The organism is Pseudarthrobacter sp. MDT1-22 (assembly GCF_054511035.1).
The window spans coordinates 1-230,686 of sequence record NZ_JBTNDK010000002.1; the positions used below are offsets into that span (position 1 = coordinate 1).

Annotated in this window: 204 protein-coding genes, 1 tRNA gene and 6 pseudogenes (1 of these 211 cut by a window edge); 103 read left to right on the plus strand and 108 right to left on the minus strand. The window is 65.0% G+C overall.

Annotation, left to right across the window (positions count from 1 at the left end):
- Positions 1–94: 94 nt before the first annotated feature.
- The 5 genes and pseudogenes from ACX80M_RS01915 to ACX80M_RS01935 form a co-directional block, all read left to right on the plus strand.
- Positions 95–472, plus strand: a pseudogene (locus tag ACX80M_RS01915) (aldo/keto reductase); the annotation flags it as partial.
- A 485-nt stretch (positions 473–957) separates the two neighbouring features.
- Entirely contained in the window at positions 958–2,532 is a 1,575-nt protein-coding gene (locus tag ACX80M_RS01920) for an IS1182 family transposase (RefSeq protein WP_459308550.1), read from the plus strand.
- Positions 2,533–2,767: 235 nt separating this feature from the next.
- Positions 2,768–3,019: a hypothetical protein gene (locus ACX80M_RS01925; protein WP_459308552.1), complete on the plus strand. Its 252-nt coding sequence runs from the start codon at positions 2,768–2,770 to the stop codon at positions 3,017–3,019.
- 5 nt (positions 3,020–3,024) lie between these two features.
- Positions 3,025–3,990: pseudogene (locus tag ACX80M_RS01930) on the plus strand (MFS transporter).
- Positions 3,991–4,200: 210 nt separating this feature from the next.
- On the plus strand, positions 4,201–5,181 hold the full coding sequence (locus ACX80M_RS01935; RefSeq protein ID WP_459308554.1) for an aldo/keto reductase: 981 nt from the start codon (positions 4,201–4,203) through the stop codon (positions 5,179–5,181).
- A gap of 28 nt (positions 5,182–5,209) precedes the next feature.
- Here the strand turns inward: ACX80M_RS01935 and ACX80M_RS01940 are convergent, their stop codons facing one another.
- Positions 5,210–5,572 carry a hypothetical protein gene (locus ACX80M_RS01940; protein WP_459308556.1) on the minus strand — a complete coding sequence of 121 codons (363 nt, stop codon included), beginning with the start codon at positions 5,570–5,572 and terminating at the stop codon, positions 5,210–5,212.
- A gap of 472 nt (positions 5,573–6,044) precedes the next feature.
- On the opposite strand from ACX80M_RS01940, the pseudogene ACX80M_RS01945 reads away from it, so the two are divergent.
- A pseudogene (locus ACX80M_RS01945) lies at positions 6,045–6,329 on the plus strand (AMP-binding enzyme); the annotation flags it as partial.
- A gap of 325 nt (positions 6,330–6,654) precedes the next feature.
- Here the strand turns inward: ACX80M_RS01945 and ACX80M_RS01950 are convergent.
- Entirely contained in the window at positions 6,655–7,686 is a 1,032-nt protein-coding gene (locus ACX80M_RS01950) for an aldo/keto reductase (RefSeq protein WP_459308558.1), read from the minus strand.
- A gap of 8 nt (positions 7,687–7,694) precedes the next feature.
- On the minus strand, positions 7,695–8,567 hold the full coding sequence (locus ACX80M_RS01955; RefSeq protein WP_459308560.1) for an NAD-dependent epimerase/dehydratase family protein: 873 nt from the start codon (positions 8,565–8,567) through the stop codon (positions 7,695–7,697).
- Between the two features lie 631 nt (positions 8,568–9,198).
- Between ACX80M_RS01955 and ACX80M_RS01960 the strand changes: the two genes are divergently transcribed.
- Together ACX80M_RS01960 and ACX80M_RS01965 are read left to right on the plus strand one after the other, a co-directional pair.
- Positions 9,199–9,996 (plus strand): helix-turn-helix transcriptional regulator, encoded by a 798-nt coding sequence (locus ACX80M_RS01960; RefSeq protein WP_459308562.1) that lies wholly within the window; start codon positions 9,199–9,201, stop codon positions 9,994–9,996.
- Positions 9,997–10,292: 296 nt separating this feature from the next.
- Positions 10,293–11,036 (plus strand): annotated as a pseudogene (locus ACX80M_RS01965) (triose-phosphate isomerase family protein); the annotation flags it as partial.
- Positions 11,037–11,061: 25 nt separating this feature from the next.
- Here ACX80M_RS01965 and ACX80M_RS01970 read toward each other — a convergent pair.
- On the minus strand, positions 11,062–12,324 hold the full coding sequence (locus ACX80M_RS01970) for a PrsW family intramembrane metalloprotease (protein ID WP_459308564.1): 1,263 nt from the start codon (positions 12,322–12,324) through the stop codon (positions 11,062–11,064).
- Between the two features lie 99 nt (positions 12,325–12,423).
- Between ACX80M_RS01970 and pyrR the strand changes: the two genes are divergently transcribed.
- The 13 genes from pyrR to ACX80M_RS02035 all read left to right on the plus strand — a co-directional run bounded on the left by pyrR (position 12,424) and on the right by ACX80M_RS02035 (position 27,473).
- Positions 12,424–13,011: a bifunctional pyr operon transcriptional regulator/uracil phosphoribosyltransferase PyrR gene (gene pyrR / locus ACX80M_RS01975; protein WP_459308566.1), complete on the plus strand. Its 588-nt coding sequence runs from the start codon at positions 12,424–12,426 to the stop codon at positions 13,009–13,011.
- The gene (locus ACX80M_RS01980) at positions 13,008–14,027 is read left to right on the plus strand and encodes an aspartate carbamoyltransferase catalytic subunit (protein ID WP_252607999.1); all 1,020 of its coding nucleotides are present in this window, start codon (positions 13,008–13,010) and stop codon (positions 14,025–14,027) included. The genes pyrR and ACX80M_RS01980 overlap by 4 nt, the downstream gene beginning before the upstream one ends.
- Positions 14,027–15,373 carry a dihydroorotase gene (locus tag ACX80M_RS01985; RefSeq protein WP_252607998.1) on the plus strand — a complete coding sequence of 449 codons (1,347 nt, stop codon included), beginning with the start codon at positions 14,027–14,029 and terminating at the stop codon, positions 15,371–15,373. The genes ACX80M_RS01980 and ACX80M_RS01985 overlap by 1 nt, the downstream gene beginning before the upstream one ends.
- Entirely contained in the window at positions 15,373–15,894 is a 522-nt protein-coding gene (locus tag ACX80M_RS01990; RefSeq protein WP_252598893.1) for a PH-like domain-containing protein, read from the plus strand. Before ACX80M_RS01985 ends, ACX80M_RS01990 begins: the two co-directional genes overlap by 1 nt.
- On the plus strand, positions 15,875–17,146 hold the full coding sequence (carA, locus tag ACX80M_RS01995) for a glutamine-hydrolyzing carbamoyl-phosphate synthase small subunit (protein WP_374209989.1): 1,272 nt from the start codon (positions 15,875–15,877) through the stop codon (positions 17,144–17,146). Before ACX80M_RS01990 ends, carA begins: the two co-directional genes overlap by 20 nt.
- Positions 17,146–20,490: a carbamoyl-phosphate synthase large subunit gene (gene carB, locus ACX80M_RS02000; RefSeq protein ID WP_252598892.1), complete on the plus strand. Its 3,345-nt coding sequence runs from the start codon at positions 17,146–17,148 to the stop codon at positions 20,488–20,490. Before carA ends, carB begins: the two co-directional genes overlap by 1 nt.
- Entirely contained in the window at positions 20,483–21,355 is an 873-nt protein-coding gene (pyrF, locus tag ACX80M_RS02005; protein WP_252598891.1) for an orotidine-5'-phosphate decarboxylase, read from the plus strand. Before carB ends, pyrF begins: the two co-directional genes overlap by 8 nt.
- A 111-nt stretch (positions 21,356–21,466) precedes the next feature.
- The gene (mihF, locus tag ACX80M_RS02010; RefSeq protein ID WP_168223552.1) at positions 21,467–21,784 is read left to right on the plus strand and encodes an integration host factor, actinobacterial type; all 318 of its coding nucleotides are present in this window, start codon (positions 21,467–21,469) and stop codon (positions 21,782–21,784) included.
- Between the two features lie 48 nt (positions 21,785–21,832).
- The gene (gmk, locus tag ACX80M_RS02015; RefSeq protein ID WP_252614589.1) at positions 21,833–22,405 is read left to right on the plus strand and encodes a guanylate kinase; all 573 of its coding nucleotides are present in this window, start codon (positions 21,833–21,835) and stop codon (positions 22,403–22,405) included.
- 39 nt (positions 22,406–22,444) lie between these two features.
- Positions 22,445–22,705: a DNA-directed RNA polymerase subunit omega gene (gene rpoZ, locus ACX80M_RS02020; RefSeq protein ID WP_056340218.1), complete on the plus strand. Its 261-nt coding sequence runs from the start codon at positions 22,445–22,447 to the stop codon at positions 22,703–22,705.
- Positions 22,706–22,734: 29 nt separating this feature from the next.
- Positions 22,735–23,985 (plus strand): bifunctional phosphopantothenoylcysteine decarboxylase/phosphopantothenate--cysteine ligase CoaBC, encoded by a 1,251-nt coding sequence (gene coaBC / locus ACX80M_RS02025; protein WP_459308572.1) that lies wholly within the window; start codon positions 22,735–22,737, stop codon positions 23,983–23,985.
- A gap of 78 nt (positions 23,986–24,063) precedes the next feature.
- The gene (metK, locus tag ACX80M_RS02030; RefSeq protein WP_252598888.1) at positions 24,064–25,299 is read left to right on the plus strand and encodes a methionine adenosyltransferase; all 1,236 of its coding nucleotides are present in this window, start codon (positions 24,064–24,066) and stop codon (positions 25,297–25,299) included.
- An 11-nt stretch (positions 25,300–25,310) separates the two neighbouring features.
- Entirely contained in the window at positions 25,311–27,473 is a 2,163-nt protein-coding gene (locus ACX80M_RS02035; RefSeq protein WP_459308574.1) for a primosomal protein N', read from the plus strand.
- Positions 27,474–27,494: 21 nt separating this feature from the next.
- Here ACX80M_RS02035 and ACX80M_RS02040 read toward each other — a convergent pair whose 3' ends face one another.
- Genes ACX80M_RS02040 through ACX80M_RS02055 form a run of 4 tightly spaced genes read right to left on the minus strand, consistent with a single transcriptional unit; the run spans position 27,495 to position 31,363 of the window.
- Positions 27,495–28,571 (minus strand): glycosyltransferase family 4 protein, encoded by a 1,077-nt coding sequence (locus ACX80M_RS02040; RefSeq protein WP_459308576.1) that lies wholly within the window; start codon positions 28,569–28,571, stop codon positions 27,495–27,497.
- Positions 28,568–29,497, minus strand: a complete 930-nt coding sequence (locus ACX80M_RS02045; protein ID WP_459308578.1) for an alpha/beta fold hydrolase — start codon at positions 29,495–29,497, stop codon at positions 28,568–28,570. Before ACX80M_RS02045 ends, ACX80M_RS02040 begins: the two co-directional genes overlap by 4 nt.
- Before the next feature lie 11 nt (positions 29,498–29,508).
- Positions 29,509–30,378: an aldo/keto reductase gene (locus ACX80M_RS02050; protein ID WP_252598884.1), complete on the minus strand. Its 870-nt coding sequence runs from the start codon at positions 30,376–30,378 to the stop codon at positions 29,509–29,511.
- A 10-nt stretch (positions 30,379–30,388) separates the two neighbouring features.
- Positions 30,389–31,363 carry a sugar-binding transcriptional regulator gene (locus ACX80M_RS02055; protein WP_459308581.1) on the minus strand — a complete coding sequence of 325 codons (975 nt, stop codon included), beginning with the start codon at positions 31,361–31,363 and terminating at the stop codon, positions 30,389–30,391.
- Positions 31,364–31,487: 124 nt separating this feature from the next.
- On the opposite strand from ACX80M_RS02055, the gene ACX80M_RS02060 reads away from it, so the two are divergent.
- The 3 genes from ACX80M_RS02060 (at position 31,488) to glpK (ending at position 35,706) form a co-directional block, all read left to right on the plus strand.
- Positions 31,488–33,299 carry a glycerol-3-phosphate dehydrogenase/oxidase gene (locus tag ACX80M_RS02060; RefSeq protein ID WP_374209939.1) on the plus strand — a complete coding sequence of 604 codons (1,812 nt, stop codon included), beginning with the start codon at positions 31,488–31,490 and terminating at the stop codon, positions 33,297–33,299.
- A 94-nt stretch (positions 33,300–33,393) separates the two neighbouring features.
- Positions 33,394–34,146, plus strand: a complete 753-nt coding sequence (locus ACX80M_RS02065) for an MIP/aquaporin family protein (protein ID WP_252598929.1) — start codon at positions 33,394–33,396, stop codon at positions 34,144–34,146.
- A 45-nt stretch (positions 34,147–34,191) separates the two neighbouring features.
- A complete protein-coding gene (gene glpK, locus ACX80M_RS02070; protein WP_104060713.1) occupies positions 34,192–35,706 on the plus strand; it encodes a glycerol kinase GlpK in 1,515 nt (504 codons plus the stop codon).
- Between the two features lie 116 nt (positions 35,707–35,822).
- Here glpK and ACX80M_RS02075 read toward each other — a convergent pair whose 3' ends face one another.
- Genes ACX80M_RS02075 through ACX80M_RS02090 form a run of 4 tightly spaced genes read right to left on the minus strand, consistent with a single transcriptional unit; the run spans position 35,823 to position 43,500 of the window.
- A complete protein-coding gene (locus ACX80M_RS02075; RefSeq protein ID WP_459308584.1) occupies positions 35,823–36,725 on the minus strand; it encodes a hypothetical protein in 903 nt (300 codons plus the stop codon).
- A 31-nt stretch (positions 36,726–36,756) separates the two neighbouring features.
- A complete protein-coding gene (locus ACX80M_RS02080) occupies positions 36,757–39,900 on the minus strand; it encodes an efflux RND transporter permease subunit (RefSeq protein WP_459308586.1) in 3,144 nt (1,047 codons plus the stop codon).
- A 1-nt stretch (position 39,901) separates the two neighbouring features.
- Positions 39,902–40,357, minus strand: coding sequence for a hypothetical protein (locus ACX80M_RS02085; RefSeq protein WP_252598880.1), 456 nt, complete (start codon positions 40,355–40,357; stop codon positions 39,902–39,904).
- The gene (locus tag ACX80M_RS02090; protein ID WP_459308588.1) at positions 40,354–43,500 is read right to left on the minus strand and encodes an efflux RND transporter permease subunit; all 3,147 of its coding nucleotides are present in this window, start codon (positions 43,498–43,500) and stop codon (positions 40,354–40,356) included. The genes ACX80M_RS02085 and ACX80M_RS02090 overlap by 4 nt, the downstream gene beginning before the upstream one ends.
- Positions 43,501–44,072: 572 nt before the next feature.
- On the opposite strand from ACX80M_RS02090, the gene leuS reads away from it, so the two are divergent.
- Both leuS and ACX80M_RS02100 read left to right on the plus strand, forming a co-directional pair.
- Positions 44,073–46,598: a leucine--tRNA ligase gene (gene leuS / locus ACX80M_RS02095; RefSeq protein ID WP_252607993.1), complete on the plus strand. Its 2,526-nt coding sequence runs from the start codon at positions 44,073–44,075 to the stop codon at positions 46,596–46,598.
- A 56-nt stretch (positions 46,599–46,654) separates the two neighbouring features.
- Positions 46,655–47,668, plus strand: a complete 1,014-nt coding sequence (locus ACX80M_RS02100; protein ID WP_252598877.1) for a DegV family protein — start codon at positions 46,655–46,657, stop codon at positions 47,666–47,668.
- Between the two features lie 16 nt (positions 47,669–47,684).
- On the opposite strand, the gene ACX80M_RS02105 is transcribed toward ACX80M_RS02100, so the two are convergent.
- Complete coding sequence (locus ACX80M_RS02105; protein ID WP_252607992.1) at positions 47,685–48,107, minus strand: YybH family protein; 423 nt, start codon at positions 48,105–48,107, stop codon at positions 47,685–47,687.
- Positions 48,108–48,315: 208 nt separating this feature from the next.
- On the opposite strand from ACX80M_RS02105, the gene ACX80M_RS02110 reads away from it, so the two are divergent.
- From ACX80M_RS02110 to holA, 3 genes are read left to right on the plus strand one after another with little or no spacing between them, the layout of a single operon-like run.
- On the plus strand, positions 48,316–49,206 hold the full coding sequence (locus ACX80M_RS02110; protein ID WP_252598875.1) for a ComEA family DNA-binding protein: 891 nt from the start codon (positions 48,316–48,318) through the stop codon (positions 49,204–49,206).
- Between the two features lies 1 nt (position 49,207).
- On the plus strand, positions 49,208–51,217 hold the full coding sequence (locus ACX80M_RS02115; protein ID WP_459308591.1) for a ComEC/Rec2 family competence protein: 2,010 nt from the start codon (positions 49,208–49,210) through the stop codon (positions 51,215–51,217).
- Complete coding sequence (gene holA, locus ACX80M_RS02120) at positions 51,151–52,167, plus strand: DNA polymerase III subunit delta (protein WP_459308593.1); 1,017 nt, start codon at positions 51,151–51,153, stop codon at positions 52,165–52,167. Before ACX80M_RS02115 ends, holA begins: the two co-directional genes overlap by 67 nt.
- A gap of 120 nt (positions 52,168–52,287) precedes the next feature.
- On the opposite strand, the gene rpsT is transcribed toward holA, so the two are convergent.
- Positions 52,288–52,548, minus strand: coding sequence for a 30S ribosomal protein S20 (rpsT, locus tag ACX80M_RS02125; protein WP_056340153.1), 261 nt, complete (start codon positions 52,546–52,548; stop codon positions 52,288–52,290).
- 168 nt (positions 52,549–52,716) lie between these two features.
- On the minus strand, positions 52,717–53,265 hold the full coding sequence (locus tag ACX80M_RS02130; RefSeq protein WP_252614596.1) for a type II toxin-antitoxin system PemK/MazF family toxin: 549 nt from the start codon (positions 53,263–53,265) through the stop codon (positions 52,717–52,719).
- 177 nt (positions 53,266–53,442) lie between these two features.
- Here ACX80M_RS02130 and lepA point away from each other — a divergent pair, with 177 nt between their 5' ends.
- Together lepA and hemW are read left to right on the plus strand one after the other, a co-directional pair.
- On the plus strand, positions 53,443–55,296 hold the full coding sequence (gene lepA / locus ACX80M_RS02135) for a translation elongation factor 4 (RefSeq protein WP_252598871.1): 1,854 nt from the start codon (positions 53,443–53,445) through the stop codon (positions 55,294–55,296).
- Positions 55,297–55,332: 36 nt separating this feature from the next.
- Positions 55,333–56,562: a radical SAM family heme chaperone HemW gene (hemW, locus tag ACX80M_RS02140; RefSeq protein WP_459308595.1), complete on the plus strand. Its 1,230-nt coding sequence runs from the start codon at positions 55,333–55,335 to the stop codon at positions 56,560–56,562.
- 69 nt (positions 56,563–56,631) lie between these two features.
- Here the strand turns inward: hemW and ACX80M_RS02145 are convergent, their stop codons facing one another.
- Entirely contained in the window at positions 56,632–57,051 is a 420-nt protein-coding gene (locus ACX80M_RS02145) for a DUF4870 domain-containing protein (protein WP_252575353.1), read from the minus strand.
- Positions 57,052–57,179: 128 nt separating this feature from the next.
- Complete coding sequence (locus ACX80M_RS02150; protein WP_459308597.1) at positions 57,180–58,028, minus strand: DUF3097 domain-containing protein; 849 nt, start codon at positions 58,026–58,028, stop codon at positions 57,180–57,182.
- 147 nt (positions 58,029–58,175) lie between these two features.
- Between ACX80M_RS02150 and hrcA the strand changes: the two genes are divergently transcribed.
- The 3 genes from hrcA to ACX80M_RS02165 all read left to right on the plus strand — a co-directional run bounded on the left by hrcA (position 58,176) and on the right by ACX80M_RS02165 (position 61,179).
- A complete protein-coding gene (hrcA, locus tag ACX80M_RS02155) occupies positions 58,176–59,189 on the plus strand; it encodes a heat-inducible transcriptional repressor HrcA (RefSeq protein ID WP_252598869.1) in 1,014 nt (337 codons plus the stop codon).
- A 77-nt stretch (positions 59,190–59,266) separates the two neighbouring features.
- Positions 59,267–60,394 (plus strand): molecular chaperone DnaJ, encoded by a 1,128-nt coding sequence (gene dnaJ, locus ACX80M_RS02160; protein WP_252607985.1) that lies wholly within the window; start codon positions 59,267–59,269, stop codon positions 60,392–60,394.
- Between the two features lie 2 nt (positions 60,395–60,396).
- Positions 60,397–61,179: a 16S rRNA (uracil(1498)-N(3))-methyltransferase gene (locus tag ACX80M_RS02165; protein WP_252607984.1), complete on the plus strand. Its 783-nt coding sequence runs from the start codon at positions 60,397–60,399 to the stop codon at positions 61,177–61,179.
- 21 nt (positions 61,180–61,200) lie between these two features.
- Here the strand turns inward: ACX80M_RS02165 and ACX80M_RS02170 are convergent, their stop codons facing one another.
- Positions 61,201–62,157 (minus strand): GerMN domain-containing protein, encoded by a 957-nt coding sequence (locus ACX80M_RS02170; protein WP_459308600.1) that lies wholly within the window; start codon positions 62,155–62,157, stop codon positions 61,201–61,203.
- Between the two features lie 376 nt (positions 62,158–62,533).
- On the opposite strand from ACX80M_RS02170, the gene ACX80M_RS02175 reads away from it, so the two are divergent.
- From ACX80M_RS02175 to ACX80M_RS02195, 5 genes are all read left to right on the plus strand, one after another.
- Positions 62,534–63,619 (plus strand): PhoH family protein, encoded by a 1,086-nt coding sequence (locus ACX80M_RS02175; protein ID WP_252607982.1) that lies wholly within the window; start codon positions 62,534–62,536, stop codon positions 63,617–63,619.
- Positions 63,616–64,089, plus strand: coding sequence for an rRNA maturation RNase YbeY (gene ybeY / locus ACX80M_RS02180; RefSeq protein ID WP_160671087.1), 474 nt, complete (start codon positions 63,616–63,618; stop codon positions 64,087–64,089). The genes ACX80M_RS02175 and ybeY overlap by 4 nt, the downstream gene beginning before the upstream one ends.
- Positions 64,086–65,417: a hemolysin family protein gene (locus tag ACX80M_RS02185; protein ID WP_252598864.1), complete on the plus strand. Its 1,332-nt coding sequence runs from the start codon at positions 64,086–64,088 to the stop codon at positions 65,415–65,417. Before ybeY ends, ACX80M_RS02185 begins: the two co-directional genes overlap by 4 nt.
- Positions 65,401–66,375, plus strand: a complete 975-nt coding sequence (gene era / locus ACX80M_RS02190; protein WP_056340115.1) for a GTPase Era — start codon at positions 65,401–65,403, stop codon at positions 66,373–66,375. The genes ACX80M_RS02185 and era overlap by 17 nt, the downstream gene beginning before the upstream one ends.
- A 100-nt stretch (positions 66,376–66,475) precedes the next feature.
- Positions 66,476–68,050, plus strand: coding sequence for an LCP family protein (locus ACX80M_RS02195; RefSeq protein ID WP_459308603.1), 1,575 nt, complete (start codon positions 66,476–66,478; stop codon positions 68,048–68,050).
- Positions 68,051–68,151: 101 nt separating this feature from the next.
- Here ACX80M_RS02195 and ACX80M_RS02200 read toward each other — a convergent pair whose 3' ends face one another.
- The gene (locus ACX80M_RS02200) at positions 68,152–70,104 is read right to left on the minus strand and encodes a M13 family metallopeptidase (RefSeq protein ID WP_252607980.1); all 1,953 of its coding nucleotides are present in this window, start codon (positions 70,102–70,104) and stop codon (positions 68,152–68,154) included.
- A 254-nt stretch (positions 70,105–70,358) separates the two neighbouring features.
- Between ACX80M_RS02200 and leuA the strand changes: the two genes are divergently transcribed.
- The 3 genes from leuA (at position 70,359) to ACX80M_RS02215 (ending at position 73,768) form a co-directional block, all read left to right on the plus strand.
- Positions 70,359–72,098 carry a 2-isopropylmalate synthase gene (gene leuA / locus ACX80M_RS02205; protein WP_058932427.1) on the plus strand — a complete coding sequence of 580 codons (1,740 nt, stop codon included), beginning with the start codon at positions 70,359–70,361 and terminating at the stop codon, positions 72,096–72,098.
- An 84-nt stretch (positions 72,099–72,182) separates the two neighbouring features.
- Positions 72,183–72,935, plus strand: a complete 753-nt coding sequence (gene recO, locus ACX80M_RS02210; RefSeq protein ID WP_252607978.1) for a DNA repair protein RecO — start codon at positions 72,183–72,185, stop codon at positions 72,933–72,935.
- A gap of 2 nt (positions 72,936–72,937) precedes the next feature.
- Positions 72,938–73,768: an isoprenyl transferase gene (locus tag ACX80M_RS02215; RefSeq protein WP_252598860.1), complete on the plus strand. Its 831-nt coding sequence runs from the start codon at positions 72,938–72,940 to the stop codon at positions 73,766–73,768.
- On the opposite strand, the gene ACX80M_RS02220 is transcribed toward ACX80M_RS02215, so the two are convergent.
- Positions 73,723–74,733, minus strand: coding sequence for an alpha/beta hydrolase (locus tag ACX80M_RS02220; RefSeq protein ID WP_252598859.1), 1,011 nt, complete (start codon positions 74,731–74,733; stop codon positions 73,723–73,725). The two genes, ACX80M_RS02215 and ACX80M_RS02220, sit on opposite strands and share 46 nt — an antisense overlap.
- A 75-nt stretch (positions 74,734–74,808) precedes the next feature.
- Here ACX80M_RS02220 and ACX80M_RS02225 point away from each other — a divergent pair, with 75 nt between their 5' ends.
- Positions 74,809–75,882, plus strand: a complete 1,074-nt coding sequence (locus tag ACX80M_RS02225) for a quinone-dependent dihydroorotate dehydrogenase (RefSeq protein WP_459308607.1) — start codon at positions 74,809–74,811, stop codon at positions 75,880–75,882.
- A gap of 87 nt (positions 75,883–75,969) precedes the next feature.
- Here the strand turns inward: ACX80M_RS02225 and ACX80M_RS02230 are convergent, their stop codons facing one another.
- Positions 75,970–76,572 (minus strand): DUF3043 domain-containing protein, encoded by a 603-nt coding sequence (locus ACX80M_RS02230; RefSeq protein ID WP_459308609.1) that lies wholly within the window; start codon positions 76,570–76,572, stop codon positions 75,970–75,972.
- 54 nt (positions 76,573–76,626) lie between these two features.
- On the opposite strand from ACX80M_RS02230, the gene ACX80M_RS02235 reads away from it, so the two are divergent.
- The 5 genes from ACX80M_RS02235 (at position 76,627) to ACX80M_RS02255 (ending at position 81,842) form a co-directional block, all read left to right on the plus strand.
- A complete protein-coding gene (locus ACX80M_RS02235; RefSeq protein ID WP_252598856.1) occupies positions 76,627–78,072 on the plus strand; it encodes a dipeptidase in 1,446 nt (481 codons plus the stop codon).
- Between the two features lie 184 nt (positions 78,073–78,256).
- Positions 78,257–78,646: a HesB/IscA family protein gene (locus tag ACX80M_RS02240; RefSeq protein ID WP_056340087.1), complete on the plus strand. Its 390-nt coding sequence runs from the start codon at positions 78,257–78,259 to the stop codon at positions 78,644–78,646.
- Between the two features lie 187 nt (positions 78,647–78,833).
- Positions 78,834–79,706, plus strand: a complete 873-nt coding sequence (ctaC, locus tag ACX80M_RS02245) for an aa3-type cytochrome oxidase subunit II (protein ID WP_252598855.1) — start codon at positions 78,834–78,836, stop codon at positions 79,704–79,706.
- A gap of 10 nt (positions 79,707–79,716) precedes the next feature.
- Positions 79,717–81,444, plus strand: coding sequence for an aa3-type cytochrome oxidase subunit I (ctaD, locus tag ACX80M_RS02250; RefSeq protein WP_459308612.1), 1,728 nt, complete (start codon positions 79,717–79,719; stop codon positions 81,442–81,444).
- Positions 81,441–81,842 carry a cytochrome c oxidase subunit 4 gene (locus ACX80M_RS02255; RefSeq protein WP_185260590.1) on the plus strand — a complete coding sequence of 134 codons (402 nt, stop codon included), beginning with the start codon at positions 81,441–81,443 and terminating at the stop codon, positions 81,840–81,842. The genes ctaD and ACX80M_RS02255 overlap by 4 nt, the downstream gene beginning before the upstream one ends.
- Positions 81,843–81,971: 129 nt before the next feature.
- On the opposite strand, the gene ACX80M_RS02260 is transcribed toward ACX80M_RS02255, so the two are convergent.
- On the minus strand, positions 81,972–82,265 hold the full coding sequence (locus ACX80M_RS02260; protein ID WP_252607973.1) for an HPr family phosphocarrier protein: 294 nt from the start codon (positions 82,263–82,265) through the stop codon (positions 81,972–81,974).
- Between the two features lie 188 nt (positions 82,266–82,453).
- Here ACX80M_RS02260 and ACX80M_RS02265 point away from each other — a divergent pair, with 188 nt between their 5' ends.
- On the plus strand, positions 82,454–83,245 hold the full coding sequence (locus tag ACX80M_RS02265) for a GntR family transcriptional regulator (protein WP_252607972.1): 792 nt from the start codon (positions 82,454–82,456) through the stop codon (positions 83,243–83,245).
- A 77-nt stretch (positions 83,246–83,322) separates the two neighbouring features.
- On the opposite strand, the gene qcrB is transcribed toward ACX80M_RS02265, so the two are convergent.
- From qcrB to ctaE, 4 genes are all read right to left on the minus strand, one after another.
- A complete protein-coding gene (gene qcrB / locus ACX80M_RS02270; RefSeq protein WP_459308615.1) occupies positions 83,323–84,999 on the minus strand; it encodes a cytochrome bc1 complex cytochrome b subunit in 1,677 nt (558 codons plus the stop codon).
- Positions 84,977–86,047 carry a cytochrome bc1 complex Rieske iron-sulfur subunit gene (gene qcrA / locus ACX80M_RS02275; RefSeq protein ID WP_459308617.1) on the minus strand — a complete coding sequence of 357 codons (1,071 nt, stop codon included), beginning with the start codon at positions 86,045–86,047 and terminating at the stop codon, positions 84,977–84,979. Before qcrA ends, qcrB begins: the two co-directional genes overlap by 23 nt.
- Before the next feature lie 99 nt (positions 86,048–86,146).
- Positions 86,147–86,935 carry a cytochrome bc1 complex diheme cytochrome c subunit gene (gene qcrC, locus ACX80M_RS02280; RefSeq protein WP_252598850.1) on the minus strand — a complete coding sequence of 263 codons (789 nt, stop codon included), beginning with the start codon at positions 86,933–86,935 and terminating at the stop codon, positions 86,147–86,149.
- A gap of 87 nt (positions 86,936–87,022) precedes the next feature.
- Complete coding sequence (ctaE, locus tag ACX80M_RS02285) at positions 87,023–87,661, minus strand: aa3-type cytochrome oxidase subunit III (RefSeq protein ID WP_445260432.1); 639 nt, start codon at positions 87,659–87,661, stop codon at positions 87,023–87,025.
- A gap of 147 nt (positions 87,662–87,808) precedes the next feature.
- Between ctaE and trpD the strand changes: the two genes are divergently transcribed.
- Positions 87,809–88,867, plus strand: coding sequence for an anthranilate phosphoribosyltransferase (trpD, locus tag ACX80M_RS02290; RefSeq protein ID WP_252598848.1), 1,059 nt, complete (start codon positions 87,809–87,811; stop codon positions 88,865–88,867).
- A gap of 66 nt (positions 88,868–88,933) precedes the next feature.
- Here trpD and ACX80M_RS02295 read toward each other — a convergent pair whose 3' ends face one another.
- Positions 88,934–89,215: an Lrp/AsnC family transcriptional regulator gene (locus ACX80M_RS02295; RefSeq protein WP_252598847.1), complete on the minus strand. Its 282-nt coding sequence runs from the start codon at positions 89,213–89,215 to the stop codon at positions 88,934–88,936.
- Between the two features lie 118 nt (positions 89,216–89,333).
- The gene (locus ACX80M_RS02300; RefSeq protein WP_459308621.1) at positions 89,334–89,729 is read right to left on the minus strand and encodes a DUF3054 domain-containing protein; all 396 of its coding nucleotides are present in this window, start codon (positions 89,727–89,729) and stop codon (positions 89,334–89,336) included.
- Positions 89,730–89,982: 253 nt separating this feature from the next.
- Between ACX80M_RS02300 and ACX80M_RS02305 the strand changes: the two genes are divergently transcribed.
- From ACX80M_RS02305 to ACX80M_RS02330, 6 genes are all read left to right on the plus strand, one after another.
- Positions 89,983–90,237 (plus strand): VOC family protein, encoded by a 255-nt coding sequence (locus tag ACX80M_RS02305; RefSeq protein ID WP_374209940.1) that lies wholly within the window; start codon positions 89,983–89,985, stop codon positions 90,235–90,237.
- Positions 90,238–90,260: 23 nt separating this feature from the next.
- Positions 90,261–90,731: a VOC family protein gene (locus tag ACX80M_RS02310; RefSeq protein WP_252607969.1), complete on the plus strand. Its 471-nt coding sequence runs from the start codon at positions 90,261–90,263 to the stop codon at positions 90,729–90,731.
- A 679-nt stretch (positions 90,732–91,410) separates the two neighbouring features.
- Positions 91,411–91,629, plus strand: coding sequence for a hypothetical protein (locus ACX80M_RS02315; RefSeq protein WP_252598840.1), 219 nt, complete (start codon positions 91,411–91,413; stop codon positions 91,627–91,629).
- 27 nt (positions 91,630–91,656) lie between these two features.
- Positions 91,657–92,838: a type III polyketide synthase gene (locus tag ACX80M_RS02320; RefSeq protein ID WP_252598839.1), complete on the plus strand. Its 1,182-nt coding sequence runs from the start codon at positions 91,657–91,659 to the stop codon at positions 92,836–92,838.
- Positions 92,839–92,883: 45 nt separating this feature from the next.
- Positions 92,884–93,543 (plus strand): class I SAM-dependent methyltransferase, encoded by a 660-nt coding sequence (locus tag ACX80M_RS02325; RefSeq protein ID WP_252598928.1) that lies wholly within the window; start codon positions 92,884–92,886, stop codon positions 93,541–93,543.
- Entirely contained in the window at positions 93,536–94,678 is a 1,143-nt protein-coding gene (locus ACX80M_RS02330) for an FAD-dependent oxidoreductase (RefSeq protein WP_252598838.1), read from the plus strand. Before ACX80M_RS02325 ends, ACX80M_RS02330 begins: the two co-directional genes overlap by 8 nt.
- Before the next feature lie 13 nt (positions 94,679–94,691).
- Here ACX80M_RS02330 and ACX80M_RS02335 read toward each other — a convergent pair whose 3' ends face one another.
- A complete protein-coding gene (locus tag ACX80M_RS02335; RefSeq protein WP_459308625.1) occupies positions 94,692–95,111 on the minus strand; it encodes a nuclear transport factor 2 family protein in 420 nt (139 codons plus the stop codon).
- A 59-nt stretch (positions 95,112–95,170) separates the two neighbouring features.
- Here ACX80M_RS02335 and ACX80M_RS02340 point away from each other — a divergent pair, with 59 nt between their 5' ends.
- Positions 95,171–95,836, plus strand: a complete 666-nt coding sequence (locus tag ACX80M_RS02340) for a peptide deformylase (RefSeq protein ID WP_252598836.1) — start codon at positions 95,171–95,173, stop codon at positions 95,834–95,836.
- A 20-nt stretch (positions 95,837–95,856) separates the two neighbouring features.
- On the opposite strand, the gene ACX80M_RS02345 is transcribed toward ACX80M_RS02340, so the two are convergent.
- Positions 95,857–97,854, minus strand: coding sequence for a S9 family peptidase (locus ACX80M_RS02345; RefSeq protein ID WP_459308627.1), 1,998 nt, complete (start codon positions 97,852–97,854; stop codon positions 95,857–95,859).
- 100 nt (positions 97,855–97,954) lie between these two features.
- Here ACX80M_RS02345 and ACX80M_RS02350 point away from each other — a divergent pair, with 100 nt between their 5' ends.
- From ACX80M_RS02350 to ACX80M_RS02365, 4 genes are all read left to right on the plus strand, one after another.
- Positions 97,955–98,842, plus strand: coding sequence for a methyltransferase domain-containing protein (locus tag ACX80M_RS02350; protein WP_252598834.1), 888 nt, complete (start codon positions 97,955–97,957; stop codon positions 98,840–98,842).
- Between the two features lie 102 nt (positions 98,843–98,944).
- Complete coding sequence (locus ACX80M_RS02355) at positions 98,945–99,409, plus strand: NfeD family protein (RefSeq protein ID WP_459308630.1); 465 nt, start codon at positions 98,945–98,947, stop codon at positions 99,407–99,409.
- A 32-nt stretch (positions 99,410–99,441) separates the two neighbouring features.
- Positions 99,442–100,392, plus strand: coding sequence for an SPFH domain-containing protein (locus ACX80M_RS02360; protein ID WP_252598833.1), 951 nt, complete (start codon positions 99,442–99,444; stop codon positions 100,390–100,392).
- Between the two features lie 248 nt (positions 100,393–100,640).
- Positions 100,641–100,988 carry an RNA polymerase-binding protein RbpA gene (locus ACX80M_RS02365; RefSeq protein ID WP_003802221.1) on the plus strand — a complete coding sequence of 116 codons (348 nt, stop codon included), beginning with the start codon at positions 100,641–100,643 and terminating at the stop codon, positions 100,986–100,988.
- A gap of 140 nt (positions 100,989–101,128) precedes the next feature.
- On the opposite strand, the gene ACX80M_RS02370 is transcribed toward ACX80M_RS02365, so the two are convergent.
- The 18 genes from ACX80M_RS02370 to ACX80M_RS02455 all read right to left on the minus strand — a co-directional run bounded on the left by ACX80M_RS02370 (position 101,129) and on the right by ACX80M_RS02455 (position 121,560).
- Positions 101,129–101,872 (minus strand): polyprenol monophosphomannose synthase, encoded by a 744-nt coding sequence (locus ACX80M_RS02370; protein WP_104061495.1) that lies wholly within the window; start codon positions 101,870–101,872, stop codon positions 101,129–101,131.
- Positions 101,873–101,989: 117 nt separating this feature from the next.
- Entirely contained in the window at positions 101,990–103,645 is a 1,656-nt protein-coding gene (locus tag ACX80M_RS02375; protein WP_252598832.1) for an amidohydrolase, read from the minus strand.
- 63 nt (positions 103,646–103,708) lie between these two features.
- Entirely contained in the window at positions 103,709–106,618 is a 2,910-nt protein-coding gene (locus ACX80M_RS02380; protein ID WP_459308634.1) for a DEAD/DEAH box helicase, read from the minus strand.
- Between the two features lie 24 nt (positions 106,619–106,642).
- Positions 106,643–107,437, minus strand: a complete 795-nt coding sequence (gene tatC, locus ACX80M_RS02385) for a twin-arginine translocase subunit TatC (RefSeq protein ID WP_252598927.1) — start codon at positions 107,435–107,437, stop codon at positions 106,643–106,645.
- Between the two features lie 48 nt (positions 107,438–107,485).
- Entirely contained in the window at positions 107,486–107,761 is a 276-nt protein-coding gene (gene tatA / locus ACX80M_RS02390) for a Sec-independent protein translocase subunit TatA (protein ID WP_056340008.1), read from the minus strand.
- Between the two features lie 32 nt (positions 107,762–107,793).
- Complete coding sequence (locus tag ACX80M_RS02395) at positions 107,794–108,147, minus strand: hypothetical protein (protein ID WP_252565389.1); 354 nt, start codon at positions 108,145–108,147, stop codon at positions 107,794–107,796.
- Positions 108,148–108,157: 10 nt separating this feature from the next.
- Positions 108,158–110,143: a helix-turn-helix transcriptional regulator gene (locus ACX80M_RS02400; protein WP_252598830.1), complete on the minus strand. Its 1,986-nt coding sequence runs from the start codon at positions 110,141–110,143 to the stop codon at positions 108,158–108,160.
- 106 nt (positions 110,144–110,249) lie between these two features.
- Positions 110,250–110,645 (minus strand): FKBP-type peptidyl-prolyl cis-trans isomerase, encoded by a 396-nt coding sequence (locus ACX80M_RS02405; RefSeq protein WP_056340002.1) that lies wholly within the window; start codon positions 110,643–110,645, stop codon positions 110,250–110,252.
- Between the two features lie 41 nt (positions 110,646–110,686).
- The gene (locus tag ACX80M_RS02410; RefSeq protein ID WP_252598828.1) at positions 110,687–111,628 is read right to left on the minus strand and encodes an FKBP-type peptidyl-prolyl cis-trans isomerase; all 942 of its coding nucleotides are present in this window, start codon (positions 111,626–111,628) and stop codon (positions 110,687–110,689) included.
- Between the two features lie 110 nt (positions 111,629–111,738).
- Entirely contained in the window at positions 111,739–113,103 is a 1,365-nt protein-coding gene (gene pafA / locus ACX80M_RS02415; protein ID WP_056339994.1) for a Pup--protein ligase, read from the minus strand.
- A 1-nt stretch (position 113,104) separates the two neighbouring features.
- Positions 113,105–113,836 (minus strand): proteasome subunit alpha, encoded by a 732-nt coding sequence (gene prcA / locus ACX80M_RS02420; RefSeq protein WP_248760570.1) that lies wholly within the window; start codon positions 113,834–113,836, stop codon positions 113,105–113,107.
- A gap of 1 nt (position 113,837) precedes the next feature.
- Entirely contained in the window at positions 113,838–114,659 is an 822-nt protein-coding gene (gene prcB, locus ACX80M_RS02425) for a proteasome subunit beta (RefSeq protein WP_459308640.1), read from the minus strand.
- A gap of 81 nt (positions 114,660–114,740) precedes the next feature.
- Positions 114,741–114,944 (minus strand): ubiquitin-like protein Pup, encoded by a 204-nt coding sequence (locus ACX80M_RS02430; protein WP_056339984.1) that lies wholly within the window; start codon positions 114,942–114,944, stop codon positions 114,741–114,743.
- Between the two features lie 83 nt (positions 114,945–115,027).
- The gene (dop, locus tag ACX80M_RS02435) at positions 115,028–116,701 is read right to left on the minus strand and encodes a depupylase/deamidase Dop (protein ID WP_374209984.1); all 1,674 of its coding nucleotides are present in this window, start codon (positions 116,699–116,701) and stop codon (positions 115,028–115,030) included.
- Positions 116,698–118,449, minus strand: coding sequence for a proteasome ATPase (gene arc / locus ACX80M_RS02440; RefSeq protein ID WP_252598826.1), 1,752 nt, complete (start codon positions 118,447–118,449; stop codon positions 116,698–116,700). The genes dop and arc overlap by 4 nt, the downstream gene beginning before the upstream one ends.
- An 83-nt stretch (positions 118,450–118,532) precedes the next feature.
- The gene (locus tag ACX80M_RS02445) at positions 118,533–119,594 is read right to left on the minus strand and encodes a tRNA (adenine-N1)-methyltransferase (protein WP_252598825.1); all 1,062 of its coding nucleotides are present in this window, start codon (positions 119,592–119,594) and stop codon (positions 118,533–118,535) included.
- Between the two features lie 113 nt (positions 119,595–119,707).
- Positions 119,708–120,874, minus strand: coding sequence for a site-2 protease family protein (locus ACX80M_RS02450; protein ID WP_459308643.1), 1,167 nt, complete (start codon positions 120,872–120,874; stop codon positions 119,708–119,710).
- Positions 120,871–121,560: an HAD family hydrolase gene (locus ACX80M_RS02455; protein ID WP_252608019.1), complete on the minus strand. Its 690-nt coding sequence runs from the start codon at positions 121,558–121,560 to the stop codon at positions 120,871–120,873. Before ACX80M_RS02455 ends, ACX80M_RS02450 begins: the two co-directional genes overlap by 4 nt.
- A 198-nt stretch (positions 121,561–121,758) precedes the next feature.
- On the opposite strand from ACX80M_RS02455, the gene ACX80M_RS02460 reads away from it, so the two are divergent.
- The gene (locus ACX80M_RS02460; RefSeq protein ID WP_056339966.1) at positions 121,759–122,664 is read left to right on the plus strand and encodes a PAC2 family protein; all 906 of its coding nucleotides are present in this window, start codon (positions 121,759–121,761) and stop codon (positions 122,662–122,664) included.
- Here ACX80M_RS02460 and mshC read toward each other — a convergent pair.
- A complete protein-coding gene (mshC, locus tag ACX80M_RS02465) occupies positions 122,661–123,938 on the minus strand; it encodes a cysteine--1-D-myo-inosityl 2-amino-2-deoxy-alpha-D-glucopyranoside ligase (RefSeq protein ID WP_459308645.1) in 1,278 nt (425 codons plus the stop codon). The two genes, ACX80M_RS02460 and mshC, sit on opposite strands and share 4 nt — an antisense overlap.
- A 15-nt stretch (positions 123,939–123,953) precedes the next feature.
- Positions 123,954–124,787, minus strand: a complete 834-nt coding sequence (locus ACX80M_RS02470) for an undecaprenyl-diphosphate phosphatase (protein WP_252565374.1) — start codon at positions 124,785–124,787, stop codon at positions 123,954–123,956.
- Between the two features lie 50 nt (positions 124,788–124,837).
- On the opposite strand from ACX80M_RS02470, the gene ACX80M_RS02475 reads away from it, so the two are divergent.
- The gene (locus tag ACX80M_RS02475; protein WP_252598822.1) at positions 124,838–125,773 is read left to right on the plus strand and encodes an aldo/keto reductase; all 936 of its coding nucleotides are present in this window, start codon (positions 124,838–124,840) and stop codon (positions 125,771–125,773) included.
- Positions 125,774–125,846: 73 nt separating this feature from the next.
- On the opposite strand, the gene ACX80M_RS02480 is transcribed toward ACX80M_RS02475, so the two are convergent.
- Positions 125,847–126,113 (minus strand): hypothetical protein, encoded by a 267-nt coding sequence (locus tag ACX80M_RS02480; protein WP_056339953.1) that lies wholly within the window; start codon positions 126,111–126,113, stop codon positions 125,847–125,849.
- Between the two features lie 39 nt (positions 126,114–126,152).
- Between ACX80M_RS02480 and ACX80M_RS02485 the strand changes: the two genes are divergently transcribed.
- Positions 126,153–126,386, plus strand: a complete 234-nt coding sequence (locus ACX80M_RS02485; protein ID WP_056339951.1) for a DUF5703 family protein — start codon at positions 126,153–126,155, stop codon at positions 126,384–126,386.
- A gap of 50 nt (positions 126,387–126,436) precedes the next feature.
- Here ACX80M_RS02485 and ACX80M_RS02490 read toward each other — a convergent pair whose 3' ends face one another.
- Positions 126,437–127,597, minus strand: a complete 1,161-nt coding sequence (locus ACX80M_RS02490; protein WP_252598821.1) for an acyl-CoA dehydrogenase family protein — start codon at positions 127,595–127,597, stop codon at positions 126,437–126,439.
- Positions 127,598–127,609: 12 nt separating this feature from the next.
- On the minus strand, positions 127,610–128,914 hold the full coding sequence (locus tag ACX80M_RS02495) for a M20/M25/M40 family metallo-hydrolase (RefSeq protein ID WP_252598820.1): 1,305 nt from the start codon (positions 128,912–128,914) through the stop codon (positions 127,610–127,612).
- A gap of 172 nt (positions 128,915–129,086) precedes the next feature.
- Between ACX80M_RS02495 and ACX80M_RS02500 the strand changes: the two genes are divergently transcribed.
- The 3 genes from ACX80M_RS02500 to ACX80M_RS02510 all read left to right on the plus strand — a co-directional run bounded on the left by ACX80M_RS02500 (position 129,087) and on the right by ACX80M_RS02510 (position 130,364).
- Positions 129,087–129,169, plus strand: a tRNA-Leu gene (locus ACX80M_RS02500).
- Between the two features lie 74 nt (positions 129,170–129,243).
- Positions 129,244–129,858: a hypothetical protein gene (locus tag ACX80M_RS02505; RefSeq protein ID WP_252598819.1), complete on the plus strand. Its 615-nt coding sequence runs from the start codon at positions 129,244–129,246 to the stop codon at positions 129,856–129,858.
- A gap of 203 nt (positions 129,859–130,061) precedes the next feature.
- A complete protein-coding gene (locus tag ACX80M_RS02510; RefSeq protein ID WP_056339942.1) occupies positions 130,062–130,364 on the plus strand; it encodes a DUF4193 domain-containing protein in 303 nt (100 codons plus the stop codon).
- A 113-nt stretch (positions 130,365–130,477) separates the two neighbouring features.
- Here the strand turns inward: ACX80M_RS02510 and ACX80M_RS02515 are convergent, their stop codons facing one another.
- Complete coding sequence (locus tag ACX80M_RS02515) at positions 130,478–130,942, minus strand: GatB/YqeY domain-containing protein (protein ID WP_252598818.1); 465 nt, start codon at positions 130,940–130,942, stop codon at positions 130,478–130,480.
- Between the two features lie 116 nt (positions 130,943–131,058).
- On the opposite strand from ACX80M_RS02515, the gene ACX80M_RS02520 reads away from it, so the two are divergent.
- The 4 genes from ACX80M_RS02520 to ACX80M_RS02535 all read left to right on the plus strand — a co-directional run bounded on the left by ACX80M_RS02520 (position 131,059) and on the right by ACX80M_RS02535 (position 135,210).
- Positions 131,059–131,796 (plus strand): M50 family metallopeptidase, encoded by a 738-nt coding sequence (locus ACX80M_RS02520; RefSeq protein WP_256472760.1) that lies wholly within the window; start codon positions 131,059–131,061, stop codon positions 131,794–131,796.
- Positions 131,797–131,806: 10 nt separating this feature from the next.
- Complete coding sequence (locus ACX80M_RS02525) at positions 131,807–132,916, plus strand: glutathione S-transferase family protein (RefSeq protein WP_252613761.1); 1,110 nt, start codon at positions 131,807–131,809, stop codon at positions 132,914–132,916.
- Between the two features lie 38 nt (positions 132,917–132,954).
- On the plus strand, positions 132,955–134,064 hold the full coding sequence (locus ACX80M_RS02530; RefSeq protein ID WP_252598816.1) for a serine hydrolase domain-containing protein: 1,110 nt from the start codon (positions 132,955–132,957) through the stop codon (positions 134,062–134,064).
- 93 nt (positions 134,065–134,157) lie between these two features.
- Positions 134,158–135,210 (plus strand): FUSC family protein, encoded by a 1,053-nt coding sequence (locus tag ACX80M_RS02535; RefSeq protein WP_252598923.1) that lies wholly within the window; start codon positions 134,158–134,160, stop codon positions 135,208–135,210.
- On the opposite strand, the gene ACX80M_RS02540 is transcribed toward ACX80M_RS02535, so the two are convergent.
- Genes ACX80M_RS02540 through ACX80M_RS02550 form a run of 3 tightly spaced genes read right to left on the minus strand, consistent with a single transcriptional unit; the run spans position 135,207 to position 138,847 of the window.
- The gene (locus ACX80M_RS02540) at positions 135,207–136,133 is read right to left on the minus strand and encodes a MaoC family dehydratase (RefSeq protein WP_252598815.1); all 927 of its coding nucleotides are present in this window, start codon (positions 136,131–136,133) and stop codon (positions 135,207–135,209) included. The genes ACX80M_RS02535 and ACX80M_RS02540 overlap by 4 nt on opposite strands.
- Complete coding sequence (locus tag ACX80M_RS02545) at positions 136,130–137,470, minus strand: 3-oxoacyl-ACP reductase (RefSeq protein ID WP_252598814.1); 1,341 nt, start codon at positions 137,468–137,470, stop codon at positions 136,130–136,132. Before ACX80M_RS02545 ends, ACX80M_RS02540 begins: the two co-directional genes overlap by 4 nt.
- Positions 137,471–137,479: 9 nt before the next feature.
- On the minus strand, positions 137,480–138,847 hold the full coding sequence (locus ACX80M_RS02550) for an acetyl-CoA C-acetyltransferase (RefSeq protein WP_252598813.1): 1,368 nt from the start codon (positions 138,845–138,847) through the stop codon (positions 137,480–137,482).
- Positions 138,848–138,908: 61 nt separating this feature from the next.
- On the opposite strand from ACX80M_RS02550, the gene ACX80M_RS02555 reads away from it, so the two are divergent.
- Entirely contained in the window at positions 138,909–139,601 is a 693-nt protein-coding gene (locus ACX80M_RS02555) for a TetR/AcrR family transcriptional regulator (protein ID WP_459308652.1), read from the plus strand.
- A 53-nt stretch (positions 139,602–139,654) separates the two neighbouring features.
- Positions 139,655–141,817, plus strand: a complete 2,163-nt coding sequence (locus ACX80M_RS02560) for an acyl-CoA dehydrogenase family protein (protein WP_459308655.1) — start codon at positions 139,655–139,657, stop codon at positions 141,815–141,817.
- A 163-nt stretch (positions 141,818–141,980) separates the two neighbouring features.
- On the opposite strand, the gene glgA is transcribed toward ACX80M_RS02560, so the two are convergent.
- Entirely contained in the window at positions 141,981–143,177 is a 1,197-nt protein-coding gene (gene glgA / locus ACX80M_RS02565; RefSeq protein WP_459308657.1) for a glycogen synthase, read from the minus strand.
- A gap of 99 nt (positions 143,178–143,276) precedes the next feature.
- On the opposite strand from glgA, the gene glgC reads away from it, so the two are divergent.
- The 3 genes from glgC to ACX80M_RS02580 all read left to right on the plus strand — a co-directional run bounded on the left by glgC (position 143,277) and on the right by ACX80M_RS02580 (position 146,779).
- Complete coding sequence (gene glgC, locus ACX80M_RS02570; protein ID WP_459308659.1) at positions 143,277–144,686, plus strand: glucose-1-phosphate adenylyltransferase; 1,410 nt, start codon at positions 143,277–143,279, stop codon at positions 144,684–144,686.
- A gap of 83 nt (positions 144,687–144,769) precedes the next feature.
- Positions 144,770–146,221 carry an SDR family NAD(P)-dependent oxidoreductase gene (locus tag ACX80M_RS02575; RefSeq protein ID WP_459308661.1) on the plus strand — a complete coding sequence of 484 codons (1,452 nt, stop codon included), beginning with the start codon at positions 144,770–144,772 and terminating at the stop codon, positions 146,219–146,221.
- 45 nt (positions 146,222–146,266) lie between these two features.
- A complete protein-coding gene (locus tag ACX80M_RS02580; protein ID WP_459308663.1) occupies positions 146,267–146,779 on the plus strand; it encodes a pyridoxamine 5'-phosphate oxidase family protein in 513 nt (170 codons plus the stop codon).
- 33 nt (positions 146,780–146,812) lie between these two features.
- Here the strand turns inward: ACX80M_RS02580 and ACX80M_RS02585 are convergent, their stop codons facing one another.
- The 3 genes from ACX80M_RS02585 to ACX80M_RS02595 all read right to left on the minus strand — a co-directional run bounded on the left by ACX80M_RS02585 (position 146,813) and on the right by ACX80M_RS02595 (position 150,219).
- On the minus strand, positions 146,813–147,664 hold the full coding sequence (locus ACX80M_RS02585) for a transglutaminase family protein (RefSeq protein ID WP_104061463.1): 852 nt from the start codon (positions 147,662–147,664) through the stop codon (positions 146,813–146,815).
- The gene (locus tag ACX80M_RS02590) at positions 147,661–148,587 is read right to left on the minus strand and encodes an alpha-E domain-containing protein (RefSeq protein WP_056339904.1); all 927 of its coding nucleotides are present in this window, start codon (positions 148,585–148,587) and stop codon (positions 147,661–147,663) included. The genes ACX80M_RS02585 and ACX80M_RS02590 overlap by 4 nt, the downstream gene beginning before the upstream one ends.
- 75 nt (positions 148,588–148,662) lie before the next feature.
- Entirely contained in the window at positions 148,663–150,219 is a 1,557-nt protein-coding gene (locus tag ACX80M_RS02595; protein WP_459308666.1) for a circularly permuted type 2 ATP-grasp protein, read from the minus strand.
- Between the two features lie 115 nt (positions 150,220–150,334).
- Here ACX80M_RS02595 and ACX80M_RS02600 point away from each other — a divergent pair, with 115 nt between their 5' ends.
- Entirely contained in the window at positions 150,335–151,402 is a 1,068-nt protein-coding gene (locus ACX80M_RS02600; RefSeq protein WP_252598806.1) for a YeiH family protein, read from the plus strand.
- 53 nt (positions 151,403–151,455) lie between these two features.
- Positions 151,456–154,083 (plus strand): aminopeptidase N, encoded by a 2,628-nt coding sequence (gene pepN / locus ACX80M_RS02605; protein ID WP_459308669.1) that lies wholly within the window; start codon positions 151,456–151,458, stop codon positions 154,081–154,083.
- A 17-nt stretch (positions 154,084–154,100) separates the two neighbouring features.
- Here pepN and ACX80M_RS02610 read toward each other — a convergent pair whose 3' ends face one another.
- From ACX80M_RS02610 to ACX80M_RS02630, 5 genes are all read right to left on the minus strand, one after another.
- Positions 154,101–155,192: a lipoate--protein ligase family protein gene (locus ACX80M_RS02610; protein ID WP_459308671.1), complete on the minus strand. Its 1,092-nt coding sequence runs from the start codon at positions 155,190–155,192 to the stop codon at positions 154,101–154,103.
- 116 nt (positions 155,193–155,308) lie between these two features.
- Positions 155,309–155,566, minus strand: a complete 258-nt coding sequence (locus ACX80M_RS02615) for a type B 50S ribosomal protein L31 (RefSeq protein WP_056339888.1) — start codon at positions 155,564–155,566, stop codon at positions 155,309–155,311.
- Positions 155,567–155,688: 122 nt separating this feature from the next.
- Positions 155,689–156,513: a TrmH family RNA methyltransferase gene (locus tag ACX80M_RS02620; protein ID WP_459308674.1), complete on the minus strand. Its 825-nt coding sequence runs from the start codon at positions 156,511–156,513 to the stop codon at positions 155,689–155,691.
- 7 nt (positions 156,514–156,520) lie between these two features.
- On the minus strand, positions 156,521–157,306 hold the full coding sequence (locus ACX80M_RS02625; RefSeq protein ID WP_459308679.1) for a sulfite exporter TauE/SafE family protein: 786 nt from the start codon (positions 157,304–157,306) through the stop codon (positions 156,521–156,523).
- 18 nt (positions 157,307–157,324) lie between these two features.
- Positions 157,325–158,110, minus strand: coding sequence for an ABC transporter ATP-binding protein (locus ACX80M_RS02630; protein ID WP_058932497.1), 786 nt, complete (start codon positions 158,108–158,110; stop codon positions 157,325–157,327).
- A 167-nt stretch (positions 158,111–158,277) separates the two neighbouring features.
- Here ACX80M_RS02630 and serB point away from each other — a divergent pair, with 167 nt between their 5' ends.
- Positions 158,278–159,171, plus strand: a complete 894-nt coding sequence (gene serB / locus ACX80M_RS02635) for a phosphoserine phosphatase SerB (RefSeq protein WP_104061456.1) — start codon at positions 158,278–158,280, stop codon at positions 159,169–159,171.
- 72 nt (positions 159,172–159,243) lie between these two features.
- On the opposite strand, the gene ACX80M_RS02640 is transcribed toward serB, so the two are convergent.
- From ACX80M_RS02640 to fabG, 4 genes are all read right to left on the minus strand, one after another.
- Positions 159,244–159,519 carry a VOC family protein gene (locus ACX80M_RS02640; RefSeq protein ID WP_252598801.1) on the minus strand — a complete coding sequence of 92 codons (276 nt, stop codon included), beginning with the start codon at positions 159,517–159,519 and terminating at the stop codon, positions 159,244–159,246.
- Between the two features lie 24 nt (positions 159,520–159,543).
- A complete protein-coding gene (locus ACX80M_RS02645; protein WP_459308683.1) occupies positions 159,544–160,089 on the minus strand; it encodes a VOC family protein in 546 nt (181 codons plus the stop codon).
- A 190-nt stretch (positions 160,090–160,279) separates the two neighbouring features.
- Positions 160,280–161,032 (minus strand): SDR family oxidoreductase, encoded by a 753-nt coding sequence (locus tag ACX80M_RS02650; RefSeq protein WP_459308685.1) that lies wholly within the window; start codon positions 161,030–161,032, stop codon positions 160,280–160,282.
- A 114-nt stretch (positions 161,033–161,146) separates the two neighbouring features.
- Complete coding sequence (fabG, locus tag ACX80M_RS02655) at positions 161,147–161,872, minus strand: 3-oxoacyl-ACP reductase FabG (protein WP_104061453.1); 726 nt, start codon at positions 161,870–161,872, stop codon at positions 161,147–161,149.
- A 144-nt stretch (positions 161,873–162,016) separates the two neighbouring features.
- Here fabG and ACX80M_RS02660 point away from each other — a divergent pair, with 144 nt between their 5' ends.
- From ACX80M_RS02660 to ACX80M_RS02675, 4 genes and pseudogenes are all read left to right on the plus strand, one after another.
- A complete protein-coding gene (locus tag ACX80M_RS02660) occupies positions 162,017–162,451 on the plus strand; it encodes a DUF3099 domain-containing protein (RefSeq protein WP_252607953.1) in 435 nt (144 codons plus the stop codon).
- Positions 162,448–162,723, plus strand: a complete 276-nt coding sequence (locus tag ACX80M_RS02665; protein WP_058932504.1) for a hypothetical protein — start codon at positions 162,448–162,450, stop codon at positions 162,721–162,723. The genes ACX80M_RS02660 and ACX80M_RS02665 overlap by 4 nt, the downstream gene beginning before the upstream one ends.
- The gene (locus ACX80M_RS02670; RefSeq protein WP_252598797.1) at positions 162,724–163,617 is read left to right on the plus strand and encodes an SURF1 family cytochrome oxidase biogenesis protein; all 894 of its coding nucleotides are present in this window, start codon (positions 162,724–162,726) and stop codon (positions 163,615–163,617) included.
- Positions 163,618–163,720: 103 nt separating this feature from the next.
- A pseudogene (locus tag ACX80M_RS02675) lies at positions 163,721–163,897 on the plus strand (YbaK/EbsC family protein); the annotation flags it as partial.
- Between the two features lie 133 nt (positions 163,898–164,030).
- Here ACX80M_RS02675 and ACX80M_RS02680 read toward each other — a convergent pair.
- Positions 164,031–165,629, minus strand: a complete 1,599-nt coding sequence (locus tag ACX80M_RS02680) for an ABC-F family ATP-binding cassette domain-containing protein (protein WP_056339851.1) — start codon at positions 165,627–165,629, stop codon at positions 164,031–164,033.
- A 281-nt stretch (positions 165,630–165,910) separates the two neighbouring features.
- On the opposite strand from ACX80M_RS02680, the gene ACX80M_RS02685 reads away from it, so the two are divergent.
- The 3 genes from ACX80M_RS02685 to ACX80M_RS02695 are packed head-to-tail and all read left to right on the plus strand — an operon-like array spanning position 165,911 to position 167,884.
- Positions 165,911–166,540, plus strand: a complete 630-nt coding sequence (locus ACX80M_RS02685) for a biotin transporter BioY (RefSeq protein WP_459308689.1) — start codon at positions 165,911–165,913, stop codon at positions 166,538–166,540.
- Positions 166,541–166,547: 7 nt separating this feature from the next.
- Positions 166,548–167,264 (plus strand): energy-coupling factor ABC transporter ATP-binding protein, encoded by a 717-nt coding sequence (locus ACX80M_RS02690; RefSeq protein WP_252613755.1) that lies wholly within the window; start codon positions 166,548–166,550, stop codon positions 167,262–167,264.
- On the plus strand, positions 167,261–167,884 hold the full coding sequence (locus tag ACX80M_RS02695) for an energy-coupling factor transporter transmembrane component T family protein (protein ID WP_459308692.1): 624 nt from the start codon (positions 167,261–167,263) through the stop codon (positions 167,882–167,884). The genes ACX80M_RS02690 and ACX80M_RS02695 overlap by 4 nt, the downstream gene beginning before the upstream one ends.
- A 26-nt stretch (positions 167,885–167,910) precedes the next feature.
- On the opposite strand, the gene ACX80M_RS02700 is transcribed toward ACX80M_RS02695, so the two are convergent.
- Positions 167,911–169,113, minus strand: coding sequence for a thiolase family protein (locus ACX80M_RS02700; protein ID WP_459308827.1), 1,203 nt, complete (start codon positions 169,111–169,113; stop codon positions 167,911–167,913).
- A gap of 16 nt (positions 169,114–169,129) precedes the next feature.
- Positions 169,130–170,536 carry a class I adenylate-forming enzyme family protein gene (locus ACX80M_RS02705; protein WP_252607950.1) on the minus strand — a complete coding sequence of 469 codons (1,407 nt, stop codon included), beginning with the start codon at positions 170,534–170,536 and terminating at the stop codon, positions 169,130–169,132.
- Between the two features lie 61 nt (positions 170,537–170,597).
- On the opposite strand from ACX80M_RS02705, the gene ypfJ reads away from it, so the two are divergent.
- On the plus strand, positions 170,598–171,479 hold the full coding sequence (ypfJ, locus tag ACX80M_RS02710; protein ID WP_252598791.1) for a KPN_02809 family neutral zinc metallopeptidase: 882 nt from the start codon (positions 170,598–170,600) through the stop codon (positions 171,477–171,479).
- Positions 171,480–171,637: 158 nt separating this feature from the next.
- Here ypfJ and ACX80M_RS02715 read toward each other — a convergent pair whose 3' ends face one another.
- From ACX80M_RS02715 to ACX80M_RS02740, 6 genes are all read right to left on the minus strand, one after another.
- Positions 171,638–171,970: a metal-sulfur cluster assembly factor gene (locus tag ACX80M_RS02715; RefSeq protein ID WP_160670844.1), complete on the minus strand. Its 333-nt coding sequence runs from the start codon at positions 171,968–171,970 to the stop codon at positions 171,638–171,640.
- Positions 171,971–171,982: 12 nt separating this feature from the next.
- The gene (gene sufC / locus ACX80M_RS02720; RefSeq protein WP_056339828.1) at positions 171,983–172,771 is read right to left on the minus strand and encodes a Fe-S cluster assembly ATPase SufC; all 789 of its coding nucleotides are present in this window, start codon (positions 172,769–172,771) and stop codon (positions 171,983–171,985) included.
- Positions 172,772–172,884: 113 nt separating this feature from the next.
- Positions 172,885–173,244 (minus strand): non-heme iron oxygenase ferredoxin subunit, encoded by a 360-nt coding sequence (locus tag ACX80M_RS02725; protein ID WP_056339825.1) that lies wholly within the window; start codon positions 173,242–173,244, stop codon positions 172,885–172,887.
- Positions 173,245–173,260: 16 nt separating this feature from the next.
- Positions 173,261–174,547: a Fe-S cluster assembly protein SufD gene (gene sufD / locus ACX80M_RS02730; RefSeq protein ID WP_252598790.1), complete on the minus strand. Its 1,287-nt coding sequence runs from the start codon at positions 174,545–174,547 to the stop codon at positions 173,261–173,263.
- Positions 174,548–174,549: 2 nt separating this feature from the next.
- On the minus strand, positions 174,550–176,013 hold the full coding sequence (sufB, locus tag ACX80M_RS02735) for a Fe-S cluster assembly protein SufB (RefSeq protein ID WP_459308697.1): 1,464 nt from the start codon (positions 176,011–176,013) through the stop codon (positions 174,550–174,552).
- Positions 176,013–176,855: a helix-turn-helix transcriptional regulator gene (locus ACX80M_RS02740; protein ID WP_459308699.1), complete on the minus strand. Its 843-nt coding sequence runs from the start codon at positions 176,853–176,855 to the stop codon at positions 176,013–176,015. The genes sufB and ACX80M_RS02740 overlap by 1 nt, the downstream gene beginning before the upstream one ends.
- A gap of 106 nt (positions 176,856–176,961) precedes the next feature.
- Between ACX80M_RS02740 and ACX80M_RS02745 the strand changes: the two genes are divergently transcribed.
- The 3 genes from ACX80M_RS02745 to ACX80M_RS02755 are packed head-to-tail and all read left to right on the plus strand — an operon-like array spanning position 176,962 to position 179,649.
- Positions 176,962–177,930: an ABC transporter ATP-binding protein gene (locus ACX80M_RS02745; RefSeq protein ID WP_459308701.1), complete on the plus strand. Its 969-nt coding sequence runs from the start codon at positions 176,962–176,964 to the stop codon at positions 177,928–177,930.
- Positions 177,927–178,697 (plus strand): ABC transporter permease, encoded by a 771-nt coding sequence (locus ACX80M_RS02750; protein ID WP_459308703.1) that lies wholly within the window; start codon positions 177,927–177,929, stop codon positions 178,695–178,697. Before ACX80M_RS02745 ends, ACX80M_RS02750 begins: the two co-directional genes overlap by 4 nt.
- A 7-nt stretch (positions 178,698–178,704) precedes the next feature.
- Positions 178,705–179,649 carry a COX15/CtaA family protein gene (locus ACX80M_RS02755; protein ID WP_459308705.1) on the plus strand — a complete coding sequence of 315 codons (945 nt, stop codon included), beginning with the start codon at positions 178,705–178,707 and terminating at the stop codon, positions 179,647–179,649.
- Between the two features lie 272 nt (positions 179,650–179,921).
- Here the strand turns inward: ACX80M_RS02755 and ACX80M_RS02760 are convergent, their stop codons facing one another.
- Entirely contained in the window at positions 179,922–180,881 is a 960-nt protein-coding gene (locus ACX80M_RS02760; protein WP_459308707.1) for a heme o synthase, read from the minus strand.
- A gap of 510 nt (positions 180,882–181,391) precedes the next feature.
- Here ACX80M_RS02760 and tkt point away from each other — a divergent pair.
- The 6 genes from tkt to pgl are packed head-to-tail and all read left to right on the plus strand — an operon-like array spanning position 181,392 to position 189,622.
- Entirely contained in the window at positions 181,392–183,509 is a 2,118-nt protein-coding gene (tkt, locus tag ACX80M_RS02765; protein WP_252608016.1) for a transketolase, read from the plus strand.
- 23 nt (positions 183,510–183,532) lie between these two features.
- On the plus strand, positions 183,533–184,648 hold the full coding sequence (tal, locus tag ACX80M_RS02770) for a transaldolase (protein ID WP_459308709.1): 1,116 nt from the start codon (positions 183,533–183,535) through the stop codon (positions 184,646–184,648).
- Positions 184,649–184,654: 6 nt separating this feature from the next.
- Positions 184,655–186,289 carry a glucose-6-phosphate isomerase gene (locus ACX80M_RS02775; protein ID WP_459308711.1) on the plus strand — a complete coding sequence of 545 codons (1,635 nt, stop codon included), beginning with the start codon at positions 184,655–184,657 and terminating at the stop codon, positions 186,287–186,289.
- Positions 186,290–186,304: 15 nt separating this feature from the next.
- Entirely contained in the window at positions 186,305–187,876 is a 1,572-nt protein-coding gene (gene zwf / locus ACX80M_RS02780; protein ID WP_459308713.1) for a glucose-6-phosphate dehydrogenase, read from the plus strand.
- A complete protein-coding gene (locus tag ACX80M_RS02785) occupies positions 187,873–188,814 on the plus strand; it encodes a glucose-6-phosphate dehydrogenase assembly protein OpcA (protein ID WP_459308715.1) in 942 nt (313 codons plus the stop codon). Before zwf ends, ACX80M_RS02785 begins: the two co-directional genes overlap by 4 nt.
- Positions 188,804–189,622, plus strand: a complete 819-nt coding sequence (gene pgl / locus ACX80M_RS02790; protein ID WP_459308718.1) for a 6-phosphogluconolactonase — start codon at positions 188,804–188,806, stop codon at positions 189,620–189,622. The genes ACX80M_RS02785 and pgl overlap by 11 nt, the downstream gene beginning before the upstream one ends.
- On the opposite strand, the gene ACX80M_RS02795 is transcribed toward pgl, so the two are convergent.
- The 17 genes from ACX80M_RS02795 to ACX80M_RS02875 form a co-directional block, all read right to left on the minus strand.
- Positions 189,575–189,970, minus strand: a complete 396-nt coding sequence (locus ACX80M_RS02795) for an RNA polymerase-binding protein RbpA (RefSeq protein ID WP_252607942.1) — start codon at positions 189,968–189,970, stop codon at positions 189,575–189,577. The two genes, pgl and ACX80M_RS02795, sit on opposite strands and share 48 nt — an antisense overlap.
- Positions 189,971–190,081: 111 nt before the next feature.
- On the minus strand, positions 190,082–190,339 hold the full coding sequence (secG, locus tag ACX80M_RS02800) for a preprotein translocase subunit SecG (RefSeq protein WP_252598778.1): 258 nt from the start codon (positions 190,337–190,339) through the stop codon (positions 190,082–190,084).
- Between the two features lie 51 nt (positions 190,340–190,390).
- Positions 190,391–191,206 carry a triose-phosphate isomerase gene (gene tpiA, locus ACX80M_RS02805; protein WP_141140574.1) on the minus strand — a complete coding sequence of 272 codons (816 nt, stop codon included), beginning with the start codon at positions 191,204–191,206 and terminating at the stop codon, positions 190,391–190,393.
- An 87-nt stretch (positions 191,207–191,293) separates the two neighbouring features.
- Entirely contained in the window at positions 191,294–192,520 is a 1,227-nt protein-coding gene (locus ACX80M_RS02810; RefSeq protein WP_459308721.1) for a phosphoglycerate kinase, read from the minus strand.
- Positions 192,521–192,530: 10 nt separating this feature from the next.
- Positions 192,531–193,541 carry a type I glyceraldehyde-3-phosphate dehydrogenase gene (gap, locus tag ACX80M_RS02815; RefSeq protein ID WP_058932523.1) on the minus strand — a complete coding sequence of 337 codons (1,011 nt, stop codon included), beginning with the start codon at positions 193,539–193,541 and terminating at the stop codon, positions 192,531–192,533.
- A 264-nt stretch (positions 193,542–193,805) separates the two neighbouring features.
- On the minus strand, positions 193,806–194,432 hold the full coding sequence (locus ACX80M_RS02820; protein WP_252598776.1) for a superoxide dismutase: 627 nt from the start codon (positions 194,430–194,432) through the stop codon (positions 193,806–193,808).
- 111 nt (positions 194,433–194,543) lie between these two features.
- Positions 194,544–195,524: a DNA-binding protein WhiA gene (gene whiA, locus ACX80M_RS02825; protein WP_056339766.1), complete on the minus strand. Its 981-nt coding sequence runs from the start codon at positions 195,522–195,524 to the stop codon at positions 194,544–194,546.
- 9 nt (positions 195,525–195,533) lie between these two features.
- Positions 195,534–196,553, minus strand: coding sequence for a gluconeogenesis factor YvcK family protein (locus ACX80M_RS02830; protein WP_252613752.1), 1,020 nt, complete (start codon positions 196,551–196,553; stop codon positions 195,534–195,536).
- Positions 196,553–197,476, minus strand: coding sequence for an RNase adapter RapZ (gene rapZ, locus ACX80M_RS02835; protein WP_058932525.1), 924 nt, complete (start codon positions 197,474–197,476; stop codon positions 196,553–196,555). The genes ACX80M_RS02830 and rapZ overlap by 1 nt, the downstream gene beginning before the upstream one ends.
- 72 nt (positions 197,477–197,548) lie before the next feature.
- On the minus strand, positions 197,549–199,552 hold the full coding sequence (gene uvrC / locus ACX80M_RS02840; RefSeq protein WP_459308726.1) for an excinuclease ABC subunit UvrC: 2,004 nt from the start codon (positions 199,550–199,552) through the stop codon (positions 197,549–197,551).
- A 12-nt stretch (positions 199,553–199,564) separates the two neighbouring features.
- Positions 199,565–200,233, minus strand: a complete 669-nt coding sequence (locus ACX80M_RS02845; RefSeq protein WP_104061423.1) for a lysophospholipid acyltransferase family protein — start codon at positions 200,231–200,233, stop codon at positions 199,565–199,567.
- On the minus strand, positions 200,220–200,933 hold the full coding sequence (locus tag ACX80M_RS02850; protein WP_252607938.1) for an HAD hydrolase-like protein: 714 nt from the start codon (positions 200,931–200,933) through the stop codon (positions 200,220–200,222). Before ACX80M_RS02850 ends, ACX80M_RS02845 begins: the two co-directional genes overlap by 14 nt.
- Before the next feature lie 78 nt (positions 200,934–201,011).
- Complete coding sequence (uvrA, locus tag ACX80M_RS02855) at positions 201,012–203,939, minus strand: excinuclease ABC subunit UvrA (protein ID WP_459308729.1); 2,928 nt, start codon at positions 203,937–203,939, stop codon at positions 201,012–201,014.
- A 48-nt stretch (positions 203,940–203,987) separates the two neighbouring features.
- The gene (locus ACX80M_RS02860) at positions 203,988–204,368 is read right to left on the minus strand and encodes a GntR family transcriptional regulator (protein WP_459308731.1); all 381 of its coding nucleotides are present in this window, start codon (positions 204,366–204,368) and stop codon (positions 203,988–203,990) included.
- Positions 204,365–206,176, minus strand: a complete 1,812-nt coding sequence (locus tag ACX80M_RS02865; RefSeq protein ID WP_459308733.1) for an ABC transporter ATP-binding protein — start codon at positions 206,174–206,176, stop codon at positions 204,365–204,367. The genes ACX80M_RS02860 and ACX80M_RS02865 overlap by 4 nt, the downstream gene beginning before the upstream one ends.
- Complete coding sequence (locus ACX80M_RS02870; protein WP_459308735.1) at positions 206,173–207,921, minus strand: ABC transporter ATP-binding protein; 1,749 nt, start codon at positions 207,919–207,921, stop codon at positions 206,173–206,175. Before ACX80M_RS02870 ends, ACX80M_RS02865 begins: the two co-directional genes overlap by 4 nt.
- A 144-nt stretch (positions 207,922–208,065) precedes the next feature.
- Complete coding sequence (locus ACX80M_RS02875) at positions 208,066–208,851, minus strand: trans-aconitate 2-methyltransferase (protein ID WP_459308737.1); 786 nt, start codon at positions 208,849–208,851, stop codon at positions 208,066–208,068.
- Positions 208,852–208,948: 97 nt separating this feature from the next.
- Here ACX80M_RS02875 and ACX80M_RS02880 point away from each other — a divergent pair, with 97 nt between their 5' ends.
- Genes ACX80M_RS02880 through ACX80M_RS02895 form a run of 4 tightly spaced genes read left to right on the plus strand, consistent with a single transcriptional unit; the run spans position 208,949 to position 214,792 of the window.
- On the plus strand, positions 208,949–211,495 hold the full coding sequence (locus tag ACX80M_RS02880) for a DEAD/DEAH box helicase (protein WP_252598767.1): 2,547 nt from the start codon (positions 208,949–208,951) through the stop codon (positions 211,493–211,495).
- An 11-nt stretch (positions 211,496–211,506) separates the two neighbouring features.
- A complete protein-coding gene (locus ACX80M_RS02885) occupies positions 211,507–212,877 on the plus strand; it encodes a CoA transferase (RefSeq protein ID WP_459308740.1) in 1,371 nt (456 codons plus the stop codon).
- Positions 212,878–212,922: 45 nt separating this feature from the next.
- A complete protein-coding gene (locus ACX80M_RS02890; RefSeq protein ID WP_459308742.1) occupies positions 212,923–213,423 on the plus strand; it encodes a GNAT family N-acetyltransferase in 501 nt (166 codons plus the stop codon).
- A gap of 22 nt (positions 213,424–213,445) precedes the next feature.
- Positions 213,446–214,792, plus strand: a complete 1,347-nt coding sequence (locus tag ACX80M_RS02895; protein ID WP_459308744.1) for an alpha/beta fold hydrolase — start codon at positions 213,446–213,448, stop codon at positions 214,790–214,792.
- Here ACX80M_RS02895 and ACX80M_RS02900 read toward each other — a convergent pair.
- From ACX80M_RS02900 to coaE, 4 genes are all read right to left on the minus strand, one after another.
- Positions 214,778–216,214 (minus strand): MFS transporter, encoded by a 1,437-nt coding sequence (locus ACX80M_RS02900; protein WP_252598763.1) that lies wholly within the window; start codon positions 216,212–216,214, stop codon positions 214,778–214,780. The genes ACX80M_RS02895 and ACX80M_RS02900 overlap by 15 nt on opposite strands.
- Positions 216,215–216,335: 121 nt before the next feature.
- Positions 216,336–217,364 carry a TerC family protein gene (locus tag ACX80M_RS02905; protein ID WP_252598762.1) on the minus strand — a complete coding sequence of 343 codons (1,029 nt, stop codon included), beginning with the start codon at positions 217,362–217,364 and terminating at the stop codon, positions 216,336–216,338.
- Between the two features lie 227 nt (positions 217,365–217,591).
- Positions 217,592–219,691, minus strand: a complete 2,100-nt coding sequence (gene uvrB, locus ACX80M_RS02910) for an excinuclease ABC subunit UvrB (RefSeq protein WP_252598761.1) — start codon at positions 219,689–219,691, stop codon at positions 217,592–217,594.
- An 80-nt stretch (positions 219,692–219,771) separates the two neighbouring features.
- Entirely contained in the window at positions 219,772–220,986 is a 1,215-nt protein-coding gene (gene coaE, locus ACX80M_RS02915) for a dephospho-CoA kinase (protein WP_459308747.1), read from the minus strand.
- Positions 220,987–221,008: 22 nt separating this feature from the next.
- On the opposite strand from coaE, the gene ACX80M_RS02920 reads away from it, so the two are divergent.
- Both ACX80M_RS02920 and ACX80M_RS02925 read left to right on the plus strand, forming a co-directional pair.
- Positions 221,009–221,725: an IMPACT family protein gene (locus tag ACX80M_RS02920; protein ID WP_252598759.1), complete on the plus strand. Its 717-nt coding sequence runs from the start codon at positions 221,009–221,011 to the stop codon at positions 221,723–221,725.
- On the plus strand, positions 221,709–222,233 hold the full coding sequence (locus tag ACX80M_RS02925) for a GNAT family N-acetyltransferase (protein ID WP_252598758.1): 525 nt from the start codon (positions 221,709–221,711) through the stop codon (positions 222,231–222,233). The genes ACX80M_RS02920 and ACX80M_RS02925 overlap by 17 nt, the downstream gene beginning before the upstream one ends.
- A 139-nt stretch (positions 222,234–222,372) precedes the next feature.
- Here ACX80M_RS02925 and rpsA read toward each other — a convergent pair whose 3' ends face one another.
- The 4 genes from rpsA to polA all read right to left on the minus strand — a co-directional run bounded on the left by rpsA (position 222,373) and on the right by polA (position 228,749).
- Positions 222,373–223,851 carry a 30S ribosomal protein S1 gene (gene rpsA / locus ACX80M_RS02930; RefSeq protein ID WP_056339708.1) on the minus strand — a complete coding sequence of 493 codons (1,479 nt, stop codon included), beginning with the start codon at positions 223,849–223,851 and terminating at the stop codon, positions 222,373–222,375.
- Positions 223,852–224,085: 234 nt separating this feature from the next.
- The gene (locus ACX80M_RS02935; protein WP_459308830.1) at positions 224,086–225,375 is read right to left on the minus strand and encodes a GNAT family N-acetyltransferase; all 1,290 of its coding nucleotides are present in this window, start codon (positions 225,373–225,375) and stop codon (positions 224,086–224,088) included.
- Between the two features lie 97 nt (positions 225,376–225,472).
- Positions 225,473–226,084 (minus strand): GyrI-like domain-containing protein, encoded by a 612-nt coding sequence (locus ACX80M_RS02940; RefSeq protein ID WP_252607934.1) that lies wholly within the window; start codon positions 226,082–226,084, stop codon positions 225,473–225,475.
- Positions 226,085–226,112: 28 nt separating this feature from the next.
- Positions 226,113–228,749, minus strand: a complete 2,637-nt coding sequence (polA, locus tag ACX80M_RS02945) for a DNA polymerase I (protein WP_459308831.1) — start codon at positions 228,747–228,749, stop codon at positions 226,113–226,115.
- A 193-nt stretch (positions 228,750–228,942) separates the two neighbouring features.
- Here polA and ACX80M_RS02950 point away from each other — a divergent pair, with 193 nt between their 5' ends.
- Positions 228,943–229,416 carry a hotdog fold thioesterase gene (locus tag ACX80M_RS02950; RefSeq protein ID WP_099093412.1) on the plus strand — a complete coding sequence of 158 codons (474 nt, stop codon included), beginning with the start codon at positions 228,943–228,945 and terminating at the stop codon, positions 229,414–229,416.
- A 22-nt stretch (positions 229,417–229,438) separates the two neighbouring features.
- On the opposite strand, the gene ACX80M_RS02955 is transcribed toward ACX80M_RS02950, so the two are convergent.
- The 3 genes and pseudogenes from ACX80M_RS02955 to ACX80M_RS02965 form a co-directional block, all read right to left on the minus strand.
- On the minus strand, positions 229,439–229,996 hold the full coding sequence (locus ACX80M_RS02955) for a dihydrofolate reductase family protein (protein ID WP_252598756.1): 558 nt from the start codon (positions 229,994–229,996) through the stop codon (positions 229,439–229,441).
- A gap of 39 nt (positions 229,997–230,035) precedes the next feature.
- Complete coding sequence (locus tag ACX80M_RS02960; RefSeq protein ID WP_252598755.1) at positions 230,036–230,257, minus strand: hypothetical protein; 222 nt, start codon at positions 230,255–230,257, stop codon at positions 230,036–230,038.
- A pseudogene (locus ACX80M_RS02965) lies at positions 230,254–230,686 on the minus strand (inorganic phosphate transporter) (it continues 775 nt past the right edge of the window). The gene ACX80M_RS02960 and the pseudogene ACX80M_RS02965 overlap by 4 nt, the downstream one beginning before the upstream one ends.

Here is a 230,686-nt window from a genome sequence, read left to right on the forward strand (position 1 = left end):
AACTTTCCCTGCAAAGCCGTCTCAACCTCTGCACCAATGGCCATAGCACCACCATAGAGCCAAAACGACGAAACGCTGGCTTATTTACTGACGCGTCCTAAGCGGAAAGTACCTGCCTGGCCAGCCTGCCCCGCAAGGCAGCCGCGCCACGGACGATAAGGGCGGCGCCAAGATGATCAAACGCTGGATGCGCGATGACGTGCTGGCCGGAGTACAGCAGCTTAGGCCCATCGCCGAGGAAGCCGGCCTCTCCATGCCCCAGCTTGCCGTTGCTTGGGTGCTGCAGAACCCGAACGTTGCTTCTGCCATCATCGGCGCCTCGCGGCCCGAGCAGATCGCAGAAGCCGTGGCTGCATCGGGAGTCACCCTGGAGGCGGACATCATGAAGAAGATCGACGCCGCGATCGGCTCGCTCGCCGAACGCGATCCCGCGCAGACGAAAGCTTCTTCGCCGTCCACCCGGGAAGCGTAAAGTAGCGACGCGCCGACCGGTCCTGACCGGAAGCCTGCCCTCCCAAACCAATCGCTGCCATGGTGCTATGAAAAGGAACGGAGGCCGTTCCGCTCTCGGAGGATCCCCCGCGGGGAGGCCGCGGACCGACGAGAGCGGCACAGCGGGTGGACCGGTCCGGATGAAGAGTATGTGACGGGCCTGAGCCGTTGAGAGGGAGCGGAGCCGGGCATGCTGCAGAAGCTCTGACCGGATCGGACTGGAGCCTAATAGGCGACGCCGACGCTCTGCCATAGATACACAAAGTACATCAGGGTCAAGTTGTTAAACCGTGCCCCTTTCCGTGAAGCGCGTCACTGACGAGGCCCGACCGCCCGGCTACCCTATCGTTGCCCCGTTGATATGTCGGACGGGCAGCAAGCCTGCTCCCTAGGAATGCGCTGAACAATTTCGTGGTTTAAGGCGCGCCGTTCGGGTTTCTTGTCTGGATCGTTAAGAATTGATTCATGCAAGGTATTGAGGTGGCCCAGCGCGGGTTTTTGGATGTGGAGTCACTGGCCGGGGAGTTACTGGCTCCGGGTGGTGCGTACGCGTTTTTGGCCGAACACCGGAGCCAACTTTTTCCGGATTCGATGATGGAGGACTTGTTTCCTTCCAAGCGGGGCCGGCCTTCGATTCCGGCCCCGGTGATTGGCGCTGTCCTGGTTTTGCAGGCCTTGGAGGGTTTGTCGGACCGGGCGACCGCGGAGGCATTGACCTTTGATCTTCGGTGGAAGGCCGCCTGCGGGTACGGGCTGAATGAAACAGCGTTCCACCCCTCGGCGCTGACTCATTGGCGCAAGCGCCTGCGGGCCAGCAGCAACCCGCACCGCATCAACGAGGCCGTGGCCCAGGTCATCACCGCAACCGGGGTCCTCACCGGCAGACACCGCCGGGCGGTGGACTCGACTGTGCTCCAGGATGCCGTGGCCAGGCAGGACACCATCACCCAGCTGGTTGCCGCGATCCGCCGCTTCGGGAAGACCATGCCCGGTGGGGCCACATTGATGGCGGTCCATGGAACCTCGTATGACTACACGCGCGCGGGCAAGCCGGACATTGCCTGGGATGACCGGGAAGCGAAGGACGCCCTGATCTCGGGGCTGGTCACCGACGCGCTGGCGCTGCTCGGCGCGGTGGACCCCGGCGCCCTGGACGAGGATTCCCCGGAGTACCAGGCGCATGTTTTGCTGGCCCTGGTCGCGGGCCAGGACGTGGAACCGGCCGAGGGCTCCGACGGCACCGACGGGCGGTGGCGGATCGCGCGGAAGGTCGCACCGGACCGGATGGTCTCCACCGTGGACCCCGAGGCCAGGCACGCGCACAAGTCCCGCTCGGTGATGATCGACGGGTACAAGTGCCACATCATCGCCGAACCAGAAACCGGTCTCTTCACAAACGCCTCCATGACCCGGGCCTCAGGCCCCGGCTCGAGTGACGCGGAGGCCGGGCTTGAGATGGTCGCTACCGATACGACCATGCAGGACGATGGCACGCACTACCAGGTGCTCGGGGACTCGGCGTACGGCTCCGGGGACATGCTCGAACACCTCCAGAAAGCGGGGCACCAGGCACTGGTCAAGCCCAAGCCCCTTCGCCCCGCAGTGCCCGGCGGCTATGACCTGGACGACTTCACCCACGACGAAGCCAACAACACGCTCACCTGCCCTGCCGGTGAGGTGCGCAGGATCAGCGCCAGGGGCAACGTGAACTTCGGCACCGCCTGCAAGGCGTGCCCGCTGCGGGACCAGTGCACCACAGCCAAGAATGGGCGCAAGGTCATCATCACCAAGCACCACGCCCGCCAGCGCGCCCACCGGGCCGCAGCCCGTGAACCCATGTTCCAGCACGACTACCGGGCCTATCGGCCCCTGGTGGAACGATCCATTGGCTGGCTGGTCGCCGGCGTGAACCGGCGCCTGAGATACCGGGGTGTGGAGAAAACCAACGCCTGGCTGCAGCTACGCGTCGCCGCACTGAACCTTCGGCGACTCCTGAAACTGGGCCTCAGCCGCCAAAAGACGGCATGGTCCCTGGGATAGAACCCAGGGAGGGGCCCGTCCCGACCGGGACCACAACCATCCCGACGGTAGCCACAAGACAGCCTTCCAAGTCCCCAAAATCCGCCAACCAGAATTTCCCGAAGCCAGAAAAGAGAGCCCCAGCGGGCCACCTACGCCTCCAGAAAAGGACTAGCAACGAAATCCAGGGGCCAGGATTGCCTCTTGTTCAGCGCCCTCCTAGCGGCTCACACCACAAGACTTAGATTGGTTCCCCGTGTCTACGCACACCTCCGAGACTCCCACAGTCACCGTGTTCCCTTGGATAGGCCTGCTCTCGCTTGCGTCTGCGATCTTCGTCTCGGTCACCAGCGAGTTCCTGCCGACCGGGCCCCTCCCCGTCATGGCGCACGACCTGGGCGTGGGACTCTCCGCTGCAGGATCACTTGTCACGATCTTTGCCGGCACGGTGGTCATCGCCACGACCCCGCTCGCGGTGCTTACGAGGCGATCTCGCGCAAGGCCCTAGTGGTCGTGGTATTACTCGTCATTGCGCTGGCAAACGTCCTCGCTGACCTCGCCCCTAGCTATGGGATACTCGTCTGTGCCCGTGTTCTCGGAGGCCTGGCACACGGCCTGTTCTGGGCGGTTGTCGCCGCTTACTCGGCCCACCTCGTGCCTAAACACCAATTAGGTCGGGCCGTTGCAATGACTGCGGGCGGAGGGTCGGCGGCCTTCGTTCTCGGCGTACCCGCGGGCACAACTCTCGGGCACGCGCTGGGGTGACGGGCTGCGTTCGCAATTCTCGGGGGCATCGTGCTGATCATCGCGGTCGTTGTTATCAGGTTCCTACCACCGGTGAATGACAAGGTAACGCTCAAGACGGGGGAGCCTTCCCTGCCGCTGCACAAAGACCGTAGCCTTCGCGGGGTGATCGTCGGGTGCGCCGTCATCGCCATCATCATCGCAGGGCAGAACACCTTCTACACCTATATCGCGCCATGGCTCATCCAAGTGGCCTATTTCCCGCCGCCGTCTGTCGCTTTCCTGCTCTTCCTGTTCGGTGGCGCCGGAGCTATCGGCCTCGTGCTCGCAGGCTTCGCGGCAGACCGATTCCCGAAGCGCAGTTTCGCACTGGCTGTGCTCGTCGTGATAGCGTCCGTTCTCGTGCTCGCACTGGTTTCGGCGAACCCTGTCATCGTCGTCGGGGCATTCGTCCTCTGGGGCGTTGCTTTCGGCGGCCTCCCGGCGATGCTGCAGACCCGCATGCTACGCACCGCCTCGTTCCGCATGCGAAACCTTGCAGCAGCGCTGCAGACGACCGCCTTCAACGTGGGGATCGGGGGCGGGGCACTCCTGGGCGGAGCCCTGCTGGACGGTGCCGGCATCCGATCACTTCCTATAGTCGAGATCATGTTCCTCACCACCGGTCTCGCCGTGAGCCTGGGAGCGGATGCCACGCATTCCAGACGTGTGAAATTCCTTCCGCCTGCTAAATAGGGTCCCGCTTGCCTGGCAGCGCTACCAGAAGCTGCGCAACATCTGCCACGCCCGCCCGGAGCGGGGCAGCGTGTCATCCCCGCCGCCGCCGGAAGGACATACTGCATGCTTACCCGCCGCTTGAATTCCTCCACGCCCACCCCATGCCACATTGTGCCCCCGAAGGAATGCGAAGTGACCCTGCGTTTGGTTTCGGCATATAGTCAGAGGGTGGAACAGCGCATCTTAGGCAAGACCGGACGGAACGTTTCAGTCATTGGACTGGGAACATGGCAACTGGGTGCGGACTGGGGCAACGTCGACCCGGCCCAGGCGCAGGCCATCCTCGCAGCCTCGGCGGAGGCCGGCGTGACCTTCTTCGACACCGCGGACGTGTACGGGGACGGCCGCAGCGAGCAGGCCATCGGAGCGTTCCTCGCCGACAACCCTGGCACGGGCATCACGGTGGCGACCAAGATGGGCCGCAGGCTGGAGCAGCGCCCGGAGAACTACAACCTGGCCAACTTCCGCCAATGGGTGGACCGCTCGCGCCGCAACCTTCGGGCCGACGCCCTGGACCTGGTTCAGCTGCACTGCCCGCCCACCGCCGTATACAGCCGCCCGGACGTGTACGACGCCCTGGATACCCTCGTTGCCGAGGGGGCCATCAAGAACTACGGCGTCAGCGTGGAACGGACCGATGAAGCCCTCGAAGCCCTGCGCCACGACGGGACGGCCTCAGTGCAGATCATTCTGAACGCCTTCCGGCTCAAGCCGCTGGAGGAGGTGCTCCCCGCTGCCAAGGCCGCGGGGGTGGGCATCATCGCCCGGGTTCCGCTCGCATCCGGCCTGCTCTCCGGGAAGTACACCAAGGACACCACCTTCGCCGAGGACGACCACCGCAACTACAACCGCGCCGGCGACGCGTTCGACGTCGGCGAAACCTTCTCCGGAGTGGACTTCGAACTGGGACTCAAGGCGGTGGCCGAGTTCGAGCAGCTGGTGCCGGAGGGCGCCGGTACCGCGCAGGCGGCCATCGCCTGGGTCACAGCCCAGGACGGCGTCACCTCGGTCATTCCCGGTGCCCGCACCGTTGAGCAGGCCAGGGCCAACGCCGCCGCGGCCGGAACCGCGATCACCCCGGAGTTCGACGACGGCGTGCGCTCAATCTACGACCGCTACTTCCGCGAGGCGGTCCACCCCCGCTGGTGAACGGACCGCAGGGTCACTTACGGCCCCGTCACCGTACGGGCGCCGTGTGGGGTTGGCGCAGCTGACACGCAGGTCCGCGGCTCCAGGCCCTGTAGCGGCGTTGTCCGCCTGGCCGGGGTGTCTTCATTTTATGGAGTGGGGGAGGGATGGCGGTTTCATGGTCGGCCATGGAGTAGATGGTCTCGGCCTTGTCTGTGAGGTGATCGATGCCTTCCATGGTGATGTTGATGGCCGTGGCGCGGTTCTTCAGGATGAGTGCGTCTTCCTTATGTGGCCGGAGCAGATGATCCGTGAATGTGGGAAATGACCGTCCGCTTGCGGTGCCGTATCGCTGGAGTCTTTTCGGGTCGGTGGTGCGCTGCCCCACGACGAGTTGCACGTCCACGTCCACGTCGCCGAGGGAATGAACCGTTGTCGAGGTAGCTGCCGAAGATTTTCGTGCGCTGCACAGAGCTTGGCGGGAGCGGAGTTGTAGGCTTTGGCCCGGTCCACCATTTCAGCGGCCAGCCGGTCCGCTGTCGTCCGTGTGATCGGTTTCCCGAAGCTGGGCATGGCGAGGGCATTTCCCGGGCGTTGTTGTTGTCCACCAAGGATGGTTGCCGGGAGAGTGCTCGGGACGCTTCGATGTACCCGGCGTCGTCAAAGCCACGAAGGGTGGCATGTGGGTCGGAAGCCCATGTGATGCAAGGAAGACAAGGCCCATTCCTCATGAACGTCTGCAAACCCAATGCGGCATAGGAAGTTCTTGGCTGCTGGGGCCGGCAATCCCGCGATGATGTCTGTCTTCGCAATTCCCATGCGGATCTCAGCGGCAGGTCGGCCCCATCGGTGTGCGGAGCGGCAGCGATCCGCAGTTGCACCTTGGCGACACGATTATCCAGGAACTCCGCAACCACGTCGGCAAGGAAATCGGCCCCATCTCCAAGCTCAAAGCAATCCTCGTCGTCCCCGAACTGCCCAAGACCCGCTCCGGCAAAATCATACGACGCCTCCTCAAAGGCGTCGCCGAAGGACGCGAAGTCGGAGACGCCACCACCCTTTTCGAAAACACTGTCATGGCACAGATCGCCAGCTCACTGAGATTGACTGTGCCCGGGTCCGGCCATTGTGCTCCTCTGGCCGAAGCTCCCAAGAAGGAAGGTATGTAATGCCAAGACCACGTGAGAGGACCGTTGCAAAAGGCGCACGGAATCTGGCCTCGGGTCCGGAAAGATGGGGAAATTACAAACGGGTGACCGGGTCCGCATTATCCCTAATGGTCATAGTCAGGCCGTCGGAAGCGTGGATGCCCTCATGCCTGACGGCTCCATCGCCTGGGTGGTGCAGGGAAAACGGCAGGGACAGGACTATGGTCCTGCGCGATGAACGCTTTAGCCTCCGGAGAGCGGGCGAGGACGACGGAACCTATCCCTATCGTGGCTCACTTCTACGGCCGGCGTCGTCAAGATAGCGCCGCCTGCATTCGGCCTTGGGTTACCTGCCGCCTTCGATCTTCCGGCTGCGCTGTTCATGTGCCATGGGGCCATAGGGGTACACCCCGACGCGCGGCTGGCTGGCCCGGGTCAGCCGCTCTGATTCCTCGGGGGTCAGTTCGAGGTCCGCCGCGGCGAGGTTGTCTGCCAGCTGCTCGATGTTGCGGGCGCCGAGGATCACGGACGTCACCGCGGGCCGGTCCGCCAGCCAGGCCAGAGCCACTTGCGAGGCGCTCACACCGTGGTCAGCGGCAGTCTTTTCCACTGTTCCGATGACGTCCCAGGTGCGGGGGTCGTCGTTGCGGGCCTGCCACGCTTCCATGCCTCGGTTGGGATTCTCGCCGAGCCGGGTGGCACCGGCGGGCGGCTCGTCACGCTTGTATTTGCCGGACAGCCAGCCGCCACCCAGGGGCGACCACGGCAGCAGGCCGATGTTCGCATCCAGGGAGGCCGGGACGATCTCCGACTCGATCTCGCGGACCAGCAGGCTGTACTGCGGCTGCAGGGTTACGGGGGCGCTCCAACCGTGGGCTTTGGCCAGGTGGACCGCCTTGGTCAGCTGCCACCCCAGGAAGTTGGAGAACCCGTAGTAGGCGATCTTGCCATTGCTGACGGAGTCGTGCAGGAAGCGGAGCGTCTCCTCCAGCGGTGTGATGGGGTCCCATGCGTGCATCTGGTAGAGGTCAATCCGCTCCACTCCCAGGCGGCGGAGGGAATCATCCAAGGCCCGGGTCAGGTGGCGGCGGGACGTGCCGACGTTGTTCGGGGCCTCGCCCATGGGGAAGCGTCCCTTGGTGGCCAGTACCACGCGGTCCTTGGATTCGGGCCGCTGCGCGAGCCAGCGTCCGATGATTTCCTCCGATACGCCGGCGCTGTAAACGTCAGCGGTGTCGATGAAGTTGCCGCCGGCGGCAACATAGTTATCCAGGATGGCGTGGGACGTTTCCTCGGTGGCCTCGGCCCCGAACGTCATGGTTCCCAGCGCGTAGTTCGAAACCACGGCGCCGCTGTTGCCCAGTGTGCGGTACTGCATGATGCTCCTCAGTTCTCGGTGGGGGTGGTGCGGTTGGGGTGGTAGGTCCGCCAGCTGTGCTCCGGTTCGAAGCCCAGCAGGCGCCTGGCCTTGTCGATGGACAGCATGGTCTCGTGTTCGCCTAGTTCCTTCGTCACCTGGACGTTAGGGAAAACCTCCGCGGCAAGACTGGCGCTGGAACGGGTCATGACGGTGTCCGCGTTCGCAATGATGAACGCCTTGAAGCCCGGCTGGCCTTTGTCCAGGGCACGCGCCACCGCCTGCGCCCCATCGCGGCCGTCGATGTATCCCCAGAGGTTCCATTTCCGCGCCTTGGCGTCTGAATCGAACGACGGGAACCGTTCGTAATCCTCGGCATCCATGACGTTGGAGAACCGCAGGCCCGTAATGCTCAGCTCCGGATCCCAGCGCGTCAACTCGATCGCCATCTGCTCCTCAAGATGCTTCACCAGCGAGTAGGTGCTTTCCGGCCTGGCGGGGTATTCCTCATCCACCGGGATGTAGGGAGGGTCGACGTCGAACGGCAGTCCCAGCACCGTCTCACTGGAGGCATAAACCACCTTCTTGATCCCGGCCCGCCGGCACGCCTGGAAGACGTTGTAGCTGGAGAGCATATTGTTCTCGAAGGTGGCGGCGTCCGGTAGGATGCCGGGCGCGGGAACGGCACCCAGGTGGACAACGGCGTCGAACCCTTTGTGCCTGTCGTCCAGACCGAGGAGCACATCGAGCACCTGTCCGTAATTGCGCAAGTCCACGACGGCCAGCCCAGGACTCCTGTCCCCGGCCCGGTCAAGGTTCAGCACCTCGTGGCCGTCATCGGTCAGCCTGCGGACCACGTGGCGCCCGAGCTTTCCGCTTCCGCCTGTCACTGCAATTCTCATGATTACTCCCTTACTTCATCCATCAAACTCGACATCCCGCGGCCAAGGCCGCGGCGGACGCCCCATCGGAACTCGGTACAGCCGGCGGGGCGGGCTGAATTGCCCACGCAGCCTCATGCAAAACGCTCGCCAGCCGGCCCTGCAGGTCGCTCAGCCTCCTGCGTGTGCCTCCAGCGCATCGTTCCGCTACGACAGGTGCATGCGGTAACGCGCTGCGGCCCTCGTGATTGATTGTGTTGATGAGCGTGTATGCCATCAGCGAGTAATCCATGGTCCTCTTCTTGTCTTCTAACGATGAACTGGTACGCCGCACTGCCTGCAACGTCCGCGCGGCTGCTCCTCGCCGCGGCCGAATATCATTTGCGCCCGGCGGCTTTCAGTAATGCCAGGTACCGGTCACCGGCGGCAAGGCTTCCAGCTTGACCGGAAAGGTTTCCCTGGTTTCGTGGGCCCCAGGCACCTGGCCTGGCAGACTGGCGCGGGAACCGGTTTCCTGAGGACTACACCATCGGACGTTACGCACCTCGCGCGGCATTGTCAGCAGGTTTTCCTGTCCCTGCTGTTCCTAGGACGCGGAGTCCTACCTTCCCTGCCCGAGGAAACGTGGACACGGCCATGGTGAATGGTAAACATGGGTCAGAGCGCGGAGCTCAAAAAGTTCCTGAAGGTAATGCGGTCACGGTTGACGCCGGAGAAAGCCGGGATCGGCTCCACCTCGGGTTGGCGGCGCGTGCCCGGGCTGCGGCGCGAAGAGATCGCCCGGCTGGCCGACGTGAGCACCGACTACTACGCCCGGTTGGAACAGGGCCGCAACATCCACCCCTCCCGGGCAGTGCTGGATTCGGTGGCGAGGGCTTTGAGCTTAGATTCAAGCGAACAGGCGCACATTATGGACCTCCTGGAGAACTGCGCAATGTCCGAGCGTCCGCATGCTCCAGCACAAAGCGTGCGGCCAGCGCTGCGGCAACTCCTTGAATCTGTTGGCAACGTGCCCGCCCTCATTCTGGGCCGCCGCACCGACGTGTTGGCCGGAAACGATCTGGCCTTCCTCCTGTTCGCCGATTTCCCGTCCATGGCGGCGGCGGAGCGGAACCTCACCCGGTGGATCATCCTCGACCCTTCCGCACGTGAGCTCTTCCGGGACTGGAAGACGGTCGCGTCCGAAGCGGTGGGAACCCTTCGTTCCGATGTTGGCTGGCATCCCAACGACGCCCAAGCTAGTCAGCTGGTAGGCGAACTCGCGGTGCACAGTGAGCACTTCCGCCAATGGTGGGCCGGACACTTAGTGGCCACAGGCTCCGCCGGCAGTGTGCGACTCCACCATCCCATCGTAGGGTACCTCGAACTGACCAGAAATTCGCTTCCTAATTGTAAAACGGGGTATGGCGAATGTCGGTCGGCCAAAGGCCGTGTTGGAGCTTTCAAATGAGGAACGCGAGACGTTGGAGCGGTGGTTGCGGCGGCGCAAGTCCTCGTAGGCCCTGGCGGTGCGGTCCAGAATTGTGCTGGCGTGCGCGGAGGGGTTGACGAATGTGGCTGCCGCGGCCCGGTGCGGGGTTGATGTGAGGTGTGTCAAGGATGTGAGAGAGTCGCGTAGTTTCTTTTTGGTGAGGCAGCCGCGGGAAGCGGTTGTGCGGTTGGCGTGAAGGCCGCCATTGCGGTGGCTGGCGGCAGGCCGTCATTGTTGCTGTGGGGTCGCCAGCGGTTGTAGAACACTTCGATGTACTTGCCCGCATACAGCACGAAGTGGACTCCCGTCCGGCCCTTGTGGCCGGGCGGGTAGTCCCGTTTGTGATCCCTTCGTTCCCGGTTCTTCCGGCCGCCGGCAGCGTCCTCGCAGGATCACCGCTTCTGCTTGGCGCCCAGAACTGCGGCTGGGCGGACGGCCCGTGGACGGGTGAGGTGTCGCCGTCGCTCCTGGCGGAGCTGGGGGTAGCCATCGTGGAGATCGGCCACGCCGAACGGCGGCGGTATTTCGGCGAGGACAGCACCATGATCGCCCGGAAGGTCAGGGCAGTCGACGCGGCCGGCATCACCCCGCTGCTGTGCGTGGGCGAGGAAACCCGCAATGAAAAAAGCGGGACCGGAGCCAGCAGTGCGGCTGCGTTTGTCCATCAGCAGATCAACGAGGCGGTCGGCGGTGACTGGGCCCTGGCGTCCCGGCTCGTGATCGCCTACGAACCGGTCTGGGCCATTGGCGCAGCGGAGCCCGCCGGCGCAGGCTACGTCGCCGCCGTCGTGCGTTCACTCCGAACGCTGCTGGCTGCCCATTCGCACGAGGCAGGCAGCGCGGTGGGGGAGCTGCCGGTCATCTATGGCGGGTCCGCCAAGCCAGGGCTGCTGCCCGCGCTCGACGGCGTCTCCGGGCTCTTCCTGGGCCGGTTCGCCCACGATGCGGCGAACTTCGGCAAAGTCCTCGACGAGGCACTTTCCATGACGGCACTGCCGAAAGCCCTCCAAGGAACGTAGCCGGAGGAACCGCGTAGCGCCAAGGTCAGCCCGCGACGGCGCCGCGCAGGGACAGAATCCGCTGCAGCTGCTGCTGTTCCTCCATCTGGTGAAGCCGGACATCGCGGCCACTCAGGATGCGCTGCCGGATGAAGGCGAGTTGGGTGGCGGAGTGCAGGAACGCCTTCATCTGCGGCCGGCGGTTGTAGCCGGCAGCCCACTGCAGGGCAGTCCGCCTGCCGCGCGGTGTGGCCAACAGCTCCACCTCGGCGGGGCTGAACCAGCCGGCCGCGGAGTACTCCATCAGCCGTTGGCGCGTCAGCCGGTTTTCAGCGACGCGGAGCAGGATGATGCCCACAACGGCCAGCACAAAGATGGGCACCTGGATCAGGATGTACTCCGCCAGGAACCCCGCGCCCATGCTGTTCCACCGGTTGTGTAGCAGCATGGCCGGGATCAGTCCGATGACAAAGGCCAGCACCGAGGCCCCGGAGTGCCAGCGGCGGGCGGCGAAACCCATGATGAGTCCGGTGGTTCCAGTAAAGATGGCATGCGCGAACGGCGACATCACTCCGCGGAGCAGGAAGACCTGGGCCAGATCCGTTCCCGGGCTGGCGGATTCTGCGATGGCCCGCCCAAAGTAGAGGATGTTTTCGGTGAACGCGAAACCGCCGGCGATGGTGAAGGCAAACACCACGCCGTCCACCGGCCCGTCGAAGTGTTTCCGCGCCAGCAGCAGGATCAGCAGCAGGCCCAGGGACTTTGCGAACTCCTCCACCACGGGCGCCTGGACGGTAGCCATAAACGTCTGGAAGTCAGCCACGTCGCTGAACTGGAAGGTCAGGGCAAAGAACGGCTGGATCAGCAGCGTGACGGCGATGGACACGGCCGCGCCCCAGGTAAAAGCGAAAAACAGGAGCCGTTTGGGTTCCGGTTCCCACCTATCGATCAGGTAGACAGCCAGGAGCACTGCGGACAGCGGAATCAGTGACAGCACAAAACCCGCCAGGAACCCTCCCACGCCGGTGTTGGCCAGCAGGAACGGGACCACCAGGAACAGGCTCAGGAAGACGAGGGCGGCGCCTCCCACCGTGAGCGCCAGGAGGCCGGTGGACCGCCTGCCCGCGAGACTTGCCGGCGGAGGCCCCAGGGGCGGCAGGGGAGCTGCGTTGGTTCCGGGCGCCGGGCGGTAGTACTCCGGTTCAATCCGGCCCATCCAACTGGGGTTGGCCTGCCTGGGGAAGCGATCCGGTGGGCCGGCCGGCCCACCGGCCTGGCCGGAACCCGGCTGATGAGGGTCCATGGACATACTGGAAGCCTATGATGCCCCTGCCGATGTGGTAATTTTGAAACGCAAATGATCCTTTTTAATTCCGTCCCGTGAGGCGGGGAAAGGGGAGACGAGAGTTTGACTTCTGTCACAAACGCACCGGTTCCAGCCAGGGTTGTCCTCAACCAGGCGGACATCGACCGTGCACTCACTCGAATCGCCCACGAGATCCTTGAGGCCAACAAAGGGTCCCAGGACCTGGTCCTGCTGGGCATCCCGCGCCGCGGCTATCCGCTGGCCGTCCGCCTCGCACACAAGATTGCAGCCGCAGACCCCACCGTGGACGCCACCGCCATTGTCGGGCAGCTGGACGTCACCATGTTCCGCGATGACCTTTCCCACCAGCCCACCAGGCCGCCGTACCCCACCCAGCTCCCGCGCACGGGAATCGATAACAAGGTTGTGGTGCTCATTGATGATGTCCTGTACTCCGGGCGCACCATCCGTGCCGCCCTTGACGCCATCATCGACCTCGGCCGTCCGCGGATCGTCCGGCTCGCTGTGCTGATCGACCGCGGCCACCGTGAGCTGCCCATCAGGGCCGACCACGTGGGCAAGAACCTGCCTACTTCGTCCGCCGAGAAGGTCCGGGTCCGCCTCGAGGAAACCGACACCGCCGCCGACGGTTCCGTAGTCAACGAAGTGGTTATCGAGGGCGGCGCGTGAAACACCTCCTCTCCACTGAAGACCTCAGCCTGGCCAACGCCATCCGCATCCTCGACACCGCCGAAGAAATGGCTGCCGTTGGGGACCGCGAAGTCAAGAAGCTCCCGGCCCTCCGCGGCCGCACCGTGGTGAACCTCTTCTTCGAAGACTCAACCCGCACGCGGATCTCCTTCGAAGCGGCCGCCAAGAGGCTGTCCGCCGATGTCATTAACTTCGCCGCGAAAGGCTCATCCGTCTCCAAGGGCGAGTCCCTGAAGGACACAGCCCAGACGCTGGCAGCCATGGGCGCGGACGCCGTCGTGATCCGCCACTGGGCCTCGGGCGCGCCGCACCGGCTCGCCGCGACGGACTGGATCGACGCCGCCGTCATCAATGCCGGCGACGGCACCCACGAACACCCCACGCAGGCCCTCCTGGACGCCTTCACCATGCGCCGGCACTGGTCACAGCTGGCCGGCTCTGCCTCGACCGGGGCGGACCTCAAAGGCATGCGCGTAGCCATCGCCGGGGACGTCCTGCACTCCCGCGTGGCGCGCTCCAACGTCTGGCTGCTCCGCACGCTCGGCGCCGAAATCACCCTTGTGGCGCCACCCACCCTGCTGCCCATCGGCGTCGAACACTGGCCGTGCAAGGTCAGCTACGACATGGATGACACCCTGGCGCAGGGTGTGGACGCCGTGATGATGCTGCGCGTGCAGGGCGAGCGGATGAACGCCTCGTTCTTCCCGTCCACCCGCGAATACTCGCGCCGCTGGGGCTTCGATGACAACCGGCTCCGGGCGCTGGACAGCCTGGGACTGAAGGACACCATCATCATGCATCCCGGACCCATGAACCGTGGCCTGGAGATTTCCTCCGCCGCCGCCGACTCGCCCCGTTCCACTGTGCTTGCACAGGTCCGCAACGGCGTCTCGGTCCGGATGGCCACCCTCTATCTGCTGCTCTCCGGGGATACCCGCGAACCAGCCGCCACAGCGGGCGCGGCCCGCAACCATTCCACCAAGGAGAGCAACTGATGGCAGAGAACAACGGAACCTACCTGATCCGCGGTGCATCAATCCTGGGCGCCGGGGCCGAGGACCTGCTCATCAGTGCCGGCATCATCGCCGCCCGGGGCGCAGCCGCTGCCACCCACCCAGACGTGGACGGCGCCGCCGTCATCGAAGCCGCCGGCCTGGTGGCACTGCCCGGCATGGTGGACGTGCACACGCACCTGCGCGAACCCGGCCGCGAAGATGCCGAAACCGTGGAGACCGGCACCCGCGCCGCCGCCCTGGGCGGTTTCACCGCGGTCCACGCCATGGCCAACAGCAACCCGGTGGCGGACACAGCCGGTGTGGTGGAACAGGTCCACAGCCTGGGCCGCGCGGCCGGCTGGGTGGACGTGCGTCCCGTCGGCGCCGTGACCGTCGGCCTGGCCGGCGAACAGCTCGCCGAACTCGGTGCCATGGCAGATTCCCGTGCCCAGGTCCGCATGTTCTCCGACGACGGCATCTGCGTCCATGATCCGGTGCTGATGCGCCGCGCCTTGGAGTACGTCAAAGCGTTCGACGGCGTGGTGGCCCAGCACGCGCAGGAACCCCGCCTTACCGCCGGGGCCCAGATGAACGAGGGCGCCGTCTCCGCCGTCCTGGGACTCACCGGCTGGCCGGCGGTGGCCGAGGAGAGCATCATCGCCCGTGACGTCCTGCTGGCGCAGCACGTGGACTCCCGCCTGCACGTCTGCCACGTCTCCACCGCCGGCTCCGTGGAGATCATCCGCTGGGCCAAGGAACGCGGCATCAACGTCACCGCCGAAGTCACCCCGCACCACCTCCTGCTCACCGACGACTTGGTCCGCAGCTACAACCCTGTGTACAAGGTCAACCCGCCGCTGCGGACGGATGCAGATGTGCAGGCACTGCGCGCCGGCCTGGCGGACGGCACCATTGACGTGGTGGGCACCGACCACGCCCCGCACCCGAGCGAGCACAAGGAATGCGAGTGGGCGCAGGCCGCGATGGGCATGACCGGGCTGGAAACCGCGCTGTCCGTGGTCCAGCACACCATGATCGAAACCGGCCTCATGACCTGGGCCGATTTCGCCCGCGTGACTTCCACCGCGGCGGCCCTGATCGGCCGAGTGGCGGACCAGGGCCGTCCACTGGACGCCGGCGAACCCGCCAACATTGTTTTGGTGGACCCGGCTGCCCGGTGGACCGTTGACCCAGCCAAGATGGCAACCATGGGCCGCAACTCCCCGTTCGCCGGCCTGGAGCTGCCGGGCAAGGTGGTGGCCACGTTCTACAAGGGCCACCCCACCGTCCTGGACGGCCAGCTCAACACGCCGTACCGCGAACCGTCCGCGGCAGGCGCCTCCTGATGGACACCAAACTACTCACCGGCCTCATCACGGCCGCGCTCATCGCCGTCGTTCTGCTGATGATCTGGGTAGGCTGGCGCAACCGACTCAGGCGGCAGGCCGACGTCGGCCGGTTGCCCGACGTGCCACAGGCGCCCGGAGTGCCGCTCGCCGGGGCCGACGGCCAGTACGTTGCGTCCACCACCGCCGGAGACTGGCTGGACCGCATCGCGGTACACCGGCTTGGCATCCGGACCAATGCCGTCCTTAGCGTGTACCCGCACGGCGTCCTCTTCGACAGAACCGGTGCCCCGGCGCTCTACATCCCGGCCGGAAGCCTCACCGCCGTCCGGCAGGAAAGCGGAATGGCCGGCAAATTCGTGGAGAAGGACGGCCTCCTGGTCCTCACCTGGGACCTTGGAACGCACGAACTCGACACGGGCTTCCGGACCCGCCGGGCCGCCGACAAGGACGCCCTCTATGACTCCCTTCAGCAATTGATCGCCGCAGCCCCCCAGGCGGATCCCCAGAGTGGAAAGTAAGACAGTGACAGAAACAGCGACAGCAAAAGCAGAGACTGCGGCACCAGCAGCCCTTTCCACCACGGTTCCCACACCGGCGGTATTCGTCCTGGAGGACGGCCGCATGTTCCGCGGCACCAGCTACGGCGCGCAGGGCACTGCCCTGGGCGAGGCAGTGTTCGCCACCGGCATGACCGGCTACCAGGAAACCATCACCGATCCTTCCTACGCCCGCCAGCTGGTGGTGCAGACCGCGCCGCACATCGGCAACACTGGTGTGAACAGCGAGGACGCCGAGTCCCGCCGCATCTGGGTGGCCGGCTACATCGTCCGCGACGCCGCCCGCCGCCCTTCCAACTGGCGCTCCGAACGCTCCCTGGACGAGGAACTCATCGAGCAGGGAATCGTCGGCATCCAGGGCGTGGACACCCGTGCCATCACCCGCCACCTGCGTGAGCACAAGACCATGCGCGCCGGCATCTTCTCGGGTGCGGCCGCCAAGGCCACGGACAAGGAACTCGTTGACGCGGTCCTGGCCAGCGCCCCGATGGAAGGCGCCCGCCTGGCCGAGGAAGTCAGCGTCAGCGAAGCCTACGTGGTGGACCCCAAGGACCACGGCTGGGACGGCGAGCCGCGCTTCAGCATTGCCGCGATCGACCTCGGCATCAAGGCCATGACCCCCATCCGCTTCGCCGAGCGCGGCGTCCGCGTCCATGTCCTGCCGGCAACCTCCACCCTCGAGGACGTCAAGGCCGTCAACCCGGACGGCTTCTTTATGTCCAACGGCCCCGGCGACCCCGCCACGGCAGACGCCCAGGTCAAGCTGCTGCGCTCCGTCCTGGACCAGAAGCTGCCGTACTTCGGCATCTGCTTCGGCAACCAGATCCTGGGACGCGCCCTGGGCTTCGGCACCTACAAGCTCCGTTACGGCCACCGCGGCATCAACCAGCCCGTCCTGGACCGCCGCACCGGCAAGGTGGAGATCACCTCACAGAACCATGGCTTCGCCGTGGACGCACCGCTCGACGGCGCCACGCAGGCTCCCGAGGAGCGCTACGGCCGCGTTGAGGTCAGCCACATCAGCCTCAACGACGACGTCGTTGAAGGCCTCGCGTGCCTGGACATCCCGGCCTTCTCGGTGCAGTACCACCCGGAAGCCGCAGCCGGCCCGCACGACGCCGCCTACCTGTTTGACCGTTTCATCGACCTGATGGCCGTCACCAAAACCGGCGCAGAGAACACCACCGATTCCAAGACTGAGGACAAGAAGTAATGCCCAAGAGAACTGACCTTAAGAGCGTCCTGGTCATCGGTTCCGGCCCGATCGTGATCGGCCAGGCCGCGGAGTTCGACTACTCCGGCACCCAGGCACTGCGTGTCCTCAAGGAGGAGGGCCTGCGGGTCATCCTGGTGAACTCGAACCCGGCCACCATCATGACGGACCCCGAATTCGCCGATGCCACCTACATCGAGCCCATCACCCCCGAGGTGGTCGAGAAGATCATCGCCAAGGAGCGCCCGGACGCGATCCTGCCCACCCTGGGCGGGCAGACTGCACTGAACACGGCCATCGCGCTGGACAAGAACGGCGTGCTGGCAAAGTACAACGTGGAGCTCATCGGCGCGAACATCGCGGCCATCGAGCTCGGCGAGGACCGCGAAAAGTTCAAGGGCGTGGTGGAACGCTGCGGCGCCGAATCGGCCCGCAGCCACATCATCCACACCATGGACGAGGCCTTCACCGCCGCCGAGGACCTCGGCTACCCGATGGTGGTCCGGCCCTCGTTCACCATGGGCGGCCTCGGCTCCGGCCTGGCGTACAACGAAAACGATCTCCGCCGCATCGTGGGCCAGGGCCTGCAGTACAGCCCCACCAGCGAGGTGCTGCTCGAAGAGAGCATCCTCGGCTGGAAGGAATACGAGCTTGAGATGATGCGCGACAAAAACGACAACGTCGTGGTGGTCTGCTCCATCGAAAACTTCGACCCCGTGGGCGTGCACACCGGCGACTCCATCACCGTGGCACCGGCGCTGACCCTGACGGACCGCGAATACCAGCGGCTGCGCGACATCTCCATCGCCGTCATCCGTGAGGTGGGCGTGGACACCGGCGGCTGCAACATCCAGTTCGCCATCGAGCCGGACACCGGCCGGGTAGTGGTCATCGAGATGAACCCGCGCGTGTCCCGGTCCTCCGCCCTGGCGTCCAAGGCCACGGGCTTCGCCATCGCCAAGATCGCCACCAAGCTCTCCCTCGGCTACACGCTGGACGAGATCCCGAACGACATCACGCAGAAGACCCCGGCGTCGTTCGAACCCACCCTGGACTACGTGGTGGTCAAGGTTCCGCGCTTCGCCTTCGAGAAGTTCCCGGCCGCTGACGACACCCTCACCACTACCATGAAGTCCGTCGGCGAAGCCATGGCAATGGGCCGCAACTTCACCGAGGCCCTGCAGAAGGCCCTGCGCTCCCTGGAGCAGAAGGGCTCGCAGCTGGACTTCAGCTCCGTCCCCGAATGGGAAGTCCCGGAGCTGATCGAGAAGGCCAAGCGGCCCACCACGGAACGCCTGCACCAGGTCCAGCGTGCCCTGCTCGGCGGCGCCACCGTGGAACAGCTGTTCGAAGCCACCAAGATCGACCCCTGGTACCTGGACCAGCTCCAGTTGCTCAACGAGATCTCCCACGAGATCCGCCAGGCCGGAGCCCTGACCGTGGAGATGCTCAAGCGCGCCAAACGCCACGGCTTCTCGGACGAGCAGATCGGTTCCCTCACGCACAACTCCGAAGCCGTGGTCCGCGGTGTGCGGCAGGCCCTCGGGATCCGTCCGGTCTACAAGACGGTGGACACCTGCGCCGCCGAGTTCGCCGCCTATACCCCGTACCACTACTCGTCCTATGACGAGGAGGACGAGATTGCGCTGCACTCCAAGCCGTCCATCCTGATCCTCGGCTCCGGCCCCAACCGCATCGGCCAGGGCATCGAGTTCGACTACTCCTGCGTCCACGCCTCCATGGCGCTGCGCAAGGCCGGCTACGAGACCGTGATGGTCAACTGCAACCCGGAGACGGTCTCCACGGACTACGACGTCTCCACCCGCCTGTACTTCGAGCCGCTGACCCTGGAGGACGTCCTCGAGGTCATCGCCGCCGAGGAACGCACCGGCGGCGTGATGGGTGTCTTTGTTCAGCTCGGTGGCCAGACGCCGCTGAAGCTGGCGCAGCAGCTGGCCGACGCCGGCGTCCCCATCCTGGGCACGTCCCCGGAAGCGATCGACCTCGCCGAGCACCGCGGCGAGTTCTCCCGCGTGCTGGACAACGCCGGGTTGATCGCCCCGAAGAACGGCACCGCGGTCTCCTTCGACGACGCCAAGAAGATCGCCGACGAGATTGGCTACCCCGTCCTGGTCCGTCCGTCCTACGTGCTCGGCGGCCGCGGCATGGAAATCGTCTACGACGAGCCGAACCTCTCCCGGTACATCGCCAACGCCACGGAAATCACGCCGGACCACCCGGTGCTGATCGACCGCTTCCTGGAGGACGCCGTCGAAATCGACGTAGACGCCCTCTTCGACGGCACCGACATGTACCTGGGCGGCATCATGGAACACATCGAGGAGGCCGGCATCCACTCCGGCGACTCCGCGTGTGTCCTGCCTCCCATCACCCTGGGCAACAACGTGATCGAGCGTGTCCGCACGGCAACCCGCGCCATCGCCGAGGGCGTGGGCGTCCGCGGCCTGATCAACATCCAGTTCGCGCTGGCCTCGGACGTGCTCTACGTGCTCGAAGCGAACCCGCGTGCCTCCCGCACCGTGCCGTTCGTCTCCAAGGCCACGGGCGTCCAGATGGCCAAGGCCGCCGCGCTGATCGGCACGGGTGTCACCATCCACCAGCTCCGGACCGCTTACAAGATGCTGCCGGAAACCGGCGACGGCTCCACGCTGCCGCTCGACGCCCCGGTATCGGTCAAGGAAGCCGTGCTTCCGTTCAGCCGCTTCCGCACCCCGGAAGGCAAGGTAGTGGACTCGCTGCTCGGCCCGGAAATGCGGTCCACCGGCGAAGTCATGGGCATCGACAAGCACTTCGACACCGCCTTCGCCAAGAGCCAGGCAGCCGCCAACAATGCCCTGCCCACCGAAGGCAAGATCTTCGTCTCCGTGGCAAACCGGGACAAGCGGGCGGTCATCATGGCCGTCAAGCGCCTCTCGGACCTCGGCTTTGAGATTGTCTCCACCGGCGGCACCGCCGACGTCCTGCGCCGCAACGGCATCCAGGCCAGCACGGTCCGCAAGGTCGCCGAGGGCAGCAGTGCCGAAGGTGAGGGCACCATCGCAGACCTCGTAATCGCCGGCGAGATCGACATGGTCTTCAACACCCCCTCCGGCGGCGAGGCCCGCAGCGACGGCTACGCCCTGCGTGCCGCCGCGACCTCCATCGGCATCCCCTGCATCACCACGGTGGCCGAGTTCAACGCGGCGGTGCAGGCCATCGAGGCGATGCGTACCTACGAGTGGTCAGTGACCAGCCTGCAGGAGCACGCCGCCGCCCTGGTGGCGTCCCAGAAGGCAGCTGCGGAGAACGCGGCGGCCGAGTCTGCGGTTTCGCAGAATGCCTGAGGCCGGTTCCGCCGCATCAAGCCCCGCCGGCCGGGAGTCCTTTGGCTCCCGGCTCGGGGCGGCCATGGCGGCCCGCGGCCCGCTGTGCGTGGGCATTGACCCGCACCCGGCACTCCTGAAGGACTGGGGACTCGCCGACGACGCCGCAGGGCTGAGGCGGTTTTCGCTGACGGTCTTGGAAGCCATCGGTTCGCTCGCTGCCGCGGTGAAGCCGCAGGTGGCGCTCTACGAGCGCCACGGTTCGGCCGGGATGGCAGTCCTGGAAGAGGTCCTGGCCGCGGCAACGCAGGCGCAGGTCCTCACCATTGCTGACGCCAAGCGGGGCGATATCGGCTCCACGATGGCTGCCTACGCAGACGCCTGGCTGCGGGACGGCTCGTCCCTGGCTGCCGACTCCGTGACCCTTAGCCCGTACCTGGGGTTTGAGTCGCTCCGCCCGGCGCTTGACCTGGCAGCGGACTACGGCCGGGGCGTATTTGTCCTGGCGTTGACCTCCAACCCGGAGGGGGCTTCCGTGCAGCATGTGGGCGGAGCCGACTCCGTGGCCCGGCGGATCGTCGAGGCGGCAGCGGCAGAGAACAGCCGTTATGCCGGCGGCCTGGGGTCCGTTGGACTCGTCGTCGGCGCCACTGTGGGGTCAGCGTTGACTGACCTGCACCTGGACCTCCCGGCGGTCCGTGGACCCATCCTGGCCCCGGGACTGGGCGCCCAGGGTGCCACACCGGCAGACCTGCGCCGAACCTTCGGGGCGGCGTACCCGCAGGTCCTGGGGACGTCCAGCCGGGATATCCTGGCTGCCGGTCCAGGGACCCAGGGTCTCCGTGATGCTGCGTTGCGCACTCTTGAGGGGCTCATCGGCAAATAGGCGCCCTCAATGCTGGCATCCATTGATTCACCGCCCACCAAGGGGTAGGTTTCAGGACAAGTCCAACGGCGGTCGCCTTGGACTCAGCCGATGAATCCGGGGGTGTCCTCCATGAGCCTGCGACCCTTATCTCCTTCGGAACGCGCGGCGGCCCTGAACAAGGCGGCCGCCGCGCGGGCCGCCAGGGCGGCCGCCAAAGAGCGCCTCAAAAACGGCAAGACGTCGGCAGCGGACCTTATCGGTGCCGCCGCCGCGGATGACGCCCTGGCCCGGATGCGGGTGGTGGAGCTGTTGGAGGCCCTGCCGGGCATCGGAAAAGTCAGGGCTGCAGCCATTATGGAGCAGTTGGGCATAGCGGCATCCCGCCGTCTCCGCGGGCTGGGCATTCACCAGCGCCAGGCGCTGGTAGATTTTATAGACGAGAAATAGGGCGTTTCCTAGAGGCGCCCGAACCCAAACTCCGCCGCAAAGGAATACGTGAGCAAGAAACCGGGACTGACAGTCCTCGCTGGTCCGACGGCTGTTGGCAAAGGCACCGTGTCCACCTACATCCGGGATAACTACCCCGAAGTCTGGCTTTCCGTATCGGCCACCACCCGCGCTCCGCGGCCCGGTGAGCAGGATGGCGTCCACTACTTCTTCAAGTCCATGGAAGAGTTCGAGTCGCTCGTTGCGGCCGGCGAGTTCCTGGAATGGGCCGTAGTCCACGGCCAGAACACCTACGGCACGCTGCGGAGTTCCGTGGACGAGGCCATCGCGGCCGGCAGGTCCGTCCTGCTGGAGATCGATCTGCAGGGTGCACGCCAGGTCAAGCAGGCCGTTCCTGACGCCCAGTTTGTGTTCCTGGCGCCGCCCAGCTGGGACGAAATGGTCCGCCGACTGGTGGGTCGCGGCACGGAAACTGAGCAGGAGCAGCAGCAGCGGCTGGAAACGGCTAAACTGGAACTTGCCGCTGAACCGGAGTTTAACCACACCGTCATCAATGATGACGTTCGCCGGGCAGCGGACGAGCTTGTTTCACTCATGGGGCTGACCCCGCACCCGCACTAGTAGCCGGTAGCAGCCAGCCCGTTAGAATTTGGAGAATTCGTGTCCACGAACCTTGAAGGCATCATCAACCCGCCGATCGACTCACTGCTTAAGGCAGCTGATTCCAAGTACGGCCTGGTGATCTTCGGTGCCAAGCGTGCACGTCAGATCAACGCTTACTACGCCCAGCTGCACGAGGGCCTGTTCGAGTACGTCGGCCCCCTGGTCGACACCAAGCTGAACGAGAAGTCGCTGTCCATCGCCCTGCGCGAAATCAACGAAGGCAAGCTCGTTTCCACGCCGATCGAAGCCGCAGAGTAAGTTCAGACTGCCCTGTTGACGGAGGTCACGTGCGCATAGTCCTCGGAGTCGGGGGAGGGATTGCGGCCTACAAGGTCGCATCGCTCCTCCGGCTTTTTACTGAAGCCGGCCACAATGTCACGGTGATTCCCACCGAGGCAGCCACCCGCTTTGTGGGTGTCGCCACGTGGGAGGCCCTGTCCGGGAACCCGGTCAGCAACAGCGTCTTCGACGACGTGCACCAGGTCAACCACGTCAGGCTCGGCCATGAGGCCGACCTCATTGTGGTGGCGCCCGCGACGGCCGATCTTTTGGCTCGCGCGGCCACCGGACAAGCCAATGACCTCCTCACCAACACGCTGCTCATGGCCAGCGGCCCGGTACTCTTTGCCCCCGCCATGCACACGGAGATGTGGCAGCACGCCGCCACCCGCGCCAACGTTGAAACGCTGCGGAGCAGGGGAGTGGCCGTCCTGGAACCGGCCAGCGGCCGGCTCACCGGCACCGACTCCGGTCCGGGCCGCCTGCCTGAGCCCGAAGCCATCTTCGACGCCGCCATGGCACTCGCCCAGGGCCAGTCCGATTACCAGCTTCCGCTGGCCGGGCGGACCGTCACAGTCTGTGCAGGCGGAACGCGGGAACCGCTGGACCCCGTCCGTTTCCTAGGCAACCGGTCCTCCGGTAAGCAGGGCGTGGCGCTGGCCGTCGCCGCCCGCAACGCGGGTGCCACGGTCCGCCTGGTTGCCGCCCATATGGAGGTTCCGGCGCCAGCAGGGGTCGACGTCGTGACCGTTGAGACCGCGCTGGAGTTGCGCGAGGCCATGCTGGCAGCCGCGGCGGATTCCGACGTCGTGATCATGGCTGCGGCCGTGGCGGACTTCCGCCCCGCGGAGATCTCCGGCACCAAGATCAAGAAACGTGATGACACCGCGGACCCCGTCATTTCCCTGGTCCGGAACCCGGACATCCTCCAGGAACTGGTCGAGGTCCGGGACCACGCTCCCGAAAACCATGCCAGCCGCCGGAGCCAGCTGATTGTGGGCTTCGCGGCAGAGACCGGTGACGGCCAGGGCGACGTCCTGACCTACGCGGAGGCAAAGCTCAAGCGCAAGGGCTGCGATCTCCTGGTGGTCAATCATGTGGGATCGGACAAGGTTTTTGGCCAGGACAGCAACTCGGTAGTCATCCTTGCCCGCTCCGGCGCCGGACCACAACTGGCCGCCGGAACCAAAACAGAGGTTTCGGCCGCTGTCATCACGCGGGTCGGCTATGAGCTGAACCACGTTTCGCCACGCGCCTGACCGAAAGCCACGCACCGTTTCCTTAGCACGGGGACACACGCCGCCGGACGTCCGATTCCCAACCAGTAAGGTAGTTGAGTGACTTTACCGCTGCACATTCCCCACACCCACGGGGCCACGCCCTCCGCCCTCCGGCTCTTCACGTCCGAGTCGGTCACTGAAGGCCACCCGGACAAGATCTGCGACCAGATCAGTGACGCCATCCTGGATGCACTGCTCGCCGCGGATCCCGAGTCCCGCGTCGCCGTGGAGACCATGGCCACCACCGGCCTGGTCCATGTTGCCGGTGAGGTCACTACCGACGCCTACGTCGAAATCCCGCAGATCGTCCGGGAAACCATCCTGGGCATCGGCTACGATTCCTCGGCCAACGGCTTTGACGGTGCCCGCTGCGGCGTGTCCGTCTCCATCGGACAGCAGTCCAACGACATCGCCGGGGGTGTCTTCAACTCCCTCGAAGCCCGCGAAGGCCGCCAGGAGGACGACTACGACCTCCAGGGCGCCGGCGACCAGGGCCTGATGTTCGGGTACGCGAGCGACGAAACCCCGTCCTACATGCCGGTGCCGATCTGGATCGCGCACCGCCTGTCCGAACGCCTCACCGAGGTACGCAAGTCCGGCGAACTGTCCTATCTCCGCCCCGACGGCAAGACCCAGGTCACCATCGGCTACGACAAGGACGTCCCGGTCTCCGTCGAAACCGTCGTCATCTCCAGCCAGCACGCCGCAGGCACCAGCCTGGACCGGCTGCGCGCGGACCTCGCCGCCTTTGTCATTGAGCCCGTCTTGGCTGCAGCCAACCTGGACATTTCCCGGGCTGCCAACATCCTGAACCCGGCCGGTGAGTTTGTCATCGGCGGGCCCGTCGGTGACGCCGGCCTGACCGGACGCAAGATCATTGTGGACACCTACGGCGGCATGGCCCGCCACGGCGGCGGCGCCTTCTCGGGCAAGGACCCCTCCAAGGTGGACCGTTCCGCTGCCTACGCCATGCGCTGGGTTGCCAAGAACGTCGTGGCGGCCGGACTGGCAAAGCGCGCCGAGATCCAGATTGCCTACGCCATCGGCCAGGCCCGCCCCGTGGGCACGTACGTCGAGACCTTCGGCACCGAGACGGTGGACCCGGCCAGGATCAGCGCCGCCATCGCGGAGATCTTCGACCTCCGCCCGCGTGCCATCATCGATGCCCTGGACCTCAAGCGTCCCATCTACGCGAAGACCGCCGCGCACGGACACTTCGGCCGTGACGATCCCGACTTCACCTGGGAGCGCCTGGACCGGGTGGAGGACCTGAAGGCCTTCTTCAACGCGTAGGCCAGTCCGCCATGGCCTCTGATGAGTCTGTCCCTCCCGGCGCCGTCCAGTTGTCGCTGCTGCAGGGCTTCCCGGCGAAGGCCAGGCCGTCCGGGCCCCCGCTGGCCGCGCACCTTCCGGTGGCCAGGGTCCTCGTGGAGACGCCGCTGCCGCATCTGGACCGGCCTTTCGACTACAGCGTGCCGGCCGAACTGGACGGGGCCGCACAGGCCGGCGTCCGGGTAAAGGTCAGCTTCAACGGCCAGGACCTGTCCGGGTTCATCATTGAACGGACTGAAGAATCCGACGCCGGCCACACCCTGGTGCCCCTGCAGAAGGTGGTCTCTCCCGTCGTCGTCCTGACGCCGGCTGTCCGGGATCTGGTGTCCGCCGTCGCGGCCCGGTATGCGGGCACGGTCAGTGACGTCCTTCGCGTCGCGGTGCCTCCGCGCATGGCGAGGCTCGAGAAGGACTTCCTCTCGTTGCCGTCAGCAGAGCCGGCGTCACCGGACCTGCCGACCGATGCCGGGGCTTTGACCGGCCAGGACGTCCCTGCCGGGATAGAAGCAGACTGGGCCAGTTACCGCAACGGCCCGGCATTTGTCCGCCACCTGAGGGACGGCGGATCCCCACGGGCGGTCTTCAACCCGATTCAGGGATTCGGCCCGGCAGCTTGGCCGCAACTGATTGCAACGGCCGTGGCAGCAGTCCGTGCCTCCGGCCGCGGCGCCGTGGTGGTGGTGCCGGACTACCGGGACCTGGACCAGCTGGAAAAGGCGCTCCTGGCGGTGCTGCCCGCCGACGATATCGCCCGCCTGACATCCGACGACGGGCCCACCCCCCGCTACCGGAACTTCCTGCGCCTCCTTGCCGGGTCCGCGCGCGTAGCCATCGGCACGCGCTCAGCAGCGTTTGCCCCGGTCCGGGATCTGGGCCTTGTTGCCTGCTGGGACGACGGCGATGACCTCCACATCGAACAGCGCGCCCCGTACGCCCATGCCCGCGACGTGCTGCTGCTGCGCGCGGACCTGGAAGGCACAGCCTGCCTCATGGCCGGTCATTCCAGGAGCACGGAACTCCAGCGGCTGGTGGAGGCCGGCTGGGCCATGCCCGTTGAGGCCGATCGGGCGTTCGCACGGCGGACCGTGCCCCGGGTGCTGAACACGGCGGACAGCTTCGAACAGGAACGCGACCCCCTGGCCCTGGTTGCGCGGCTTCCCGGTGCCGCGTGGCGGGCTGCCAAGGACGGGCTGGAACGTGGGCCCGTCCTTGTGCAGGTGGCCCGCGCCGGCTACGCGCCGTCGCTCGTCTGTGAGACGTGCCGCGCACCCGCCCGCTGCCAGGCCTGCCAGGGTCCCCTTGCCCTGGCCGGAGCCACCGGCAGTTCTGCGGTCCCGCAATGCCGCTGGTGTTCCACGCCGGCGCCGGAGTGGCAGTGTGCCCATTGCGCGGGGCACAAGCTCCGTAAGGGCGCCACGGGCGTCCTGCGCACAGCCGAAGAGCTGGGCAGGGCATTTCCCGGAAAAACCGTCATTACGTCCTCGGGCGGCAACATCAAGGCCGGCGTTGGCAGCGCCAAGGCCTTGGTGGTGGCCACCGTCGGGGCCGAGCCCGTGGCGGAAGGCGGTTACGCAGCGGCGCTGCTCCTCGACGGCGACTCCCTGCTCCGCCGGGAGAACCTCCGCGCCGGGGAAGACACGGTCCGCCGCTGGTTCAACGCCGCGGCTTTGGTGCGCCCGGCGTCCGACGGCGGATTGGTGGTAATCACCGCGACGGAAAGTGTTGCTGTTGGCGCGTTGCTGCGGTGGGACCCGGCCGGGTACGCCCGGCGCGAGCTGGAACTCCGGATGGAACTCCAGCTGCCGCCGGCGGTCAGGATTGCCTCGGTCACCGGCCCCCGGGCCGCCGTCGTACATTTTTCCGGGACCGTGGAGAAGGAGCTGGCTGCCGCCGGCGTGACGCTGCGGACCGCGGGACCGGCGCCGCTGGCCCTCACCGGTCCAGCGGCCGTCGGGGGAGCAGGGAGTGCCGGAGGTGCCGCGGGGGCCGGGGAGGACGCCCGGACCCTGCTGTTCTTCGCATACGGGCAGGCAGCCACTGTCACCCGGGTGTTACGTGCAACAAAGGCTGCGGCCGCCGCCAAGAGGACCACGGAACCGGTCCAGGTCAGGCTGGACGGCGTGGACGTCCTCTAGGGCTTCCTTTGGCGGCACCAGTCAGCGGCTGCGCCGCGCCATGATGTCGTGGGCCACGTCCACCAGCTGCTGCGCGGATTCGTCCCAGCTGAACTCCTGCGCACGTGCCACGGAACGGCGGGACACCTGCCGCCAGTGGGCGTCGTCCCGCAGTTTCTGCACGGCCGCGGCGAACTCTGCCGGGGATGCGGGATCAACGTAGGTTGCCGCGTCGCCGCCCACCTCGCGGAAAATCGGGATGTCGCTGGCGATGACCGGCGTGCCGAGGGCCATGGCCTCCACCAGGGGAAGACCGTAGCCTTCGGCGCGGGAGAGGCTCACCAGTGCGGTGGCGCGCTTGAGCAGGACGGCATATTCGTCATCGGTGACCCCGTTGTGGAAGACCACCGTGGCACCCGGCGGCACCATGATCTCCAGCTCGGCCTGGCGCTCGGCGGTGATCCTGCTCAGCAGGTGCAGGGTGAAATCAGGCAGCTCGGACATGCCGGCCACCATTGTTTCAACATTTTTGTAGGGCATAAACGAGCCCATGTACACCAGCGAATGGTCCGCCCCGGTGGCAGGGTCGCGCGGTTCCTGCGCGGGCTGCGGGGCGTTGCTGATGATCCGCACCGGCCTTTTGGTGAGCCGGTACTTGGCCATCAGCGCTTCCGTGGACCGGCTGATGGTGGCCACAGTGTCCGCCCGGTTGAGGAGGACGCGCTGCGGCCAGAACGCTTTGTGGTAGAGCCGCCAGAGCACGCGGACGGGTGCCGGCAGGAATCCCGGGGGAGCGGGGTGCTCGTAGTAGATGAGGTCGTGCAGGGTCAGGACCAGGCCGTACTTGCGCCCCCAACTGCCCATGGTCTGCATGGGGCACACCACAACGTCTGCCCCCAGCGGGTTGATCCTGCGGGCCACGAACAGCTCCAGCGGGGACAGCGGACTGTTTATCAACGTGTACGGAACATCCGGGAGCAGCGCCAGTTGGCGCGTGTCGCTGATAAGCATGGAAACCTCGGCCACCTTTGCCGTGGCGGCGATGAGGCTGGCTCCGTAACGGCTGATGCCGTCGTGATGATCGGTCCGGGTGAATCGTGCATCGATGACAATCTTCACGCGGGGTGGTCCTTAAGGAAGCTGCGGATGAAGCCGGCGGCGGGGCCGGGCGTTTCGTAGTGGATCAGGTGGCCGACGCCGGGAATGACTTTGAGGACGCCGTCGGGGAGGAGCGCGGCGAGACGGTGCTGGTCCGGCAGAGTGGCAATCTCGTCTTTTTCGCCGGCGACCAGGAGCACCGGCAGGCTCAGCTTCCCGGCAACCTCGGCCACATGGCCGCTGACCGAGGCCGTGAACGATTCGAGGAGGCTTTCCCGGTTCGCGAAAGCGCTGAAGTAGGCATGGTGCTGGCCGTGGATGAAGCGGCGCAGGTCCTTGTTGCCGGTCTTGGCCATGGCCTCGCTCATGACCCTGACGATCAGCGGACTGCGCAGCAGTGCCAGTCCCAGCGGGCGGGGGAGACGGGCCGCCAGCCGGTAGTAGAGGACGGCCAGCTTGGTCATGATGCCCTTGGGGCCTTCCAGGGCAGGCATGGCGATGGGGTTGATCAGGATCAGCGGTGTGACGGTACCCGGGTGGGTGGCGACAAAATGGGCGGCGACGATCGAGCCGAAGGAGTGCCCCAACAGCACGGTGTCCGGGCCGAGGCCGAGCGCCGCCATAAAGTCGGTGACAAAGGTGCCGTACTGCTCCACCGAATGTTTCCCGGACACGAACGCGGCGGAGCTGCCGAACCCCGGCAGGTCCGGCATGATGATGCGCATTTCCGGCAACTGGTCTGCAACCCGGAGCAGGCCGTGGTGATCGCCGCGGAAACCATGGATGACCAGGATGGTGCGGGTGTCCGGTGTGGCCTGGATCGGTTCGTAAGTCCAGTACGCCACGGTGCTGCCGTTAATCACGATGTCGGCGGCCTGGGTGCGGGCGGCCAGCCCGGCGCTGAAGAAGGAGGGCACAGGGGATGGCTGATGATCGGCGGTTTTCATGACCCTCGGTCCTAGTTGACGTTGTCGGGGTGGGACCCGGTGCGCTGACCGCGGTCAAGCTCGGCAAGGGCTGCCATGTCGCGGTCTGACAGGTCAAAGCCGAAGACGTCCAGGTTTTCCCGGATCCGGGCCTCGGAGCTTGCCTTGGGGATGGCGATGTTTCCCAGCTGGACATGCCACCGGAGGATGATCTGGGCAGGAGTCCGGCCATGTTCGGCGGCCAGGGCAAGCACCACGGGATCCGCCAGCACGTGCCCGCGCCCCAGGGGGCTCCAGGCTTCCGTCCGGATGCCCAGGGCGTGGTGCTTGTCCCTCAGCTCCGCCTGCTGGAGCCACGGGTGCAGTTCAATCTGGTTCACGGCGGGCACCACTTCGGCGCTCTCGAGCAGCCGGTCCAGGTGCGTGGGCTGGAAGTTGCAGACGCCGATGGCCCGGACTTTGCCTTCGCGGTACAACGTTTCGAGGGCGCGGTATGTGTCGGTGAACAGATCCCGCTTGGCGCAGGGCCAGTGGATCAGGTACATGTCCACGTAGTCCAGGCCGAGGTTGACCATGGAGGTATCGAAGGCACGGAGGGTTGAGTCGTACCCCTGGTCATCGTTCCAGACCTTCGTGGTGATGAATACGTCCTCGCGCCGCAGGCCGGGCGAGGATTCCCCGGAGCCGCCGCTTCTGCCTTCGGAATCCATGGCGGGGCCGAGCCCCCGCGCCACGCCGGTTTCGTTGCCGTACATCGCTGCCGTGTCAAAGTGGCGGTATCCGGTGCCGAGGGCCGTGGCCACCAGGCCGGATGTTTCCGCTGCCGGAACTTTGTACAGCCCGAATCCCAACTGGTCAATCAGCACGCCGTTGTTGAGGCTGAGGCGGGGTGAGGTTTTCATAGCATTGACTTTACCCATTGGGCCGGGCGGCACCGCCAAAGCCCACCAGGCGGCGCGCGGTGGCTTCATCCAAGATCAGGTCGGTGGCGAGGCCGGCGGAGAGGGCACCGCGCAGACCGTTGATCTTCGATGCCCCGGAGACCACGCAGATTCGACGCCGGACCTGGCGCAGCTGGGAGAGCGCCGGACCGGTGGAGCGTTCGTTCAGGACGATGCCGTCAGAGGATCCGTCACGCCGGAAAAACACCGTGGCGACGTCACCCACCACATCTGAATGGGCCAGCACCTTGAGGTCGCTTTCGTCCAGGTACCCACCCGCGTAGACGTGGCTGGGGTAGTCCGCGTCCACGGATCCGACGCCGAAGACTGCGATGCTCATCCTGGCCTGCAGGTTCAGGATCCGCTGCACGCTGCGCTCATTCCACATGGCGGTCTTGGTGGCGGCGTGGTCAAAGAACGCCGGAACGGGGAACTGTTCCACCCGGGCTCCGTAGGCGCTTCCGAAGCGGCGCATGATGTCACTGGCGTAGGTGATACCGGTGGTGTGCATGTTTCCGGCGCCGTTCAGCTGCACCACAACGGTGTCATGGGTGATCTTGCGGGTGAGGTGCCTGCTGACCGCGCTGAGCGTGGAACCCCACGCGATGCCAATGATCGCATTGGAATCCACCAGCGGGCCGATGGTGCGTGCAGCCTGCATGGCCACGCGGTCCAGTGTTTCCACCTCGTTCAAGGACTCCAGCACCGGAACAACGTGCACGTCCACGTTGTACTCGCGCCGGATCATGCTTTCGAGTTCGGGGCCCGTATCAAGGGGGTTGCGGATCTGGATCTGGACCAGTCCAGTGTCCCTGGCCGCCGACAGAAGCCTCGAAACAGTGGACCGGGATGTCCGCAATTCCCGGGCGATCGCGTCCATCGTCAGGTCCTGGAGGTAATACATCTGTGCAGCCCGAAGCGCATCTGAGTGCCGGGAGAGCGTCATTCGGACTCCATTCTGCACGTTTGTGCATAGTGCTTGACTCCATTTTCCATTACTCCAAACAATAGTTGAAGAACGACGGTGCATCCGGCGGATGCCCGCACGCCAATAAACCCAAGGAGCAGTGTTGGGACTCAAACATACATTCGGCCACAGCGGAGCCACGCCCGCCCACAGCACCGTGCCGCGCGTATCGGTGCAGGGTCTGCGGAATCGTCCGCACGCCAAGGTGTTGATCATCGGCGGTGGCATCAACGGCGTGGGAACCTTCCGGGACCTCGCCCTGCAGGGAGTGGACGTGGCCCTGGTGGAGCGTGGCGATTACTGCCAGGGTGCCAGCGGCGCGTCCTCCCATATGATTCACGGCGGCATCCGTTACCTGGAAAACGGGGAATTCCGCCTCGTCCGCGAATCCGTGGTGGAACGCAACCGCCTCCTGCGGATCGCGCCGCATTATGTGAAGCCCCTCCAGACCACCATCCCGATCTTCAGCACTTTTTCCGGCGTCCTGTCCGCACCGTTGCGGTTCCTCACGCACAAGCAGCAGGGCAAGCCCAAAGAGCGCGGCGCCTTCCTGATCAAACTGGGCCTGAGTATGTACGACTCGTTCTCCCGGGACGGCGGCTCCGTGCAGCGCCACCAGTTCCGCGGACGCAAGCGTGCCCTCGCCGAGCTGCCGCAGCTGCATCCCGGCATCAAATACGCAGCCACCTATTTCGACGCCTCGGTCCACAACCCCGAGCGCCTTACGCTCGATGTGCTCCAGGACGGCGAAAAAGCGGGGCAAGGCAGCGGCGGACCGGAAAGCTCAACAGCACGGGCGAGCAACTACCTCGCACTCCATTCGCTCGGCGGGGCTGCCGCACAGTCCGGCACCACGGTCCAGCTCCGCGACGAACTGACTGGCGAGCTGTTTGATTTCACCGCGGACGTCATCGTCAACACCACCGGCGCCTGGGTGGACCTGACCAACGAAGCCATGGGGGCGGCGTCGGCCTTTATGGGCGGCACGAAGGGATCGCACATTGTGCTGGACCACCCGGTCCTGCTCGAGGCCTGCAAAGGCCGGGAGATCTTCTTTGAGCACACGGACGGCCGGATCGTCCTCATCTATCCCATGGGCGACCGGGTCCTGGTGGGAACCACTGACGTCCTTGCCGACATGACGCAGGACGCAGTGTGCACGGATGAGGAGATCGAGTACTTCTTCAACCTGATCGGCCACGTCTTCCCGGACATCACCGTGCAGCGTGACCAGATCGTCTACACGTTCTCCGGTGTCCGCCCGCTGCCACGCCACGACGCCACCCAGCCGGGGTTTGTCTCGCGCGACTACCGGATTGAACGGCGCACCCCGGCTGCCGGGGCACCCGGCGCAGGAACCGCCGTCGTACTCAGCCTGGTGGGCGGTAAGTGGACCACTTTCCGGGCTCTGGCCGAGCACATGGCAAATGATGTGCTTGCCGAGCTGAGGATGGAACGGAAGGTCTCGACGGCGAAACTCGCCATCGGAGGCGGCGCCGGCTTCCCCGAGGATGACGCCGGAGTCCAGAAATGGATCAAGGCTCATATGGGTGCCGGCCGGGACGCGGACCGCTCCGCCGTCCTGCTGACCCGCTACGGCACGAGGGCTGACGACGTGATCCGCTACCTTGATGCCGGCCCGGACAGGTTGCTCCGTTCCACCCGTGAACTCAGCGTCCGTGAGCTGGAGTTTATGGCCCGGAACGAGCAGATCGGGCACCTCATCGATGTCCTGATCAGGCGTACGTCGCTCGCCTTCCGTGGACTTGTCACCGGAGAACTTCTTGTCGAGGTTGCGGACGTCCTGTCCGCCCCGCTGGGCTGGGATGCCACAGCCAAGACCGACGAGATCAAGCATGCGCGGGAAGTACTGGAGCGATTCCACCGCGTACAGATCCACAGCCTGGTCGCCTAGGCAGACCAGGCTGCAGCCGGGGCGTCAAAGCGCTCCGGTTCAACGGTCCTTCAACCCGCGAAGGACCGCACAATAGAAAATAGAGGAGTCAATGATGTCTCTTGGAATTGTTTTTCTTTCCGAAGTCTTCGGAACGGCGATGCTCACCCTGCTGGGTTGCGGCGTCGTGGCCAACGTTGCCCTGAAGGGCACAAAAGGCAACAGCGGCGGGTTCCTGATGGTGACCTGGGGGTGGGGGATCGCCGTCTTCGCGGGTGTTTTCGTTGCCGCCAAATCCGGCGCCCACCTCAATCCGGCCGTCACGCTGGGCCTACTGGTTAAGGGCGGCAAGGAGTATGCTCCGGACGTCCCGGTGGATGTCGCGTCCACGTTCACCTACTTCGGTGGCGAACTGCTCGGCGCCTTCCTGGGTGCTGTCCTTTGCTGGGTCGCATACAAGCAGCACTTCGATGCCGAACCCGTGGAAGCCAACAAGCTGGCGACGTTTTCCACCGGTCCGGCCATCCGCTCCACGCCCTGGAACCTGATCACGGAGATCATCGGCACGTTTGTCCTTGTATTCGTTATCCTGACGTTCGGCGGGACGCCCTCGGGCCTGGGGCCGCTGGCGGTGGCACTGCTCGTGGTGGGCATCGGCGTATCCCTGGGTGGACCCACGGGTTATGCCATTAATCCGGCCCGCGACCTCGGGCCCCGCATCGCCCACGCCATCCTGCCCATCAAGGGCAAGGGTTCCAGTGACTGGGCCTACTCCTGGATCCCCGTCGTAGGGCCATTGGTCGGCGGTAGCCTTGCCGGCCTGGTGGCGTTCTGGGTTCCCGCGATCATGCCTGCCGTCGCCGGCTAGTAACCATTTTCAAACACACACAAAAATACAGACAAGGACGTCACCATGAACCAATACGTCATCGCCATTGACCAGGGCACCACCAGCTCCCGCGCCATCATCTTTGACCACAGCGGCAACATCGTTTCCTCGGGCCAGATGGAGCACGAGCAGATCTTCCCGCAGGCGGGCTGGGTGGAGCACAACCCTGCTGAGATCTGGAACAACACCCGCGAAGTGATCGCGTCCGCCCTCTCCAAGGCGAACCTGACCCGGCACGATATTGCCGCCGTCGGAATTACCAACCAGCGCGAGACAGCGGTTGTCTGGGACAAGACCACCGGCGAGGCCGTCTATAACGCGATTGTCTGGCAGGACACACGGACCCAGGACATCGTGGATGAGCTGGCCAAGGACGGCGGCCCGGAGCGGTTCAAGCAGAAGGTGGGGCTGCCGCTGGCCACGTATTTCTCAGGGACAAAGATCAAGTGGATCCTGGACAACGTTGACGGCGCCCGGGCCAAAGCGGAAGCCGGCGACCTCGTCTTCGGCAACACCGACGCCTGGGTCCTCTGGAACCTGACGGGCGGGGTGGACGGCGGCGTGCACGTCACGGACGTCACCAACGCCTCCCGCACGTTGTTCATGGACCTGGAGACCCTGACCTGGGACGAGGAGATCCTGGGCATCTTCGGAGTGCCGCTGAGCATGATGCCGGCCATCAAGTCCTCCTCGGAGGTCTACGGCACCGTGCACACCTCTCAGCTGCTGCGCGAAGTTCCGGTTTCAGGCATCCTGGGTGACCAGCAGGCCGCCACGTTCGGGCAGGCGGCGTTCGAGGCTGGTGAAGCCAAGAACACGTACGGCACCGGCTGCTTCCTGATCTTCAATACCGGCGAGGAGATTGTTCACTCGAAGAACGGTCTGCTCACCACGGTCGGGTACAAGCTCGGCGATGCCCCAACGCACTATGCGCTGGAAGGCTCCATCGCGGTCACCGGTTCCCTGATTCAGTGGCTCCGGGACAATTTGGGCATGATCAGCAGCGCGCCGGAGGTGGAAACGCTGGCGGCGGCCGTTGAGGACAACGGCGGCGTCTACATCGTTCCGGCCTTCTCGGGGCTCTTCGCCCCGTACTGGCGTTCGGATGCCCGCGGCGCCATCGTGGGCCTGACCCGGTTCGTCAACAAGAACCACATCGCCCGGGCGGCGCTGGAGGCCACAGCCTTCCAGACCCGCGAGGTGCTGGACGCGGTCAACGCGGATTCCGGCGTTCCGCTCACTGAACTGAAGGTCGACGGCGGCATGGTTGCCAACGACGCGCTGATGCAGTTCCAGGCGGACATCCTGGGCGTTCCGGTGATCCGGCCGAAGGTAGTGGAAACCACCGCACTGGGCGCCGCCTACGCAGCCGGCCTCGCCGTCGGCTTCTGGAAGGACCTCGGCGAACTCTCGTCCAACTGGTCCGAGGACAAGAGGTGGGAACCGAAACTGGACCAGGCCGAGCAGGACCGGCAGCTGCGCCTGTGGAGGAAGGCCGTGACGAAGTCCATGGATTGGGTCGACGAGGACGTCCGCTAGGCACTCCGAACCGTCTCCGGACAGCAACGAACAGGGAGGGCGGCCCGAGGAGTGCCGCCCTCCCTGGTCTTGTGCGGGTCAGGACCCCCGGTCACCAACCCTCGCCAGCACGGTGGTCAGGGTCCGTCGAGTTCAGCCGGCGGTGTCTTCGCATAGACGCTTCTGCTGACTGAGTATGCCCGCTCATCCAGTTCCAGCGCTTGGGTGTTGACGGCCGCGAACTGCGCGGCGCCCAGCTTCTTCCCTTTCACGAGGTCCATGAATTCCTGGTCGGGACCGCCGACGGCGGTGACTTTCACTAGCCCTGTTCCGGATGAGTAGAACTTCCGCTGGTGGCCTGCCTCAGGCGGTTCCAGCGGGTTGTATTCATCGATCACCAGTACATCGTCGTAGCAGCCAGTCGGGACGCAAACGCGCTGGTGCTTCTTGAAAACTGTCCCGCAGTCAAGGAAGTCAACCTTGGGTGCATAGGCCTGGACATAGTCCGGCGTGCCGGTCCGGGGCCTGGCCTGCATGGCGATGCCGGCCTGGGCCTTGGCAAGCCCGCTGATGAAAGTGCTGGGCGCACCAGCGAACTCGCCGTTTTCGTATTCCTCCGGATATTCGCCGAATAGCCAGACCGTTCCCTTTCCAGTCTGCGCAAAGAAGGCCAGTTCGGATTCCACCAGTTCGCCGTCCGAGTAGTCGCGGTCCCACAGGACACGGGTCTTGACGCCGTCAATTACCTTGGTCAGCCCGGTGACTGTATGGACGACAGTGCGTGTGCTGGTCCCTTCGGCAGAGGTCACGGTCCCCGTCGTCGTGTACTGCATGCCAGGCTTGAGCGGGAACCATTTGTTATCGATCCGCGGGGAAGCCTGGAAATCCGAACGGTCAAAGTTGATCGCGGAGCCGGGCCCGCAGAGTTCCGGGGCCGGCGGCGCGGCACCCGCTGTGGGTGCCGACACCACTGTCAGCGATCCGAAGGCCAGCAGCAATGCGGACCCGTATGCCGTGAACCGATGTGCTCGAAAAGCCATCTCACGTGCCTTTCATACTCGTGGGGATCTGCTAGACCGCAGGCGCGGGTTCCAGCTCGTGTGCCCCGTGCCGGCGGCCGCGGACGCCTTTGGCGAAACGCAGGTACAGCGACGGGACGATGAACAGGTTGACCATCGTCGACGTGACCAGCCCGCCTAGGATCACCACCGCCATGGGATGTTCGATCTCGTGGCCCGGGATGTTACCCATTACCACGAGCGGAACCAAGGCCAGGGCAGTGGCCAGCGTGGTCATAAGGATCGGCGACAACCGCTCTGCAGCCCCCCGAAGCACCAGCGCGGGTCCGAAGGCCATGCCCTCGACCTGCTCCAGATGCTGGCAGTGGTTGATGAGCAGGATGCCATTGCGTGCCGCGAGCCCCATGAGCGTCAGGAAGCCAACCAGCGAACCGAGGGACAGGATTCCGCCGCTGAGGTGTGCGGCGATCACTCCGCCCACGAGAGCCACCGGCAGGGTCAGGATGGCCAGGGTGGCCAGCCGCCAACTCTTGAAAGCAGCCTGCAGTAGAAGGAAGACGACGATGACCGCGCCAATGGAGTAGAGCAGCAGACGTTGGGATGCGGCCTGGCGTTCGGCGTATTCGCCGAGGACAACCGCGCTGTAGCCCACCGGGAACTGAACAGATTCCATATCGGAATTGAGCTTCTCCACGACCTTCGCCAGATCACCTTCCTTGACGTTGGCACTGACGTCGATGCGCCTGGATCCCTCCGAACGCTCAATGACGTTGGGCGTGGGCTTGACCGAAATCGTGGCGACATCAGCCATCCGGATCTTGACCCCGCTCGGCGTATCGAGGGGAAGGTTCTCAATGTTCGTGACACTCGTCCGGGCCTCCGGCGGGCTCCACACCTGGACGTCGTAGGCCTTCCCGTCCCGGTAAATGTCGCCTACCTCTTCACCGGCAACGAAGGTCGCCGCGGCACGCCGCACATCGCCCGGCTTCAGCCCGTAGCGGTTCGCCGCTTCCAGGTTCACTTCCACATCGATCTGCGGAATGTTGGCCTGGAGGGCAACCTTCGCGCCGATGGCTCCGTCAATGCCGCCCAGAATGGTTTTGATCTTGTCAGCCTCCTGGCGCAGCGTCGCAAGGTCGTCGCCGTACACACGGACGACGACGGCGTAGCCGGTTCCGGTGAGTACCTCGCGAATGCGTTCCTTGAGGTACGTCTGCACGTCCCGTTGGATTCCGGGATAGCCGTCCACGACCGCCGCCACTGCTGCCAGGGTTTGGTCATAATCCACCCCGGGGTCGACGCTGATCCAGTTCTCACCGAAGTAGACGCCCACCACCTCATCGGCATTGAATGCCTGTCCGGTGTGGGCCCCACAGTTGTTCACGCCGGGGATCGTCATGAGTTCCCTGCAGGCCAGCTCACTGACGCGGACTTCCTCGGCGTTTGACGTGCCCGGCTGCGTGAGCCAGTGCATCAGGAAATCACGCTCCTTGAATTCCGGGAGCAACGATTGGCCCAGCAGCGGCGCCGCCACAATGCCGACCATCCCGACGGCGGCCAGTGTCAGGTAGCCGGGGACAGGACGGCGGACAATGGGCCGGAGCGCGTTGGCGTACCAGCGCTTCAGGACCCTGACCACGGGCGGATCCCGGTCCTCCAGTTTGGCATTTCGCAGGACGATGTACGCCATTGCCGGCGTGACGGTCAGCGCCACGACCATGGACGCGATCACCGCGAGCGTGTAGGAGGTGGCCAGCGGCCGGAAAAACGCCCCTGTCAGCCCGTCCAGGAAGAAGATCGGAACCGTGGCGGCGACGATGATCAGCGTGGCGTACACAATCGGTCCGCGGACCTCAAGCGAGGCGTTGACCACCACCCTGGCGGTGCTTCCGGTGGCGCCACTGGCCCGGTGGTGCCGGAGCCGTCTGACGATGTTCTCGACGTCGATGATGGCATCGTCCACCACCACCCCGACGGCAATCACCAACCCCGCAAGCACCATGGTATTGATCGTGCCGCCGGTCCAATACAACACGAGGGCCGCCGCCACCAGTGACAACGGGATGGCCAGGACGCTGACCAATGCCGTCCGCCACTGGAAGAGGAAGACACTCAATACCAGGATGACCAGCAGGCATCCGAGCAGCAGGGCTACGCCCAGGTTGTCGAGGGATTCCTCAATGAAGGTTGCAGGCCGGAAGATGGCCGTGTCCACAGCGATTCCGGTCAGGCCGGGCTCGAGTTGTTTCATGGCCTCTTCCACCCCCTTTGTCACTTCGAGGGTGTTGCCCCAAGGCAGTTTTTCCACGATCAGCATCAGACCCGGTCCGCCGTTAATGACGGCGTCACCGATCAGCTGCTGGTGGTCCTCCACCACATTGGCCACGTCGCCCAGCTGGAGCGGGGGCTGCCCCTCACGATCCTCCAGTGCCACCTTCGCGAGGTCCGCAGGTGTGGTGATGGGTTGGACGTGCCTGACCCCAATTGTCTGGCTGGGTGTGTCCAGGGAACCTCCGGTGCCGATCACGGCACCGGTGGAATACTGGAGCAGGCCGGCGTCGAGGGCATTGGCGGTGGTGCTCATGACGGTTTCCAGGCTGACCTTGTTTGCGGCCAGCTTGGCCGGGTCAGCCTGGACTTGAAGCATCTGGAGACGTTCGCCCCAGATTGCCACGTTTGCCACGCCGGGAACGCGGAGCAGATGGGCCCTGATGTTCCAGTAGGAAATCATTGACATCTCGATCAGGGACCGGGTGTCCGAGGACAGCCCGATCTTCATGACCCGGCTGGTGGAGGACAGGGGCTGCAGCATGATCGGCGGCGCCGCCCAGGTGGGCAGCGTCGGAATGACCGTCGCCATCCGCTCGGACACCAACTGTCGGGCAGTGAGCAGATCCGTGCCGTTCTCAAATTCCATCACAATCGAGGACAGCTGCGGTACCGACTTGGACCGCATGTGGTGGAGGCCGTCGATGCCGTTGAAGGCTTCTTCCATGGGAACCGAAACGAGTTCTTCCACCTCAGCGGCGGTAAGTCCCAGGCAGGCTGTCTGGACCTCCACTTTCGGCGGCGCGAATTCAGGGAACACGTCCACCGAGGCACTGCTGAGCTGGGCGCCGCCTACCATCAGCAGCGCCGCCGCCATCGCGATGATGATCGATCTGAACCTTAGGCTTGCCGCGACTATCCGGCGCATGTCATTTGCCCGTAACGAACTCTGCGCCGAACAACTCAGCCGCGGCTACTGTTACCACAGGCGTTCCAACAGCTGGGCCGACACTGGCTGTGACCGCGCCCGCTTCGATTTTGGTCACCGTGACGGGCTGGCGCTCGTACACCCGTGGCTCGGGGTTGATGTAGACCCAGGTCTTCCCCTCCGCGTCGTACAGCAGCGCTGCGTATGGGAACAGGACGCCTGCGTCCCCCGGACCCGGCTTGACCGTGTCGGTGAGCAGCTCCAGCCGTTCAATGGCCCGCTCGCTCAGGGTGATGCGTGCTATGCCGGTGGTGGCATTCTTTTCCACCTTGGCAGCCGCTTCAGATGCGGTTTCTGCCATGGCTGAGGGTTGAGCACAGGCGGGCAGTGAAAACAGCAGTGCTGCGCAGGCAGCGGCCGCCACTGGCAGGCGCCGCAGGGTCCATTTGCTGGTCATGATACTTCCACCTTTTCCGGCATAACAGGGGTGACTGGAACTTCCGATTCGTAGACCTCTGACCACTCTTCCGGCTCGGTGCGGGGACCGAACCAGAGTGTGAGCAGCGGGAGCACAAAGATCCCCACGAGCGTTGTGGTCACGAGCCCGCCGGCTAGGATCAGCAGCATGGGCACGATCAGGGTCTGGCCTACCGCGCCGCCGAGGATGGCGGGCGGTATCAGCACGAGGAACGTAATGAGGGCGGATTTCAGGATCGGCGATATCCGGTCCCGGGCCGCCGTCATGACCAGGTCAGTGCGTGACATCTGTTCGGACTCCCGCCAGAGTTCGTCAACACGCGCGGACAGGAGCGCCGCATTACGTGCAGCGATGGCCACCACGGCCGCAAACGCCGTCAGCGACAGCCAGGACAGGGACTCCGCCCCGATCCATGCGGCGACCGCTGCTCCCGCCATCGCGGCGGGAAGCGTCAGGAAGACGGCGAGGGCAAGCTTCCAGCTCCGCAGTGCAGTCTGAAGCAGAAGCAGCACAGCCAGGATGGCCGCCATTCCGAGTCCATGAACCAGGGTGTCTGCGGCCTGCAGCTGGCTGTATTTCGTGGGGATCTCGGCGTGGTGTTCGAGCGGGAACTGGATTTGTTGGATGGCCGCCTCGATGTCCCGCTGGATATCTGCCAGCGGGCGTCCGCTGACGTCAGCCACGACGTCGATCCGCCGCGAGGTGGCATCGTGCTGGATAACAACTTCGCTGGGGACCATGCGAACGTCGGCGACCTGGCCCAGTTGGACGTGGCCGCCATTAGGAGCGTCAAGGAGCAGCTCACGGATGCTGGTCAGGTCATCCCGGACGCCAACCGCGCCGCGAACAACCACTTCGAACACCTTCTGCTCCTCAAAGAGGTTCCCGACGACGATGCCCTGCATCAGTGTCGCAGCGGCGCGCCTCGCGTCACCGGGCTTGATGCCGAACTTTTGGGCAGCCTCGAGATTGACCTGGACCTCTACGATCGCGGTCATGGCGGCAGCGTCGATGGTCGGGTTGTTAACACCGTCAATCTTCTGGAGGGCCTGGCGGACCTCTTCTGCCTTTTCACGGAGCACCGGCATTTCCGTTCCGTAGACGCGGACCGCGAATCCCGGCTCCAGGCTGGAGCGCATGTCGCCGACGGTCTGTTGGGAGTAGTTCAGCACGTTGTGCGCGATGCCCGGGTAGCCCTGGACCACGTCCCGTACCGCCCGCTCCGTTTCGCCGAAGTTGGCGTCCCGTGCGATCGACACCCACAGCTCAGCAGAGCTGTTGCCAACCACCTGATCCGCAGAGATGGCGCGTCCCACGTGACCGCCGACGCCCGAAACCCCCGGGAGGGCCCTGAGTTCATCGGAGGCCAGGGCAGCGATCCGCCGGACTTCGTCATTGGACGTCCCGGCCATGGTGTCCCACTGCACCAACAGGGTCCGGTCGGGCATGGTGGGAACGAGCGGCCGGTTTCCTGCCAGTTGCGAGCCGGCAGCGACGCCAAGGATCCCCACGACCACGATGGCCACAATCGCCAGGGGCTTCCGGGAGTTGACCCCGCCCAGTGCGCGGTCGTAGTACGCCTTTCCCCGTCCGACGGCGGGAAGTTCCCGGTCGGTCGCGGTCTTGGACGGGAGGAGGAAATACGCCAGTACCGGTGTGACGGACAAGCCTACGATCAGGGCGGCGGCCAGCGTCAGCGCCAACGACCAGAAAAGCGGCGAAAGAAACGAGCCGCCTACTCCAGTCACGAAGAGGGTCGGAACGAGGACGACCACCATCATCAGCGATGCGTGGAACAGCGGCGTGCGGACCCCGCGGACGATGTAGCTGCTGCGCGACCTCGGGGTAGCCTCGGCGTCCGTCGCCTCGCGGACGGCGCGCTGTCGTCGGTGGGCCTGAACGTCTTCCACGATGTCGCCCACGATCACGGACGTGCCGAGCAGAACTCCTATCAGGACGGTGATGTTAAGTGTTGCGTTTTGGGCGAACAGCACCACCGCCGCCGTCGTGACGGTAGTGGCGATGGCCACGAGTGCGATCACGGCGACCCGCCAGGACCGGAACAGCAGCCAAAACAGTGCTACCGCAATCAGCAGGCTGATCAGGAGCGCCAGGCCGAGGCTGTTGACGGAGTCCTGAACACCGGTCGCAGGCCTGAAGACAGAAGTATCGATCTGGACGCCCGTGAGGCCCGGCTCCATGTCCTTGAGGGCCGCCTCAACACGACGGGTGACCTCCAGGGCGCTGACGCCGGGGAACTTCTCGATCACCAGCATCAGGCCGGCGTCCGCCCCAACGGCGTCACCGATCAGCGGCTGGTGGTCTTCCTTGACCTGGGCAATGTCGCCCAGAAGCAACTGCGGGTCCGTGTCCTCCACGCTGACCTTGGCCAGGTCGGCCGGCGTGCGGATGGGAAGGACGTGCTGGATGCCAAGGCGCTGGTTGGGCGACTCCACGAAACCGCCGGTCCCGGGCGTCGAAGCCTCCAGGAAGCTCAACGGCGAAACCCAGACCGCGTTGCCTGTGGTCTTAATTAGCTGCTCAAGGGTAATGCCTTTGTCGCGCAGCTGCGTCGGAGTGACCTCAACCTGCAGCTGCTGTTCGCGCTGGCCCCAGATGGACACGTTCGCCACGCCCGGGATACCGATCAGCCGCGGCTTGATTTTCCATCTGGCCAGGACCGACATCTCAATGCCGGAGAGCTCCTTGGAGTTCATCCTGACCATCACCACGCGGCTGGTGGAGGACATGGGCTGCATGATCAGCGGCGGCGATGAGACGTTAGGCAGCGCGTGCGCCTGCGTCATCCGTTCCGCGACCAACTGGCGTGCGCGCAGGAGGTCCGTGCCGGGCTCGAAGACCAGTTCGATGGACGACAGCCCCGGGACGGATTTCGAGCGGATCTCGTCCAGCCAGGCCACGCCGTTGAGGAGGTCTGCTTCCATCGGTGCGGTAATAAGCTGCTCAACTTCAACCGCGGAGAGCCCTAGGGCCTCAGTCTGGATCTCTACCTGTGCTGGGGCGAACTCCGGCATGGTGTCCACGGCCATATGTGGAACGTTTACGATGCCAAAAGTAATAAGGCCCGCCGCGAGGGCGAGAACCAAGATTCGGAACTGCATGCTGAACCGGGTAACCCAGCCAAACACGACTAGTCCCTCGCTACTTCTTCGCAGAGGTGATGGACGGAATTTTCAGTCCATCACAACGTTGTGCGGGACATAAACGCCAAGAATACATGTCAGGCTCCTCGACCTGAGACCGTCTAGTTTCCCCACAGACTTGACAATACTGTGGACCGATTGCGCTGGGTTGGCAAGGGTAGAACCTACCCCCTTGAGCCACCCCGCTACAGGGTTCTCTTTGGCGAAGAGATCTGGGTTACCCAAAGGGCCCGGCGGCACTGTCCACTTCGACGGTGCCGGCACTGGCCACGCGCCCCTGCGCCCGGCCCGGACTGGCTTTCCCTTAACCTAGGCCTGCCCACCTGCAGTGGGTAGGCTAAAGTAGTCCTATGCGTGCGATCCTTCTGCTTAGCTAGCCGCCCGGTGTCCGGAAACAACCGGATTGCCGTGCGGCTGCCCCTCCATGGAGAGGGGCTTTTGTGTGTCCGGGCATGTTTCCGGGCCGGCAGCAGAGGGGATCAGACCGTTGTGGCAGCACCGATGCCACAACAGAACAGAAGAGGGCAGCAGTGAGCGTTCAGCCGGAGACAGAGACCGGAACAGCAGCAGTGGCGGCGGAAACACCCGAAGAGGGTGCCTACAGCTTCGCGGCGATGGAGGCCAAATGGCCGCAGGTGTGGGAAGACCTTAAGGTTTTCACGCCTGTGGATGATGGTTCCCGCGAACGCCGCTACGTGCTGGACATGTTCCCGTACCCCTCGGGTGACCTGCACATGGGCCACGCCGAGGCCTTTGCCATGGGTGATGTTGTGGCCCGCTACCTGCGGCAAAAGGGCTTCGACGTCCTGCACCCGATCGGCTGGGACTCCTTCGGGCTGCCGGCGGAAAACGCCGCCATCAAGCGCAACGCCCACCCGAGCGAGTGGACCTACGCCAACATCGACACCCAGGCGGCGTCCTTCAAGCGTTACGCGATCTCCGCGGACTGGTCCCGTCGGGTCCACACCTCGGACCCCGAGTACTACCGCTGGACCCAGTGGCTGTTCAAGCGCTTCTACGAGAAGGGCCTGGCGTACCGCAAGGACTCCCCGGTCAACTGGTGCCCCAAGGACCAGACCGTCCTGGCCAACGAACAGGTGGTCAACGGTGCCTGCGAACGCTGCGGCACCCCCGTCACCAAGAAGTCCCTGAACCAGTGGTACTTCAAGATCACCGAGTACGCTGACCGGCTGCTCGATGACATGGACGAGCTGCGCGGCCACTGGCCCGAGCGGGTTCTGGCGATGCAGAAGAACTGGATCGGCCGCTCCGAAGGTGCCCACGTCAACTTTGTGATCGAGGCCGTCGGCGGCAAGCCCGCCAAGGACGTCACCGTCTTCACCACCCGCCCGGACACGCTGTACGGCGCCACGTTCTTTGTTGTCGCAGCCGACGCGCCGATCGCCGTCGAACTCGTCACCGAGGAGCACGCCGCCGCCTTGGACGCCTACCGCGAACAGGTCAAGGCACTCACCGAGATCGAACGCCAGTCCACCGAACGCGAAAAGACCGGTGTCTTCACCGGCCGCTACGCCGTCAACCCGCTGAACGGCGAAAAACTTCCGGTCTGGGCCGCTGACTACGTCCTGGCCGACTACGGCACCGGCGCCATCATGGCCGTCCCGGCACACGACCAGCGCGACCTCGACTTCGCCAAGACGTTCGACCTGCCTGTCCGCGCCGTGCTGGATACCGGTGAAGAGGATCCCACTGTGTCCGGCAAGGCCACTTCGGGCGAGGGCACCCTGATCAACTCGGGCGTCCTCGATGGGCTGCCGAAGGCCGAAGCCATCCCGGCTGCCATCGACATCCTGGAACAGCAGGGCACCGGGGAGAAATTCGTCAACTTCCGCCTGCGCGACTGGCTGCTGAGCCGCCAGCGTTTCTGGGGCACGCCCATCCCAATCATCCACTGCCCTGCCTGCGGCGAGGTTCCGGTTCCCGACGAGCAGCTGCCTGTCAGGCTGCCGGCGGACCTGCGCGGCGAGGACCTGTCCCCGAAGGGTACGTCCCCCCTGGCCGCCGCCGAGGCCTGGGTCAACGTTGACTGCCCCAACTGCCACGGGCCGGCAAAGCGCGATACTGACACCATGGACACCTTCGTGGATTCGTCCTGGTACTTCCTGCGGTTTGTTTCCCCGCAGTACACCGAGGGGCCATTCGACCCGGCAAAGATCAACGAGTGGATGCCGGTCGGCCAGTACGTGGGCGGCGTGGAGCACGCCATCCTGCACCTGCTGTACGCCCGCTTCTTCACCAAGGTCATCCACGACCTCGGCATGATCGACGCCGACGAGCCCTTCAGCGCGCTCCTGAACCAGGGCCAGGTCCTCAACGGGGGCAAGGCCATGAGCAAGTCGCTGGGCAACGGCGTTGACCTCAGCGAGCAGCTGGACAAGTTCGGCGTGGACGCCGTGCGCCTGACCATGATCTTCGCCTCCCCGCCGGAGGACGACGTCGACTGGGCGGACGTTTCGCCGTCGGGCTCCGCAAAGTTCCTGGCCCGTGCCTGGCGCCTGGCGCAGGACGTCACCAGCGAGCCCGGTGCCGACGTTACCGCCGGTGGCCGCGCGTTGCGTTCCGTCACGCACCGCACCATCGCCGACGCCGCCGCGCTGTTGGACACCAACAAGTTCAACGTGGTGGTGGCCAAGCTGATGGAGCTGGTCAATGCGACCCGCAAGGCTATAGATGCCGGCGCCGGCGGGGCCGATCCCGCCGTCCGCGAGGCAGCGGAAGCCGTTGCCGTCATCCTGAGCCTCTTCGCGCCGTACACCGCGGAAGACATGTGGAACGTCCTGGGTCACCCCGCGTCCGTGGCGAACGCCGGCTGGCCGATGTACGACGAAGCGCTGCTGGTCCAGGAGACCGTCACCGCGGTGGTCCAGGTCCAGGGCAAGGTCCGTGACCGCCTTGAAGTCTCGCCCGGGATCGGCCAGGACGAACTGCGGGAACTGGCGCTGGCCAGCGAAAACGTCCAGCGCGCGCTCGACGGCCGCGGCATCCGCACCGTGATCGTGCGAGCGCCTAAACTGGTCAACATCGTCCCGGCCTAGTCCGGGACACCGGCCGCCGGGCCAACCGGCGGCCGGCCCTAAACCAGGAGGCGCTCTTGCCCGACCGTGACGCCGCCGCGTGGCTCTGGCTCCGGGAGCGTCTGGCTGCCCTCCGTCCCGCACCGCGCGCCGGTGTGCCAGTACCCTCCACCCCGCCCGCCGTCGTCGTCCGTACCGCGGTGGTGACGGATTCTGCCGCTGCACTGCCGGCCGACTGGGTGCATGCCTGTGCAGGGGACGGGCGCCTGACTGTCATCGCGATGCCCGTTATGGTTGGCGCGGAAATTTACGGTGAGGGCGAAGACGACATCACCGAAACCATTGCGCTGGCACTCGCCAGCGGCACGTCGGTCAAGACGTCCCGCCCGTCACCGGGACAGTTTGAACAAGCCTTCCTGGCCGCCGAACGGCTGGGCTACGAGGGCGTGGTCTCCATCCACATTTCCGGCGGCTTGTCCGGAACGGCGGACGCGGCGCGGCTCGCGGCCACCCGGGTGACCATCCCCGTGGAAGTCCTCGACTCTTGCACCGTGGGCATGGCACTGGGCATGGGCGTGCAGGCCGCGGTGGCAGCAGCCGCGGCAGGCAGCGACACCGCAGCCGTAGCCGCCGCGGCGGCGGCGCAGTTCGCGCGGACCAAGGTCTATTTCTACGTGCCCAGCCTGGAACAGCTCCGCCGGGGCGGGCGGATCGGCGCGGCCGCCTCGCTGCTGGGGACCATGTTCGCCATCAAACCCATCCTGGCCGTCGACGACGGCAAGATCGTGCCGCTGGAAAAGGTCAGATCAGCAGCCAAAGCTGTTGCCCGCCTCGAGGAACTGGCCGCCGCGGACGCCGCATCGCGCCCCCACGGCCAGGCCCGCCTCGCCGTCCACCACTTCGGGAATCCGGTCGAGGCAGAAGCGCTGGCAGCCAGGCTGTCTGCCGCCTTGCCAAGCTGTCCGCCGGCCCAGATCAGCTCCCTGCCCGCCGTCCTGGCAGCCCACGCCGGGCTCGGCGTGCTCGCGGTGATCGTGGGCGAGGACGGCCCGGCAGCCCCGGAGCCGGAACTCCCCGCAGTTTCGCTATAGGTGCGTTTCCCGGCTGTCATTTTCTCAAGACGGCGTCCGGGGGCTGCGGTGTGGTGATCGGGTCTGCATGCCGGTGCACGAGTGCCCAGGTGTCGCCTTCGAGGCGATAGATGCTCGTAACCCGTAGCTCAAATGCTGATATTTTGTCGGCTCCTCCCACCTTGGCCTGCCAGTGTTCTATGTCCAGGAAGCAGGCGAGATCGGTTGTGACGTGCTTGGTGAGGGCATCAAAAGCCATGACGCGTCCAGATTTGAATCGTGCCGCCGCCGAATCGAGGGCCCCTGATACTCGCTCCCAGCCGACCACCGGAGGGCCCCAGGGATTAGCAAGGGAGACATCTCTGCTGTGGGAGAAAATGGCCTTGACGGGTTCCGGGTTGCCTTTAGCAAACTGATTTAGCGCCTGATGAAACTGGTCGATGACCTCGTCAAGCTGCATTGGTCCCACCAACTAACTCATAGGGCTTCTACGGTAAGCGAATCTTAGCGGCTTCATGCCCCGCCGGTCACTGGCCTCCTGAATCTTCCAGCGGGGCGGCGGCTCGAGTCCCGAAGCTGGACCTTCCCGGCGGTTATACACCTAGCAGTTTCCACATAGGTGTAGCCGGGACTGTCACCCGCGGCCCTGCTTCCCTAGCGTTGGGAGCATGTCACGCCGGGACGCTGGAGCAGCACGCCAGGGGGCCCGGCATGCCCGGGACCGGCTGCAGTCCACGCTCGGAGCCGGCCCGGGGCTTCTGCTCACCGGCAGTGGCGAAAAGGTCTTTGAGTACGACGGCGGTACTTACCTATCCGGTGACGACGCCGCTTCGGGGGCTGCTGATGAGTCCGCTGCCGGAACAGGCAGGACAGGACCGGCGCTGAGATGGCGGGTGGGCCTGCGGGTCGCCCTGCTCATCGCCGCACTCGCGGTGCTTGGCAGCGTCTGGTTCTGGGCACAAGTAGCCGCCGGTCAGCCAGAAGTCAGGCCACTCAGTGACGTCTCCGCTCAGGGCAGCATGCCTGCTCGGGAAGGAACCGAAGGCCCGGAGCCCCACGGGGCCGGGCCGCCCGAACTGCCCTCGGAAAGTCCACAATCCGGCACGGTCATTATCCATGTGGCCGGGGCCATCGCTGTGCCGGGGATTGTTCAGTTGCCCGCTGGCAGCCGGGTTCACGAAGCAGTCGCCGCGGCAGGCGGAGGCACGCCTACAGCAGACCTGAACCGCCTCAACCTTGCTGCCGTGCTGGCGGACGGTCAGAAGCTCTACGTTCCCCAGGCCGGCGAAGAAATCCCCGCCGGTTCGTCCGGTCCACTCGGGGGACCGGGGGAGGAGACTGACGGCGGTGGGACCGCGTCAGAAGGAGGAAAGGTCAACCTCAACACAGCAGGCGTCGAAGAACTGGACGCCCTGCCGAAGGTTGGGCCCGTGCTGGCGCAGCGGATCGTGGACTGGCGCAAGGAACACGGCCCGTTCACATCGACCGAGGAGCTCGACGCCGTGGACGGCGTGGGTCCAAAGATGCTCGAGACACTCCTTCCCTTGGTAGGCGTCTGAGATGGCCAGGCGCAGCCCGTGGAGCCGCTTTGTTGACTCGGCCGTGCAGGGCCAGGGAGCTCCCGCGGCACCGGCACCCGTGGATACGCCCGCCATGACTACGTCCGCCGGGGTCCAGGCCGCGGGGCTGAAGGTCCGCAGGCTGGGTGAACGCGTCGGGACGAAACTCCGGGGCCAGGAGCCATCGAGTGCAGCAACGGCCGCGCCGCGCCGGCGCACCGACGTCAGGCTGGCCCTGCCCGCCCTCCTCGTCTGGAGTGCCGCCGTCGCCGGCGTCTGGCTTAGCCCTGTGGCGCTGGTGGGGCTCTGTTGCGGCTTGGTGCTGGTGGCCACGTGCCTGTTGATCCGGGCCTCACGCGGCCGGGCGCTGGTGGCAGGCCGGCGGAGCTTTCTTATGACCACCGCGGTTGCCTTGCTGCTGGCCGCGACCGCCGCTGCCCATTCGGCCGTCTCCTCGTCGCAACGCCACGACGGGCCGCTTGCCGAAGCTGTAGCCGCCGGCAACTCTGTGGTGGCCATCCTGGAAGTCACCGGATCGCCGCGGGCCATGACGGTCCCGGGAACTTCGGGGCCGCCCGAACGGTGGTCGGTAACGGCGCAGACGGAGCAGGTCACCGTCAGCAGCCGGGTCATCCGCACCCGTGCCCCGGTGGTGGTCATGGGCGGCAAGGGCTGGGGGGACCTGGTGCCCGGCCAGGTGGTCCGGACCGCCGGCAAGCTGAAGACACCGGACGCAGGCCAGCAGGAAACCGCTGTCCTGTCAGCCTCCCTGCCACCCCGTGCCGGTTCCGGGACCGGCAGCAGCGCCGCAGTCGATGATGCCAGCGCCCCGGGCTGGCAGCTGGTCGCGAAGGACCTGCGCGTCCGGTATGTCTCCGCTGCGTCCTTCCTTGTCGCCGATCCGGCCGGCCTCCTCCCGGGCATGGTTACCGGAGATACCAGCGCCCTGGACGAAGGGCTCAATGCCGCGATGAAAACGGTGGGAATGACCCACCTGACCGCGGTCAGCGGAGCCAACTGCAGCCTGGTCCTGGGTGCACTGCTGATCGCTGCACGCAGCCTGCGCCTGCCCCGGCTCCCCGCGGCAGGACTGGCGCTGACCGGCCTGGCAATGTTTGTGGTGCTCGTGGGCCCGGATGCCAGCGTGCTGCGCGCCGCGCTGATGGGTTCAATTGCCGTGGCATCGCTGGCAGGTGGCCGGACGGGCCGCGGACTCAGTTTCCTCTGCCTCGCGGTGTTGGGCCTGCTCCTGATCGACCCCGGCCTCGGTACCAGCATTGGGTTCCTCTTGTCGGTACTCGCGACCCTGGGCATCATCGTCCTGGGCCGACGGATGATTGACTGGACCCCGGCAGTGATTCCACGCTGGGCAGCCGCCGCCTGGGCCGTCCCGCTCTCCGCGCAGTTGCTGTGCGGCCCGGTGGTTGTGCTCCTGCAGCCCCAGTTTTCCACGTACTCGCTGCTTGCAAACCTGATGGCAGCCCCGCTGGTAGCACCGGTGACATTGCTGGGAACGGCAGCCGTCCCGCTGGTGGTTGCCGCGCCGTGGCTGGCCACCGTCCTGATCGCCGCGGCAGGCACTTTCAGCGCCGGAGTGGCAGGAACCGCACGGATCACGGCAGGATTGCCGGGTGCTGCGCTGCCCTGGCCCGAGGGCCCGTTCGGACTCCTGACCATGGTGCTGCTCTCCCTGCTGACCTTCGCCGGTGTGTGGCTGACTATCCGGCCGCGTCAAGTGTTGCCCTGGGTCCTGGCACTACACGCCCGGACGGAATCGATGCTGGACTTTCTGGAACGGCAGCTGGGGGCCACGGTGTCCCGGCTCTGGCCGGCGCGGTGCTTGCCGGACCGGCGCGGGCCAGGCCAGCGTGGCCCCGGCTTGGTGGCGGCGGCCCACCGTGGCAGGCTTAGACACTGCACCAGAATTTCCGGGAGGAATCCACCATGGCCGCAGCCCAGACCACACTTACCAGGACTCCGGCGTCCAACACGGCCACCTGGCGGGACGTGACGCCTGCCGAAATCGTCCTGGTGGGCGGACCGGAGGAATACCTCGGCATCCGTGCCATGGACCACGTCCGCGCCCAGGTGCGGACGGCGTTTCCCGACGTGGAAGTCAGCCGCCTCATGGCCGGAACGTACGAAGCCGGGACCCTCGCTATGCAAGTCAGCCCCTCACTCTTCGGTGAGCGCAAACTGATCGAAGTCGAAGGCGTTGAAGGCATGAACGATGCCTTCCTGGCCGACGCAATGACCTATCTGGCCCGCCCGGAGCCGGATGCGGTGCTCGTCCTGCGCCACGCCGGGGGAGTCCGCGGCAAGAAGCTCCTCGATGCCGTCAAGGCTGGCGGTTGGCCGGTAGTTGACTGCCAGCCCCTGAAGAAGGATGCGGATAAGGCCACTTTCGTGGCAACGGAATTCAGGGCCGCCGGACGCAAGATCAGCTCGGACGCCGTGCAGACGCTTGTTAATGCCGTCGGCGCCAACCTTTCGGAGCTCGCGGCGGCGTGCAGCCAGCTGATCGCGGATGCCACGGGAGCAGTGACCCCGGAGTTGGTGGACCGCTACTACGGTGGCCGGATCGAGGCCACGGCCTTCAAGGTCGCGGACGCTGCCATGGCCGGAAACGGTCCAGTGGCGCTGTCCACCCTTCGCCACGCGCTGGCCACCGGGGCTGATCCGGTTCCGCTGGTTGCCGCGCTGGCAGCCAAGCTGCGGACGGTGGCCAAAGTTGCCGGCGCCCAGGGATCCCCGGCGCAGATCGCCCGGGAACTGGGCATGCAGCCCTGGCTCGTGGAGCAGGCCCAGCGCGATGTGCGCCGCTGGACCCCGGAGGGCCTGGTCCGCTCCATCCAGGCCACCGCCGAGGCCGATGCCCAGGTCAAGGGCCTTTCGCGTGATCCCGTCTATGCCGTTGAACATGCGGTGACCGTCATCGCAACCTCTGTGCGCGGGCACTGACGTCAGCTGATCGCGCCTGCGGTAGGTGGCTCTGGCGCAGAGACGCTGGCGGCTTAAAGATGTGTGGCCGGCACCCATCGGGTGCCGGCCACAATCATCAGTTCAGGTGAACTGGAAACCTTACAGCGCGTTGACCTTCTTGGAGATGGCCGACTTGCGGTTTGCTGCGTTGTTCTTGTGCAGAACACCCTTGCTGACAGCCTTGTCCAGCTTGCGGCCGGCAACAAGCAGGGCAGCGGCAGCCGCATCCTTGTCGGTGGACTCAACGGCGGTGTTGACGGCGCGGATGGCCGTCTTCAGCTCAGACTTGACTGCGTTGTTGCGCAGGCGAGCCTTCTCGTTGGTAAGGATGCGCTTCTTCTGGGACTTGATATTAGCCACGTGTGAACTCTCTTTTTAATGCGGAAATGGTCTAGAGGGCTTTCAGATTGGCCATTGACTGAGCGGCGTGGGGATACCTATGGCGGCCAACCATCAGTGGCCGTCGACCTGCACGGACACACAGCTATACAGAATAGCAGACCCCCCGGAAGCTGGCCATTTGGCGGGCTATTTCCAGCTGTGTCGGCGCCGTATGCCTGCAGCCACCAGATCGAAGCGTTTCCGGTCCAGAACTGCACCTTCGCGCCGGATGGCGTCCGGGCTGATCTGCAGGATCCGTCCAAGGTTCGCCTCGCTGGGCCGCTGCTGGCGGTCCCAACTGCCAGTTCCGATGTCCACGTAGTCTCCGGATCCGTTGCCGGCACGGTCATGGTCCCTGCTGGTGAGCATTACCCCCAACAGGTACTGTCCGCTCTTGCCCACCAGCAGAACCGGACGGTCTTTGCCCCGGGTGTGGTCCTCCTCATACGGCACCCAGGTCCACACAATCTCGCCGGGGTCGGGACTGCCGTCGGGCTGCGGGGCGTACTGGATGGACGCCGCGCCGGCAAAGTCGCCAGGATAGACGCCGTGCGGGGCCGGCCTCACCGGCGCCGCATGGCGGGCCGGTGCAGGCGGGTGCGGTCCGGCTGATCGGGTTGCCCCGTTACGGAACTTCTGCAGGACCCTGACGGACGTCCGGAAAGCGTTGGCCAAGGAGCGGAGGTTGATAGGCATGGGCCAAGACTATCGCCGGGCCACCGTGCCGGGTTTGAGCTGAATGCAATACGATGCGCCCGGACGTGGGAGACTGGAGGTTCCAAATGTGCGGTCCAGCCGCAGGGTGCCTTCGGTGCGTCCTGGCGGGGGTTGCACGAATGTCTACAGCACGAATGTCAACAGTAAGGACCCTGCGTGTCTCCCATGGCCCGCACCGCCCCGGTGCCCGCCGCGACTGATCCGGCCATCATTCGGAATTTCTGCATCATCGCGCACATTGACCACGGTAAATCCACCCTGGCTGACCGCATGCTGCAGTTCACCGGGGTGGTTAAGTCCCGCGATATGAAGGCCCAGTACCTGGACCGCATGGACATTGAGCGCGAACGCGGTATCACCATTAAGTCCCAGGCGGTCCGCATGCCCTGGGAACTCGACGGGACCAGCTACGCGCTGAACATGATCGACACCCCCGGCCACGTGGACTTCACCTACGAAGTGTCCCGTTCGCTGGCCGCCTGCGAAGGCGCAGTGCTGCTCGTTGACGCGGCGCAGGGCATTGAGGCGCAGACCCTCGCGAACCTGTACCTGGCGATGGAAAACAACCTCACCATCATCCCCGTGCTGAACAAGATCGACCTCCCGGCAGCCCAGCCTGAGAAGTACGCGGCGGAACTGGCCAGCCTGATCGGCGGCGACCCCGACGACGTGCTCCGCGTCTCCGGCAAGACCGGCATGGGCGTCGAGGTCCTGCTGGACAAGATCGTCCGCGATCTGCCGGCCCCCGTGGGGGACCCGAACGCCCCCGCGCGCGCCATGATCTTCGACTCGGTCTACGACACGTACCGCGGTGTGGTTACCTACGTCCGTGTGGTTGACGGCATGCTCCACCCCCGTGAACGCATCCAGATGATGTCCACCCGGGCCACCCACGAACTCCTCGAGATCGGAGTGAGCTCCCCGGAGCCCACCCCCTCCAAGGGTCTTGGGGTTGGCGAAGTGGGCTACCTCATCACCGGTGTGAAGGACGTCCGCCTGTCCAAGGTCGGCGACACCGTCACCAACCTTGCCAAGCCTGCCACAGTCTCCCTTCCCGGCTATGCCGATGCCAAGCCGATGGTCTTCTCCGGCCTGTACCCGCTGGACGGCACGGACTACCCGGTGCTCCGCGATGCGCTGGAGAAGCTGATGCTCAACGACGCCGCACTGGTGTACGAGCCCGAAACGTCGGCCGCGCTCGGCTTCGGCTTCCGCGTCGGCTTCCTCGGCCTGCTCCACCTGGAAATCACCAGGGAGCGGCTTGAACGCGAATACAATCTCGACCTGATCTCCACCGCCCCCAACGTGGAGTATGAAGTGACGCTGGAGGACAAGAAGGTGGTCCATGTGACCAACCCCAGCGAATACCCTTCCGGCAAGATCGCAGAGGTCCGCGAGCCGATGGTGGCTGCCACCATCCTGGCGCCGAATGAGTTTGTGGGCGCCATCATGGAGCTCTGCCAAAGCCGCCGAGGCGTTATTGGCGGCATGGACTACCTGTCCGAGGACAGGGTCGAAATCCGCTACCGGCTGCCACTCGCTGAGATCGTGTTCGATTTCTTTGACATCCTCAAATCCAAGACCCGGGGCTACGGCTCGCTGGACTGGAAAGCCGACGGCGAGCAGGTGGCCGACCTGGTCAAGGTGGACATCATGCTCCAAGGCGAACAGGTGGATGCCTTCTCCGCCATCACGCACCGCGAGAAGGCCTATGCCTACGGTGTAATGATGACCGGAAAACTGCGCGAGCTCATTCCCCGCCAGCAGTTCGAAGTGCCCATCCAGGCTGCCATCGGCTCCAGGATCATCGCCCGGGAAAGCATCCGCGCCATCCGCAAGGACGTTCTGGCCAAGTGCTACGGCGGCGACATTTCCCGTAAGCGCAAACTGCTGGAGAAGCAGAAGGAAGGCAAAAAGCGCATGAAGATGGTGGGCCGCGTTGAGGTCCCCCAGGAAGCCTTCATCGCTGCGCTGACCACCGACGAGTCCAAGGACAAGGCCAAGAAGTAGTGATGACAGTGGCCGGCAACACCGGAGGCCCCTGCAATGCCTAGCATTCTTCCGCTCGGTGACCCCGCGCCGTCGGACGGTCTGCTGCCCGCCCAGGCAGTGGCCGGTGCGGCGGACCAGGCCTTCGGGCTGTACGTGCACATCCCGTTCTGCGCTGTTCGTTGCGGATACTGCGACTTCAACACCTACACGGCCACCGAGCTGGGCGGCGGGGCGTCACAGGACGCCTACGCCACCACGGCCGTGTCCGAAGTCGACTTTGCCGCCACGGTCCTGCGGAACTCGGGTCTCCCGGACCGGCCGCTGAGCACAGTCTTCTTCGGCGGCGGCACCCCCACGCTGCTCCCGGCGGAAGACCTAGCGCGGATCCTGACGGCCGCCGTCGGGCACTGGGGCCTGGAACCCGGCGCCGAAGTGACTACCGAAGCAAACCCGGACTCGGTCACCCCTGCATCCCTTCAGGTCCTGGCCGATGCCGGTTTCACCCGGGTTTCCTTTGGCATGCAGTCTGCCGTTCCCCATGTACTGAAGGTCCTGGACCGCACGCACACGCCCAGCCGCGTGCCGCAGGTGGTGCAGTGGGCGCGCGATGCCGGACTGGCCGTGAGCCTGGACCTGATCTACGGGACGCCGGGGGAGTCCCTGGAGGACTGGCGGTTCTCCCTGGAGACGGCCCTGTCCTACGAGCCAGACCACATCAGTGCCTACGCGCTGATCGTTGAGGACGGCACCAAGCTGGCGGCCCAGATCCGCCGTGGTGAAGTCCCGGGAATCGACGACGACGACCACGCCGACAAATACGAACTCGCCGACCAGCTGATCGGCGCTGCTGGCCTTAGCTGGTATGAGGTCAGCAACTGGTCCCGGACGCCGGAGCAGGCATGCCGGCACAACCTCGCGTACTGGCGCGGGGACGACTGGTGGGGCATCGGGCCAGGTGCACATTCACACGTCGGCGGGGTGCGGTGGTGGAACGTCAAGCACCCCACGGCCTACGCCGGACGGCTCGCTCAGGGCCTGTCGCCGGCCGCCGGGCGGGAAACGCTGGACGCCGAAACCCGCGACGTTGAGCGCGTGATGCTTGAGGCCCGGCTCGTGTCGGGGCTGGCAACGTCAACGCTGGGCGACCACGGCCGTCACGCCGTGGCCGGGCTCATTGCCGACGGCCTGGTGGAGCCACCGGCTGCCTTCCACGGCACGCTGGTATTGACCCTGAAGGGCCGCCTGCTGGCCGACGCCGTGGTCCGAAGGATCCTGCCAGGCTGACCTGCCGGACAAGCTGGTGGGCCCACGCCCGCAGGGTTCCCTGGAGGAGGTTTAGGGTGACGGTGGGGACTACTTGATCCAGCGCAGGTTGTACTGGTAACGGTGGGGCTGGCCCTTGTTGACATGGATACCTGCGGCCACGGAGAAGCAGGTCAGGGCAATCCAGATCAGGGTGGCGATGACGGCGAAGATGTTTCCCACCACCGGAATGAACACCAGGAGATTGGCCACCAGCGCCGCGATGGTGGGCGGCAGGCTGAAGTTCAGCGCTTCCTTGGATTCCTGGGCGGTAAACGGCCCGCGCTCACGGAAAATCAGGTAGATCAGCAGTGACGGAACACAGCCGAGGATCCCGCCGAAGTGTGCCAGTGTGGCCCACTGGCGGTCTTCGCTGGCCGTCAGGGGCAGCGCGTTAGCCGGAACGCCCTGGTACTCGGAACGGCCCTGGCCGCCGTGGTCGTCCCGGTGCTCGCGTGCGTTTTGTGCCACGGTTTTCTTCCTTCGAAAGTGCAATGGTGCTGGGTTGGAGAATGCCGGAGTGAAGCAACGGCAGCCTCCGCAGTACCAAGAATACTGGTTCAGCCACCAAATGCTGCCGCCAGGAGCCGGATCCGGTGTCAGGGCACCGTCAGGAAGTCGATGACTTCCTCCACTCTCCCGAGGAGTGATGCTTCCAGGTCCGCGTAGCTGCGGACAGCGCCCAGCAGCTTTTGCCAGCCAAGCCCGATGTCTTCCTTGGTGGAGTGCGGCCAGCCGAACGCTGCCAGGATTCCGGTCTTCCAGTCCTGCCCGCGCGGCACCACCGGCCATTGCTCGATGCCCAGTACAGCGGGCCGGATGGCCTGCCACACGTCAACGTAAGGGTGCCCGACGATCAGGACATTCCCCACCGCGCCGGGGGAGGCCATCACGGCAGCCGCGATGCGCCACTCCTTCGAGTCCGGCACCAGGTGGTCCACCAGGACCCCCAGCCGCCGCCCTGGACCGGGACCGAATGCGGCCACCGCCCCTGCCAGGTCATCAATGCCATGCAAAGGCTCGACGACGATGCCCTCTACGCGGAGATCGTCACCCCAGACTTTTTCCACGAGTTCGGCGTCGTGCTTTCCCTCCACCCAGATTCTGCTGGCTTTGGCCACCTGGGCGCGCTGGCCGGCCACGCGGAACGAGCCGGACGCCGTCCGGCCGGCGGCCACGGGGGCGGCCTGCCTGGGCGCCGGGGGAACGAGCCGGATGGGCTGCCCCTCCAGGAGGAACCCGAAGCCCAGCCGGAAGGACCGGGACTTGCCGCGCCGGTCTTCGAGGGCCACGACATGCATGCCCCCGGACTTCTCCACCCGGGTCACCGCTCCCACCCAGCCTGACTGGGCGTCTTCGAGAACCATGCCACGTTCCACGGGGACCTCGGGGAGTTCGCTTCTCACAGGCGCGGTGATCTCCTGCGGACCCCAGTTCTGGTACTGCATGGATTGATTCCGCCTTGCCGCTAGATCCTGGCCCGGAATTTCGCCCGGAGCGGTACCAATGCTAACAACGGGGTGACTCATATTAGACTGTTAGCACTTAGGCATGTCGAGTGCTAACCCTGCAGTGACCACGGATGGAGGTGGAATATGAGCGAGCCGCGCAAACTCGAAGTACTGCGCGCCATCGTGGAGGACTATGTGCACTCCCGCGAGCCAGTAGGTTCAAAAGCGCTCGTGGAACGCCACCACCTCGGCGTGTCCAGTGCCACCATCCGCAACGACATGGCGGCCTTGGAAGACGACGGCCTGATCACGGCCCCGCACACCAGCGCCGGACGGATCCCCACAGACAAAGGCTATCGGCTGTTTGTGGACCAGATTTCAGCGGTAAAGCCGCTTTCCCATGCGGAACGGCGTGCAATCCAGTCGCTGCTGGAGGGCGCCGACGATCTGGACGACGTCCTTGACAGGACCGTCAGGATGCTGTCGCAGCTGACCAACCAGGTCGCCGTAGTGCAGTATCCGCATCTGAGCCGCGCCACCATCCGCCACATCGAATTCGTCCTGCTCGCGCCCCGGCAGGTCCTGGTGGTCCTCATCGCCACCACCGGCAAGGTCGAGCAGCGCGTGATCGACATCGGCCAGGACCTCGGCGACGACGCCATCGCCGCGCTGCGGTCACACTTCCTCGGATCACTCGCGGGCATCTCGCTGAGCCGGCTGACCCCCTCGCTGCCGGGAGTCGTTTTGTCCGTCAGCCCGGGCCAACGCGCGGCGGCCCAGGCCTTGGCCCACGGGCTGGAAACGCTCGCCCACAGCAGCCGGGAGGAACGCATGGTCATGGCCGGAACGGCGAACCTCGCCCGCTCCAATGTGGATTTTCCGCTCAGTATCGGGCCGGTCCTGGAAGCGCTCGAGGAGCAGGTTGTCCTGCTGCGCCTCCTGAGCGACATGGCGCAGGATCCGAGGGGCGTGGCAGTCAGCATCGGGCGTGAAAACCCGTACGACGGGCTCGCGGAAGCCTCCGTGGTGGCCACGGGCTACGGACCAGACAGCACTGCCAAGATCGGTGTGCTCGGCCCTACGCGGATGGACTATCCCACCACCATGGCCGCCGTCAGGGCAGTAGCCCGTTACCTTTCAAGAATTCTGGGTCCGTAACAGCACCGCGGTCCAGGCACGAAGAGCAGTGCCGGCAGCCCGGCTGCCGGCAGTACAACAAGGAAGAGATACGAACTTTGAGCAGCCACTACGACGTCCTCGGAGTCTCGCCGGAAGCCACCGGGGAAGAGATCAAGAAGGCCTACCGCAAGCTGGCCCGCACTCTTCACCCGGACGTAAACCCCGGGGACGATGCATCGGACCGCTTCAAGGCCGTGACCCATGCCTACGAGGTACTTTCGGACCCGCAGAAGCGCCGGATCTATGACACCACCGGCAATGAGAACGGCACCGACAACGGGTTCGGCGGCGGCGGATACTCCGGCCAGGGCTTCGCGTTCCAGGACATCTTCGACACGTTCTTCGGGGCCGGCGGCACCTCCGGCCCCGCGTCCCGGGTCCGCCGCGGCCAGGACGCGCTGATCAGTGTACGGATCGAACTCCGCGATGCCGTGTTCGGCGTCAACCGGAAACTCGAAGTGGACACAGCCGTCACCTGCCCCACCTGCAACGGGTCATGCTGCCGCGAAGGCAGCCACCCTGTGCGCTGCGATATCTGCGGCGGCAGCGGCCAGGTCCAGCGGGCGGTTCGCTCCATCCTGGGCCAGGTCATGACGGCGGCCCCGTGTGGCAGCTGCGAAGGCTTCGGGACGGTCATCAAGGACCCCTGCAACGAATGCAGCGGCCAAGGCCGCATCCGCAGCCGGCGGTCGCTCACCATCAAGGTGCCGGCCGGTGTTGCCACAGGCACCCGGATCCAGCTCTCCGGGCAGGGCGAAGCAGGCCCGGCCGGCGGACCGTCCGGGGACCTGTACGTGGAACTCCGGGTCAACAACGACGCCACCTACGCGCGCGACGGTGACGACCTGCACGCAACGCTGCACATCCCGATGACTGCCGCCGCCCTGGGCACCGAGCTGTCACTGGAAACCTTTGACGGGCTGCAGGAAATCGACGTCAAGGCAGGGACGCAGTCCGGAGAGATCATCACGCTCCGTGGACTCGGCGTGACGCACCTGCGCGGTTACGGCCGCGGGGACCTGATGGTCCATCTGCAGGTGGAGACGCCGGCCAAGCTCGATGCCGCGCAGGAGGATCTCCTGCGGCAGCTGGCGAAGCTGCGGGGCGAGCAGTTCACGGAAGGCAAGCTGGCTGCCAGCGGCGGCGTCTTTGCCAAGCTGCGGGACCGGTTCGGTAACCTGTAACGGTGAGCAATCCCGTTTTCTTCAGCGGTGCCGGGTCGCTGGACGAGCTGGTGCCCGGTGCCCGTTTTGTCCTTCAAGGGCCGGAGGCACGCCACGCCGTGACCGTAAAACGGCTATCTCCCGGAGAAGCAGTGGACATTGCCGACGGCGCCGGAAAGCGGCTGACAGGAACTGTTGTCTCGGCGTCGCCCGCGGAGCTCACCGTGGAATGCTCCGCCCTCGTGGTGGAGGACCGGCCCGATATCCGGCTGGTGCTGGTGCAGGCCCTGGCCAAGGGGGACCGCGATGAAATGGCCGTGGAAACGGCAACCGAACTCGGGATCGATGCCGTAGTTCCCTGGCAGTCCGAGCGATCAATTGTCCGCTGGAAGGGTGAGCGCGCGGCCAAGGCCCACGCAAAATGGCAGTCCGTGGTCACTGCCGCCGCCAAGCAGGCACGCCGCGCCTGGATCCCCGAGGTGCGCGCCGCCGTCGAAACGCCAGGCCTTGGGGCGGCCGTGGCGGCAGCGGATCTGGCCGTAATCCTGCACGAAGACGCGGTCCGGCCGCTCCGGTCTGTCCTGGAAGCATGGCAGGGCAACCAGGCTGGCGCCGGACCCCTGGAAATTCTGCTCATCGTTGGCCCGGAAGGCGGAATCAGTCCTCGCGAAGTCACCCGGCTTTGCGACGCCGGCGCCGTGACGGCGCTCCTGGGACACCACGTCCTGAGGTCATCCACGGCCGGACCGGCAGCGGTTGTTCTGGCGAGCGATGTACTGGGACGCTGGACAGCCCCGGTATCCTGAGGCCGCCTGCTGCGCATGCTGCTACCGGACGTTGAAGTTCCGCGTATCCACATTCAGCTCCTGGCTGGTGCCGGCCGCATCCACCTGCGAAACGCGGAGCTCGTAACTCCCGGCGGACAGGCTAAGGGCAAGCGTAAACACTCCGGACTGGGCCGCTTCCGCAGCTGCAGTGGTCTCCCCGGTGAGGTAGGGCGTCTTGTTCCCGTTCGCTTCGGCCCGCAGGATCTGCCAGCGGAGCTTACCGCCCGGAACGGTGCTGCGGCCGGTGATCTTGACGCTTCCGCCGGCCAGGTCCATCCCTTCCTGCGGATCGATGATCCACACGGGCGCCACCATTCCGGCAGCTCGGGACATGGGGGCGCCAAGCTGGACGTGGTCGAAGGCAACGTAGTCGGTGTGGCTATCCACCAGGATCCTGACCTGGATCTGCTGGCCGGAATCGATCAGGCCGGAACTCGCAGCCGCTGCCGTAGCGGTAAAGACCAGCTGCTGAATGGCGCGGCCGGCCATGTCGGCGTCGAGATTGCTGTTAAAGGCATCCTCCGAGACGTCGACGGTAATGACGTTCTTGCCGGAGATGGACGAGGCGAGTTTCTCGGGATCCTGCCAAGGCGTGAAGAAATCCGGGTCCAGCGGCTTCTCGGACATCATGGCCCGCAGGGCGCGGGTCACTGGATTCTCCTGCTCCGGCACGTCCCGGAACTCCCGGTATAGGAACACGTTGCTGTTGCTTCGGCCAATCCAGTAGACCGGTGCCTTATTCGAGGACTGTGTAGTTTCCAGGGGCGCACTGGTGGAAGGTGCTCCGGGGGAGCCGGTGGCGGCAGCACTGGAGTTTGCCGTCAGGTTGGGCTCAGGGCTGGGTTCCGCGATACAACCGGTGAGAAGGAGGAATGCTGGCAGCAGGCCCAGGAAACGTTGCGGACGAAAACGCGGCGCGACGCGTTTGGAAGTGAGGGGGGTAGCTGTTTCCGGCATTCTCGTGGCCCTGTCCTTCCTGGCGGTGAAATGGTGAGGCCTGGGCCTCGGGAGCCGGTCCCCCCGACGGCCTTGATTTCCAGCATCGCATAGCCAGCCCCGCCAAAAGGACCGAATACGGGCGGGCGGCGCAACTGCAACGGGAACGATATGAGCCCGATATGAAGTTGATACCTAATGACGCCGACCGTCCCGCAGTAGGCCGGTGACGGGAGCCCTTGCCGGAGACCACCGGGCGCTGCTGGGAGGCGCCGCCTGGCGTAAGATGGAAGGACTCCGCTGGCTCCGGCGTGCTCGGCAACAGCCCCGTCCACGCAGCAGTCGGCGGCATTTAAGTTTCGAACTGGAGGAGACCACGGGCCTGCGGGCCAGCACCATGACTGAATCAGCGAACGGAAAGCGCCGGCTCAATACTGAACGCGCCGCCGGAGAATTCCCCCATTCACTTCCCGGTGTTCGGACGGAGGTGGTTCTCTTCGACAACTCCGATCAGATGGTCCAATCGCTCGGCAGCCATGATGAGGCCTTGCGTTACATAGAAGAGCAGTTCCCGTCCGTTAACTTCCACGTCCGTGGAAACGAACTGTCCATGAGCGGCCCTGCCGACGAAGTTCCCCGCATCATGCGGCTGCTGCATGAAGTTCGCGGTCTCGTGGCCCGTGGCACAGTCATCAGCCCCGCGGTGTTGCAGCAGCTCGTCTCGTTGCTCCGCAGCCAGTCATTGCAGAACCCTGTGGACGTCCTCACCCATGACATCCTCTCCAGCCGGGGGAAGACCATCCGGCCCAAGACCCTGAACCAGAAGAACTACGTGGACGCGATTGACGCGAACACGGTGATCTTCGGGATTGGCCCTGCAGGTACGGGCAAGACGTACCTCGCGATGGCCAAGGCTGTCCAGGCGCTGCAGCAGAAGGAAGTCAGCCGTATTATCCTGACCAGGCCTGCCGTCGAGGCCGGCGAACGGCTGGGATTCCTGCCGGGCACCCTGAGCGACAAGATCGATCCCTACCTGCGCCCGCTGTACGACGCGTTGCACGACATGATGGACCCCGAGGCCATCCCGCGCCTGATGGCCGCCGGGACCATCGAAGTGGCGCCGCTGGCTTACATGCGGGGGCGCACGCTCAACGACGCCTTCATCATCCTGGACGAAGCGCAGAACACCACACCGGCACAGATGAAGATGTTTCTTACGCGTTTGGGCTTCGGGTCCAAAATGGTGGTCACCGGAGACGTCACCCAGGTGGACCTTCCCTTCGACACACGCTCAGGTCTGCGGATCGTGGAGGAGATCCTGCAGGGAATCGAGGACGTGAACTTCACCATCCTGGACTCCACTGACGTGGTCCGCCACCGTCTTGTGGGTGACATCGTGCGTGCCTACAGTCTCTGGGACGATCTCCAGCGGAACAAGGTGAAACACTCGGTGAGCCGGGAAAAGCGGGGGGAAAACGCGTGAGCATTGAGGTCAACAACGAGTCCGGCATCCAGGTTGATGAAGCGGAGCTTGTGTCACTGTCCCGGTACGTTTTCGAACAGCTGTATATCCACCCGCAGGCTGAACTCTCCATCCTCCTGGTGGATGAACCAGCCATGGAAAAGCTCCACATCGAGCTTATGGACGAGCCGGGATCCACAGACGTGCTCTCGGTCCCCATGGACGAACTGACCCCCGGTACACCGGACCGGCCCACCCCGCAAGGGATGCTGGGTGACATTGCCGTGTGCCCCCAGGTCGCGCAGGTTCAGGCCGTCAACGCAGGGCACTCCCTGCAGGATGAAATGTTGCTCCTGACTACGCACGGGATCCTCCACCTGCTCGGCTATGACCATGCAGAGCCCGAGGAAAAGGAAGAAATGTTCGGCCTCCAGCGCCAGCTGCTTTCCGGCTTCACCGGCAAAGAAGCACCTGCCGAGACCACGCAGTGACGCCCCTGCTCCTTGTCGGCATGGCCCTGGCGTTCCTCGGTACCGCTGCACTCTTGACCGCAGCCGAGGCCGCGTTCACGTTCCTTTCCCGGCATGACGCCGAAGACGCCCTGCTGAAAAGCCGCGGAAACGCCATGAAGCGCATCCTGGCCCAGCCGGTGGCGCACATCCGGGCCTTGCGGTTCTGGCGGGTCTGGTTCGAGATGGCTTCAGCCGTAGCGGTGGCCGTCCTGCTCCACAGCCTGCTGGACAACGTCTGGCTGGCCGGGCTGGCCGCCACCGGAATCATGGCCCTGCTCGGCTTCGTCATCGTCGGCGTTTCCCCACGGCAGCTCGGCAGGCTCCATTCGGCCGCAGTCGTCCGCTCCACAGCACCGCTGATCAGGTACCTGACGTGGGTCCTCGGACCCATCCCGGGGTGGCTCGTGGCGCTGGGCAGTGCCGCCGCTCCCGGCGCTCCGGCGGGTGATGACGCGTTCTTCAGCGAACAGGAATTCCGCGAACTTGTGGACCGCGCATCCGAATCGGACATGATCGAAGACACCGAAGCTGAAATGATCCAATCAGTCTTTGACTTCGGCGACACCCTGGTGCGCGCCGTGATGGTGCCCCGGACGGATATCCTCAGCATCGACGCCGGCTCCAGCCTCAGGCGGGCCATGTCAATGTTCCTGCGGTCGGGCTATTCGCGGATCCCCGTTATCCGCGACAACACGGACCAGATCCTCGGAATCGTCTACCTCAAGGACGTTGCGGCGACGCTCCATGAGCTCGGACCCGACGACGAACAGCCCCCGGTCGAAGCCCTGGCCCGCGAGGTCCGGTACGTCCCGGAGTCGAAGCCGGTGAGCGATCTGCTGCGGGAACTGCAGAAGGAGTCAACACACGTTGCCATCGTGATCGACGAATACGGCGGCACGGCCGGCCTTGTCACCCTGGAGGACCTCATCGAGGAAATTGTCGGCGAAATCGTGGACGAGTATGACACCGAAAGCGCCGAGGCCGTGGCCCTGGGCGGCGGTTCCTACCGGGTGAGCGCCCGGATGAGCATCGACGACCTCGGCGAACTGTTCGACATAGAGCTCGACGACGACGAGGTTGACACCGTGGGCGGGCTGCTGGCCAAGGCCCTGGGCCGCGTTCCCATTGTGGGCAGCCGCGTGGTGGTGGGCGGCATCTCGCTGCTCGCCGAACGGCTCGAGGGCCGCCGCAACCGCGTCAGCCACATCATTGCCTCGGCAGTACCAAAAGCAGACACTGACCTTGAAGACCTCCTCGAAGAGGCGAAAGCAACCCAGCAGGGAGTTCCACGTGAGCAAGAAAAGTAATCGTCCGGCCAACCCGGATTCGGCCGCAAAAGACTTCGGCGGCTACAGGGCAGGCTTTGCGGTCCTCGTGGGGCGGCCTAACGCAGGAAAATCAACCCTGACGAACGCACTGGTGGGCCAGAAGGTGGCGATCACCTCCGCAAAGCCGCAGACCACGCGCCACACCATCCGGGGGATCGTGCACCGCGATGACGCCCAGCTGATCCTGGTGGATACCCCGGGCCTGCACCGCCCCCGCACGCTGCTGGGAAAGCGGCTGAACGAACTCGTCGCCGACACCCTCGCCGAGGTCGACGCGATCGGCTTCTGCCTGCCCGCCAACGAGAAAATCGGCCCGGGCGACAAGTACATCGCCGCCCAGCTCGCCGCCATCGGCAACAAGCCGGTCATCGCGATCGTCACCAAGGCGGACACAGTGGACCGGCAGGCGCTCACCGAGCAGTTGCTCGCCGTCGCAGCACTGGGCCGGGATGTCATCGGCGAGGACGGCTGGAAGGACATCGTCCCGGTCTCCGCCACCGACGGCTTCCAGGTGGACACCCTCGCAGACGTCCTGATCAGCCACATGCCGGCGTCGCCGCCCCTTTATCCGGACGGTCACCTGACGGACGAGCCCGAAGCCGTGATGATCGCCGAGCTCATCCGGGAAGCTGCCCTCGAAGGCGTCCGCGACGAACTGCCCCACTCCCTGGCCGTCGTCGTCGATGAGATTGTTCCGCGTGAGGGCCGGCCCGAAGACAGGCCCTTCCTCGACGTCCGGGTTAATCTCTATGTGGAACGTTCGTCCCAGAAGGCCATCATCATCGGCAAGGGCGGTGCACGGCTCCGGGAAGTCGGCACCAACGCACGCAAGGGGATCGAGGCGCTGCTCGGTGCCCGCATCTACCTTGACCTGCATGTGAAGGTGGCCAAGGACTGGCAGCGCGACCCGAAGCAGCTGGTCAAGCTCGGCTTCTGACGCTGCCCCTTTCGCTTTACCCGGCCGGTCGTCGGGAAGTTCCCAGACTGGGCAACTAAAATAGGCCGGATTCAATTTTTTCGAGGAAGGTACACCACACATGGGGCGAGGCCGCGACAATCGCGAGTACGGAGCTGACGCGTCAGCCGGGACCGGTCCGGTGTCCCGCCACGCTGATGCCACCGCCGTCGGCGTTGCCCGGCATCTCGGATCCCGGAGCCGGATGCCGGCCTGGCTGAAGGTGACCACTGCGGTGGTCACCATCCTGGTTGCCGGCGGTCTTGGCTACGCAGGCTACTGGTATTTGCGGTTTCAGTCGAACATCACCACGGCACCGCTGAACGCCGGTGGCGCGGCGAACCCATCGGGCGACAAATCGGGCCGGATGCAGATCCTGATCCTTGGCTCTGATACCAGGGACGGCGCAAACGCGGAGTACGGCGCCGTGGAGGACTCAACAGGTTACGGCAAATCCGACGTCATGATGCTGATGGACGTATCGGCCGACAACAAGCGCGTCAGCGTCATCAGCTTCCCCCGGGACCTGCTGGTCGATATTCCGGAGTGCACCGACCAGAAGACCAAGCGGACGTATCCTGCCCGCAGCGGTGTCATGATCAACGAGGCCATGAATGAAGCCGGCATCGGCTGCGCCGTAGACACCGTCAACAAGCTGACTGGCATGGAGATCGATCACTTTATGATGGCGGACTTCACCGCAGTGAAGGAACTCTCCAACACGGTGGGCGGCGTTGACGTGTGCATCAGTGACGCGGTCTATGATCCTGACTCCCGGCTGCGCCTGCCGAAGGGCACGTCCGCCGTTCAGGGCGAAATGGCTCTTGCCTTCCTGCGGACCCGTCATGCCTTTGCTGACGGCGGCGACCTGGGCCGGATCAGGGCACAGCAGGGATTCCTTTCCTCCCTCACGCGCAAGATCAAGGACGACGGCACACTGTCTGACCCCTCTAAGATGCTGACCATTGCCGATGTTGTGACCAAGAACCTCACGGTGGATGAGGGGCTGGCCTCCGTGCCGTCGCTCGTGAGTATCGGTAGCCGGCTCAAGGACATCGATATCAGCAAGGTGGCGTTTGTGGCCGTGCCCACCACGCCGGCAGTCACGGACATCAACCGCCTGCAGATTGCCGAGCCCGCAGGGTCCCAGCTCTTTGCGGCCCTCCGCGAGGACGTGGACCTCACGGATCCGACAGCACCCACAACGCCGTCCCCGGCGCCGACGGAAACAACAACCACCCCAACAGAAACAGCCCCGGCGGTGCCGCCGTATGACAAGGCGCTGCAACCAGTCACCGTGGCCAACGGCAGCGGCGTCCCGGGACGCGCCCAGGAAATCGTGCAGGCGTTGATCACCGGCGGCTTCACCCAATCCGGGCCGTTTGAAGCCACGGCGGTGGCGCAGAGCGTTGTCTACTACGGTACGGAATTCGCCGACGTCGCAGCTGACGTGGCTGCGATGCTGGGGATCCCGGCCGCGCAGGTCCAGTTGGCACCTCGCGTCGCGGGAGTCCAGGTCTACCTTGGAACTGACTTCACCACCGGGGCAACCTACGGAGCCGGTGCTGGTGGCGCCCTGCCCGAGGACATCGTCAACCAGACAGCCGGCGATACCGTGTGCCAGCAGGCCAACCCTGTGCTGATCGTCCAGGACTGACGGCCGCACCACAGAAGACAGCACCTCAGAAGACAGCACCTCAGTAGACACACAAGAGGCGGGGCCAGACGGCCCCGCCTCTTGTGTGTCCTGGAGAGTGATTACCAGATGCTGACGCGAGCGTCCTGCGGCATCCACATGCCATCCTGGTCGGTCACGCTAAAGGCCTCATGGAAGGCGTCCAGGTTCTTGGCGATGGCGTTGGTCCTGAACTCGTTGGGGGAGTGGGGATCCGTGGCGAGCCTCCTGATGGCCTCTTCGGACCGGATCACCTGCCGCCAGCCGGCTGCCCAGGACGCGAAGAACCGCTGCTGCCCCGTCAGTCCGTCCAGAACTTCCGGTTCCTTGCCGTCAAGGCTGAGCAGGTAAGCCTTGTAGGCGATGGTCAGGCCACCAAGGTCGCCGATGTTCTCCCCGAGCGTCAGCTTGCCGTTGACGTTGTGCCCCGGCGCCGCATACGGGGACAACTCGTCGTACTGTGCCACCAGCTTGGCTGTGAGCTTCTCAAAGGCCGTCCGGTCATCCTCGGTCCACCAGTTCCGCAGCGTGCCGCCGCCGTCGAACTGCGACCCCTGGTCATCAAAACCGTGGCCGATCTCGTGGCCGATCACCGCTCCAATGCCACCGTAATTAACGGCGTCGTCGGCGTCGGCTGTGAAGAACGGTGGCTGCAGGATAGCGGCAGGGAAGACGATCTCGTTGAGCATCGGGTGGTAGTACGCGTTGACCGTCTGCGGTGTCATGAGCCACTTGTTAAGGTCCACCGGTTTGCCCACCTCATCCAGATGGCGGTCGACGTCGGCATTGTGGGCCCGCTCAACGTTCCCCAGAAGGTCCAGCGGGTCGATTTCCACAGCTGAGTAATCGATCCACTTGTCGGGGTAGCCGATCTTGGCGCGGAAGGCCTCCAGTTTCCGCAGCGCCTCGGCCTTTGTTTCCTCACCCATCCAGGCAAGACCGGTGATGGACTGCCGGTAGGCCTCGATCAGGTTGGCCACCAGGGTCTGCATGCGGGCCTTGTGGGTTTCGGGGAAGTGCTTCGAGACGTAGATCTGCCCAACGGCCTCACCGAGTGCAGCTTCGACGACGGCGACGGCCCGCTTCCAGCGGTCCTTGTTCCGGGGCGTGCCGCTGATGGTTGTACCGTAGAAGGCAAAATTGGCATCCACGAACTCGGAGGACAGGTACGGCGCGGCGCCGTTGACGACCCGCAGGGCCAGCCACTCCTGCCACACGGAGAGCGGTTCGGACTCCAGCAGGCCGGCGGCCCCGCTGAAGAAGTCCGGTGTGCTTACTACGATCTCGTTGCGCTTGTCGGCGTCGATCCCGGCAGCTTCGAACCAGGTGTTAAGGAGCGGGAACAGGGTGGCCGCTTCCTCAGCGGACTTGAGGTTATAGGTCTTCTGCGGGTCGCGCAGCGTGACGTTGTCCCAGTGGTGGGATGCGAGGCTGGTTTCGAGGGCAACGACGCGTGCGGCCGCAGGCTCCGGATCGGCCACTCCGGCCAGACTGAACATGGTCCTGACATGCTCGCCATAGGCCTTGACCATGGGGGCGAACTTCTCTTCCCGGTAGTAGGACTCGTCCGGCAGTCCCAGGCCGCCCTGGCCGGTGTAGAGCAGGATGCGGTCCGGGTTGCCAGCGTCCGGAGCCGGGTAGATATAGAAGAGGCCGGACACGTCTGACCGGAACAGCCGCCCGGCCAGGGCCACGAGATCAGCAACCGTGCTGGTGGCAAATACCTCGGCAAGCCGCCCGCGGATGGGCTCCATGCCTTTGGCCTCCACTGTGGCTTCGTCCATGAAGCTGTTGTAGAGCTCGCCCACTTTTCGTTCTATCCCGCTGGCGGCTTCACCCTTGGCAGCTGCTTCCTCGATGATGTCCCGGACCGCGATCTCCGCTCCGTCGCGCAGCGCGGTGAAAGTTCCCTCGAGTGGCCGGTCATCCGGAATTTCCGTGGCCTTGAGCCAGGACCCGTTCACGTGCTGGTACAGGTCATCCTGCGGCCTGACGGTGTGGTCAATGTTGGACAGATCGATCCCCGAGATGGGCACAGATGCTCCTTCGTGTGACGTGCCGCGGCCGGCGCTGGCACCGGCGCGGCGTCTGCATGTTGGACGATAAGGACGGTGGTGCCCTCTCATCTTACGCACGCGTGCTACCCTTAAATGGTGCGCGCAGAGCTCCTTCTTCTTAGCTGCCGCGGCGAGGCCTCAGACGCGATTTAGCGCAAGGCCCACCCTCGTCGCGGAGTTTGTGTTGCCCGGCCACCTTTCAGATAAGAACCACAGAAAAGGCCCCGATACTAATGCGAAACGCACAGAAGTCCTCCGGAATGCCAGCCCACCGCTACCGTCCTTTCCAGGATCAGATCACCGTTGAACTGCCTGACCGCACGTGGCCGGACAAGGTCATCACCAAGGCCCCGCGCTGGTGCGCTGTGGATCTGCGTGACGGCAACCAGGCGCTGATCGACCCGATGAGCCCGGCCCGCAAGATGAAGATGTTCGATCTGCTGGTCCGCATGGGTTACAAGGAAATTGAAGTCGGCTTCCCTTCTGCCTCGCAGACCGATTTCGACTTCGTCCGCCAGCTCATCGTCGGCAACCACATCCCGGACGATGTCACCATCCAGGTCCTCACCCAGGCCCGCGAGCACCTGATCGAGCGGACGTACGAGTCCCTGGTCGGCGCCAAGCAGGCGATTGTCCACCTGTACAACTCAACGTCCGTCCTGCAGCGCCGTGTGGTGTTCAACCAGGACCAGGACGGCATCCTCGACATCGCGCTCCAGGGCGCCAGACTGTGCAAGAAGTACGAGGAAACCCTCGTTGACACGCACGTCACCTATGAATACTCGCCGGAGTCGTTCACCGGAACTGAACTGGACTATGCCGTCCGGGTCTGCAACGCCATCGCCGACGTTTTCGAGGCATCCGCCGACAGCCAGGTCATCATCAACCTGCCTGCCACCGTGGAAATGGCCACTCCGAACGTGTACGCCGATTCCATTGAGTGGATGAGCCGGAACCTGCACCCGCGTGAAGGCATCATCCTGTCCCTGCACCCGCACAATGACCGGGGTACCGGCGTGGCCGCCGCCGAACTGGGGTACCTGGCCGGCGCGGACCGGATTGAGGGCTGCCTGTTCGGCAACGGCGAGCGAACCGGCAACGTGGACCTCGTCACCCTGGGCCTGAACATGTTCGTCCAGGGCATCGATCCCATGATCGACTTCTCCGACATCGACGAGATCCGGCGCACCGTGGAGTACTGCAACCAGCTCCCCGTCGCCGAGCGTTCCCCCTACGGCGGCGACCTCGTCTTCACCGCTTTCTCAGGCTCGCACCAGGACGCCATCAAGAAGGGTTTCGAGGCGCTGGAGAAGGATGCTGCCGCCGCTGGCAAGGACGTCGCGGACTTCACCTGGCAGGTCCCGTACCTGCCCGTTGACCCCAAGGACCTGGGCCGCAGCTACGAGGCCGTCATCCGCGTCAACTCGCAGTCCGGCAAGGGTGGCGTGGCCTACCTGCTCAAGAACGAACACAGCCTGGACCTGCCGCGCCGCGCCCAGATGGAATTCTCCGGCGTCATCCAGAAGAAGACCGATACCGTGGGCGGCGAAGTCAGCGGCGCTCAGTTGTGGCAGCACTTCCAGGACGAGTACCTGCCCTCCAGCCAGGCGGAGGGCCAGTGGGGCCGTTACTCACTCGGTTCCGTCAGCACCGAAACGGATGACGATGGCGGGATGACCCTGCACGCCTCGCTCACCGTTGACGGTGTCCAGGCCCGTCGCACGGGCACCGGAAACGGGCCCATCGCCGCGCTGTTGAGCATCCTGCGCGAGGACGGCGTGGATGTCCGGGTGCTGGACTACAGCGAGCATGCCCTTTCGGAAGGCGGCAGCGCCATGGCCGCAGCCTACGTCGAGTGTGCCGTGGGGGAGCGGGTCCTGTGGGGCGTCGGTATTGATGCAAACACCAGCATGTCCTCGCTCAAGGCCGTCATTTCCGCAGTCAACCGTGCCATCCGGGATTCCCGGGCCTGATTCGGAACACGTTGCGCGCCGGGGTTCCCGGCGCGCAACGCACCGGCATTGCCGGCTTTCCGGAACTCAGTGCGAAGATTAACCGTGGTCCAACAATCCTTTGCTGCCCGGTCCTACCGGGATGACGCCGTGGTGCTCCGTACCCACAAGCTGGGCGAGGCTGACCGCATCATCACGCTGCTGACCAAGCACCACGGCCAGATCCGCGCCGTCGCGAAGGGTGTGCGGCGGACCAGCAGCAAGTTTGGGGCGCGGCTGGAGCCGTTTATGGTTGCCGACCTGCAGCTGGTCTCCGGAAAGACACTGGACATCGTCACGCAGGCTGTTGCCAAGGGCGCATACGGCAGCAACATCGCCGCAGACTATGGCCGCTACACCGTTGCAGCAGCCATGACCGAAACTGCGGAAAAACTCACCGACGTCGACGGCGAAGCCGGCACCGCCCAGTACAACCTCCTGGTGGGGGCGCTGGCCTCGCTGTCCCGGGCCGAGCACGCGCCTGGACTGATCCTGGATTCGTATCTCCTGCGTGCCCTTTCCACCGGCGGCTGGGCTCCAAGTTTTACCGACTGCGCCCGCTGCGGCCGGCCCGGTCCGCATACGGCCTTTTCGGCTCCGCTCGGCGGTATGGTCTGCGGTGACTGCAGGCCACCCGGTTCGCCTGCGCCGGCCGCAGAGACCGTCGTGCTCCTGGCTGCCCTGCTGACCGGGGACTGGACGACGGCGGATGGCTCGGACGTGCCGCACCGACGGGAAGCTGCGGGGCTGGTGGCCGTATACCTGCAATGGCACCTTGAACGTGTCCTGAAATCCCTCAAACATGTGGAGCGTGGCTGACAGTGGCCTTGGGAAAAAAGAAGAGTCCTTCGCGGCAGCGGACCACCCCTGTGGTGGCACCGTATCCGCACCCGTCCGGCGCGGTTGCCCCGGCGATCCCCGCAGAATTCATCCCCCGCCATGTTGCCATTGTGATGGACGGCAACGGCCGTTGGGCCAACCAGCGGGGCCTGCCGCGGATCGAGGGACACAAAGCCGGCGAGCCCGCCCTGCTGGACGTGATGGCGGGCGCTATCGAACTAGGCATCGAATACGTGAGCGTCTATGCGTTTTCCACCGAAAACTGGCGCCGGTCAGCCGAAGAGGTCCGCTTCCTGATGGGTTTTAACAAGGACGTGCTACGAAGGCAGCGGAACCAGCTGGACGACTGGGGTGTCCGCGTGCGGTGGTCCGGCCGGCGTCCCAGGCTGTGGGGCTCGGTGATCCGCGAACTGGAAGAGGCCGAGGAATTTACCGCGGGCAACAGCACGTGCACGTTGAACATGTGTGTTAATTACGGCGGCCGGGCGGAAATCACGGACGCCGTATCGGCTATCGCCGCCGAGGTTGCCGCAGGCCGGCTCAAACCCGGGGCCATCACCGAGAAAACCATCCAGAAGTACCTGGACGAACCGGACCTGCCGGACGTGGACCTGTTCCTGCGGAGCTCCGGGGAGCAGCGGCTCTCCAATTTCCTACTCTGGCAGTCCGCGTATGCCGAGTTCGTCTTTATGGACACGCTGTGGCCCGACGTCGACCGGCGGACCCTGTGGGACGCCGTCGAAATCTACGCCCGGCGGGACCGGCGCTACGGCGGCGCCGTCGACGCCGCACCGGGTTCAGCCGTACCGTAACCCCGGAGCCAGCGGGCGAGCCGCGCATAGGCGTCTGCCCGCACTTTGGCAGGGGAGAGGAAGACGTCGTGGAGCGCGCCGTCGATCCGTTCCACCGTGACGCTGCGCCCCAGTGTCAGGGCGCGGAGGGCGATGATGTTGACGTCCAGTACCGCGTCGGTGCGCCGCATTTCCTCGGACCAGAACGGCCCGGTGGCGCTTCCCCGGGACAGCAGCACCAGGATGGGTACGTCGATGTCCAGGCCACGGGCCACCTTGGTGTGGCCGGCCAGGATGGCGCTGAGCCAGCCCGCGCGGAGGGGAAATGCCATGGGCGGACGGAACCTGTCGTCAAGCGGCCACTCGCCGTCGGCTGAACTGCTGATGGTCCGCCAGTAGAACCCCCGCTCGGGCAGTCGCAGGACAGCCTCCGGCCGGAACCGCGCCACGGGTCCCACCATCGTGGACGCAGCACGGCGGACCAGCGAGCTGCCGTGCATCTCCAGCCAGGGACTGTTTAGCACCAGTTGGGAGGCCGCTCCGGGGTGGTTGCTGACCCAGAGGGCGGCCACCAGGCCGCCGGTGGAGTGGCCCATCAGCGTGAGGGAGGCCTTGCCTTCCAGTTCCGGCGTGTGCGTGTCGGCCCGGATGATGGCGATGGCCGCTTCGATCTCGGCGTCATAGTCCGCCAGGTTCGCCACGTAGCCGCCCGGCGTTTCCGGGCGCAGGCTGCGGCCGTGGTTGTGCATGTCGAGGGCGTAGAACTCGTAGCCGCTGTGTGTCCAAAACTGCGCCAGGTCCACATTGAAGAAGTAGTCGCTCCAACCATGGAGGAACAGCACTGTCCGGCGCCGGCCGGTGGCTGCCGGTTCCTTCGCCGGACGGAAGCGCACCAGCGTGGCGGTGCGCTGGACGCCGTCTTCGCCCCCGGCCTCGAAGGTGCAGGCTTCGAAACCAGCACCGAGGATATCTGGCTGCCACCTCATGGCTTTATGCTAGCCGGAGCCGCATGTATGGCGGCCCGGTTTGGTCTGGACCGTCCGAGACGGAAAACTAGAGCCATGCGCGTATATCCGACATTCTTCAGGCTGGCCTTTTCGTGGATGGACGCGGAACGCGCCCACAAGATCGGATTCAAGGGAATCAAACTTGCCCATACTTCCGGCGCAGGACGGCTGCTGCACCGGTTCACGGCACCCGCGGCCTCACTGCAGACTTCTGCCTTTGGGCTGACCTTCCCATCCCCGTTCGGCCTCGCCGCCGGATTCGACAAGGAGGGATTCGGCATCGAGGCCCTCACCGAACTTGGCTTTGGCCATGTCGAAGTAGGGACCATCACCGGGCAGGCGCAGCCGGGCAACGAGAAGCCGCGCCTTTTCAGGCTGATCGAGGACCGGGCTGTCATTAACCGGATGGGGTTCAACAACGATGGCGCGGCCGCCGTCGAACCGCGCCTCAAAGCGGCACGCGCCGCCCTGCAGCGCCGGCACCCTGACGTGCGCCCCGTGATCGGGGTGAACATCGGCAAGAGCAAGGTGGTGGAACTCGACGACGCCGCGGCCGATTACCTGATCAGCGCCCGGAGCCTGGCGCCGGCCGCGGACTACTTGGTAGTCAATGTCAGCTCACCCAACACGCCCGGCCTGCGCCTTCTCCAGGATGTCCAGACACTGCGCCCGCTGCTGACCGCGGTGGGGGACGAGGCGGACAAGGCGGCAGGCCGGCACGTCCCGCTGCTGGTCAAGATCGCACCGGACCTCAGCGATGAGGATATCGACGGCGTCGCCAAGCTGGCCCTGGACCTCCAGCTGGACGGCATTATCGCCACCAACACTACGATCGGGCGTGAGGGGCTGGCGTCGCCGGCTGCGAAAGTGGACGAATGCGGCGCCGGGGGCCTGTCCGGGGCTCCGCTGAAGCAGCGTTCACTGGAAGTCCTTCGCCGCCTTAGGGAGGCCACCGGGGGTGCGATTACGCTGGTAGCCGTCGGCGGCGTCGAGACGGCGAAAGACGTCCAGGACCGCCTGGATGCCGGGGCCACGCTGGTCCAGGGCTACACGGCCTTCCTGTACGAGGGGCCTTTCTGGGCGGCACGGATCAACCGCGACCTGGCGAAAGCGCGACGCAACCGCTGACTGACACAACAAAACCCCGGCGGTTGGACCGCCGGGGTTTGGTTGTCTAAGAGGGGAATGCTGCCGGGGCCTGGCCCGGCCTGCATGTCAGGACGGGTATTCCCCGCGCTTCACGAGCGGCTTGGGCAGGCGCAGTTTGCGGAACTGCAGGGAACGCATGGAGCCGTACCAGACGGTGCCACGGTCAACCTCACCGAACTTCCCGGTGAGCTTCTTGCGGAGCTGCCGGGACAGAATGAACACATCCACAAAGACGGCCAGGAACATCACCCAGAAACCGCCCAGGACATAAACCATCTGCTCGCTGGAAGCTGGCACGATCAGGGAAATGATGACAAATACGAGGGCGCCGAACATCAGGTATTCGCCCAGGCTGAAGCGCGCATCCACGTAGTCGCGGGCATAACGCTTCTGCGGACCCTTGTCGCGCAAAGGCAGGAACTTCTCATCACCTGTATCGAGAGCCTGGCGCATTTTCGTCCGCTGATCCTGGACAGCCTGGCGCTCAGCCGCCTTGGACGCCTTGCGGTCCTCCGGCACAAGGGGCCGTTTGCGAGCAGCTTCCTGCGCTTTGCGCTTTGGCGTGGGCGCACCCTTGCCCAACGCGGCATCCTGCCGGGCTGCCGCTTCAGCGGCCTGCTGGTCTATTGTTTGCTGCGCCGTTGGCGCTTCCTTTTTACGTCCGAACACGTGAACAGAATACCTTGCGGCCCGCGGAGATTCGCCGCGGGTATTGTGTTCGCCATGACTCCCACTCCAGCAGCCAATCCGTCCGACGCCAGCACCCCCGGCTCCGGTCACCCTGCACCGGCCATCGACGCGGACGGACTCCGGCTGTCCGTCGCAGGTTCCTTCGACGCAACCCTCGACCGGCTCAAGGAACTTGTGGCCATTCCCGGCATCGCCTGGCCGAGTTTCGATCCTGCGCCCTTGGAAGCCAGCGCGCAGGCCGTAGCGGAACTGCTGCGCGCCGCCGGCCTTGAGGATGTCCAGGTCCTGCGCAGTAACAAGGAGGACGGCACCCTCGGCGGACCTGCCGTCGTCGCACGCCGACGGGCCGCCGAAGGAAAGCCGACCATTCTGCTGTACGCCCACCACGACGTCCAGCCGCCGGGGGATCCGGCGCTGTGGGAAACGGAGCCTTTCGACGCCGTCGAACGGGACGGCAGGTTGTACGGCCGTGGCGCTGCTGACGACAAGGCCGGGATCATGGCCCATGTGGCCGCCTATGCTGCAGCGATCGAGGTTCTGGGCACGGAATTCGGCCTTGGTGTGACGTTCTTCTTCGAAGGTGAGGAGGAAGCTGGTTCTCCCACCTTCCGTTCCTTCCTGGAAAAGCACCGGGAACTGCTGCGGGCCGATGTGATCGTGGTGGCCGACTCCAGCAACTGGAAGGTGGGCATTCCCGCCCTGACCACCAGCCTGCGCGGCCTTGTGGACGGAACCATTGAAGTTCAGGTGCTGGAGCATGCTGTCCACTCGGGCATGTTCGGTGGACCCGTGCTGGACGCGCCAACCCTGCTTTCCCGTTTGATTGCCACCCTGCACGACGCAGACGGCAACGTGGCCATCGAAGGCCTCGTATCGAATGACAACGTCGGCGTGGAGCTCGCCGAAGCGGAGTACCGTGCCGATTCCTCCGTTCTCGACGGCGTCCGGCTCGCCGGTACTGGAAGCATCGCCGCACGGCTGTGGACTAAGCCTGCGCTGTCCATCATCGGCTTCGATGCTCCCGCCGTGGATGTGGCCTCAAATACTCTCCTGCCGCGGGCGCGTGCCAAGTTCAGCCTGCGCCTGGCGCCCGGCCAGGATCCGGCGGCAGCGATGGAAGCCGTTCAACGCCACGTCCAGGCCAACGCGCCCTTTGGGGCGAAGGTCGTGTTCACTCCCGGGGAAAGCGGAAAGTCGTTCCTCGCTGATACAACCTCCAAGGCGGCGAAGTTCGCCATGTGGGCGCTGGGGGAGGCCTGGGGTGTTCCGGCGGTGGAGATGGGGATCGGCGGGTCGATTCCGTTTATTGCGGACCTGATGGACGTCTATCCGGACGTCCAGATCCTCGTGACCGGTGTTGAGGATCCCGATTCCCGTGCCCACAGTGCCAACGAGTCCCTTCACATTGGTGATTTCAAGAACGCCGTGGTCGCCGAGGCGCTGCTGCTCGCCCGGCTGAACGCAGAAGGCCTGGTCTGAATCCCATGCCCCTCTGATGCCGGCATTCCTCCACCATCGGGAACAATCAGCGAACAGGCTTGGTTACGTCAGGAGTTAGAGCTACAGGGCTGACCGAAGTAGCATGTAGCTATAGCCCGTACCGTATCCGTAGGGGCAGGCGCCGCTGACGCGGGGCCGCCAGGACCGTCCTAAGGTAGGCCAAATGAGCACCGCAACCAACGAGAACATCACCGAGACCACCAGCGCTGCCAGCGATGAACTGGCCGCACACGAGGTCAAACTGACCGACGTCGCAGCAGGCAAGGTGCGCAGCCTCCTGGAGCAGGAAGGCCGGACCGATCTCCGCCTCCGCGTTGCCGTCCAGCCCGGCGGCTGCTCCGGCCTCATTTACCAGCTGTACTTCGACGAGCGCCTCCTCGACGGAGATGCCGTCCGCGACTATGACGGCGTCGAAGTTGTCGTGGACAAGATGAGCGTGCCGTACCTCAGCGGTGCCAGCATCGACTTCGAGGACACCATCTCCAAGCAGGGCTTCACCATCGACAACCCCAACGCCGGTGGCTCCTGCGCCTGTGGTGATTCGTTCCACTGACCCGGTTCTTTCGCCCGATGCCGGCGCCTGCTTTCCGTCCGCCAAAAACGGCACGGAGGCACGGCGCCGACATGTGGGCGAAACGCCCGGCAGAGCGGTAAGCTCTACACCGAGTAGTAAAACTTTTAGTGTGCCCGGACGGCCCCTTGGGTGGCCGGGCAACAGCAACAAGTAGGAAGGGCCGTCTGTGAGTTCGCAGAACCGAACCGGCAGCCGACGCAAAACGATCACTACGATCTCAGGCTTGGCAGTTGCCGGCGCGTTGGTTTTGACTGGATGTTCGCCAGAGGTAGAGAAGGGGTGGCTGCCCACCGAGCGTGGCACCACCAATCACACTGACCGGATCATGGACCTCTGGGTCAACTCATGGATTGCAGCCCTCGTTGTGGGCATCATCACGTGGGGCTTGATCGTTTGGTGCCTTGTCGCCTACCGCCGCCGCAAGGGCACCACGGGTTTCCCGCGGCAGACCAGCTTTAACCTCCCGCTGGAGGTCTTCTACCTGACCATCCCGCTGTTCATGGTCCTGGTGTTTTTCTACTTCACCGACCGCGACCAGCAGGCCATCGATGACCGCTCCAAGCCGGCCGACGTCGTTGTTGACGTCCGCGGCAAGCAGTGGGCATGGGACTTCAACTACAAGTCCGGCGACGTCGTCTCTGAGGATGTTTACGAAGCAGGAGTCCAGACGAACCTCACAGGAGGCGAAATCGACAAGGAAAAGCTTCCCACTTTGTACCTGCCGGTGGGCAAGTCGGTTGACCTCGAACTGAACTCGCGCGACGTCATTCACTCTTTCTGGGTTCCAGCCTTCTTGCAGAAGCGCGACATGATCCCGGGCAAGACCAACTACCTCAGGTTCACCCCCACCAAAGAGGGAACCTACGATGGCAAGTGCGCCGAACTCTGCGGTGAGTACCACTCCGAAATGCTGTTCCGCGTCAAGGTTGTCTCCGAAGCCGAATTCCAGGCTCACATGGACAAGCTCAAGGCAGATGGCAACACGGGACTCCTCGGCGAAGAGTACGACCGCAACCCGAACCTGAACGAAATTAAGTAAGGGGAGCGACGTGGCTACTTACACCCAAACCGCACCTGCCGGAACCCTAGAGGCTCCCGTAGTTCCTAGGTCCAAGGGACGCATCGTCGTCAACTGGATCACCTCCACCGACCACAAGACCATCGGGTACATGTACCTGATCGCATCGTTTGTGTTCTTCTGCCTCGGTGGCGTCATGGCTCTGCTCATCCGAGCTGAACTGTTCGAACCCGGCATGCAGATCCTGCAGACCAAAGAGCAGTACAACCAGCTGTTCACGATGCACGGCACCGTGATGCTGCTGATGTTCGCCACCCCGCTTTTCGCCGGCTTCACCAACGTCATCATGCCCCTGCAGATCGGTGCCCCCGACGTCGCCTTCCCGCGACTGAACGCGCTGGCCTTCTGGTTCTTCCTCTTCGGGTCCACCATCGCGGTGTCCGGCTTCATCACCCCCCAGGGTGCGGCGTCGTTCGGCTGGTTCGCCTACGCGCCGCTGTCCAACACCACGTTCAGCCCCGGCATCGGCGGTGACCTGTGGGTCTTCGGCCTGGCGCTGTCCGGATTCGGCACCATCCTGGGTGCAGTCAACTTCATCACCACCATCATCTGCATGCGCGCTCCGGGCATGACCATGTGGCGGATGCCCATCTTCACATGGAACGCCCTGGTGACGTCCATCCTCGTGCTGATGGCCTTCCCGCCGCTAGCTGCCGCACTGTTCGCGCTCGGCGCCGACCGCCGCTTCGGTGCACACATCTTCGATCCGGAGAACGGCGGCGCCATCCTGTGGCAGCACCTGTTCTGGTTCTTCGGCCACCCCGAGGTGTACATCATTGCGCTGCCGTTCTTCGGCATTGTGTCCGAGATCTTACCGGTCTTCAGCCGCAAGCCGATCTTCGGCTACAAGGGTCTTGTCTACGCGACCATCGCCATTGCAGCCCTGTCCGTCACGGTGTGGGCACACCACATGTACGTGACCGGTTCGGTGCTGCTGCCGTTCTTCGCCTTCATGACCATGCTCATTGCGGTCCCGACCGGTGTGAAGTTCTTCAACTGGATCGGCACCATGTGGCGGGGGTCCCTGACGTTCGAGACTCCGATGCTGTGGAGCCTCGGCTTCCTCATCACGTTCCTCTTCGGTGGCCTGACCGGCATCATCCTGGCTTCGCCGCCGTTGGACTTCCAAGTCTCTGATTCCTACTTTGTGGTGGCGCACTTCCATTACGTGGTGTTCGGCACCGTGGTATTCGCGATGTTCGCAGGCTTCTACTTCTGGTGGCCAAAATTCACCGGCAAAATGCTCAACGAGCGCCTCGGAAAGATCCACTTCTGGATGCTGTTCCTGGGATTCCACGCTACGTTCCTGATCCAGCACTGGCTCGGCGTGCAGGGCATGCCCCGCCGCTACGCGGACTACCTGGTTGAAGATAACTTCACCTGGATGAACCAGTTCTCCACCGTAGGCTCGTACCTGCTGGGGGCGTCCCTGATTCCGTTCTTCTGGAACGTCTACATCACCTGGCGCAGCTCAGAGCGCGTCGAGGTGGACGATCCTTGGGGCTTCGGCGCCTCGCTCGAATGGGCTACCTCCTGCCCGCCGCCGCGCCACAACTTCACCTCGCTGCCCCGGATCCGTTCAGAGCGTCCCGCCCTGGACCTCCACCACCCGGAGCTTTCGCAGGTACATACCGTTGAATCGCCTGCAGCCGCAGCAGCGGTGCTCGGTAACGCCGACCAGAAGGACACCGCCAAGTGAAAATCGAATCATGGATATTTGGAGCCGGAGTTTTCTTCTTCGTACCGGTTTCCCTGGTCTACGGTTTCCTGACCAACTGGAGTGAATGGGTCGGAACCCTCGGGATCCTCCTGGTGGGCGGACTCTCCGGAATGATCGGCGGCTACCTTGGCTTCACCGGCAAGCGCATCGGGATGCGTCCCGAGGACCGCAACGATGCCGAGATCCATGAGGGCGCCGGTGAACAGGGGCACTTCAGCCCCTGGAGCTGGTGGCCGCTGGTTCTGGGCCTCGCCTGTGCGGGCGGATTCCTGGGCCTCGCAGTGGGTTGGTGGATCCTTTTCATCGCAGCCGGCCTCGCAGTCGTAGCCCTCGTGGGTTGGGTCTTCGAGTACAGCCGTGGGGACCACGCCCACTAGAAGCCGCTGAGCTTCAGCAGAGATTTTGCAAATTACGACGTCGGGCCCCACCTTCTGGTGGGGCCCGACGTCGTTCTTGTCCGTTCGATTTCGCGCGGGGAGTCGCGGGGTAATGCGCCCTGGGAGAGGCTAGCTGGCTCCCTGAGACTCCAGGAGCTCTCCCAGCATCCGCAGGGCCGCCTCGGCGTTGCGGTGACTGACAGATCCGCTGAGGGCGCACTCGGGGACTGAAAGCTCTACTTCGCAGCCGAAGGGGAAATCGGCAGTCATGACTTCCAGCAGGGAGCGGGCGTCGACACCCTGGATGCCGGCCTTGCGGATGGTGACAGGAAGTCCCGTTTCGGTCACTGCCCTGACGAACATCGCGGCAGGACGGGCATGCAAGCCGACTGACGCTGACACAACGGCCTTATGCACTGGCAAGGTGTCTCCCATTTCCTGACGGCCCCCAAACCGTCATCGCTAAATTTCCTGTCCAATATATCCGGCTGGATGGCTGCGCGACCAAACGGGGGAGTAGGGGGGGCGGTCCGTTGCTGGAACTGGTCTAGTCCAGCGACGCTGCTTGCCTTAAGCTTGGACAGTGAAAACTGAAGCAAGGACGTACCTCCGTGGCTGCTGATGCCCGCGGCGTTGCCGGCGAGATTGACCGCAGCAACGGGACTGCCATCTACATCCAGCTCAGGGAGATCCTCCGGGCCTACATCAGCGATTCCTGTCCGCCTGGATCCGCCCTGCCCTCGGAACGGGATCTTGCCCTGCGGTTCGGGCTGGCCCGGATGACTGTCAGGCAGGCCATCGATGCCCTGGTCGGCGAGGAGGTCCTCGAGCGGGTTGTTGGCCTCGGCACCTTCGTACGGAAGCCCAAACTCGATCTTCAGGTGAAACTCACCTCGTACAGCGAAGAGATGCAACGCCGCGGTATGGTTCCGGCCGCCAAAGTCCTGAGCTTCGAACAGATCGGCGCCAGCGCCTTCCTGGCCCGCGAACTGCAGGTGGAGGAGGGGACGCCACTGGTGCGTTTCCGTCGGCTGCTGCTGGCGGACGGCGAGCCCATGAGCGTGGACGAGAACTTCATCCCGGCGCAGCGAGTCCCGGGTCTCCTGGACGGCGAGCCCCCAACATCGCTCTACAACGTGCTGAGTGAGCAGTTCGGCCTCGTGATGGAGTGGGGGGAAGACATGATCGAAGCGACGGCCGCTTCCCCCTCTACGGCGCGCCTGCTCAACGTCGACGTCGGCGCACCCTTGCTTAAAATCCAGAGGCACGCCTTTGTTGCCCGGGCGATGGTGGACTACTCAGTTTCGTACTACCGTGCCGACCGCTACAAGCTATGGGTACCCCTCCAGCGGCCAGGTGCCAGGCCTGCCAGAAATCAATCCTTGGGCTATCGCAACCACTAGCAACGGTGCCGACGGCAACGGGAAAGGCCCGGTCCATGTGGACCGGGCCTTTCCTGTTGGAGCGTAATTGCTGTGAATCAGTGGCTGAGGCTCTTGCTTTCCTGGCCGGCCTCCACCGCTGGGTGGGCGGGGTGGCCGTGTGCGGCCTCCAGTTCAGCCGGGGTGGCCGGTGCAACACGGTCCTCGAAGAACCACTTGGACAGGAACGCACGCTGCTTTTCCTTACGCGTCACAATGCCGTGGTCGTTGGCGACCGCCGGCAGCGGTGCGGGGGATTCGAATCCCACGAGCTTGTAGCGCTTGTACTCATCCAGGGGAGCATGCACTTCGATGAACTCGCCGTGCGGGAGGCGAACGATGCGGCCGGTTTCGCGGCCGTGCAGTGCGATCTCCCGGTCCTTGCGCTGAAGGGCCAGCGCCACTCGCTTAGCGACCATAAAAGCGATGACCGGGCCAATGAAGAACAGCGCACGAAGCCAGTACGTCACATCGTTCAGGGACACGCGGAAGTGCGTAGCGATGAGGTCCGAACCAGCGGCTGCCCACATCACGCAGTACCAGACGAAGCCGGCAACGCCGATAGCGGTGCGCGTGGGGGCGTTCCTCGGACGGTCCAGGACATGGTGTTCGCGGGTGTCCTTGGTGATCCAGCTTTCGATCCACGGATACATGAACATCACCGTGAACAGAATGCCTGCGGGTACCAGAGCCGGTAGGAGGACGTTCAGGGTCAAGGTGTAGCCGAAGACAACGTACTCGAACTGGAAATCACCAATGACACCGGGCATAAGCCTCAGGGCACCGTCAACGAACCCGATATACCAGTCAGGCTGGGTACCGGCAGATACCGGTGAGGGATCGTAAGGGCCGTAGTTCCAGATCGGGTTGATCGTGAAGAAGCCCGCCATCAGGGCAATTACACCGAAGACGATGAAGAAGAAGCCGCCGGCCTTGGCTGCGTACACAGGTCCGAGCGGGTAGCCAACCACATTGCCGTCGTTGCGGCCCGGGCCGGGGTACTGGGTGTGCTTGTGCACAACCACCATGAACAGGTGCAGGACGATCATCAACAGGATGAGCGCGGGTACGAGCAGGATGTGCAGCATGTAAAGGCGGCCAATAACAGCCGTTCCCGGGAACTCGCCACCGAAGAAGAAGAAGGAAATGTAGGTTCCGACAACCGGGATTGCCTTCATGACACCGTCGATGATCCGCAGGCCGTTGCCGGAGAGCAGGTCGTCGGGGAGGGAGTATCCGGTGAAGCCGGCTGCCATGGCGAGGATCAGGAGGACGCTGCCAACAACCCAGTTCATTTCACGTGGTTTGCGGAAGGCGCCTGTGAAGAAGACGCGCAGCATATGGACGGCGATCGACGCGACGAAAAGCAGTGCAGCCCAGTGGTGCACCTGGCGCATGAACAGGCCACCGCGGACGTCGAAGGAAATATCCAGCGAGGTGCTGTAGGCCACCGACATCTCGACGTTCTTCAACGGCAGGTAGGACCCGTCGTAGTGCGTTTCCGCCATGGACGGATCGAAGAAGAAGGTCAGGAAGGTGCCCGAGAGCAAGAGGATAACGAAGGAGTAGAGGGCTACTTCGCCGAACATGAACGACCAGTGGTCAGGGAAGACCTTGCGTCCAAATTCCCGCAGGATTCCTGATCCACCGACTCGCTCGTCAACAAAATCGGTGATGCGTCCGGCTTTAGTCTTGGCGACGAAGGCGGGGGCTTCAGCTCTTGATGCTGCGCTCATGCTCATCACGCTCCCAGTAACTCGGTCCTACAGGTTCATTGAAGTCGCTGGTTGCGACCAGGTAGCCCTCGGCATCCACTGCAATCGGCAGTTGGGGGAGGGGCCGGCTGGCCGGGCCAAAGATCACCTTGCACTCGTTGGTGAGGTCAAAGGTGGACTGGTGGCACGGGCACAGCAGGTGGTGCGTCTGCTGCTCGTACAGAGCAACGGGGCAACCGACGTGGGTGCAGATCTTGGAGTAGGCAACGATTCCGTTGTAGCTCCAGTCTTCGCGGCCTTCCGAGGGATTCAGCGAGGCGGGATCCAAACGCATCAGCAGGACAACAGCCTTGGCCTTTTCGTTGAGCTTGCCTTCAGGCAGTTCGTTCAGGCCCTCAGGAATTACGTGGAAAGCTGAGCCGATGGTGACGTCAGAGGCCTTGATGGGTGTGCCGTCGGGGTCGCGGGTGAGGCGCTTGAGCTTGCCTTCCTGCGGAGCCCACATGGTGTGGGCCAGCGCCCGGTCGGGGCGGGGGCCGAGGTCACCGAAAACCGCAATTGCGGGAAGCGGGGCCAGGGCTACAGCACCGAGCAGCGTGTTGCGGATGAGCGGGCGGCGCTTGATGCCGGTCTCTTCCACGATGTCATCCACGATCCGGACCGCCGCCAAGCGGTCTTCTTCGGTGCGGATGGGATGGCGTTCTTCCGAGACTTCATGGTCCGGCATCAGGGCTTTGGCCCAGTGCACAATACCGGTCCCGATGCCGAGCATCGCAAACGCTGTGCCAAGGCCCAGCAGTGCGTTCTGCAGCCGGATGGTGGCGATGCTTGTGCCGTCGCCCAAGTCGATGGCGAAGTACGCCACCAGGAAGATCAGGGTGCCGAAAACTGACGCGCCGAAAAGTACAGCGACCTGCCGTTCTGCACGCTTTGCGGCCTTCGGGTCCGTGTCGGCCAGGCGCAAACGGTGCGGGGGAATTCCAGGATCCTGGAACTTCTCCACCTCATTCTGACCAGCCGTAGCTACGGTGCCCGAGTGGTTCGGACTGCCGTCACTATGGTTGCCCATAATTCGCCTCATCCTTCTCTCGTCCCGGCGGCTGCCGGGTTAGTTTTCAATGTCAAACTGCTGACTGGGCAGCAGAAGTTCTTAAGATTCCCGTTGCGCCTAAGACGTCCGGGAAGTAAGCCAGATGGTGAAGGCGATGATGACACCCAGGCCTGCAATCCAGACGAAGAGGCCTTCAGAGACGGGACCGAGGGCGCCTAGGTCAGCGCCACCGGGGGAGCCGTTGGCCTCGATCTGCTTCAGGAAGGTGACGACGTCGCGCTTGCCCTCAGGGGTGACGTTTGTGTCACTGAAGACGGGCATGTTCTGCGGTCCGGTGACCATCGCTTCGTAGATGTGCTTGCCGGAGACATCGGCAAGGGCGGGAGCGAACTTGCCACGGGTGAGTGCACCGCCGGCGGCTGCCGCGTTGTGGCACATCGCGCAGTTCACGCGGAAAAGTTCGCCACCAGCTGCCGCGTCACCCTTTTCGTCCAACAGGCCTTCTTCAGGAATTGCCGGGCCGGCTCCCAGGGAAGCAACATATCCTGAAAGCTGTCGCGTCTGTTCGTCGTTGAACTGTGCAGGCTTCTTTTGCGCCTGCGGACCGTTCATCTGCATGGGCATACGGCCGGTTCCGACCTGGAAGTCAACAGAAGCTGCACCAACACCCACCAGGGAGGGCCCATTTGCGGTCCCACTGGCACCCATGCCATGGCACGTGGCGCAGTTGGCGACGAACAGTTTACCGCCTTCCTCGACGTCGTTGGCGGTGTAGCCGCTGGTGGAAGCCTTGGCTTCGTTGACGGTGGTGGCAACGGCGTAGAGCCCGCCAGTGACGAGGAGTCCCATCAGTAGCAGCGCGATTACTGCGAGTGGGTGACGCCGCTTTTGCGAGAGAGCCTTCACGTGGTGGTTCCTTTATTCGATCGTGCGCCGGCTCCGTGAGCCGCTTCTTGAAATTCTGCCTCTTGTAGAAAAGGAATCAAAGCTTGACTACTTCAGTACGTAGATGACCAGGAAGAGGCCGATCCAGACAACGTCCACAAAGTGCCAGTAGTAAGACGTGACGATCGCGGAGGTTGCTTCGAAGTGGCCGAACTTCTTTGCTGCGAACGAGCGTCCGATGATGAAGAGGAAGGCTATGAGGCCGCCGATTACGTGCAGGCCGTGGAAGCCGGTGGTCATATAGAACGCTGAGCCGTAGGCGTTGGATGAGAGTGAAACGTGTTCGGAAACAAGCATCGCGTATTCAGTTGCCTGGCCGGCGACGAAGAACGCACCCATGATGAAGGTCAGCGTGAACCATTCGTTCATGCCCCAGCGGGTGAACTGGAACGGGCCGCCTGTTTTGCGAGGCTGCAGCCGTTCGGCGGCGAAGACGCCCATCTGGCAAGTAAAGGAACTGGCCACGAGGACGATCGTGTTGACTAGCGCAAAGGGGAAGTTGAGCTTTGCTGTCTCTTCCGCCCACATCTGACCGCTCGTGGAGCGCAGCGTGAAGTACATGGCGAAGAGACCGGCGAAGAACATCAACTCACTGGACAGCCAGACTACGGTTCCGACAGAAACCATATTGGGGCGGTTCAGCGTGGGGTGCGCCGGGGTACTGGGGGCATGGGTCGCAGATGTCACATAGACATTATGTCTATAAAAGTCCGTAGTTCCCAACGCGAACCGCCTTTTCGGGGGACTTTTTCTACAAAGACGCGAAATCACTGCGAAAAGTTCCCGGCGGTGTTCACATTGGTCAGGTCCGAGGTGGCTCGATAGCATCAGAAGGTGACTTCTCAGGCAACCGCGCCGGCGGACAGCAACACTTGGCCGCGGCTTATATCGGCTCTTATCAACGGTAGTGACCTCACAGCGGGCAACACCGCTTGGGCTATGGACAGAATCATGTCCGGGGAGGCCACCCCCGCGCAGATCGCCGGATTCCTGGTTGCCCTCAGCGCCAAGGGCGAAACCGTGGACGAAATCTCGGGTCTGGTGGACGCGATGCTGCGCCATGCAACACCCATCGATATCCCCGGTCAGAAGCTGGACATCGTTGGTACCGGCGGGGACCAGCTCAATACCGTCAACATTTCCACCATGTCCGCCCTCGTTGCTGCGGGCGCCGGAGCGAAGGTCGTCAAGCACGGCAACCGTGCAGCGTCTTCGTCCTCCGGCTCGGCTGACGTGCTTGAAGCGCTGGGGGTCAGGCTCGACCTCCCGGTGGCCCAGGTGGCACGCAACGCGGGGGAGGCTGGAATCACTTTCTGCTTCGCGCAGGTGTTCCACCCGTCTTTCCGTCACACCGCCGTACCCCGCAGGGAACTCGCCATCCCCACCGCCTTTAATTTCCTGGGCCCGCTGACCAACCCGGCCCTTGTTCAGGCCTCAGCTGTGGGAGTGGCGAATGCCCGTATGGCTCCGCTGGTTGCAGGCGTCCTGGCGAAGCGGGGCAGCCGCGGCCTGGTTTTCCGCGGCAACGACGGACTGGACGAACTGACTACTACGGGTCCCTCCACCGTCTGGGAAATCCGCGACGGCGCTGTCTCTGAGCTGAATTTTGAGCCGGCCGGGCTGGGCATCCGTCCCGCGACTGTGGAGGAACTCCGTGGCGGGGACGCACAGGCGAATGCCGCCGTCGTACGTGATGTCCTGGCCGGCAAGACCGGCGCAGCGCGGGATGCCGTGCTGCTGAACGCGGCCGCTGGGCTGGTGGCCTTTGATGAATCGTCCGAGGGCCCGTTCCTGGAGCGTATGCGTTCGGCGCTTGCCCGGGCCGCGGAGTCGATTGATAGCGGTGCTGCCGCTGCGGTCCTCGATAAGTGGGTTTCGCTAACGCGGCCTTGATATGGACAGGAAAGGATGCGGGCCCGGCTGTAAGGCCGGGCCCGCATCGTTTCCCGGGAAGTGATCCTACTGTTCGAAGCCGAGCGCGAATGCCGCGTCGAGATCGTGTTGCGAGTAGGCACGGAAGGCAATGTGTGTAGTGGTGTGAACCACCGCAGGCACCTTTGACAGCTTGTCGGCAATGACGTCAGCCAGGTCCTCGTGTTGGGCGACGCGGGCAACGGCGATGAGGTCCCATTCGCCTGTTACGGAATAGACCTCGCTGATGCCTGGGATCGCGGAAATTTCCTCGGCAGTTTCCGGGATGCGCGCGGCGTCGGTCTTGATCAGAACGAATGCGGTGATCACTGTTCAATCCTTCCGGATCTGTTGGCCGTAGCTGTGCCCGGCAAGACTTTTGGTGATGCCAGCCTATTACATGGGCGTGTCCATCAGGCGTGCCCCGGACGCGTGGCCGGCGGCGCCTTCACGACTTTCTAAGCCTGCGTACCAGTGCAAGAAGTGCCCGGTAGCCCACCAGGAACAAACCCAGGCTCAAGAGCGCAACAACCACGAAGGCCAGTACTACGCTCTGTCCCGTCAGAGCCCTCAGGATCATGCCGCCGGCCACGGCGCCAAGCCAGACCGCGACGCCGGTTGCCATGGACAGCGGACGCTGCCAGGCCCGCCCCGCAAACCAGGCGATGGCGGCCCCAGCCAGGAACGGCCATGCGGTCAGGAACACTCCGGTGACGACGTCGCCGCGCTGGTGGGCATCCCTGCCGATGGCCGCGAAAACGAGGATGAGGACGGCGTCGGACAGTGCCGCGGCGGTGATGGCGCGCCTGCCGCCGGTTAAGGATTGGTGCTGGGTCCAGGTCATGGCTTCGAGCCTAACCCGGCGACGGCGACGGCCCGGTTCTGATGCTTGCCGGGGTACGGGGGATTGCGGAAGATGGGTGGGACAACAGTGGTGCTTATCAAGCGGGAGGCACAGTGCGTCTGATCCAGGTGGCCCAGCAGGCACACGACCTCCAGCGGGCCGCGGAGTTCTATTCACAACTGCTGGGGGTGCAGCCCCGGCGGTCTACGACCCGCCGGGGCTGCTGTTTTTAGATCTGGACGGCGTCCGGCTCTTGCTGGAGCGCGGCGCGCCGTCGTCGGTCCTCTATTTGCAGGTGGAGGATGTCCGGACCAGCATCCGCGTCCTGCAGGGCAGGGGAGTGGAGGTAGTTGCGCTGCCGCAGGTGATCTTCCACCATGGCGACGCCACCCTGGGTCCGGCAGGAACCGATGAGTGGATGGCCTTCATGCGCGACTGGGAAGGGAACACGGTGGGGCTGGTCAGCCGGCATCCACCGGCCGTTGTGCCGGATGCGGCCCCGCACTAGGCTCTAGCCGGAAAGGAGCAACCATGCGAAAGATTTCCACATGCCTGTGGTTCGAGAACCAGGCCGAAGAGGCCGCCGAGTTCTATGCGTCAGTCTTCGGCGACTCCAGGATTCTGGACGTCTCGCGGTTCGGCGAGGGCGGTCCCGGTCAGGCCGGGCAGGTCATCACCGTTGAGTTTGAGATTGAAGGCCGAAAGTTCATGGCACTCAACGGGGGAGCGCCGGACAATTTCACGGAAGCCGTCTCCTTTGTGGTCGACTGTTCCGACCAGGCGGAAGTGGACCGCTACTGGTCGGCGCTGACAGACGGTGGGGCGGAGAGCCAGTGCGGGTGGTTGAAGGACCGTTTCGGCGTCTCCTGGCAGATCGTGCCGTCGGTCCTGGGCTCACTGATTGGCGGTCCGGATCCGGAGGGTGCCCAGCGGGCAATGCAGGCCATGCTCGGGATGCAGAAGCTTGATATCGCCGCACTTCAGACGGCTTATGACGGTTAGGAAGCTCTGGGCAGGTCCGGGCCTCCCCGGCAACGGGGTCGTTGCCGTAGCCTGAAACACAATTGCCGTCGTGGATCACCCCGGCCCCGGCGGCCTGACGTAGAAAGCCGGGGGAATGCTGAGAGAAGTCGGAGTGGCGAAGCACCGCGGTTCCCCCACCGGCAACGGTCACCTTCGAATATCACAACGACGAGGGCTAAACCGGGCTAGCCGAATCCCGTTCAGTTAACATCTCCGGATTGTGCATTCCGGGGGTGGTCCGGATGGGACCACTGGGCCTGGCCGAGCCATAGCCCGGATTCTAGCCATCCCGGCGGTCAGGATGCGTCACCTAAAGTGAGACGCGCCAGCCAATGGTTCAACTTGAGGCGTACCAGGCCAATGCTTCATCTATCTTGAGATCGCGTCACCTTAGGAGGCGGAACAGCTTTACATAATGTATATTATCGGCGTGATCTGAGAGCGGAGAGTGGCCTGCATTAAGCCGACGTTGTGCGGGCAACTCCGGGGCTTCCGTTGGATGTTGACGCACGTCAGGTCCGGCTGGTCGTCCTTGACCCAAACCCAAGATCCATGCCTCATGGAATGACACGCCAGTGATTGGCCTGTTCCGCGTCGAGCAAGGCACCGTTGAAGTCACCGGTCGGCGCATGCGCAGAAAAAATCTGCTGCTGCCGGCATGCTCACGGTTCTACTCGCCACCTCGGCGTATGGCGCCGTAACCGGCGTACCAACCTCATCCGCTCAGTCATCGGGGCTGGCCAACGCCGGCGTTGAAGCCAGCTCCAGCACCCAGCCCGACAAGCTGGCGGACAATTCGCCGGCCCCCGCTTTTGTGTCCGGAACACCGGCCGGCGGCACAGGAAACGGCTCCCCGGCCAGCCCGGCCATTGTCTAATCCCGTGTGCTCGCCAAGAATGAACCAATGACGGTCTACGTGCGTTCACTCGAAACTGCTGTTCCGCCCACCGTGCTGGTCCAGACCGAAGCCCGGGACGTTTTTGCAGCCCAGCCGGGCCTGACCAGGTTGGGCTCGCGGCTGGTGAGTACCTGCTTCGATTCAGCCGCCATCGATACGCGCCATACCGCCGTCGAAGAAATGACCATGGCGTTCCGTTCGGACGATCCGCAGTTCTTTGATCCATCTACGGGCCTGCTCCTGAACCCCACCACCAAGGTGCGCAACGAGTTCTTCGCACGGGAGGTCACCAAACTTTTCGTCGAGTCCGCCCGGGCTGCCGTGGGCGCCTGCCCGGATCTGTCCTTGCTTGACATAACCCACGTCATTACCGTCTCCTGCACAGGATTCTTCAACCCCGGTCCTGACTATAAGATCGTCCGTGCGTTGGGGCTGGACCCTGCCGTCCAGCGTTATCACCTCGGATTCATGGGCTGCTATGCCGCCTTTCCAGCACTGCGGGCCGCCAAGTCGTTCTGCGAAGCAGATCCGCAGGCCGTTGTCCTGGTGGTCTGTGCCGAGCTGTGCTCCCTGCACGTGCGGACCTCGAACGATCCCGACACCATCATGGGTTCGGCGCTGTTCGCCGACGGCGCGGCGGCAGCCATCGTTACGGCCCGGAACGATCCGGACGCACCTGCGCTGATGCAACTGGACCACTTCGAAACCGTCCTTACGCCGGTGGGCGAGGAATCCATGGCCTGGAACATCGGCGACCATGGCTTCGAAATGGTGCTGGGCAACTACGTCCCCCACATCATCGACGATCACATCATCGGCGCCCTGGCACCGCTGCTGACAAGGGATCCCTCGCTGCGTGGACTCCCCTACCGGGACATCCGCCATTGGGCCATCCACCCCGGCGGCCGGAGCATCCTTGACAAGGTCCAGACGCGCCTTGAACTCACCGACGAGCAACTCGTTCCGGCACGGGATACGTTGCGGGACTACGGCAACATGAGCAGCGCCACCGTGCTGTTTGTCCTCAGGCACATCCTGGAGCAGCCGCCGGTGGAGGGTGAGGAACGCATCTGCTCCATGGCGTTCGGCCCCGGACTCACGGTGGAGACCGGGCTCTTCACGAAACTCCGCCAGGCAGCCACCGGGAATCGGGCGGTGCAGCCAGAGGCGGCCTCGTCACTGGTCTGACCTGTGTCCCTGATGCGGCAAAGGGCTGCCGACGCAGTGGAAATGATGGATCTGCCGGACTGTGATCCCACCAAACTCGAGCTCACGTACCGGCAATTCGGACTGGTGAACCGGCTCTTCTCCGGCTGGCGGCAGCTGTACCGCCGCGAGCTTCGCCCTCTCCTCTCCCACGACACTGAAACCACGCTCCTCGACATAGGATGCGGCGGCGGGGACCTCGCACGCCAGCTCGCCCTCTGGTCCGCCCGGGACAAACTGCTGCTCGAGGTCACCGGCATTGACCCGGACGCCAGGGCATACAGCTACTCGTTACGCCGCCCCCACCACGTCTCAGTCCGGTTCCGCCAGGCGGACAGTGCCGACATGGTCCGCGAAGGCCGCCGGTTCGACGTCGTCATCTCGAACCACGTCATCCACCACCTCCAACCAGCGGACCTGGCTCAGCTCCTGGCAGATTCGCAAGCCCTGGGGCGCCGGATTTCCCTGCACAACGACCTCCGCCGGAACATCGCAGCCTACGCACTTTTCTCCCTGGCCGCCCTCCCCTTCCGCGGCTCGTTCATCCGAGCGGACGGCCTGACCTCGATCAGGCGCAGCTACACCCCTGCGGAACTCACCGCCGCCGCTCCCCCCGGCTGGCAGGTGGCGCGCCATTCCCCTTTCCATCAGGTCCTCATGCACGGTCCGGACCATCCCGATGGCTGACGTGGTGATCGTCGGCGGCGGACCCGTGGGTCTGTATCTCGCCGCCCTGCTGCTTCAGGAAGGCGTCGCGGTCCAGGTCCTTGAACAGCGTCTCCACCGGGAACACCACTCGCGGGCCATCGGCATCCATCCCCCGGCCCTCGCGGCGCTGGACAGGGCAGCGGTGGCCAGCGCCATGGTTGATGCCGGCGTGCAGATCCGCGGCGGCATTGCAGTCAGCGGCGCTAAGACCGTAGGGTCAATGTCTTTCGCGTCGGTCTCGGAGCGCTTCCCGTTTGTCCTGTCGCTCGCCCAGGTCACTACGGAATCCCTGCTGGAGCAGCGTGTACACGAACTCGACGGTGCGGCGCTCGTCAGGGGCGCCAGGGTGACGGGAATAGCGGACGACGGCGGACTGGTCACCGTCCGTGCTGCCGCCACCAAGACAGGCGGTGCCGGCACCCGGATCACCTCACGCCTTGTGGTCGCCGCCGACGGCTCGCGGTCCCTGATGCGCAGCCTGCTGGGCATCCCGGCCACGTCCCGAACCTATCCCGACCATTATGTGATGGGTGATTTCGAAGGTACCGGCAAAAACCTGAACGAAGCCGTCCTGTACCTCGAAGCCGAAGGGATAGTGGAATCCTTTCCGCTGCCGGGCGGACTCCGCCGCTGGGTAGTGAGGGTTCCCCGGCCCGAACCGGTCCCGGACGCCGTCGAACTCGCACGGATGGTCCACCACCGCACGGGGATCCGGCCGGACCCGGCCACCAACACCATGCTCAGTAGCTTCAGCCCGCGCTCCACGGTGGCGTGCCGATCAGTCTCGGGGCGGGCCGTCCTGATCGGTGATGCTGCCCATGAAATAAGCCCCATCGGCGGCCAGGGCATGAACCTTGGCTGGCTGGACGCGGCGGAACTCGCGCCGATCATCTGTGATGCCCTGGCGGGGAAACCGGTTGGCCAGCGCCTGCACGCCTATTCCGCCCGGCGTCGCAAGGCCGCCTCGGTAGCGCGATGGCAGTCCGAAGTGAATATGACGCTGGGGCGCCCGTTGGGGCGGCCGCTCCTGGCGTTGAGGAACCACGCAGTCAGCGCGGTGTCCGGCATTCCGGCGGCCAACAGGCTGGTGGCCCGCCGGTTCACCATGCAGTAACCCCCGCACCGGGTCAGGAATTCACGAAGTAGCAGTCGTAACTGTCCTGGCTGATGATCAGGCCGTCCCGGACTTCAAACACCGACGACGTCCGGGCGCGGATGGTCTCCCCGGCATCCCAGTACCGCAGGTCCATCAGCGTCCGCGCCGACCAGTCGGCCTCCACCACAACCCGACCGCCTTCGCAGATAGTGCGGCGGATCCCGAACTTCTGGTCCGCCACTACTTCGCCGCTTTGATCGAGGCCAGCCATCGCCTGGTCCCGCGTCCGCGTGGAGCCTTCAGCCGCGAGCAGATGCGGCGCCTCGACCAACACGATGTCCGCAGCGAGGAAACGGCCGATGGCCCCGCCGTCACCGCCGGCTTCCAGGGTCCGGATAAAGTCCAGGACAAGTTCCAGTGCGTTGGGTTCGGACGCAATCAGTTCAGCCATGGCATCGACATTAGCCGACGCGGCCGACGCCCTGCGGCGTCCGCCGCTAGGCTTTCCGCATGACCCCTGTATCACCGACTACTTCATTCACTCCTGCGCACCTGAGGGAACGGGTGCAGGAAATCCTGTCTGCGGGATCGCTGCCGCCCATCGTCCAGGCCGGGAATCCCGTACTCCGCCAGCGGGCCGCGTCCTTCGACGGCCAGATCAGCGCCGCCGAGCTGGACCAGTTGATTGCCCTCATGCGCGACGTGATGCACGAAGCCCCTGGTGTGGGGTTGGCCGCCCCGCAACTCGGAATCCCGCTGCAGCTGGCAGTCCTTGAGGACCAGTACGACGTCGACCCCGAGGCCGCTGCGCTGCGGCACCGCAGCCCGCTGGAGTTCCTCACCATCATCAACCCGCACTACACGGCCGTCGGAACGGAAAGCGCCGCGTTCTTCGAGGGGTGCCTCTCACTGACCGGCCTGCAGGCAGTGGTAGTACGGCCAGAGCGGGTGCTGCTCCGGTTCGATACCCCCGGAGGCCTGGCGTCGGAACGGGAATTCGAGGGCTGGCAGGCGAGAATTGTGCAGCACGAAACCGATCACCTCCATGGCACCCTCTACGTTGACCGCGCCGAGTTGAGGTCCTTGAGCTCCAACGCCGAGTACGCCGCCAACTGGGCCGAGCCGGGGATCGGAAAGGCCCGTGCGGCCCTGGGATTCCTGCCCGAGAACCCCTGACGCGCCTGCACGCCTCCGCGTCACTCCGGCGGTGCGTCTGCCGGATTTGCGTCGGTCGGGAGGAACCGGGCCCACCAGCGCAGGATGTGCTCGAATCTCTGACGCCGGTGCTGCGGCCTGCCTGACCGGGAAAGTTCATGGTCCTCGCCCGGGAACACCAGCAGCTGGGCTTCCACACCCCGCCGCTTCAGGGCCGTGAAATACCGCTGGCCCTGCTCCAGCGGACACCTGAGATCGTTTTCGCTGTGGATGACCAGCGTCGGGGTCTGCACGTTGCCCACGTGCTCGAACGGGCTTTGCGCGGCGACCTCCACCGTTGAGCTGCCGAGATACTCGTTGCCGAAGTACCAGCCAATGTCGGCCGAGCCCTCGAAACTGACCGGGTCCAGGAATCCGCGCTCCACAATGGCACCCTGGAACCTGTGGTGGTGCGCGATGGTCGAGGCGGTCAGGTATCCGCCGTACGAGCCGCCCATGATGCCCAGCCGGCCCGCGTCCAGCGCCGGAAATTTGGCCAGCGCCCCGTCCAGGAACGCGAGGACATCCTCCATGTCGTCGGTGCCAAGGCGGCCCTTGATGGCCAGCCCGTGCTCCCGGCCGTAGCCGGCGGAGCCGCGCGGATTGCACATCAGCACGGCATAGCCCGCAGCCGCGTACACCTGGGCTTCGTCGAACAGGGCAACGGTGAACTGGGCAAACGGCCCGCCATGGATGTTCAGCAGGACCGGGTGCGGACCCTTGCCCGCAGGCCTGACGAGCCAGCCATGGACGGGATAGCCATCGGGCGCCTCAAACGTCAGATCCTGTGGAACCACAATGTCCGTCTGTGTCCGCAGAACGGCCGAAAAGTCTGTCAGCAGCCGCAGCTGCCCGTCGTCGAGCACTCCGAGGTCCCCGTGAGTAGACGGATCGCTGAATACGACGAGCAGCGAACCACCCGCCCAGGCAGCGCCCGTCACCACCTTGTCGCCGTGCACCAGCAGGGCATGCCCGCCCGCCGCCCCCAGCTCAAGGAGCTCAACCGAGCCTTGCGCGTTGTTCAGGACCAGGGCGTGGTCCGGGCCGCGGAGCTCAATCCGGGCACCCGGCGCCGCAACGTCCATCAACTCTGGGTCGGTCAGCGCAATCGGCATGCCGCCGTCGGCCGCTACGCAGTACAGCACGGCGTTCCGTGCCACGAAGTCCCGGCCCGAGCCGCCCAGGTCCCGGGCAATGTAGAACAGCCATTTGCCGTCCCGGGACTGCCGGACTTCCGAGACGGTTTGAGGTGCGGCTACTCCCTTATCCACCGGGAGGGGGTCGCCGCCGGAGACCGGCACCCTGTAGATCAAGGTGGCCAAGTCGTCGTCGTTCTCCGGCGGTGCTGCCACAAAGTAGACGGCTGATCCGTCTGCACTGAAAAATCCGGAGCTGGCGTCCGTGGCGAGCGACGTCAGCTGCCGGGCTTCCGGCAGCGACGGAGCCGCAGGCGGCGCCAGCGGTTCGCCGCCGAGTTCCGGGACGTCCACGATGAACAGCTGCTGCGGCTTGTCGCGCGTGTAGCCAACGCTGTTCAGCCTGTACTGGTAGGAGGAGATCAGCCGTGGGGCCTCCGCCTCCGCGGTGATGGCTTCGCTGCTGCCGTACCGTCCGGTCTCGGGCTCGCGGGAGCTGAAAACTATCCGGTGCGAATCAGGAGACCAGGCGAAGGATTCCACTCCGAGCAGCCTGTCGGTAATGACCTGGGGTTCACCGCCGCCGGCCTCAACCACGACGAGCTGCGCTTTCGACGACGGTCCGCCCGTCCGGAGGAAGGCGAGGACCAGTCCATCAGGAGAGAAGGCAGGGCCGGTGTCCCGGAAGCCCCTGGTTATTCGTCGCGGCAGCTGCTCCTGGTTCAACGGGATGTTCCACAGCTGGCCCACGTAGGAGTCAGCAGTGAAATCCGGCCTGGTCACCGACACAACAGCGCGGCTGCCGTCCGGGTGAACGGCCGGCGCGGAGACGGAATTGAGCAGCGGGAGGTGTTCTGGCTTCACCCACGTGAGCCTAACGTGCGGCTTTCCCCCACGCGAACATGCGGCCGGACCACTCGCGCGGGCTCCGCGCCGGCCCGCTCCCCGCCCTAAGATGGTCCGTATGCCATCAAGCCCCCGCCCTCCGCTGCGCTGCCCCGTGTGCGGCGCCGCACTGGATGTCCGGGTCGGGCCGGGTGACGCGGCCCACAAGGCCTTGGTCTGCGGATCCGGGCACGGCTTCGACGCGGCGAAGCAGGGCTATTTCAACCTGCTGGTGGGCAAGGGGACAGTCTTTGAAGCCGACACCGCAGAGATGGTGGCGGCCCGGTTCGCTTTCCTCGACGGCGGGCATTACCGCCCCCTGGCAGACGCCGTCGCGGCCGCCGTCGTGCCCGGAATAACCCCGGGCGAACCATTCATGGTCCTCGATTCGGGTACGGGGACCGGCCACTATCTCAGGGTGGTGCTGGATGAGGTGCAGCGGCGCACGGCCAGCTACGCCGCCGTCGCGCTCGACATCTCCAAGTTCGCGCTCCGTCGCGCCGCGCGCCTCAACCCCGAGGCAATCAGCCTTGCCTGCGATGTGTGGCAGCCGCTCCCGGTGGCCGACGCCGCCGTCGACGCCATCACGGTGATCTTCGCTCCCCGCAACGCCGCCGAATTCGCCAGGGTCCTCCGCCCCGGCGGAAGGCTGGTGGTGGTGACGCCGCGCGCCGGACACCTGGCCGCCGTAGCCGCCCAGGCAGGGATGCTGTCCATCGAGGACGGCAAGGACGCGCGGCTGGCAGATTCCCTCTCGCCGCACTTCGCCGCCGAGTCCACCCGGGACCTGGATATCCTGATGATGCTGACGGCCAGCGAGCTGGCTGACCTGGCCTTCATGGGTCCGGCCGGGCACCACCTGGACCGCACGGCCATTGCCGCCAAAATCGGGAGCAGCGGGGTGTCGACCCAGGTGGAGGCACGATTCCGGATCACGGTCTTCCGTCCGGCACCGTCCGCACCGTAACGACGTGGCCACGTTCAACCGCTGCCCTTCACGCAACCTGCCGTCCTGCTTTCCGGCGGACTAGGATAGATAGACAGCTACCGAATGGTCAAGGGGGACGGAATGTTTGAATGGCTCGGCGAAAACTGGTGGGCCCTGTGGCTCACCGCCTTCCTCGCGTTCGCAGTGATCGAAATGATCACCCTTGACCTGTTCTTCATCATGCTCGGCGGCGGAACACTTGCCGCGCTCGTCGCAGATTTTGCCGGCGTTGACCTGTGGCTGCAGATTGTGGTGTTCTGCGTCGTCTCACTGCTGATGATCGCCTTTGTCCGCCCGGTGGCACTAAGCCACCTGAAAAAGGGACCCGCCGACCAGCGCACCAACATTGACCGGCTCATCGGCGAGCAGGCCCTGGTGATGGAAGCAGTCAGCTCCACCGGCGGCCTCGTCAAGATCGGGGGCGATGTCTGGAGCGCCCGGTCCTCCGGCGGCGTCCTGCCTGCCGGACAGAAGGCAGTGGTCTCCGCCATCGACGGGGCCACGGCTGTTGTTTCCGCCCAGCCGGAGCAGGCCACTCAGTCCTAAGTACAGCCTAACAATTGGGGAATAGGAGTCGTATGGATAACGCAGGAGGAGCCGCCCTGGCCATTGTGCTGGTGGTCCTGATCGTGTTCGTGATCATTGTCTTGGTCCGCTCAGTGCGGATTATCCCGCAGGCGAGGGCCGGCGTCGTTGAACGGCTCGGCAAGTACCAGCGGACCCTTAACCCGGGACTCACCATCCTGATCCCGTTTGTGGACCGGCTCCTGCCGCTCCTGGACCTGAGGGAGCAGGTGGTGTCCTTTCCACCGCAGCCGGTCATCACCGAAGACAACCTGGTGGTGTCCATCGACACTGTGGTGTACTTCCAGGTCACTGATCCGCGCGCAGCCACCTATGAGATTGCCAATTACATCCAGGCAGTGGAGCAGCTCACCACTACCACCCTGCGTAACGTTGTGGGCGGCCTGAACCTGGAAGAGGCGCTCACATCCCGCGACCAGATCAACGGCCAGCTGCGCGGTGTCTTGGACGAGGCAACCGGCCGCTGGGGCATCCGGGTCTCGCGCGTGGAGCTCAAGGCCATTGACCCGCCCCACTCGATCCAGGACTCCATGGAGAAGCAGATGCGGGCCGAGCGAGACCGCCGCGCTGCGATCCTCACGGCCGAAGGCACCAAGCAGTCTGCCATCCTGACGGCCGAGGGCCAGCGGCAAGCATCGATCCTTGCGGCTGAGGGCGACGCCAAGGCGGCCATCCTCCGCGCAGACGGTGAGGCACAGGCCATCCAGAAGGTCTTTGACGCCATCCACAAGGGCAACCCCGACCAGAAGCTCCTGGCCTACCAGTACCTGCAGACGCTTCCGAAAATCGCAGAGGGATCATCAAACAAGCTGTGGATCATTCCCAGCGAAATTGGCGAGGCACTTAAGGGCATCGGCCAGGCGCTCGGCGGTACCAATCCTGATCCGACCGCCAGCGGCGGCGGGCTGTTCGACGAGGAACCCGCTAAACAGCCTGGGTCCTGACACGGATTTGCCCCATACGGGGCGGGAGGGGATTTGCGCTTGGTTGCGGGTCCCCTCCCGTTTTGCGGCTAGGCCCCACGCCGGTATAATTGAGTATTTGTCCGGTCGGACCAGATCCGCTGGAACAAGAAAGCTTCGCAATGCGTTGAATCTTATGATGCAGCACAGTGCACAGAGTAGTCCGGGGCGGTTATGCCGTTCCGGCTTGCGTGGAGTCCTGCTCCGCGAACCGACCAGAGGGAGAAAACATGAGCGATCGCAGCCTGCGGGGTATGCGTCTTGGCGCGCAGAGCATGGAGACCGAGTCCGGCGTTGAGCCGGCTCCGCGCCAGCGCGTCGAATACCGGTGCGAGGACGGCGAGCAGGTCTTCGTGACGTTCTCTTCAGAGGCTGAAATTCCTCCTGTGTGGGTCTCCAAGACCGGCAAGGAAGCGCTCCTCGTTGATGGCGAACGTCCGGACACCAGCAACGAAAAGGCTGTCCGTACGCACTGGGACATGCTTCTCGAGCGCCGTTCCCTTCCGGAGCTGGAGCAGATCCTCGAGGACCGGCTGACCATCCTGCGCGAACGCCGTGGCGAACGGCGCAGCGCCTGACCCCAGCGGCGGTCACGGCCTCCCACCGAGGTCATAGCGTCACCGATTGACGCGATCTGAACGATTAAGAAAGGGCCGGGCCGGCAACGTGATCACGTTGCCGGCCCGGCCCTTATCTTTTGTCCTAACGGCGTTGCAGGTCAGCCCTGTGCCGGATCCTTCTTGCCTGTGAGCTTGTTCCAGCGTGCCTGCAGGCCCCACCTGGTGACGTTGACCATGGCCTCAACAACAATGTTGCCGCTCATCTTTGACGCTCCGAGCTCGCGCTCCACGAACGTAATGGGGCGTTCCTCGATCCTGAGGCCCAGCTTGGCTACACGCCACGCCAAGTCAACCTGGAAGCCGTAGCCGACTGAATCGACAAGGTCGAGGTTCAGTTTTTCCAGCGTGGTCCGCCGGAAGGCGCGGTAGCCGCCGGTGACGTCCTTGATCTTCAGGCCCAGCATCAGCCGGGCGTACGTGCTGCCAGTGCGTGAAATCGCCTGCCGGTACAGCGGCCAGTTGACCACGCTGCCACCGGGAACCCAGCGGGATCCCATGGCAAGGTCCGCGCCCTGTTCAACGGCTTCCAGCAGCTGGGGAAGCTGTTCGGGCTGGTGTGAGCCGTCCGCATCCATTTCCACCAGGACGTCGTAGCCTGCCTCGAGTCCCCATTTGAACCCGGCAATGTAGGCGGCTCCCAGGCCAGCCTTGCCTTTGCGGTGCAGGACGTGAACCTGTGCATCCTCGGCGGCAAAGCCGTCCGCAAGCTGACCGGTGCCGTCCGGGCTGTTGTCGTCCACCACCAGTACGTCCGAGGCCGGTACGGCTGCGCGGAGGCGTTGAAGAGTCTTGGGCAGCGATTCCAGCTCGTTGTAAGTAGGAATGATGGTGAGGACGCGCACAAAGGGCCTTCCTGGACGGGAGCAGTCGGAGCGGCTGAACCGTAGCGGAGTAGCTGGCGGTCAGGCGCAACTACCTATTATAGGGCGCTTTATGGGGGCGCTGGCCGGTGTGTCCGGTCAGGAGCGCAGTGCCGGACTCGAATGCAGCTCCACGCCGTCCTTCACGGTCTGCAGGCACACCGGGTCCACGCCGTTATCAAGTGCCGGGAGAAGGGGCGTGCGGGCACGCGGATCCGTGCTCCAGGACTGGACGCGGCCGTCCGCCACCTGGACCATGAGCTCCTCAGCATCCCAAACAGCGAAACTGGCTGGTGCGCCGGGAACCAGTTGCCCGGCCATCGGGTTGTGGTGCTTTGCTGCCCGCCACCCCGCGCGGGTGTGGCCGAGGAACGCTGCGCGGGCCGAGATCCGTTCAGCGTGGTTGTGGTGTTCCAGGCAGGCACGCACGCTGGACCACGGGCGCAGCGGTGTCACCGGGCTGTCGCTGCCGAAGCAGATGGGAACACCGGCAGCATAGAACGAGGCAAACGGGTTCATGGAGCGGCTCCGGCTCCCCAGGCGCTGCTCATACATGCCGCCTTCGTTCCCCCAGTCAGCGTCGAAGCGTGGCTGGGCGCTGACGGTGACGGAGTAGCGGGCCAGCTGTTGCACTGATTTGGGGTCTGCGACTTCCACATGTTCGAAGCGGTGGCCGGCTGCACGGATCCGTTGTTCTCCCACTTCGGCGGCCGCGAGTTCCAGTGCCTCCAGCGCGGCATCAAGTCCCGCGTCGCCGATGACGTGGAAGCCGCCCTGGATGCCCAGCAGCGAGCAGGCCGCCAGGTGGGCGCCGGCCTGCTCTGCCGAGAGGTAGAGGCTGCCCCGCTCCCCCGCCGCGTCGCTGTAGCCGGCCCTCAGTGCCGCTGTCCTGGAGCCGAGGGAACCGTCAATGTTCAGGTCGCCTGCCAGGCCGCGCACGGATACGCCCAGTTCGTCCAGCAGTGCCCGGGCCTGCTCCTCGGAGGTGGCCAGTTCGCCCCAGTACGGCAGGATTTCCGGCATGGCCTCTCCGGCCGCCGTGTTCCACGCGGCGGCAAGGCGGAGGTCGGAAACTCCGCCGATATGCGGCGCGGCCATCTCCGCCAGTGCCACATAACCGTTTTCGGCCGCTTCGGTCAGGGCGCGCCGCTGGTAGGCCAAGAGGCTGGCCTCCGGGAGCCGCCGTGCTTCCTGGCGGGCCGCTGTATGGGCGGCCTGCTTCACTTGTGGACCCGCGCTGTAGCCGTCCAGCCCGCCAAGCCCGGCGGCGGCAGCCAAGGAGGAAGAGACCAACGCCGAATGCGCATCCACCCTGGCCAGGAACACGGGCCTGCCGCCGGCGGCCTGCTCAAGCTCCTCGGGCGCCGGCAGGGCCGGGTCCTCCCACGTGGATTCATCCCAGCCATGACCCAGCAGGGGGCCGTCGCCTTTGGCTGCGGCCACGGCATCGAGTAATTGCCGGGCGGAACGGATCCCGCCCAGCTGGAGGGAACCCAGTGCGATGCCGGTTTCCGTGAGGTGGACGTGGGAGTCAACAAACCCCGGCGCTACGAGGGCTCCATGGAGGTCGATGATCTCCATGGAACTGTCGGCGATGGAGGATGCCGCCTGCTCGGAGCCGACCCAGGCAACGGTGTCGCCGTCAACGAGCATGGCGGTGGCAAAGGGGTCTGCTGCTGTGTAGACCGAGCCGTTGCGGTACAGGACCACCTTCCGCTCGTGCGGCGCGGGCGTGGTGGAACGTTCAGTGGTCATGCGGGCGAAGCTCCTGGGGCTAGGGGGAAGAAGGCAGGCTGCCGGTGCATCAGAGCCGGGACATCAAAGTACGGAAGAGTAGGCCACGACGCCGCGGCGGATGAGTGATATTGCTTCTGCGCAAAGCCTGGAGACGCGCGGATCCAGGCCGGGAATCTTGGCGAGCTGGTCCAGGAGGTCGATGACCTGTTTGACCCAACGGACGAAGTCGCCCGCCGCCAGGTCCGTGCCGTTAAGCACTTCCTGGAGGTGGCGTCCCTTGGCCCATTTGTACATCGGCCAGACAAGACCGAGTTCCGGTTCGGCAGTCAGCGGAAGTTTGTTCGCCTCTTCCACGTCCTCCAGGGCCGACCATTCCCGGACCACCACATCCACGGACGATTCAAGCGAGACGCTGGGCATCCGGGGGCGGAGGCCCCTGTCCTCGCGTTTGGCCTGGTAGACCAGGACGCTGGCCAGGGCCGCTACTTCGACGGCGTCCAGGTCGTTGAGCGCGCCCAGCCGCAGTGCTTGCGAAATCAGCAGGTCCTTCTCGCCGTAGATCCGGCGGAGCCGATGGCCGTCCGGGCTGATGGCCAGGCGCCCGTCAGCTCCCGCTTCCAGGTAGCCGTAGGCGGAAAGGACATCGCAGACGCGATCGAAGGTCTTGGCAATGGTGTTGGTCCGGCCCTGGATCTGCCGGACCAGGGCATCCGTCTCCCGGCGCAGCTTCCACCAACGCTCTGACCAGCGCGCGTGGTCTTCACGCTCGCTGCAGCCGTGGCAGGGGTGGGCCCGGAGCGCCCGGCGAAGCTCCGTGATGCGTTTCTCCTGATGGGGCAAAACGGACCCCATGCCAAAATCGGTGCTGCGGCCGGGGGCAGGCGGGCGGTTCTCGCGCAGTGCATTCCTGGCCGACGATGCGAGGTCACGCCGGGATTTCGGGACCTTTGCGTTGAACGACTTCGGAATGCGGATCCGTGTCAGGGGCGCGATGGGGCCCTCAAGGTCCTCGGTGCCGATTCGCCTGAGCTGGTTGTCGAGCGTCAGGATGGCAGGCCGCGGCTCCCTGCCGCTGTGGTCCGAGCTGAGCACAATCGCCGGTCCGGGCGCCCGCCCGCCCGGGACGTCCACCACGTCGCCGGGCATCAGCCGCGCCAGGGAGTCTTCATTCAGCGACTTATGAGCCCGGGACTTGCTGCGGGAGGTGACATTCTCGGCGTCGGACAGTTCACGGCGCAACCGGGCATACTCGGTGAAGTCTCCGAGGTGGCAGGTCATGGATTTTGCGTATCCCGCGAGGGACTCTTCGCGGCTGCGCACCTGCTTGGCAAGTCCGACAACGGACCGGTCAGCCTGGAACTGCGCGAAGGAGGATTCAAGGATTTCCCGCGCACGTGCGCGGCCAAACTGCGCCAACAGGTTGATGCTCATGTTGTACGTCGGCCGGAAGCTTGAGTTCAGCGGATACGTACGCCGCGAGGCGAGGCCGGCAACAGCAGCAGGGTCCGTGCCCGGCTGCCACAGGACAACGGCATGGCCTTCGATGTCGATGCCGCGGCGGCCCGCGCGGCCGGTCAGCTGAGTGTACTCCCCCGCGGTGATGTCCACGTGGGCTTCGCCATTGAACTTGTCGAGCTTCTCCAGGACCACGGAGCGGGCCGGCATGTTGACGCCCAGGGCCAGCGTTTCGGTGGCGAACACAGCCTTGACCAGGCCCTCGACGAATAGCTTCTCCACTACTTCCTTGAAGGTGGGAAGCATGCCGGCATGGTGGGCCGCGAAACCACGCAGCAGGCCATCCCGCCACGTCCAGAAGCCGAGGACGTCCAGATCCTCTGACGGGATGTCCTGCCCGGCCTCGTCAACGCGCTGCGCAATGATCTGCTGCTCCTTCTCCGTGGTCAGCCAGAGTCCGGACGAGACACATTGGGCAACGGCGGCATCGCAGCCTGCCCGCGAGAAGATAAACGTGATGGCGGGCAGCAGGTCCTGCCGGTCCAGGCTGGCAATCACTTGGGGACGGCTGGCCTTCCGGACGGCGCCGGGCTGGGCTCCCTGCCGGGGGCGGTCCTCTGTCCGTTGCCGGTGCTGCCGGCGCTGGCTCCGTCCGCCGTGGCCGAAGCGTCCGGCGAAACTTTGCTGGCCTTCGCTGCGGGCCATTTTGAGCAGGTCCGGATTGACCTCGAACCCCGGCCCGTCCGCGTCCTTGGTGGCCGCGGTGAGCCGCTCCTGGACCGGTAGTGGAGCTCCGGTCTCCGCATCCGCGGGCGGCGCGATTTCGTCGAAGGTGGTTTCTCCGGCGAACAGGTCCACGATGTCCCGGCCCACCATAACGTGCTGCCACAGGGGAACCGGGCGGTGCTCGGAGACAATGATGTCGGTGTCGCCGCGCACGGTATCCAGCCAGGCACCGAATTCTTCTGCGTTGGAAACCGTGGCGCTGAGGGAGGCTACCTGGACTTCGCTGGGGAGGTGGATGATGACTTCCTCCCAGACGGCACCACGGAAGCGGTCCGCGAGGTAGTGGACTTCGTCCATGACCACAAAGCCGAGGTCATCCAGGGTGTCCGAGTCCGCGTAGAGCATGTTCCGGAGGACTTCCGTGGTCATGACCACCACGGGGGCGTCGCCATTGATGCTGGTGTCGCCGGTAAGTAGACCGACGTTTTCCGCCCCGTACTTTTCGGAGAGTTCCGTAAATTTTTGGTTGCTCAGAGCCTTGATCGGGGTGGTGTAGAAGGCCTTGAGGTTTCGTTGCAAAGCGAGATAGGTGGCAAATTCGCCCACGATGGTTTTACCGGCACCAGTGGGGGCAGCCACCAGCACTCCCTTGCCGTCCTGGAGGGACCGGCAGGCGAGGCGCTGGAATTCGTCAAGTTCAAAATCAAGGGTGCGGACAAACCCGCCGAGGTAGGTGCCCGCTTCGGCCGTGCGTTCCGCGCTGGCCCGGTAGCTTTCAGAGGGCGAGAGTGGCCCGGAAATAGAGGACATGCCTCAAGCCTAGTGCGCCGCGCGCTACAGGTTCTTCAGTTCGTTGCCGGGCGTCGCGATGTCGGCTGTCGCGTCCGTCTCAGCAGCCTGTTGCGCCACGCGCTTGTCACGGCGCTTGTCGTTGAAGATACACAGCCCGATCGCCGCGAAGAACAGAATCAGCAGCGGCGCAGCAAGCAGGAACATGGACAGCGCGTCCGTGCCTGGTGCGGCCAGTGCCGCCAGTACAAAGACCAGGAAGACGATAATCCGCCAGGCTTTGAGGATGGTCCGGCCCCTGACCACACCGGCCATGTTGATGCCGACCAGGATCACGGGGACCAGAAAAGAGATCCCGAGGATAAGCAACATCTGCGTGGCAAACGTCAGGTAGTCGGTGGCCGAGATGTTGTTGGCGCCGGTGGCGGGTGTGAACTGTAGCAGCGCCCTGACCACGGTGGGGAACACGAGCCAGGCTACAAACACACCGGCCAGGAACAGGGGCACAGCGGCCGCCATGAAGCCGAGCGTGTAGCCGCGTTCCTTCTTGGTCAGACCCGGGGTGATAAAGGCCCACACCTGATAGATCCAGACAGGGCTGGAGATAACCAGCCCTATCTGGATGGCAATCTGGATCTTGAAGGCAAAAGGATCTGCGATGGTCGCAAAGTTCAGGACCGCGGTGCGCCCCGTATCCCGGGCAATGGAAATCAGCGGGTCCGACAGGCTGGCCACGACTGGATCGTAAAGGAACCAGCCGCCCACGCCGGCAACCAGCACAGCAATCGCCGATTTGATCACCCGGTTCTTGAGCTCTTTGAGGTGGTCCCAAAGAGCCATCCGCCCCTCAGGGTTGGACTTACGGCCCCGCGTCAGTGCCACTTCGGGTTAGGCGCGGGTCGACGGCGGAACGTCAGTGCCGTCGGTCGGCTCACCGGGCTTCGCCGGCGGGTGGTTAACGATCTTGCCTTCCACCGGGCCGGAAGCCGTGTCGGTGGAGTCGGTTTTGCCGTCGTTCTTCATTTCCTTGACCTCGGACTTGATAATCCGCATGGACTGGCCAAGGCTGCGGGCCATGGCAGGGAGTTTGGGCGCGGCGAAAAGCAGCAGCGCAACGACGATGATAATGACAATTGGCCACGGGCCATCAAAGAGTCTTCCCACGGGAAATCCTTTCCTCTAACAACATCCTACGTCTAACTGAGATTGAGATCGCGAAGTGACTGGGGCTGGCCCCGATCGTGCTTACGCTGGACGCGCCTCTGGCGGCGGCCCTCCCGGCGGGATGACTTGGATGCGTCGTAATCATGACGCATCTGGGCCGGTGAGGCAAAAACAGCCGCACCGGGCGGAGCTGACCCTGGCGGCTGGGAGCCGTCATCGACGGTGGCCGCTGCCGGCGCCAGGTGTGCCACTTTAGCTCCGGCGGCGCCCAGGTCCTTCATTACCGCCATGAACTGGCGGTACAGCCGGATGCCCAGGAGGACATAAAAGAGCAGGGAGAGCGCAATAAGCGCAATCCAGATCAGGATCCAGGACCACCAAGGCATGCTGACGAGTCTAGCCGCCGTACCCGGCCAGGGCCGCCTCGATCCAGTCCAGCGCTGCCGCCCCCAGCTCGGAAGGTTCGAGGATCCGGGCGGCCCCGCCGTGCTGGGCCACGAACATGGGAAGCCAGGCAGTGCTGCCGAAGCGGATCTCGGCTACGAGGCCGCCGTGGGGAAGGGGTGCCACACGTTCGGCGTAATAATCGTCCGCCAATCCGGCGCCCTGCCTGGTGAGCTGTACGAGGACCGTGGTGTCGTCGTCGTTGGGCGTGAACAGCTTGGCCGGAAAGCTTTCCCCGGCCCGGACCTGCGTGGAGGCGGGATTTCCGTTCGGGTGGACCTCCTGCACCCGGTCCAGCCTGAAGTTCCGCAGCCCCTCGGCCGAATGGCAGTAGGCCTCGAAGTACCAGGTGTTGTCCAGGGAATACAGGCGGAGCGGATCCACGTCCCGTTCGGAGACCTGGTCGCGCTGGGCGGAGAAGTACACGAGCCGTAGCTGCGACCGCTCCTGGATTGCACCACGGACAACGTCAAGGACGGCCGAATCCGACGGGCCCACCTCCGGACCGGCAAGCGAACCGGCCCGCAGCCCTTCTTCGCCGGCCGCTGCCATCAGTTTGAGGGTCACCGACTCCAGGGCACCTCCTTCGGCAAGTTCGGGAAGCCCATTGAGCGTCTCGAGCCCGGTCAGCAGCGCGCAGGCCTCGTCCACCGTAAACCGGACCGGCCTCTTGAGATCCAGGTCCTGGGTGATGTAAACGTGGCCTTCCTCCCAATGGATGTCCAGGAGGTCGTCAGGGTATCCCTCGGGAAGGCCGGAGCAGATGAGGATCCGCAGGTCGCTTTCCAGCTCCGCGGGCGTGACACCGAAGCGGGCTGCGACGTCCTGGATATGCAGGCCCTGGTTGTGGACCAGGAACGGCACCAGCTGCAGCATGCGCTTGAGCTGGTCCTCAGACGTGCGTTTCCGGATGACGCGACCCCGCGGTGCGTCCGCAAACAGATATGCAGGGCTGGGAGCGGCGCAGAAGGCGGCAGCGTTGCGCAGCCGGTGCCGCACGGCTGCCACCAGCTCGTCGGGAGCATGTGCCACAGCGTCCGGGCCATAGGATGCGAGCTCCTCGGCCAGCACCTCAGCGTCCCTGAAGTTGACCTGCAGCCGTTCGTAGCCGGCGTCGGGCGTTCCGGCACTCCCGTCGGCAACCGGCGTGGCGCGCCGGCGCAGGCCAAGGAGGCGGCCCTCCCGGACGTCCACGACGGCGGTCCGGAGCGGGAGCTCCGGAAGCCGGTCCAGTTCTGCGCGGATACTGAAGTTCGGCGGCGCCGGGTAGGTTTCCTTCTCCAGCACCGTGACGGGGCCCGTGAACCGGGAGAGCCGGAAGTGGCGCGGTGCCTTGCGCGAGCGGTCGTAGCCGGTCAGATACCACTGGCCGAAGCGGCTGCCGAGGCCCCACGGCTCCACAGTCCGTTGCTCTTCCTTGCCGGTGGTGCCTGCCAGGTAGGGAAAGCTGACGGGGTGCTGGGCGTGCATGGCAGCCACCACATCATCAAAGGCCTGGCCCGCCGGCCGGATCCGCGGCTGAACACCAACCGGAAGTTCGACGTCGGACACGGTGCCGGAGGCCTGGAGCTTGCGGAGGGCGCTGGCAGCGGCGGTTCCCAGGGCGGCACGCTCCCATAACTGGGACGCCAGGAGGAGGACGGTCCACTCCCCCGGGCTGAGCTGGACATCAGGCAGGCGGTTCGATTCCTTGCCGATGCGGTAGCGGGTGGTGGCCGGATCATCTTCGCTCCAGCCGAGGTCCGTGACGGTTTCCACATCGAAACCGAACTGCCGGAGGTCATTCTTGTCCCGCTCAAACATCCTGCCGAAGGCCACGTCGTTGCCGGACGTGTCATGGTAGACCTTCGCCCGCAACTCTGCCCGGCGCAGGCCGTATTTGGTGTTCAGCAGGGCTATCAGGAGGTTCAGCAGGCGTTCAGTACGGGAGACGGACACGCTGGCTACGTTACTAAACTCCTCCGCGGAAAGCAGAAAGCGCGGCAACCAACAGGAAAACAAAACCCTGATTGTTACCGCGCCTTCCGGCGTTACGATGCTTCGGTCAGCGGACGCCCACGAGGTCCACCACGAAGATCAGCGCTTCGTTGGGGCCAATGGCTCCGCCGGCCCCGCGGGAGCCGTACGCCAGTTCGGACGGAATCTCCAGGCGGCGGCGGCCGCCTACCTTCATGCCCAGCAAGCCCTGGTCCCAGCCCTGGATGACCTGGCCCACGCCCACACGGAAGTCCAGCGGGGCGCCGCGGCCCCAGGAAGCGTCGAACTCTTCGCCGGTGGACCAGGCCACACCGACGTAGTGGGTGGAGACGGTGTCGCCCTTTTTGGCCTCGGCACCGTCGCCCTCGATGAGGTCGGTGATAACCAGTTCGGTGGGGACATCGCCTTGCGGGAAGTCAATTTCCGGCTTCTGGCGGTCGAAATCGCGCTGACCAAATGACATGGTTGCTCCTTTGATTATTTGGGTGGGTGATGTGTTGCTGTTTACTTGACGCCGAGGATGTCCACAACGAAGACAAGGTCACCCTTGGCTTCGCCCTGGCCGGCATCACCGTACGCGAGGTCCTTGGGGACCACCAGGAGGACCCGGGAGCCCACCGTCTTTCCCGCCAGTCCCTGGGTCCAGCCCGGAATGACGCCGGTCAACGGGAAGCTGGCCGGCTCGCCGCGGTCAAAGCTTGAATCAAATTTAGTGCCGCCCACAAGGTTCACGCCAACATAGTTGACGGTCAACGTGTCGGTTTCCTTAACCTCCGCGCCGTTGCCCTTGATCAGGTCCTGGGAAACGAGTGCTGTGGGCGCGGCGATTCCGTCAACGGAGATCTCCGGCACGCCCTGGTCGTTGTCCTTCACGGTCGGCAGGCCGGCCGGCGGGGTGACAGTCTCGCCTTCGGGCTTTGCGAGCGGAGCGACGGTCTGCGGTGCGTCCTTGGTGGAGAGCACCTTGATCAGGAGAAGCTGCGTTGGCTGGGCGGGGGCGCCTTCTGCGGTTGCGGCCTGGCCCGGGATGGCCAGGGCAAGGCTCGAGCCGACCTTGGAGCCAACAAACGCGCTGTAGATAACCGGGCTTCCGGTCTTCAGTTCCTCGTTCAGCTGCAGTGGTTCGGGCTCGCCGGGGAAGGTGTCCTCCAGCGTGGATCCGTCCGCACCACTGAGCGCGAGGATGGAGATGTTTGCGATCTGGTTCTCTTTGACCCGGTCACCGTCACCTTCGGCGACCACCTTGATGGTGGGTTCGGTGACTTCGAGGGGCTTGGAGAACTCGACACCGGGAGCCTTCTGGTCACCGTTGTCCGTCAGTTTCAGGGAGTCGAACTTGGCAGTGTCACCGGCAGACTGGCTGGTGGGTTCCGGTGCTGCGGGCGAACCGCCACAAGCGGTAAGCAGCAGCAGGCCGGGGATCAGGATTGCTAGGAGTCGGCGCACGTAAGAGAACTTTCGTCGGGGCAGGGTGGACGCGGAACCGGAATCAGGCGCCCGGCACCGCTGCAAGGCCAAGGAACGGCCCCATCAAGGATAGCCCGTGAACCTGAACGTCAGCCCATAGAGCCCAGCAGGGCATCCACCCGCTCATCGACGCTTCGGAAGGGATCCTTGCACAGGATGGTCTGGTGCGCGCGGTCGTTCAGCTTCAGGTGCACCCAATCAACCGTGTAATCCCTGCCCAGTTCCTGGGCGCGCCGGACGAAATCGCCCCTCAGCTTGGCCCGCGTGGATTGCGGTGGCACGTCCACGGCGTCTTTGATCACGGTATCGTCCACAACCCGCCGAACCGCACCCCGGGACTGCAGGATGTAGTACAGCCCGCGGCTCCGCGAAATGTCATGGTACGTAAGATCCAGCTGGGCAATCCTGGGCGCGTCCAGGCCCAGGCCGTGCCGCTGCCGGTAGTTGTCCATCAGTTTTTTCTTGATGGCCCAGTCGATTTCCGTGTCGATGGTGCTGGTGTCACCGCTCTCGATGGCGTTCAGGGTCCGTTGCCAAAGATCAAGGATGAACGGTACGTGGGGATTGTGGGCCCCTTGCTCCTGAACAAAGGCCGTGACCTTGGTGAGGTACTCCTGCTGGATCTCCAGGGCCGTGAGCTGGCGGCCGTTGGCCAGACGGACCAGCGCCCTTCCACTGAGGTCGTGGGAAATCTCGCGGATGCTGCGGATGGGGTTTTCCATCCTCATGTCGCGCATGATCACTCCCGCCTCAATCATGCGCAGGATGAGGTCCACGGTGCCGACCTTGAGCAGGGCTGTGGTTTCGGACATGTTGGAGTCGCCCACAATGACATGGAGCCGGCGGAAGAATTCGGCGTCGGCGTGCGGTTCATCGCGGGTGTTGATGATGGGCCGTGACCGGGTGGTTGCGGAGGAGACGCCCTCCCAGATGTGGTCTGCCCGCTGGGAAAACGCGTACGTGGCCCCGTGCGGAGTCTTCAGGATTTTCCCTGCGCCGGCGATCAGCTGGCGGGTCACCAGGAACGGGATCAGGATCTCCGCGAGCCGGGAGAATTCGCCGCGGCGCGGGATGAGGTAGTTTTCATGGCTGCCGTAGGAGTTGCCGGCCGAATCGGTGTTGTTTTTGAACAGGTAGACCGTGCCGTTGAATCCTTCCGCGGCCAGCCTTGCCTGTGCCTCGTCAACGAGGTCGTCCAGGATCAGCTCGCCCGCGCGGTCGTGCGCGATGAGCTGGGCCAGGTCGTCGCATTCGGCCGTGGCGTACTCAGGGTGTGAGCCGACGTCCAGGTAGAGCCGGGAGCCGTTGGTCAGGAACACGTTGGATGACCGTCCCCAGCTGACCACCTTGCGGAACAGGTACCGGGCCACTTCTTCCGGGGCCAACGGCCTTGAATCGGGGCTCGAATACGAGATTCCGAACTCGGTCTCGATACCGAAGATTCTCTTGTCCATCTCAGTCCTCCTCAGCAAGCAGCGCCGTGATATCAGAATCGTTGAGCCGCCGGAAGGCTCTGCGGAAACCCCGGGAGGTCTCCGACTGCCTGTCCAGCACGGCAACCTCCACGGCCTTGGCGGGAAGGGTTCCTCCCGCTTCGCCCTGTTCAGCGGCCGGGTCTGGGCCGCTGGCCAGGCCGCGGGTAGCCAGGCGGACAGCGCCTGCGAAACGCAGCGACGGTCGCCAGCCCTCGGCGATGACCGCCGAGACACGCTCCGCCTGGCCGCCCATCACGATGAAGCCGTGCTCGTCGGCGATGGACCCGTCGAAGGTGAGCCGGTAGAGGTGGTCCAGTTCCGGCGTGGGGCCAACCTCGGCGACGGCCAGTTCCACTTCGAAGGGTTTCTGTTCTGCGGTGAAGACGGCACCGAGGCTCTGCGCGTAGACACTCGCGAGCCCGCGTGCGGTGACGTCCTCGCGGTCGTAGGAGTAACCACGGACATCGGCGTACCGCACTCCGGCCTGGCGCAGGCTTTCGAATTCGTTGTACTTGCCGACGGCAGCAAACGCGATTTTGTCGTAGATCTCGCCGATCTTATGCAGTGAGGGTGAGGGGTTCTCAGCGACCAGGGCAATACCGTCCTGGCAGCTGATGACCACCACGGACCTGCCGCGGGCGATGCCCTTCCGTGCGAAGTCCGCACGGTCCTTCATCAGTTGTTCAGGCGAGACATAGAACTGCTGCGTCATCTTAGGCCTCCCGCCGTTCGGCGGACCTGGCTTCGATAATCCTGCCCGCCGCAGTGGCGAGCTCGGATTCGGGGATCCGCCGCGCGCCATCCCTGTTCACGGTGTACACCACCGGCCACAATTGACGGACGGGATCTGGACCACCTGTGGCGGAGTCGTCGTCGGCCGCGTCGTAAAGGGACTCGACCGCCACGGAGACTGCCTCGGCTTCGGCCAGGTTGGGCCGCCAGAGCTTCTTCAGCGCGCCGCGGGCAAAAACGGAACCGGAGCCGACCGTGTGGTGCTCGCGTTCCTCGTACCTGCCGCCGGTGACGTCGTAGGAGAAGAGCCGGCCCACGCCGGCAGTTGTGTCGAAGCCGGCGAACAGCGGCACGACGGCGAGTCCCTGCAGGGCCATCGGCAGGTTCCCGCGGATCATGGCCCCCAGCCGGTTGGCTTTGCCGTCGAGGCTCAGCAGGGTGCCCTCGATCTTTTCGTAGTGCTCCAGCTCCACCTGGAAGAGCCGCGTCAGGTCAATCGCGATGCCGGCCGTGCCGGCGATCCCCAGCACTGAATACCTGTCGGCCGGGAACACCTTTTCGATGTGCCGGCTGGCAATGACGTTGCCCATGGTGGCCCGCCGGTCCCCGGCCATCAGGACGCCGCCGCCATAGCTCATTGCCACGATCGTCGTGGCATGGGGTACCTGCAGCGGAGCTGTCGCCGCCGCTGCAGCAGGCATGGCACGGTTGTACGGAAGCAGGTCCGGACGGTCGCGCTGCAGATGCTCGGTGAATGAGGATGTCGCGTTGCCGGCTACCTGGTTGGCGGTTGTTTCCTGCACTGATGCACTCCTTGTACGTGGTCCTTCAACGTCGGTACAGATTCCGGCCGGACGCGGCTTCCGCCACCCGTCCGGACCGGGTTACTGGCCGCCCTTTTGGACGAAGGCGCGGACGAACTCCTCGGCGTTGGATTCCAGGACGCCGTCGATTTCATCCAGGAGGTCGTCGACGCCCTGGGTGGCGGCCGATGCCTGGGCTTCCGGGGCTGCCGGAGGCGCCTCCGGGATCTCGTCCTCGACCTGGCTGTCGTGTGATTGTGGCTTCTGCTGCTCCTGGCCTGCCATGGTGATCACTCCTCTAAATCCTCGGATCCGGGCGGATCTGCTGATACGCCCATATTGCCACGCTGTCCGCCCGACGGCGCGGTTTACGCCGCAGGCGGAGCGGTGTTATGCCCCAAAAGTTCGGCGAGGAACGGACCGGCCGCCCGGTGGCGGGCAAAGAGCCCTCCCGTGAGGGCCTTGGTGCCGCGCAGGGGTTCCCGGGTTGGCACGCGCTGAAGCCGGCCGTAGCCCGGAACGTCGAAGATGACCGAGTCCCAGCTGGCCCCCACCACGTCTTTGCCGAAGCTGCTGATGCAACGTCCGCGGAAGAAGGCACGAGTGTCCGACGGCGGTTCGGTCATCGCTGCGGCGATGGCTCCGTCGTCGACGATCCGCTGCATGCGGTTCCGTGCCAGGAACCGGTAGTACAGTCCCTTCTCCGGCCTGATGTCTGCCCACTGGAGGTCCACGAGGCCGAGCCTCGCGTCACCCCAGGCAAGGTTGTCGCGGTTCCGGTAACCCTCGAGGAGGGAGAGCTTGGCCAGCCACTCCACGGACGTGGCCGCCGCGTTCCTGTCGGAATCGAGCTGGGTCAGCGTGGCAGCCCAGCGCTCCAGCACCTGATGCGTATGGCCGTCCCCGTCCACGGCATCGGCAACGCCGGTGTCTTGCGCCAGCTTGGCCGCCGCCTCGTGGTATATCCATTGCAGGTCCAGGGCCGTCACGCGGCGCCCGTCCAGCAGCCTGAGTTTGGCTGTCAGCGACGTGTCGTGGCTGACTGTCTGGAGGGCTGCGACGGGTTCGTGCACCTCCACCTTGGGCGCCAGCCCGGCCTCGATCAGGCTCAGGACCATGGCAGTGGTGCCGAACTTGAGGTAGTTCGAGGATTGGCTCAGGTTGGCGTCACCGATGATCACATGCAGGCGCCGGTATTTATCGGCGGTGGCGTGTGGCTCATCCCGGGTGTTGATGATGGGACGCCGGATGGTGGTTTCCAGGCCCACCTCCGCCTCGAAGAAGTCTGCGCGCTGGCTGATCTGGTACCCGGGTGTGGAGCTGTCCTGCCCTAGGCCCACCCGCCCGGCGCCGCAGATGATCTGCCGCGTGACGAAGAACGGCGTCAGCCCCCGCACGATGTCCCCGAAGGGTACCGAGCGTGGCATGAGGTAGTTCTCGTGGGAGCCGTAGGAGACAGACTTGTTGTCCGTATTGTTCTTGTACAGGTTGACCGGGGGCAGCTCGGGATCCGCGGCCAGGCGGCGGACTGCCGCCAGCGCGACGAGGTCCCCGGCGGCATCCCAGATCACCGCATCGCGGGGGTTGGTCACCTCCGCACTGGAGTACTCCGGGTGGGCATGATCCACGTACAAGCGGGCTCCGTTGCCCAGGACCATGTTCATCAGGAGGCTGCCGGACTCGTCCTCACCGTCCAGTTCCAATTCCTCGCGGCCGTAGGCAAGCGCCACCGCTTCGGCGTCGAGTACCGGCGGCTGGTCTGTCAGCTGGCTGGGGTGGGCCGACGCCCTTTCCAGGGTCCAGCCACGGGCGTCGTGGAGGGGCTCCTCGTCCGTGTAATCCCACCGGGTCTCTGCCCCTCCAGCCGCCCTTTGCCGCGTCACCTGGGCATAAGCCTGGACAACGCGGGCGGACATCATGGTGGCGTTTGCTCCGGGCGCGGACGGGGCGTGGATGCCGTATTCCGTTTCCGCCCCCATGACACGCATGGCCCCGCCGGCCGGGAGCCCTCCCCCGCCGGCGCGTTCCGGGGCTGCCGTCACAGGTACTGTCCCGTGTTCGGCATCGTTTCGATGGACTTGCCGGGCTCCTGGCCTGCCTTACCCTGCACGATGGTGCGGATGTAGGTGATCCGTTCGCCCTTCTTACCTGAGATCCTCGCCCAGTCGTCCGGGTTGGTGGTGTTGGGCATGTCCTCGTGCTCGCGGAATTCATCCACCACGGCACGCAGCAGGTGCTCGATCCGGAGACCCTTCTGGTGCAGCGTCAGGAGATCCTTGATGGCGTACTTCTTGGCCCGGTCCACAACATTCTGGACTACGGCGCCTGAATTGAAGTCCTTGAAGTACAGCATTTCCGTATCGCCGTTGGCGTAGGTGACTTCCAGGTACTCGTTGGACTTCTCCGTGGAGTACATGGCTTCAACCGTGCGCTGGACCATGGCGTCCACCGTCGCCTGGACGTCACCGCTGTGTTCGGCGAGGTCGGACTCGTGGAACGGCAGGTCCGTGGTGATGTATTTGTTGAAAATATCCGCCGCGGCCTCTGCATCGGGGCGCTGGATCTTGACTTTCACGTCCAGGCGGCCGGGGCGGAGGATGGCGGGGTCGATCATGTCCTCGCGGTTGGATGCACCGATCACAATGACGTTGTCCAGCCGCTCCACGCCGTCGATCTCACTCAGCAGCTGCGGGACGATGGTGGTCTCGACGTCTGAGGAGATCCCGGTTCCGCGCGTACGGAACAGGGAATCCATTTCATCAAAGAAAACTACCACGGGGCTGCCGTCCGAAGCCTTCTCCCGGGCCCGGGAGAAAATCAGGCGGATGTGGCGCTCTGTCTCGCCCACGTACTTGTCCAGAAGCTCCGGACCCTTGATGTTGAGGAAATAGCTCTTCAGGTCCACATTGCCGGACCGCTCCGCTGCCCGGGCGGCGAGGGAGTTGGCAACAGCCTTGGCAATCAGGGTCTTGCCGCACCCTGGCGGACCGTACAGCAGAATGCCCTTCGGGGCTTTCAGCCCATGCTCGCGGTAAAGGTCCGGGTGCAGGAACGGCAGTTCCACTGCGTCCCGGATCTGCTCGATCTGCGGACCGAGGCCGCCGATGTCCTCGTACGTGATGTCGGGGACTTCTTCGAGGACCAGGTTCTCTACTTCGGAGCGGGGCACTTTTTCGAGGGCGTAACCGGTGCGCGAGTCGATGGACAGTGCGTCCCCCACCCTGAGCTTTTCGGTGAGCAGGGCTCCGGAGAGCCTGATGACACGCTCCTCGTCCGCCCGCCCCACCACCAGCGCGCGGTCCGTTCCGAGCATTTCCTTCAGGGTTGCGAGTTCGCCGGCGCGTTCGTAGCCGAGGCCGGCAACAATAAGCAGTGCCTCGTTGAGGAGGACCTCCTGGCCGACCGCCAGCTGGTTGATGTTGACGAGGGGGCTGATGCCCACCCGCATCTTCCGGCCGGCGTTGAAAATGTCCACCGATTCCTCGGTGGCAGCCTGGCCGCTATTGCCCGCTGACGGCAGCCGCCTGGGATTGAGCTGCAGGACGGTGCCGAAGCTGTACGGTGGCTGGCCCTCCTGGTCCAGGGCATTTTTCAGCCGCAGAATCTCGGCCTTGGCCGCTTCCAGCATGCTGACAAGCTTCGCGTTGTTCTGCGTCGCGGCCGCCAGCTGGCGGTCAATGTGCCTGAGTTTGTCGCGGAGGACATTCGCCTGCCGGTCCGCAGCCGACAGTTCGTTGGCGGCCGACTGCTCCGCCGGTGTACGTCCGGAGTCCTGATTCGGCGTCTCCATGGTGCATTAGCCCCTTCCTGCTCTTCTTCTTAAGACCTTAGCCCCAAGTTGGCAGGTACTGCTGGAGACTCCCGAAATGTGGACTAGTTCGTGATCTCCGGTTCGTCCTTGACGTTGGTGCCGGCAATGGCATCGCGCGCGGCGCGGCGGAGCTTCTTGTCGGAAACCAGTCGTTCGCCGACGGCACCGGGTGTCCAGGCGTTGACGTCTTCTTCGTTGAAGCCGGTCTTCGACGGACGGCGCTTGACGGAGATGCCGGTGACCCCGTCGGCAAGGCGGCGGGTGACCAGAAGGAAGCCGGTGTGGGCAACCATGCGGTGGTCCGGGCGGACGGCAAGGCCCTCAAGGTGCCAGCCGCGGACCATGGACTCCCAGGCGTCGGGTTCGGTGAAGCGGCCGTCAGCCCTGATGGCTTCCGCGGTCCGGGACAGCTGGGTGACCGTGGCCACGTAGTTGATCCAGACGCCGCCGGGTGCGAGGACCGTGGCAACGGCGTCGAGGCATTCCCAGGGTGCCAGCATGTCCAGCACTACACGGTCCACGGAGCCGGGCGCCTCGCTGCGGACTACTTCCTCCTGGAAGTCGCCAAGGGAGATCCCCCACGCCGGGTGCGGGCCGCCAAAGATGGTTTCCACATTCCCGCGGGCAATGTCCGCAAATTCCTCACGGCGCTCGAAGGAGTGGAGGTAGCCGTTGTCGCCAACGGCCCGGAGCAGCGAGATGGACAGCGCTCCGGAGCCAACGCCGGCTTCAACAACCCTGGCGCCGGGGAAGATATCGGCCATGGTGACGATCTGGCCGGCGTCCTTCGGGTAGACCACTGCGGCGCCACGCGGCATGGAAAGGACAAAGTCCGAAAGGAGGGGGCGCAGCGTCTGGTACTGCTGGCCGACGTTGTTCACGACGACTGACCCATCTGCTTTTCCGATGATCTCGTCGTGGTTCAGGAAGCCGCGGTGCGTGTGGAAGGCGCCGCCGCTTTCGAGAGAGATCGTGTTCATGCGGCCGCGCTCGTCGGTCAGCTGGACCCGTTCGCCTTCACGGAAAGGCCCGCGGCGGCGGGCAGCTCCCACCGGCTGGGTGCCATTGGCGGCAACACCGGTGGTGGTTGGTGCTGCGGCTTCGGCGGCAGTTTCGCTGCTCATGGATTTTCCTCGCTCCTGTAAAACTGTGGGGCCACGCATCGAAATAGGTCCGCCGGGCGCGGCGGAGGCCTCCGGGCGGCCACGCGGCGGCAATGCACGGCCGGCACGTAACTCTACCGGCTTTGACCCTGAGGATGCCTATTTGACGGGTCAGCCTTGCCGGTGATGGCGGCCACCACCACGTTCTGCGCCAGAAGTCCGGTGACCGTTCCGTGATGGTCCACCACGGCATATTCGTGACCGTCCAGCTGGGAAAGGTACTGGATCAGTTCCTGCCCCTGGGACGACTCAGGTACGTAGGCTCCCGCCGCGAGGGCATAGGACACTGCCGTGGCAGGCGTGGAGTCGGCGGCGTAGTCAGGAACCGCGGCGAGGGCACCGGGATCCACAACACCCTGCGGGCGTCCATCCGGCCCGCAGACCACAACGGCGCGTGAACCGTCCGGTGACAGCCTGCGGATGTCCGCCACCACCGCGGCGGCTGGAATTCCGACGGCGGGAGCCGCCAGGGCAGCAGCGCTGACCAGATGCATCCTTCCGCGCAGGGTGCCCTGCTGGATTGCGGCGCTGGCACCCATCCAGAGGAAGCCGCCAACGAGGACGGTGATCATCAGGAGGCTGATATCTGGTGTCTCACCGGCCAGCAGCGGCCGGGCAATGAACCAGAAGCCCAGCGCTACCACGATGACGCGGCCGGCCCAGCCGGCGGCGACGGTGCCTTTGGCCTGGCTCCCGGTTGCTTTCCAGACGGCCGACTCAACGATCCTGCCCCCGTCCAGCGGGAGTCCGGGCAGGACATTGAAGATGCCGATGACGAAGTTGGCCCACATAAAGATGTTTGTGAGTATTTCGGCCACGGTGCCCATGCTGGTGGTGGAGAGGACCACCCAGGCGCCGCCGGCGAGGACCAGGTTGGCAGCCGGCCCGGCCAGCGCCACGATGACCGAGCGCGCCGGCGTCGCCGTGAAATTCTCAAACTGGGTGTGGCCGCCCCAGAGATTCAGCACGATCTTCTGCGTGGGCCAGCCGTAGATCTTGGCCGTGAGGGCGTGCGCCAGTTCGTGGACCAGGACTGAGATCAGGAGCAGCAGGGCGTACGCGAACGCCATGTAGTAGGCGGAAATGCCCAACACCGGATTCTGCTCCAACAGCAGGGGTCCGTAGACAATGACGGTAAAGGCGGCGATCACAAACCACGAGTAGGCCAGAATGACCGGGATTCCGGCGATCCTGCCGAGCGGTATTCCTTCCCGGCGGGCGGGGGCGGGCGCGGAACTCATGACGGGCTCCCCGTCACAGGCATTGCAGATCCAGCCACCGCGGCGGCCAGGCTGCCCGCGGCGATGGCCTCCAGCTCGGAAACGGTGCGGCCGGCCAGGGATTCCCAGGTGGTGTGCCTGGGATCGTCGGGGATCGGGACAATGTGCGGAATGGCGACGGTGGCGACGCCCGAGGCCACAGCAGCAGCCACTCCCGGTGCGGAGTCCTCAAGGGCGACGCAGTGATCCACGGTCAGGTCCGGGTCCGCTTCCTGAAGCAGCTCCACTGCCTTCAGGTATGCTTCCGGGTGCGGCTTGCCCTGGGTGACGGTGTCCCCCGTGACCAGGAATTCGAAGTAAGGCTTGGGCAGGCTCGCGACAATTTCGCGGGCCAACGGCTCCTCCGACATGGTCACCAGCGCGCACCGCACACCGGCGACGTGCAGGTCATCCAGCAGTTCCCGCGCACCGGGACGCCAAGGAACAGAGTGCCGGACGCTCCTGATGACCTCAGAGGTCAGGGTGTCGATGATCTCCCGGCGCTCCAGCCGGACACCGGCTGCCTGCAGGATACCGGCCGAATACGTCAGCGACTGACCCACGAGCTGCATGGCCTGCCCATGTGACCATGTGCCGCCATGCGCTTCCACAAGGGCGTGCTCCGCGGCAATCCAGTAGCGTTCAGTGTCCACAATGGTGCCGTCCATATCCCAAAGAACGGCTCTGAGCGGGGAAACGGAGGGTAGGGATCGCATGTTCCCAGTCTACGGGGCGCACCTGAACGCCAACCGGTGGATACGCCCTCGGCGAATATCAGCATTGCCTTTGGGCGCGCACGCGCCCCGGCGCACTTTTTGGCTCTTCATTCAATGCGTCGCGCCGGTTCTTGGACGTAGGGTGATGAGATGAATAGCTTCGACGGAGACACCGCGGAACCGGGTGCCGCACCTGAACCGGAGCAGTTCCTGCTGCCAGTGGCGGACGGGGAGCGCATTACTGTGATGCTGGCCGCATTTGAAGGCTGGAACGATGCCGGCGAAGCCGCCAGTGATTCCTTGCGCTACCTGAACAGGGTTTGGGGCGGCAAGAAGGTCGCGTCCATTGACGCCGACGAATACTACGATTTCCAGTTCACGCGTCCCACGGTCCGAAGGAACGCCTCGGGGGAACGCAAGATCAAGTGGCCCTCCACACGGATCTACAAGGCCAGTGCGCCGGATTCGAACGTGGACGTCATTTTCGTCCAGGGCATTGAGCCGTCCTACAAGTGGCGGGCCTATACGGCGGAACTGCTGGTCCACGCCGAAGCGCTGAAGGTGGACTACGTGGTCCTGGTGGGGGCCCTTCTGGCAGACGTTCCGCACAGCAGGCCGATTCCGGTCAGCACGTCCTCTGACGACGCTGTGTTGCGGGAACGCCTCAACCTTGAAGCATCCCAGTATGAAGGTCCCGTCGGCATCGTCGGAGTACTGTCCGAAGTGTCCCTCCTGGCGGGCCTTCCGACTGTTTCCCTTTGGGCAGCCGTCCCGCATTACGTGGCCCAGGCCCCGTCACCCAAGGCGCAGCTGGCTCTCCTGCACCGGGTCGAGGAATTGATCCAGGTCCCGCTGGACACGCACGAACTGGCGGAAGAGGCAGCTGCGTGGGAGCGCGGCGTCGATGAGTTGGCTACCGAGGATCCTGAGATCGCCGCGTACGTCCGCCAGCTGGAAGAGGCAAAAGATACGGCCGATCTTCCGGAGGCGAGCGGCGAATCCATCGCGCGGGAGTTTGAGCGCTATCTCAAGCGTCGGGGCCGGGACAAGCCCTAAAGTACGACGCCGAGCAAGGCGTCCAGGGCGTCCCTGACCAGGGCCTGATCATGCTGGCTGCCCGCTGCCGCGGCGGAGTCCGCCGAGGCAGCCCAGCGGTCAACAGCTTCCAGGGCGGCCGGTGCGTTCAGGTCAGATGCAAGGGCGGACCTCATTTCTGCGATCAGGCCGGGGGCCGATCCTTCCGGCGAGGTGGCGACGGCGCTGCGCCACGCAGCCAGGCGGTCCTTCGCGGCTTCAAACCCTTCAGCGGTCCAGGACCAGTCTGAACGGTAATGGTGGGCCAGGATGGCCAGGCGGATGGCAGCCGGATCTTCTCCCTCGGCCCGAAGTTTGGACACCAGGACCAGGTTGCCCTTGGACTTGCTCATCTTTTCGCCGTCCAGGCCCACCATGCCGGCGTGGGCATAGTGGTGGGCCAGCGGCACTTCGGCGAGGGAATAGGCGTGACCGGCGCCCATCTCGTGGTGCGGGAAGATGAGGTCAGAGCCGCCGCCCTGGACAGTGAAGGGAGCCGGCAGGTACCGCTGGGCGATGACCGTGCATTCGATGTGCCAGCCAGGCCTGCCCTGGCCCAACTCGCCGCCCGGCCAGCTGGGCTCGCCGTCACGGGCAACCCGCCAGAGCAGGGGGTCCAGGGCCTGCCGCTTGCCGGCCCGGCCCGGGTCGCCGCCGCGTTCGGCGAACAGTTCCAGCATTTCGGCTTCACCAAGGCGGGAGATCGAGCCCAGGGTCCAGGCATCCGGGGCGACCGACTGCTTGCCGGCAGCTTCGACGTCGTAGTAGACGTCGCCGTCGGGCTCCCCTGCCGTACCAGGGACGCGGTAGGCCAGCCCCAGCCGGACCAGCCGTTCGATGGCCGGAACAATGATGTCAACTGATTCAACGGCACCCACGTAGTGGTCCGGCGAGAGGACGTTCAGGGCCTCCATATCGGTCTGGAAGAGTTCAATCTGGCTCGCGGCCAGGTCCCGCCAGTCCACACCGGTGGCAGTCGCGCGCTCCAGCAGGGGGTCGTCGACGTCGGTGACGTTCTGGACGTAGGAAACCTGCTGGCCGGCGTCACGCCAGGCCCTGTTCAGCAGGTCGAAGGCCACGTAGCTGGCCGCATGGCCCATGTGGGTTGCGTCGTAGGGAGTGATCCCGCAGACGTACATGGATTGCTCTCCCCCGGCCCGGAGCGTGACCTCACTCCCCTCAGCGGTATCGAACAGCCGGATGGCAGGCATGGCGCCGGGCAGCGCAGGGACAGGGCGGGAGGTCCAGGATTTCACAGCCTAAGCCTACGGCTAGGCGCTGATGACATTGAAACCGAGCAAGAGATACAGGGCCAGGCCCAGGAAGATCCGGTACCAGACGAAGAGCCGGTAGCTTCGGGTGGAAATGAACTTGAGGAACCAACCGATGATCACGTAGCCCACCACCAGGGCGATGACGGTGGCCAGCGCCGTCTCCGGAAGGCCGTAGGGGCCGGTGATGCCTTCCTTGGAGACCACCTTATACAGCTGGTAAAGGCCGCTGCCGAACACCGCCGGGATAGCCAGGAGGAACGAATACCGCGCGGCGGCTTCGCGCGTGTAGCCCATCAGGAGACCTGCGGTGATGGTGCCGCCGGATCGCGACACGCCGGGAATAAGAGCCAGGGCCTGGGCGAAGCCGTACAAAATGCCGTGTTTGTAGGTGAGCTGGGTGAGGTCCCGGTCCTGCTTTCCGATCGCGTCGGCCACGGCCAGAAAGAGCCCGAAGACAATCAGCATGGTGGCTACGAGCCACAGGCTCCTCAGCACCGACTCGATCTGGTCCTGGAACAGCAGACCCAGCACGATGATGGGGAGGCTGCCCAGGATCACCAGCCAGCCCATGCGGGCATCCGGGTCCTGCCGGGAGACTTTTCCGGTCAGCGATCCCGCCCAAGCCTTGACGATCCGCACGATGTCGCGCCAGAAGTAGATCACCACCGCCGTTTCGGTACCAAGCTGCGTGATGGCGGTAAACGCGGCTCCGGGATCGGATGCGTTGGGCAGGAACTGCCCCACAATCCGCAGGTGCGCGCTCGATGAAATCGGTAGAAATTCGGTCAGTCCCTGCACTAGGCCCAGCAGGGCCGCCTCAAACCAGTTCACGCTAAGACCCTACGTCATGGACACTGTTGATTCCCCGTAAGCTTGCAGCTATGCAGCAGCGTTACGTCGGCAACAGTGGATTGCGAGTCTCCGCCCTTTCCCTCGGCACCATGTCCTGGTCCGGCGATACCGACGAACAGGACGCCTCGGAGATATTGCGGACATTTATCGATGGAGGCGGAAAACTTATAGATACCGCGGCGTCTTACGCCGACGGCCGCGCCGAGGCGATGATCGGCTCTCTCCTGGGTGACGTCGTCTCCCGCACCGAAGTCTGCATTTCCACCAAGGCGGGGATGTCGACGTCGGACGGCCGGCGCACGGTGGACACGTCACGCAACGCGATGCTCACCGGCCTGGACGCAAGTCTGGCCAGGCTGGGGACTGACTACGTGGATATCTGGTTTGCCCAGGCATGGGACGGCAATGTCCCGCTGGACGAGACCCTGTCCGCGCTTGAATTCGCGCTCCGGAGCGGCCGCGCCCGCTATGCGGGCATCTCCAACTTCAACGGGTGGCAAAGCGCCAAGGCTGCGGCGGTGGCCGGATTTCCGCTCGTAGCCGCGCAGGCTGAATATTCACTCCTGCAGCGAAAGGCGGAAGCGGAACTGGTTCCCGCCGTCGAAGATGCCGGCCTGGGGCTGATGGCCTGGGCTCCGCTGGGACGTGGCGTTCTGACTGGCAAGTACCGCGGCGCCATTCCCGCCGATTCCCGGGCGGCAAGAACAGACTCCGCACCCTACGTAGAGCCGTATCTGGAGGCGCAGCCGTCCAGCGTAGTGGAAGCCGTGGCCATGGCGGCCAAGGGCCTGGGCCGGACACCGCTGGATGTCTCGCTGAGCTGGCTATTGTCCCAGCATGGCGTGGCCACTGCCATCATCGGGCCCCGGACTCCCGTGCAGGCGAAAGAAATCATGGCCGCCCAACTAACCAGGCTGCCGCCCGAAATTGCCCGCGCGCTCGAGGACGTTTCCCTGCCCGGCTGAGTTTCCGTGCCGGCGGAGACGCCGTTCAGGGCCGCAGCGTTGGGTCTTTGCCCGCGATGGCGGCGTGGAGTTCTCAGTCCTCGAGAATTTCCAGGTCCTCGTCGTCATCGATGCCGGCTTCATCGTCCTCATCTTCTTCATCATCGAAGACCTGAAGGGGTGTAACTTCGCTGTAAGCCTCGTAGAGTGCGTCTTCATAAACCTCGAAAGCATCCGCGACCGCAAAAAAAGCCGCTTCCACCGCGGGATCGCCATCTCCACGCCGGTTGGATGCTGCTATAAGGTGTTCTTCCAAGGCGGTTGTCAAGGACTGAAGCGCGACACGCGGATCGATGCTCATGCCTTCACGTTAGCCGGAAAAGGACGGAAATGGAGAGCAATGAAGGAACATTTTCTCACCAGCTCGGTCCAGCGCGAACGGGACATTCTGAGGCAGTACGAGTACCTCGTTCTGACGGTCAGCCCTGACGATTCGCTGCCTGATGCCAGGCGCCGGCTTGTGGAGCATTCCGAGTACGGCAAGTGGGAGCTGGAACGCAGCAAGCTGTATTTGGGCGGCGGCAGGCGCTTCTGGCTCCGCCGCCGGGTGATGCAGGTCCAGCGGACCGTGTAGGAATTGTCCGGCCAGCGGACCGTATAGGGACTAACGGGCCAGCGGCCTGTTCAGTCCTCCAACGGACCCAGCCACGCGTTCGCCACCGTGTTGTGCGCCGACTCATCGTCTGATGGATGGAACATCCCCGCCAGCACGTCCCGGTACAGGCGTTCAAGCTCCGACCCACGAAAGTAGCTGGAGCCGCCACTCACCCTGATGGCCATGTCCACAACCCGGCGGGCCGTTTCAGTTGCATTGACCTTCAGCCCCACAAGTTTGGGAAACCATTGCGGCCCGTGCTCAACGAGCGCATCCACATCGCGGCTGACGGTCAGCAGCTGGGGGTAGAGGTTATCCATGGCCATTGCGGCCTCCGCGATCTTCCAGCGGATATCCGGATCCTGCGCATAGCTGCGGCCGGCATTCTTGAAGGACGTGCGGCGCTTGACGGCCTCAACACCCAGGTTCAGGGCACGTTCGCCAATGCCGGTGTACACGGCAGCCAGCAATGTCTCGAAGCACGCGAAGATGGCGAAAATCAGCGGATCGGCGTTAGGTCCCACCGGAAGTTTGCGGAAGATCCTCTCCGGCGGGACCTCGGCGCCGTCCAGGACGGTGGTGTTTGACTGGCTGGCCCGCATGCCCAGGGTGTTCCAGTCATCCAGGATGGCGTAGCCCGCGGCCTCCCGGCTGATGAACCCGTGCACGAGCTCCCCTTCGCCTTCCCTGGCCTGGCCGTCCTTGCCGAAGATTCCCAGTCGGGTCCAGGCGGGCGAAAGACTCGTGAAGATCTTGGTACCCGTGAAGCTGTACGCCCCGCCCGGCAGGGGAACGGCTGCCGTTTTTGAATCAAAAAGTACCGAATCATTGCCGGCTTCGGAATTGCCGAAGGCGAAGATCTCGCCGTGGGCGGCCTCCTGCAGGACGAAGCCAAGGGAATGGTCCCCCCGTGCGGCCAGGACGTGGGCGACGCCGGTCCAGACCAAATGCATGTTGATGGCCAAGGCGGTGGCCGGGGCCGCCGTTGCCAGCCGCCGCTGGCACTGTGCTGCCGCCGCCAGCCCAAGCCCCAGGCCGCCGTCGGACGCCGGCACAAACAGCCTGAGGTAGCCGGCGGCGGTCAGCTCCTCGAGGTCTTCGAAGAAGAAGGTGTTGTCCCGGTCATAGCCCGCAGCACGGCCGCGGATGGCCTGGAGCAAGGGCTCCGGCAGGACTTCCTCGGGAGTCATGTCCGGGCCGGCTCAGTAATTGGTGAGGAGCGTGTTGAGCACCCGGGCGCCGAACTTCAGCGAATCCACCGGAACCCGCTCGTCCACGCCGTGGAACATCCCGGTGAAATCGAGATCGTCGGGCAGCTGGAGGGGAGCGAAGCCGTAGCCGGTGATACCCAGCCGGCTCAATGACTTGTTGTCCGTGCCGCCGGAGAGCGTATAGGGAAGCACTTTCGCCCCCGGATCCTCGGTGTGCAGGGCGTCGATCATGGAATCCACCAGGTTTCCGGCGAACGGGACTTCAAGCGAGACGTCGCTGTGCACGTAGCTGACCTCGACACCGGAACCGGCAAGCTCCCGCACGACCTCCAGCACGTGGTCCTGCTGGCCCGGGAGCGTCCGGCAGTCCACCAGGGCCTCGGCCGATTCGGGGATGACGTTGTGCTTGTAGCCGCCCTTGAGCAGCGTGGGATTGGTGGTGTTCTGCAGGGTTGCCCCCACAAAGCGCGCCACGGTGCCGAGCTGGTCGAGCAGGCGGTCCGGATTGTCCGGATCGAACTCCACACCCGTGAGTTCGGTCACGCCGTCCAGGAACTGCCGCGTAGTGGGCGTCAGCTCAATCGGCCACTTGTATTCGCCGATCCGGGTTACCGCCGCAGCCAGCCGGGTGACGGCGTTGTCCGTATTGATCTGGGAGCCGTGGCCAGCCCGGCCGTGCGCCACCAGCCGGAGCCAGGAGATGCCCTTCTCAGCCGTCTGCAGGAGGTAGGTGCGCTGCCCGCCGATGGTCGCCGAGAAGCCGCCTACCTCCGAGATGGCTTCAGTTGCGCCTTCGAAGAGCTCGGGCCGCTTGTCGACCGCGTAGCGGGCCCCGTACTCACCGCCGGCTTCCTCGTCGGCGAAGAAGGCAAAAATAATGTCGCGCTTGGGCTTGCGCCCGGATCTGGCCAAATCCCGCATCACAGCAAGGATCATGGCGTCCATGTCTTTCATGTCCACGGCTCCGCGGCCCCAGATGAGTCCGTCTTTGAGCTCCGCACCAAAGGGATCCACCGACCACTGTTCACGCAGGGCGGGCACTACATCGAGGTGCCCGTGCACCACCAACGCGCTGGCGGACGGATCCTCACCGGCCATCCGGGTCACAACACTTGCGCGGCCGGGCGCCGACTCGAAGATCTCGGCTGCGAGGCCCACTTCTTCAATCAGCCCGGCCGTGTATTCCGCGGCCAACCGCTCCCCCGGCCCCGAACCGTCACCGTAGTTCGAGGTATCTATCCGGATAAGTTCCTGGCAGATCCGGACAACTTCATCCTCGGCACGGATGTCAGACATAGAAACTCCTTGGGCAGTGGGAAGGCTGCAAACAACCTGCGTTCTCGTGTGCCCTCAGCCTACCCATCAGCCCCGATTCCATGTTTTCGGAAAGTTCGTGTTAGAGTTTTTCTCGCTGCTTCGGAGAAAAGCGAAACGCTGAAAGGCGGAAACGATCTCCGAATTACCACCTGCGCGGGTGGCGGAATGGCAGACGCGCTAGCTTGAGGTGCTAGTCCTCGAAAGGGGGTGGGGGTTCAAGTCCCCCTCCGCGCACAAATGGGAAAACCCCTGAAATCCACGGATTTCAGGGGTTTTTTCTGTTTCCGTCGACGGCCTAAGCTGGAGCCGTGAATCCAACCCCGCCGCCTGGCCCGCTTGAAGTCGTCGTCCACTCCGGGCCGGCCGACTGGTGGGTAATCCTTGCCGGGCTTGGCCCCTTGGCTGTCCTGATCGCGGCCCTGCTGGCCTTCTACATCAACTGGCGCACCCTGGCCCAGCGCACGTCAGCCGATAAGACAGCGCTGGACCAGAAACGCGAAGCCGACGAGCAGGCGCTCCGGCAGAAGACCGAGGCGGACAGCCGGGCGGAATGGTGGCGACGCACCCAGTGGGCCCTGGACCGGGCCCTGGATCAGGATGAAGGAACCAAGGCCTTGGGGCTTGCGACCTTAAACGTCCTCGCAGGCAGTGAGCTGGCCCGTGCCGAGGAGCTTGAACTGTTCGACGCGGCGTGGGAGTACGTGCCTGGCGGGGACGATAGTGACTGGACCGTCAGCGCAGGGTCCCCTGAACACAAGGACGTGCACGCACGCCCGAATGCCGCCTCTGCGCCGGACAGGAAGGTCACCCCTGCCGAGCACCGGGTTCAGGTGGCGGCCGCCCGGCTGCGCGTGACGCTCGACGAGCGACTGGGGCGGATTACCCCGCCTCAGACCACGGCCTTGGCTAAGGACCTTGACTAGATCTCGCGGCTCGGCCGCCGTGCGCTGACTTTTAGCCCCGGGCACCGTGGTGCCCAATGTCACCCGACGCCGATCCCAGCGGGTGTCCGCACGGAAATATTGGCGCCGCAGAGAAATTTTCTTGCCAGGCTATTGGGGAATACCCGCCGGATGCTGTAGGTTGCATACGCGACAGACGAACCAAAGAAAAGAGATACACCTAAGTGGCAACCGATTACGATGAACTTCGCTCCGACGTCAAGGAGTCGCAGGACAACTCACTCGAGGCACTGCAGTCCGCCAATGCTCCGGACGCCCGCAGCGTCGTCCTCGAGCTCGATGAGGCCGACGGGCTGGATGGCGCCGGCGTTCCGGGAGGCGAATTCGTTGCCGAGGAATTGGTCGTGCAGGTTATCCCGCAGGCTGAGGACGAGTTCACGTGCTACTCCTGCTTCCTGGTCCGGCACCGCTCCCAGATTGCGCGGCAGAAAGACGGACACAGCTACTGCACTGACTGCGAAGGCTGATTCAAGAAACCCGGATATTCTTCCGTGGCGGCCGTGTTCCGCCAGCAGGAAGTTAAGGCACGCCCACGTTTAGTAGGCGTGCCTTTCCGGTTAACAGGCTCGAGCTGACCCGCTTAGGCGAGACGGCTGCGGACGATCTCGCTGACAGCCTTGCCGTCGTAGCGTCCGGCGACTTTGGCCGTGACAGGCTTCATCACGGCGCCCAGCTGACGCATTCCGGGCTCTACGCCTTCGTTCCGCAGCCCGGCAATGGTCTCGTCAACAATCGCCTCGACTTCGGCTGTTGTCAGCGGCTGCGGCAAGTACGCTTCTATGATTTCGGCCTCGGCGATCTCGGCCGCGGCCCGCTCGGATTCTCCGGCTTCCATATAGATCCTTGCGGTGTCACGTCGCTTTGCAGCCTCCTTCTGCAACAACGAGGTCACCTGGGCGTCGTCCAGGACAATGGGCGTCTTTCCCGACTTCTCCCGTGTTTCGATCTCGCCCAGGACATTGCGCACCGTGGTCAGGGCGGTTTTGTTCCGCTCCTTCATGTGCACCACAACATCAGCGTGCAGGCGTTCCTTCAAAGTGGTCACGGCATTCCTCGATTCCTTGAGCGCCGCAGGGCGGCAGGACAGTGGTGAACCATCCCTCTAGTACCGTAGAGGGATATGGCTGACAATCACTACTCCCGGCGCGGCGGGAAACGACCTTGATTCCCGAGCAATTGTGGCAACGGATCGTTGAAGCCTTCAGCCGTGCCGCCATCCCCCAAGTCACGGTGGCCGAACTGGCTGTGGTGCTGGCGCTGGCAACTGCATTGTCCATCCCCCGTGCCACCTGGAAGTACTTTGGGCTCCTGGCCACCGCCACGCACGAACTCGGCCATGCTTTCGCCGCCGTTATGAGCGGCCAAAGACTGAGCGGGATCCGGCTCCGGTTGGACCACTCAGGCATAACCACCAGTTACAGCCGGGGCAGGGCCGCCGCCGTCTGGTCCGGATTCTGGGGCTATCCTGTACCTGCCCTGACCGGCGCTGCCCTGGTCACCTCCGGTTTTGCCGGCTGGGGTCCGGCCGCCTTGGCCACAGGCACCCTTATCCTCCTGGTTTCGCTCGTGTTCATCAGGAACTTCGCGGGGCTGCTGATCACAGGCCTTGCCGTCGCAGGCGGCGGGGTGTTGGTCCTCGTTGTGCCCAGCAGCTTCACCGGCCATGTTGCAGTCGTGCTTGGCGTGGCCCTGCTTGTGGCCGCCGTCCGGGATCTCGCGAAGCTCACCAATGTGCACCTGCGGCGCCGTGACAGGCTGGCCAGTTCCGACGCGTATATCCTGTACCGCGCAACGTCCATACCCTCCGGCATCTGGATCGCGCTCTTTGTCGTCGTTATTGCCGGCTCCTGGCTGGTCGCCTGGCAGCCCATCTCGGCAATCCTGGCCGCCGGAGCCTAGGCTGGTCCGCATGAGCCAGGAATTTCCGAGCGGGCCGCAGGCCACGAATGCCACCGCTGCCGACAGCACGCACACCAGCACCGGGCACAGCACCTTGGGCGCATATGTGACCGGCGGTGCCGAGTTCAACCGGGACACGAATTACATTGAGGACCGGATCACCCACGACGGCCGTCCCGGCGTCAACGGCGTGCCGGGGTGGCCAGTGGAAGCTGGCCGGTACCGGCTGATTGCGGCGCGGGCATGCCCGTGGGCGAACCGGGCCGTGATTGTGCGTAGGCTCCTCGGCCTGGAGGACTCCATCTCCCTTGGCCAGCCCGGCCCTACCCACGATGCCCGGTCGTGGTCTTTTGACCTCGATCCGCGCGGGGTAGACCCTGTGCTTGGCATCGAGCGCATCCAGAGCGCCTATTTCCGGCGCTTCCCGGATTACCCGCGCGGCATCACGGTGCCAGCGATCGTTGATATTGCCAGCGGCGCGGTGGTCACCAACAACTTCCCTCAGATCACCCTGGACTTTGCCACCGAATGGACCCGTTTCCACCGGGTCGGGGCGCCTGACCTTTACCCGGAACACCTCCGCGCCGAAATTGACTCCGTCAACAAGCGCGTCTTCACCGAGGTCAACAACGGCGTCTACCGCTGCGGCTTTGCGGGCTCCCAGGAGGCCTATGACTCGGCCTACACCAGGCTGTGGGCCGCGCTCGACTGGCTCGAGGAACGCCTCACCGGACAGCGGTACCTCGTGGGTGACACCATCACGGAAGCGGATGTCCGCCTGTTCACTACCTTGGCCAGGTTCGATGCCGTCTATCACGGGCATTTCAAGTGCAACCGGCAGAAGCTGACCGAACTGCCGGCCCTGTGGGGCTACGCAAGGGATCTTTTCCAGACTCCCGGTTTCGGAGACACGATCGATTTTGTCCAGATCAAGCAGCACTATTACATCGTCCACGAGGACATCAATCCCACCCGGATGGTGCCGCAGGGTCCTGATCCGGCGGGCTGGCTGGAGCCCCATGGCAGGGAATCACTGGGCGGCCGGCCGTTCGGTGACGGCACTCCCCCGGGGCCGGTGCGCCCCGGCGAAGAAGTTTCCCCCGGCCATGGAGCGGCTTAGGATCGGGAAAGCGCTTTCTAACCGGTTAGGCTAGCCCCATGCAGAAATCTTTTGGCTTTGCAGCACCCGGTTATGAAGGCGTTTTGGATCTGTTTGAGGCCCTTCTCGCCGCGGATCCGCAGTACAGCGCCCAACTGGCGGCCTACCGGGACGGCGTGAAGATCGTGGACCTGTCCGGCGGGCCCCACATCACCGCCGATTCCGTTACGGGGGCGTATTCAGTTTCCAAGGGCGTGGCGGCGCTGGTGATTTCGCTGCTCGTCCAGGGCGGGCTGCTAGACCTTAACCGGACGGTGGCGCACTACTGGCCCGAGTTTGGTTGCCATGGCAAGGACCGCTTGCTGGTGCGTGAAGCCCTGTCCCATCAGGCCGGACTGGTGGGAGTCGAGGGAGGCATCGCCCTGGACGAATTCACCACCTCCCTGGCCGCGGCAAGGTTGGCAGCGACAAGCCCCGCATGGCGTCCTGGCAGTTGCTTCGGATATCACGCCCTCACCATCGGAATCATTATGGAGGAACTCTGCCGGCGGGTCACGGCAACCAGCCTGCAGAGCCTCTATGACCAGCGCATCCGCACGGCCTACGGCATCGACTTCTTCCTGGGACTGCCCGAAGAGCTGGAACCGCGCTACCGTGACGTCCTCTACGACGTCGATCCTCTTCAACCATGGCTGGATCCGCTGAGCCTGGATGGGCTTAACAGCAACGCGGCAGTCAGCACAATCATGGAACTTCCCAATCAACGGGCCGTCCGCGCCGCGGGGATGAGTGCCGCCGGCGGTGTGGGTACGGCGGAGGGCCTGGCCAGGCTCTACGCCGCGGCCATCACCGGTGTGGACGGCCGGGACCCCTTGTTGACCCCTGAGACCGTCAGCGCCATGTCCCAGGAGCAGGTGTGGGGCCTGGACCGCCTGTCCGGACTGGACAACGCCTTTGCCGTGGTCTTTATGAAGCCACACGTGTCGCGGAATTTCGGCAGCCACCGCGCCTTCGGCCACGAGGGAGCCAACGCTGCGCTGGGGTTCGCCGATCCCGCGTACGGCCTCGGCTTCGGATACATCCCGCAGCGGGCGGAGGACGGACGCACCCAGGGCAAAGCTCATCGGCTGGCTGCGGAGGTCCGGCGGGCGGCGTCGGCCTTGTCCTAGTACACGGGTGCACCTAGTGTGGGGCTGATGGGTGACACTCAAACGCAGCCGCAGGGCCGGCCCTCCGCTGGAACCCGAATCCTGCGGAATTCGGTGGCCGGTCTCTCGTCGGCATTCACAGTACAGCGCCTGCAGCTGGCGGCGAAGGCAGCTCTGGCCGCCGGCCTCGCTTTCGCCATTGCTCCCCTGATGCCAGGATCCGCTGCCGACTATCCGTACTACGCGCCGCTCGGCGCCCTGGTGTCGATGTACCACAACGTGGCCGGATCCTTCCGGCAGGGTCTCCAGGCGCTCGTCGGACTCGCTCTGGGTATCGGGCTCGCCTTTGCGCTGGTCAGTGTCGGTGATCCGTCACCGCTGTCTGTTGCGGTCGTTATGGGACTCGGCGTGCTGCTCGGCGGTCTCCCCCGCATCGGCTCGGGCAGCGATTGGATTCCGACGGCGGCGCTGCTGGTCCTGCTGGTGGGGGGAAGCAACCGGGACGACTTTTCCTTCGGCTACCTCATCCAGATGGGCGTCGGCGTCGTCGTGGGCATTGCCGTCAACTTCCTGGTCTTTCCTCCCCTGCACTTCAACGCGGCGGCCACCAGCCTGGGCAAACTCCGGCTGGCCCTCGGGCGGCAACTGACTGACATGGGAACGGCCCTGACTGAAAAGTGGCCTCCCGAGCATGAGGACTGGTCCCGCCGGTCGACCGAGCTGGCCGAAGCAGCCAGCACGGTCCGCCATCTCGTGCAGGAGGCTGATGCGAGCCGACGCGCCAATCCGCGGCGGCGGCTCCATCCTCGCGATGTGGATCTCGACTACCGCAACCTTCGTGACCTGGAGCGGGTGACGTTCCACATCCAGGACATGACAGAAGTCCTGTCCGATGTCATCTGGACAGACGACGCACCTTATACGGTGCCTTTCAACGACAGTGCGCCCCTGGCCGCGGCCATGACCGCCACAGGCGAACTCCTGGCCTCGTTCGACGGTGAGGATGAAGCCGACCAGCGGCGGCTGTTCGCTGCCGCAAAGTCGGCGGTGGAGGCCGGTATGGCAACGGTTGCGGAGCGGGCCCAGGAGGATTCGGCCGTGACAGCGTCCGGGTCCATCCTCCTGAGCCTGCACCGTGTCCTCAGGGCTGTGCGGCCGGCGTCCTAGATCGGTGCCACGGAGCCGCTGAAGTGGCGGCGGCCGGAGCGGGGGTTCCACGCCACAAATTCGGCCCGCTGCCAGCCTTCGCCAGGCGTCTGTGCCGTGGTGATATCCAGGGCGGTGATAGCCAAGGCAACGCGGGCAGGAAGGAACACCGGAGCCTCGAACGTGACATCCCACGTGAACGCTTCGCCCTTGGCCGGCCCGACATCCGCGAGGGCCCTCGAGGCAAGGTACATCCCGTGTGCGATGGAGCGGCGCATGCCCAGGGCCTTGGCAGAAAGCACGCTCAGGTGGATGGGGTTGAAGTCTCCTGAAACGGCGGCATACGCCCTTCCCGTGTCGACCCCCAAATGCCAAATCGCGGTGGGGTCCGGAGGCGTGAAATCGGCCTGGCCGTTGTGGGGCGTTGGCTTGTCGATGCCGGGGAGGAACACGCCCTTGGCCAGGTAGGAGGAGCGCCCGGTCCACTTGATGTCCGGCGTATCCGCGCCGCGGATCTCTGCCACAACGTCAAGTTGCGTGCCGGATCGGTGGCCCCGGAGGTTCTCAACCCTGGCCTGGATGTCCAGGGATTCCGTGAAGAGCACCGGCGACCTCTGCTCCACATGGTTGCTGAGATGGACCATGCCCAGGAGTGGCAGCGGGAAATCGTCGCGGTTCATCACACTCATGGCCAGCGGGAATGCCAGTGCGTGGAGGTATCCGGCCGGCAGAGTGTCCCTGGCAGTCAGCCCGATGAGGTGCTGGTAGGCGGTGAGGTTGCCGACGTCGGCCCTTACCCCGCGCACTTCGTGGCTAGTGACCGGAAGGTTTGATCCGTTGTGCGTGCCCAACACGCGCCGCCGCGCGGTCTGCGCGGCGGCATTGACGTAGAGCTTGGACAGGGACGGCATCTCCCCCAGGATGACCGGCTGGACAGTACTCATGCCCCCACCAGGTTCTGTCCGCAGATCCGCAGCACGTCGCCGTTGATGCCCCCGGCGGCGTCGCTCGCCAGAAAGGAAATGGCCTCCGCGACGTCGGACGGTTGGCCACCTTGCTGCAGCGAATTCAGCCGCCGTCCCACTTCGCGGACGGCAAACGGGATCCGTGCTGTCATGTCTGTTTCGATGAAACCGGGCGCCACCGCGTTGATGGTCCCGCCGTTCGCCGCCAGAAGGGGCGCAGAAGCGCGCACCATACCCATCACGCCGCCCTTGGACGCCGCGTAGTTGGTCTGGCCGCGGTTGCCCGCGATGCCGCTGGTGGATGCCACCGAGACAATCCGTGGTGAATTACGGAAGTGTTCGGAAGCAAGGAGCGCTTCGTTGATTCTGAGCTGGGCGGCGATGTTGATGTTCACGACGGAGGTCCAGCGACCGTGGTCCATATTGGCGAGCAGCTTGTCCCGGGTAATTCCTGCGTTGTGGATGACGATGTCCAGGCGGCCGTGACGCTGCACGGCGTGGTCGATGATCCGCTGGCCGGCATCTGCGCGGCTGATGTCCAGTTGAAGGGCCGTGCCGCGGACTTCGTTGGCGACGGCGGCCAAATGGTCCCCGGCTGCCGGGATGTCTACGAGGACCAGGATGGCCCCGTCCCGGTGGAGGGTCCGGGCAATAGCCGCACCGATGCCGCGGGCGGCGCCGGTGACCACGGCAACCTTGCCGGCGAGCGGCTTCTCGAAGTCCGGGGGCAGGTGGCCCTGCTCGGTTGCCACAGTCAGGAACTGGCCATCCACAAATGCCGACCGGCCGGACAGAAAGAACCGAAGGGCGGCCAGGGCGCTGGGGCTGGTGCTCTGGACACCTTCTGCCAGGACGATGCCGTTCGCTGTTGCGCCGGCCCGGAGTTCCTTGGCAAGCGACCGCAGGAAGCCATCGACGCCTTGCCGGGCAGCCGACTGTGCAGGGGACGCGGTTTCGGCGGCCGGCCGGGAGATGGTGATGACGCGGGCGCTGGGGCCGAGATCACGCAGTGATGCCGCGGCGGACAGCACCGGCTTTTCAAGATCCTCGGGCCGGGTCAGCTCATCCAGGGCCAGAATGATCGCGCCAAGTTTTTCGCGGGGCACCGCGTGGCGCCGGACGTCCAGGTCCCAGGAGAGCAGCCTGGCGGCCAGTTCGTCGGCACCGGCGGTGTTGCCCTGGACGAGGACGGGGCCGGTGACCAGGGGCTGGCCCGGCTTGAAGCGGCGCAGCACGGCAGGCTGGGGCAGGCCCAGCCGTTTGGCGATGTTCTTGCCCACGCCCTGGTTGACGAGCGTGGTGTATTTATCCGTCATCCGGTACCCCTAGAGTGCTTCGAGTATTGCGACGACGCCCTGGCCGCCGGCGGCGCAGATGGAAATAAGTCCGCGCGCAGGCCTTCCCTCGACGGTGCCTTTGGCCTGCAGCATCTTGGCCAGCGAGGCCACGATGCGTCCGCCGGTGGCTGCGAACGGGTGGCCCGCGGCCAGGGAGGAGCCGTTGACGTTCAGCTTGGTGCGGTCGATGCTGCCGAAGGCACCCTCAAGTCCCAGCCGGGTGCGGCCGAACTCATCATCTTCCCAGGCGGCCAGGGTGCTCAGGACAGTCCCGGCGAAGGCTTCGTGGATCTCAAAGAAGTCGAAGTCATCCAGCGTCAGTCCGTTGCGGGCCAGCAGCCTGGGGACCGCAAACGCGGGAGCCATAAGCAGTCCGTCCTTGCCGTGGACGAAGTCCACGGCGGCAGCTTCACCATCCACGACGGTGGCGAGCTTCGGCAGGTCATGGGCATCAGCCCAGTCTTCGGATGCGAGCAGGACCGTGGAGGCCCCGTCGGTCAGCGGTGTGGAGTTTCCCGCCGTCATGGTGGCCTCGGCGCCGAGGCTCTTCCCGAAGACGGGCTTGAGTGTAGCCAGCTTCTCCAATGTGGTGTCCGCCCTCAGGTTTGAGTCCTTGGCGAGGCCCCGGTATGGCGTCAGGAGGTCATCGAAGAATCCTGCGTCATACGCGGCGGAAAGGTTGCGGTGGCTGTTGAAAGCCAGCTCATCCTGCGCCTCGCGCGAAATGTTCCATTGCGCGGTGGTCAGCGCCTGGTGCTCGCCCATGGACAGGCCGGTGCGTGGCTCCCCCGTATTCGGAGCATCGGGGGCCAGGTCCCTGGGCCGCAGGCGGCTGAGTACCTGCAGGCGCTGGGGCAGTGTCTTGGCGCGGTTGAGGTCCAGGAGTATCTCGCGGAGGCCTTCGCTGACAGCAATGGGGGCATCCGACGCCGAGTCGACACCACCGGCGATGGCGGAATCGATCTGGCCCAGTTTGATCTTGTTGGCCAGGCCCAGAACCGTTTCGAGGCCGGTGGCGCACGCCTGCTGCAGGTCGTAGGCGGGGGTTTCCGCCGACAACGCCGAACCCAGGACTGCCTCGCGGGTGAGGTTGAAGTCGCGGGAGTGCTTGAGTACGGCCCCCGCCGCAACCTCGCCGATCCGCTCATCCTGGAGGCCAAACCTGGCGATAAGACCATCCAGTGCGGCGGTGAGCATGTCCTGGTTGGAAGACTTCGTGTAGGCCCCGCCGGACCGGGCAAACGGGATCCGGTTACCACCCACAATTACGGCCCGGCGGACTGGACGCGCCGCGCCGGAAGTCGTGGGGCTGGCGAATTCGTGGGGTCCGGTGCCGGACTGTCCATTGACGGACATGGGTGACTCCTCTGATCTGCGACGGTTACCGATACCCAGCGTACCTGATACGCTGAGTATCGTGAACAACCTCCACGCAGAAGTCCCGACGCCGGCTGCCGGCGCAATTGCCGACGGCCGTTCGGCCCGCTGGCAGACCCACCGGGAGGAACGACGCCGGGCGCTCATCAAGTCCGCACGCCGCGCGGTCCACGCGCTGGGCAGCGATGCCTCCATGGAGGAGATTGCAGCGGCCGCCGGCACCTCAAAGTCGGTCTTCTACCGCTATTTCGGCGATAAGGCAGGACTTCAGCACGCCGTCGGGGAAGTTGTCCTGAGCCAGATGCAGCGCAAGATCCGCGAAGCGGCGCAGGGTGCCCAGACTCCTCGGGAAGGGCTGCTGGCCATGATTTCTGCCTATCTCCAGATGGCGGAAACCAGCCCCAATGTCTACAGTTTCGTCACCCGCTATGCGCCGGTGGATGCGGACAGCCACCAGGGATCGGCGGCCATCTCGGGAGCCCTTGGCCACTTCTTCGATTCCATCGCAGAGATGATCGCCGCGCCAATGCGGACCCACCTCGGCGAAGGCAAAGAAGCGGTGATCGGCTACTGGCCCACGGCGGCCATCGGCCTGGTCCGAAATGCCGGTGAGCAATGGCTCAGCACGCCGGCTTCGGCGGCGAAACCGGACCAGGAAGCCATGGCCCGCCAGATCACGGCCTGGTTATGCGTGGGGATCGCCCCCGAGCTTAGCCCCGCCAGCGCGGCATGATTCCGCCCCAAGAACCTCACACCCTCCTGTCAGAACCAACGAAGGACATTGACATGACCGAAGTAGTGGACCGCCCCACCGGCCCGGACGCCGCCGTAACGAATACAGCCGTAGCTAATGCCGCCGTAGCGAACACAGCCGCTGCGGGCCCAGCGGTCACCAGCCCCAGCGCCAACTACGGCTCGGCTGTGCAGCCCGCCGTCGACGTTGCCGCCCTCGGCGAGCAACTCCTGGGCAAATGGGCGGACTCCCGTCGCCAATCCCGCGCGCTGGCCAGTGACCCTGCACTGCACAAAATTGAAGGACTGACGCACACCGAACACCGGACGCGAACCTTCGGCCAGTTGAAGTACCTCGTGGACAACAGCGCCGTACACCGGGCCTTCCCGTTGGCACTGGGCGGTTCCGATGACCACGGCGGCAACATCGCGGCCTTCGAGGAACTGGTCACCGCCGACCCGTCCCTGCAGATTAAGGCTGGTGTCCAGTGGGGCCTCTTCGGCTCGGCCGTGATGCACCTGGGCACGCAGCAGCACCACACCAACTGGCTGCCAGGCATCATGAGCCTGGAGATCCCCGGCTGCTTCGCCATGACGGAGACCGGCCACGGTTCCGATGTGGCCAGCATCGCCACCACCGCGACCTACGACGTCAAAACCCAGGAATTTGTGGTCCATACACCGTTCCGCGCTGCGTGGAAGGACTACATCGGCAATGCAGCCATCGACGGCCTCGGCGCCGTCGTTTTCGCCCAGCTCGTGACAAATGGCGTCAACCATGGCGTGCATGCCTTCTACGTTGACCTCCGGGACCCCCAGACCAAGGAGTTCATGCCCGGGATCGGTGGCGAGGACGACGGAGTCAAGGGCGGCCTCAACGGGATCGACAACGGCAGGCTGCATTTCGACAACGTCCGCATCCCCCGCACCAACCTGCTGAACCGCTACGGCGATGTGGCACCTGACGGGACCTACACGTCGTCCATTGCCAGCCCCGGCCGCCGCTTTTTCACCATGCTGGGAACTCTCGTCCAGGGCCGCGTGTCATTGGACGGCGCGGCCGTGGCGGCGTCGAAGGTCGCCCTGACAGCAGCCATCCGCTACGCCACCGAACGGCGCCAGTTTAACGCGTCGTCACACACTGACGAAGAGGTCCTCCTGGACTACCAGCGCCACCAGCGGCGCCTGTTTACCCGGCTGGCGACGACGTATGCCGCGGGCTTCGCGCACGAGCAGCTCCTCCAGAAATTCGACGACGTCTTTTCCGGCGCCCACGATACTGACGAGGACCGGCAGGATTTGGAAACCCTCGCCGCAGCCCTGAAGCCGCTGAGCACCTGGCATGCCCTTGACACCCTGCAGGAATGCCGCGAGGCGTGCGGCGGCGCCGGCTTCCTGATCGAAAACCGCTATGCCTCCCTTCGTGCGGACATGGACGTCTATGTCACGTTTGAGGGCGACAACACCGTGCTGCTCCAGCTTGTGGCCAAGCGCCTCCTGGCCGACTATGCCAAGGAGTTCAGGAATGTCGATTTTGGCGTCCTTGCACGCTACGTGGTGGCCCAGGCAACGGGCGTGGCGATCCACCGCACCGGCCTGCGGCAGGTGGCACAGTTCGTCGCCGATACCGGATCAGTCCAGAAGGCTGCCATTGCGCTCCGGGACGAGGAAGGCCAGCGCGCCCTCCTGACGGACCGCGTCCAGACCATGGTGGCCGACGTCGGAGCGGCCCTGAAGGGCGCCAACCAGCTGCCCGTCGAAAAGGGGGCAGCCCTCTTCAACCAGCACCAGAACGAGCTGATCGATGCTGCCCAGGCCCACGCCGAGCTCCTGCAATGGGAGGCGTTCACGGCGGCCCTGGAAGACGTCACGGACCCCGGCACCAAGCGGGTCCTGACCTGGCTGCGCGACCTGTTCGGCCTGTCGCTGATCGAGAAGAACCTGTCCTGGTACCTGATGAACGGCCGGCTCTCCATGCAACGGGCACGCACCGTGGGTGATTACATTAACCGGCTCCTGGTCAAGATCAGGCCCCATGCCCTGGACCTTGTGGACGCCTTCGGGTACGGCGATGACCACGTGCGTGCGGCGATCGCCACCGGTGCCGAGAAGACCCGGCAGGACGAGGCCCGCGCCTACGTCAGGGCACAGCGGGCCAGCGGCAACGCACCCGTCGACGAAAAGGTGCTGCTGGCGCGCACGGCTACCTCCCGATAAAGCAACGCGAGTTCACTTCAAGCCCCTCCGACGCCCCGGAATGGGCACTTTGTGACCCCGCGTTGGATCAAGCGTTTTGTACGAACGACGGCGCCGCTCCCCTCGGTGGGGGCGGCGCCGTCGTGCGCTGTCTGGTCACTAGTGCTGCTGTTCCTGCCGTCCGTCAGGAAAGCACTGAGCGGTAGACCTCGAGGGTGGTCTCGGTGATGGAGTCCCAGGAGAAGTGCTCCTCCGCACGGCGGCGGCCGGCCTGGCCCATGGCACGTGCCCATTCGGGATCGGACACCACCTCGGTCAGAGCGGCGGCAAATTCCGTCACGAACTCCTCCGGATCAAGCGGCGTGCCTGTACCGTCGGTGACCTGCTCCAGGTCCACCAACAGGCCCGTCTCGCCATGCTGGACCACCTCGGGAATGCCGCCCGTAGCGCTGGCCACCACGGCAGCACCGCAGGCCATCGCCTCGAGGTTGACGATGCCCAGCGGTTCATAGATGGACGGGCAGGCGAACGCTGTGGCGTGGCTGAGGACCTGGATGAGTTCGTTCCGCGGCAGCATCCGTTCGATCAGCACGACGCCGGTCCGCTGGCTCTGCAGCTCCTCGATCAGGCGTGCAGTTTCTGCGGCGAGCTCGGGAGTATCCGCCGCCCCAAGGCACAGCACGAGCTGCACATCGGCCGGAAGCTTCGCGGCTGCACGCAGGAGGTAAGGCACGCCCTTCTGGCGCGTGTTGCGGCCGACAAACACCACGCTCGGCTTATCCGGATCAATGCCCAGGGCGCGGACGACGTCCTGGTTTTCGTCGCGCTGCCACAGTTCGACGTCGATGCCGTTGTGGACCACCCTGACTTTGGCAGGGTCAACGTCCGGGTAGCTGCGAAGAATGTCCTGGCGCATGCCTTCCGAAACGGCGATGATCGCTGCTGCCGCCTCGTAGGCAGTTTTCTCGACCCAGGAGGACAACGCGTAGCCGCCGCCAAGCTGCTCGGCCTTCCACGGCCTCAGGGGCTCCAGGCTGTGGGCACTTAATACGTGCGGGATGCCGTGGAGCAGGGACGCCAGATGGCCGGCCATGTTCGCATACCAGGTGTGCGAATGGACCAGATCGGCACCTGCCACGTCCGGCACGATCCGCAGGTCCACCCCGAGCGTCTGGACGGCGGCGTTGGCCGAGCCCAGGTCTTCGGGAACGGAATAGGAGGTCACCCCGGCACCGTGGTAATCGGCGTCGCGGGGTGCACCGAAGGCACGAACCTGCAGGTCAACATGCTTACTAAGCACCCTGCTCAATTCGGCCACGTGGACTCCGGCGCCTCCGTAGATCTCGGGCGGGAACTCTTTAGTCACAATGTCTATTCGCACGTTACCCAAGGTAGTCCTTCCGCACTATCTGTTCTAGTGTGAAGGGGTCCGGGCATGCCGGACTGTTTGGGGTTACGAAGGCGTACAGGAGCTACTACCATGCCGTTGAATAAAAGAGTCCTGGCCATTGTCCTCGCGGGCGGCGAGGGAAACAGGCTAATGCCACTGACGGCAGACCGGGCGAAACCTGCAGTGCCTTTTGCCGGCAGTTACCGGCTGATCGACTTTGCGCTGTCCAACCTGGTGAATTCACGCTACCTGCAGATCGTGGTCCTGACCCAGTACAAGTCCCACAGCCTTGACCGCCACATTTCCGAGACCTGGCGGATGTCCACGCAGCTGGGCAATTATGTGGCGTCCGTGCCGGCGCAGCAGCGCGTCGGCAAGAGCTGGTTCCTCGGCAGCGCCAACGCCATCTACCAGTCCCTGAACCTGATCCATGACGCCAACCCCGACATCGTCGTCGTGGTTGGTGCGGACCACGTGTATCGCATGGACTTCGCCCAGATGGTGGAGCAGCATGTGCAGAGCGGCGCCAAGGCCACTGTGGCCGCCGTGCGCCAGCCGTTGAGCATGGCCAACCAGTTCGGTGTGATCGAGGTGGACCAGGAGGACCCGCAGAAGATCGCTGCATTTGTGGAAAAGCCCGCCACAACTCCTGGCCTGGCCGCTGATCCCACCCAGTTCCTGGCTTCCATGGGCAACTACGTTTTCGACGCCGACGCGCTGGTGGATGCCCTTCACGTGGACGCCGAACGGCTCGACACCAAGCACGACATGGGCGGGGACATCATCCCCTACTTCGTCAGCCAGGGTGAGGCCGGAGTCTACGACTTCACCCTCAACGACATCCCCGGCTCCACGGAACGCGACCGGACCTACTGGCGCGACGTCGGCACCATTGATTCGTTCTACGACGCCCACATTGACCTCATCTCCCCGTTGCCTGTGTTCAACCTCTACAACTCTGAGTGGCCCATTTACACGCGCCAGAGCATCTCCCCGCCGGCCAAGTTCGTCCGCGGTCAAAACGACACCGTGGGCACCGCCCTGGACTCCATCGTGTCCAGCGGCGTGGTCGTCTCCGGCGGCGTCGTGGAGGGCTCCGTCCTGTCCAACGACGTCTTTGTGGGGAACGGCAGCAGGGTCATCGACTCGGTCCTGATGGACAAGGTGATTATCGGCGAAGGTGCCGTGGTCAACCGGGCCATCCTGGACAAGAACGTTAAGGTTCCGGCCGGCGCCGCGATCGGCCTGGACCATGACCTGGACCGCGCCCGCGGGTTCAAGGTGACGGAATCCGGTATTACGGTGCTCGCCAAGGGCCAGCAGGTGCCTGAGCCCGGGGACGCGGAACGTGCGCTCGCCGCTAAGAACCTCCACCTGGTACCGGATGCCGTCAAGGCAGCCACGGCCAACTACCCCGAACTCCGCGAATCAGTCGAGCAGGCCGCTGCGGTCCACGCCCAATCAGCCTCGCAGGCCGCAGCCGGCAGCCGCAAGGGCTAAGCGAAGTACTGGCAGGCCTGGCCGGGCTGCGAACCCGGCGGCACGGTCAGGCTGGATCTTCGCCAGGCTGTAAAATCGGTACAATGAGCTCCCCCGATCTGACGCCTGAGGAAATCCAGGCCTGCCTCAAGGTTTTGAACACCATCCACGTCTACGACGAGGAACACCCCGACTATGTCTCGGTGCGCCGTGCCACCGGGAAGATGTTCAAGGCCGTGAAGCGTCACCGCCGCGTCACCAAGCGGGACCTGATCTCCGAAGCCGACCGGGCCGTCATCGCCCAGACGGCAACGGCAGCACCGGACCGGATCGACGACGAGACCCAGGGCAACAAGCTGGAGACCTCGGCGACGGGCAAGGTGGCCGGGCACCTGATCCGTTCCCGCCCCTGCTATATCTGCAAGAAGCACTACACGCAGGTGGACGCTTTTTATCATCAGCTGTGCCCGGAATGCGCCGCCTTCAGCCACAGCAAGCGGGATGCCCGCACCGACCTGACAGGCCGGCGTGCGCTGCTCACCGGCGGGCGGGCCAAAATCGGCATGTACATCGCGCTGCGCCTGCTCCGGGATGGCGCGCACACCACCATCACCACCAGGTTCCCCAAAGACGCCGCACGCCGTTTTGCGGCAATGGAAGACAGCAGCGAGTGGCTGCACCGGCTCCGGATCGTGGGCATCGACCTGCGCGACCCGTCACAGGTGATGGCCTTGACGGATTCGCTCAACGCCGCGGGCCCCCTGGACATCATCATCAACAACGCCGCCCAAACGGTGCGCCGATCCGGCAACGCCTACAAACCCCTGGTGGACGCCGAGGACGAGCCGCTGCCGGCAGCGCTGGAGCCGGCCAACGGCGGACCGGAACAGGTGACCTTCGGCCACGCCCACGACAAACACCCCCTCGCCCTGGCGAGCAGTGTCACGGATCACCCGGTGCTGGCCGGCGACGCCATCACTTCGCTGGCGCTCTCCACCGGCTCGGCCTCGCTGGAGCGGATCGCCTCCGGAACAGCGATCGACGCCGGCGGGCTCGTCCCGGACCTGGCTGACATCAACAGCTGGACCCAGGTGGTGGACGAGGTTGACCCCCTGGAAATGCTGGAAGTCCAGCTCTGCAACGTCACGGCCCCGTTCCTGCTGGTCAGCAGGCTCCGGGACGCCATGAAGCGCTCCACGGCGCACCGGAAATACATCGTCAACGTCTCCGCCATGGAAGGCCAGTTCTCCCGCGCCTACAAGGGCCCCGGGCATCCGCACACCAACATGGCCAAGGCGGCCCTGAACATGATGACTCGGACCAGCGCCCAGGAAATGCTGGACGCCGACGGGATCCTGATGACAGCGGTGGACACCGGCTGGATCACCGACGAACGCCCGCACTTCACCAAGGTCCGGCTTATGGAAGAGGGCTTCCACGCACCCCTGGACCTGGTGGACGGCGCCGCCCGCGTCTACGATCCGATCGTGATGGGCGAAAACGGCGAGGACCAGTACGGGGTCTTCCTCAAGGACTACAAGCCCAGCCCCTGGTAGGACGGACGCTGTCCTCTCCGGTGCGTTGGGCGTAGGCTCGGCGGCATGAGCATTGAAGCAACGTCCACCGGGTCAACGTCCAGCGAACCAACGTCCAGCGAACCAACGTCCCAGGTCCAGAACCTGGAACACCACGAATGCTGGGCCCTGTTGCGGACGGTTTCGGTAGGCAGGCTGGCCGTCCTGGTGGACGGTCAGCCTGACATCTTCCCCATCAACTACACGGTGGACGGCGGAACATTAGTGTTCCGCACCGGCGCTGGAACCAAGCTGGCCGCCGCCTCGGGAGGTGCCGCTGTGGCGTTGGAGGCCGACGGCGTGGATGCCGTCAGCGGCCTGGCCTGGAGCGTGGTGGTCAAGGGACCGGCAAAGGTCATCACAGGAACCGAAGGCATCCTGGACTCCGCAGCCCTGTACCTCTTCCCATGGCAGGCCGGGAAGAAAGACACCTTTGTCCGGGTGAGCCCGGGAACAGTGACCGGGCGCCGGTTCAAAGTCACCGCACCCATGACCTGGTGGACCCAGCTCAGCGGAGCGGCCAAGGCAGCCCCGGAGTAGTCCTGGGCAGGACGAGGAAACGCCCCCGACTGCCTAAGCGAGGCGGGTGATTTCCACGCTCACGCTGAGCGCCGATCCGCCGCCGCCGGACAGGATGCCCTTCAGCGGTGGTACGTCCCGGTAGTCCCGGCCCCTGGCGACGGTGACATGGTAGTCCCCTGCCGGCTTGTGGTTCGTAGGATCCCAGCTGCGCCACTCGCCGTCCCAGAACTCCAGCCACGCATGTGACTGGCCGGCGACTGTCTCGCCGATGGCCGCCGTCGACCGCGGGTGCAGGTATCCGGAGACGTACCGGGCGGGAATGCCGCAGCTGCGCAGCGCGCCGATGGCGAGGTGCGCGAGGTCCTGGCAGACGCCCTGCCGCTGTCCCCACGCTTCCTCGGCGTTGGTGGTAACCGCGGTGGAACCGGACATGTACGTCATCTCGCCGCGCATCCATTCGAAGATGGCCATGGCGGCCTCGTGCGGGTTCTTGCCCTCCACGACACCTGGAATGATGCCCAGTACCTCGTCACCGGGACCGCTCAGCTGGGACTGCGGCAGCCAGTCGCTGAACGTATTCAACGATTCCTTCGATGCCAGGACGTCCCAGCCGGCGATGTCTGCGTCAGCCGGGATTTTTTCCGCCCGGTGCACTTCAACGGTGATGTTGGAAACGACCTCAAGGTGGTCGTGCGGCATCTGCATGTCGAAGGCGGTGACCCGCGTGCCCCAGTAGTCCCGGTAGTTGCTCACGGCCGCCTGCGTCGGCGAGACCTTGAGCACGGATTCAAGGACCACCTGCTGGGGGTCGGTCAGCGGCGTCATGCGGGCTTCGTTGTACGAGAGCGTGACGCGCTTGTTGTACTTGTAGGCCGTGGTGTGGATGATGCTCAGCCGGGTCATGAAACTTCTCCCACCCAGGCGAGTTCGTCTGCCTGATTGAAGTATTTACGGGAAATGGCGTCCGAGGCCTGCGAGACGGCCTTCTGCACGCGTTCCATGTGCTCGGGCAGTTCGGACATCAGATCGTCCGTCCGGTGGAACTCTAGGAACGTACGGGCCTGGCCCACGATCCGGCGGGCGTCGTTGATGAAGCCCACGCGCTGCGCCGAAGGGTCCAGCTTGGCGAGGCACTCATCAGCGTCGCGCAGGGCGTAGACGATGGACCGCGGGAACAGCCGGTCAAGCAGGAGGAACTCGGCGGCGTGCTGGTCCCCGAACGCGGCCCGGCGCGTCCGCAGGAACGACTCATAGGCCCCCGCGCACCGCAGCATGTTGACCCAGGACATACCTGCAGAAAGGACATCCCGGGTGGAAAGCATCCGCGCCGTCATGTCCGCGCGCTCCAGGGACCGGCCCAATACCAGGAACAGCCAGCTTTCGTCATGGCTCACCGTGGTGTCGGCCAGGCCGCTGACCATGGCCGTCCGTTCCAGCGTCCAGTTGCAGAAGCGGTACGTCCCCACCACGTCCTTGCGGTGCTGGCTCAGCCCGTAGTAGGTGGTGTTGAGGCTTTCCCACAGGCCCGAGGACACGGTCTCGCGGGCACGGCGGGCATTCTCGCGCGCGGCTCCCAGCGACCCGGCGATGGAGGTTGCGCTTGTTTTGTCGTACGCCAGCGCATGGAGGAGTTCGGGCAGGCCGAAGTCTTCGCTCTGCGGCCGGGCGCCCATCACTGCGAGCAGTTCCTGGGCCACCCTGCGGCGTTCGTCCATGGGGAGGTGGTTCAGGCGTTCCAGGTGCACGTCCAGGATGCGGGCGGTGCCGTCGGCCCGCTCCACGTAGCGTCCGATCCAAAATAGGGACTCAGCAATACGGCTAAGCATTCGCGGTGACCTCCTGCGCGTCCGAAATCTGTGGGGATGACCCCGTGAACATTTGTGCCGGTTCGATGGCCCGGCTCACTGCTGCTGCTCCGACTGGCGGTCGCGCCAGTTGCTCTCCACGGGCCAGACGGATACCCGCTCGCGGATGGAAATGGTGGGCCGCGGAACAGTTTCCACCGGCACCTGGGGCGAGTCTGCCAGCACCCAGGTGTCCTTGGAGCCGCCGCCCTGGCTGGAGTTCACAATGAGGGAGCCTTCCTTGAGCGCCACCCTGGTGAGTCCGCCAGGAAGTACCCAGACATCGTCGCCGTCGTTGACGGCAAAGGGGCGCAGGTCCACGTGCCGCGGGCCGAACTTGTCCCCGCCGAGCGTTGGCACGGTGGAAAGCTGCAGGACCGGCTGGGCGATCCAGCCTCGAGGGTCAGCGACGACCCGCTTGCGCAGGGCCTCGAGTTCATCGTTGGAGGCGTCCGGCCCGATCACCAGGCCTTTGCCGCCGGAGCCGTCCACGGGCTTCACCACAAGCTCAGCCAGGTTGTCAAGGACGTATTCCCTGGAGTCCTTCTCCTCCAGCCGGAACGTATCCACGTTCGCGATGACGGGCTCCTCGCTGAGGTAGTAGCGGATGAGGTCCGGAACGTAGCTGTAGACAAGTTTGTCGTCGGCCACGCCGTTGCCCACGGCGTTGGCGATGGTCACGCCGCCGGCCCTGGCGGCGTTGACCAGCCCCGGGCAGCCGAGCATGGAATCCGAGCGGAACTGCAGGGGGTCCAGGAACTCGTCATCGATGCGTTTGTAGATCACGTCCACGCGCTGCTCACCGGCCGTGGTGCGCATGTAGACGCGGTTGCCGCGGCAGATGAGGTCGCGGCCTTCGACGAGCTCCACGCCCATCAGGCCGGCCAGCAGTGTGTGTTCGAAGTAGGCGCTGTTAAAGACGCCGGGGGTCAGCACCACAACCGTGGGATCGTCGACGCCGGCGGGCGCCGTTTTGCGCAGCGCGGACAGCAGCCGGCGGGGGTACTCTTCGACCGGCCGGATGAGCTGCTGGCCAAACGCTTCGGGCAGGCCCTTGGCCATGGCCCGCCGGTTTTCCAGGACGTAGCTGACGCCGGACGGCACCCGCACATTGTCTTCCAGGACGCGGAAGGTGCCTGCGGCGTCGCGCACCACATCGATGCCGGAGATGTGCACTCGGACTCCGCCGGACGGCTCGAAGCCGTGCACCTGGCGGTGGAAGTGGGCGCTGGTGGTGACGAGCTGGCGCGGGATGACGCCGTCCGCCACTACATTCATTTTGTCGTAGACATCGTTGAGGAAGGCTTCCAAGGCCCGGACGCGCTGCGCCACGCCCTTTTCCAGCACGGTCCACTCATCGGCGGGGATAATGCGGGGGACGATGTCGAGCGGAAAAGGCCGCTCCTCCCCCGCGAAGTCAAACGTCACACCGCGGTCCAGGAAGGTCCGTGCCATGGAGTCCGCCCGGGCGCTGACGTCAGCGAGGGAGAGCTTGCTAAGGGCATCGGCCACCTGGCCGTACGACTCGCGTGCTTCCTGGCCGGGGGCGAACATCTCGTCGTAGGCGCCGGTACGTTCGGCGGCCTCGGAGTAATCCTGAAATAGGTCTGACATGTCCTTTAGCCAACCATCTTTTTGTTTCGAAATCATTACCGCCATCCATTGTGGCGTGTTGCAGGGAGGCAACGGCGGTTCGTTGAATCCGTGTCCTATCCGGCAAGGTTAGTGAGTGCCAGAATCAAGTAATCCCGGGAGCTCCGGCGAGGGCGGGAACAGCGGCCTGAGGGCCCGCGTGCGTGACGCGACGATACGTTCCGGCAGGCTCCTGCCCGGCCTCCTGACGGCCACCCCCGCGCTGGCCGTGGCCTTCGCTGTACATGCTGTGGTGCCGGCCCTGCCCGCCATGACCGTCGCGGTGGCGCTGGGCCTGCTCGCCGCGAACCTGCCCGGCACGGCGGTGTGGATCGCCGGACGGGCGCGTCCGGGCCTGGACTTCGCGGGCAAGCACCTGATGCGGGGCGGCATCGTCCTGCTGGGCCTCAAGGTGAGCATCATGGACATCCTGGGCCTCGGCTGGCTGGCCATGGTCCTGATAACGGGCGTAGTGCTGCTGAGTTTCGGCGGCACCTACCTGCTGGTGCGGCTGTTCCGGCTGCCGCGTGAGACCGCGCTGCTGGTGGCAACCGGCTTTTCGATCTGCGGGGCGTCCGCCATCGGTGCCATGGCGGCCGTGCGGCGGATCCGGCATGCGGATACTGTCCTGCCGGTGGCGCTGGTGACACTGTGCGGCACGCTGGCGATCGGCATTCTGCCGCTGCTGATGCATCCCCTGCAGTTGAGCCCCCTCGCTTTCGGCGCCTGGACGGGTGCGTCGGTGCACGACGTCGGCCAGGTGGTGGCCACGGCGCAGACCGCCGGCACCGCAGCACTGGGCATCGCCGTCGTCGTTAAGCTCACCCGAGTGCTGCTCCTGGCACCGGTGGTGGCCGTGGCGGGCGTGCACCACCGCATGAGCACGTCAGGACAACATGCGCTGCCGCCGCTGGTGCCCCTGTTCGTGGTGGGGTTTGTGGCCATGGTGGCGCTTCGGTCCACGGACTGGCTCTCGGACGGCTGGCTCGACGCCGGTGCGGGGCTGCAGGACATTCTCCTGGGAGCGGCGCTCTTCGGGCTCGGGTCGGCCGTGCGGATCCGCACGCTCCTGCACACCGGAGCGAGGGCGCTGCTCGCGGCGCTGGCGGCCTGGCTGCTGATCGCGCTGCTGGGCCTGGCAGCGGCCCTGCTGATGACGGCCTAGGCCGGCAGCCGGATGGGGACCGGCACGCCCGGGTCCCGTGATTAGATAGCTGAGTGTCACATGAGAATCTGCAGCGCGATGAAGCCGCTCAACGGTCAGCCCTGATCAGCACCCACAGTTACGACGTCTCCCTGGATGTGCGGCAGGCAGCGGACCCGGACGTGGCGGGCTACATCAGCCGCACCGTTATCCACTTCTCCGCCGCCGTGCCGGGCCAGGGGCAGGGGCAGGGGCAGGTGGCGTCTACATTTCTGGATTTCATCGCCGGTGAGGTCCACAGCGTGTTCCTCAACGGCCAGGCGCTGCCCGTGGCCGACGTTGTGGACGGTTCCCGGATCCGCCTGGACAACCTGCAGGCAGAGAACCAGGTCACCGTCACCGGCACCGCCCTATACAGCCGGTCCGGTGAGGGCATGCACCGCTTTGTGGATCCGGCTGACGGCCAGTGCTACCTCTACACGCAGTATGAGCCCGCCGACGCCCGTCGAGTGTTCGCGAACTTTGAACAGCCTGACCTCAAGGCCGAGTACACATTCCACGTGATGGCACCGTCCGGCTGGGAGGTGGCCTCCAACGGCGTGGAAGCGGCCCGGACGCAGCTGACCAGCGATCCGGCCACCAGCCGCTGGGACTTCGCCACCACCCGCCCCATGTCCACCTACATCACCACAGTGCTCGCCGGGCCGTACTTTAAAGCCCAGGACCACTGGAGCGCCACGCTCGACGACGGCACGCAGCTGGAGGTTCCGCTGGCGCTGTACTGCCGGGCTTCCATGGCGGAATCGTTCGATGCCGCGGAGCTCTTCAGGCTGACCAAAAACGGGCTGGACTTCTTCAACCGGCTTTTCGATTTTCCCTACCCCTGGGGAAAATACGATCAGGCCTTTGTGCCCGAATACAACCTGGGCGCGATGGAAAACCCGGGGCTGGTCACGTTCACCGAAAGCTACGTGTTCACATCCCGCGCCACCGACGCGCAGTACCAGGCCCGGGCGAACACGCTGATGCACGAGATGGCGCACATGTGGTTCGGCGACCTTGTCACGATGCAGTGGTGGGACGACCTGTGGCTGAAGGAGTCCTTTGCGGACTACATGGGTACCCTCGGTGTGGACCGTGCCACGGACTGGGAGACAGCCTGGGTGAACTTCGCCAACAAGCGCAAGGCGTGGGCCTACGTCCAGGACCAGCTGCCCACCACCCACCCGATCGTTGCCGACATCCCTGACCTTGAGGCCGCCAAACAGAATTTTGACGGCATCACCTACGCCAAGGGCGCGTCCGTACTCAAGCAGCTGGTGGCGTACGTCGGGTTCAATGCTTTCATCGCCGGCTCACGGCAGTACTTCCGCGATCACGCCTACGGAAACACCTCACTGTCGGACCTGCTGAAGCCCCTCAGCGCTGCTTCCGGTCGCGACCTTGCCGGCTGGGCTGCCGCCTGGCTGCAGACCTCCGGCATCTCCACACTGTCGCTGGAGACGGAAACGCACGACGGCGTCGTCGGCGCCGTAACGATCGTCCAGGCCGCAGTGGACCCCGTTACCGGACGGGAGCAACTGCGGCCGCACCGGCTGCGCGTGGGCTCGTACAACTTCGATGCCGACGGCGACCTGGTCCGCACCTGGAGTTTTGAAACGGACGTTGCCGGAGCGCGGACAGAGGTCCCGGAGTTGGCCGGGCAGCCGCGGCCCGCCCTCCTGCTCGTCAACGATGATGACCTGACCTACGCAAAAGTCCGGCTGGACCCGGTGTCCGAGGAAACAGTTTTGGCATCCCTGGACCGCATCACCGATCCGATGGCCCGCGCCCTCTGCTGGACCGCGCTGTGGAACTCCGCCCGCGACGGGGAAAGCCCGGCCTCCCGCTACGTGGAGGCCGTGACGTCGTTCGGCCCGTCCGAAACGGGAGTCGGCGTGCTGCTGAACATCCTCGAGAACGCCGCCACCGCCGTCGAACGCTACACCCCCTTGGCCCAACGCGACGCGGTGCGCGGCGCCTTCCTGGCGGCGGCCGACGCCCAGCTGGGTAAGGCAGCGCCGGGCTCGGACCACCAGCTGGCCTGGGCGCGGACGCTCGCCGCCGTCAGCCGTCATGACGCTACCCTCCTCCCCCGACTGAGGTGCCTTCTGGACGGCACGGTGGTGGTGGACGGCCTGGCCGTGGACGCCGAGCTGCGCTGGAGCTTCTGGCACGCCCTGGCGGCCAATGGGCAGGCAACCCCCGAAGACCTGGACGCAGAACTCGAACGCGACACCACCGCTTCGGGCCGGGCGGGCCACGCCACAGCCCTCGCCGCCCGTCCGGAGCCTGGTGTGAAGGCCGCCGCCTGGCCCTCTGCCGTGGAGGGGACGGAGCTGTCGAACCAACTGCTCAGCGCCACCATCGTTGGATTTGCCACCGCCTCTGCTGCCCTGCTGGAACCCTATGTGGAGCCGTACTTCGAGTGCCTCCGCGGTGTCTGGGACAACAGGAGCATTGAAATCGCCAGCCGGATCGTCCGGGGGCTCTATCCCCTGGCGCAGGATCTGCCGGCGGGGACCTTGCCTGCGGAGCACGCCGTGGTGCTCCGCACGGATGCCTGGCTGATGGCTAACTCTGACGCGCCGCGGGCGCTGCGCCGGATCATTGTGGAGCAGCGGAACCACCTTCTGAGGGCGCTCAACGCACAGGCTCTGTAGATCACCCGGCAAGGCTCTTACGGGACCCGGTGCAGCCAATCCTCGGCGCCGAACTTGGTGGTCACCCGGTCCCGGGCGGCAGTGAGCTCGGCGGCAGTGAGTTCGGACGAGGTGGCCGCGTAGCGTTCGGTGAACACTTCCATCATGGCCGCGATGATCTCCGTGCGGGTCAGCCCGGTCTGCCGGCGCAGCGGATCAACCCGCTTCTTGGCGCTGCGCGTCCCCTTGTCCGAGAGCTTCTCCTTACCGATGCGCAGCACCTCGACCATCTTGTCGGCGTCGATGTCGTAGCTCATGGTGACGTGGTGCAGCATGCCGCCGTTGGCCAGGCGTTTCTGGGCGGCGCCGCCGATCTTGCCCTGGTCCGTGGCGATGTCGTTCAGGGGCACGTAAAACGCGGTCACCCCGATTTTCTCGAGGGCGGCCATCACCCAGGCGTCGAGGAATGCGTAGGAGTCCGCGAAGCTGATCCCGTCCACGAGCGTCTGCGGCAGGTACAGGGAGTAGGTGATGCAGTTGCCGGCCTCCATGAACATGGCTCCGCCACCGCTGATCCGGCGGACCACGGTGATGCCGTGCCGGGCGACGCCGTCGGGATCCAGCTCGTTGCGGAAGGACTGGAAACTGCCGATCACCACGGACGGTTCCTCCCAGTCCCAGAACCGCAGGGTGGGGTTGCGACGGCCGCCGCCCACCTCTTCGGTCAGCACCTCATCCAGCGCGACGTTGATATGCGTGGGCAGTACTGTGGGGGCGATGATGTTCCAGCGGTGGTCGGTCCAGGCCGTGGCCTTCGCCAGCGCGCGGCGGACCGTGACGGCCACGGCGTCGGCCGAAAAGCCGAACAGGACAGCGCCGGGCGGCAGCGAAGCGGTGACGGCCGCGGACAGCTCCGCCACGGTCGTGCTTTCCGGAAGTCCTGTCAGCGCCCGGTTGATGGCAGGCAGCGTCTCGTCGGGTTCGAGGAAAAAGTCGCCGCTGAGGGAGACGTCGGCGAGGACACCGTCCACAACGTCGAAATCCACCACCACAAGTTTGCCGCCGGGGACTTTGTACTCACCGTGGTGGCTGCGGGGGCGGTCTTCAGCGGCAAACGGCGAGGCAGTCATGCCACCCATCCTGCCCCACGATCAGGGCTCCCCGAAACGACAAAACCCCCGGACGCAAAAAGCCCGCACCGTTGCCGGTGCGGGCTTTCCAAAGAACCTTGGGGGGGTGAAGTGAATTACTTCGCGCCGCCGAAGCCCTTGAAGCGAGCGTTGAAGCGCTCGACGCGGCCTGCAGAGTCCATGATGCGCTGCTTGCCCGTGTAGAACGGGTGGGACTCGGAGGAGATTTCGACGTCAATGACCGGGTAGGTGTTTCCGTCTTCCCACTCGATGGTCTTCTTGGAAGACACGGTGGACTTGGTCAGGAACTTGACGCCGGAAGCCAGGTCGTTGAAAACAACAGCTTCGTACTTCGGGTGGATATCAGACTTCATAATGGGGCCTTTGTTCGCACAACTGGATTTTGCCAGCTGCCAGGTATGAATGGGATGGCTGGTGTCTGCTTCACTGCCGCAAGACAGAAAGCGCAGGACAGCCAGCTGTTAATAATAGCTGATCAGCGCGGACCCTGCGAACCGCGGGGCCGGAGTTCCCAGAACGCCACGGCGGAGGCCGCCGCCACGTTGAGGGAGTCCACGCCGGCGCACATGGGGATCTTCACGGCGAGGTCGACGGCGGCAAGCGTCTCGGCGCTCATGCCGGCACCTTCGGTGCCGAGCACCAGGGCCAGCCGGTCCGGATTGCGTGCGGCAAGCGCGTCCACGTCCACGGCGTCCCCGGTGAGTTCCAACGCGGCCACGGTGAAGCCGGCTTCCTTAAGCAGCGACAGGTCCTGCGGCCAGGACCCCAGCCGCGCCCAAGGCACCTGGAAGACCGTTCCCATGCTGACCCGGACGCTGCGGCGGTAGAGCGGATCGCCGCAGCGCGGCGAAATCAGGACGGCATCGATGTCCAGGGCCGCGGCCGACCGGAAGATGGCGCCCACGTTGGTGTGGTCCACGATGTCCTCCAGGATCGCGACCCGGCGCGCGCCTGCCAGCAAGTCGTGGAGAGGCACCGGTTCCGGCCGTTGCATGGCTGCCATGGCGCCGCGGTGGAGGTGGAACCCGGTGATCTCTTCGAGCAGGGCAGCGCTGCCAATAAAGGCGGGAACGTCGGGGTAGGCACTGAGGACATCCTGCAGGTCAGCCAGCCATTTCTCCGCCAGGAAGAACGACCTTGGACGGTGGCCGGCCGCCAACGCCCGGCGCAGGACCCGTGAGGATTCGGCGATGTACATTCCTTCAGCCGGTTCACGGAGCTTCCGCAGGTGAACGTCCGTCAGCTGCGTGTAGTCGGAGACACGGGGATCCCCGGCAGATTGAAGGTAGTGGATTGTCACCGGCTGATTATTTCATCAGGTTGGCGATCATAAAGCCCAGCGCCATCAGGCCGAGGGCAAAGATGACAGTCCGCAGCACAGCCGGGGACAGCCTCCGTCCCACCTTGGATCCCAGGAGGCCGCCGATCGTGGAGCTCCCGGCAATCAGGAGCACCACCAGCCAGTTGATCCGGTCAAACGCGAAGAGCAGGTAGGACACTGCGGCCACAAGGTTCACGCCGAGGACCAGGATGTTCTTCATGGCATTGGCGTTCTGGATGGTGCCGGTAAGGAACACGCCCAGAATGCCCACCAGGAGGATGCCTTGGGCGGCCACGAAGTAGCCCCCATAGACGCCGGCCAGGTACACCAGCACGATCAGGAGGATGCCATGGTGTTTGTCCTTGATGGCGTGCTCGGGGTTTTCCTCGCGGTTGCGGACCCAGGCCTGCAGCCGCGGCTGGAACACCACCATCAGCAGGGCAAGGACCAGGAGGACCGGTGCGACGTAGTGGAAGACCTTCTCCGGCAGGTGCAGCAGCAGCCAGGCTCCGGTGATGCCGCCCAGCAGCGACGCCGGGAGGAGCTTCAGCAGCTGCAGGCCGCGGCCCTTGAGCTCGCGGCGGTAGCCCCACGCGCCCGCTGCGGTGCCGGCCACAAGGCCCATCGCGTTGCTCATGGAAGCGACCACCGGAGTGACGCCGAGGGCGATCAGGACCGGGAAGGTGACCAGGGTGCCGGAGCCTACAACGGCGTTGATGGTGCCCGCCCACAGGCCGGCAAAAAACACAAAGATGCTGCTGAGAAGATCCACGGTTGGCGGCGCCGTGGCCTAGCGGCGGGCGGTGGCGGTGTAGCGGCCGGCGTTGACTGTGACGTCGAGTTCCACGCCGAAGGTCTTGCTGAGGTGCTCCGCCGTGAGCACACCCTCGAGGGGTCCGGCCGCCACCACGTTGGATTCACGGAGCAACATCGCGTGGGTGAAGCCAGGCGGCACTTCTTCGAGGTGGTGGGTGACCAGGACAATGGCCGGAGCGGCGTCATCACGGGCCAGTTCGGTGAGGCGGTGCACCAGGTCCTCGCGCCCACCCAGGTCCAGGCCGGCGGCAGGTTCGTCGAGCAGGAGGAGTTCCGGGTCAGTCATCAGGGCACGGGCAATCTGGACGCGCTTGCGCTCACCCTCAGAAAGGGACGCGAAAGCCCTGTTCAGGAACGGCCCCATGCCCCAGTCATTCAGCAGCCTGAAAGCCCGGCGTTCGTCAGCCCTCTCATAGCCCTCACGCCACCGCCCCGTCACGCCGTACGCCGCCGTGACGACTACATTGAGGACCGTTTCGTGCCCGGGAATCTGGTTGGCCAGTGCGGCGGAGGACAGTCCGATGCGGGGCCGGAGTTCAAACACGTCCACGGAGCCGAGGATTTCCTCCAGGACGCCGGCTATGCCGCTGGTGGGGTGGAGACGGGCTGCAGCAATCTGCAGGAGAGTGGTCTTGCCTGCGCCGTTGGGTCCCAGGATGACCCAGCGCTCGCCCTCCTTGACCTGCCAGTCCACCTTGTTCAGGAGCGTCTTAGACCCACGGACAACGCTGACGGCGGCCAATTCAAGAACATCACTCATAGGAGTAGACACTAGGACAAAACAGGGACGGACTGATAACTGAAACGTGGACAGCGACGCCCGTCACAGTCCCGGGCACGGCCCGTCTGCTGGCTGGCCCACGGGTTCGCCATCAACGTGGCGCAATCAATTCGGGCGGCTCTCCCCCGCTGGCTAAGATTGCAGCCATGACTTCGAACGTGACTGCGGTCAGCTATGGCCCAAAATTGACTGCCTCCGGGCTCGACAAGCTGCGCTCCGCCCTGACGGGCAGTGGCGCCACGCTCCAATCCGAATCAAGGGGCGGGGACAGCCGGTTTGAGGTCCACACTGCCGAGGTCGCCGTCGCGGATGGCACGGACGCCGGCATTTCGGCGCTCCGCCGGGCGGTGGCCGAGGCGGCGCAGGATGGCCTGGACACCGCCATCGTTCCCGCTGGCCTTCGTGCGGCTCCGCGGAAGCTGTTGATCATGGACGTTGATTCGACGCTGATCCAGCAGGAAGTCATCGAGCTCCTGGCAGCCTATGCGGGCAAGCGGGAGGAAGTGGCGGCAGTCACCGAAGCGGCGATGCGCGGTGAACTGGACTTCGCGCAGAGCCTCCACGCGCGGGTGGCCGTGCTCGCAGGGCTGCCGGCCGCCGTCGTCGATTCTGTCCGGGCGGAAGTGAAGCTGAGCGAAGGTGCCGCTGAGCTGGTTGCGGCATTCAAGGCTGCAGGCCACGTGGTGGCCGTGGTGTCCGGCGGGTTCAACCAGATCCTGGGTCCCATCGCTGAGGATCTGGGCCTGGACTACTGGCTGGCGAACGAACTTGAGATTGTGGACGGCGCCCTGACCGGCAAGGTGCTCGGTGCCGTCATCGACCGTGCGGCGAAGGAAAAGTACCTGCGCGAGTGGGCGGCTGCAGAAGGAATCGCGATGGAACACACCATTGCCGTAGGCGACGGCGCCAACGACCTGGACATGCTCGGGGCCGCCGGGATGGGAGTGGCGTTCAATGCCAAACCTGCGGTCCGGGCAGTTGCGGACTCTGCGATCAACATGCCGTACCTCGACGCCGTGCGCCACATAGCCGGCGTCTGAGCCGCAGGCTCCGTCCCGCCGGCCGGGTCGAATCAGCCCGGACGATCAGCCCGGACGATCAGCCTGGTCCGCTCAGCCCGTGGGCGGCGTGTACTGGCTCGCGGTGAATACGGCTCCGCCGGGATCCCGGATCAGGACGGTGCGCGTCCAGTCGGTATCGTCCTGCCCCAGGATGTCGGCGCCGAGGCGCTCCGCATCCTCGGCCGTACGGTCCCGGTCTGCGACAGTAAACGTCACGTGCCACTGCGGACGCTCACCCGGCGCCGCGGAGGCAAGCCAGGCAACAGCATCCTCGAAGCCGCGGGGCACGAGGTCGCCCGACTGGCGAGCCCTGATGTTGGGGTCCACGGTGGCCTCAAGGTGATCACCGTATCAGGGGCGGCGGATCATGATTCCGAAGTCCAGGTTGTCGAACTGCCAGCCGAAGGCCGTCGTGTAGAAAGCGACTGCTGCCTCGTTGTTTGTCGTGTAGAGATCACTGAAGTTCCATCCGCCGGGAAGGTTGACGGCCTGGGCACCGAGCCGCTCGCGGGCCTGCCAGATGCGGAGCTCGGCGCCTTCGGGATCTGCCAGTACTGCCTGCACGCCTCCTGAGCCCGCATCGGCAGGGGCCGATTTCAGTGTTGCGCCGACGGAGAGCAGGTGGCGCGCGGCCGCATCTGCTTCGTCGACGGAGACGTAGGTGTTCCACGTGGCGGCATCGGTTCCGGGGCCCGTGATGGCGCCGGCATCCTGGCCGTCAAGGGTGGCTATGACGTACCTGCCGGTGCCGCCGGACGGGGCGGTGTCCTCGAATTCCCACCCAAAGATTCCGCCATAGAAGAGCATGGCGGCCTCCACGTCGGGCTGCTCGGTGTCCACCCAGCACGGAACACCTGCCGGATAGCTACGGCCTGTCACCTCTGGTTGCTGTGCCATTCATAAACCCTAGGCGGCGTTGCCCTCATAGACAACGCCCTCGACAATGCCCCAGACAGACAGACAGACAGACAGACGGACTGGGCTTCGCGACAGACAAAAGCTCCGGGCAGGAGTACTGCCCGGAGCTCGTCGTGGTGATGGGGTTTTGGCGCGGGCAACTACGGCCCTTGCGGGATGCCCGGAACGGCTACTCGGCGCCCTTGCCGAAGTAGTCGGAGCCGCCGGCGTATTCCGTGTGGCCGGATTCGACGTCCGCGGTCGCCATGCTGGCCACAACCTCAGCGAACTCCTCCACGGAATAGAGCTTTCCGGCCTCGGCACGGCGGGCCTCGATGGCGCCCGGGTTCGAGCGGTCCAGCAGCGTCGCCGTGACGGTGCCTTCGATCATGTCGCCGGACACCACCACCAGCGAGATGCCCTTCTCAGCCAGGCTCGGAAGGAGCTCACGCAGGGCGTCCTCGCCGGCACGCTTGCTGCGGGCCACGGGCTCGTATTCGGGCATGGTGGGCACGGAGTTGATGAAGTGGGCCTGGTGGCTGGTCACGAAGACCACGCGTGAGCCTTCCTTCATCAGGGGCACGGCGGCGTTGAGCATGTTGACCTGGGCGTCGCGGTTCAGCTTCTGGGCGTAGTCGTCTGCCATGCCGGACTCCATGCCGCCGGAAGCGTTGAGCACCAGGACGTCCAGCGAACCGAAGTTCTCCATGGCAGCGCTGGCCAGGGCCTGCACGCCTTCCTGGGTGGTGAGGTCCGCGCCCACTGCGGTGGCGCGGCCGCCGGCAGCTTCAATTCCTGCGACCACCCTGTTGGCGCGCGGCGCCTTCTGGCGGTAATTAACTACGACGGCGGCGCCCTCGGCAGCGAGGTTCTTGGCCACTTCAGCGCCGATTCCCCGTGAGGATCCGGTCACAATGGCGGTTTTGTTGTCCAGCAGTCCCATATGGGCTCCTTTGTTTGAAACGTCTAAATCGCTTGAGGTCTGAAGTCCATCATGCCAGCGCTCGCGCCACAATCGCTTGTATGACCCCCATAAACAAGCCCGGTCACGCTAGTTTCAGTGGCCCATGCCAAGGCCGCCGTCAACGGGAATGACGGCGCCTGAAATGTAGGCCGCCTCGTCGCTGGAGATCCAACGGACCACGTTCGCCACTTCCGTTGCCTCGGCAAACCGGCCGGCAGGAATGCTGGAAAGGTAACCCTTCTGCGTGGCTTCGGGCAGTTCTGCCGTCATGTCCGTGTTGATGAATCCGGGAGCCACAACGTTTGCTGTGATCCCGCGTGAACCGAGCTCTCGGGTCAGGGACCGGGCAATGCCCACCAGACCGGCCTTGGAGGCCGAGTAGTTGATCTGACCCGGCGCGCCATAGAGGCCGGAGACCGAGGAAATGAGGACCACGCGGCCCTTGCGCATCCGAATCATGCCCTTCGAGGCGCGTTTGATGACGCGGAAAGCGCCGGTGAGGTTGGTGTCGATCACGGACGTGAAGTCATCTTCACTCATGCGCATCAGGAGTGTGTCCTTGGTGATTCCCGCGTTTGCCACCAGGACTTCAACGGGACCGTGGGCAGCTTCCACCTCGGCGAAGGCAGCATCCACAGAGGCCTCGTCGGTCACATCGGCCTTCACGCCCAGAATCCCGGCCGGCAGCTCCGACGCGCTCCGGTAAGTCACGGCCACCTTGTCGCCGTTGGCCACAAAAGCCTGCGCGATGGCCAGGCCGATGCCGCGGTTTCCACCGGTGATCAGGACGCTGCGGGCCGCTGTAGCTGCTTCAGACATAAAAACGCTCCGGGATTCTGCGGCATGTGCAGCCGCGGGTAGGACGGGGTGTGATTTTACTGCCTCCGATCTTAGCCCGCGTTTGGGCACCACTGACGATGGTGAGAGAATTGAGGCAAGCCTTTGGAGCGTGATCAATCAGCCGTGACCCTTGAAAACCATGCTGGACAGTCCGTGCCCGGAGATCCCGAAAGGTTCTCTGGGGATTCCGGGGTCCACAGCATTACGGACGCGGCGGCCGCCCACTCGGAGGACATGCGCCAGCGCATGATCAAGTACGCGCTGGCCATGGGAATCCGCATGGTCTGCCTCATCCTCATTTTTGTGGTGGACGGCTGGTTCAAACTCGTAATGGTCGCCGGTGCCGTCTTCCTCCCGTGGATCGCGGTGGTGATCGCGAATGGCAGCGACCAGGCGGAGGTCCACAGCGACTCGCTGCTGGACGCGGCCCCGCTTGCCGAGCTGGATAGCCCGTCCGGGTCGCCGGAACAGGACGGATCCACGTCCGCGGTCATCCAGGGCGAGCTCATTGATGACGACGACGAACCCACGCAAGGACAGGAACGGCGCGCCTCATGAACATTTTTGACCTGGCTGCAGGGACCGCTGGTCCCCCGCCGGCCATGGCGGCCATGTGCTCCCGCAAGGCCTGCCGCTCGGAAGCTTCCTGGCAATTGCTCTGGAACAACCCCAAAATCCATACGCCGGAACGCCGCAAGACCTGGCTTGCCTGCGATGACCACCGTGACTGGCTGGAAGATTACCTTCAGACCCGCGGGCTCTGGAAGGAAACCCTGGTCCTGGATTCGGGGCAGGACACAGGCCGGGCGCCGGTAGGGCAGGACGGCTGAATGTACCGCTTCCTCTTTTCCAGCAAGTGGCTGGGATACCTCCTGCTTGCCGCCATCTTTGCCGCTGCCTGCGTCTTCCTCGGCCGCTGGCAGATGGACCGCCGCGCAGAGACCCTCGCGGAGATCAACCGCGTGGTCACCAACTATTCCGCCACACCCATCTCCTTCGACGAGGCGAGGGACGAGTTCTCCGCCTTGGACCCGTCGAAGGAATGGACCCAGGTGGAACTCCAGGGCACGTATGATCCCGACGGCCAGCGGATTGTCCGCAACCGTCCACTGAACGGGCAGCCTGGGTATGAGGTGGTTGTCCCGTTCAAGCTGGAGACCGGTGAAAGCGTCGTGATCGACCGCGGCTGGCTGCCCATCGGCAACAAGAACCCGGGCAGTCCCGATTCCATCCCGGCGCCTCCCGCCGGACCCGTGACCGCCGTCGTCCGCCTCAAGCACGGCGAGCCGCAGTTGGACCGCGGCGCCCCCGACGGTCAGCTTGCATCCATCGATCTCCCCACTTACTCGGACCAATTGGGCTATCCCGTACTCACCGGCGCTTACGGGCAGTTGGCGTCTGAATCTCCCGCCCCCGCTGACATGCCGTTCCCGTTCCCGAAGCCGGCCACCGAAGAAGGCACGCACCTGTCCTATTCGTTGCAGTGGTTCGCGTTTGGGGTGCTGATGTTCGTGGGCTTTGGGTACGCCGCACGGCAGCAGGCCAGGAATGCCGCGATTGACGCCGCGGACGAGCTTGAGGATGAGGATGGGTCGCGCGATTCAGGCAGCCCGGTGCACTCCGCCGCTGCGGCAGCCCGCCGTCGTCCGCCTGTTGCCCGCAAGCGTAAGAAGGCGACCGCCGAAGAAGAGGAAGACGCCCTCCTGGACGCGCAGGGTTACTGACGCACGTTCTGTCCGTTCAGTTGCGCTCGCCTCGTCGGTTGCGTTCGCTGTGCAACGCGGGTGATTTCCCGCGTGCTGGCTCGTTCGTCTGCAACAACAGCCAAAAGTAGGCGGAGTAGCCCCGGTAGGGCACCCGGAAAAGATCAGGACACTCCTGGACAACTCCCTCAAAGCCCACAAAGTCCTCTGGGCGGGAGCAGGAGACCACAACTCAATGTTCAGCATCACCTACGAAAACCTGCTGCGGATCACGGAGGCAACGGAAATGGCAGTCCGCTAGCTCCGCCAAGGTGAGTGGACTGTCAGCGCAGCGACGCGGTGGATTTGTGTAGCGTGCGTCTAAGCGAGGAACGAGCGAGCACGCGGCAAATCCAGCGCGGTGCTAAGCGGAAGCCGACCGGACGCCGAGAAGGCTAAGCCAGCGTAATCAGGTCCAGGTAGTCTTCGTTCCAGTGGTCCTCGATGCCGTCGGGCAGCAGGACGACGCGCTCGGGGTTCAGCGCTTCGACGGCACCTTCATCGTGGCTCACGAGGACGACGGCGCCGGTGTAGTTGCTCAGGGCCCCGAGGATTTCCGCGCGGCTGGCCGGGTCAAGGTTGTTGGTGGGCTCGTCGAGGAGCAGCACGTTCGCGCTTGAGGCCACGATAGTGGCCAGGGCCAGCCGGGTCTTCTCGCCGCCGGAGAGCACACCGGCGGGCTTGTCGACGTCGTCTCCGGAGAACAGGAACGAGCCCAGGATGTTGCGGACCTCCGCGTCGTTCATGTCCGGGGCGGAGGAGCGCATGTTCTGCAGGACGGTGCGGTCCACGTCGAGCGTCTCGTGCTCCTGGGCGTAGTAGCCCACCTTCAGGCCGTGGCCCGCCACGACCTCGCCGGTGTCCGGCTTGTCGACGCCGGCAAGCATCCGCAGGAGCGTGGTCTTGCCGGCGCCGTTGAGGCCCAGGATAACCACCTTGGAGCCGCGGTCAATGGCCAGGTCCACATCGGTGAAGATCTCCAGTGAACCGTAGGACTTGCTGAGTCCGTCCGCGGTTAGCGGGGTCTTGCCGCAGGGTGACGGATCCGGGAAGCGCAGGGCTGCCACGCGGTCGGTCGCGCGGACGGCTTCGAGGCCGCCCAGCAGACGTTCGGCACGCTTGGCCATGTTCTGCGCTGCGACGGCCTTGGTGGCCTTCGCTCGCATTTTGTTGGCCTGGTCGATGAGGACCTGGGCCTTCTTTTCGGCGTTGGCTCGCTCACGCTTACGGGCTCGCTCATCCGTTTCGCGCTGGAGCAAGTAGCGCTTCCAGTTCATGTTGTAGAAGTCGACCTTGGCGCGGTTGGGATCCAGCAGGAACACTTTATTGACGGTGGCTTCGAGCAGCTCGGTGTCGTGGCTGATCACGATCAGGCCGCCCTGGTGGTTCTTCAGGAACTCGCGGAGCCAGGTGATGGAATCCGCGTCGAGGTGGTTGGTGGGCTCATCGAGGAGCATCGTTTCGGCGTCCGAGTACAGGATCCGGGCGAGTTCCACACGACGGCGCTGGCCGCCGGACAGGGTCTTGAGCGGCTGGTTCAGCAACCGGTCCGGGAGGGCCAGGTTGGAGCAGATCGCGGCGGCCTCGGCCTCGGCCGCGTATCCGCCGGCGGCCAGGAACTCGGATTCCAGCCGGTCATAGCGGTTCATCGCCTTGCGCTGGATCTCGGTGTCCTCGCTGGCCATGTCCTCATGCGTCTGCTTGAGCTTGTTGACGGCGATGTCCAGGCCGCGGGCGGAGAGGATGCGGTCGCGGGCCAGCTGTTCCATGTCCGGGGTCCGAGGATCCTGCGGCAGGTAGCCGATCTCGCCGCTGCGGGTCACCTTGCCGCCGGCGGGCTGCCCTTCGCCCGCGAGCACGCGGGTCAGGGTAGTCTTGCCTGCGCCGTTACGGCCGACGAGGCCGATCTTGTCGCCCTTGTCGATGCGGAAGCTCACCTGGTCCATGAGGAGCCGGGCGCCGGCGCGCAGTTCAAGATCCTGGACAGTAATCACAGCAGGTAAGGCCTTTCACAACGGGGAAACGCCGCAGCTCAACGGATGATGTCTGGAAGCAGCCGGCAGAATGGCCGACAGAACGGCCTTTCCAAGTCTACCGGCCACAGCTTGACCCCATAACCGCTGCACCGCCGTCGTGCGTTGACTCAGCGGTTGTGCCCTGCCGTCAGTCCCGGGCGTCCCGCTTAGTAGGTCCCCTACAAAATGGCGTCCGACGGCGGCCGGTAACGTCAGGATCACCCCCATGCTTCGCTTGTACAACCACGACAGGAACACCCATGAGCCAGACTGACACTGCCGTCAACGGCACCGCTTCCCGCCTCCGGAACCGCTGGAACGCCACAGACCTCGGCCTGATCGCCGTCTTTGCGGCACTCGTTGCCGGCTCCGCCATGGTGCCCGGCATCGCGGCGAACGTGTTCGGCATCCCCATCACTTTCCAGACCCTTGCGGTGATGCTCACCGGACTGATGCTGGGCCCGGGCCGGGGTTTCGCCGCCGTCGGCCTGTACACCCTCCTGGGCCTGGCCGGCCTGCCGATCTTCAGCCAGGGCCGCAGCGGCCTGGGCATCCTGGCCGGACCGTCGGCCGGCTACATCATTGCTTTCCCCATCGCAGCAGCCGTTGTAGGCTGGCTCGCCACCGTGGTGATCCGGCGGACAACACGTGCCCGGGCGCTGTGGTTCTTCGCGTCGGCGATGGTCACCAGCATCGCTATCGTGCACACGCTCGGAGTTGCCGGAATCGCACTGAACACCAAAGCGTCACTGGGTGAAGCCTTCCTCGCAGACCTGATCTTCTACCCCGGTGACGTGATTAAGAACATCCTCGCCGCAGTGATCGCCGTGGCACTGCACCGGGCTTTTCCCGACGTCCTGGTCCGCCGGGTGAAGCGGATTAACAACTAGTCCCGCCATGGCAACCATTTCATTCCGGCAGGTATCCGTGGCCGTTGCCGTTGACAACCGCCCGGAACCCAAGTCCCTGCTCCAGGACGTCACGCTTGAGCTGACCGAACAGCGCATCGGCGTGATCGGGGCCAACGGGTCCGGTAAGTCCACGCTGCTGCGAATGATTAACGGCCTGGTCCAGCCAAGTTCCGGCGCAGTGTCGGTGGACGGCGCCGACACCGTCCGTGCTGTGCGTGCGGTCCGCAGGCAAGTGGGGTTCGTCTTCACGGATCCTTTGTCGCAGCTGGTGATGCCCACTGGGCGCGAGGACGTGGAGCTTTCGCTGCGCCGCCCGGTCCGCAACGGGGCGGAGCGCCGCCGGCTGGCTGAAGCGGCCCTGGAGCGCCTCGGCCTGCTGCCGCTCGCGGACCAAAGCATCTACGAACTCTCCGGCGGCGAACGCCAGCTGATGGCCCTCGCCGCTGTGCTGGCCGTAAACCCCGCTGTCCTGGTGCTGGATGAACCGTCCACCCTCCTGGACCTCCGGAACCGAGAACTCCTGCGCCGCACGCTGTCCGTCCTCGACCAGCAGATCGTGATGTCCACACACGACCTCGACCTCGCCCTGGAGATGGACCGCGTGCTGGTGGTGGAGGCAGGGCGCGTGGTGTTCGACGGCGGCGCGGCGGCGGCAGTCGAGGCGTACCGGGCGCTGGTCACCAACGGACTGGCTGCGTCGTGAGAGGGCACGGCTTCCTGCTGGCCAACTACGTCCCGGGGAATTCGATCATCCACCGGACGCCGCTGGCACTGAAATTCCTGCTGGTGGTGGGCTGCGGCCTGGTGTCTTTCCTGGTGGTCGACTGGCTGGTCTCCGCCGCGGTCCTGGCCGCGCTCGGCGCACTTTTTCTCCTGACCGGCGCCGGAGCCCGGCGCCTCGTGAGTGCTGTCCGTCCTGTTGCGCTGGTGCTGGTGGTCATCGGCCTGTTCCAGTGGTGGCAGCTCGGCGGACCCACAGCCGCCCGGATTGTCCTGAACATCCTGGTCTGCGTGGTGGCGGCATTCCTGCTGATGGCCACCACGCCCATGCAGCGGATCCTGGACGGCGTGGTGTCGCTGGCCACGCCATTCCGCCGCTTCGGCGCGGACCCTGAACGTTTTGCGCTGACCATCGCCATCATGCTCCGCAGCATCCCGTATATCGCCGGCGCCTTTGCAGACGTCAGGGATTCCGCCCGGGCCCGCGGGCTTGAGCGCAACCCGCGTGCCCTCGTGCTGCCTGTCTTCATCACCACCGTGGCCTTCGCCCGCCAGACCGGCGAAGCGCTGGCTGCCCGCGGGCTGGGCGACGCGGAAGACTGACGGGTCTTTGGTCCGTCGTGTGCGGCTTAGGAGTCTAGGTGGTCTCCGGCCAGCAACTCATACCGCAGCAGCGCCGCCGTGCCCATGCCGCCGGCAATACTGATCAGGGCCAGCGCCAGGGAGCCATGGTTCCCGGCCCGCCGTGCCTGGGCGAGAAGCCGGGTCACCAGCACCGCACCGGACGCCCCGTAGGCGTGGCCCAATGCCAGCGCCCCGCCGTCGACGTTGACCCGGTCCGGATCAATGCCCAACTGGTCCAGGCAGGCCAGGGTCTGGGACGCGAAGGCTTCGTTGAATTCCACCAGGTCCACGCTGGCAGCTGACAGCCCCCTCGCCTGCAGGAGCCGCTCCGCGGCAACTGCTGCGCCGATCCCCAGCAGCTCCGGGTCCACACCGGCAGTGTCCGTGGCCAGCACCAGGAGCCCGTCTGTGGCTCCCAGTTCCCGTGCCCGCTGCAATGAAGTAACGACGACGGCGGAAGCGGCGTCCGCGTCGAAGCATGAGTTCCCGGCGGTGACAGTGCCCCCCGGCACAAAGGCGGGCGGGAACCGCTTGAGAACCGCGGCGGACAGGCCAGGGCGGGGGCCGTCGTCGGCACTGATGGGTCCAGCGGACGTCTCCAGGGTGGTGATCTCGCCGGCAAAGAAGCCTGCTTTAGCCGCGGCCAGCGCCCGCTGGTGGCTGCGCAGCGCGGAGGCATCCTGCCGCTCCCGGCTGACCGTGAACCGGGCCGCTACATTCTCGGCGGCGACCCCCATATCCGGGTCGCCGAAGCTGTGCGGCACAAACTGGGCCCGGGCAAAAAAGTCAGGCTCGCCGTCATCGTTCCGGTGGGCCCGCAGCGGAGCCGTGCTGATGCTCTCCACTCCCCCGGCTAGATACACGGGGTTGCCGCCGGCAGCAACCAGCCGGGCGGCCAGAACGATGGCATCCAGGCCTGACCCGCACTGGCGGTCAACGGTCAGTCCCGGCACACCGACCGGCAGGCCCGCCTCGAGCAGGGCCAGGCGGGCCACGTTGCCGCCGCCGCCCACGGCGTTGCCGATCACCACATCCGTGACTTCTTCGGCCGGCACGTGGGAGTCTGCCAGGAGGTTGACCAGGACCGGTGCGAGAAGCTGGTGCGCACGCAGTTCCTTCAGTGCACCGTTGGCGCGCCGGACCGCGGTACGCCGCGCCGCTATGATCACGGGCTGCCGGTCCGCAGGCAGCACGTCGCCGGGCGGCATGCCATGGGGCCGCAGGTCAGCGGTCAAGGTGCCGCGCCCTGGGATCCTGGGAGCCGATCCAGTCGAGCAGGATGTTCCGGCTGACCTTGCCCCGGTCCGTGATGGGAAGTTCGGAGAGCGCGAAGTACTGGTGGGGCCGCTTGTCCCGCGGCAGGATGTTTTCGAGTCCGGCCTTCAGCTGCATGGCCGTGACTCCGCCATGGGACGGAACGACGCCGGCGACCACCCGCTGGCCGCGGAGATCATCGGGTATTCCGGCGGCCACCGCAGCAGCCACCCCCGGCACGGCCGCCAGGGCGAGTTCCACTTCGTGCGGATAGACGTTCTTTCCCGAGGTCAGGATCATGTCGGCGCGCCGGCCAAGGATGTGCAGTTCGCCGTCGGCGAGGTAGCCTTGGTCCCCCACCGTGAACCAGCCGTTGAAGGAGCGCAGCGCCTGGCCGTCGTCACCCCACAGGTAGCCGTTGCTGACCATGCCGCTGCGGACACAGATATTGCCGGCTTCGCCGTCCTGCAGTTCGGAACCCTCATCATCCAGGATTCTGACGTCCACGCCCGGGAACGGGTGTCCGATGCCTGTTCCCCCGGCGTCCAGGACCTCCCCCGCCGCCAGCCCCACACCGGAGACAAAGCTCAGTTCGGACGCGCCGTAGTACTCGAAGATGGTGGCGTTCGGCGCCCAGCGCCGTGCCGCTTCGAGGGTGCGTGCGTCCAGCTTCGAGCCGGCGCAGATGATGGTACGGATGCCGGAGGCATCCACGCCGCCGGTCAGGCCGCGCTCACTGAGCAGCCGCAGCATGGTGGGCACGAGGATGAGCCGGGTCACGCCGTCGTGCGTAATGGCGGCGTGGACATCACCGACGTCGAAACTCTCCAGCGTCTGGAATTCGGAGCCGGCGTAGAGGCACTCAGCCAGGGCATAGAGGTTAAGGCTGGCGGCCAAGGGCCCGGGCGCGAGCGTGACGTCGTCCTGGGCGAGGCCGAAGAACGCAACGGACGCGTCAAAGGACTGCCGCCAGGACTGCCTGGACCGGGTAAACGCCTTGGGCACTGACGTGGTGCCGGAGGTGAGTCCGATCAGGAACGTCGAGTCCGGCGGCCCGTCCGCCAAGGCATCCGCTGCGGAAACCATGCCGGGCTTGGCCGACTCTGCCAGCCGTTGAACGATCTCCTGGTGCAGGGACTCCGGCCAGGTCGGGTCCAGGACGGCGCATTGCCGCCGGCCGGCAACGGCTGCGGCGAACCTTGCGGCGAAGTCGACGGAGTTGGCCTCCGCAAGGACGGTGACGGCAGCTGTCTCCGGAAGGGCGGCTGCGGCGGCGTCCCGGAGCTCAGCCCAGCGCAGGCGCCTGCCCGCCACTACGACGGCGGTGTCATGGGGGCGTTCTTCGGCCCAGCGCTGGATTCTATCGAGAAAAGGCATCGTCCCAACTTTACCGGCCGGACTCCGCTTCGGTGGTGCCGCTAAGGGCTATTGTGACTTCATGAGCTTCAATGACAACGTGCAGCTGGACCCTTCCCAGGTCCAGGACCGGCGTGGCATGGGCCGTGGGGCCAAGGTCGGCGGCGGCATCGGTGGCGGAATCGTCCTGCTGATAGCTGTGCTCCTCGGCGTCAACCCCGCCTTGCTCGAAGGCCTGACCGGCGGGGCGGGCACGGCTGATCAGAACCAGGGCACGGCGCCGGCCTGCACCACGGGGGCCGACGCCGACGCGCGGCTGGACTGCCGGATCACCGGCACGGTGAACAGCCTGAACGCGTTCTGGCCGGCGTATCTCCAGCAATACAACGTGCAGTACCCGCAGCCGGAAACGGTGATCTTCGACCAGGCCGTCAACAGCGCGTGCGGGACGGCTTCCAGTGCGGTGGGCCCCTTCTACTGCCCGGCTGACAGCACCGCCTACTTCGATCCCGGGTTCTTCCAGGATCTCGTGGACCGCTTCGGATCCTCGGGCGGTCCCCTGGCGCAGGAGTACGTGGTGGCACACGAATTCGGCCACCACATCCAGAACGTGCTGGGGTACATCGACCGCGCGCAGCAGGACCCGCAGGGGCCCGAGTCCGGTGCCGTCCGCGTGGAACTTCAGGCCGACTGCTATGCCGGCCTCTGGGTAAAGCACGCCTCAACCCAGCCCGGACCCGACGGCCAGCCGTTCCTGGAACCGATCACCCAGCAGGACCTGAACGATGCCCTGTCCGCAGCGTCAGCGGTGGGCGACGACCGGATCCAGGAAGCCGCCACCGGACAGGTCTCGCCCGAGGCCTGGACGCACGGATCCAGCGAACAGCGGCAGAAATGGTTCTACACCGGCTACCAGACCGGCGACATCAACCAGTGCGACACATTCTCGGCGGCCACCCTCTGACAGGATCCGCGGCCGGCGGCAGAACCAATTAGACAAGTACGACGACGGCCGGCCACCTCCGCTGGGGAGGTGACCGGCCGTCGTCGTACTTTCATGTCAGGGGCCACGCCGCCAGGGTTCCCTGGCCGAGCGAAGCGAGGCTAGGGAGGCGGTGGGGATCAGATGTTGAAGCCGAGGGCGCGCATCTGGTCCTTGCCGTCGTCGGTGATCCGCTCCGGACCCCAAGGCGGCATCCACACCCAGTTCAGGCGCCAGTCGTCAACGACGCCGTCAAGGGACTTGCCTACCTGCTCCTCGATGACATCGGTGAGCGGGCAGGCGGCCGTGGTGAGCGTCATGTCGATCAGCAGCGCGCCGTCGTCGTCGGAGTACTTCAGACCGTACAGCAGCCCGAGGTCCACGATGTTCACACCGAGTTCCGGGTCGATGACGTCCTTGAGTGCCTCTTCGACATCTTCGAGGCCCGTGCGGGCCACATTGATTTCGGTCATGGCAAGTCCTATCTAGGCCTGTGCGGCAGCAGCGATGGTGGCTGCACCGGCGCCCGTCGCGTACCGGTCGTAGCCTTCGTCTTCGAGGCGGTCAGCCAGTTCCGGGCCGCCCTCTTCGACAACCTGGCCGTCCACGAAGACGTGGACGAAGTCAGGCTTGATGTAGCGCAGGATGCGGGTGTAGTGGGTGATGAGCAGCGTGCCCATGTTGCCCGCCTCGTGTGCACGGTTGACGCCTTCGGAGACAACCTTCAGGGCGTCAACGTCCAGGCCCGAGTCGGTCTCGTCAAGGATGGCGAACTTCGGCTTGAAGAGTTCCAGCTGGAGGATCTCGACGCGCTTCTTCTCGCCGCCGGAGAAGCCTTCGTTGACGTTGCGCTCGGCGAAGTCTGCGTCGATGCGCAGCTGGGCCATGGCCGCCTTGACGTCCTTGGTCCAGGTACGCAGCTTGGGTGCTTCGCCGTCGATGGCGGTCTTGGCGGTGCGCAGGAAGTTGGTCATGCTGACACCGGGGACCTCCACGGGGTACTGCATGGCCAGGAAGAGGCCGGCGCGGGCCCGCTGGTCAACGGTCATCGCGAGGACATCTTCGCCGTCGAGCGTGATAGTTCCGCTGGTGACCTTGTAGCGCGGGTGCCCGGCAATGGTGGAGGCCAGGGTGGACTTGCCCGAACCGTTGGGGCCCATGATGGCGTGGGTCTGACCGGTCTTGATGGTCAGGCTGACGCCCTTCAGGATCTCCTTGGTGCCCTGCTCCGTGTCAATGCTGACGTGCAGGTCCTTGATCTCAAGAGTAGACATAGGTCTTGTTCTCCTCTGCACCGCGCCCTCCGGCGGTGGTGCGGTCTGTATCTGGAAGTTTGGTTCTGTTGCTTGGTATTGCTGCTCGCGGCTGATCTGCCCGGTTGATGCTGCTAGCTGAAGTTCGGGGCTTCCGCTCCGTTGAGCACGTTCGTGAAGTCCACGTAGACCTCGTCGCCGACGATCTCGACGGCGAACACCGGGACGGGATCGTAGGCGGGGAGCTGGAGCGGCTCACCGCTGCGCAGGTCGAACTGGGAGCCGTGGCCCCAGCACTCGATCATGCAGCCCTCCACTTCGCCCTCGGACAGTGAGATGTCCGCGTGCGAGCAGGTGTCCCCGATGGCGTGGATGTCTCCCATGGAGTCCTTCACGATGGCTACGGGGTAGTCATCGATCAGGATCCGGAGCGCCTGCTTGAGCTGGATTTCATCCGTCTTGCAGACAAATTCGCCCTTTGGCTGGTCAGTCATCTGTTTTCCGCGCCGTCTAGTTGTTCGTCACGGCGAGTTCGCGCTCAACAGCCTCGGTGAGCCGCTCTTCGAGGGCCGGTACCTTGATCTGCTGGATGATCTCGTGCAGGAAGCCACGGACCACCAGGCGGCGGGCAACATCCTCGGGGATGCCGCGGGCCATGAGGTAGAACAGGTGCTCGTCGTCCAGCCGGCCGGTGGCGCTGGCGTGGCCGGCACCCTTGATCAGGCCGGTCTCGATCTCGAGGTTCGGCACGGAGTCGGCGCGGGCGCCGTCCGTGAGCAGCAGGTTGCGGTTGGCCTCGTAGCTGTCGGTGCCTTCGGCTTCCTTGCGGATCAGGACGTCGCCTACCCACACGGCGTGGGCGTTTCGGCCCTGCAGCGCGCCCTTGTACAGCACGTTGGACTTGCAGTTGGCCACTGCGTGGTCAACGAAAAGCCGCTGCTCAAGGTGCTGGCCGGCGTCGGCGAAGTACAGGCCGAACATTTCCACTTCACCGCCCGGGGCGGTGAAACGGGCCGACGGCGTGACGCGAACCAGGTCCCCGCCGAGGCTGACCACCACGTGCTTGAGCTTGGCGTCGCGGCCGATCTTTGCCTGCTGGGAGGAGGCGTGGACGGCGTCGTCGTTCCATTCCTGGAGCGAAACAACCGTGAGGTTGGCGCCGTCTTCAACAACGATTTCGATGTTTTCGGACACAACAGCCGTACCTTGGTGGCCCAGGACCACAATGGCCTTGGAGAACTTCTCCGCGACGATCACCACGTGCTGGGCAGCTGCCTCCGTGGAGGTGCCTTCGATCACGACGGTGATCTCGGCATCGGCTTCAAACCCCGCCGGGATGGTGAGTACGGTGGCTTCGCTGAAGTTCTCCCAGGCGTTGGCGGACACGCGGTCCTCCGGGATGCCGGCGGAACCGATGCGCTTATCGCCGCGGGCCACGGTTTCGACCGTCACCCGCTCCGGGCCGCTGACGGTAACGGTGGGAGCCGCCCCCGACAGGACCTCGCTGTGCAGGCCGCGCAGGCGCTTGAGCGGGGTGAACCGCCAGTCCTCCTCAAGCCCGGTGAGCGGCTTGAAGTCCGCCAGGTTGTACGAGGTCAGCCGACCGGCTCGTGAGCTGTCCGGAATGCCCACACCGCCGCCGTGCGAGTGGCGTTTGACCGCTTCCCCGGCCAGCGGGGCCTTGGACGTGGCCGAGTTGATCGGGGACAGGCTTTCGCCTTCTTCCGTGAAACCGTTGATAAACGGCTGGGCCGAGGGCGCGCCGATGCGGGCCTTTTCAGTAGTGATTTCAGTCATCGTTATCCGACGGACCCTTCCATCTGCAGTTCAATCAGGCGGTTCAGCTCGAGTGCGTACTCCATCGGGAGCTCGCGGGCAATGGGCTCGATGAAACCACGGACGATCATCGCCATGGCCTCGTCTTCGCGCATGCCGCGGGACATCAGGTAGAAGAGCTGCTCTTCGCTGACCCGGGAAACAGTTGCTTCATGGCCCATCACTACGTCATCCTCACGGATGTCGATGTACGGGTAGGTGTCCGAACGGCTGATGGTATCCACCAGCAGCGCGTCGCAACGGACGGTGTTCGCCGAGTGCTTCGCACCTTCACGGACCTGAACCAGGCCGCGGTAGGCAGCACGCCCGCCGCCGCGGGCCACGGACTTGGAAATGATGGAGCTCTTGGTGTTCGGCGCGATGTGCACCATCTTCGAGCCGGTGTCCTGGTGCTGTCCGGCGCCGGCGAAGGCGATGGACAGGGTCTCGCCCTTGGCGTGCTCGCCTACCAGGTAAACGGCCGGGTACTTCATGGTGACCTTGGAGCCGATGTTGCCGTCAACCCATTCCATGGTGGCGCCTTCTTCGCAGATGGCACGCTTGGTCACCAGGTTGTACACGTTGGTGGACCAGTTCTGGATGGTGGTGTAGCGGACGCGGGCGCCCTTCTTCACGATGATTTCCACCACTGCGGAGTGCAGCGAGTCCGAGGTGTAAATCGGCGCGGTGCAGCCTTCGATGTAGTGGACGTAGGAGTCCTCGTCGGCGATGATCAGGGTGCGCTCAAACTGCCCCATGTTTTCCGTGTTGATGCGGAAGTATGCCTGCAGCGGAATGTCCACGTGGACGCCCTTGGGGACGTACACAAAGGAACCGCCGGACCAGACAGCCGTGTTCAGCGACGCGAACTTGTTGTCGCCCACGGGAATGATGGTGCCGAAGTACTCCTGGAAGATCTCCGGGTGTTCGCGCAGCGCGGTGTCGGTGTCCAGGAAGATGACGCCCTGCTTTTCAAGGTCCTCACGCAGCTGGTGGTAGACAACCTCGGACTCGTACTGGGCGGCGACGCCGGAAACCAGGCGCTGCTTTTCGGCCTCGGGGATGCCGAGCTTGTCGTACGTGTTCTTGATGTCATCGGGCAGGTCCTCCCAGCTGGTGGCCTGCTTCTCGGTGGACCGCACAAAGTACTTGATGTTGTCGAAGTCGATGCCCGAGAGGTCTGCACCCCAGGTGGGCATGGGCTTGCGGTCGAAGTACTTCAGGCCCTTGAGCCGGAGATCGAGCATCCATTGGGGCTCGCTCTTCTTGGACGAGATGTCGCGGACGACTTCTTCGTTGATACCGCGGCGGGCGTTGGCGCCGGCGTCGTTCTTGTCGGACCAGCCGTACTCGTACGTGCCGATGCCGTGGAGCTCGGGATTCTTTTCCAGAATCTCCGAGATCACAGTGTCTTCGGCTACCGCTTTCTCTGATAGTTGGTCCGTCATCACGGCCTTTCTTGCTGATGGTTGGTTACTTCATCCAGGCTGGTGGGGGCTGCCTGCGGGACCTTGGGTCCCCCGGCAGCCAGCCGGCCTGTGGGTATGTGGGTGGTGCAGACGTGTCCGCCGCGAGCCAGCGTGGAGAGGCGGCGTACGTCAACGCCTACCAACCGGGAGAACACTTCGGTCTCCACATCGCAGAAGACAGGGAACTGGGCGGCGAGCTGCTGGATGGGGCAATGCCCCTGGCACAGCTGGACGCTGGACAGTGCTGCCGGCAGCGGGGCCTTGGCCTCGATCGAGGCGGCCGACGCCACGAAGCCATCCCGGCTCAGCGCCGCGGACAGTGCCTGCGCCCTGGCGGTGATGTCCGGTCCGGCCTGTTCGACCTCCGGCGCGTACCGGCGTTCCATGTCGGAAAAACGTTCGACGGCGAACGCGCGGACGGCGTCGTCGCCCGCCACTGCCTGGAGCTGCTTGAGCGCGAGGCCGGCGATGTCGAGGTAATCGTTGCCAAGCGTGGACTGGCCCTGCGAGCTCAGGACATAGCGGCGGGCGGGTCGCCCCGCGCCGGCACCGGCCTTGGCCACGCGCTTGATCTCAATAACCCCGCTGCGGGCCAGATGATCAAGATGCCTCCGGACCGCGGCTGGTGTGAAACCGAGCATGTCGCCGAGTTCCGCCGCGCTGATGGGGCCGTGCTCAAGCACGGCACCAAGGACCCGGTCCCGTGTACGCTCGTCCGAGTCAGCCACCGGCACAGCGGCCACGTGGCCGCGGTCAGCGGCGGTACGCGGCGCTCGGTGCCCGGCAAACGGCACAGCAGCAACATTGGTCATGGAATACACAACACAATCATGTCGTAATTTACTCCCCCGTACTAGTAAGGTCAGGCTGACCTGCGCCAGGGGTCCACTGCGGGGCCGCCAGTACTACATCGCGTAGAATGCTGGGGTGCGATCCCCCAAATCCCCGGTTCTGTCCATCAGCGGGTTAATTAAGGATGTTGGTCCGCTGGCTAGCCTGGACGGAAAAATGCTCCGGGTGGTCAACGGCGTATCCCTTATGGCCGAACGCGGCCAGGTCACGGCCCTCCTGGGCGCCAATGGAGCCGGAAAGACCACCACAATCGAATGCGCCCAGGGCCTGCAGAGGCGCAGCGGCGGCAGCATCTCGCTGCTCGGCCAGGATCCGGGCCGTTCGGGCGCTGACCTGCGGTCCCGCGTAGGCGTGATGCTTCAGGACGGCGGCCTCCCGCCGTCGGCCCGTCCCATCCCGCTCCTGCGGCACATCGCCGGAATGTACGCGCGGCCCCGCTCAGTTGACGAACTGGTGGAACGGCTCGGCATTGATACTTTCGCCAGGACCAGCGTGCGCAGACTCTCCGGTGGGCAGAAGCAGCGTCTGGCCCTCGCCGCAGCACTGATCGGCAATCCGGAAGTCCTTTTCCTGGACGAGCCCAGCGCCGGCCTGGATCCCCAGTCCCGGCAACTGGTCTTCGAGCTGATCTCGGAACTGCGGGCGGCCGGGATGGGCATCATCCTGACAACACACCTGATGGACGACGCCCAGCGGCTGGCGGACTACGTGTACATCATCGACGCCGGCAGGAACGTCGCCGAGGGAACAGTTTCCCAGCTGCTGCAGCGGGACCCGGCTGTGGAGGCCGGCACCGACCACGTCCGCACCCTGGTGTTCGAGGCTCCCCCGGGGCTGGATTTTACCGGCGTGCTGCCCGATGCCATCGCCGTCTCTGAAACACGGGCGGGAAGCTACGTGGCCTCGGGTGCACTGACACCCCGCGATCTCGCGTCGTTGACCGCCTGGTGGGCAGCCCACGGCGTGATGCCCGGTTTTATGAGCCTGGCGGCACGAAGCCTGGAAGATGTCTTCCTGGACATCTCGGGAAAGGACATCCGATGACGGCTCCCGCAGCCACCGCCGCCCAGGGAGCACCAGCCACGCTGCTGCGCCGTATCCTGCTGCAGGGTAAGTACGAATCACTGACGATGCTCCGGAACGGCGAGCAGCTGATCCTTGCAGTCGTCCTGCCGCTTCTGGCGCTGGTGGGGCTCACCGTCACTCCTTTCCTGGACGGTTTCGGAGCCAGCCGCATCAATGTGGCCGTCCCCGGCATCCTGGCATTGTGCGCCATGTCCACGGCCTTCACCGGGCAGGGCATCGCCACCGGCTTCGACCGGCGGTACGGGGTTCTCCGGTTCCTGTCCACCACGCCCCTGGGCCGCGAAGGCCTCATCGCGGGTAAGGTGCTGGCGGTCCTGGCGGTGCTCTGCCTGCAGGTGGCAGTGGTGACGCTGGTGGCGCTTCCGTTGGGCTGGCAGCCGCCTGCCTCCGGCTGGCTCCCTGGGCTGACACTGCTGGCCCTGGGCGCCGTGGCGTTCACCGCGCTGGGGCTCCTGGTGGCAGGCACGGTCCGGCCCGAGGCAACACTCGCCATCACCAACCTGCTGTGGATCCTGCTGGGCGCCCTAGGAGGGATAGTCATTCCCGCGGAACGGCTGCCCGCATTGGCGCAGGGAGCGGTCCACTACCTGCCCTCCGGCGCACTCGGCGAGGCCATGCGCGAAGCTTTCCTGCACGGCTCGTTGAACGGCGGCGCCGCGCTTATCCTGCTGCTCTGGACGGTTCTTGCCGGAGCAGCAGCCATCCGTTGGTTCAAGTGGAATTGAGATATCCGTGAGCACGGCTTCACGCCTCCCCCAGATCGCCGGCCGCCTTATCGCGAGGCTGCCCCGAACCGTGGACGACAGCGTCCGCCGCCTCGCGGTGGCGTCCCTGGTTGGCCAGACGCTGCTGGTGGTGACCGGCGGCGCGGTGCGGCTGACTGCATCCGGCCTCGGCTGCCCCACCTGGCCGCGCTGCACCGAGACCTCTTTGGTCAACACTGCCGAAATGGGGATCCACGGCTTCATCGAGTTCGGCAACCGGCTCCTGACGTTTGCCCTGGCGGCGGTTGCGCTGGCCATGCTTGTGTACTTGTGGAACCTTCGCAAGGAGCGCCGGGACCTCTTCCTGCTGGCGCTGGGCCTGCTGGCCAGCATCCCGGCACAGGCGGTGATCGGTGGCATCACCGTGCTGACCAACCTCAATCCGTGGGTGGTGGGCCTGCACTTCCTCGTTTCCATGGCCCTTGTGGTGATTGCCACCCTGCTCGTCAACCGGGCCTACGGCAGGACGGGCCGCCATGCCGGCGTCCAGCTCCCCGCCTTGCCGGGCGTCATGCGTCCGGTGACTGCCGCCGTCGGGCTTTTCTCCGCCCTCGCCGTAATGCTCGGCGTAGTGGTGACCGGCTCCGGTCCCCACGCCGGTGACGCCGACGCGCCCCGCAACGGCCTGGACTGGGACCTGTTCTCCCACATCCATGCGGTTCCGGCGTACGTAATCACTGCCGGCACACTGTTCGCACTGGTGCTGGTCATTGTCCGCCGGCTCCAGGGCCCGTTCCGTACGTCCGTCCTGTTGCTGCTTTCCGTGACCCTGCTGCAGGCCGTCATCGGCTTCACCCAGTACTACAACGGCATCCCCGCGTTGCTTGTGGGCGCCCACATGCTCGGCGCCGCGCTGCTGATGAGCGCGGCAACAAACTCCGCCGACCTCGCCCGCTCGAGCCCGGTCTCGTAGCCTCCGCCGCTTTTTGCCCCGACGGAGGGCCACGGTTCGCGACGAACCGTGGCCCCCAGCATTTAAGGACGCTCTCTCGATTAATGCATGGAATCGGCAGACCCTCTCTCATTCCCTGCGGTGGTTCGCAGGATCTTCCCTTACCTCCTGGAGACACAAAAGCGACCCTCCTTCACCGTTGGTGAGAGAGGGTCGCTAAGAAAGCTGCAGGTACTGATAGAGGATCGGTAAAAAACCCACGTTAAGTGAGAGAGCGTTGGGTGGGGGTGCTGTTAACCGATGATCGCTGATCCGACGAACGGATCCACGGCCAATGCGATGAACAACAGCGTCAGATAGCTGATGGAGCCGTGGAAGACCTTCATGGCGCGCTTGTCCGAGATGTCCTCGCGCTGCGCCCGGTTGTAGAGAGAGTGCGACTCGTAAAGGAACCATGCACCCGCCAACACTGCGGTGGCCGTGTAGACCCAGCCCGCGCCACCGGCGGGGACCAGCAGCAGCGAGCAGACCACCATGGCCCAGGCGTAGAGGACCACCTGGACGGAAACCACCTTGGCGCCGGCAATTGCCCCAAGCATGGGCACATTCGCGTTGCGGTAGTCCTCGCCGTAACGCATCGAAAGCGGCCAGTAGTGCGGCGGCGTCCAGAGGAAGATGACCATAAACAGGATGACGGCCGGCCATTCGACGGTATTGGTCACGGCGGCCCATGCGATCAGCACTGGGAAGCAGCCCGCAGCTCCACCCCACACAATGTTCTGTGCGGTGCGGCGCTTGAGGATGATGGTGTAGATGACTACATAGAAGAAAATTGCGGCCAACCCGAGCCACGCGGCCAGCGGGTTGGCGCCGAACCAGAGAATAACGATGGCGGCTGCCCCGAGCAGCCAGGAGAACACCAGCGCCTCGCGCGGCGTCACCTCGCCGGTGACGAGCGGACGGTTCTCGGTCCGGTGCATCAGTTTGTCGATGTCGCGGTCAAGGTAGCAGTTGAAGGCACCGGCACTGCCGGCGGCAAACGCGCCGCCGACCAGCGTGGCCAGGATCAGGCCGATCGGCGGGAAGCCGCGCTCGGCGTAGATCATGGTGGGCAAGGTGCTGACCAGCAGCAACTCAATGACACGCGGCTTGGTGAGGGCGAAATACGCCTTGGCCTTACGGGCGAACCCGGCTCCCCCTCTGGTGCGGGAAGCATTAAGCGGCGTATCTGTTGTGCTCACGGTGGCAGTCACCCGTTCTGGTTGGCAGTTCTGTCTGGCAGTGCAGCTGTGTCTTGCGGCCGTTCGCCGGGCAGCCCGCCAATGGTCATCAGAAGAGGTCCCGGCAACGTCCCGGGTCTGCCGCCGCCCCGAAAGGGCTCGGCTACCGGCGTCGGCCTCCAAATATCATACCGTGCGCATTTGTAACAGGTGCCCCCGGATTAGGCCCTGATGATTGCGCGCAGGGTGATTCGAGCAGATTAACTCAACCTCACGAAATGGCGATTCACATAAGGGGAAATTGCGTCCAAAAGGTGAGATTTGCGCTGACCGCAGAGTGGAATCGAGCTAAGCTGTCACCAGATCAGCAAGCGGCGGAAAAGCGTTGGATAACGCGTTCCCATAGCCCTGCTGAATGATAGATCAACGTTTCGATGGTGAACGGCTGGTACACACCGCAGCGGGCACCATAGCGTGCCCCGAAACGGATCCCGTGTACCGCCTACCATCAGCACAGAGAGGGGCCCGGTTTTCGTGCCACATTTGGAAGAGCAAGAACTGTCATGGACCAGCTTGGACCAGCGCGCGGTGGACACTATCCGCGTTCTGGCTGCGGATGCCGTCGAGAAGGTCGGTAACGGCCACCCGGGCACGGCCATGAGCCTGGCGCCCGCCGCCTACCTTCTCTTCCAGAAGCTGATGCGCCACGACCCGCGCAACCCGGACTGGCTGGGACGCGACCGGTTCATCCTGTCTCCCGGCCACACGTCCCTGACCCTTTACATCCAGCTGTTCCTGTCGGGCTACGGCCTGGAACTGAAGGACCTTGAGGCACTTCGCACCTGGGATTCCCTGACCCCGGGCCACCCGGAGTACAAGCACACCGCCGGTGTGGAGATCACCACCGGGCCGCTGGGCCAGGGCCTGGCCTCGTCGGTCGGGTTCGCCTACTCCCAGCGCCGGATGCGCGGCCTGTTCGACGCCGATGCTGCGGCCGGGGAAAGCCCCTTCGACCACACCATCTGGGTTATCGCCTCCGACGGGGACCTGCAGGAAGGCGTCACTTCCGAGGCGTCCTCGCTGGCCGGCCACCAGGAACTGGGCAACCTCGTAGTTGTCTACGATGAGAACCACATCTCCATCGAGGACGACACCGACATCTCCTTCACCGAGGATGTGCTCAAGCGCTACGAGGCCTACGGCTGGCACACCCAGCGCGTCGACTGGACCGAGACAGGCGAATACGTCGAAGACGTCCAGGAGCTATACTCTGCGCTGCTCGCCGCGAAGGCCGAGACGTCCAAGCCGTCCATCATCTCGCTGCGCACCATCATCGGCTACCCGGCGCCCAAGAAGCAGAACACGGGCAAGATCCACGGTTCAGCCCTGGGCGCAGAGGAAGTCGCAGGCCTGAAGTCCGTCCTGGGCTTCGACCCCGCCAAGTCCTTCGACGTTGACCAGGAAGTCCTGGCCCACGCCCGCTCCGTCGTGGACCGCGGCGCCGCTGCCAAGAAGGAATGGGAAGAGTCCTTCAACGCCTGGCAGGCCGCCAACCCCGAAGGCTCTGCACTCCTGCAGCGCATCGAGGCCCGCGAACTGCCCGACGGCCTGGACGCCGCGCTTCCGGTCTTCCCGGCCGGCAAGGACGTCTCCACCCGCGCCGCTTCCGGCAAGGTCCTGAACGCACTCGGACCGGTCATGCCGGAACTCTGGGGCGGCTCCGCCGACCTCGCCGAGTCCAACAACACCACCATCGAAGGCTCGCCGTCGTTCGTGCCCGCCTCCAAGCAGACCGATACCTGGTCCGGCAACCCCTACGGCCGGGTCCTGCACTTCGGTATCCGTGAGCACGCCGCGGCATCGATCGTGAACGGCATTGCCCTGCACGGCCGGACCCGCGCGTTCTCCGGCACGTTCCTGATCTTCAGCGACTACCAGCGGCCCGCCATCCGGCTCGGCGCCCTGATGGGTGTTCCGTCCCTGTATGTCTGGACGCACGACTCCATCGGCCTGGGCGAAGACGGCCCCACCCACCAGCCGGTGGAACAGCTCGCTTCCCTGCGCGCCATCGTGGGCCTGGACGTGGTCCGCCCCGGCGATGCCAACGAGGTCGCGGTGGCATGGAAGACCATGCTGGAGAACCACGAGAACCCTGCCGGCATTGTCTTGACCCGCCAGAACATCCCCACCTATGCCCGCGGTGAAGGCGAAGCCGACGGCGACACGTTCGGTTCCGTTTCCGGTGTGGCCAAGGGTGGCTACGTCCTGGCTGAAGCTTCCAAGGACGGCGCCACCGTGCCCGCCGACGTGATCCTGATCGGCACCGGCTCCGAGGTCCAGCTGGCCGTCCAGGCCCGCGAAGCCCTCCAGGCTGAAGGCATCGCTGCCCGAGTCGTCTCCATGCCGTGCGTGGAGTGGTTCAACAAGCAGGACGCCGCTTACCGCGAGTCCGTGCTCCCCGCTGCCGTCAAGGCCCGGGTCTCCGTCGAGGCCGGGCTGGCCCTGGGCTGGAGGGAATTCGTCGGCGACGCCGGACGTTCCATCTCGCTCGAGCACTATGGCGCTTCCGCCGACTACAAGCGCCTTTTCCAGGAGTTCGGCATCACCGCGGTGGCTGTCGCCGCCGCTGCCAAGGACTCCCTCGCTGGCCTGCAGGCCTGAACCAGATTTTAGGAGATATCACCATGACTACCCCTACACAGCAGCTCTCCGACGCCGGAGTATCCATCTGGCTCGATGACCTTTCCCGCAGCCGCCTTGAGACCGGCACGCTGCAGAAGCTGATCGAAGAGAAGAACGTTGTTGGTGTGACCACCAACCCGTCCATCTTCCACGCCGCCATCACGGCCGGCACAGACTACGACGCCACCATCGCGGCCCAGGCAGCAGCCGGCGCCAGCGTCGAGGAGACCATCTTCGAAATCACCACCACCGACGTCGCCGACGCCTGCGACCTCTTCGCACCGGTGGCAGCAGCCACCAACGGTGTTGACGGCCGCGTGTCCATCGAAGTTGACCCGCGCCTCGCCTGGGACACGGCCGGCACCATTGCCGAAGCCAAGCACCTGTACAAGAAGGTCAACAAGGACAACGTCCACATCAAGATCCCGGCAACCCTCGAAGGCCTCGAAGCGATCACCGCGACACTGGCCGAGGGCATCAGCGTCAACGTGACCCTGATCTTCTCGCTCGAGCGCTACCGCGCAGTCATCAACGCCTTCCAGTCAGGCCTGGAGCAGGCCAAGGACAACGGCCACGACCTGTCCAAGATCCACTCGGTCGCGTCGTTCTTCGTGTCCCGCGTGGACTCCGAAATCGACAAGCGCCTCGACGCCATCGGCACCGACGAGGCCAAGGCCCTCAAGGGCAAGGCAGGCGTGGCCAACGCACGCTTGGCCTACCAGGTCTACGAGGAGCTCTTCGCCACCGAACGCTGGGCACTGCTGGCTGAAGCCGGCGCCCTCCCCCAGCGTCCGCTGTGGGCCTCCACCGGCGTCAAGGACCCGGCTTACCCGGACACCCTGTACGTCACCGAACTGGCAGCCCCCGGCGTCGTGAACACCATGCCGGAGAAGACCCTCGATGCCACGTTCGACCACGGCGTCGTCACCGGCGACACCGTCTCCGGCACGTTCACCGAGGCCAACGCCACGCTGGACGCGCTGGACGCACTGGGCATCTCCTACAACGAGGTTGTCGCCCTCCTCGAATCCGAAGGCCTGGACAAGTTCGTGGCCAGCTGGAAGGAACTCCTGGGCGACGTCGAAGGTGCCCTTGCCGCCGCACGGAAGGCCTCCTAACCCACTATGAGCACTCTCAGCTACGACGCCACCGGTGCCGCGCAGCAGGCACTCGAGCAGCACCTGCCCGCCCTCGTGGCGGACCGCATCGCCACCCGGATCTTCGCCAAGGACCACACCCTGTGGGGTCCCGACGCCGAGGCCGAGTCCGCTGTCCGCCTCGGCTGGGTGGAGGCGGCCACCGTCTCACAGGCCCTCGTGGCCGGCATCCTCGAGCTCCGTGATGCCCTCAAGGCTGACGGCGTGACCCGCATCGTGCTTTGCGGCATGGGCGGATCTTCGCTGGCTCCCGAGGTCATCGCCAGCACCGCTGGCGTCGAGCTGACAGTGCTGGACAGCACCGACCCCGACCAGGTCCGTGCTGCCCTCGCAGACCGGCTGGCCGAAACCGCGATTGTGGTTTCGTCCAAGTCCGGTTCAACCCTGGAGACCGACTCCCAGCGCCGGATCTTCGAGCACGCCTTCACCGAGGCCGGCATCGAAGCGAAGAGCCGGATCATCATCGTCACCGATCCCGGGTCCCCGCTGGATAAGGCCTCGCGTGAGGCCGGCTACCGCGCCGTCTTCAACGCCGATCCGAACGTGGGCGGCCGCTACTCAGCCCTCACCGCATTCGGACTGGTCCCCTCGGGCCTGGCCGGTGTGGACATCCAGGCCTTCCTGGATGAGGCCGAGGAAGCCGCCGAGATCCTGAACGAGGACGCCGCCGAGAACATCGGGCTGGCCCTCGGAACAGCCCTGGGCGGAACCAACCCGCTGCGCAACAAGATTGTCATCGCCGAGGACGGCTCCGGCATCGTGGGCTTCGCGGACTGGGCCGAACAGCTCATCGCCGAATCCACCGGCAAGCTCGGTACCGGCGTCCTGCCGGTGGTTGCCGGACCCACGTCACCGGAGGTCACCTCCGGCGCCGCGGACGTCCTGGTGGTGCGGCTGGTAGCCGCGGATGCCGACGTCGAACTCGGTGACAACGAGGTAGCCATCGCGGGCGGCCTGGCCACCCAGATGATGGTGTGGGAGTTCGCCACTGCCGTGGCCGGGCGCCTCCTGGGCATCAACCCGTATGACCAGCCGGACGTGGAGGCAGCCAAGGTTGCCGCCCGCGGCCTGCTGGATGCCCAGCCCGAACCGACCCCTGCCGCCTTCGTGGACGGCGCCGTTGAGGTCCGCGGCGGTGACTGGCTCCGTGGGGCAGCCACCGCGGAGGAAGCCGTCGGCGCCCTCCTTGGAACGCTCGACGACGACAGCTACCTCAGCGTCCATGCCTACTTTGACCGGCTGGCCTTCGCAGAGCTGGAAGGCATCCGCGACCCGCTTGCCGGCGTAAGCGGCCGTCCCGTCACGTTTGGCTGGGGCCCGCGGTTCCTGCACTCCACCGGGCAGTTCCACAAGGGCGGACCCGCCATTGGAGTCTTTCTCCAGGTCACGGCCGCTCCTGCGGAAGACCTGGCCATCCCGGACCGTCCGTTCACGTTCGGGGAACTGATTTCCGCCCAGGCCGCGGGCGACGCCCAGGTCCTGGCCGGCCATGGCCGCCCTGTCCTGCGACTGCACCTGACCGACCGCGCCGCCGGAGTTGCACAGCTGCAGGAGATCATTGCAGCACTCGCAGCCCGGTCAGCTTCCGTCACCGAAAACTAAGGCTCAACAGCAAACATGCCAGAAACTGAAAACGGCAGGAATTCCGCGACGCGTTCCGGGCGATCAGGGCGGAATCCGCTCCGGGATCCCCGTGACCGTCGTCTGAATCGGATTGCCGGTCCGTCCTCGTTGGTGCTCTTCGGGGTGACCGGGGATCTTGCCCGTAAGAAGCTCATGCCGGCCGTGTATGACCTGGCGAACCGGGGGCTGTTGCCGCCGAGTTTCGCGTTGGTGGGTTTCGGCCGCCGTCCGTGGAGTGATGCGGAGTTCGCTGCTGAGGTGAAGGCGTCGGTGAAGTCGTACTCGCGGACGCCGTTTGATGAGGCGGTGTGGAACCAGCTCGCCGAGGGTATCCGTTTTGTCCAGGGCGAGTTCGACGACGATGACGCCTTTGAGCGGTTGGGTGACACGATCGCTGAGCTCGATGAGCAGCGCGGAACGCGGGGCAATCACGCGTTTTACCTCTCGATCCCGCCGAAGGCGTTTGAACAGGTCTGCCGCCAGCTGTCCAAGCACGGCCTCGCGCAGGCTGAGAGTGAGAAGTGGCGGCGGGTGGTGATCGAGAAGCCGTTCGGGCATGACCTGGACTCGGCCCGGCAGCTGAACGACATTGTGGAGTCGGTCTTCCCGCCGGATGCGGTGTTCCGGATCGATCATTACCTGGGTAAGGAAACGGTCCAGAACATCCTGGCGCTGCGTTTCGCGAACCAGTTGTTCGAGCCGTTGTGGAACGCCAATTATGTGGACCACGTCCAGATCACGATGGCCGAGGACATCGGCACGGGCGGCCGCGCCGGGTATTACGACGGGGTGGGCGCGGCCCGGGACGTGATCCAGAACCACCTGCTCCAGCTGCTGGCTTTGACGGCGATGGAGGAGCCCATTTCCTTCAACGCCGATGACCTGCGGGCGGAGAAGGAAAAGGTCCTTGCCGCGGTCAAGCTCCCGGAGGATCTGTCGACGCATTCGGCGCGGGGGCAGTTCGCCGGCGGCTGGCAGGGCGGGGAACAGGTCCAGGGCTACCTGGAAGAAGAGGGTATCCCGGCGGATTCGAAGACCGAGACGTTCGCGGCGATCCGGGTGGATATCCATACCCGCCGGTGGGCCGGTGTGCCGTTCTACCTGCGTGCGGGCAAGCGTCTGGGCCGGCGGGTGACGGAGATCGCGGTGGTGTTCAAACGCGCCCCGAACCTGCTGTTCCGTGATCATGGTGAGGATGACTTCGGCCAGAACGCCGTGGTGATCCGGGTCCAGCCCGATGAGGGTGCGACGATCCGGTTCGGGTCCAAGGTCCCTGGCACGCAGATGGAAGTCCGGGACGTGACCATGGACTTCGGCTACGGGCATTCCTTTACCGAGTCCAGCCCGGAAGCGTATGAGCGGCTGATCCTCGATGTGCTCCTGGGCGAGCCGCCGCTGTTCCCGCGGCACGCGGAAGTGGAGCTGTCCTGGAAGATCCTGGACCCCTTTGAAGATTACTGGGCCGGGTTGGCTGAGCAGCCGGAGCCTTACGCCCCGGGGTCCTGGGGCCCTGCCTCGGCCGATGAACTGCTGGCCCGCGACGGACGAACCTGGAGAAGGCCATGATTGTAGATTTGCCGGACACCACCACCTCGAAGATCTCCAAGAAGATCACCTCCCTGCGTGAGCAGGGCGGCGTGATCGCCCTGGGCCGGGTCCTGACCCTCGTGGTCGTCACCCGCTCCGGGCTCGAGGAAGAAGCGATCGAGGCCGCGAACGAGGCCAGCCGCGAACACCCCTGCCGGATCATCGTCCTCGCCGACGCCGGAGCCCAGGCCCCGAACCGGCTCGACGCGCAGATCCGGGTGGGCGGTGACGCGGGCGCGTCCGAGGTCATCGTGCTCCGCGGCTACGGCGAGCTCGCCCACGAAAGCGAATCCCTGGTCGCGGCCCTGCTCCTGCCGGACGCGCCGATCGTGGCCTGGTGGCCGCACGGGGCACCGAAGAACGCCTGCGAAACCTCCGTGGGCCGGATCGCGCACCGCCGGATCACCGACTCCGCGAACGAAACCGATCCCCAGGCCGCGCTGGAGAACATCCGGGCCACGTACAAGGCCGGGGACACCGACCTCGCCTGGACCCGGCTGACCAACTGGCGGATCCAGCTCGCGGCAGTCCTGGACCAGGTGGACGCCTCCCCCGTGACCGCTGTGGCCGTCGAAGGCGCCTCCGACTCACCGTCCACCATCCTGCTGGCGGCATGGCTGACCCTGGCCCTGGACGCGCCTGTGACCATCGTCGCGGACCCCGCCGGCACCGGTATCCGCCGGGTCCGGCTCACGCGCCACACCGGCGACGTCCAGCTCTTCCGCCCCGGACTCTCCGTCGCCGAACTCACCCAGCCCGGACAGCCCGCCCAACGCATCTCCCTCCCACGCCGCAGCCTCAAAGACTGCCTCGCCGAAGAGCTCCGCCGCCTCGACCCCGACGAAGTGTTCGGCGAAGTGATTACTATTGGACTGCCACGTACCAATCTAAGGAGCGTCCGACCCAGTGAGCGTTGAGCCAAGAGTTAGCATCCATCCTGATTCGTCCGTCCTGATGGCCGCCATTGCGGCCCGCCTGATCACCAAGCTGGTGGATGTGCAGGACAAGCACGGTGAGGCCACGGTGGTGCTGACCGGCGGCACAGTAGGCATCGGAACGCTGAAGGCTGTTGCGGATTCTCCGGCAGCGCCGGCCGTCGACTGGTCCAGGGTGAACTTTTGGTGGGGTGACGAGCGCTTTGTTGCCGCGGACCATCCCGACCGGAACACCAGGCAGGCATTTGCTGCACTCCTGTCGAGCATTCCGGTTGATCCTGCAAGGATCAACCAGCCTGCCTCCTCGGATGACTTCGACACGCCCGAGGAAGCCGCCGAGGACTACGCGCGCAGGCTCCGGGAAGCAGCCCAGGCCGAACACGCTGCCGACATGTCCGACGACCGTCCGGACGAACCGGGAGTACTGCCGCGGCTGGACGTTGTGCTGCTGGGCGTTGGCCCGGACGCCCACGTGGCCTCGCTCTTCCCGGAGCAGGGCGGAATCCGGGAGAAGGAGCGGACAGTCGTTGGCGTCCGCAATTCCCCCAAGCCGCCGCCCCAGCGGATCTCGCTCACGCTTCCCGCCATAAACACTGCTGCCGAGGTCTGGATGGTGGTGGCGGGCGAGGACAAGGCCGGCGCGGTGGGCCTGGCCCTGGCGGGCGCCAACCCGGTACAGGTACCGGCGGCAGGCCCGCGGGGAACATCCCGCACGCTGTGGCTTATCGACGAAAACGCAGCGTCACGCGTCCCGCAGCAGCTCGTCCGGAAGGACGCCGCCGGCGCGTAGCCTTTCCAGCGCTCCGGCCAGGACAGCTTGGGCGTCCTGGTCGGAGCGCCGTTCTTTAACGTATTCAAGGTGGCTCTTGAAGCCTTCGTCCAGCGGGTCCGGCAGGTCGGCTTCCTTGCCGTCCCGTGATGCCGGAGCCCCGCAGCGCCGGCAGTCCCAGACCGTGGGAAGCTGCTCCTCCGGCAACCGCAGGAAAACAAGCTGGGTCTCATGCCCCTTGGCGCACCAAAAGGAAACCCTGATACGGGGCACCCTCTCGCCCGAGGCCGCTTCTGACTGGTTCTTGGGACCGGCTCCTTCTGTGACACCCACCCGGGTGCCGCGGAACGCTGACGCACTATGTACCATCGGGACTCCTGGCTGCTTAAACACAAAACTGTGGCTGTTGGAAGCCAACAGCCACAGTTTAGTTCGGAGTTCCCCATCGCGGCAGTGCCGGGCGACGATCAGTTGCAGGAGCTATGAGTCCCCTGCGCCGCTGAAGCGCATGAACAGGCCAAGGGCGATGATCACGACGCCCCAGGTAACGCCCAGAATCACCGTGAACCTGTTCAGGTTCCGCTCGGCCACGCCGGAGGAGCTGAGGCCGGAACTCATACCGCCGCCGAACATGTCCGACAGCCCGCCACCCCGGCCCTTGTGGAGGAGGATAAGCAGGGTCAGCAGAAGGCTGGTGATGCCCAGGAGAATCTGCAGAATGACATGAAGAACGTCCACGACGGCCTTTCAGAAGATTGGAATTGCGGGAGCCTGGAGCTGAGTGACGGACTAGTCCGTCACCAGGTGACTCTCGAACCTGACAATATTAGCAAACTCCGCGGGATCGAGACTTGCCCCGCCGACCAACACGCCGTCAACGTCGCGTTCCTTCAGGATCGCGGCGACATTATTGGCCTTGACCGAGCCGCCGTAGAGCAGACGGATCTTCGCCGCAACGTCATCGCCGAAGAGCGTGGCCAGTTCCGCGCGGATGGCGGCGCACATTTCCTGGGCGTCCTCCGGCCCGGCCACTTCACCGGTGCCGATGGCCCAGACGGGCTCGTAGGCCACCACAAGCTCTGCCGCCTGCTCGGCCGTCAAACCGGCGACGTTCGCCCGGAGCTGTGTCAGCGTGTGCTCGACATGCGTGCCGGCCTGGCGGATTTCCAGGCCTTCCCCCACGCAAAGGACCGGAGTGACACTGTGCTTGAACGCTGCCTTGACCTTGGCGTTGAGCACTTCGTCGGATTCCTGGTGGATGGTGCGGCGTTCACTGTGCCCCACCAGGACGTAGCGGCAGCCCAGCTTGTTCAGGAACTGGCCGGAGGTGTCGCCCGTGTAGGCGCCCGAGTCGAACTGGGAGAGGTCCTGGCCGCCGTAGGCTATGTCCAGTTCATCTCCCTGGACGAGGGTCTGCACGCCGCGGAGGTCGGTGAATGGCGGGAAGACGGCCACCTCGACCCGGTTGTAGTCGTGCTTGGCGTCGGACAGGGTCCAGGCCAGTTTTTGCAGGAGGGTGATGCCCTGGACATGGTCCATGTTCATCTTCCAGTTGCCTGCAATGAGAGGCGTGCGGTCAAAAGCGCCGTTCGTTGACGTAGTCACGTGTTCTCCAAAAGTACTTGATATGTGTGCGGCCGGCAGGGTGCCCGCGGGCACCCTGCCGGCCGGAGGACTTGGCAGTCCAGGTGCCTAACGGTCCAGGACGCTGAGTCCCGGGAGTTCCTTGCCTTCGAGATATTCCAGGCTGGCGCCGCCGCCGGTGGAAATGTGACCGAACTGGTCGTCAGCGAAGCCGAGCGTCCGCACGGCGGCAGCGGAGTCGCCGCCGCCGACCACGGTGAACGCGTCGACCTCGGTGAGGGCCTGGGCCACGGCGCGGGTTCCGCCGGAGAATGCTTCGAATTCAAAGACGCCCATGGGCCCGTTCCAGAACACCGTTTTGGCGCCCTTGATGCGGTCCGCAAAAGCGGCTGCAGAGTCCGGTCCGATGTCCAGGCCGATGCCCCGGGCACCGAAGCTGCTGCCCTCGATGCCGTCCGCGGGGACAGTCTCGTAGTCAGCGTCGGACGCGAACTTACCGGCCACCACAACGTCGGTGGGCACAATGAATTCGGTGCCGGCACCGGCAGCCCGCTTCAGGTAGTCCTGGACAACCGGGATCTGGTCTTCTTCCAGGAGGCTGCCGGCCACGCTGTGGCCCTCTGCTGCCAGGAACGTGAAGAGCATGCCGCCGCCCACCAGGATGGTGTCGGCCTTGCCGATGAGGTTGTCGATGACCGCCAGCTTGTCGGAGACCTTGGAGCCGCCGAGCACCACCACGTAGGGCCGCTGCGTGTCAGCTGTCAGCTTCCGCAGGACCTCCACCTCGGTGTGCACAAGATCGCCCTGGTAGGACGGGAGCCGGGTGGCGACGTCGTAGACACTGGCGTGCTTGCGGTGCACGGCACCAAAGGCGTCGTCAACGTAGGCGCCGTTGGCCCCGGTCAGGGCCACCAGTTCGTCCGCGAAGGCGCCGCGTTCGGCGTCGTCCTTGCTGGTCTCCCGGGCGTCGAAGCGCACGTTCTCCAGGACGAGGACCTCGCCGTCCTGAAGGGAGGAGGCGAATTCCTTAGCGGAGCTGCCCACGGTGTCCTTCGCGAGCGAGACCTTGAAGGCGGCAAGTTCGGCGAGCCGCGCTACGGCAGGCCGGAGGGAGTACTTTTCCTCCGGAGCGCCCTTGGGGCGTCCGAGGTGGGCTGTTACCAGCACGCGGGCACCGGCGTCCGTGAGCTTTCCCAGTACTGGCAGAGAGGCCTTGATGCGGCCGTCGTCAGTCACTGTAGAGCCGTCGAGCGGCACATTCAGGTCACTTCTGACAAGAATGTACCGCCCGCGGACACCTTCAGCGATCAGTTCGTTGAGGGTGTGGAATGTCATGTGTCTAACCCTAGCCCAGCTTGGCTGCGACGAGCTCCGTGAGGTCCACGAGGCGGTTGGAGTAGCCCCATTCGTTGTCATACCAGGAAACAACCTTGACCTGGTTGCCGATGACCTTGGTCAGGCCGGAGTCGAAGATCGACGACGCCGGGTCCCCGACGATGTCCGAGGACACGATCGGTGCGTCCGTGTAGGTCAGGATGCCCTGGAACTCGTCGGACTCAGAAGCCTTCTTCAGCGCCGCGTTGACTTCCTCGACGGTAGTCTCGCGGGAGACCGTGACGGTGAGGTCGGTGGCCGAGCCGGTGGGGACGGGCACGCGGATGGCGAAGCCGTCCAGCTTGCCCTTGAGCTCGGGCAGGACCAGGCCGATCGCCTTGGCCGCACCCGTGGAGGTGGGAACCATGTTGATGGCGGCGGCACGGGCACGGCGGAGGTCGTTGTGCGGGCCGTCCTGCAGGTTCTGGTCAGCCGTGTAGGCGTGGATGGTGGTCATCAGGCCACGCTCGATGCCGAAGGTGTCGTTGAGGACCTTGGCCAGCGGGCCCAGGCAGTTGGTGGTGCAGGACGCGTTGGAAATGATGTTGTGCGCCGCGTTGTCGTACAGGCCCTCGTTGACGCCCATCACGATGGTGATGTCCTCGTCGGAGGCAGGTGCGGAGATCAGGACCTTCTTGGCGCCTGCGTCGATGTGCTTCTGCGCGGCAGCGGCCTTGGTGAAGAAGCCGGTGGACTCGATGACGATGTCGACGCCCAGCTCGCCCCAGGGCAAGTTGGCGGGATCGCGTTCGGCGAGAACCTTGATGACGTTGCCGTCGACAACGATGTTGCCGTCCTTGACCTCAACGGTTTCCTTCAGGCGGCCGCCGACGGAGTCGTACTTAAGCAGGTGGGCCAGTGCCTCAGGGCTGGTGAGGTCGTTGACGGCAACGATCTCCAGGTCCGCGCCCTGTGCGAGGGCTGCGCGGAAGTAGTTGCGGCCGATGCGGCCGAAGCCGTTGATACCAATACGGGTCGTCACTTGTTCAGTCTCCTTGGTGCTTGATTAAGCACAAACTAGTTGAGCGGGCATTGAAGCCAACTAACAGATCCCGCACGCCATTGGGCAGAGATGATTAACAGATCGGAGGGCGACCAGCCACATTGCTGAAGGCAGACCGCCTTCCGTGATCCATCTTACGTTTAAGTAGGTCCGCCCCCGCAAGTGCGGGGGCGGACCTTCCACATTCCGGCCGGAATCACGCCGAAATGTGAAGTTTGTTACACGCTCATGTACTGCGGGTCACTACGGCAGGGTGATGAGGCCCGTGGCGTTGGTGCGTGCAGCAGCGAAGCGCTTGGCGACATCGGCCCAGTTGACAATGTTCCAGAAGGCCTTGACGTAGTCAGCCTTGACGTTGACGTAGTCCAGGTAGAAGGCGTGCTCCCACATGTCCAGCATCAGCAGCGGCGTGGTGCCGAGAGCCACGTTGCCCTGCTGGTCGTAGAGCTGCTCGATGACCAGGTTGCCACCGATCGGCTCGTAGGCCAGGAAACCCCAGCCCGATCCCTGCAGGCCAAGGGCAGCCGCGGAGAACTGTGCGCGGAAGGCGTCGAAGGAACCGAAGGCGTCATCGATGGCAGCCGCCAGCTCGCCCTCAGGCTTGTCGCCGCCGTCCGGTGACAGGTTGTTCCAGAACACCGAGTGGTTGATGTGGCCGCCGGTGTGGAACGCGAGGTCCTTCGAAAGGCGGTTGATGTTGGCGAAATCGCCCTTGTCGCGCGCCTCTGCCAGCTGGGCAAGGGCGTTGTTGGCACCTGCAACGTAGGCAGCGTGGTGCTTGCTGTGGTGCAGCTCCATGATGCGCGCCGAAATGTGCGGCTCAAGCGCCGCGTAGTCGTAGCTGAGTTCTGGCAGTACGTACTCGGTCACAAAATCCTCCAATGTCGTGGACGGTCTGTCCGGGTTGTAACTCTCGGATTGTGCATCCGGATGACTGGCATCCGGAAGATCAGGGTGAACGCTCTGATTCTAGGGGCGCCGCTACTCGTCCAGCATCTCAGGCGTCACATTGGCATCAGTGCCAGGGATCCCCAAATCGATGGCCCGCTTATCCGCCATGGCCAGGAGCCGGCGGATGCGGCCGGCGATGGCGTCCTTGGTCATTACCGGATCTGCCAGGCGCCCCAGCTCGTCCAGGCTCGCCTGTTTGTGGGCCACCCGGAGTTCGCCGGCGTATTTGAGGTGGTCCGGGACGTCGTCACCCAGGATCTCCAGTGCCCGGTCAACCCTGGCTCCGGCGGCCACGGCCGCCTGGGCGGAGCGCCGCAGGTTGGCGTCGTCAAAGTTGGCCAGCCGGTTGGCCGTGGCCCTGACTTCCTTGCGCATCCTGCGTTCTTCCCAGACCATCAGGGCGTCGTGGGCGCCCATGCGGATGAGCAGGGCGGCGATGGTGTCGCCGTCGCGGATCACCACACGGTCCACTCCCCTGACTTCGCGGGCTTTGGCCTGGATGCCAAGACGGCGGGCGGCACCAACGAGGGCAAGCGCCGACTCGGGACCCGGGCAGGTGACCTCAAGCGATGACGAACGGCCCGGTTCCGTGAGGGACCCGTGGGCCAGGAAAGCTCCACGCCACACGGCCTCGGCGTCGGCGGCCGAGCCGTTAACGACGGCCGAGGGAAGCCCCCGCACCGGCCGGCCGCGGCCGTCCAGGAGGCCTGTCTGCCGGGCCAGGGACTCGCCGTCGCGGACTACCCGCACCACGTACCGGCTGCCGCGGCGCAGTCCGCCGCCGGAGACGACGATGATCTCGCTCTGGTGCCCGTAAACCTCAGCAATGGCCGCCCGGAGCCTGCGCGCCGTCGATGCGAGGTCAACCTCGGCTTCGATCACGATCCTGCCCGAGATGATGTGCAGGCCGCCGGCGAAGCGCAGCATTGCCGAGACCTCTGCCTTGCGGACTGAAGATTTCTTGATGTCCAGACGGGACAGTTCTTCCTTGACCGATGATGTCAGTGCCATGGCACCTTCCTAACTGTTCCCGAAAATGTCGTGGTACGCCGCTGCCAGACGCAGGGGGTCATGGACGGGTCGGCGGCCCGACGCCCCCACTTTACCCAAGACAACCTCGGCGCCGATCATCCCGGCGGCTTTCTCGAACTCCTGCCGGTCCGGCACCGACGCGGGATCCGCCAAGACAACGTCGACGCTGAAGTCCGGCGCATACCGGCGCAGTGCGTACAGGTGGTCCGCCGCCGACATGCCCGTGGTCTCCTTGGTGTCCGTGGCCAGGTTCATGGTGAGGCAGCGTTTTGCGGCTGTGGCACTCAGGGCGTCACGCATTTCCGGGAGCAGCAGGTGCGGCAGCACGGACGTGTACCAGGACCCCGGCCCCAGGATTACCCAGTCAGCCAGTTCGATGGCTGTCAGGGCTTCAACGCAGGCCGGCGCCTGTTCGGGCAGGAGGCGGACGTGCTCCAGCGAGCCGGCAACGGCGCACCGCGCCTGCCCGCGGACTGTCTGGAGCGCGAACGTGCCGTCAGGTGCAGTGACGCGGATGTCACCTTCAATGGTCAGCGGAACGGTGGACATGGGCAGGACCTGTCCACGGGCACCGAGCAGGGCGCCGGCCCACTTCAGGCCGGCCACGGTGTCGTCCAGCAGCTCCCAAAGGGTGACGATGAGCAGGTTGCCCATTGCATGCTCGTCCAGCGATCCGCCGCTGCCCTGGCCTGGCCTGAAACGGTGCTGCATCACGTCGCGCCAGGTGCGTCCCCAGTCCGTGTCATCGCACAAGGCGGAGAGCGCCATGCGCAGGTCTCCGGGCGGCAGGACGCCGTACTCGTCGCGCAGACGCCCTGAAGACCCGCCGTCGTCCGCCACAGTGACAATGGCGGTCAGCTCGGAGGTGAGCAGCCGCAGCGCCGAGAGCGAAGCGGACAGTCCGTGCCCGCCGCCGAGCGCCACGACGTTGGGGCCCTTGTCCTGCTGGCCGGCTGCCGTTCCGCTGGAAACCGGTACGAGCGGGAGGGGCCCGGTGAACATCCCCATTACTCGCGGCCCAGATCCCGATGCGTGGTGGTCACGGTCACGCGCGGATACTGTGCCAGTTTCTTGGAAAGCTCGACGGCGACGGCCACGGACCGGTGCTTGCCGCCGGTACAGCCGACGGCGATGGTGGCGTAGTGCTTGTTTTCGCGCCGGTAACCGTCCAGGACGGGCTCGAGCGCCAGGACATAGCGGTCCACGAAGTTCTTTACACCTTCCGCCTCGAGGACATAATCGCTGACGTCCTTGTCCAGGCCCGTATGCGGGCGCAACTGCGGGACCCAGTGCGGATTCGGGATGAACCGGACGTCAGCAACGTAGTTGGAATCCACCGGCAGTCCGTACTTGAAGCCAAAGCTCATGACGTTGAGCCGCAGTGCCACCGGGCCGGTCTCGCTAAAGAGTTCCGTGATGGCGGTAGCCAGGGCGTGGACGTTGTAGGTCGAGGTATCCAGTACGACGTCGGAGCTGTCGCGCAGTTCCTTGAGCACCTCCCGTTCGGCTGCAATGCCGTCGAGGATGCGGCCGCCTTCCTGGAGCGGATGGGGCCTGCGGCCCTGCTCGAACCGGCGGACCAGGACGTCGTCTTTGGCGTCGAGGAAAAGGACGCGGAACTTGACACCACTGGCGGCGAGGGCCCCCAGGGCCGCACGGACGTCGACAAAGAGGCCTTTGCTGCGGACATCCATCACCACGGCCAGCCGCGGAATGGACTGCGGAGCGTGGGAGACAATCTCGGCCAGGGTGCCGAGCATCTGCGGCGGCAGGTTTTCCACGACATACCAGCCATGGTCCTCCAGTGCGTCCGCGGCGGTGCTGCGTCCCGCCCCTGACATACCGGTGACCACCAGCAGTTCCGCTTCGAGGGGCTTGACCGGCGTCAGCCCGTCCTGCTCCGTCCCGGATTCCGCCGTAGAGTCTGCCATTCGTTCCGCCCCGTTCCTGTTCAGATGAAGGCAGGCACCCGCAATGGCGGAAACCTGCGTTCCTTACCCTACCTAGGTTTCAATGATTTCGCCGGTGGCCATATTCACGGCCGAAAGCGCATCGCCGGCCGTGTCATCGCCGCTGAAGTAGGCGACGATGGCGTTGGCAAGGGATGGTCCAATGCCCTTGGCCGCCGTGAGCTCGGCCGCGGTGGCGGCTTTCACGCCTTTGACGGATCCGAAGTGGGTGAGCAGGGTCTTGCGTTTGGACTCGCCAAGGCCCGGCACTCCGTCCAGCGCCGAGACGGTCATGGCCTTGCCGCGCTTCTGCCGGTGGAAGGTGATGGCGAAGCGGTGGGCTTCGTCACGGATCCGCTGCAGCAGATAGAGTCCCTGGGACGTCCTGGGCAGGATCAGGGGGAAGTCGCTGTCCGGCAGCCAGACTTCCTCAAGGCGTTTGGCCAGGCCCACCACGTAGACGTCCTCAATGCCAAGGTCCGCCAGGGCCCGGGCTGCGGCGTTCACCTGGGGCTTGCCGCCGTCGACCACCACCAGGTTGGGCGGGTACGCGAATTTTGCCCGCGGGGCGGCCGTGGTGGTGTCCAGGACCGCAGCAGCGGCTGCTTCCAAGGCGGCCTGGTGCCCGGGCAGGGCGGACGCCTCGGACTGCGCCGACTTGTCCTGCAGGTAATGCCGGAAGCGCCGGGTCAGGACGTCGTGCATGGCGGCGGTGTCGTCTGCCGCTGCGGCCCCGGTGACGGAGAATTTCCGGTATTCGGACTTCTTGGGCAGCCCGTCCTCGACCACCACCATGGACGCCACGACGTTGGTGCCCTGGACGTGGGAGACATCGAAGCATTCGATCCGCAGGAGCGCCACGGGCAGGTCCAGGGCTTCCTGCAGCTCCTGCAGTGCCTGGGAGCGCACGGTGAGGTCCCCGGCACGGCGGGTCTTATGCAGTTTGAGCGCGTGCTCGGCATTTTCACGGACGGTGGACATGAGCGCGGCCTTGTCGCCGCGCTGCGGCACCCTGACATCCACCTTGGCTCCGCGCAGGCCGCCGAGCCATTCCGTAAGTTCCGCAGCGTTGCTGGGTTCGACGGGCACCAGGACTTCGCGGGGCAGCCTGCCATGGCTGTCGCCGTCGTCGCCGTAGACCTGCTGCAGCAGGTGTTCGACGAGATCCGGGGTGGTGGCGTCCTCCACTTTTTCCACTACCCAGCCGCGCTGGCCACGGATCCGGCCACCCCTGACGTGGAACACCTGGACGGCAGCCTCCAACTCGTCCTCGTGCAGCGCGAAGACATCGGCGTCGGTATCGTCGGCGAGCACCACGGCGTTGCGCTCAAAGACCTTCCGCAGGGCGGAGATGTCATCACGGAGCCTCGCCGCACGCTCGTAGTCGAGGGTGCCGACGGCGTCGGCCATCTCCTTTTCGAGCTTGGTGATGAAGCGTTTGGCCTCGCCGCCCATAAACGCGCAGAAGTCCTCCGCCAGGGCCCGGTGTTCCTCGGGAGTCACCCGGCCAACGCAGGGGGCCGAGCATTTGTCGATGTAGCCCAGCAGGCAGGGCCGGCCGCTCGCCTGGGCCCGTTTGAGGACCCCGGCGCTGCAGCTGCGGACGGGGAAAACCCGCAGCAAGGTGTCCATGGTTTCCCGGATCGCGCCGGCCGTGTACGGGCCGAAGTACCGTGTGCCTTTGCGGCGGTCCCCCCGCATGACCTGGACCCTGGGGAGCTTCTCGCTCATGGTGAGGGCCAGGTACGGATAGGTTTTGTCGTCGCGGAAGACCACGTTGAAGCGTGGCTTGTATTCCTTGATCCAGGTGTATTCAAGCTGCAGCGACTCCAGCTCGCTGCCCACCACCGTCCACTCGACACTGCTGGCCGTGTGAACCATTGCGTGGGTTTTGGGCAGCAGGCCCGCCGGATTCGCGAAGTAGGAGTTCAGGCGGGAGCGAAGGCTTTTGGCTTTGCCGACGTAGATGACCCGGCCGTGGGGATCGCGGAACCGGTACACCCCGGGATTGGTGGGAATTTCACCCGTTTGGGGCCTGTAACTTGCTGGATCTGCCACTACTTCATTCTACTAATCCGTGCTTTTACTTTGGTTGTAGCTGGTGGAGCGTTCCTGGCCGCTGAGTTCGGCGATCGCATCCATGATGCGGTCCGTGACCTGCCGCCGCGCCGGCAGCGAATGGTCCGGGCCGGTCTTGTCGAAATACAGGGGCTCCCCTACCTTCATGGTGAAGTGATGCGGCTTGAAGCCCTTCTCACCGGCCGGCTGCAAATTCTCCGTCCCGATCAGTCCAACCGGGATCACGGGAGCTCCGGTTGCCAGTGCAAGCCAGCCCACCCCGGTGCGGCCGCGGTAGAGGATGCCGTCCCGTGAGCGCGTGCCCTCGGGGTAGATGCCAATGCCTTTGCCCGCTTCGAGGATGTCCAGGAGGGTTTTGAGCGCCTGGACGCTTGCTGCCTGCTCGCCGCGCTCCACCGGGATGGAACCCACGGACTCAAAAAAGGACTTCATGACTCTGCCCTTGACGCCACCCGTGGTGAAGTACTCGGCTTTGGCGAAGAAGGCCACGGGCCGCGGCATCAGTGCCTGGACAATGACGCTGTCAAAGAAGGAAAGATGGTTCGGGGCCACAATGAAGGGCCCCTCTTTGGGGACGTTTTCAAGGCCGACGACGGTGGGCCGGCAGGTGCCCGCGACGAGCCCGCGAAATGTCCAGCGGACCGCCTCAAACAGCGCCATCGTTGCGCACCTCGCTCATCGCGGCAGCGTGGATGGCTTCGAGGCGCCCGATGGCGGCAACCATGCCCGCGGTGGTGTCCACCACGGTGACGGCCCCGGCTTCCTCGAGTTCGCCGTCGGGAGCGAAACCCCAACCCACACCGATGCAGTCAAGCCCGTTCGCGATGGCGCCCGCCACATCCTGGGCGCGGTCACCCACCATAACGGCGTGCTGGGTGGAGAGGTCAGCCAGGGCCGCGGCGATGATGTCGGCCTTCCCCACCGGACCGTCTGTTGACGATTCGTTGTCTGCCGAACCCCTGATGGACTGGAACAGGTTGGCGATGCCGTGGTGGCGCAGCACGATCTGGGCCAGCCCTTCGGGCTTCTGCGTGGCGACGGCCACTGGCCTGGCTTCGGCCGCGAAGGTCTCCAGCGCTTCCCTGATCCCGGGGTACAGCCTGCTCTGGGCTATCCCCTTGGCCAGGTAGTACTGCCGGTAAGTCCGGATGACCTCGTCAAGCATCTCGGCCGGAACCTTGCAGACACTCTGGAGTGCGTCGCTGAGTTTGGGGCCGATCATCGAGTTCAGGACGTCCTGGCCAGGAACCGGCAGACCTGCGGCGGCAAGGGCTGCTGCGATTCCGCCGGATATTCCGCCGGCCGGATCGACAAGAGTGCCGTCCAGGTCAAAGATCACGGGCACTGTTGTTTGAGTCACCGGCTTAGTTTCTCACGACACCGAGCATGGCTGAAACTCGCATGCCCGACACGGCATACGTCATCGGAGGCCAACCGCCTAGCCGAGTATTTCCGCGAGGAAGGATGCCGTGTGGCCCTTGGTGGATTTCGATACCTGCTCGGGCGTGCCGGTGGCCACGATCTGGCCGCCGCCCGAACCGCCGTCCGGGCCAAGATCCACGATCCAGTCGGCACTCTTGATCACGTCCAGGTTGTGTTCGATGGTGATCACGGTGTTGCCCTTGTCCACCAGACTTTGAAGGACCATCAGGAGCTTGCGGATGTCCTCGAAGTGCAGGCCCGTGGTGGGCTCGTCGAGAACATACACACTGCGTCCGTTGGAGCGCTTCTGCAGTTCCGCGGCGAGCTTGACACGCTGGGCCTCGCCGCCGGAGAGGGTGGTTGCCGGCTGTCCCAGCCGTACGTAGCCGAGGCCCACGTCCACAAGGGTGTTCAGGTGCCGGGCGATCGGGGAGAAGGCCGCGAAGAACTCCGCACCTTCTTCGATGGGCATGTTGAGCACGTCCGCGATGGTCTTGCCCTTGTAGTGGACTTCGAGGGTTTCGCGGTTATACCGTGCGCCGTGGCACACCTCGCAGGGCACGTAGACGTCCGGCAGGAAGTTCATTTCGATCTTCAGCGTGCCGTCACCTGCGCAGGCTTCGCAGCGCCCGCCCTTGACGTTGAAGGAGAACCGGCCTGGCAGGTAGCCACGGACCTTGGCCTCGGTGGTCTCGGCGAAGAGCTTGCGGATGTTGTCAAAGACGCCGGTGTACGTGGCCGGGTTGGAGCGTGGGGTGCGCCCGATAGGGCTCTGGTCCACGTGCACCACCTTGTCCAGGTGCTCCAGGCCCATGATGCTCTTGTGGCGTCCGGCCACCTGTTTTGCGCCGTTGAGCTTGTTGGCCAGCACCTTGTAGAGGATCTCGTTGACCAGGGTGGATTTGCCGGAGCCGCTCACGCCGGTCACGGCGGTGAACAGGCCCAAGGGGAAGACCGCATCAACGTTGACCAGGTTGTTTTCACGCGCCCCGACGACCTTCAGCTCACGCTTTTTGTCGTATTTGCGCCGCTTCTTGGGGATGTCGATCTTCTTGCGGCCGGACAGGTAATCGCCGGTCAGTGAGTTGGTGTTGGCCAGGAGATCCTGGTACGAACCCGAGTGCACCACCTGGCCGCCGTGCTCGCCTGCGCCGGGCCCGATATCCACGATCCAGTCCGCCACCTGGATGGTGTCCTCATCGTGCTCCACAACGATAAGCGTGTTGCCCATGTCGCGGAGCCGGGTCAGGGTCTCAATAAGCCGGCGGTTGTCGCGCTGGTGGAGGCCGATGGAGGGCTCATCCAGGACGTAAAGGACGCCCACGAGGCCGGAACCGATCTGGGTGGCGAGCCGGATTCGCTGCGCTTCGCCGCCGGACAAGGTGGCGGAGGGGCGCTCGAGATTCAGGTATTCCAGCCCGACGTCGAGCAGGAAGGTCAGCCGGGCCTGTATTTCCTTGAGCACCTGGTGGGCGATCTGGGCCTCGCGTCCGGTGAGGACCAGGTTGTTCAGGAAGTCCGCGCACACGCGCATGGGCATGGCCGCGACGTCGGCGATGGACTTGCCGTTGATCAGGACGGACAGCGAGGCGGGGTTGAGCCGGGCGCCATTGCACGCGGGGCAAGCGATCTGCCGCATGTACTCTTCGTAGCGGTCGCGCGCCCACTCGGAGTCCGTCTCACCGTGCTTGCGGTGGACGTACTGGATGGCACCTTCGAAGCCGGTGCTGTATTTGCGTTCCCGTCCGAAGCGGTTCTTGTACTGCACAACCACCTTGTGGTCCTTGCCGTGCAGGACGGTCTGGCGGACGTCGTTGCCCAGCTTCTCCCAGGGTGTGTCCATGGAGAAGCCAAGCTCCTTGGACAGCCCTTCGAGCAGGCGGTTCCAATACTCGGTTGTTGCGGTGCCAAGTGACCATGGCGCGATGGCGCCCTCGGACAACGACAGCTCAGGATTCGGAATGATCAGTTCTTCGTCAACCTCGAGCCGTGTACCGATACCGCTGCACGCGGAACAGGCGCCGAAAGGGTTGTTGAAGGAGAAGGACCGCGGCTCGATTTCATCGATGGCCAGGGGATGTTCGTTCGGGCAGGCGAGGTTCTCGGAAAATGCCCGCAGCCGTCCCGGCGCGTCTGCGTCCAGATCGACGAACTCGGCCAGCACCCGGCCTTCGGCCAGGCCAAGCGCCGTTTCAACGGAGTCCGTGAGGCGCTGGCTGATGCCTTCCTTAGCCACCAGGCGGTCCACCACCACCTCAATCGTGTGCTTGAACTGCTTGCCGAGTTTGGGCGGCTCGCTCAGCTGGATCAGCTCACCGTCCACCCGGGCACGCGAATAGCCCTTGGCGGTCAGCTCCTTGAAGAGGTCCACGAACTCGCCCTTGCGCCCCCGCACCACAGGCGCCAGGACCTGGAAGCGTGTGCCTTCGTCAAGCTCTAGCAGCTGGTCCACGATCTGCTGCGGAGTCTGCCGGGCCACAACCTCGCCACAGACCGGGCAATGCGGCCGTCCCACGCGTGCCCACAGCAATCGCATGTAGTCATAAATTTCGGTGATGGTGCCAACCGTGGACCGGGGGTTCTTGCTGGTGGACTTCTGGTCAATCGATACCGCCGGCGAGAGCCCCTCGATGAAATCGACGTCCGGCTTGTCCACCTGGCCGAGGAACTGGCGGGCATAGGCCGACAGGGACTCAACGTAGCGCCGCTGGCCCTCGGCGAAGATTGTGTCGAACGCCAGCGACGACTTCCCGGAACCGGACAGCCCGGTGAAAACGATCATGGCATCACGGGGCAGATCCAGGTCCACGTTGCGCAGGTTATGCTCGCGCGCCCCCTTGACCACAAGGCGGGAGAGGTCTGGCCGGGCAGGCGTGGCTGGGGCCTGGGGAACGGCGACGGGGACGGATTCGACTGCTGTTTCTTCAGCTACGGCTTTAGGCACCCACTAATGCTAATCGAAAACTTCTTCGAATATCCATGCGGGGTCCGGCTAGTCGGCGTCGTAGGCTGCTGCCAGCAGCTGGACCGCTTCCGCAAAGGTGGCACCTTGGGCCTTGGCCACTGACGCATAGGAGTTGGCGGCCAGAGAGAGCGCGTCCGCCCGCTCATCACGCGCGCACACCACGGTGCCGTTCCTGCCCTTCGTGGCCACGACACCGGCTGCCTCCAGCTCCTTATACGCCCTGGCCGCCGTGTGGGGCGCGACGTCCAGCAGCCCCGCCAGGGTCCGCACCGCCGGCAGCTTGGTTCCCGGCGGAAGGGCCCCGCTGTCCGCGAGGCGGATCACATGCAGGCGCAGCTGCTCAAACAGTGCCACCGTGCTGGACTGGTTGGGCTTCCAGGTTCCGGGGAACGGACCAGTTGTTGTCATCGTCCGGCCTCCAACGTGCCGGCCCGGCCCGAGCGTCCGGCGAACTGGGCGTTGTAAAGCCGTGCATAGCGGCCGTTGGCCGCCAGGAGGCTTCGATGGGTTCCCTGCTCTGCAATGCGTCCGTGGTCCATGACCAGAATTAGATCAGCGTCCCGGACCGTGGACAAACGGTGGGCGATCACAAAGCTTGTTTTTCCACGGCGCAACCTCCGCATGGCCTGGCGGATCAGGACCTCAGTCCGGGAATCCACTGAACTGGTGGCCTCATCCAGGACCAGCACAGTGCGGTCCGCCAACTGCGCCCGGGCGATGGAGATCAGCTGGCGCTGGCCCTGGCTGAGCGGCTCTCCCCCGTTGCCCAGCATCGTGTCGTAGCCGGCCGGCAGCGACCTGATGAGGTGGTCCACGTGGCTCGCCTCTGCTGCCGCAGTGATCTCCGCAAACGTGGCTCCTGGCCGGCCGTATTCGATGTTCTCCCTGATGGTGCCGGAAAACAGCCAAGCATCCTGCAGCACCACCCCGAATCCCTTGCGCAGGACGTCCCGCGGAATGTCAGCAATGTCGGTACCTCCGATGGTGATCGTACCGGCGTCGACCTCATAGAACCGCATGAGCAGGTTGACAACGGTGGTCTTGCCGGCGCCCGTGTGCCCGACAATCGCGACCGTCCGGCCCGGTTCCACCGTGAACGACAGTCCACGGACCACAGGGTCAGCCCGGGCATAGCCGAAGGTGACATCACTGAACACAATCCGCCCTTCCTGACTGGGTTTGTGACCGTCACTTTCGGGCTCGGCAGGTATCTCCGCGGCGTCGAGCAGGTCGAACACACGGCGCGCCGAAGCCACGCAGGACTGGATGACGTTGAGCATGCCGCCGATCTGGCCCACAGGCTGGGTGAAAAGCCGGCTGAACTGGATGAACGCCTGGATCCCGCCGATGGTCATGGCCCCCATGGTGACCTGGAGCGCCCCCACCACCGCCACCGCGATGTAGTTGATATTGGCGATAAGGACCATCAATGGCTGGACAATGCCGGATGAATACTGGGCCCGTGCGGATGCCCGGGCCAGGCGGTCGTTGCTTGCCTTGAAGACTGCCGCTGCCTGGTCCTGGTACCCGAAGGCCTTAATAACCTCGTGCCCGGTGACAAACTCCTCCACGTGCGCGTTCAACTCACCCGTTTCGGTCCACTGGCGGGCAAAATGCGCTTGGGACTTCCGGGCCACCATAACGGTGATAAGGGTGGACAAGGGCACCGAAACAAGCGCGATCAGGGCCAGGAGCGGCGAGATCCACAGCATCATGGCCAAGGCACCGCATAGCATCAGGACAGACATGATCAGCTGCGTGAGGACCTGGCTGAGCGCTTGCGAAATATTGTCGATGTCATTGGTGACGCGGCTCAGGACATCACCCCTGGACTGCTCTTGGAAGTACGTGGAAGGAAGCCGGTGCAGCTTGTCTTGAACCGATGCCCGGAGGCGGTACATCAGGCCGTGAACCGCGCTGGCCGTCAGCGCTCCCTGGATCCAGTTGAACAGCGAAGCGCCGATGTACATCGCGGCAACGGCGGCCAGCAGGAGTCCAAGGCGCTGCCCGTCGAGCGCTCCGCTGTAGACCCCATCCACCACCACATCGGTGGCATCACCGAGGTAGTTCGGCGCCGCGACGTTGAGGGCAACAAAAGCGCAGGTGGCCGCAACTGCACCCAGCATCCGCCCCCTGGACGGGCGCAGCAACGCGAGGACCCGGCGCGCTGTGGGCCAGAACCCTTCGGACGCCCCGGCGCCGGGCGAAGCGGTCATGGCGCGTCGTCCAGCGCCAGTTGGGACTCGGCGATTTCCCGGTAGGTGGCAGACGTCTCCAGCAGTTGCAGGTGTGTTCCCTGGGCAGCCAGCCGGCCGTCGTCGAGCACCAGGATCTGGCCGGCTCCGGCAGCGGTGGAGATCCGTTCCGCCACGACAATGACCACTGCACACTCAAGGGCAATCTCCAGGGCATCCCGGACCCGGGCCTCGGTGGCGAAGTCCAGCGCAGAAAAGCTGTCGTCAAAGAGATAGACGGGGACCCTCCGCAGGAGGGCCCGCGCTATGCAGATACGCTGCCGCTGGCCGCCGGAGAGATTCGTTCCGCCTGGCCCGACCTCCGTGTCCATCCCCCGTGGCAGCGCACGGACGAAGCCGGCGGCCTGAGCTGTCTCCATGGCTTCCCAAAGCTGGCCCTCGGTTGCCTCCGGAGCTGCGACGCGCAGGTTGTCGGCGATGGTTCCGGAGAAAAGGTGCGACATTTGCGGCACCACCGCCATGGTCCGGCGGAGGACGTCCAGGGACATCGAGCAGATGTTCCGGCCGCCGATGCTGATGGTTCCGGCCGTGGCGTCCAGGAACCGGGGCACCAGGCTCAGGAGTGTCGACTTGCCGCTCCCTGTTGAGCCGACGATGGCAACAGTGGTTCCTGGCCGGGCCGTGAAGCTGATGTCTTCCAGTACCGGATTTTCGGCGCCGGGGTAGGAGAAGCTGACGTTCCTGAAAGTGACGCTGCCGCCCTCCAGGGAGCTCCCATGGCGGGTCTCTTGGGTCGGCGCATTGTGGTCCTGGACTGACGGTCTTGCGTCGAGCACGGCTCCCAGCCGTTCTGCGCAGACAACGGCCCGCGGCGCCGTCATGAACACGTACATGGCCATCATGATTGCCAGGAGAATCTGCAGGATGTACGCGATAAAGGCCGTGAGGGCACCAATCTTCATCCCGCCGTCGTAAACCCGGTGACCACCGAACCACACCACGGCCACCGACGACAGGTTGACCACAATCATGATCAGTGGCAGCATGCCGGCCACGAGCAGCGACGACTGAAGGTTGTTTCCCGTGAGGCTGCTGTTGGTCTTCGCAAACCGGCGCGTTTCGTGTCCCTGCCTGACGAAGGCGCGGATCACATTCGCGCCGATGATCTGTTCACGAAAGAGCTCCCCCGTTCGGTCCAGGAGCTCCTGCCCCTGCCGGTACAGGGGAACGAGGCGCCGGACGATGAGATACATGATGAGCAGAAGTATTGGCATGATGACCATCACGACGCTTGAAAGCACCATGTCCTGCTGCCACGCCAGTAAGACGCCCCCGGCGGCCATCACGGGGGCCGCCACAAGCATGGTGAAGACCAGGACGGCGAACGACTGGATCTGCTGGGTGTCGTTGGTGGCCCTGGTAACAAGACTTTGCGTGCCGAAGGCTGCCATTTCCTGGGAAGAAAGCGACTGGATCCTGGTGAAGACCTCGCCGCGCAGCTGGTGCCCGAGCTTCATGGCCACCACTGCCCCGAAGTAGCCCGCGGCGATGGCCGCCGACGCCTGGACCGCAGCTATCAGGACCATGACAGTGCCCAAACGGAAGATTTCCGGCGTGTTCCCCGCAACGATGCCGTCGTCGATGATGGCAGCGTTGATGGTGGGCAGCAGGAGGTTGCCTGCGGTCTGGACAAGCTGGAGAGCAACGATCGCGGTCACGGCGCCTTTGTGGCCAGCCAGCAGCCGGGTCATCAAGCCGAAAAGCATCGCACCTCCAGGACGGATTTGGGAGGCCGATGAGGGTCCTGCCATTTGCCATCCCCAGAAGCCGCTGTCGTCATTGTAACCAGCATCACATTCTCGACTCAGTCATAAGGCATTACCGACCAGAGAACCTCAAACGAATGGAGTTTATGCGCCTGGCCGCTTTTGCGCCACGGCAAAGATCCGCCGGAACGGAAACACCGTGCCATGTGCCGTTGCCGGGTATGCGGACAGCAGGGCTGCAGCATACTCCGCTTCAAAGGCGTGCCCGTCCTCGGCCGAAAGTGCCGCCACGACCGGGCGCAACGCCGTGCCGCGCACCCAGTCCAGCACCGGATCCGTTCCAGTGAGGACCTGCTGGTATGTGGTTTCCCAGGCGTCTGCCGTGCAGCCCGCGTCCAGCATGAGGCTGAGGTAGTCTGCGGGCTCCCCCACGGACTCTCCACCGCGAAGTACGCCGGCGAGCTGGGGCGCCCAGCGTGCCGAACCTGCGAGTTCCCGCATCAGGGCATGGGACGGGGCATTGAAGTTCCCCGGCACTTGCATGGCGAACCAGGCACCGGGCTTGAGCGCCGCCAGCCAGCCCGCCAGCATTTCCTGATGCCCAGGCACCCACTGAAGCGCGGCATTGGTGACCACCACGTCCGTTTCAGCCGGGGGCGTCCAGGCTGCGATATCCGCCAGCCCGAAGCTGAGGCCCGCATGCCTGGCTGCGTGCGCGGCGGCCTTGTCCAGCATCTGCCTGGACGAATCCAGCCCCACCACTTGCGCTTCCGGCCAGCTCCGGGCGAGGGTGGCCGTGAGGTTTCCCGGACCACATCCCAGGTCCACAACGTGCTGTGGCCGGTCGGCCTGGATCCGCCCTGTCAGGTCGAAAAACGGCCGGTCCCGGTAATCGCCGAACTGGACGTACTTTACGGGGTCCCACTTCACAGTTACCTCCATCGCCGGGTGCTGTCTGGCAGTACCGCGAGCCTAACCCGGGCCCGCCCGGATATCCGGCACCGGCTGGGCACTAAGCTGGAAATCAATGAAACTCGTTGACCAGCTGCCTGTCCTGTCCGCCTCAGACCCCTCCGGCGCAGGCATCGACCCGGACGCCCTGTACACGCAATTCCTTGAGTGGACCGAAAGCCGGGGCCTGGAACTGTACGCTGCCCAGGACGAGGCCATCATGGAGCTCGCCACCGGAGCCAACGTCATCCTCGCCACCCCGACGGGCTCCGGCAAATCGCTGGTGGCCATCGCGGCGCACTTCCAGGCCATGGCGCGGGGCCAGCGCAGTTACTACACCGCCCCCATTAAAGCGCTGGTCTCGGAGAAGTTCTTTGCCCTGTGCGACATTTTCGGTGCAGAAAACGTCGGCATGATCACGGGTGACTCCGGCGTCAACCAGAACGCACCGATCATCTGCTGCACGGCAGAAATCCTCGCGAACATCGCCCTCCGCGAAGGGGCCGACGCCGAGCTCGGTGCGGTCATCATGGACGAATTCCATTTCTACTCCGACCCCCAGCGTGGGTGGGCCTGGCAGGTCCCGCTGCTGGAGCTCCCCCAGGCCCAGTTCCTTCTGATGTCCGCCACCCTGGGCGATGTCAGCCGGTTCGAGGCCGGCATCACCGAACTTACGGGCCGCCCCACCACCACCGTCAGTTCAGCCGAGCGCCCCATTCCGCTGCATTACTACTACCACCAGACGCCGGTCCACGAAACACTCGAGGAACTCCTCTCCACCCGTCAGGTGCCCGCCTATGTGGTGCACTTCAGCCAGATCGAGGCCATTGACCGGGCCCAGACACTGATGAGCATCAACGTGTGCACCCGCGAGGAGAAGGACAAGATCGCGGAGCTGATCGCGAATTTCCGTTTCGCCGCAGGCTTCGGCAAGACGCTCAACCGGCTGGTCCGGCACGGTATCGGGGTCCATCACGCCGGCATGCTGCCGAAGTACCGCAGGCTCGTGGAGCAGCTCGCCCAGGCGGGCCTGCTCAAGGTGATCTGCGGTACGGACACACTGGGCGTGGGGATCAACGTGCCCATCCGCACCGTGTTGCTCACCGCACTGAGCAAGTACGACGGCGTCCGCACCCGCCCGCTTAACTCCCGGGAGTTCCACCAGATTGCCGGAAGGGCCGGCCGCGCCGGGTATGACACCGCGGGGACAGTGGTGGTCCAGGCACCCGAGCACGTCATCGAAAACGTGAAGGCGATGGCCAAGGCCACCGCCAAGTTTGGTGACGACCAGAAGAAGCTCCGCCAGGTGGTCAAAAAGAAGCCGCCGGAGGGCTTCGTCTCCTGGGGGGAACCCACCTTCAAGCGCCTCGTGGAATCCGTGCCCGATCCTTTGACGTCCAGCTTCAGCGTGACGCATTCGATGCTGATGAACCTGATGGAACGGCCCGGCGACCCGTTCACAGCGGCCCGCCAGCTGCTGACCGAAAACCACGAGACGCGGTCCTCACAGCTGCGGCTGATGAAAAAAGCCCTGGGAATCTATCGTGAGCTCCTCGCCGCTGAGGTGGTGGAGCGCATCCCGGCAGAAGAGCAGGGCCATGACGGCAGGACAGTACGGCTCACCGTCCATCTGCAGGCCAACTTTGCCCTGAACCAGCCACTCTCGCCGTTTGCGCTGGCGGCGCTGGAGCTCCTTGACCCGGATTCGCCGTCGTACGCCCTGGACGTGGTGTCCGTGATCGAGGCGACCCTCGAAAAGCCCCGCCAGATCCTCTCCGCGCAGCAGAAGAAGGCCCGCGGGGAAGCGATTGCCGCGATGAAGGCTGACGGCATCGAGTACGACCAGCGCATGGCCATGCTGGAGGAAGTCACCTACCCGCAGCCGCTCGCCGAACTCCTGGGCGAAGCCTTCGAGGTCTACCGCAAGGCCGCGCCATGGGTGGGCGACTTTGAACTGACGCCCAAGTCCGTGGTCCGCGACATGTATGAACGGGCAATGAACTTCGGCGAATTCGTCCAGTTCTACGGGCTGGCCCGCTCCGAGGGCATTGTGCTGCGCTACCTCGCCGACTGCTTCAAGGCGCTGCGCCAGACCGTGCCGCAGGACATGCTCCGGGAGGACCTTGAAGACCTCATCGCCTGGCTTGGCGAGCTGGTGCGGCAGGTGGACTCCAGCCTCCTGGACGAATGGGAGGAGCTGACGTCCGGCGCGATGCCCACCCCGCACGACGCTCCCCCTCCCCCGCCGCCGTCGCTGACGTCCAACATCCGCGCCTTCCGCGTGATGGTCCGCAACGAGATGTTCCGCCGCGTGGAACTGTTCGCGGACGAAAACGCCGCAGCCCTGGGCGAGCTCGACGGCGGCGCGGGCTGGGATGCCAACCGCTGGGAAGACGTCCTGGACGACTACTTCGACGAACACAACGACATTGGCACCGGCCCGGATGCCCGCGGTCCCGGACTGCTCATGATCACCGAAGAGCCAGGGCTTTGGAAGGTCCGGCAGATTTTCGACGATCCGGCGAGCAACCATGACTGGGGCATCTCCGCGGAAGTGGACCTGGCGGCCTCGGATGAAACCGGTACGGCAGTGGTCCGTGTCACCGACGTCAACCGGCTCTAGGCTCTGACCGAATGGACTCCGTCCCCGACCTGACCGGCAGCCTTCGGGTTGTGGAAGCCCTGGAGGCCCAGCCCGTGGCACCTTCCAACGGTCCACGGCAGTGGTGGAAGGGCCCGCTGGACGTCGAGGGACTGGCTTTGGGGGCGGTCCAGGCAGCAGCGACGTCGCTGAACGCGCTTGTTGGCGTTCCGGGCCGGTATTCCCTGGCATCCGGAGCCACCGCGGCGGCCTTCGATTCGCTGGGACATCTGCGGGTCGCGGGCGTCAAACCCGAAGGGTTCGCTCCGATGTCCGGCTTTCGGCGCACGTCGGACGGCTGGATCCGCCTCCACGCCAATTACCCCCACCACGCAGCCCGGCTGACGTCGGCCCTCACCGTGAGCACACCACAGGACGTGGAACACGCCCTGCTAGGTATGACGTCGCTGACAGCCGAGGAAGCCATCACGGCAAACAACGGCGTCGCTGCTGCCGTGCGCACACGGGACGAGTGGATCGCGACCCCCATGTATGCGACGGCCAGCTCCGGTCCATGGATCAGAATCTCCAGTCCGCCACCGTCAGCCAGTGAAAGTCCGCAGCTCTCCCGGTGGGTTCCATCGGCAGTTCCGCGCCACCCCTTGGCCGGGCTAAAGGTGCTGGACCTGACGCGCGTCATTGCGGGGCCCACTGCCACACGCCTCCTGGGCGCCCTGGGCGCGGACGTTCTGCGCATCGACCCGCCCCAGCTTCCGGAGTTGAGCGATGTGTTCATTGACTCGGGCTTTGACAAGCGCAGCGCCGAGGCGGACCTCCGGGATCCTGCCGCCATGGAAACGGTCAGGCTTCTCATTGAGTCTGCAGACGTGGTGGTCACGGGTTACCGCGACGGCGGGCTGGACCCTTTTGGGCTGGCGCCCGAAGCGCTGTTGCTTGCCCGGCCGGAACTCGTGATCGTCACCCTCAGCGCCTGGGGCAGCGGCGGCCCTTGGAACGGACGGCGCGGTTTTGACAGCCTGGTACAGGCCGCTTGCGGCATCGCCGAACGGTATGGCCGCACGACTGATGACGGGTGGCAGCCGGGGGCGCTTCCAGTGCAGGCACTGGATCATGCCACCGGTTATGGCCTGGCGGCGGCAGCAATTGCCTTGCTGGCCGAACGGCTCCGAAGCGGACGTGGCGGCGCTGCCCGGCTTTCCCTGGCCCGCACCGCTGAAGAATTGTACCGACTGCCCGCAGTGGCCAGTCACGGCGGTTCCCTGCCTGACCCGGAACTCCGCGTGATGGACAGCCCCTACGGCCGCCTGCGATATGTTGGGCCGCCCATCATGGCGGACGGCGTGCCGCTGGAGTACAGCAAGGGACCCGTCCGCTACGGAACATCGCAGCTTCGCTGGCAATAGGGAGCCTGGCAGTAGGGATCACGGCCCCGCCAGTAAACTCGGACCATGAGTGTAATCCGCCCCGCCACCCGGCAAGACGTCCCCGCCATTCTGGAGATGATCCACGAACTGGCCATTTACGAGAAGGAACCGGACGCGGTCCGCAACACACCGGAAATGCTGGCTGATGTCCTGTTCGGCGAGAACCCGCGCGTGTTTGCCACATTGGCTGAGAACAGCGCAGGCGCGGTCCGGGGTTTCGCGCTCTGGTTCCTGAACTACTCCACCTGGGAAGGCGTCCACGGCATCTACCTGGAAGACCTCTACGTCAGCCCGCACGCCCGCGGCGAGGGCCACGGCAAGGCGCTCCTGCAGCACCTGGCCGCCACCGCCGTCGAGAACGGTTACGCCCGGGTTGAGTGGAGCGTCCTGGACTGGAACGAACCGTCCATCAACTTCTACCGCAGCCTCGGCGCCCGCCCCCTGGACGGCTGGTCCACGTTCCGGCTGACCGGCGACGCGCTGGAGAGCTTTGGCACCAGAACGGCAGCGTCCATCCGTGGTTGAGCGGGACGCTTCCACTCAAACCATGCAAACGCGGACCCCTGTCCCGCATTTTGTGAAGGCCCGGCACGAATTCCGGGGCATGCGCACCGCCGAGCACTACTTCACCGTTCCTTTGGACCACTTCGCGCCCGGCAGTGACGCCGCCGCCGAGACCATCACCGTGTTCGCCCGAGAGTACGTCTCGTCGGCCCACACTCAGGCTGAAGCCGAGGAGCTTCCCTGGCTGGTGTTCCTCCAGGGCGGGCCGGGCGGCCGCGGCAACCGGCTGGCTTCGCTGAGCGGCTGGAGCAAGGCGGCGGCCCGGGACTTCCGGATCCTGATGCTGGACCAGCGCGGCACCGGGCTTTCGACCCCCATCGACCGGACCACGCTGCCGGCGCGTGGAACGGCAGAGGCACAGGCTGCGTACCTTGAGCATTTCCGTGCGGATTCCATCGTGGCCGACGCGGAGCTCATCCGGGCGGCGCTCGGCTCCGGCCCCTGGAGCATCTACGGCCAAAGCTACGGCGGATTCTGCGCACTGACGTACCTGTCCTTTGCCCCGGACGGGCTGAAGGAGGCTCTCATCACGGGCGGACTTGCGCCGCTAGCCGGCCATGCCGACGACGTCTACCGCGCCACGTTCGCGCGCGTTGCCGCCCGCAACACCGAGTACTTCAGCTGGTATCCGGAGGACCGCCGGACAGTGAATGCGATCGCATCGCACCTTCGGCAGACCGAGGAGTTCCTTCCCGACGGCGGCCGGCTCACGGTTGAACGGTTCCAGATGGTGGGCTCCTTCCTGGGCGGAAACACGCGGGTGGACGGCCTGCACTACCTGCTGGAAGACGCCTTCACCGAGCCACCACACGGGAACAGGCTCTCCGATGCCTTCCTGGAGCAGGTCCAGGGCATCGTGTCCCGCCTGGCGAACCCGCTCTATGCTCTGCTGCACGAGTCCATCTACGGGCAGGGACAAGCGACGGACTGGGCTGCCTGGCGTGTGCTGCAGGAAAATCCGGCATTCCGCCCGGATGCGGAGGCGCTGCTGCTGACCGGCGAGATGGTGTACCCGTGGTATTTCGAACAGGATCCCGCCTTGGTGCCGCTGCGGCAGGTGGCCCATCTGCTGGCCGCCAAAACGGACTGGAAGCCGCTGTATGACCCCACACAGTTGGCCGCGAACAGCGTGCCGGTCGCCGCCGCGGTTTACCAGGACGACATTTACGTGGACCGCAGCCTGTCACTGGAGACGGCGGCTGCTGTGCGCGGACTCCGGGTATGGGAGACGGCCGACTTCCACCATGACGGCATAGCGGACGACGGCGAGGCTATTTTCGGGCGGCTGCTGGGTATGGTGCGCTCGGTTGCCGGCTCAGCCGGCAGCTGAGCCGGCCGCCGGGCTGCGGCGGCGCGCCACCAGGGCAACGACGGCGGCGGTCAGGACAGCAGCCCCCACCAGTCCGCCTGCCATGTTGAGCCCCAGGTAGCCGGCCCAGCTGAGGATCAGTCCGGAAGTGGCCCCGCCCACCGCACCTGCGGCGCCCATCAGCATGTCCGACACGCCCTGGACCAGCACGCGGGACTCCTGGGGGACGCTCTCCGCCAGCAGCGTGGACCCGGAAATGGTGGCCGCAGACCAGCCCATGCCCAGCAGCACAAGTCCCACGGCCACCGCGACGGTGGACGTCTGGCCAAATCCGGCGACGGCGACGGCAGCGATCAGCGTGGCGAAGCCGATCATGATGGTCTCAGTCCTGCCTGCCTTGTCCGTCAGCCAGCCCATGACCGGCGACAACGCGAACATGCCTGCGATATGCAGGGAGACGGTGAAGCCGATGATCACCAGGACATCGCCGGAGGCGGCGTGGCCGGCATGGGAGGCACCAGGCCCGGCCACGAGTTCCTGCAAATGCAGCGGGGTCATGGACATCACGCCCACCATCACGGCGTGCGCTCCGACGACGGCGGCAAGCGCCAGCCAGGAAGCCCTGGACTGGCGGATTGCCCGCAGCCCGCGGACGAGCGATCCCCCGACTGCGTTGCGCGCGGTGGCGCTTTGCTGATTTGCCGTACGTGGTGGCGTGCCCTGCATCTTCCCGCCAGCTGGCTGGGCGTCGAGATCCAGTGCGGCGGGTTCCTGAGTGGCAAGATCCCGGGCGGCAAGATCCTGGGCGGCGATTTCCCGCGCGAGCAGGAGCGGGTCCGGCCTGAGGCCAGCGAAAAGCAGCACAATGGCCAGCAGGAGTCCGGCTGCGGAGATCACGAACGGTCCGGCGACGGGCGGCAGGCCGAGGGCCAGGCCCACAACGGTGCCGGGCTGGATCAGGTTGGGTCCGGCCACGGCGCCGACCGTCACAGCCCACACCACGGCGGAAAGCGCCCTGCCGCGGTGTTCAGCATCCGCAAGGTCGACGGCGGCGAAGCGTGCCTGCAGGCTGGCCGCGGTACCCACCCCGATGCCCACCGCCCCCAGCACCAGCAGGACGAACAAGCCGGACACCACCGACATCACTATCAGAACTGTGCCGGCGAGGGCGGCGGAAAGCCCCGTGACCTGCCCGGCCCGACGGCCCCGCCGGTCCGCCAGCGAAGCAAGGGGCAGTGCTGTCAGCGCGGCCCCCAATGTCATAACCGTGGCCACGGCACCCGCCCACACGCTGGAACCTGACTGTTCCACGGCCAGGATGGACCCAATGGAAACCGTGGCTCCGGTGCCGATGCCACCGAAAACCTGGGCCGCGCTCAGCAGCACCACGGTGCGCCGTTGAACCTGGCGCACTCCTCTTTCCGTGATCAGTGTGCGGGCCATGGTCCGAGCATAGTCCTGGGCGGCCAGGTCCTACAGGGGGCAGATTAAGCCACTGATCCCGGCCGCCGTGCGGCCGGGATCAGTGGAAATGCAGTGTGCGTCAACGGAACGCGGAAACAGCCTACTCGGCGTCGCTGAGGCTCTTCTTGGCGTCTTCCTCGAGTCGGGGGTCCAGGTGGGCTGTCTTTGCCTTGGAGCTCAGGAGGCTGGCAATCACGGCAACGATGATGGTGCCCACGATGACGGCCAGGGAGACGAATGTCGGAATCTCCGGGGCCCACTCGATGTGGTTGCCGCCATTGATGAACGGCAGTTCGTTCACGTGCATGGCGTGGAGCACCAGCTTCACGCCGATGAACGCCAGGATGAAGGACAGCGCGTGCTTCAGGTAGATCAGGCGGTTCATCAGGCCACCCAGCAGGAAGTAGAGCTGGCGCAGGCCCATCAGGGCGAACAGGTTGGCGGTGAAGACGATGAACGGGCTCTGCGTCAGGCCGAAGATCGCGGGAATCGAGTCCACTGCGAAGAGGAGGTCGGTCAGGCCGATGGTGATGAACACGATCAGCATGGGGGTGAAGACCTTCTTGCCGTCCACCGTGGTGCGCAGCTTGCCGCCGTCGAACTTCTCCGACATGGGGATGACCTTGCGGATCCGGGCGATGAGCGGGTTTTCCTTGTCCTCTTCGTCCTCGCCTTCGTCCTGGGCCTGCTTCCAGGCGGTCCAGAGCAGGAACGCGCCAAAGATGTAGAACACCCAGCTGAACTGCTCGATCACGATGGCGCCGAGGAGGATGAAGATGCCGCGCAGGATCAGGGCGATGATGATGCCCACCATCAGGACTTCCTGCTGGTACTTACGAGGCACGGAGAAGCGGGCCATGATGATGATGAAGACAAACAGGTTGTCGATGCTGAGGCTGTATTCAGTGACCCAGCCGGCCACAAACTGGCCGCCGAATTCGGCGCCGGTAAAGAAGAACATGGCCCCGGCGAACAGCAGGGCCAGGGAGACGTAGAACGCAACCCACAGGCCGGCTTCCTTCATGGAAGGCTCGTGGGGGCGCCGGACGACCAGCAGAAGGTCAATGAGGAGGATCAGGCCAAGGACGACAAGTGAGCCGACCTCGAACCACACGGGTAATTCGGGCACAGGTTAGCCTTTCGCAGGGTACAGAGAAATGGTGTAAGTCTCTCCGGCCAGCCTGTGCACTTGGTGCTGAAATGGCGGCCCGCTACGCCCGGCCAGGCAACTGTGCCTGGCGTGTTGACGATCGTAGCGCTCGGGATACTCCCCTACGTGACGTTAACTGTACAGCAGCGTCCCGACATGCGGAAACATGCCCCGACTGCCACGTCCCTTCGACGCCCGGGGGTGGACTAGGCGTGGCCGGCCGCCTGCATCTGGCGGAGTTCCTTCTTAAGGTCACTGACCTCGTCCCGGATCCGCGCGGCCAGCTCGAACTGGAGTTCGGTGGCAGCGCCGTGCATCTGTTCGGTCAGCTGTTCGATGAGGCCCACGAGGTCTTCGGCCGGTGCCGCGGCGAGGCCGTCCTTGCGGACTTGTGCCGCGCCCTTGGCCGCAGACTTGCTACGTTTGGCGCCCTTGGCCAGCCGGTTGTTGTTGAGCAGCTCCTGGGTGTCGGCGTCTTCCTTGGCAAGTTGGTCGGTAATGTCGGCAATCTTCTTCCGCAGCGGCTGCGGATCGATGCCCCGTTCCGTGTTGTAGGCAACCTGGATGGCGCGGCGCCGGTTGGTCTCGTCGATAGCCTTGGCCATGGAGTCGGTGATGCGGTCCGCGTACATGTGGACCTCGCCGGACACGTTGCGGGCAGCACGGCCGATGGTCTGGATCAGCGAAGTCGCCGAGCGCAGGAAGCCTTCCTTGTCCGCGTCCAGGATGCTCACGAGGGAGACCTCGGGCAGGTCCAGGCCTTCGCGAAGCAGGTTGATGCCCACCAGGACGTCGAAGACACCCATCCGGAGTTCCCGGAGCAGTTCAACGCGTCGGAGGGTGTCCACGTCCGAGTGCAGGTATTCGACCTTGATGCCGTGGCCCAGCAGGTAGTCGGTGAGGTCCTCCGCCATCCGCTTGGTCAGGGTGGTGACCAGGACGCGTTCGTTCTTTGCCGTGCGGGTCTTGATCTCGCCGAGGAGGTCATCAATCTGGCCCTTGGTGGGTTTGACCACCACCTCGGGGTCGATCAGTCCGGTGGGCCGGATGATCTGCTGCACAAAGCCGTCAGCCTTGCCGAGTTCGTACTTGCCGGGCGTGGCCGACAGGTAGACCGTCTGGCCCACGCGTTGGAGGAATTCGTCCCATTTCAGCGGTCGGTTGTCCATGGCCGACGGCAGGCGGAAGCCGAAGTCCACGAGGTTCCGCTTGCGGGACATGTCGCCCTCGTACATGGCGCCGATCTGCGGCACGGTGACATGGGATTCGTCGATCACCAGCAGGAAGTCGTCCGGGAAGTAGTCGATGAGGCAGTGCGGAGCGGTCCCGCGGGCACGGCCGTCGATGTGCGACGAGTAGTTTTCGATGCCGTTGCAGAAGCCCATCTGCTGCATCATTTCGAGGTCGTAGGTGGTGCGCATCCGGAGCCGCTGGGCTTCCACCAGCTTGTTCTGGCCTTCCAGGACGGCCAGGCGTTCGGCGAGTTCGTCCTCAATCCGCTTGATGGCCCGGGCCATCCGCTCGGGCCCGGCCACATAGTGCGAGGCCGGGAAGACGTACATTTCCTCCTCGTCCCGGATCAGTTCGCCAGTCAGCGGATGGAGAGTGTGGATGTTCTCAATCTCGTCTCCGAAGAATTCGATGCGGATGGCCAGTTCCTCGTACATCGGGATGATTTCCACGGTGTCGCCGCGGACCCGGAACGTGCCGCGGTGGAAGTCCATGTCGTTGCGCGCGTACTGCATGGAGACGAATTTCCGGAGCAGGTCGTCGCGGTTCATCTGCGCCCCTTTGCGGAGCGTGACCATGCCGGCAATGTACTCTTCCGGCGTGCCCAGGCCGTAGATGCAGGACACCGTGGCCACCACAATAACGTCCCGGCGGGTCAGCAGCGCATTGGTGGCGGAGTGGCGGAGCCGTTCCACTTCCTCGTTGATGGACGAGTCCTTCTCAATGAAGGTGTCCGTCTGCGCTACGTAGGCCTCAGGTTGGTAGTAGTCGTAGTACGAAACGAAGTACTCCACCGCGTTGTTGGGCAGGAGTTCACGGAATTCGTTGGCGAGTTGGGCGGCCAGGGTCTTGTTCTGCACCATGACCAACGTGGGCCGCTGGACCTGTTCGATGAGCCACGCCGTGGTGGCGCTCTTGCCGGTGCCGGTGGCGCCCAGCAGGACAACGTCCTTTTCGCCGTTCCTGATCCGCTCCGTGAGTTCGGTGATGGCGGCAGGCTGGTCGCCGGCCGGCTGGAACTCGCTGATGACTTCAAACGGAGCGACGACGCGGTTGATCTCCTGGGCAAGGCTCATGCATCTAATCTACAACCGGGGACCGACAGTGAAAGCCGGATCAGTTACCGGCGAACATCACCCTAAACGGGCGGACAGGATCAGGGCGCGTACGACGGCGGCACCCACCCCGTGCGCGCAGCCCAACCGTCCATACGCGGCCAGGCGACGTCCGTGAACCACGGCTCCTTCGCCTCCGCATAGGCGTGGGTACCTCTACTGCCGGCAAACTGTTCGGTCAACGCGCGTTTATGGTCTTCATACAAGGCGGCGGCTTCCGTGTCGTTCCTGAGCCAGTCGCGGAAGAGCAGCGCGTAGCGCCAGCCGGCCGATCCGGCCGCCCGTACGTGCACGTTGGCGGGGCGGCCGGGGTCCGCGTTGGCGTGGAAGCGTTTTTGCCACTGCGCCGGGTCCGGATCCGTCAGTTTCGGAGTGTCGAAGCCAACCCCCGGCACGGCCGGGAAGCCAGCAGCGGCCAGCAGCGGTGCGATCCGGTCCGCGGCGTTGAGATCGGACACCGTGACCTGGAGGTCGATGACGTCCTTGGCTGCCAGGCCAGGCACGGCTGTGGAGCCGATATGGTCCACAGCCAGGATGTCGTCCGGTGCTGCGGCCGTGATTCGGGCGCCAAGCCGTGCAGCCTGGACCGCCCAATCCTGCTGCGGCACCGACAAGACTGCCATGCCTGCCCTGACCGCCCTGACGCTGCGCCGGAGATTGCGCGCGAACGGCACCAGTCGTTCGGCCCAGAGCCGGTCCACCTGCGCCGTCACGTCCGCCAGTGATCCGGAGTTGTCCAGCACGACGTCGGCAGCGGCCAGCCGCGCCCCGCGCGAGGCCTGGGCAGCCATGCGTGACCGGGCGTCCTCGGCCGTCATGCCGCGGTGTTCGAGCATCCGGGCGATCCTGACGTCATCGGCCGCGTCCACCACAAGGACAAGATGGAAGCCGCTCCCCTGGCCCGTCTCCACGAGCAGTGGAATGTCCTGGACCACAATGGCGCCGGCCGGGGCTGTGGCGATGATCCTGGCCGCGGCGGCCCGGACCAGCGGGTGCACAATGCCGTTCAGCACGGCCAGCTGCGAGGGATTGCCGAACACCACGGCACCCAGCCTGGCCCGATCCAGCCGGCCGCCGCCGTCGAGCATTTCCGCTCCAAAGGCTTCCACCACGCTGGCCAGCCCCGGCGTTCCCGGTTCAACGACGTCCCGAGCCAGCGCATCCGCGTCCACCAGCACCGCACCGAGCTCCGCCAGGCGTGTGGCGACCACTGACTTCCCTGAGGCGATGCCGCCCGTCAAACCGATCTTCAGCATCCCACCACCCTAAACTGAAGACGTGGCACAAACAGCGGATACACAGAGCACTGACGCCGCAGACAGCAGGGCCACCGCCTACACCACGCTCGCGTTGGGGCCGGAGTTCCGGCACGAGATCGAGATCAAACGCTCCAGGTTCATCACGGTGCTGCGCCGCGCGGACAATGAGGACACCGCGCGGGATCTGGTGGCCGCCCTGCGCCGCGAGTTCCACGATGCCCGCCACCACTGCTCGGCGTTCGTCCTGGGGCCGGACCGGGACATCCAACGCTCCAATGACGACGGCGAGCCCTCCGGCACGGCCGGCATCCCCATGCTGGAGGCCATCATCAAGAGGGAAACAGCGCCGGGCGTGACGGACCTCAGCGACGTCAGCGCCGTCGTCGTCCGCTACTTCGGCGGCATCCTGCTGGGGGCGGGTGGGCTGGTGCGTGCATATTCCGAGTCGGTTTCCGCGGCCCTGCAACGGGCCCCACTGGTTCGTCGCAGCCGGCTGCGGATCTGTTCGGCGTCGGTGCCGCACTCCGCCGCGGGACGGCTGGAGAACGACCTTCGCGCGGCCGGGTTTGTGATGGCGGAAACCACCTACGGAGCGCAGGACACGGTCCTTCGCCTGGCCGTGCCTGACGATGCCGCGGAAGTTTCTGCCGCCACCGATCGCGTGTTGTCACTCACCGCCGGGAGAACCGTGCTCACGCCGGCCGGAACGGAGTGGCTCGATGTCCCGCTGCCCTGAAGTCCGTCTGGCAGACGTCGACGACCCCATGCTGGAGCGGCTGCTGCAGCTGGCGCAGCTGGATGCGTCCGCGGATGACGTCACGCCGCCGCTGGGCAACGGGACGGGCTGGAATGCCGAACGCATCGACTGGTTCCGCGTCTACCACCGGTCTGCAGCCGCGGGACTGGAGGGACCGGTAGCGGAAAAGAGCTGGGCAGTGCTATGCGACGGCAGCCCGGCCGGCGCGATCAGGCTCAAGCTGACGGACGCGGAAACGGCGCAACACGAAACAGCTGAGACGGGCATCTGGCTGGGCCGGAGCTACCGCCGCCACGGTGTCGGCGGCGCCGCGTTGCGGCTGGTGTTGGCGGAAGCCCGCCGCGCGGGACTGCACCAGGTCGTGGCCAACACCACGGCAGCCAACATCGGCGCGCAGCGGCTCCTCACCGCCGCTGGCGCGGTCCTGACGCACGACGACGGCGGCGCGGTGAGTGCCGTCGTCGTACTCTCAACTAACTCGCAGTAGACGCACCGAAAGCCTCGTTTGGGAGCATTAAGTGCTGGTCAGATGGCCGGCCAACCACGGATGGCGCATTAAGCACAGCGGGCCCCTGCCTTCGCAGGGGCCCGCTGTGCTGGCCCGGGAAGCCCTGGGCCGGTGGCAATTAGTTGCCGGTCAGCTTCTCGCGCAGAGCTGCAAGAGCCTCGTCCGAAGCAAGGGTACCGGCCCCGGCGTTGGACTCGGCAGCAGGCTCCGAAGAGTAGCTGGTGGTGCCGGAATCGCTGTCACCGGACGTTGCAGCTGCAGCGTCGTCAGCAGCGTGCTGGGCAACCTGCTTCTTGTGTGCTTCCCAGCGGGTCTGGGCGTCAGCGTACTGCTGCTCCCAGACGGCGCGCTGGTTCTCGTAGCCTTCAAGCCACTCGTTGGACTCCGGGTCGAAGCCCTCCGGGTACTTGTAGTTGCCCTCTTCGTCGTACTCAGCGGACATGCCGTAGAGAGCCGGATCGAATTCGGTGGACTCGGCGTCAACGCCCTCGTTAGCCTGCTTGAGGGAGAGGGAGATGCGGCGGCGCTCGAGGTCGATGTCGATGACCTTGACGAACAGCTCGTCACCAACGGAGACAACCTGCTCAGCCAGCTCCACGTGGCGGACTGCCAGTTCGGAGATGTGCACGAGGCCTTCGATGCCGTCTTCGACGCGTACGAACGCACCGAACGGAACGAGCTTGGTGACCTTACCCGGAACAACCTGCCCGAGGGCGTGGGTGCGGGCGAAGGTCTGCCACGGATCTTCCTGCGTAGCCTTGAGCGACAGGGAAACACGCTCGCGGTCCAGGTCGACTTCGAGAACCTCGACAGTGACTTCCTGGCCAACTTCGACAACCTCGGACGGGTGGTCGATGTGCTTCCAGGACAGCTCGGAAACGTGAACGAGGCCGTCTACGCCGCCCAGGTCCACGAAGGCACCGAAGTTGACGATAGAGGAAACAACGCCGGGACGAACCTGGCCCTTTTCCAGCTTGTTGAGGAACGTGGAGCGGACCTCGGACTGGGTCTGCTCGAGCCAGGCACGGCGGGACAGCACAACGTTGTTGCGGTTCTTGTCCAGCTCGATGATTTTGGCTTCGATCTTCTGACCGATGTACGGAGCGAGGTCGCGCACACGGCGCATCTCGACGAGGGATGCGGGCAGGAAGCCGCGCAGACCGATGTCGAGGATAAGACCACCCTTGACAACCTCGATGACGGTACCGGTGACAACACCGTCTTCTTCCTTGACCTTCTCGATGTCGCCCCAGGCGCGCTCGTACTGAGCCCGCTTCTTGGAGAGGATCAGGCGGCCTTCTTTGTCTTCCTTGGTGAGCACCAGGGCTTCGACGAGATCGCCAACGGAGACAACGTCTCCGGGATCAACGTCGTGCTTGATGGACAGCTCGCGGGAGGGGATGACACCTTCGGTCTTGTAACCGATGTCGAGCAGAACTTCATCGCGGTCGACCTTGACGACGGTACCTTCGACGAGGTCTCCGTCGTTGAAGTACTTGATGGTGGCGTCGACTGCTGCGAGGAAGTCCTCAGCGGTACCGATGTCGTTAATGGCGACTACGGGGGTACCGGGCTTCTCGGTGGAGGTGATGGTCATGTAGTAGGGGCTCCGTTGTGGATAGTAAGTCGGTCAGGCAAACCGCCGCGCCCGCGTTATGGAACGCAGGCGCAGGTCTTCGGGCGATCGCAGGGATCTTCCGGGTCTTCCTGATTTGTGGATTCTAGAAACGCGCACGTAGTACGCGCCCACTTATTCTAGTCGCAGCGGCCAACGAGGGTCAAAGCGCATGGCAACGAGCGGCCTGGCTGAGCGTGCCTGCAATGCCGGGGCTCAGAAGTGTGTGAGGCAGTGCGTGGCGCGCTCCACCGCGAACATCCCGCGGGCCCGGAGCGCCGCGCCCTGGGTGTGTTCACGGATCCGGCCCGCCGCCGTCAGCGTCACCGGGCTGACAGCGCCGAGGTAGATGGATGACAGCGCGGAGACATCCAGCGTCAGGTCCGGATCCTGCGCAGCTGCCAGACGCACGACGGCGGCCTCGCCGCCGCTGACGTCCACGGCAAACGTTCCCGCCGTGAGACCAAGCGGGTCCTGCACCTCGAGCACCAGCCTGCCGTCCAGCGGGTAATGCCGGGCTTCCAGCGCCTGGGCCACGTCCAGGATGCGGAGCCAAAGCATGTCCCGGCTGTCTGAGGAGTCGATGCAGCGGGGATCGGCCAGTGCCCACGTGAGCGGGTCATCCAGCGGTGCTTCGTCCCACGTGATGCGTTCCACCAGGTCGATGGCGGCCAGGAACTGCCAGAGCTCCAGGTACGCCTCGTTCGTGGCCGCCACGAGGTCCACCACCTGCATGGTGTAGGGCTCGGTGTCCCAGCCAAGGAATTTGTAAGAGACGTAGCCGTCCACGGCGCCGTCGGGGCCGTAGTGCAGTGCCGCCTTGACGGCAGGATCTTCCTTGCCCTCGCGGCCCAAGGAACCTGAAGCAAGCTGGCGGTACCAGTCCTGGCGGCCGATCGATCCCGGCGTCAGGCGGTGCACGCGGTCGAAGACGACCGGCGCCAGGTCCAGCAGCACACGGGGGTCCGCGATGTCCACGGTACCGACGGCGTGATGGTTGAGCCGGAACCGGGCAGTGGTGTCCACTTTCACGGTCCGTTCGAAGCTGGCCACGCCGTAGCCAAAGCGCCCATAGATGGAGCCTTCTGACGCTGTCAGGGCGGCCATTGCCGGGCCATCGTTTTTCGCCATGGCCAGGTCCTCGGACATCATCCGGCGCAGCAAGCCGCGCCGCCGATGTGAGGTCCGGACCGTCACAGCTGTGACCAGTTGCGTTTCCAGCAGCCGGCCGAAGCCGATGTTGAGTGTTTTGCGCAGGGTGCCGAAGGTTGCCACCGGTACCTCCGCGGGGAGCGACCCAGGCGCGACTTCCCGGGTCTGGTAGGCGCCGGTGAAGATCCGCCGGTCAGCTGCGTAGGTCTCCAAGGATTTGGCAACATGCTCCGGTGTCCGCGTGGATTCGTGGAAGCCAAAGGCGACCGCCTTCACCCATGATTCGGCGTCGGGATAACCCGCCTCGCCTTTGGATGCCGCTGGGAAGCGCCGGATTTCATAGTCATCACTCAGTTCGGCCACACCGCCGAGCCTAACCAATGATTCCGGCGCCTGGCCAGCAGCAACACGCTCGCAGGCAGGAAGTTCCGCAGAGCCGGCGGGAAATGGCTCAGAGCCGCCGCACGGGTTGGCGGAGGATGGTTTTGAGCTTTTCCGGTGCCACCCGGCGGGCGTCGCTGAGGTAGATCTCGTGGTGCAGGCCGGCAAATCCGAAGCCCTTGGACGGAATGTATTCACTGTGCAGGCGGTGCAGCGTGGGGGCCTCGTCGTCGTAGCTGCCGATGTGCAGGATCTGCAGCGAGAGGCCTTCATCGAGGGTCTCAAGGCGGAGCAGGTCCAGCCCCGGAACGTTCTTCGCCGCCGCCTCCGCGATACCGTCCTGCACCTCGGCGGCGCCGATCCAGCCTGGCTGATGGATCATCATGGTCCACTTCCAGCTGTTCTTCTCGCCCCGGGTGAAGGCGTCAGGATCGTCTGCTGTCCACAGGCCCTCCAGCGGCCCGACGACGTAGTCCCGGCCCGCGTGCTTGCTGGCGAACTTGACGGCGTAGGACACCGAATACAGGGCCTCGAGGGCGGCGGCGTAGGCGGGGGCCGTCCCCGGATTACCTTGCCCGTCCAGCATCAGGTAGCTCAGCGGAGGGACGGTGACCACTTCGAAGTCCCGGGCCCGGGGCGCGTACAGATCCTTGAACTGTTTCTTGACGTCGTACTTGTCCATCGCGCCCCACCCATTCGTTCCCAGCAGCCTAGTGGCCGGCGTCGTACCAGCTGGGGCCCACCCCGATCTGGACATCCAGCGGGATGCTGAGGTCCGCGGCGGAGCCCATCTGCTCGGTGACGAGCTTCTCCACCGCAACACGTTCGCCGGCGGCGACTTCAAGGACCAGTTCGTCGTGGACCTGCAGGAGCATGCGCGACTTCAGGCCCTGGGCCGCCAGTGCAGCGTGCACGCCCAGCATGGCGCGTTTGATGATGTCCGCGGCCGATCCCTGGATGGGTGAGTTCAGGGCGATGCGCTCCGCGTTTTCGCGAAGCTGCCGGTCCGTGCTGGTGAGGTCCGGCAGGTAGCGGCGACGCCCCTCGATGGTGGCCGTATAGCCGTCCACCCGGGCCTGGTCCACCACTCCGCGGAGGTAGTCGCGGACGGCGCCGAACCGGTCAAAGTAGTCCTTCATCAGCGTGCGGGCCTCGTCCACGGAAATTTCCAGCTGCTTGGACAGGCCAAACGATGTGAGGCCATAGGCGAGGCCGTAGGACATCGCCTTGACCTTGGAGCGCATGGCACTGGTGACTTCTTCGGTGGGCACGTGGAAGATGTTCGAGCCCACAAACCGGTGGAGGTCTTCGCCGTCCTGGTAGGCCTGGATCAGGCCTGCGTCGCCCGAAAGGTGCGCCATGATCCGCATTTCGATCTGTGAGTAGTCCGCGGACAGCAGGCACTCGTAGCCGTCGCTGACCACAAAGATGCCGCGGACGCGACGGCCTTCCTCGCTGCGGATGGGGATGTTCTGCAGGTTGGGATTGTTGGAGGAGATCCGGCCCGTCGCTGCCACGTTCTGCGCGTAGGTGGTGTGGATCCGGCCGTCTTCCGTCACGGACTTCTTGAGCGACTCCAGCATCTGGCGCAGCTTCGAGGACTCCCGGTGCGCCATCAGCTGGACCAGGAATTCGTGGCCGGTCTTTTCCAGCAGGTTCTTCAGCGACGCGGCATCGGTGGTGTAGCCGGACTTGATCTTCTTCGTTTTCGGCAATTCGAGTTCGTCAAAGAGCACGGTCTGCAACTGCTTGGGCGATCCGAGATTAACCTCGTGGCCGATCGCGGCGAAGGCAAGTTCCTGCGCGTTGTCGATCACTTTGGCCAGATCGGCGATCTGCTCGTCCATGCGCGGCAGGTCGATGGCGATGCCCGCTGTTTCCATGTCGGCCAGCACCCGGCTGACGGGCAGTTCCAGGGTGGTCAGCAGGTCCCCCGCCTTGCGTTCGGTGAGCTCTGATGCGAAGTGCCGGCTCAGGGCCTGGACCACGGCCGCCACCTGGACCAGCGCGCCGGCGGCGGCGGCGTCGTCGAACGCCAGCTCCAGCTGGCCCGCCTTGGAGGCCTCGGACGGAACACTGACGTTGAGGTGATGCTGGGCCAACTCGGCGAGTTCATACGTGCGGCGGTCCGGCTGGATGAGGTATCCGGAAATTGACGTGTCATCCACTACGCCTTCCAGTCCCAGGCCACGGCTGGACAGGGCCTTCAACGCAGCCTTGTAGCCGTGCATGACCTTTGACGAGCTTTCATCGCGCAGCCAGTCCGCCAGGACGTTTTCGGCTGCGGCGTCCTGCGCGGCGAGGTCGATATAGACGGCGGCATCGTCACGGACGATGGCCAGTGCGGCGGCGTCCTCGCCGATCCGCCCGGGCACCAGGTCGACGGCGACTGCCGACGTCTTGCCAGCGCCCGCCGCCAGGAAGGCACCCAGCTCGGCGGCCCCGGCGGGAATCACGAAGTCCGGCGCGGCGATGGTTTCGCGCTCCGCAGATTCCACGTCCTCGCTGCCGTACAGGGCAAAGAGCCGGGAACGGATGGTCTTGAATTCAAGTTCGTCGAACAAAGCCTCCAGCGCGGCTTCGTCCGGCCGCGGTTCCGCGAGATCATCCAGGGTGAGCGGAAGTTCGAGATCCGTGTGGAGCCTGTTCAGGCGTCGGTTGCGTTTGACGTCCTCCACGTTTTCCCGGAGGGCATCGCCCACCTTGCCGCCGATCGCATCCAGGTGCTCGAGGACGCCCTCAAGACCGCCGTAAAGGTTGATCCACTTGGCCGCGGTTTTCGGGCCGACGCCCGGAACGCCCGGAAGATTGTCCGCGGTCTCGCCCACCAAAGCGGCAAGGTCCGAATACTGCGCGGGCGTCACAAAATACTTTTCCTGGATGGCTGCCGCGTCCATCCGGGGAATGTCGCTGACGCCCTTCCTCGGGTAAAGCACAAAAACGTTGTCCGTGATCAGCTGGAAGGCGTCACGGTCGCCCGAGACGAGCAGCACCTCGAAACCGGCCTTTTCCCCCATGGCGGCGAGGGTGGCCAGGATGTCATCGGCCTCATAGCCGGGCAGTTTGATGGTTTTGATGCCCCAGGCGCCCATGACCTTGTCGATGAGGTCGATCTGGCCGCTCATCTCACGGGGCGTTTCGTTGCGTCCTCCCTTGTACTCGCTGTACTCGGCTTTGCGGTGCGTGGTGTCATCCGAGACGTCGAAGGCGACACAAATGTGGGTGGGCTTCTGTTCCTTGATCAGGTTGATGAGCATGGACGTGAAACCGTGGATGGCGTTGGTGTGCTGTCCGTTGGCGGTGGAGAACTTGTCCGCCGGCAAGGCGAAGAACGCGCGGAACGCCATCGAGTGGCCGTCCAGAACCAGGAGCCGCGGCTGGCCGGTGATGGGAACCACGGGGCCTTCCGTGGCGGAAACCTGGCCTCCGGCCGGCAGGACGTTGATGTCCTGCAGGGCAGCATCAGCGTCAAGCACTGCGGTCTCGGACGGGAAGGGGGCCGGTTTGGTAGTTTCACTCACAGGTGCCAGCCTAGTTCCCATGATGGACAATTTCACGCCCGGGCCCTTCACTGAGGAATTGGTCACAGCAGGCATCCCGGCGCACCTCCACGACTGGCTCGGCCGCCTGGGCATCGGTGCCCTGGTGGTGAAGATGGGGATCCACTTCCTCGAGATGAGCCCGGAACGAACGGTGGCCACCATGCCGGTGGAAGGGAACACCCAGGTGGCAGGCATCCTGCACGGCGGCGCCCATGTGGTGCTGGCCGAAACCTTGGGATCCTTTGCCGCCGGGATGCACGCAGGCGCAGGCAGGCACGCCCTGGGCATCGAAGTGAGCGCCACCCACCACCGTGCAATCGCCGCGGGCACCGTGACAGGTACGTGCACCGCGATCCACCTGGGCCGGACACTGACAACGCATGAAATCGTGATGACCGACGAACAAGGCCGCCGCCTCTCCACCGCACGCCTCACCAACATGCTGCGGGACAACGAGCCCGCGGAGGCCTAAGCGCCTCAGTCCGTTCAGCTCCCTAGCGCGCCGGAACCGGGGAGGTGAGGGTGTAGCGGAGCTCCACTATGCCCCGTCCCAAGGTGCGGGACGCCGTCAACTCAAGTGGCGACGTCGGGCCCTCCAATGGCAGCAGCCGTTTGCCGTCGCCCAGGACCACGGGGATGACAGAAAGGATGAGGTCATCCAGCAGTCCCGCGTTGGCGAACTGCGCAGCGAGGTTGCCGCCGCCCACCACCCAGACGTTCAAGCCGCCGGCGTGGTCCCTGAAGTCCTGGATGAACTCCTGGACGGGTCCGCGGACGAACGTGATGTCCGTGCCGGCCGGGGCAACGTGCTCGTGCCGGGTAAACACATAACAGGGTGTGGAAGGGTACGGCCAGTTGCCGGGTTCGTGCTCCATCAGCCAGGCGTACGTCTCGCCGCCCATAACAATGCAGCCGACGCCGGCCATGAAGGTTTCGTAGCTTTCCTTGCCGCCCTCGAAGCCGTCGAACTCAAGAAGCCAGGCGAGGTCATCCTTCGTGGTGGCGATGAACCCGTCGATGGAGGCCGCGACAAAATACTGGATCCTGGACATGGAACCAGAGTAGCGCTGCGGTGTGGACGGGCTGAAGGGCTACTTGCTGAAGTACGGAATGATCAGGTACAGCCCGAACATCACAGCCAGGCCGCAGAGGCCGAAGCAGGCGGAGGCGAAGTAGCGTTTGGCGCGGGGTGAGGCCTGCTGGGCGTCGCCGGCGATGGCCGTCAGCCGCACGCCCAGCGAATACAGGACCACAACCGTTACCGCGGACACCAGGGTGGTGCCGGCCACAGTCAAGAGTTCCAACCACTTCATAGCTGAGCGTCCTTGTGCTGGTTCGCCTTGGCGCGGGCCCGGGCGAGGGCTTTCTTCTTGGCGAAGCGGACGGTCTGGCCCGCTTCTTCGACTTCCACGGCATTGTGGTGGCCCACCGAGGACTTGCGGGAGTAGAAGAACATAAACAGCACCGCGGCGGTGCCGGCGACGGCGGCAATCACCACCCCCGTCTTCACGAGCAGCGCGGTCAGCGCGCCCACAATGCCGGCCGCGGGAAGCGTGAACAGCCACCCCAGGGCGATCTTGCCCACCATGTTCCACCGCACCGTGGTGCCCTTACGGCCCATGCCTGACCCGATGACGGAGCCGGACGCCACCTGCGTGGTGGAAAGAGCGAAACCCAGGTGGGAGGACGCAAGGATGGCTGAGGCGGTGCTGGTCTCGGCCGCAAACCCCTGTGCGGGCTTG

What these genes read in the sequence shown, in the direction of transcription:
- ACX80M_RS01920 (WP_459308550.1), top strand. Translation starts at nt 958, where the DNA reads ATGCAAGGTATTGAGGTGGCCCAGCGCGGGTTTTTGGATGTGGAGTCA.
- ACX80M_RS01950 (WP_459308558.1), bottom strand. Translation starts at nt 7,686, where the DNA reads ATGCAGTACCGCACACTGGGCAACAGCGGCGCCGTGGTTTCGAACTAC.
- ACX80M_RS01955 (WP_459308560.1), bottom strand. Translation starts at nt 8,567, where the DNA reads ATGAGAATTGCAGTGACAGGCGGAAGCGGAAAGCTCGGGCGCCACGTG.
- ACX80M_RS01960 (WP_459308562.1), top strand. Translation starts at nt 9,199, where the DNA reads ATGGGTCAGAGCGCGGAGCTCAAAAAGTTCCTGAAGGTAATGCGGTCA.
- ACX80M_RS01970 (WP_459308564.1), bottom strand. Translation starts at nt 12,324, where the DNA reads ATGTCCATGGACCCTCATCAGCCGGGTTCCGGCCAGGCCGGTGGGCCG.
- ACX80M_RS01985 (WP_252607998.1), top strand. Translation starts at nt 14,027, where the DNA reads ATGGCAGAGAACAACGGAACCTACCTGATCCGCGGTGCATCAATCCTG.
- ACX80M_RS01990 (WP_252598893.1), top strand. Translation starts at nt 15,373, where the DNA reads ATGGACACCAAACTACTCACCGGCCTCATCACGGCCGCGCTCATCGCC.
- carB (WP_252598892.1), top strand. Translation starts at nt 17,146, where the DNA reads ATGCCCAAGAGAACTGACCTTAAGAGCGTCCTGGTCATCGGTTCCGGC.
- pyrF (WP_252598891.1), top strand. Translation starts at nt 20,483, where the DNA reads ATGCCTGAGGCCGGTTCCGCCGCATCAAGCCCCGCCGGCCGGGAGTCC.
- mihF (WP_168223552.1), top strand. Translation starts at nt 21,467, where the DNA reads ATGAGCCTGCGACCCTTATCTCCTTCGGAACGCGCGGCGGCCCTGAAC.
- ACX80M_RS02035 (WP_459308574.1), top strand. Translation starts at nt 25,311, where the DNA reads ATGGCCTCTGATGAGTCTGTCCCTCCCGGCGCCGTCCAGTTGTCGCTG.
- ACX80M_RS02045 (WP_459308578.1), bottom strand. Translation starts at nt 29,497, where the DNA reads ATGAAAACCGCCGATCATCAGCCATCCCCTGTGCCCTCCTTCTTCAGC.
- ACX80M_RS02050 (WP_252598884.1), bottom strand. Translation starts at nt 30,378, where the DNA reads ATGAAAACCTCACCCCGCCTCAGCCTCAACAACGGCGTGCTGATTGAC.
- ACX80M_RS02055 (WP_459308581.1), bottom strand. Translation starts at nt 31,363, where the DNA reads ATGACGCTCTCCCGGCACTCAGATGCGCTTCGGGCTGCACAGATGTAT.
- ACX80M_RS02065 (WP_252598929.1), top strand. Translation starts at nt 33,394, where the DNA reads ATGTCTCTTGGAATTGTTTTTCTTTCCGAAGTCTTCGGAACGGCGATG.
- glpK (WP_104060713.1), top strand. Translation starts at nt 34,192, where the DNA reads ATGAACCAATACGTCATCGCCATTGACCAGGGCACCACCAGCTCCCGC.
- ACX80M_RS02075 (WP_459308584.1), bottom strand. Translation starts at nt 36,725, where the DNA reads ATGGCTTTTCGAGCACATCGGTTCACGGCATACGGGTCCGCATTGCTG.
- ACX80M_RS02080 (WP_459308586.1), bottom strand. Translation starts at nt 39,900, where the DNA reads ATGCGCCGGATAGTCGCGGCAAGCCTAAGGTTCAGATCGATCATCATC.
- ACX80M_RS02085 (WP_252598880.1), bottom strand. Translation starts at nt 40,357, where the DNA reads ATGACCAGCAAATGGACCCTGCGGCGCCTGCCAGTGGCGGCCGCTGCC.
- ACX80M_RS02090 (WP_459308588.1), bottom strand. Translation starts at nt 43,500, where the DNA reads ATGCAGTTCCGAATCTTGGTTCTCGCCCTCGCGGCGGGCCTTATTACT.
- ACX80M_RS02105 (WP_252607992.1), bottom strand. Translation starts at nt 48,107, where the DNA reads ATGCAGCTTGACGAGGTCATCGACCAGTTTCATCAGGCGCTAAATCAG.
- ACX80M_RS02110 (WP_252598875.1), top strand. Translation starts at nt 48,316, where the DNA reads ATGTCACGCCGGGACGCTGGAGCAGCACGCCAGGGGGCCCGGCATGCC.
- ACX80M_RS02115 (WP_459308591.1), top strand. Translation starts at nt 49,208, where the DNA reads ATGGCCAGGCGCAGCCCGTGGAGCCGCTTTGTTGACTCGGCCGTGCAG.
- holA (WP_459308593.1), top strand. Translation starts at nt 51,151, where the DNA reads ATGGCCGCAGCCCAGACCACACTTACCAGGACTCCGGCGTCCAACACG.
- ACX80M_RS02130 (WP_252614596.1), bottom strand. Translation starts at nt 53,265, where the DNA reads ATGCCTATCAACCTCCGCTCCTTGGCCAACGCTTTCCGGACGTCCGTC.
- hemW (WP_459308595.1), top strand. Translation starts at nt 55,333, where the DNA reads ATGCCTAGCATTCTTCCGCTCGGTGACCCCGCGCCGTCGGACGGTCTG.
- ACX80M_RS02150 (WP_459308597.1), bottom strand. Translation starts at nt 58,028, where the DNA reads ATGCAGTACCAGAACTGGGGTCCGCAGGAGATCACCGCGCCTGTGAGA.
- hrcA (WP_252598869.1), top strand. Translation starts at nt 58,176, where the DNA reads ATGAGCGAGCCGCGCAAACTCGAAGTACTGCGCGCCATCGTGGAGGAC.
- ACX80M_RS02170 (WP_459308600.1), bottom strand. Translation starts at nt 62,157, where the DNA reads ATGCCGGAAACAGCTACCCCCCTCACTTCCAAACGCGTCGCGCCGCGT.
- ACX80M_RS02175 (WP_252607982.1), top strand. Translation starts at nt 62,534, where the DNA reads ATGACTGAATCAGCGAACGGAAAGCGCCGGCTCAATACTGAACGCGCC.
- ACX80M_RS02195 (WP_459308603.1), top strand. Translation starts at nt 66,476, where the DNA reads ATGGGGCGAGGCCGCGACAATCGCGAGTACGGAGCTGACGCGTCAGCC.
- leuA (WP_058932427.1), top strand. Translation starts at nt 70,359, where the DNA reads ATGCGAAACGCACAGAAGTCCTCCGGAATGCCAGCCCACCGCTACCGT.
- ACX80M_RS02220 (WP_252598859.1), bottom strand. Translation starts at nt 74,733, where the DNA reads ATGAGGTGGCAGCCAGATATCCTCGGTGCTGGTTTCGAAGCCTGCACC.
- ACX80M_RS02225 (WP_459308607.1), top strand. Translation starts at nt 74,809, where the DNA reads ATGCGCGTATATCCGACATTCTTCAGGCTGGCCTTTTCGTGGATGGAC.
- ACX80M_RS02235 (WP_252598856.1), top strand. Translation starts at nt 76,627, where the DNA reads ATGACTCCCACTCCAGCAGCCAATCCGTCCGACGCCAGCACCCCCGGC.
- ACX80M_RS02240 (WP_056340087.1), top strand. Translation starts at nt 78,257, where the DNA reads ATGAGCACCGCAACCAACGAGAACATCACCGAGACCACCAGCGCTGCC.
- qcrB (WP_459308615.1), bottom strand. Translation starts at nt 84,999, where the DNA reads ATGAGCGCAGCATCAAGAGCTGAAGCCCCCGCCTTCGTCGCCAAGACT.
- qcrA (WP_459308617.1), bottom strand. Translation starts at nt 86,047, where the DNA reads ATGGGCAACCATAGTGACGGCAGTCCGAACCACTCGGGCACCGTAGCT.
- ACX80M_RS02300 (WP_459308621.1), bottom strand. Translation starts at nt 89,729, where the DNA reads ATGACCTGGACCCAGCACCAATCCTTAACCGGCGGCAGGCGCGCCATC.
- ACX80M_RS02310 (WP_252607969.1), top strand. Translation starts at nt 90,261, where the DNA reads ATGCGAAAGATTTCCACATGCCTGTGGTTCGAGAACCAGGCCGAAGAG.
- ACX80M_RS02315 (WP_252598840.1), top strand. Translation starts at nt 91,411, where the DNA reads ATGCTCACGGTTCTACTCGCCACCTCGGCGTATGGCGCCGTAACCGGC.
- ACX80M_RS02320 (WP_252598839.1), top strand. Translation starts at nt 91,657, where the DNA reads ATGACGGTCTACGTGCGTTCACTCGAAACTGCTGTTCCGCCCACCGTG.
- ACX80M_RS02325 (WP_252598928.1), top strand. Translation starts at nt 92,884, where the DNA reads ATGGATCTGCCGGACTGTGATCCCACCAAACTCGAGCTCACGTACCGG.
- ACX80M_RS02330 (WP_252598838.1), top strand. Translation starts at nt 93,536, where the DNA reads ATGGCTGACGTGGTGATCGTCGGCGGCGGACCCGTGGGTCTGTATCTC.
- ACX80M_RS02335 (WP_459308625.1), bottom strand. Translation starts at nt 95,111, where the DNA reads ATGGCTGAACTGATTGCGTCCGAACCCAACGCACTGGAACTTGTCCTG.
- ACX80M_RS02340 (WP_252598836.1), top strand. Translation starts at nt 95,171, where the DNA reads ATGACCCCTGTATCACCGACTACTTCATTCACTCCTGCGCACCTGAGG.
- ACX80M_RS02350 (WP_252598834.1), top strand. Translation starts at nt 97,955, where the DNA reads ATGCCATCAAGCCCCCGCCCTCCGCTGCGCTGCCCCGTGTGCGGCGCC.
- ACX80M_RS02355 (WP_459308630.1), top strand. Translation starts at nt 98,945, where the DNA reads ATGTTTGAATGGCTCGGCGAAAACTGGTGGGCCCTGTGGCTCACCGCC.
- ACX80M_RS02360 (WP_252598833.1), top strand. Translation starts at nt 99,442, where the DNA reads ATGGATAACGCAGGAGGAGCCGCCCTGGCCATTGTGCTGGTGGTCCTG.
- ACX80M_RS02365 (WP_003802221.1), top strand. Translation starts at nt 100,641, where the DNA reads ATGAGCGATCGCAGCCTGCGGGGTATGCGTCTTGGCGCGCAGAGCATG.
- ACX80M_RS02375 (WP_252598832.1), bottom strand. Translation starts at nt 103,645, where the DNA reads ATGACCACTGAACGTTCCACCACGCCCGCGCCGCACGAGCGGAAGGTG.
- ACX80M_RS02380 (WP_459308634.1), bottom strand. Translation starts at nt 106,618, where the DNA reads ATGTCCTCTATTTCCGGGCCACTCTCGCCCTCTGAAAGCTACCGGGCC.
- tatC (WP_252598927.1), bottom strand. Translation starts at nt 107,437, where the DNA reads ATGGCTCTTTGGGACCACCTCAAAGAGCTCAAGAACCGGGTGATCAAA.
- ACX80M_RS02395 (WP_252565389.1), bottom strand. Translation starts at nt 108,147, where the DNA reads ATGCCTTGGTGGTCCTGGATCCTGATCTGGATTGCGCTTATTGCGCTC.
- ACX80M_RS02405 (WP_056340002.1), bottom strand. Translation starts at nt 110,645, where the DNA reads ATGTCATTTGGTCAGCGCGATTTCGACCGCCAGAAGCCGGAAATTGAC.
- pafA (WP_056339994.1), bottom strand. Translation starts at nt 113,103, where the DNA reads ATGGACAAGAGAATCTTCGGTATCGAGACCGAGTTCGGAATCTCGTAT.
- prcA (WP_248760570.1), bottom strand. Translation starts at nt 113,836, where the DNA reads ATGACGCAGCAGTTCTATGTCTCGCCTGAACAACTGATGAAGGACCGT.
- ACX80M_RS02430 (WP_056339984.1), bottom strand. Translation starts at nt 114,944, where the DNA reads ATGGCAGGCCAGGAGCAGCAGAAGCCACAATCACACGACAGCCAGGTC.
- arc (WP_252598826.1), bottom strand. Translation starts at nt 118,449, where the DNA reads ATGGAGACGCCGAATCAGGACTCCGGACGTACACCGGCGGAGCAGTCG.
- ACX80M_RS02445 (WP_252598825.1), bottom strand. Translation starts at nt 119,594, where the DNA reads ATGAGCAGCGAAACTGCCGCCGAAGCCGCAGCACCAACCACCACCGGT.
- ACX80M_RS02450 (WP_459308643.1), bottom strand. Translation starts at nt 120,874, where the DNA reads ATGAGTTCCGCGCCCGCCCCCGCCCGCCGGGAAGGAATACCGCTCGGC.
- ACX80M_RS02455 (WP_252608019.1), bottom strand. Translation starts at nt 121,560, where the DNA reads ATGGACGGCACCATTGTGGACACTGAACGCTACTGGATTGCCGCGGAG.
- ACX80M_RS02460 (WP_056339966.1), top strand. Translation starts at nt 121,759, where the DNA reads ATGAATAGCTTCGACGGAGACACCGCGGAACCGGGTGCCGCACCTGAA.
- ACX80M_RS02475 (WP_252598822.1), top strand. Translation starts at nt 124,838, where the DNA reads ATGCAGCAGCGTTACGTCGGCAACAGTGGATTGCGAGTCTCCGCCCTT.
- ACX80M_RS02480 (WP_056339953.1), bottom strand. Translation starts at nt 126,113, where the DNA reads ATGAGCATCGATCCGCGTGTCGCGCTTCAGTCCTTGACAACCGCCTTG.
- ACX80M_RS02485 (WP_056339951.1), top strand. Translation starts at nt 126,153, where the DNA reads ATGAAGGAACATTTTCTCACCAGCTCGGTCCAGCGCGAACGGGACATT.
- ACX80M_RS02490 (WP_252598821.1), bottom strand. Translation starts at nt 127,597, where the DNA reads ATGACTCCCGAGGAAGTCCTGCCGGAGCCCTTGCTCCAGGCCATCCGC.
- ACX80M_RS02495 (WP_252598820.1), bottom strand. Translation starts at nt 128,914, where the DNA reads ATGTCTGACATCCGTGCCGAGGATGAAGTTGTCCGGATCTGCCAGGAA.
- ACX80M_RS02525 (WP_252613761.1), top strand. Translation starts at nt 131,807, where the DNA reads ATGAGCCAGGAATTTCCGAGCGGGCCGCAGGCCACGAATGCCACCGCT.
- ACX80M_RS02530 (WP_252598816.1), top strand. Translation starts at nt 132,955, where the DNA reads ATGCAGAAATCTTTTGGCTTTGCAGCACCCGGTTATGAAGGCGTTTTG.
- ACX80M_RS02540 (WP_252598815.1), bottom strand. Translation starts at nt 136,133, where the DNA reads ATGAGTACTGTCCAGCCGGTCATCCTGGGGGAGATGCCGTCCCTGTCC.
- ACX80M_RS02545 (WP_252598814.1), bottom strand. Translation starts at nt 137,470, where the DNA reads ATGACGGATAAATACACCACGCTCGTCAACCAGGGCGTGGGCAAGAAC.
- ACX80M_RS02550 (WP_252598813.1), bottom strand. Translation starts at nt 138,847, where the DNA reads ATGTCCGTCAATGGACAGTCCGGCACCGGACCCCACGAATTCGCCAGC.
- ACX80M_RS02560 (WP_459308655.1), top strand. Translation starts at nt 139,655, where the DNA reads ATGACCGAAGTAGTGGACCGCCCCACCGGCCCGGACGCCGCCGTAACG.
- glgC (WP_459308659.1), top strand. Translation starts at nt 143,277, where the DNA reads ATGCCGTTGAATAAAAGAGTCCTGGCCATTGTCCTCGCGGGCGGCGAG.
- ACX80M_RS02575 (WP_459308661.1), top strand. Translation starts at nt 144,770, where the DNA reads ATGAGCTCCCCCGATCTGACGCCTGAGGAAATCCAGGCCTGCCTCAAG.
- ACX80M_RS02580 (WP_459308663.1), top strand. Translation starts at nt 146,267, where the DNA reads ATGAGCATTGAAGCAACGTCCACCGGGTCAACGTCCAGCGAACCAACG.
- ACX80M_RS02585 (WP_104061463.1), bottom strand. Translation starts at nt 147,664, where the DNA reads ATGACCCGGCTGAGCATCATCCACACCACGGCCTACAAGTACAACAAG.
- ACX80M_RS02590 (WP_056339904.1), bottom strand. Translation starts at nt 148,587, where the DNA reads ATGCTTAGCCGTATTGCTGAGTCCCTATTTTGGATCGGACGCTACGTG.
- ACX80M_RS02595 (WP_459308666.1), bottom strand. Translation starts at nt 150,219, where the DNA reads ATGTCAGACCTATTTCAGGATTACTCCGAGGCCGCCGAACGTACCGGC.
- ACX80M_RS02610 (WP_459308671.1), bottom strand. Translation starts at nt 155,192, where the DNA reads ATGACTGCCTCGCCGTTTGCCGCTGAAGACCGCCCCCGCAGCCACCAC.
- ACX80M_RS02615 (WP_056339888.1), bottom strand. Translation starts at nt 155,566, where the DNA reads ATGAAGTCTGATATCCACCCGAAGTACGAAGCTGTTGTTTTCAACGAC.
- ACX80M_RS02630 (WP_058932497.1), bottom strand. Translation starts at nt 158,110, where the DNA reads ATGAGTGATGTTCTTGAATTGGCCGCCGTCAGCGTTGTCCGTGGGTCT.
- serB (WP_104061456.1), top strand. Translation starts at nt 158,278, where the DNA reads ATGACTTCGAACGTGACTGCGGTCAGCTATGGCCCAAAATTGACTGCC.
- ACX80M_RS02645 (WP_459308683.1), bottom strand. Translation starts at nt 160,089, where the DNA reads ATGGCACAGCAACCAGAGGTGACAGGCCGTAGCTATCCGGCAGGTGTT.
- ACX80M_RS02650 (WP_459308685.1), bottom strand. Translation starts at nt 161,032, where the DNA reads ATGGGACTGCTGGACAACAAAACCGCCATTGTGACCGGATCCTCACGG.
- fabG (WP_104061453.1), bottom strand. Translation starts at nt 161,872, where the DNA reads ATGTCTGAAGCAGCTACAGCGGCCCGCAGCGTCCTGATCACCGGTGGA.
- ACX80M_RS02665 (WP_058932504.1), top strand. Translation starts at nt 162,448, where the DNA reads ATGAACATTTTTGACCTGGCTGCAGGGACCGCTGGTCCCCCGCCGGCC.
- ACX80M_RS02670 (WP_252598797.1), top strand. Translation starts at nt 162,724, where the DNA reads ATGTACCGCTTCCTCTTTTCCAGCAAGTGGCTGGGATACCTCCTGCTT.
- ACX80M_RS02685 (WP_459308689.1), top strand. Translation starts at nt 165,911, where the DNA reads ATGAGCCAGACTGACACTGCCGTCAACGGCACCGCTTCCCGCCTCCGG.
- ACX80M_RS02690 (WP_252613755.1), top strand. Translation starts at nt 166,548, where the DNA reads ATGGCAACCATTTCATTCCGGCAGGTATCCGTGGCCGTTGCCGTTGAC.
- ACX80M_RS02700 (WP_459308827.1), bottom strand. Translation starts at nt 169,113, where the DNA reads ATGCCGCCCGGCGACGTGCTGCCTGCGGACCGGCAGCCCGTGATCATA.
- ACX80M_RS02705 (WP_252607950.1), bottom strand. Translation starts at nt 170,536, where the DNA reads ATGCCTTTTCTCGATAGAATCCAGCGCTGGGCCGAAGAACGCCCCCAT.
- ypfJ (WP_252598791.1), top strand. Translation starts at nt 170,598, where the DNA reads ATGAGCTTCAATGACAACGTGCAGCTGGACCCTTCCCAGGTCCAGGAC.
- ACX80M_RS02715 (WP_160670844.1), bottom strand. Translation starts at nt 171,970, where the DNA reads ATGACCGAAATCAATGTGGCCCGCACGGGCCTCGAAGATGTCGAAGAG.
- sufC (WP_056339828.1), bottom strand. Translation starts at nt 172,771, where the DNA reads ATGTCTACTCTTGAGATCAAGGACCTGCACGTCAGCATTGACACGGAG.
- ACX80M_RS02725 (WP_056339825.1), bottom strand. Translation starts at nt 173,244, where the DNA reads ATGACTGACCAGCCAAAGGGCGAATTTGTCTGCAAGACGGATGAAATC.
- sufD (WP_252598790.1), bottom strand. Translation starts at nt 174,547, where the DNA reads ATGACTGAAATCACTACTGAAAAGGCCCGCATCGGCGCGCCCTCGGCC.
- sufB (WP_459308697.1), bottom strand. Translation starts at nt 176,013, where the DNA reads ATGACGGACCAACTATCAGAGAAAGCGGTAGCCGAAGACACTGTGATC.
- ACX80M_RS02750 (WP_459308703.1), top strand. Translation starts at nt 177,927, where the DNA reads ATGACGGCTCCCGCAGCCACCGCCGCCCAGGGAGCACCAGCCACGCTG.
- tal (WP_459308709.1), top strand. Translation starts at nt 183,533, where the DNA reads ATGACTACCCCTACACAGCAGCTCTCCGACGCCGGAGTATCCATCTGG.
- ACX80M_RS02775 (WP_459308711.1), top strand. Translation starts at nt 184,655, where the DNA reads ATGAGCACTCTCAGCTACGACGCCACCGGTGCCGCGCAGCAGGCACTC.
- zwf (WP_459308713.1), top strand. Translation starts at nt 186,305, where the DNA reads ATGCCAGAAACTGAAAACGGCAGGAATTCCGCGACGCGTTCCGGGCGA.
- ACX80M_RS02785 (WP_459308715.1), top strand. Translation starts at nt 187,873, where the DNA reads ATGATTGTAGATTTGCCGGACACCACCACCTCGAAGATCTCCAAGAAG.
- ACX80M_RS02795 (WP_252607942.1), bottom strand. Translation starts at nt 189,970, where the DNA reads ATGGTACATAGTGCGTCAGCGTTCCGCGGCACCCGGGTGGGTGTCACA.
- ACX80M_RS02810 (WP_459308721.1), bottom strand. Translation starts at nt 192,520, where the DNA reads ATGACATTCCACACCCTCAACGAACTGATCGCTGAAGGTGTCCGCGGG.
- whiA (WP_056339766.1), bottom strand. Translation starts at nt 195,524, where the DNA reads ATGGCACTGACATCATCGGTCAAGGAAGAACTGTCCCGTCTGGACATC.
- ACX80M_RS02830 (WP_252613752.1), bottom strand. Translation starts at nt 196,553, where the DNA reads ATGGGGATGTTCACCGGGCCCCTCCCGCTCGTACCGGTTTCCAGCGGA.
- rapZ (WP_058932525.1), bottom strand. Translation starts at nt 197,476, where the DNA reads ATGGCAGACTCTACGGCGGAATCCGGGACGGAGCAGGACGGGCTGACG.
- ACX80M_RS02845 (WP_104061423.1), bottom strand. Translation starts at nt 200,233, where the DNA reads ATGGCGCTGTTTGAGGCGGTCCGCTGGACATTTCGCGGGCTCGTCGCG.
- ACX80M_RS02860 (WP_459308731.1), bottom strand. Translation starts at nt 204,368, where the DNA reads ATGACAACAACTGGTCCGTTCCCCGGAACCTGGAAGCCCAACCAGTCC.
- ACX80M_RS02865 (WP_459308733.1), bottom strand. Translation starts at nt 206,176, where the DNA reads ATGACCGCTTCGCCCGGCGCCGGGGCGTCCGAAGGGTTCTGGCCCACA.
- ACX80M_RS02870 (WP_459308735.1), bottom strand. Translation starts at nt 207,921, where the DNA reads ATGCTTTTCGGCTTGATGACCCGGCTGCTGGCTGGCCACAAAGGCGCC.
- ACX80M_RS02880 (WP_252598767.1), top strand. Translation starts at nt 208,949, where the DNA reads ATGAAACTCGTTGACCAGCTGCCTGTCCTGTCCGCCTCAGACCCCTCC.
- ACX80M_RS02885 (WP_459308740.1), top strand. Translation starts at nt 211,507, where the DNA reads ATGGACTCCGTCCCCGACCTGACCGGCAGCCTTCGGGTTGTGGAAGCC.
- ACX80M_RS02890 (WP_459308742.1), top strand. Translation starts at nt 212,923, where the DNA reads ATGAGTGTAATCCGCCCCGCCACCCGGCAAGACGTCCCCGCCATTCTG.
- ACX80M_RS02895 (WP_459308744.1), top strand. Translation starts at nt 213,446, where the DNA reads ATGCAAACGCGGACCCCTGTCCCGCATTTTGTGAAGGCCCGGCACGAA.
- ACX80M_RS02900 (WP_252598763.1), bottom strand. Translation starts at nt 216,214, where the DNA reads ATGGCCCGCACACTGATCACGGAAAGAGGAGTGCGCCAGGTTCAACGG.
- uvrB (WP_252598761.1), bottom strand. Translation starts at nt 219,691, where the DNA reads ATGAGCCTTGCCCAGGAGATCAACCGCGTCGTCGCTCCGTTTGAAGTC.
- coaE (WP_459308747.1), bottom strand. Translation starts at nt 220,986, where the DNA reads ATGCTGAAGATCGGTTTGACGGGCGGCATCGCCTCAGGGAAGTCAGTG.
- ACX80M_RS02925 (WP_252598758.1), top strand. Translation starts at nt 221,709, where the DNA reads ATGTCCCGCTGCCCTGAAGTCCGTCTGGCAGACGTCGACGACCCCATG.
- rpsA (WP_056339708.1), bottom strand. Translation starts at nt 223,851, where the DNA reads ATGACCATCACCTCCACCGAGAAGCCCGGTACCCCCGTAGTCGCCATT.
- ACX80M_RS02940 (WP_252607934.1), bottom strand. Translation starts at nt 226,084, where the DNA reads ATGGACAAGTACGACGTCAAGAAACAGTTCAAGGATCTGTACGCGCCC.
- polA (WP_459308831.1), bottom strand. Translation starts at nt 228,749, where the DNA reads ATGGCGTTCCGCGCGTTCTTCGCCTTGCCGGCGGACAAGTTCTCCACC.
- ACX80M_RS02950 (WP_099093412.1), top strand. Translation starts at nt 228,943, where the DNA reads ATGATGGACAATTTCACGCCCGGGCCCTTCACTGAGGAATTGGTCACA.
- ACX80M_RS02955 (WP_252598756.1), bottom strand. Translation starts at nt 229,996, where the DNA reads ATGTCCAGGATCCAGTATTTTGTCGCGGCCTCCATCGACGGGTTCATC.
- ACX80M_RS02960 (WP_252598755.1), bottom strand. Translation starts at nt 230,257, where the DNA reads ATGAAGTGGTTGGAACTCTTGACTGTGGCCGGCACCACCCTGGTGTCC.